At 60.7% G+C, this 228,801-nt stretch carries 213 protein-coding genes, 3 tRNA genes, 1 other RNA gene and 2 riboswitches (2 of these 219 only partly in view); of the genes, 134 read left to right on the plus strand and 83 right to left on the minus strand.

The window, feature by feature from the left end; genetic code table 11:
- Positions 1–1,167, minus strand: partial view of an O-succinylhomoserine sulfhydrylase gene (locus ACP0KA_RS12425; RefSeq protein ID WP_424629084.1) — the 5' portion only. The gene continues 42 nt to the left of window position 1, outside the view; only the first 1,167 of its 1,209 coding nucleotides appear in the window; its start codon is at positions 1,165–1,167; its stop codon lies off the left edge, out of view.
- Positions 1,168–1,238: 71 nt separating this feature from the next.
- A riboswitch (SAM riboswitch) is annotated at positions 1,239–1,318 on the minus strand.
- Between the two features lie 102 nt (positions 1,319–1,420).
- On the opposite strand from ACP0KA_RS12425, the gene ACP0KA_RS12430 reads away from it, so the two are divergent.
- From ACP0KA_RS12430 to ACP0KA_RS12455, 6 genes are all read left to right on the plus strand, one after another.
- On the plus strand, positions 1,421–2,527 hold the full coding sequence (locus ACP0KA_RS12430; RefSeq protein WP_424629085.1) for a 2'-deoxycytidine 5'-triphosphate deaminase: 1,107 nt from the start codon (positions 1,421–1,423) through the stop codon (positions 2,525–2,527).
- A 644-nt stretch (positions 2,528–3,171) separates the two neighbouring features.
- Positions 3,172–4,410, plus strand: coding sequence for an efflux RND transporter periplasmic adaptor subunit (locus ACP0KA_RS12435; RefSeq protein ID WP_424629086.1), 1,239 nt, complete (start codon positions 3,172–3,174; stop codon positions 4,408–4,410).
- Between the two features lie 42 nt (positions 4,411–4,452).
- Entirely contained in the window at positions 4,453–7,617 is a 3,165-nt protein-coding gene (locus ACP0KA_RS12440) for an efflux RND transporter permease subunit (protein ID WP_424629087.1), read from the plus strand.
- 93 nt (positions 7,618–7,710) lie between these two features.
- Positions 7,711–7,855, plus strand: a riboswitch (FMN riboswitch).
- Between the two features lie 77 nt (positions 7,856–7,932).
- Positions 7,933–8,367 carry a 6,7-dimethyl-8-ribityllumazine synthase gene (locus ACP0KA_RS12445; RefSeq protein ID WP_424629088.1) on the plus strand — a complete coding sequence of 145 codons (435 nt, stop codon included), beginning with the start codon at positions 7,933–7,935 and terminating at the stop codon, positions 8,365–8,367.
- Between the two features lie 278 nt (positions 8,368–8,645).
- Positions 8,646–10,349 carry an acyl-CoA dehydrogenase family protein gene (locus ACP0KA_RS12450; RefSeq protein ID WP_424631576.1) on the plus strand — a complete coding sequence of 568 codons (1,704 nt, stop codon included), beginning with the start codon at positions 8,646–8,648 and terminating at the stop codon, positions 10,347–10,349.
- A 128-nt stretch (positions 10,350–10,477) separates the two neighbouring features.
- Positions 10,478–11,938 carry an MATE family efflux transporter gene (locus ACP0KA_RS12455; RefSeq protein ID WP_424629089.1) on the plus strand — a complete coding sequence of 487 codons (1,461 nt, stop codon included), beginning with the start codon at positions 10,478–10,480 and terminating at the stop codon, positions 11,936–11,938.
- 130 nt (positions 11,939–12,068) lie between these two features.
- Here ACP0KA_RS12455 and ACP0KA_RS12460 read toward each other — a convergent pair whose 3' ends face one another.
- The 5 genes from ACP0KA_RS12460 to ACP0KA_RS12480 form a co-directional block, all read right to left on the minus strand.
- Complete coding sequence (locus tag ACP0KA_RS12460; RefSeq protein ID WP_424629090.1) at positions 12,069–13,277, minus strand: EAL domain-containing protein; 1,209 nt, start codon at positions 13,275–13,277, stop codon at positions 12,069–12,071.
- 326 nt (positions 13,278–13,603) lie between these two features.
- Positions 13,604–13,999, minus strand: coding sequence for an SRPBCC family protein (locus ACP0KA_RS12465; protein ID WP_424629091.1), 396 nt, complete (start codon positions 13,997–13,999; stop codon positions 13,604–13,606).
- 22 nt (positions 14,000–14,021) lie between these two features.
- Positions 14,022–14,378 (minus strand): VOC family protein, encoded by a 357-nt coding sequence (locus ACP0KA_RS12470; protein ID WP_424629092.1) that lies wholly within the window; start codon positions 14,376–14,378, stop codon positions 14,022–14,024.
- A 23-nt stretch (positions 14,379–14,401) separates the two neighbouring features.
- Positions 14,402–15,253 (minus strand): helix-turn-helix transcriptional regulator, encoded by an 852-nt coding sequence (locus ACP0KA_RS12475; protein WP_424629093.1) that lies wholly within the window; start codon positions 15,251–15,253, stop codon positions 14,402–14,404.
- 9 nt (positions 15,254–15,262) lie between these two features.
- Positions 15,263–15,850, minus strand: coding sequence for a methylated-DNA--[protein]-cysteine S-methyltransferase (locus ACP0KA_RS12480; protein WP_424629094.1), 588 nt, complete (start codon positions 15,848–15,850; stop codon positions 15,263–15,265).
- 138 nt (positions 15,851–15,988) lie between these two features.
- Between ACP0KA_RS12480 and ACP0KA_RS12485 the strand changes: the two genes are divergently transcribed.
- From ACP0KA_RS12485 to ACP0KA_RS12500, 4 genes are all read left to right on the plus strand, one after another.
- Positions 15,989–16,062, plus strand: a tRNA-Gly gene (locus ACP0KA_RS12485).
- A 34-nt stretch (positions 16,063–16,096) separates the two neighbouring features.
- On the plus strand, positions 16,097–17,275 hold the full coding sequence (locus ACP0KA_RS12490; protein ID WP_424629095.1) for an NADH:flavin oxidoreductase/NADH oxidase: 1,179 nt from the start codon (positions 16,097–16,099) through the stop codon (positions 17,273–17,275).
- Between the two features lie 38 nt (positions 17,276–17,313).
- A complete protein-coding gene (locus ACP0KA_RS12495; RefSeq protein ID WP_424629096.1) occupies positions 17,314–18,318 on the plus strand; it encodes a 2-dehydropantoate 2-reductase in 1,005 nt (334 codons plus the stop codon).
- 272 nt (positions 18,319–18,590) lie between these two features.
- A complete protein-coding gene (locus tag ACP0KA_RS12500; RefSeq protein WP_424629097.1) occupies positions 18,591–18,953 on the plus strand; it encodes a PRC-barrel domain-containing protein in 363 nt (120 codons plus the stop codon).
- Positions 18,954–18,983: 30 nt separating this feature from the next.
- On the opposite strand, the gene ACP0KA_RS12505 is transcribed toward ACP0KA_RS12500, so the two are convergent.
- Positions 18,984–20,306: an MFS transporter gene (locus ACP0KA_RS12505; RefSeq protein WP_424629098.1), complete on the minus strand. Its 1,323-nt coding sequence runs from the start codon at positions 20,304–20,306 to the stop codon at positions 18,984–18,986.
- A 91-nt stretch (positions 20,307–20,397) separates the two neighbouring features.
- Positions 20,398–22,056: an FAD-binding dehydrogenase gene (locus tag ACP0KA_RS12510; RefSeq protein WP_424629099.1), complete on the minus strand. Its 1,659-nt coding sequence runs from the start codon at positions 22,054–22,056 to the stop codon at positions 20,398–20,400.
- Positions 22,057–22,319: 263 nt separating this feature from the next.
- Here ACP0KA_RS12510 and ACP0KA_RS12515 point away from each other — a divergent pair, with 263 nt between their 5' ends.
- The 5 genes from ACP0KA_RS12515 to ACP0KA_RS12535 all read left to right on the plus strand — a co-directional run bounded on the left by ACP0KA_RS12515 (position 22,320) and on the right by ACP0KA_RS12535 (position 27,038).
- On the plus strand, positions 22,320–22,790 hold the full coding sequence (locus ACP0KA_RS12515; RefSeq protein WP_424629100.1) for a hypothetical protein: 471 nt from the start codon (positions 22,320–22,322) through the stop codon (positions 22,788–22,790).
- A gap of 321 nt (positions 22,791–23,111) precedes the next feature.
- Positions 23,112–23,702: an SCO family protein gene (locus ACP0KA_RS12520; protein WP_424629101.1), complete on the plus strand. Its 591-nt coding sequence runs from the start codon at positions 23,112–23,114 to the stop codon at positions 23,700–23,702.
- A gap of 83 nt (positions 23,703–23,785) precedes the next feature.
- Complete coding sequence (locus tag ACP0KA_RS12525; protein ID WP_424629102.1) at positions 23,786–24,712, plus strand: transporter substrate-binding domain-containing protein; 927 nt, start codon at positions 23,786–23,788, stop codon at positions 24,710–24,712.
- Positions 24,713–24,728: 16 nt separating this feature from the next.
- Positions 24,729–25,379 carry a Pr6Pr family membrane protein gene (locus ACP0KA_RS12530; protein ID WP_424629103.1) on the plus strand — a complete coding sequence of 217 codons (651 nt, stop codon included), beginning with the start codon at positions 24,729–24,731 and terminating at the stop codon, positions 25,377–25,379.
- A 24-nt stretch (positions 25,380–25,403) separates the two neighbouring features.
- Positions 25,404–27,038, plus strand: a complete 1,635-nt coding sequence (locus tag ACP0KA_RS12535) for a lysine--tRNA ligase (RefSeq protein WP_424629104.1) — start codon at positions 25,404–25,406, stop codon at positions 27,036–27,038.
- Positions 27,039–27,074: 36 nt separating this feature from the next.
- On the opposite strand, the gene ACP0KA_RS12540 is transcribed toward ACP0KA_RS12535, so the two are convergent.
- Positions 27,075–27,701, minus strand: coding sequence for a S24 family peptidase (locus ACP0KA_RS12540; RefSeq protein ID WP_424629105.1), 627 nt, complete (start codon positions 27,699–27,701; stop codon positions 27,075–27,077).
- A 381-nt stretch (positions 27,702–28,082) separates the two neighbouring features.
- On the opposite strand from ACP0KA_RS12540, the gene ACP0KA_RS12545 reads away from it, so the two are divergent.
- Together ACP0KA_RS12545 and ACP0KA_RS12550 are read left to right on the plus strand one after the other, a co-directional pair.
- Positions 28,083–28,427 (plus strand): DUF952 domain-containing protein, encoded by a 345-nt coding sequence (locus ACP0KA_RS12545; RefSeq protein ID WP_424629106.1) that lies wholly within the window; start codon positions 28,083–28,085, stop codon positions 28,425–28,427.
- Complete coding sequence (locus ACP0KA_RS12550) at positions 28,424–29,518, plus strand: quinone-dependent dihydroorotate dehydrogenase (RefSeq protein WP_424629107.1); 1,095 nt, start codon at positions 28,424–28,426, stop codon at positions 29,516–29,518. Before ACP0KA_RS12545 ends, ACP0KA_RS12550 begins: the two co-directional genes overlap by 4 nt.
- Before the next feature lie 81 nt (positions 29,519–29,599).
- Here the strand turns inward: ACP0KA_RS12550 and ACP0KA_RS12555 are convergent, their stop codons facing one another.
- From ACP0KA_RS12555 to ACP0KA_RS12570, 4 genes are all read right to left on the minus strand, one after another.
- Positions 29,600–30,856 (minus strand): MATE family efflux transporter, encoded by a 1,257-nt coding sequence (locus ACP0KA_RS12555; RefSeq protein ID WP_424631577.1) that lies wholly within the window; start codon positions 30,854–30,856, stop codon positions 29,600–29,602.
- Positions 30,857–30,913: 57 nt separating this feature from the next.
- The gene (locus ACP0KA_RS12560) at positions 30,914–31,216 is read right to left on the minus strand and encodes a DUF6460 domain-containing protein (RefSeq protein ID WP_424629108.1); all 303 of its coding nucleotides are present in this window, start codon (positions 31,214–31,216) and stop codon (positions 30,914–30,916) included.
- A gap of 65 nt (positions 31,217–31,281) precedes the next feature.
- Positions 31,282–32,958 (minus strand): cisplatin damage response ATP-dependent DNA ligase, encoded by a 1,677-nt coding sequence (locus tag ACP0KA_RS12565; protein WP_424629109.1) that lies wholly within the window; start codon positions 32,956–32,958, stop codon positions 31,282–31,284.
- Positions 32,955–33,992, minus strand: a complete 1,038-nt coding sequence (locus ACP0KA_RS12570) for a ligase-associated DNA damage response exonuclease (RefSeq protein WP_424631578.1) — start codon at positions 33,990–33,992, stop codon at positions 32,955–32,957. The genes ACP0KA_RS12565 and ACP0KA_RS12570 overlap by 4 nt, the downstream gene beginning before the upstream one ends.
- Before the next feature lie 70 nt (positions 33,993–34,062).
- On the opposite strand from ACP0KA_RS12570, the gene ACP0KA_RS12575 reads away from it, so the two are divergent.
- Positions 34,063–34,989: a methyltransferase domain-containing protein gene (locus ACP0KA_RS12575; RefSeq protein ID WP_424629110.1), complete on the plus strand. Its 927-nt coding sequence runs from the start codon at positions 34,063–34,065 to the stop codon at positions 34,987–34,989.
- A gap of 76 nt (positions 34,990–35,065) precedes the next feature.
- On the opposite strand, the gene ACP0KA_RS12580 is transcribed toward ACP0KA_RS12575, so the two are convergent.
- Both ACP0KA_RS12580 and ACP0KA_RS12585 read right to left on the minus strand, forming a co-directional pair.
- Complete coding sequence (locus ACP0KA_RS12580) at positions 35,066–36,478, minus strand: outer membrane protein (protein ID WP_424629111.1); 1,413 nt, start codon at positions 36,476–36,478, stop codon at positions 35,066–35,068.
- 327 nt (positions 36,479–36,805) lie between these two features.
- Positions 36,806–38,179 (minus strand): outer membrane protein, encoded by a 1,374-nt coding sequence (locus ACP0KA_RS12585; protein WP_424629112.1) that lies wholly within the window; start codon positions 38,177–38,179, stop codon positions 36,806–36,808.
- Between the two features lie 260 nt (positions 38,180–38,439).
- On the opposite strand from ACP0KA_RS12585, the gene ACP0KA_RS12590 reads away from it, so the two are divergent.
- Together ACP0KA_RS12590 and pdeM are read left to right on the plus strand one after the other, a co-directional pair.
- Complete coding sequence (locus ACP0KA_RS12590; RefSeq protein WP_424629113.1) at positions 38,440–41,007, plus strand: ligase-associated DNA damage response DEXH box helicase; 2,568 nt, start codon at positions 38,440–38,442, stop codon at positions 41,005–41,007.
- Between the two features lie 16 nt (positions 41,008–41,023).
- Positions 41,024–41,716 carry a ligase-associated DNA damage response endonuclease PdeM gene (pdeM, locus tag ACP0KA_RS12595; RefSeq protein WP_424631579.1) on the plus strand — a complete coding sequence of 231 codons (693 nt, stop codon included), beginning with the start codon at positions 41,024–41,026 and terminating at the stop codon, positions 41,714–41,716.
- A 7-nt stretch (positions 41,717–41,723) separates the two neighbouring features.
- Here the strand turns inward: pdeM and ACP0KA_RS12600 are convergent, their stop codons facing one another.
- Entirely contained in the window at positions 41,724–42,587 is an 864-nt protein-coding gene (locus ACP0KA_RS12600; RefSeq protein ID WP_424629114.1) for a LysR substrate-binding domain-containing protein, read from the minus strand.
- 98 nt (positions 42,588–42,685) lie between these two features.
- Here ACP0KA_RS12600 and ACP0KA_RS12605 point away from each other — a divergent pair, with 98 nt between their 5' ends.
- Complete coding sequence (locus ACP0KA_RS12605) at positions 42,686–43,606, plus strand: DMT family transporter (RefSeq protein WP_424629115.1); 921 nt, start codon at positions 42,686–42,688, stop codon at positions 43,604–43,606.
- 84 nt (positions 43,607–43,690) lie between these two features.
- On the plus strand, positions 43,691–45,010 hold the full coding sequence (locus ACP0KA_RS12610) for an NRAMP family divalent metal transporter (RefSeq protein WP_424629116.1): 1,320 nt from the start codon (positions 43,691–43,693) through the stop codon (positions 45,008–45,010).
- Here ACP0KA_RS12610 and ACP0KA_RS12615 read toward each other — a convergent pair whose 3' ends face one another.
- The 3 genes from ACP0KA_RS12615 to ACP0KA_RS12625 form a co-directional block, all read right to left on the minus strand.
- The gene (locus ACP0KA_RS12615) at positions 45,011–45,790 is read right to left on the minus strand and encodes a TIGR02186 family protein (protein WP_424629117.1); all 780 of its coding nucleotides are present in this window, start codon (positions 45,788–45,790) and stop codon (positions 45,011–45,013) included.
- Positions 45,787–46,713, minus strand: coding sequence for a sulfite exporter TauE/SafE family protein (locus ACP0KA_RS12620; protein ID WP_424629118.1), 927 nt, complete (start codon positions 46,711–46,713; stop codon positions 45,787–45,789). The genes ACP0KA_RS12615 and ACP0KA_RS12620 overlap by 4 nt, the downstream gene beginning before the upstream one ends.
- A gap of 185 nt (positions 46,714–46,898) precedes the next feature.
- Entirely contained in the window at positions 46,899–50,228 is a 3,330-nt protein-coding gene (locus ACP0KA_RS12625) for a hypothetical protein (protein WP_424629119.1), read from the minus strand.
- A gap of 359 nt (positions 50,229–50,587) precedes the next feature.
- On the opposite strand from ACP0KA_RS12625, the gene ACP0KA_RS12630 reads away from it, so the two are divergent.
- The 3 genes from ACP0KA_RS12630 to ACP0KA_RS12640 all read left to right on the plus strand — a co-directional run bounded on the left by ACP0KA_RS12630 (position 50,588) and on the right by ACP0KA_RS12640 (position 55,888).
- A complete protein-coding gene (locus ACP0KA_RS12630) occupies positions 50,588–52,378 on the plus strand; it encodes an acyl-CoA dehydrogenase C-terminal domain-containing protein (protein WP_424629120.1) in 1,791 nt (596 codons plus the stop codon).
- Between the two features lie 75 nt (positions 52,379–52,453).
- Complete coding sequence (locus tag ACP0KA_RS12635) at positions 52,454–53,662, plus strand: acetyl-CoA C-acetyltransferase (protein WP_424629121.1); 1,209 nt, start codon at positions 52,454–52,456, stop codon at positions 53,660–53,662.
- A 12-nt stretch (positions 53,663–53,674) separates the two neighbouring features.
- Positions 53,675–55,888, plus strand: coding sequence for a 3-hydroxyacyl-CoA dehydrogenase NAD-binding domain-containing protein (locus tag ACP0KA_RS12640; protein WP_424629122.1), 2,214 nt, complete (start codon positions 53,675–53,677; stop codon positions 55,886–55,888).
- A gap of 121 nt (positions 55,889–56,009) precedes the next feature.
- Here the strand turns inward: ACP0KA_RS12640 and gstA are convergent, their stop codons facing one another.
- Positions 56,010–56,624: a glutathione transferase GstA gene (gene gstA, locus ACP0KA_RS12645; RefSeq protein WP_424629123.1), complete on the minus strand. Its 615-nt coding sequence runs from the start codon at positions 56,622–56,624 to the stop codon at positions 56,010–56,012.
- Positions 56,625–56,753: 129 nt separating this feature from the next.
- Between gstA and ACP0KA_RS12650 the strand changes: the two genes are divergently transcribed.
- The 5 genes from ACP0KA_RS12650 to ACP0KA_RS12670 all read left to right on the plus strand — a co-directional run bounded on the left by ACP0KA_RS12650 (position 56,754) and on the right by ACP0KA_RS12670 (position 60,461).
- Positions 56,754–57,251: a MarR family winged helix-turn-helix transcriptional regulator gene (locus tag ACP0KA_RS12650; protein WP_424629124.1), complete on the plus strand. Its 498-nt coding sequence runs from the start codon at positions 56,754–56,756 to the stop codon at positions 57,249–57,251.
- A gap of 141 nt (positions 57,252–57,392) precedes the next feature.
- Complete coding sequence (locus ACP0KA_RS12655) at positions 57,393–58,763, plus strand: glutamate--cysteine ligase (RefSeq protein WP_424629125.1); 1,371 nt, start codon at positions 57,393–57,395, stop codon at positions 58,761–58,763.
- A 218-nt stretch (positions 58,764–58,981) separates the two neighbouring features.
- A complete protein-coding gene (locus tag ACP0KA_RS12660; RefSeq protein WP_424631580.1) occupies positions 58,982–59,491 on the plus strand; it encodes a PAN domain-containing protein in 510 nt (169 codons plus the stop codon).
- 122 nt (positions 59,492–59,613) lie between these two features.
- A complete protein-coding gene (locus tag ACP0KA_RS12665; RefSeq protein WP_424629126.1) occupies positions 59,614–59,970 on the plus strand; it encodes a DUF6152 family protein in 357 nt (118 codons plus the stop codon).
- The gene (locus ACP0KA_RS12670) at positions 59,970–60,461 is read left to right on the plus strand and encodes a DUF6644 family protein (protein ID WP_424629127.1); all 492 of its coding nucleotides are present in this window, start codon (positions 59,970–59,972) and stop codon (positions 60,459–60,461) included. Before ACP0KA_RS12665 ends, ACP0KA_RS12670 begins: the two co-directional genes overlap by 1 nt.
- A 28-nt stretch (positions 60,462–60,489) precedes the next feature.
- Here the strand turns inward: ACP0KA_RS12670 and lepB are convergent, their stop codons facing one another.
- The 3 genes from lepB to ACP0KA_RS12685 all read right to left on the minus strand — a co-directional run bounded on the left by lepB (position 60,490) and on the right by ACP0KA_RS12685 (position 63,285).
- Positions 60,490–61,257 (minus strand): signal peptidase I, encoded by a 768-nt coding sequence (gene lepB / locus ACP0KA_RS12675; RefSeq protein ID WP_424629128.1) that lies wholly within the window; start codon positions 61,255–61,257, stop codon positions 60,490–60,492.
- Positions 61,254–62,696 carry a metalloprotease TldD gene (gene tldD, locus ACP0KA_RS12680; protein WP_424629129.1) on the minus strand — a complete coding sequence of 481 codons (1,443 nt, stop codon included), beginning with the start codon at positions 62,694–62,696 and terminating at the stop codon, positions 61,254–61,256. The genes lepB and tldD overlap by 4 nt, the downstream gene beginning before the upstream one ends.
- A gap of 97 nt (positions 62,697–62,793) precedes the next feature.
- Positions 62,794–63,285 (minus strand): invasion associated locus B family protein, encoded by a 492-nt coding sequence (locus tag ACP0KA_RS12685; protein WP_424631581.1) that lies wholly within the window; start codon positions 63,283–63,285, stop codon positions 62,794–62,796.
- 546 nt (positions 63,286–63,831) lie between these two features.
- On the opposite strand from ACP0KA_RS12685, the gene coxB reads away from it, so the two are divergent.
- The 12 genes from coxB to ACP0KA_RS12745 all read left to right on the plus strand — a co-directional run bounded on the left by coxB (position 63,832) and on the right by ACP0KA_RS12745 (position 75,177).
- Positions 63,832–64,671 carry a cytochrome c oxidase subunit II gene (gene coxB, locus ACP0KA_RS12690; RefSeq protein ID WP_424629130.1) on the plus strand — a complete coding sequence of 280 codons (840 nt, stop codon included), beginning with the start codon at positions 63,832–63,834 and terminating at the stop codon, positions 64,669–64,671.
- A gap of 81 nt (positions 64,672–64,752) precedes the next feature.
- Complete coding sequence (gene ctaD, locus ACP0KA_RS12695; RefSeq protein ID WP_424629131.1) at positions 64,753–66,369, plus strand: cytochrome c oxidase subunit I; 1,617 nt, start codon at positions 64,753–64,755, stop codon at positions 66,367–66,369.
- Positions 66,370–66,469: 100 nt separating this feature from the next.
- Positions 66,470–67,411, plus strand: coding sequence for a heme o synthase (locus ACP0KA_RS12700; protein ID WP_424629132.1), 942 nt, complete (start codon positions 66,470–66,472; stop codon positions 67,409–67,411).
- A complete protein-coding gene (locus ACP0KA_RS12705) occupies positions 67,408–67,590 on the plus strand; it encodes a CoxF protein (RefSeq protein ID WP_424629133.1) in 183 nt (60 codons plus the stop codon). Before ACP0KA_RS12700 ends, ACP0KA_RS12705 begins: the two co-directional genes overlap by 4 nt.
- A gap of 19 nt (positions 67,591–67,609) precedes the next feature.
- Positions 67,610–68,221: a cytochrome c oxidase assembly protein gene (locus ACP0KA_RS12710; RefSeq protein WP_424629134.1), complete on the plus strand. Its 612-nt coding sequence runs from the start codon at positions 67,610–67,612 to the stop codon at positions 68,219–68,221.
- A 59-nt stretch (positions 68,222–68,280) separates the two neighbouring features.
- On the plus strand, positions 68,281–69,138 hold the full coding sequence (locus tag ACP0KA_RS12715) for a cytochrome c oxidase subunit 3 (RefSeq protein WP_424629135.1): 858 nt from the start codon (positions 68,281–68,283) through the stop codon (positions 69,136–69,138).
- A 108-nt stretch (positions 69,139–69,246) separates the two neighbouring features.
- On the plus strand, positions 69,247–69,636 hold the full coding sequence (locus ACP0KA_RS12720; protein ID WP_424629136.1) for a DUF983 domain-containing protein: 390 nt from the start codon (positions 69,247–69,249) through the stop codon (positions 69,634–69,636).
- A gap of 60 nt (positions 69,637–69,696) precedes the next feature.
- Positions 69,697–70,443, plus strand: a complete 747-nt coding sequence (locus tag ACP0KA_RS12725) for an SURF1 family protein (RefSeq protein WP_424629137.1) — start codon at positions 69,697–69,699, stop codon at positions 70,441–70,443.
- A 134-nt stretch (positions 70,444–70,577) separates the two neighbouring features.
- Positions 70,578–71,996 carry a threonine synthase gene (gene thrC, locus ACP0KA_RS12730; protein WP_424629138.1) on the plus strand — a complete coding sequence of 473 codons (1,419 nt, stop codon included), beginning with the start codon at positions 70,578–70,580 and terminating at the stop codon, positions 71,994–71,996.
- Positions 71,993–73,282 (plus strand): M16 family metallopeptidase, encoded by a 1,290-nt coding sequence (locus ACP0KA_RS12735; RefSeq protein ID WP_424629139.1) that lies wholly within the window; start codon positions 71,993–71,995, stop codon positions 73,280–73,282. The genes thrC and ACP0KA_RS12735 overlap by 4 nt, the downstream gene beginning before the upstream one ends.
- Positions 73,283–73,806: 524 nt before the next feature.
- Positions 73,807–74,394 (plus strand): GNAT family N-acetyltransferase, encoded by a 588-nt coding sequence (locus ACP0KA_RS12740; RefSeq protein WP_424629140.1) that lies wholly within the window; start codon positions 73,807–73,809, stop codon positions 74,392–74,394.
- A gap of 93 nt (positions 74,395–74,487) precedes the next feature.
- Complete coding sequence (locus ACP0KA_RS12745) at positions 74,488–75,177, plus strand: hypothetical protein (protein WP_424629141.1); 690 nt, start codon at positions 74,488–74,490, stop codon at positions 75,175–75,177.
- 100 nt (positions 75,178–75,277) lie between these two features.
- On the opposite strand, the gene ACP0KA_RS12750 is transcribed toward ACP0KA_RS12745, so the two are convergent.
- From ACP0KA_RS12750 to ACP0KA_RS12770, 5 genes are all read right to left on the minus strand, one after another.
- Positions 75,278–75,763 (minus strand): ATP F0F1 synthase subunit B, encoded by a 486-nt coding sequence (locus tag ACP0KA_RS12750; protein WP_424629142.1) that lies wholly within the window; start codon positions 75,761–75,763, stop codon positions 75,278–75,280.
- Between the two features lie 5 nt (positions 75,764–75,768).
- Positions 75,769–76,326, minus strand: coding sequence for a F0F1 ATP synthase subunit B (locus tag ACP0KA_RS12755; RefSeq protein ID WP_424629143.1), 558 nt, complete (start codon positions 76,324–76,326; stop codon positions 75,769–75,771).
- Between the two features lie 67 nt (positions 76,327–76,393).
- Complete coding sequence (locus ACP0KA_RS12760; RefSeq protein ID WP_002714289.1) at positions 76,394–76,621, minus strand: F0F1 ATP synthase subunit C; 228 nt, start codon at positions 76,619–76,621, stop codon at positions 76,394–76,396.
- A 52-nt stretch (positions 76,622–76,673) separates the two neighbouring features.
- A complete protein-coding gene (locus ACP0KA_RS12765; RefSeq protein ID WP_424629144.1) occupies positions 76,674–77,423 on the minus strand; it encodes a F0F1 ATP synthase subunit A in 750 nt (249 codons plus the stop codon).
- A gap of 131 nt (positions 77,424–77,554) precedes the next feature.
- On the minus strand, positions 77,555–77,941 hold the full coding sequence (locus tag ACP0KA_RS12770; RefSeq protein ID WP_424631582.1) for an AtpZ/AtpI family protein: 387 nt from the start codon (positions 77,939–77,941) through the stop codon (positions 77,555–77,557).
- A 276-nt stretch (positions 77,942–78,217) separates the two neighbouring features.
- On the opposite strand from ACP0KA_RS12770, the gene ACP0KA_RS12775 reads away from it, so the two are divergent.
- Positions 78,218–78,841, plus strand: a complete 624-nt coding sequence (locus ACP0KA_RS12775) for a 2-hydroxychromene-2-carboxylate isomerase (protein ID WP_424629145.1) — start codon at positions 78,218–78,220, stop codon at positions 78,839–78,841.
- Positions 78,842–78,874: 33 nt separating this feature from the next.
- Complete coding sequence (locus tag ACP0KA_RS12780; RefSeq protein WP_424629146.1) at positions 78,875–79,408, plus strand: hypothetical protein; 534 nt, start codon at positions 78,875–78,877, stop codon at positions 79,406–79,408.
- A 72-nt stretch (positions 79,409–79,480) separates the two neighbouring features.
- Here the strand turns inward: ACP0KA_RS12780 and ACP0KA_RS12785 are convergent, their stop codons facing one another.
- On the minus strand, positions 79,481–81,103 hold the full coding sequence (locus tag ACP0KA_RS12785) for an MFS transporter (protein ID WP_424631583.1): 1,623 nt from the start codon (positions 81,101–81,103) through the stop codon (positions 79,481–79,483).
- Positions 81,104–81,582: 479 nt separating this feature from the next.
- Here ACP0KA_RS12785 and ACP0KA_RS12790 point away from each other — a divergent pair, with 479 nt between their 5' ends.
- Entirely contained in the window at positions 81,583–82,251 is a 669-nt protein-coding gene (locus ACP0KA_RS12790; RefSeq protein ID WP_424629147.1) for a response regulator, read from the plus strand.
- Between the two features lie 338 nt (positions 82,252–82,589).
- Here the strand turns inward: ACP0KA_RS12790 and ACP0KA_RS12795 are convergent, their stop codons facing one another.
- The 6 genes from ACP0KA_RS12795 to ACP0KA_RS12820 form a co-directional block, all read right to left on the minus strand.
- Positions 82,590–86,093 (minus strand): NahK/ErcS family hybrid sensor histidine kinase/response regulator, encoded by a 3,504-nt coding sequence (locus ACP0KA_RS12795; RefSeq protein WP_424629148.1) that lies wholly within the window; start codon positions 86,091–86,093, stop codon positions 82,590–82,592.
- A gap of 230 nt (positions 86,094–86,323) precedes the next feature.
- Positions 86,324–87,550, minus strand: coding sequence for a 5-aminolevulinate synthase (hemA, locus tag ACP0KA_RS12800; RefSeq protein WP_424629149.1), 1,227 nt, complete (start codon positions 87,548–87,550; stop codon positions 86,324–86,326).
- 321 nt (positions 87,551–87,871) lie between these two features.
- Positions 87,872–88,936 (minus strand): MBL fold metallo-hydrolase, encoded by a 1,065-nt coding sequence (locus tag ACP0KA_RS12805; protein ID WP_424629150.1) that lies wholly within the window; start codon positions 88,934–88,936, stop codon positions 87,872–87,874.
- Between the two features lie 134 nt (positions 88,937–89,070).
- On the minus strand, positions 89,071–90,138 hold the full coding sequence (gene bioB / locus ACP0KA_RS12810) for a biotin synthase BioB (protein ID WP_424629151.1): 1,068 nt from the start codon (positions 90,136–90,138) through the stop codon (positions 89,071–89,073).
- 167 nt (positions 90,139–90,305) lie between these two features.
- Positions 90,306–92,453 carry a methyl-accepting chemotaxis protein gene (locus ACP0KA_RS12815; RefSeq protein ID WP_424629152.1) on the minus strand — a complete coding sequence of 716 codons (2,148 nt, stop codon included), beginning with the start codon at positions 92,451–92,453 and terminating at the stop codon, positions 90,306–90,308.
- 226 nt (positions 92,454–92,679) lie between these two features.
- Positions 92,680–93,870, minus strand: coding sequence for an MFS transporter (locus ACP0KA_RS12820; RefSeq protein WP_424629153.1), 1,191 nt, complete (start codon positions 93,868–93,870; stop codon positions 92,680–92,682).
- Positions 93,871–93,962: 92 nt separating this feature from the next.
- Here ACP0KA_RS12820 and ACP0KA_RS12825 point away from each other — a divergent pair, with 92 nt between their 5' ends.
- Entirely contained in the window at positions 93,963–94,766 is an 804-nt protein-coding gene (locus ACP0KA_RS12825; protein ID WP_424629154.1) for an AraC family transcriptional regulator, read from the plus strand.
- 55 nt (positions 94,767–94,821) lie between these two features.
- Here ACP0KA_RS12825 and ACP0KA_RS12830 read toward each other — a convergent pair whose 3' ends face one another.
- The 3 genes from ACP0KA_RS12830 to ACP0KA_RS12840 all read right to left on the minus strand — a co-directional run bounded on the left by ACP0KA_RS12830 (position 94,822) and on the right by ACP0KA_RS12840 (position 96,365).
- Positions 94,822–95,493, minus strand: a complete 672-nt coding sequence (locus ACP0KA_RS12830) for a TVP38/TMEM64 family protein (protein WP_424629155.1) — start codon at positions 95,491–95,493, stop codon at positions 94,822–94,824.
- A 184-nt stretch (positions 95,494–95,677) separates the two neighbouring features.
- A tRNA-Thr gene (locus ACP0KA_RS12835) sits at positions 95,678–95,752 on the minus strand.
- Positions 95,753–95,915: 163 nt separating this feature from the next.
- A complete protein-coding gene (locus tag ACP0KA_RS12840) occupies positions 95,916–96,365 on the minus strand; it encodes a nuclear transport factor 2 family protein (protein WP_424629156.1) in 450 nt (149 codons plus the stop codon).
- Positions 96,366–96,449: 84 nt separating this feature from the next.
- Here ACP0KA_RS12840 and ACP0KA_RS12845 point away from each other — a divergent pair, with 84 nt between their 5' ends.
- From ACP0KA_RS12845 to ACP0KA_RS12920, 16 genes are all read left to right on the plus strand, one after another.
- A complete protein-coding gene (locus tag ACP0KA_RS12845; protein ID WP_424629157.1) occupies positions 96,450–96,644 on the plus strand; it encodes a hypothetical protein in 195 nt (64 codons plus the stop codon).
- A gap of 63 nt (positions 96,645–96,707) precedes the next feature.
- On the plus strand, positions 96,708–98,456 hold the full coding sequence (locus tag ACP0KA_RS12850; protein ID WP_424629158.1) for an FAD-dependent oxidoreductase: 1,749 nt from the start codon (positions 96,708–96,710) through the stop codon (positions 98,454–98,456).
- A gap of 56 nt (positions 98,457–98,512) precedes the next feature.
- Positions 98,513–98,821, plus strand: a complete 309-nt coding sequence (locus tag ACP0KA_RS12855) for an EthD family reductase (protein WP_424629159.1) — start codon at positions 98,513–98,515, stop codon at positions 98,819–98,821.
- A gap of 33 nt (positions 98,822–98,854) precedes the next feature.
- The gene (locus ACP0KA_RS12860; RefSeq protein WP_424629160.1) at positions 98,855–99,160 is read left to right on the plus strand and encodes a UBP-type zinc finger domain-containing protein; all 306 of its coding nucleotides are present in this window, start codon (positions 98,855–98,857) and stop codon (positions 99,158–99,160) included.
- 143 nt (positions 99,161–99,303) lie between these two features.
- Entirely contained in the window at positions 99,304–99,789 is a 486-nt protein-coding gene (locus ACP0KA_RS12865) for a hypothetical protein (RefSeq protein WP_424629161.1), read from the plus strand.
- A gap of 25 nt (positions 99,790–99,814) precedes the next feature.
- The gene (locus tag ACP0KA_RS12870; protein WP_424629162.1) at positions 99,815–100,480 is read left to right on the plus strand and encodes an epimerase; all 666 of its coding nucleotides are present in this window, start codon (positions 99,815–99,817) and stop codon (positions 100,478–100,480) included.
- 189 nt (positions 100,481–100,669) lie between these two features.
- On the plus strand, positions 100,670–101,959 hold the full coding sequence (gene murA, locus ACP0KA_RS12875) for a UDP-N-acetylglucosamine 1-carboxyvinyltransferase (RefSeq protein ID WP_424629163.1): 1,290 nt from the start codon (positions 100,670–100,672) through the stop codon (positions 101,957–101,959).
- 22 nt (positions 101,960–101,981) lie between these two features.
- Positions 101,982–102,452, plus strand: coding sequence for a DUF2948 family protein (locus ACP0KA_RS12880; RefSeq protein ID WP_424629164.1), 471 nt, complete (start codon positions 101,982–101,984; stop codon positions 102,450–102,452).
- Between the two features lie 98 nt (positions 102,453–102,550).
- The gene (gene hisD / locus ACP0KA_RS12885; protein ID WP_424629165.1) at positions 102,551–103,846 is read left to right on the plus strand and encodes a histidinol dehydrogenase; all 1,296 of its coding nucleotides are present in this window, start codon (positions 102,551–102,553) and stop codon (positions 103,844–103,846) included.
- Positions 103,843–104,337, plus strand: coding sequence for a UPF0262 family protein (locus tag ACP0KA_RS12890; protein WP_424629166.1), 495 nt, complete (start codon positions 103,843–103,845; stop codon positions 104,335–104,337). The genes hisD and ACP0KA_RS12890 overlap by 4 nt, the downstream gene beginning before the upstream one ends.
- Before the next feature lie 9 nt (positions 104,338–104,346).
- Complete coding sequence (locus tag ACP0KA_RS12895; protein ID WP_424631584.1) at positions 104,347–104,799, plus strand: arsenate reductase ArsC; 453 nt, start codon at positions 104,347–104,349, stop codon at positions 104,797–104,799.
- A 5-nt stretch (positions 104,800–104,804) separates the two neighbouring features.
- Entirely contained in the window at positions 104,805–105,959 is a 1,155-nt protein-coding gene (locus ACP0KA_RS12900) for an AAA family ATPase (RefSeq protein ID WP_424629167.1), read from the plus strand.
- Positions 105,960–106,072: 113 nt separating this feature from the next.
- On the plus strand, positions 106,073–106,696 hold the full coding sequence (locus ACP0KA_RS12905; protein WP_424629168.1) for a Maf-like protein: 624 nt from the start codon (positions 106,073–106,075) through the stop codon (positions 106,694–106,696).
- Entirely contained in the window at positions 106,686–106,871 is a 186-nt protein-coding gene (yacG, locus tag ACP0KA_RS12910) for a DNA gyrase inhibitor YacG (RefSeq protein ID WP_424629169.1), read from the plus strand. Before ACP0KA_RS12905 ends, yacG begins: the two co-directional genes overlap by 11 nt.
- Positions 106,872–107,093: 222 nt before the next feature.
- A tRNA-Phe gene (locus ACP0KA_RS12915) sits at positions 107,094–107,169 on the plus strand.
- Positions 107,170–107,263: 94 nt separating this feature from the next.
- Positions 107,264–108,211 (plus strand): type I restriction enzyme HsdR N-terminal domain-containing protein, encoded by a 948-nt coding sequence (locus ACP0KA_RS12920; protein ID WP_424629170.1) that lies wholly within the window; start codon positions 107,264–107,266, stop codon positions 108,209–108,211.
- Between the two features lie 125 nt (positions 108,212–108,336).
- Here the strand turns inward: ACP0KA_RS12920 and ACP0KA_RS12925 are convergent, their stop codons facing one another.
- On the minus strand, positions 108,337–109,800 hold the full coding sequence (locus ACP0KA_RS12925) for an L-lactate permease (protein WP_424629171.1): 1,464 nt from the start codon (positions 109,798–109,800) through the stop codon (positions 108,337–108,339).
- Positions 109,801–110,057: 257 nt separating this feature from the next.
- Between ACP0KA_RS12925 and ACP0KA_RS12930 the strand changes: the two genes are divergently transcribed.
- Genes ACP0KA_RS12930 through ACP0KA_RS12940 form a run of 3 tightly spaced genes read left to right on the plus strand, consistent with a single transcriptional unit; the run spans position 110,058 to position 114,769 of the window.
- Positions 110,058–112,109: a GumC family protein gene (locus ACP0KA_RS12930; protein ID WP_424629172.1), complete on the plus strand. Its 2,052-nt coding sequence runs from the start codon at positions 110,058–110,060 to the stop codon at positions 112,107–112,109.
- Positions 112,110–112,126: 17 nt separating this feature from the next.
- Positions 112,127–113,440, plus strand: a complete 1,314-nt coding sequence (locus ACP0KA_RS12935; RefSeq protein WP_424629173.1) for a VpsF family polysaccharide biosynthesis protein — start codon at positions 112,127–112,129, stop codon at positions 113,438–113,440.
- Positions 113,441–113,458: 18 nt separating this feature from the next.
- Positions 113,459–114,769: a glycoside hydrolase family 5 protein gene (locus ACP0KA_RS12940; RefSeq protein WP_424631585.1), complete on the plus strand. Its 1,311-nt coding sequence runs from the start codon at positions 113,459–113,461 to the stop codon at positions 114,767–114,769.
- 127 nt (positions 114,770–114,896) lie between these two features.
- On the opposite strand, the gene ACP0KA_RS12945 is transcribed toward ACP0KA_RS12940, so the two are convergent.
- The gene (locus ACP0KA_RS12945) at positions 114,897–115,619 is read right to left on the minus strand and encodes a TetR/AcrR family transcriptional regulator (protein WP_424629174.1); all 723 of its coding nucleotides are present in this window, start codon (positions 115,617–115,619) and stop codon (positions 114,897–114,899) included.
- 259 nt (positions 115,620–115,878) lie between these two features.
- On the opposite strand from ACP0KA_RS12945, the gene ACP0KA_RS12950 reads away from it, so the two are divergent.
- Positions 115,879–116,439 (plus strand): hypothetical protein, encoded by a 561-nt coding sequence (locus ACP0KA_RS12950; RefSeq protein ID WP_424629175.1) that lies wholly within the window; start codon positions 115,879–115,881, stop codon positions 116,437–116,439.
- Positions 116,440–116,541: 102 nt separating this feature from the next.
- Here the strand turns inward: ACP0KA_RS12950 and ACP0KA_RS12955 are convergent, their stop codons facing one another.
- The gene (locus ACP0KA_RS12955) at positions 116,542–117,477 is read right to left on the minus strand and encodes an AEC family transporter (protein WP_424629176.1); all 936 of its coding nucleotides are present in this window, start codon (positions 117,475–117,477) and stop codon (positions 116,542–116,544) included.
- A gap of 220 nt (positions 117,478–117,697) precedes the next feature.
- On the opposite strand from ACP0KA_RS12955, the gene ACP0KA_RS12960 reads away from it, so the two are divergent.
- The 3 genes from ACP0KA_RS12960 (at position 117,698) to ACP0KA_RS12970 (ending at position 121,655) form a co-directional block, all read left to right on the plus strand.
- Complete coding sequence (locus ACP0KA_RS12960; RefSeq protein ID WP_424629177.1) at positions 117,698–119,386, plus strand: methyl-accepting chemotaxis protein; 1,689 nt, start codon at positions 117,698–117,700, stop codon at positions 119,384–119,386.
- A 206-nt stretch (positions 119,387–119,592) separates the two neighbouring features.
- Positions 119,593–120,753: an MFS transporter gene (locus tag ACP0KA_RS12965; protein WP_424629178.1), complete on the plus strand. Its 1,161-nt coding sequence runs from the start codon at positions 119,593–119,595 to the stop codon at positions 120,751–120,753.
- Positions 120,754–120,839: 86 nt separating this feature from the next.
- Positions 120,840–121,655 carry an MBL fold metallo-hydrolase gene (locus ACP0KA_RS12970; protein ID WP_424629179.1) on the plus strand — a complete coding sequence of 272 codons (816 nt, stop codon included), beginning with the start codon at positions 120,840–120,842 and terminating at the stop codon, positions 121,653–121,655.
- 165 nt (positions 121,656–121,820) lie between these two features.
- Here ACP0KA_RS12970 and ACP0KA_RS12975 read toward each other — a convergent pair whose 3' ends face one another.
- Together ACP0KA_RS12975 and ACP0KA_RS12980 are read right to left on the minus strand one after the other, a co-directional pair.
- The gene (locus ACP0KA_RS12975; protein ID WP_424631586.1) at positions 121,821–122,975 is read right to left on the minus strand and encodes a hypothetical protein; all 1,155 of its coding nucleotides are present in this window, start codon (positions 122,973–122,975) and stop codon (positions 121,821–121,823) included.
- Between the two features lie 32 nt (positions 122,976–123,007).
- Positions 123,008–123,796, minus strand: a complete 789-nt coding sequence (locus tag ACP0KA_RS12980; RefSeq protein ID WP_424629180.1) for a thioesterase family protein — start codon at positions 123,794–123,796, stop codon at positions 123,008–123,010.
- A 449-nt stretch (positions 123,797–124,245) separates the two neighbouring features.
- Here ACP0KA_RS12980 and ACP0KA_RS12985 point away from each other — a divergent pair, with 449 nt between their 5' ends.
- Positions 124,246–124,476 carry a hypothetical protein gene (locus tag ACP0KA_RS12985; protein WP_424629181.1) on the plus strand — a complete coding sequence of 77 codons (231 nt, stop codon included), beginning with the start codon at positions 124,246–124,248 and terminating at the stop codon, positions 124,474–124,476.
- 20 nt (positions 124,477–124,496) lie between these two features.
- Here the strand turns inward: ACP0KA_RS12985 and ACP0KA_RS12990 are convergent, their stop codons facing one another.
- The 4 genes from ACP0KA_RS12990 to ACP0KA_RS13005 form a co-directional block, all read right to left on the minus strand.
- Complete coding sequence (locus tag ACP0KA_RS12990; RefSeq protein WP_424629182.1) at positions 124,497–126,197, minus strand: MFS transporter; 1,701 nt, start codon at positions 126,195–126,197, stop codon at positions 124,497–124,499.
- Positions 126,198–126,301: 104 nt separating this feature from the next.
- A complete protein-coding gene (locus ACP0KA_RS12995; RefSeq protein ID WP_424629183.1) occupies positions 126,302–126,679 on the minus strand; it encodes a hypothetical protein in 378 nt (125 codons plus the stop codon).
- A 200-nt stretch (positions 126,680–126,879) separates the two neighbouring features.
- Positions 126,880–127,884 carry a Bug family tripartite tricarboxylate transporter substrate binding protein gene (locus tag ACP0KA_RS13000; RefSeq protein WP_424629184.1) on the minus strand — a complete coding sequence of 335 codons (1,005 nt, stop codon included), beginning with the start codon at positions 127,882–127,884 and terminating at the stop codon, positions 126,880–126,882.
- Between the two features lie 107 nt (positions 127,885–127,991).
- Positions 127,992–129,170 (minus strand): beta-propeller fold lactonase family protein, encoded by a 1,179-nt coding sequence (locus ACP0KA_RS13005; protein ID WP_424629185.1) that lies wholly within the window; start codon positions 129,168–129,170, stop codon positions 127,992–127,994.
- A 274-nt stretch (positions 129,171–129,444) separates the two neighbouring features.
- Here ACP0KA_RS13005 and ACP0KA_RS13010 point away from each other — a divergent pair, with 274 nt between their 5' ends.
- The 5 genes from ACP0KA_RS13010 (at position 129,445) to ACP0KA_RS13030 (ending at position 134,101) form a co-directional block, all read left to right on the plus strand.
- Entirely contained in the window at positions 129,445–130,491 is a 1,047-nt protein-coding gene (locus ACP0KA_RS13010) for a tetratricopeptide repeat protein (protein ID WP_424629186.1), read from the plus strand.
- Positions 130,492–130,647: 156 nt separating this feature from the next.
- Complete coding sequence (locus ACP0KA_RS13015; RefSeq protein WP_424629187.1) at positions 130,648–132,558, plus strand: propionyl-CoA synthetase; 1,911 nt, start codon at positions 130,648–130,650, stop codon at positions 132,556–132,558.
- A gap of 29 nt (positions 132,559–132,587) precedes the next feature.
- A complete protein-coding gene (locus tag ACP0KA_RS13020) occupies positions 132,588–132,794 on the plus strand; it encodes a DUF6494 family protein (RefSeq protein WP_424629188.1) in 207 nt (68 codons plus the stop codon).
- A gap of 245 nt (positions 132,795–133,039) precedes the next feature.
- Positions 133,040–133,312 (plus strand): hypothetical protein, encoded by a 273-nt coding sequence (locus tag ACP0KA_RS13025; protein ID WP_424629189.1) that lies wholly within the window; start codon positions 133,040–133,042, stop codon positions 133,310–133,312.
- A gap of 123 nt (positions 133,313–133,435) precedes the next feature.
- Entirely contained in the window at positions 133,436–134,101 is a 666-nt protein-coding gene (locus tag ACP0KA_RS13030) for a DsbA family protein (protein WP_424629190.1), read from the plus strand.
- Between the two features lie 78 nt (positions 134,102–134,179).
- Here ACP0KA_RS13030 and ACP0KA_RS13035 read toward each other — a convergent pair whose 3' ends face one another.
- Positions 134,180–134,887 (minus strand): DUF1013 domain-containing protein, encoded by a 708-nt coding sequence (locus tag ACP0KA_RS13035; RefSeq protein ID WP_424629191.1) that lies wholly within the window; start codon positions 134,885–134,887, stop codon positions 134,180–134,182.
- Between the two features lie 197 nt (positions 134,888–135,084).
- On the opposite strand from ACP0KA_RS13035, the gene ispH reads away from it, so the two are divergent.
- From ispH to rnhA, 3 genes are read left to right on the plus strand one after another with little or no spacing between them, the layout of a single operon-like run.
- Positions 135,085–136,056, plus strand: coding sequence for a 4-hydroxy-3-methylbut-2-enyl diphosphate reductase (ispH, locus tag ACP0KA_RS13040; RefSeq protein WP_424629192.1), 972 nt, complete (start codon positions 135,085–135,087; stop codon positions 136,054–136,056).
- A gap of 7 nt (positions 136,057–136,063) precedes the next feature.
- The gene (locus ACP0KA_RS13045; RefSeq protein ID WP_424629193.1) at positions 136,064–137,044 is read left to right on the plus strand and encodes a homoserine kinase; all 981 of its coding nucleotides are present in this window, start codon (positions 136,064–136,066) and stop codon (positions 137,042–137,044) included.
- Positions 137,041–137,496, plus strand: a complete 456-nt coding sequence (gene rnhA / locus ACP0KA_RS13050; protein ID WP_424629194.1) for a ribonuclease HI — start codon at positions 137,041–137,043, stop codon at positions 137,494–137,496. Before ACP0KA_RS13045 ends, rnhA begins: the two co-directional genes overlap by 4 nt.
- A gap of 91 nt (positions 137,497–137,587) precedes the next feature.
- Here rnhA and ACP0KA_RS13055 read toward each other — a convergent pair whose 3' ends face one another.
- The gene (locus ACP0KA_RS13055; RefSeq protein ID WP_424629195.1) at positions 137,588–138,073 is read right to left on the minus strand and encodes a peroxiredoxin; all 486 of its coding nucleotides are present in this window, start codon (positions 138,071–138,073) and stop codon (positions 137,588–137,590) included.
- Between the two features lie 96 nt (positions 138,074–138,169).
- The gene (locus ACP0KA_RS13060) at positions 138,170–139,006 is read right to left on the minus strand and encodes a protein-disulfide reductase DsbD domain-containing protein (protein WP_424629196.1); all 837 of its coding nucleotides are present in this window, start codon (positions 139,004–139,006) and stop codon (positions 138,170–138,172) included.
- A 344-nt stretch (positions 139,007–139,350) separates the two neighbouring features.
- On the opposite strand from ACP0KA_RS13060, the gene ACP0KA_RS13065 reads away from it, so the two are divergent.
- Positions 139,351–140,007: a YqgE/AlgH family protein gene (locus ACP0KA_RS13065; RefSeq protein ID WP_424629197.1), complete on the plus strand. Its 657-nt coding sequence runs from the start codon at positions 139,351–139,353 to the stop codon at positions 140,005–140,007.
- A 50-nt stretch (positions 140,008–140,057) separates the two neighbouring features.
- Here the strand turns inward: ACP0KA_RS13065 and ACP0KA_RS13070 are convergent, their stop codons facing one another.
- Both ACP0KA_RS13070 and ACP0KA_RS13075 read right to left on the minus strand, forming a co-directional pair.
- On the minus strand, positions 140,058–143,042 hold the full coding sequence (locus tag ACP0KA_RS13070) for an EAL domain-containing protein (RefSeq protein ID WP_424629198.1): 2,985 nt from the start codon (positions 143,040–143,042) through the stop codon (positions 140,058–140,060).
- Positions 143,043–143,154: 112 nt separating this feature from the next.
- Positions 143,155–144,153 carry an NAD(P)H-quinone oxidoreductase gene (locus ACP0KA_RS13075; protein ID WP_424629199.1) on the minus strand — a complete coding sequence of 333 codons (999 nt, stop codon included), beginning with the start codon at positions 144,151–144,153 and terminating at the stop codon, positions 143,155–143,157.
- A gap of 80 nt (positions 144,154–144,233) precedes the next feature.
- Between ACP0KA_RS13075 and ACP0KA_RS13080 the strand changes: the two genes are divergently transcribed.
- Both ACP0KA_RS13080 and ACP0KA_RS13085 read left to right on the plus strand, forming a co-directional pair.
- Positions 144,234–144,425 carry a DUF1192 domain-containing protein gene (locus tag ACP0KA_RS13080; protein WP_424629200.1) on the plus strand — a complete coding sequence of 64 codons (192 nt, stop codon included), beginning with the start codon at positions 144,234–144,236 and terminating at the stop codon, positions 144,423–144,425.
- Between the two features lie 397 nt (positions 144,426–144,822).
- Positions 144,823–145,335, plus strand: coding sequence for a DUF1465 family protein (locus tag ACP0KA_RS13085; RefSeq protein WP_424629201.1), 513 nt, complete (start codon positions 144,823–144,825; stop codon positions 145,333–145,335).
- A 74-nt stretch (positions 145,336–145,409) separates the two neighbouring features.
- Here ACP0KA_RS13085 and ACP0KA_RS13090 read toward each other — a convergent pair whose 3' ends face one another.
- Positions 145,410–145,880, minus strand: coding sequence for a DUF4437 domain-containing protein (locus ACP0KA_RS13090; protein WP_424629202.1), 471 nt, complete (start codon positions 145,878–145,880; stop codon positions 145,410–145,412).
- A 139-nt stretch (positions 145,881–146,019) separates the two neighbouring features.
- Here ACP0KA_RS13090 and ACP0KA_RS13095 point away from each other — a divergent pair, with 139 nt between their 5' ends.
- Positions 146,020–146,988: a LysR substrate-binding domain-containing protein gene (locus ACP0KA_RS13095; RefSeq protein ID WP_424629203.1), complete on the plus strand. Its 969-nt coding sequence runs from the start codon at positions 146,020–146,022 to the stop codon at positions 146,986–146,988.
- A 79-nt stretch (positions 146,989–147,067) separates the two neighbouring features.
- Here ACP0KA_RS13095 and rpmE read toward each other — a convergent pair whose 3' ends face one another.
- Positions 147,068–147,295, minus strand: coding sequence for a 50S ribosomal protein L31 (gene rpmE / locus ACP0KA_RS13100; protein ID WP_002717151.1), 228 nt, complete (start codon positions 147,293–147,295; stop codon positions 147,068–147,070).
- Between the two features lie 166 nt (positions 147,296–147,461).
- Between rpmE and ACP0KA_RS13105 the strand changes: the two genes are divergently transcribed.
- On the plus strand, positions 147,462–149,345 hold the full coding sequence (locus tag ACP0KA_RS13105; protein ID WP_424629204.1) for an ABC transporter ATP-binding protein/permease: 1,884 nt from the start codon (positions 147,462–147,464) through the stop codon (positions 149,343–149,345).
- Between the two features lie 5 nt (positions 149,346–149,350).
- Here the strand turns inward: ACP0KA_RS13105 and ACP0KA_RS13110 are convergent, their stop codons facing one another.
- The 10 genes from ACP0KA_RS13110 to tkt all read right to left on the minus strand — a co-directional run bounded on the left by ACP0KA_RS13110 (position 149,351) and on the right by tkt (position 160,570).
- Complete coding sequence (locus ACP0KA_RS13110) at positions 149,351–149,800, minus strand: N-acetyltransferase family protein (RefSeq protein WP_424629205.1); 450 nt, start codon at positions 149,798–149,800, stop codon at positions 149,351–149,353.
- 32 nt (positions 149,801–149,832) lie between these two features.
- Positions 149,833–150,861, minus strand: a complete 1,029-nt coding sequence (locus tag ACP0KA_RS13115) for a peptidoglycan -binding protein (protein ID WP_424629206.1) — start codon at positions 150,859–150,861, stop codon at positions 149,833–149,835.
- Between the two features lie 28 nt (positions 150,862–150,889).
- Positions 150,890–151,894 (minus strand): flagellar motor protein MotA, encoded by a 1,005-nt coding sequence (locus tag ACP0KA_RS13120; protein ID WP_424629207.1) that lies wholly within the window; start codon positions 151,892–151,894, stop codon positions 150,890–150,892.
- A 389-nt stretch (positions 151,895–152,283) separates the two neighbouring features.
- Positions 152,284–153,075: an inositol monophosphatase family protein gene (locus ACP0KA_RS13125; RefSeq protein ID WP_424629208.1), complete on the minus strand. Its 792-nt coding sequence runs from the start codon at positions 153,073–153,075 to the stop codon at positions 152,284–152,286.
- 114 nt (positions 153,076–153,189) lie between these two features.
- Positions 153,190–154,329, minus strand: coding sequence for a tetratricopeptide repeat protein (locus ACP0KA_RS13130; protein WP_424629209.1), 1,140 nt, complete (start codon positions 154,327–154,329; stop codon positions 153,190–153,192).
- A gap of 5 nt (positions 154,330–154,334) precedes the next feature.
- Positions 154,335–155,015 carry a thiamine phosphate synthase gene (locus ACP0KA_RS13135; RefSeq protein ID WP_424629210.1) on the minus strand — a complete coding sequence of 227 codons (681 nt, stop codon included), beginning with the start codon at positions 155,013–155,015 and terminating at the stop codon, positions 154,335–154,337.
- Between the two features lie 69 nt (positions 155,016–155,084).
- Positions 155,085–156,152: a class II fructose-bisphosphate aldolase gene (fba, locus tag ACP0KA_RS13140; RefSeq protein ID WP_424629211.1), complete on the minus strand. Its 1,068-nt coding sequence runs from the start codon at positions 156,150–156,152 to the stop codon at positions 155,085–155,087.
- 72 nt (positions 156,153–156,224) lie between these two features.
- The gene (locus ACP0KA_RS13145; protein WP_424629212.1) at positions 156,225–157,430 is read right to left on the minus strand and encodes a phosphoglycerate kinase; all 1,206 of its coding nucleotides are present in this window, start codon (positions 157,428–157,430) and stop codon (positions 156,225–156,227) included.
- Between the two features lie 35 nt (positions 157,431–157,465).
- Entirely contained in the window at positions 157,466–158,473 is a 1,008-nt protein-coding gene (gap, locus tag ACP0KA_RS13150; RefSeq protein WP_424629213.1) for a type I glyceraldehyde-3-phosphate dehydrogenase, read from the minus strand.
- Between the two features lie 105 nt (positions 158,474–158,578).
- Entirely contained in the window at positions 158,579–160,570 is a 1,992-nt protein-coding gene (gene tkt / locus ACP0KA_RS13155) for a transketolase (RefSeq protein WP_424629214.1), read from the minus strand.
- Positions 160,571–160,837: 267 nt separating this feature from the next.
- On the opposite strand from tkt, the gene ACP0KA_RS13160 reads away from it, so the two are divergent.
- The 14 genes from ACP0KA_RS13160 (at position 160,838) to ACP0KA_RS13225 (ending at position 170,122) form a co-directional block, all read left to right on the plus strand.
- On the plus strand, positions 160,838–161,167 hold the full coding sequence (locus tag ACP0KA_RS13160; RefSeq protein WP_424629215.1) for a DUF4164 domain-containing protein: 330 nt from the start codon (positions 160,838–160,840) through the stop codon (positions 161,165–161,167).
- Complete coding sequence (locus ACP0KA_RS13165; protein WP_424629216.1) at positions 161,164–161,547, plus strand: cell division protein ZapA; 384 nt, start codon at positions 161,164–161,166, stop codon at positions 161,545–161,547. The genes ACP0KA_RS13160 and ACP0KA_RS13165 overlap by 4 nt, the downstream gene beginning before the upstream one ends.
- Positions 161,548–161,673: 126 nt before the next feature.
- A non-coding RNA gene (ssrS, locus tag ACP0KA_RS13170) (6S RNA) lies at positions 161,674–161,834 on the plus strand.
- Positions 161,835–161,954: 120 nt separating this feature from the next.
- On the plus strand, positions 161,955–162,539 hold the full coding sequence (locus tag ACP0KA_RS13175) for a 5-formyltetrahydrofolate cyclo-ligase (RefSeq protein WP_424629217.1): 585 nt from the start codon (positions 161,955–161,957) through the stop codon (positions 162,537–162,539).
- A 163-nt stretch (positions 162,540–162,702) separates the two neighbouring features.
- The gene (locus ACP0KA_RS13180; protein WP_424629218.1) at positions 162,703–163,521 is read left to right on the plus strand and encodes a TIGR00282 family metallophosphoesterase; all 819 of its coding nucleotides are present in this window, start codon (positions 162,703–162,705) and stop codon (positions 163,519–163,521) included.
- Positions 163,522–163,657: 136 nt separating this feature from the next.
- Entirely contained in the window at positions 163,658–164,404 is a 747-nt protein-coding gene (locus ACP0KA_RS13185; RefSeq protein ID WP_424629219.1) for a YebC/PmpR family DNA-binding transcriptional regulator, read from the plus strand.
- Between the two features lie 96 nt (positions 164,405–164,500).
- A complete protein-coding gene (ruvC, locus tag ACP0KA_RS13190; protein WP_424629220.1) occupies positions 164,501–165,025 on the plus strand; it encodes a crossover junction endodeoxyribonuclease RuvC in 525 nt (174 codons plus the stop codon).
- A gap of 69 nt (positions 165,026–165,094) precedes the next feature.
- Positions 165,095–165,712, plus strand: a complete 618-nt coding sequence (locus tag ACP0KA_RS13195) for a LysE family translocator (protein ID WP_424629221.1) — start codon at positions 165,095–165,097, stop codon at positions 165,710–165,712.
- 9 nt (positions 165,713–165,721) lie between these two features.
- Positions 165,722–166,339, plus strand: a complete 618-nt coding sequence (gene ruvA / locus ACP0KA_RS13200; RefSeq protein ID WP_424629222.1) for a Holliday junction branch migration protein RuvA — start codon at positions 165,722–165,724, stop codon at positions 166,337–166,339.
- A 7-nt stretch (positions 166,340–166,346) separates the two neighbouring features.
- A complete protein-coding gene (gene ruvB / locus ACP0KA_RS13205) occupies positions 166,347–167,396 on the plus strand; it encodes a Holliday junction branch migration DNA helicase RuvB (protein WP_424629223.1) in 1,050 nt (349 codons plus the stop codon).
- 51 nt (positions 167,397–167,447) lie between these two features.
- Positions 167,448–168,365 carry a metallophosphoesterase gene (locus ACP0KA_RS13210; protein ID WP_424629224.1) on the plus strand — a complete coding sequence of 306 codons (918 nt, stop codon included), beginning with the start codon at positions 167,448–167,450 and terminating at the stop codon, positions 168,363–168,365.
- A 171-nt stretch (positions 168,366–168,536) separates the two neighbouring features.
- Complete coding sequence (gene ybgC / locus ACP0KA_RS13215; protein ID WP_424631587.1) at positions 168,537–168,944, plus strand: tol-pal system-associated acyl-CoA thioesterase; 408 nt, start codon at positions 168,537–168,539, stop codon at positions 168,942–168,944.
- A 113-nt stretch (positions 168,945–169,057) separates the two neighbouring features.
- Positions 169,058–169,522 (plus strand): DUF1348 family protein, encoded by a 465-nt coding sequence (locus tag ACP0KA_RS13220; RefSeq protein ID WP_424629225.1) that lies wholly within the window; start codon positions 169,058–169,060, stop codon positions 169,520–169,522.
- Between the two features lie 24 nt (positions 169,523–169,546).
- A complete protein-coding gene (locus ACP0KA_RS13225) occupies positions 169,547–170,122 on the plus strand; it encodes a TetR/AcrR family transcriptional regulator (RefSeq protein WP_424629226.1) in 576 nt (191 codons plus the stop codon).
- A 218-nt stretch (positions 170,123–170,340) separates the two neighbouring features.
- Here the strand turns inward: ACP0KA_RS13225 and ACP0KA_RS13230 are convergent, their stop codons facing one another.
- The gene (locus ACP0KA_RS13230; RefSeq protein WP_424629227.1) at positions 170,341–170,982 is read right to left on the minus strand and encodes a glutathione S-transferase N-terminal domain-containing protein; all 642 of its coding nucleotides are present in this window, start codon (positions 170,980–170,982) and stop codon (positions 170,341–170,343) included.
- Positions 170,983–171,083: 101 nt separating this feature from the next.
- Between ACP0KA_RS13230 and ACP0KA_RS13235 the strand changes: the two genes are divergently transcribed.
- The 3 genes from ACP0KA_RS13235 to ACP0KA_RS13245 all read left to right on the plus strand — a co-directional run bounded on the left by ACP0KA_RS13235 (position 171,084) and on the right by ACP0KA_RS13245 (position 173,143).
- Positions 171,084–171,752 (plus strand): TetR/AcrR family transcriptional regulator, encoded by a 669-nt coding sequence (locus tag ACP0KA_RS13235; protein ID WP_424629228.1) that lies wholly within the window; start codon positions 171,084–171,086, stop codon positions 171,750–171,752.
- Between the two features lie 37 nt (positions 171,753–171,789).
- A complete protein-coding gene (locus ACP0KA_RS13240; protein WP_424629229.1) occupies positions 171,790–172,449 on the plus strand; it encodes a TetR/AcrR family transcriptional regulator in 660 nt (219 codons plus the stop codon).
- Between the two features lie 196 nt (positions 172,450–172,645).
- The gene (locus ACP0KA_RS13245; protein ID WP_424629230.1) at positions 172,646–173,143 is read left to right on the plus strand and encodes a DUF2852 domain-containing protein; all 498 of its coding nucleotides are present in this window, start codon (positions 172,646–172,648) and stop codon (positions 173,141–173,143) included.
- Positions 173,144–173,204: 61 nt separating this feature from the next.
- Here the strand turns inward: ACP0KA_RS13245 and ACP0KA_RS13250 are convergent, their stop codons facing one another.
- Together ACP0KA_RS13250 and ACP0KA_RS13255 are read right to left on the minus strand one after the other, a co-directional pair.
- Positions 173,205–173,603: a DUF2809 domain-containing protein gene (locus tag ACP0KA_RS13250; RefSeq protein WP_424629231.1), complete on the minus strand. Its 399-nt coding sequence runs from the start codon at positions 173,601–173,603 to the stop codon at positions 173,205–173,207.
- Complete coding sequence (locus ACP0KA_RS13255; RefSeq protein ID WP_424629232.1) at positions 173,604–174,518, minus strand: DUF817 domain-containing protein; 915 nt, start codon at positions 174,516–174,518, stop codon at positions 173,604–173,606.
- Positions 174,519–175,115: 597 nt separating this feature from the next.
- On the opposite strand from ACP0KA_RS13255, the gene tolQ reads away from it, so the two are divergent.
- From tolQ to ACP0KA_RS13345, 18 genes are all read left to right on the plus strand, one after another.
- Complete coding sequence (gene tolQ, locus ACP0KA_RS13260; protein WP_424629233.1) at positions 175,116–175,829, plus strand: protein TolQ; 714 nt, start codon at positions 175,116–175,118, stop codon at positions 175,827–175,829.
- A 51-nt stretch (positions 175,830–175,880) separates the two neighbouring features.
- Positions 175,881–176,336 (plus strand): protein TolR, encoded by a 456-nt coding sequence (gene tolR / locus ACP0KA_RS13265; protein WP_424629234.1) that lies wholly within the window; start codon positions 175,881–175,883, stop codon positions 176,334–176,336.
- A 2-nt stretch (positions 176,337–176,338) separates the two neighbouring features.
- Entirely contained in the window at positions 176,339–177,280 is a 942-nt protein-coding gene (locus ACP0KA_RS13270) for a cell envelope integrity protein TolA (RefSeq protein ID WP_424629235.1), read from the plus strand.
- Between the two features lie 74 nt (positions 177,281–177,354).
- The gene (tolB, locus tag ACP0KA_RS13275; RefSeq protein ID WP_424631588.1) at positions 177,355–178,695 is read left to right on the plus strand and encodes a Tol-Pal system beta propeller repeat protein TolB; all 1,341 of its coding nucleotides are present in this window, start codon (positions 177,355–177,357) and stop codon (positions 178,693–178,695) included.
- 186 nt (positions 178,696–178,881) lie between these two features.
- Positions 178,882–181,227, plus strand: coding sequence for a putative bifunctional diguanylate cyclase/phosphodiesterase (locus tag ACP0KA_RS13280; protein ID WP_424629236.1), 2,346 nt, complete (start codon positions 178,882–178,884; stop codon positions 181,225–181,227).
- Between the two features lie 214 nt (positions 181,228–181,441).
- Positions 181,442–182,194: an N-acyl amino acid synthase FeeM domain-containing protein gene (locus ACP0KA_RS13285; RefSeq protein ID WP_424629237.1), complete on the plus strand. Its 753-nt coding sequence runs from the start codon at positions 181,442–181,444 to the stop codon at positions 182,192–182,194.
- 250 nt (positions 182,195–182,444) lie between these two features.
- Entirely contained in the window at positions 182,445–182,942 is a 498-nt protein-coding gene (gene pal / locus ACP0KA_RS13290; RefSeq protein WP_424629238.1) for a peptidoglycan-associated lipoprotein Pal, read from the plus strand.
- Positions 182,943–183,101: 159 nt separating this feature from the next.
- Positions 183,102–184,157: a tol-pal system protein YbgF gene (gene ybgF, locus ACP0KA_RS13295; protein WP_424629239.1), complete on the plus strand. Its 1,056-nt coding sequence runs from the start codon at positions 183,102–183,104 to the stop codon at positions 184,155–184,157.
- A 98-nt stretch (positions 184,158–184,255) separates the two neighbouring features.
- The gene (gene tilS / locus ACP0KA_RS13300; protein WP_424629240.1) at positions 184,256–185,293 is read left to right on the plus strand and encodes a tRNA lysidine(34) synthetase TilS; all 1,038 of its coding nucleotides are present in this window, start codon (positions 184,256–184,258) and stop codon (positions 185,291–185,293) included.
- Between the two features lie 256 nt (positions 185,294–185,549).
- Positions 185,550–187,466: an ATP-dependent zinc metalloprotease FtsH gene (ftsH, locus tag ACP0KA_RS13305; RefSeq protein WP_424629241.1), complete on the plus strand. Its 1,917-nt coding sequence runs from the start codon at positions 185,550–185,552 to the stop codon at positions 187,464–187,466.
- A 224-nt stretch (positions 187,467–187,690) separates the two neighbouring features.
- Positions 187,691–188,446, plus strand: a complete 756-nt coding sequence (locus ACP0KA_RS13310) for an AzlC family ABC transporter permease (RefSeq protein ID WP_424629242.1) — start codon at positions 187,691–187,693, stop codon at positions 188,444–188,446.
- Entirely contained in the window at positions 188,443–188,760 is a 318-nt protein-coding gene (locus ACP0KA_RS13315) for an AzlD family protein (protein ID WP_424629243.1), read from the plus strand. The genes ACP0KA_RS13310 and ACP0KA_RS13315 overlap by 4 nt, the downstream gene beginning before the upstream one ends.
- Before the next feature lie 111 nt (positions 188,761–188,871).
- Entirely contained in the window at positions 188,872–189,564 is a 693-nt protein-coding gene (locus tag ACP0KA_RS13320; RefSeq protein WP_424629244.1) for a TetR/AcrR family transcriptional regulator, read from the plus strand.
- 148 nt (positions 189,565–189,712) lie between these two features.
- On the plus strand, positions 189,713–191,206 hold the full coding sequence (locus tag ACP0KA_RS13325; protein ID WP_424629245.1) for an FAD-linked oxidase C-terminal domain-containing protein: 1,494 nt from the start codon (positions 189,713–189,715) through the stop codon (positions 191,204–191,206).
- A 67-nt stretch (positions 191,207–191,273) separates the two neighbouring features.
- Positions 191,274–192,506: an FAD-binding protein gene (locus ACP0KA_RS13330; protein WP_424629246.1), complete on the plus strand. Its 1,233-nt coding sequence runs from the start codon at positions 191,274–191,276 to the stop codon at positions 192,504–192,506.
- 18 nt (positions 192,507–192,524) lie between these two features.
- On the plus strand, positions 192,525–193,859 hold the full coding sequence (glcF, locus tag ACP0KA_RS13335; protein ID WP_424629247.1) for a glycolate oxidase subunit GlcF: 1,335 nt from the start codon (positions 192,525–192,527) through the stop codon (positions 193,857–193,859).
- Between the two features lie 71 nt (positions 193,860–193,930).
- Positions 193,931–194,419: a histone gene (locus ACP0KA_RS13340; protein WP_424629248.1), complete on the plus strand. Its 489-nt coding sequence runs from the start codon at positions 193,931–193,933 to the stop codon at positions 194,417–194,419.
- Positions 194,420–194,821: 402 nt separating this feature from the next.
- Positions 194,822–195,835 carry a TorF family putative porin gene (locus tag ACP0KA_RS13345; protein ID WP_424629249.1) on the plus strand — a complete coding sequence of 338 codons (1,014 nt, stop codon included), beginning with the start codon at positions 194,822–194,824 and terminating at the stop codon, positions 195,833–195,835.
- A gap of 167 nt (positions 195,836–196,002) precedes the next feature.
- Here ACP0KA_RS13345 and ACP0KA_RS13350 read toward each other — a convergent pair whose 3' ends face one another.
- On the minus strand, positions 196,003–197,751 hold the full coding sequence (locus tag ACP0KA_RS13350; protein ID WP_424629250.1) for an ABC transporter ATP-binding protein/permease: 1,749 nt from the start codon (positions 197,749–197,751) through the stop codon (positions 196,003–196,005).
- Positions 197,752–198,060: 309 nt separating this feature from the next.
- On the opposite strand from ACP0KA_RS13350, the gene ACP0KA_RS13355 reads away from it, so the two are divergent.
- Together ACP0KA_RS13355 and ACP0KA_RS13360 are read left to right on the plus strand one after the other, a co-directional pair.
- Positions 198,061–199,725, plus strand: a complete 1,665-nt coding sequence (locus ACP0KA_RS13355) for an L-lactate permease (RefSeq protein ID WP_424629251.1) — start codon at positions 198,061–198,063, stop codon at positions 199,723–199,725.
- Between the two features lie 199 nt (positions 199,726–199,924).
- Positions 199,925–200,284, plus strand: a complete 360-nt coding sequence (locus tag ACP0KA_RS13360; protein WP_424631589.1) for an META domain-containing protein — start codon at positions 199,925–199,927, stop codon at positions 200,282–200,284.
- 3 nt (positions 200,285–200,287) lie between these two features.
- On the opposite strand, the gene ACP0KA_RS13365 is transcribed toward ACP0KA_RS13360, so the two are convergent.
- From ACP0KA_RS13365 to groES, 4 genes are all read right to left on the minus strand, one after another.
- Positions 200,288–201,754, minus strand: a complete 1,467-nt coding sequence (locus ACP0KA_RS13365; protein WP_424629252.1) for a phytoene desaturase family protein — start codon at positions 201,752–201,754, stop codon at positions 200,288–200,290.
- A 39-nt stretch (positions 201,755–201,793) separates the two neighbouring features.
- Positions 201,794–202,999 carry a hypothetical protein gene (locus tag ACP0KA_RS13370; protein ID WP_424629253.1) on the minus strand — a complete coding sequence of 402 codons (1,206 nt, stop codon included), beginning with the start codon at positions 202,997–202,999 and terminating at the stop codon, positions 201,794–201,796.
- A 166-nt stretch (positions 203,000–203,165) separates the two neighbouring features.
- Entirely contained in the window at positions 203,166–204,818 is a 1,653-nt protein-coding gene (gene groL / locus ACP0KA_RS13375) for a chaperonin GroEL (RefSeq protein ID WP_424629254.1), read from the minus strand.
- Positions 204,819–204,967: 149 nt separating this feature from the next.
- Complete coding sequence (gene groES / locus ACP0KA_RS13380) at positions 204,968–205,264, minus strand: co-chaperone GroES (RefSeq protein ID WP_424629255.1); 297 nt, start codon at positions 205,262–205,264, stop codon at positions 204,968–204,970.
- Between the two features lie 325 nt (positions 205,265–205,589).
- Here groES and ACP0KA_RS13385 point away from each other — a divergent pair, with 325 nt between their 5' ends.
- On the plus strand, positions 205,590–206,120 hold the full coding sequence (locus tag ACP0KA_RS13385; protein WP_424629256.1) for a hypothetical protein: 531 nt from the start codon (positions 205,590–205,592) through the stop codon (positions 206,118–206,120).
- Positions 206,121–206,215: 95 nt separating this feature from the next.
- Here the strand turns inward: ACP0KA_RS13385 and ACP0KA_RS13390 are convergent, their stop codons facing one another.
- Positions 206,216–207,016, minus strand: coding sequence for a protein phosphatase CheZ (locus ACP0KA_RS13390; protein WP_424629257.1), 801 nt, complete (start codon positions 207,014–207,016; stop codon positions 206,216–206,218).
- A 291-nt stretch (positions 207,017–207,307) separates the two neighbouring features.
- Here ACP0KA_RS13390 and ACP0KA_RS13395 point away from each other — a divergent pair, with 291 nt between their 5' ends.
- Positions 207,308–208,114, plus strand: a complete 807-nt coding sequence (locus ACP0KA_RS13395) for a L,D-transpeptidase (RefSeq protein ID WP_424629258.1) — start codon at positions 207,308–207,310, stop codon at positions 208,112–208,114.
- Positions 208,115–208,183: 69 nt separating this feature from the next.
- Here ACP0KA_RS13395 and ACP0KA_RS13400 read toward each other — a convergent pair whose 3' ends face one another.
- The 6 genes from ACP0KA_RS13400 to ACP0KA_RS13425 all read right to left on the minus strand — a co-directional run bounded on the left by ACP0KA_RS13400 (position 208,184) and on the right by ACP0KA_RS13425 (position 214,166).
- Positions 208,184–209,032: a DUF2076 domain-containing protein gene (locus ACP0KA_RS13400; RefSeq protein ID WP_424629259.1), complete on the minus strand. Its 849-nt coding sequence runs from the start codon at positions 209,030–209,032 to the stop codon at positions 208,184–208,186.
- Between the two features lie 136 nt (positions 209,033–209,168).
- Positions 209,169–210,020: a ChbG/HpnK family deacetylase gene (locus ACP0KA_RS13405; protein ID WP_424629260.1), complete on the minus strand. Its 852-nt coding sequence runs from the start codon at positions 210,018–210,020 to the stop codon at positions 209,169–209,171.
- The gene (locus ACP0KA_RS13410; protein ID WP_424631590.1) at positions 210,017–211,063 is read right to left on the minus strand and encodes a glycosyltransferase family 2 protein; all 1,047 of its coding nucleotides are present in this window, start codon (positions 211,061–211,063) and stop codon (positions 210,017–210,019) included. The genes ACP0KA_RS13405 and ACP0KA_RS13410 overlap by 4 nt, the downstream gene beginning before the upstream one ends.
- A 110-nt stretch (positions 211,064–211,173) precedes the next feature.
- Positions 211,174–212,151 (minus strand): ATP phosphoribosyltransferase, encoded by a 978-nt coding sequence (hisG, locus tag ACP0KA_RS13415; RefSeq protein ID WP_424629261.1) that lies wholly within the window; start codon positions 212,149–212,151, stop codon positions 211,174–211,176.
- Entirely contained in the window at positions 212,148–213,290 is a 1,143-nt protein-coding gene (locus ACP0KA_RS13420; protein ID WP_424629262.1) for an ATP phosphoribosyltransferase regulatory subunit, read from the minus strand. Before ACP0KA_RS13420 ends, hisG begins: the two co-directional genes overlap by 4 nt.
- Before the next feature lie 123 nt (positions 213,291–213,413).
- The gene (locus ACP0KA_RS13425; protein WP_424629263.1) at positions 213,414–214,166 is read right to left on the minus strand and encodes a 16S rRNA (uracil(1498)-N(3))-methyltransferase; all 753 of its coding nucleotides are present in this window, start codon (positions 214,164–214,166) and stop codon (positions 213,414–213,416) included.
- A 164-nt stretch (positions 214,167–214,330) separates the two neighbouring features.
- On the opposite strand from ACP0KA_RS13425, the gene ACP0KA_RS13430 reads away from it, so the two are divergent.
- Together ACP0KA_RS13430 and ubiA are read left to right on the plus strand one after the other, a co-directional pair.
- Positions 214,331–215,056, plus strand: a complete 726-nt coding sequence (locus ACP0KA_RS13430; RefSeq protein ID WP_424629264.1) for a hypothetical protein — start codon at positions 214,331–214,333, stop codon at positions 215,054–215,056.
- 189 nt (positions 215,057–215,245) lie between these two features.
- Positions 215,246–216,178, plus strand: a complete 933-nt coding sequence (ubiA, locus tag ACP0KA_RS13435) for a 4-hydroxybenzoate octaprenyltransferase (RefSeq protein WP_424631591.1) — start codon at positions 215,246–215,248, stop codon at positions 216,176–216,178.
- A 1-nt stretch (position 216,179) separates the two neighbouring features.
- Here the strand turns inward: ubiA and ACP0KA_RS13440 are convergent, their stop codons facing one another.
- Positions 216,180–216,710 (minus strand): DUF6101 family protein, encoded by a 531-nt coding sequence (locus ACP0KA_RS13440; RefSeq protein ID WP_424629265.1) that lies wholly within the window; start codon positions 216,708–216,710, stop codon positions 216,180–216,182.
- Between the two features lie 274 nt (positions 216,711–216,984).
- Between ACP0KA_RS13440 and ACP0KA_RS13445 the strand changes: the two genes are divergently transcribed.
- From ACP0KA_RS13445 to lpxK, 6 genes are all read left to right on the plus strand, one after another.
- On the plus strand, positions 216,985–218,385 hold the full coding sequence (locus ACP0KA_RS13445; RefSeq protein WP_424629266.1) for a TldD/PmbA family protein: 1,401 nt from the start codon (positions 216,985–216,987) through the stop codon (positions 218,383–218,385).
- On the plus strand, positions 218,372–219,190 hold the full coding sequence (locus ACP0KA_RS13450) for a 3'(2'),5'-bisphosphate nucleotidase CysQ (RefSeq protein ID WP_424629267.1): 819 nt from the start codon (positions 218,372–218,374) through the stop codon (positions 219,188–219,190). The genes ACP0KA_RS13445 and ACP0KA_RS13450 overlap by 14 nt, the downstream gene beginning before the upstream one ends.
- 61 nt (positions 219,191–219,251) lie before the next feature.
- A complete protein-coding gene (locus ACP0KA_RS13455; RefSeq protein ID WP_424629268.1) occupies positions 219,252–219,500 on the plus strand; it encodes a DUF4170 domain-containing protein in 249 nt (82 codons plus the stop codon).
- Positions 219,497–220,210, plus strand: a complete 714-nt coding sequence (locus tag ACP0KA_RS13460; protein WP_424629269.1) for a lysophospholipid acyltransferase family protein — start codon at positions 219,497–219,499, stop codon at positions 220,208–220,210. The genes ACP0KA_RS13455 and ACP0KA_RS13460 overlap by 4 nt, the downstream gene beginning before the upstream one ends.
- A complete protein-coding gene (locus ACP0KA_RS13465; RefSeq protein ID WP_424629270.1) occupies positions 220,203–221,507 on the plus strand; it encodes a 3-deoxy-D-manno-octulosonic acid transferase in 1,305 nt (434 codons plus the stop codon). The genes ACP0KA_RS13460 and ACP0KA_RS13465 overlap by 8 nt, the downstream gene beginning before the upstream one ends.
- Positions 221,500–222,510, plus strand: a complete 1,011-nt coding sequence (gene lpxK / locus ACP0KA_RS13470; protein WP_424629271.1) for a tetraacyldisaccharide 4'-kinase — start codon at positions 221,500–221,502, stop codon at positions 222,508–222,510. The genes ACP0KA_RS13465 and lpxK overlap by 8 nt, the downstream gene beginning before the upstream one ends.
- A 2-nt stretch (positions 222,511–222,512) precedes the next feature.
- Here lpxK and ACP0KA_RS13475 read toward each other — a convergent pair whose 3' ends face one another.
- Entirely contained in the window at positions 222,513–222,740 is a 228-nt protein-coding gene (locus ACP0KA_RS13475; protein ID WP_424629272.1) for a DUF2093 domain-containing protein, read from the minus strand.
- A 90-nt stretch (positions 222,741–222,830) separates the two neighbouring features.
- Complete coding sequence (xseA, locus tag ACP0KA_RS13480) at positions 222,831–224,294, minus strand: exodeoxyribonuclease VII large subunit (RefSeq protein ID WP_424629273.1); 1,464 nt, start codon at positions 224,292–224,294, stop codon at positions 222,831–222,833.
- Positions 224,295–224,376: 82 nt separating this feature from the next.
- On the opposite strand from xseA, the gene purD reads away from it, so the two are divergent.
- The 3 genes from purD to ACP0KA_RS13495 are packed head-to-tail and all read left to right on the plus strand — an operon-like array spanning position 224,377 to position 227,023.
- Positions 224,377–225,657 carry a phosphoribosylamine--glycine ligase gene (gene purD, locus ACP0KA_RS13485; RefSeq protein WP_424629274.1) on the plus strand — a complete coding sequence of 427 codons (1,281 nt, stop codon included), beginning with the start codon at positions 224,377–224,379 and terminating at the stop codon, positions 225,655–225,657.
- An 11-nt stretch (positions 225,658–225,668) separates the two neighbouring features.
- Positions 225,669–226,577 carry an alpha/beta fold hydrolase gene (locus ACP0KA_RS13490; protein ID WP_424629275.1) on the plus strand — a complete coding sequence of 303 codons (909 nt, stop codon included), beginning with the start codon at positions 225,669–225,671 and terminating at the stop codon, positions 226,575–226,577.
- Positions 226,577–227,023: a GNAT family N-acetyltransferase gene (locus ACP0KA_RS13495; protein ID WP_424629276.1), complete on the plus strand. Its 447-nt coding sequence runs from the start codon at positions 226,577–226,579 to the stop codon at positions 227,021–227,023. Before ACP0KA_RS13490 ends, ACP0KA_RS13495 begins: the two co-directional genes overlap by 1 nt.
- Here ACP0KA_RS13495 and ACP0KA_RS13500 read toward each other — a convergent pair.
- The gene (locus tag ACP0KA_RS13500) at positions 227,020–227,466 is read right to left on the minus strand and encodes a nucleoside deaminase (protein WP_424629277.1); all 447 of its coding nucleotides are present in this window, start codon (positions 227,464–227,466) and stop codon (positions 227,020–227,022) included. The two genes, ACP0KA_RS13495 and ACP0KA_RS13500, sit on opposite strands and share 4 nt — an antisense overlap.
- A gap of 153 nt (positions 227,467–227,619) precedes the next feature.
- Here ACP0KA_RS13500 and ACP0KA_RS13505 point away from each other — a divergent pair, with 153 nt between their 5' ends.
- Positions 227,620–228,801: the 5' portion of a pseudouridine synthase gene (locus tag ACP0KA_RS13505; protein ID WP_424629278.1), read on the plus strand. Its footprint extends 933 nt past the window's final position; 1,182 of the gene's 2,115 nt are visible here — the first part of the coding sequence; its start codon is at positions 227,620–227,622; the stop codon falls past the right edge of the window.

Consider the following 228,801-nt stretch of genomic DNA (forward strand, 5'->3'; position numbering starts at 1 on the left):
GTCGCGGTGTTCGAGGCCGGCCGAGAAGCGAATGAATCCCTCGCCGATGCCAAGCTCCGCGCGCACTTCCGGCGTCAGGCGCTGGTGTGTCGTGGTCGCCGGATGCGTCACGATGCTCTTTGAATCGCCGAGGTTGTTGGAGATCTTGGCAAGCTTGAGCGCGTTCAGTGTCCGAAACGCCGCGGCTTTACCGCCCTTCACCTCGAAGCCGATCAAGGTTGATCCACCGCGCATCTGCTTCTTGACGATGTCAGCCTGCGGATGATCACTGCGGCCGGGATAGACCAGCCGCGAAATTTTCGGGTGCTTGGCCAGCACGTCCGCAAGTGCTGCAGCGGTTTCGGTCTGCGCCTTGACGCGAAGGCTGAGCGTCTCGAGTCCCTTCAAGAGCACCCAGGCATTGAACGGCGACATCGCCGGACCAGTCTGGCGCAGGAATGTATGGATGTGCTCCTGGATGAAGTCTTTCGACGACAGGATCACGCCGCCAAGGCAGCGTCCCTGGCCGTCGATGTGCTTGGTCGCCGAATAGACAACGGCGTCTGCGCCGAGGGCGAGCGGGCTCTGCCAGATCGGTGTCGCGAAGACATTGTCCACGATCAGCCGTGCGCCGCCGCGATGCGCGATCTCTGCGACCGCGCTGATGTCGACCACATCGAGTGTCGGATTGGTCGGGCTTTCGAGGAAGCAGGTCTTCGTGTTGGGCTTCATCGCCTTCTGCCACTGGTCGAGGTCGTGACCATCAACCAGCGTCGACTGGATGCCGTAGCGGGGTAGTAGATCCTCGACGACATAGCGGCACGAGCCGAACAAGGCTTTCGCGGCGACGACGTGATCACCGGCCCGCAGCGGTGCGAGGATCGCTGTGGTCACGGCAGCCATGCCCGTTGCGGTCGCGCGCGCGGCTTCCGCGCCCTCAAGCTCGACCATGCGCTGTTCGAACATCGAGACCGTCGGATTGGAAAACCGCGAATAGAGAAAGCCCGGATCGTGTCCGGTAAAGCGCGCTTCGCACTGTTCAGCGCTCTCGTAGATGAAGCCTTGAGTCAGGAACAGCGCTTCGGACGTTTCACCGTATTGTGAACGCAGTACGCCGCCATGGACCAGGCGTGTTTCGGGCCGATAGGCATGGGATGGTTTGGAAGAGGGGACTTTCGCTTCAGACATGTGACCTCCGACGTGGCCACCCCTGAAGATGGACACAAAAAAACCGGCCTGGATAAAATCCATGGGCCGGGATCACACTGTCCCCGGCCTGTTTAGCGAGTTATTTAACGTGGCTGCAAGCCGGCCGGCTCAAATGACCACGGGATAAGTCGTAGGCTTAGTCCTGCCCGCCCTTTCCGTCAAGCACCCCATCGGATACTCGATAAACTGTGTATTTTGCCGGCCGAGGAGCCTGGCAACCGAGGACTGAAAAGTGTCGTTTACGCTCGTTCCCGATGCGACTGGTATCCTCCCGGACCGCATGATTGCGGCGATGGCCGACGACGGCCTGATCCTTCCGGAATATCCCTTCGTTGAAAGCCAGATCCAGCCGGCGAGCCTCGACCTGCGTTTGGGGAGCATTGCCTATCGTGTGCGCGCCTCGTTCCTGCCGGGACCGAACGCGACGGTTGCGGAACGCATCGACGAGTTGAAGCTGCACGAGATCGATCTGTCCGACGGCGCGGTGCTGGAAACCAACTGCGTTTATATCGTGCCGCTGCTGGAAAGCCTCGCGCTGCCGCCGAACATTCTCGCTGCGGCCAATCCGAAAAGCTCGACCGGCCGGCTCGATGTTTTCACGCGCGTGATCGCTGACGGGACGCGCCGCTTCGATATGATCGGCGCCGGATATCATGGGCCGCTTTATGCGGAGATCAGCCCGAAGACGTTCCCGGTGCTGCTGCGTGAAGGATCACGACTGTCGCAGATCCGTTTCCGCGTGGGGCATCCAACGCTCGATAGCGACGAGCTGGAGGCGCTGCACACCAAGGAGCGGCTTGTCGATATCGACAATGCCGATCTCGCCAATGGCGTCGCGGTGAGCGTGGATCTGTCCGGCGAGGGTTCCGATGGGTTTGTCGGCTATCGGGCCAAGCGCCACACCGGCGTGGTGGATATCGACCGGCGCAGTGCCTACGCGGTCGGTGAATTCTGGGAGCCGATCCGCGCGCGGCCGGACCGCAGCCTGATCCTTGATCCCGGTGAGTTCTACATTCTCGCGTCCAAGGAAGCGGTGCAGGTGCCGCCGGATTTCGCTGCCGAGATGGTGCCGTTCGACCCATTGGTCGGTGAATTCCGCGTGCACTATGCGGGCTTCTTCGATCCCGGCTTCGGTTATGCCGGTGCCGGCGGTCAGGGTTCGCGCGCGGTGCTCGAAGTTCGTTCACGCGAGGTGCCGTTCATTCTCGAGCACGGGCAGATCGTGGGCCGCCTCGTCTATGAAAAGATGCTGGGGCGGCCGGATGCGCTCTACGGTCAGCGCATTGCGTCGAACTATCAAGGCCAGGGCCTCAAGCTGTCGAAGCACTTCCGGGTCTGACGCTTCATTGTTGCAGATTAAAACATAGTTCGTCCGCAGAGCGTGTATGTCCGCGAATGGCGTCAACGCGTTCTGCACGCTGTTGGCTCGAGAAATGCCAAGCGTATGCGCTCTTGCTGAGAGGGACTGGTTCTTCCGGGGGAATCGACCAGTCTTCGAGCGCGGTATTCAAGCCGCCAACAACCGAATCTATACCCGCCTCCGCTGAGGACCCGTCCGGGATATCTCCCCGAACGCTACATCTGTAACGTGTCTTTGGGAAAACGGCATCAACTCGTAGCACGACTGCTTCACTTCATCGCTGATGTTGTCATCGCAGGGGATCGCGAGATGACCTGTCACATCTCACGAGTTATGCATTCTCGATCGTATTCGCCGCTCATCAGCGCCACGCAACAAGACGGCAAAGTCGCCCGGATCTTGAGTCGCCGCATGCGCCCGGACTGGGCACGAGCCGCAGACCGATCTGCTCGGCGAGATCCAGCTTGCTACGAGCGCATCGGTCGATGCCGTGCCGGCGACGCGCGTCGGAGAACTGAGGTTTTCGGAATCAACGGCAAACGTCGCGAGTGAAAAATCGGATCGGCACTTACTGAAAGAGGTCTCCGAACGAGAAACGTCATCCAGAAAGGTATGGACGGTCCATGGATCAAATCAGCAATCGCGTGGAGATCGAAAATGCAGAAGGTTCCTCGACCCCGCAGCGACGTTGGAAATTCTGGAGCATAGCCGCGGCACTTGTCGTTCTAGCGCTCGGTTACTTCGCATTCTCCCACTACAAAAATGAAAACGCGGCACCGCCCCAACAAGTGGGAGCACTACCGGTAACGGTCAGCGAACCCTTGCGGCGAGATGTCGATTCACGGCTCGGATTTCTTGGACAGTTTTCTGCGATCGACCGCGTGGAGTTGCGGGCTCAGGTCGGAGGTGTCCTCACCGAAATTCATTTCAAAGATGGGCAAATCGTACACAAGGGCGACCTTCTTTTCGTGATCGATCCGCGTCCATACCAAATCAAGCTTGAGCAGGCCAACGCCCAGCTCCACACCGCGGAGGCGCGAGTCGCGTTGGCGAACAACCAGCTCTCACGTTCGCAATCGCTTCGGCGTGAGAATTTTGCGACCCAGGAAACGGTCGATCAACGTATCAATGAAAAGCATGCCTCCGAGGCAGCGGTGGAAGACGCCAAATCCCGCATCCAGGATGCCCAGCTGGACCTCGAATATACCCGGGTTACGGCGCCTTTTACCGGACGCATCGGCGCCCGCCAGGTCTCGATCGGCGACCTGATCGCCGGCAGCCGAGCGGCCGTCAGCCCGACCACCCTGCTTGCGACGCTGGTTTCGCTCGATCCGCTCTATCTCGACTTTGACATGAGTGAATCCGACTACCTGGCATTTTCACGCGAACGTGCCCGCCATCCGGGCCCGCTCGCAGACAACGTCGCTTTTGGCCTGAGTGACGAGACCAATTTCAAACGGCGAGGTACCCTCGATTTCGTCGACAACGCTCTCGATCGCTCAAGCGGAACGATCCACGCCCGAGCTACCGTGCCAAATTCCGATTTGTTTCTCGCGCCTGGTCAATTCGCGCGGCTTCGTGTGGCTGTCTCTGCACCCACGCAGGCTCTCCTCTTGCCGGATTCGGCTCTGGTGCTCGATCAATCGCAACACCTTGTCATGACGGTTTCTTCGGACGGGACCGTGGTGCCGAAGATCGTGCAGACGGGGGATATCAGAGGCGGCCTGCGGGTGATCCGATCCGGCCTCAAACCGGACGATCGCGTCGTCATCGACGGATTGGTGCGCGCTATGCCAGGCGGGAAAGTCGTGCCCCAACATGGTGCGATCCATTACGACGCAACTGCCGACGGCCAAGGCTGAAGCTTCAAGGCTGAAGCTTGAGTCCGAAACAGGAACCATCCCATGCGCGTCGCACACATTTTTATCGATAGACCTATATTTGCTACCGTACTGAGCGTCTTCGTCACCTTGATCGGACTTGGTGCGCTCTACATTCTGCCTGTCGCCCAGTATCCGGAAATCGTACCTCCCACGGTTCAGGTCACGACCACCTACCCAGGCGCCTCCGCCGAGACGGTCTCGCGGACGGTTGCGACACCGCTTGAACAGCAGATCAACGGCGTCGAGAATATGCTGTACATGACCAGCCAATCGACCGGTGACGGCAAGCTCACGGTAACGGTGACGTTCCGGATTGGGACCGACCTCAACGTCGCGCAGATGCTGACGCAAAATCGCGTTCAGGACGCGCTCCCCCGATTGCCGGAAGACGTCCAGCGCCTTGGGGTGCAGGTGAGGAAGTCAACGCCCAACATTCTTTTGGCGGTTCACCTCTATTCGCCGGACAGTTCGCGTGACACCCTGTATTTGTCGAACTATGCGACACTGCACGTAAAGGACGTGCTGGCGCGGCTGCCCGGCGTCGGCGATGTGCAATTTCAGGGCGCGCGCGAATACGCGATGCGCATTTGGCTCGATCCGGACAAGGTCGCGGCTCACAATTTGAGCGCCGGCGAAGTCCTCGCAGCGCTGCGAGCACAGAACGTTCAGGTCTCGGCCGGCGTCCTCAACCAGCCCCCGGTCGCCTCGGATCAGGCCTATCAGCTCAACGTGCAGACGCTAGGGCGGCTCGCTACGCCGGAACAATTCGGCGCCATCGTGCTCAAAGCCGATTCACAGGGGCGCGTGACCCGCATCCGCGACGTGGGCCGCGTTGAAGTCGGTGCGGCGGACTATGGCTCGACGGCATTTTTGGACCGCGGGCCGGGCCTCCCACTGCTTATTTTCGCCCAGCCTGGCGCCAATTCTCTGACCGTGGAGCACGAAGTTCTGTCGAGCATGGAGACGCTCTCGAAGGAATTCCCGCCCGGCGTCGCCTATAAAGTTATCTACGATCCGACCATATTTGTCGGAAAATCCGTCGACGAAGTCATCACGACGATCTTCGTTGCGATTCTTCTGGTTGTGGGCGTGGTCTTCCTCTTTCTCCAGAGTTGGCGCGCCGCGATTATTCCGGTGATTGCGATCCCCGTGTCTCTCGTCGGCACGTTCACCATTCTCTACGCGGTCGGGATCTCCCTCAACAATCTTTCGCTGTTCGGGCTGGTACTTGCGGTAGGCATCGTCGTCGACGACGCCATCGTCGTGGTCGAAAACGTCGAACGGAATCTGGAGCGCGGGATGACGCCTGCAAAGGCGGCCCATGTCACGATGGACGAGGTGGGCGGAGCGCTGATTGCGATTGCGCTGACGCTTTGCGCCGTGTTCGTGCCGTCAGCATTCCTGTCGGGAATTTCCGGCCTGTTCTTCCGCCAGTTTGCCGTGACGATCGCAGCGTCGACGTTGATCTCCTGTTTCGTCTCACTGACTTTGAGTCCGGCACTCTGCGCGGTTCTGTTCAAGGCGCACGAGCCGGGCCACAAGACTCGTTCCTCCGGCGTTCGTCGCTTGGTGCAGGCGGGATTCGACAAGTTCAATTTCGGATTCGAATGGTTGTCGACGAGCTATGGGCGCATGACGCAGCGCCTCGTTCAAGTGACTGGCGTCGTCCTGGTGGCTTATGCGGCGCTGATCGGCATCGCCGGCTTTCAGTTTGCCCGTACGCCGACGGGGTTCATTCCGGAGCAAGACCAGGGCTACCTCATTTCCGTTGTGCAACTGCCGCCGGGAGCGACACTGGATCGCACTGAAGCCGTCGTTAAGAAGGCGATCGACATCATCATGACCACGCCAGGCGTCGAACATGTTGCGCCTTTCGCCGGCCTGGACGCGACGACCTTCACTGTAGCCTCTAACGCCGGAACGATTTTTTCGGCATTGCCGTCCCTTTATAACCATGATGTCAAAGGCGTCACGGCGAACACCGTGCTGGAGGATCTGCGCAAGCGCCTGTCTGTGATACAGGATGCCTATGTCCTGACCATTCCGCCGCCGCCGGTACAGGGCCTCGGCACCGCCGGCGGTTTCAAGATGATGCTGCAGGATCGCGCCGGGCTTGGTTCAGCCGCGCTCGCAAAAGCGGCTCAGGCGCTCGTCGGGGCGGCCAACAAGGACCCGAGCTTCGCAGGCGTCTTTACCCTGTTCAACATCGGTGCCCCGTCAATCTACGCGGATATCGATCGCGAGAGAGCTGAGAAAGTCGGCCTGACTCCGACGGACGTGTTTTCGACGCTGCAGGTTTATCTGGGCTCTCAGTACGTCAACGACTTCAATTATCTTGGCAGAACGTATCAGGTGATTGCGCAGGCCGATGGCGGCTTTAGACGCGATCCGGAAGATATCTCACGGCTCAAGACGCGGAACACAGCCGGCGAAATGGTACCTATTGGGACCGTGGCCAAGTTCAAATACGAGAACGCTCCGTACCGAGTGCCGCGATACGATCTTTTCCCTGCGGCCGAAATCATGGGAGTAGCGAGGCCGGGCGTTGCGACAGGCACGGCGCTGCAGAGGATGGAAGAGCTCGCCCATCAGGTTCTGCCGCCCGGCATCGGCTTCGAGTGGACCGACCTGGCCTTCCAGCAACAGCAACCTGGAACGTCGTCCCTGCTCATCTTCGGCGCGGCAGCCCTGTTCGTCTTTCTGGTGCTCGCGGCTCAGTATGAGAACTGGAAGCTGCCGCTTGCAGTGGTCATGATCGTGCCAATGTGCCTGCTCGCATCGGTTACGGGTCTGGGACTGCGTGGCTTACCCATCGACATCCTGGCACAGATTGGTTTCGTTGTTTTGGTGGGCCTCGCGGCGAAGAACGCGATTCTGATCGTCGAATTTGCACGACAGGCCGAAGAGCATGGCGCGACCCCCGGCGACGCGGCTGTCATGGCCGCGCGGACCAGGCTCCGGCCCATTCTTATGACGTCGCTCGCATTTATTCTCGGCGTCGCCCCGCTCGTCGTGGCCACCGGCGCGGGCGCCGAGATGCGGCAGTCGCTGGGGACCGCTGTTTTCTCGGGCATGCTGGGCGTGACAGGTTTCGGTCTCCTGTTCACGCCGGCGTTTTATACCGTGGTCCGCAGATTTGGCCGGAAAGCAAGTCAGCCCGCGGACGTGGTCCATGCGCCAAAGTGAGGCTCTTCCGCTGCGCGAAACAGCACCTTCGAATCCGAATGGCGGCACGGCTGTCCGGCCATTGTCAAAGCTGCAATTCCACGCCTACTGTGTTGGTGTTCTCAGGGCGGGGCGAAATTCCCCACCGGCGGTATGCAGCTTTATGTTGCGAGCCCGCGAGCGCCTTCCATTGGAAGGGTCAGCAGATCAGGTGAGACGCCTGAGCCGACGGTCACAGTCCGGATGAAAGAGAACGGGTGGTGACTGCTGTCCGATCGGACAGTCAGGCCGCGCGTGATCGCCTTGGGTGACGTGTCACTAGCAAAGGAGATCACAATGACACCCACCCGGTATGCCTTCATCAAAGCCAATTGGCACGCGGACATCGTCAATCGCGCGCTTGAGGGCTTTTGCGAGCTCATCCCCGCCAAAGACGTCGATGTGTATGACGTTCCCGGCGCGTTCGAAATGCCGCTGCTTGCGCGCGATCTTGCAGCGACAGGGAAATATGCGGCCGTGGCCGCCGCGGCTTTTGTTGTCGACGGTGGAATCTATCGCCACGAATTCGTTGCCCAGGCCGTCGTGGATGGCCTCATGCGCGCGGGAATGGATACAGGAGTGCCGGTCTTGTCGGTGTCGCTCACGCCTCACCAGTTCCAGGATACCGAGCACCACATTCAGATTTACCGGGCACACTTTGTCGAGAAGGGACGTGAGGCCGCGAGAGCCGCGTTGATGATCGGACGCGCGCGCCAGTCGATCGCTGCATAAATGACATCCAGGGGATGGCACGGCTCCATCCCCTGTCTGCCTTGTTGCTTCATAGATTGCCGCGGGAATGTCGAGATAGCAGGCATTCCAACCTGTGCACCCAATGCGGCGGAGCGGCGCTTGCCGTCGCCGTTCAAATGCCGGATCATTCCCGAAAATAGCGGATGATGGGAAGGAAGGTCATGACGCCAGTCGCAAACGCTTCAGCCAGAACATCCGATATCCCTGCTGCAAAGCCGCGATCGGAATTTGGTCTGATTGCACCCGATACCTCGGGCATGAATTTCTATCGTGCCGATCCGGTGCTGGCGGATTTGCTGCGGGTTCATCTTCCAGATCACCTGTTCCGCCATATCGAGCCGCATCTCGATCGCCTCGGCGCGCTTGCGGGCGGTCATCTCGATGAATGTGCACGTCTCGCAGATAAACATGGACCTGTCCTGCATCAGCGGGACCGGTTCGGGAACGACCGGCAGTGGATCGAGTATCATCCCGCCTATCGCGAGCTTGAACGCGCGGCTTACGGTGAGTTCGGTATCCACGCGATGTCGCACCGCAAGGGCATCCTCGGATGGGCAGATACTTATCCAGCGGTGGCGAAGCATGCCTTTACGTTTTTGTTCAACCAGGCCGAGTTCGGGCTTGGTTGCCCGATCAACGTCACCGATGGCGCGGCGCGATTGCTGTCGCGTTTCGGCGACGACGCGCTTAAGGCGAAATATCTCGATGGCTTGACTCAAACCGACATGACGAAGCTCACCCAGGGTGGGCAGTTCATGACGGAAAAAGAGGGCGGCTCCGATGTCGGGAAGCTGACAACAGTCGCCGTGCAGGAGGGCAATCACTGGCGGCTGCACGGCGAGAAATGGTTCTGCTCCAACGCGGATGCGGAAGTGGTGATGCTGCTGGCGCGGCCGCAAGGCGCGGTCGATGGCACGCGCGGTGTCGGCTTGTTTCTGATGCCGCGACGGCTCGATGACGGTTCGCCGAACCATTACCGCATCGTCCGTCTCAAGGATAAGCTCGGCACCCGTTCGATGGCGTCCGGCGAGATCAAGCTTGAAGGTGCGATTGCCTATGCAGTCGGCCGTCTTGATCGCGGCTTCGTGCAGATGGCCGAGATGGTCAACTGGTCGCGCCTCTCCAATGGTGTGAAGTCGGCGGCGCTGATGCGTCGCGCCCATCACGATGCAAACACTGTTGCCAATAATCGCGTGGTGTTCGGCCACCGCATCGTCGACCTGCCGCTGGCGCGCCGACAGCTCATGAAGATCATGCTGGCGACGGAGCAGGCCGTCTCGCTCAGCTTTCTCACTGCGGATGCGCTGGATCGTGCCGAGGCGGGGAGCCAGGATGCGGCGGCGCTGCTGCGGGTGCTGACGCCGACGCTGAAATACCGCGCCACCCGTGATGCGCGCAAAGTCTGCGGTGATGCGCTCGAGATGCGCGGCGGCATCGGCTACATCGAGGAATTCGCCACGCCGCGGCTGCTGCGTGACGCTCATCTCGGTTCGATCTGGGAAGGCACCGGCAACATCGTCGCGCTCGATGCGCTGAAACGCGCCGTTGGCCGCCATGGCGCGGAAGCGGCGCTGGCTGCTGATCTTCACGCGCGGATTGATGATGCCGCGGGTGTGCCGCAAGCCTGGCGCGATCGTCTGCGGGGGCTGACGGACAAGGCCATCGGCTTTGCCCGCGAGGTGGCCGGCCGATCCGAAAACGAAGCCGATGCGCGCCGCGCCACCAGCACGCTCTATCACGTTGCCAGCGCGGTTTCGTTCGCATGGGAAGGTGCGAAAATTCACGCCACCCGCGGCGATGCCAAGCGACTTCTGTTGTCGCGGCTCGTGGTCGACCACCGCTTGACCGCGCAGGATCCCTTTGCCGTGCTGTCCGGAGACGAAGGCAAACTCGCCGATCGGTTGTTGGGAAGCCAACCTTGCAGCATGGGGGATGTGACGGAGGCGCTGACAGCTGCATGAAGCGGTCGCGGCTGCGCCAATGCGGAAGCCCTATGCGTGGTGCGCGTCTTGTTCCGCAGAAATTCGATGTTATGCCTTTTCAGACAAGACGGCTCGCGACATAACAAAAACGCCGTCCGAGGGAGCGCATGTCCGAGATCGGTGTTGCCGAGATACCTGTGGCGGCGGGCGACAAGCCGCCGCTGCCGCGCATCAAGGACCCGGTTAAAAATCCGTTGCTGGACGGCCCCATCCTGCGCACCTTGCTGTGGCTTGCCGCGCCCAATGTGGTGGCGCTGACCGCCGGCACCTGCGTGGCGATCGCTGAAACCTCCTACATCGGGCGGCTGGGAGTCGAGCCGCTCGCGGCGATGGCGCTGGTGTTTCCGTTTGTCATTCTGATGATGACGATGTCTGGCGGGGCCATGGGCGGCAGCGTGGCCTCCTCGATCGCACGCGCGCTAGGCGCCAATGATACCGATCGTGCGGCTGCCCTGGCTGTGCATGCCTTGATGATCGGCATCTGTTTCGGCCTCGTGTTCATGAGCAGCATGCTGATCTTCGGGCCGCGGCTTCTTGCGATGTTGGGCGGGCAGGGGCGTGTCTTGAGCGAGGCCATCGGCTACTCGCAGATTTTCTTCGGTGGCGCCGTCATCCTATGGGTGATGAACACGCTGGCGGCTCTGATACGCGGGACCGGTAACATGAAGCTGCCGTCCGCCGTCATTCTCAACTCCGCGCTCTTCCAGATTGTGCTCGGAGGCATTCTGGGTCTCGGCCTGGGGCCAATTCCGCAGTTCGGAATGCGCGGCGTTGCGGCGGGAACGCTGATTGCGTTTTCGCTCGGCGCTTCCATCATGGCCTGGTATCTGCTGTCAGGACGAAGCCGCGTGAAGCCGAGCTTCAAGGGCTTCCGATTTCAGCGCGCGATGTTCTATGACATCCTCCAGGTTGGAGCCATTGCCTGCTTCTCGCCGTTGCAGGTGGTCCTCACCGTCACGATCTTCACACACCTGCTGGCCGCTTTGGGCACCGAAATCCTGGCGGGATATGGCATCGGCGCGCGGTTGGAGTTCATGCTGACATCGGTCGCGTTCGCCGTGGGCATTGCGTCCGTGCCGATGATCGGCATGGCCATCGGCGCGGGTCGCGTGGCCCGCGCGCGGCGCATCGCGTGGATGGCCGGCGGCGTTTCGTTTGCGGCGGTGGGATGCGTCGGCGGCTTCTTCGCTGTCTTTCCTGATATCTGGGTCAACATCTTCACCGACAATGCCGCCGTGCGCGCGGCGAGCCGACAGTATTTGTCGACGGCCGCGCCTCTGTTCGCATTCATCGGCTTGTCGATTTCGCTCTACTTCTCGTCGCAAGGGGCCGCGAAGGTGCTCGGACCGGTTCTTGCGCAAACCGCGCGGCTGGCTTTCATCATTGCCGGCGGCTGGTGGCTGTCGTCGCGAGGAGCGACCGCCGCGCAGTTTTTCTGGCTCGCGGCCGCGTCCATGGTCCTGCTCGGGGTGCTTGCTACGGCGGCTGTTCGTTTCACGAATTGGGGACCTGGTGGTCCGATTCTAACGTTCGCATCCCGTCCCGGCGGGCACTCTGGCGAACGTTAGAATCGAAAGACCACCAGCAAAATATAAGATTCTAGTGGAGCTTTGGGATTTGACGTTCGCATCACGAATTCGCAGCAGGCAGGTTAGCGAACGTCAAATCCGCTCCACTAGAGCCGCGGATTAATTCGTCCTATTCCACGGTCACCGGGCGAGCCAGCGCGGCGCGCGCAAACTTCTTGGCGTTGACGGGCTTGCCGAACAGATATCCCTGCGCCAGATCGAAACCCATCTCGTGAATGGCGACGAGATCGGCTCGTGTTTCCACGCCCTTGGCAACGGTGCGGACGCCGGCGTGTTTTGCAAGCTCGACGATGCGGCGGCAGACGGTCTGCTTCAGCCGGTTATCGGCGCAGCCGGTCACGAATTCCCTGTCGACTTTGATCTCGACGAACGGGAAATTTGCGACGTCCATCAGCGATGGCCAGTCCACTCCGAGATCGTCAATCGAGATCGCGATGTTGTGGAATCGCAATCGCTTGGCGGCATCGAGCGCAAGATCGAGATTCTGAATGATCTCGGTGCTTTTGACTTCGACGGTCAATCCACCAAACGCCGGATGATCCGGAATCATTCGGCATAGTTTTCCGACCGAAGCCGGATCTTCCAGGAAGCTGATCGGCAGATTGATGGCGATATCGACCGGTCCATGCTGGCCGATAAAGTAATGCCAGTCATTGAGCGCGCGCTTGATGACGAATTCGGAAAGCGCGGTGAAGTTCGGATCGCGGTCGTCAGGAATGAAATACGCTGGCGGCACCACGCCCCACGTCGGGTGACGCAAGCGAACAAGCGCCTCGGCGCCGCGCGGCGCGAGCGTGTGGACGTCGATCTTTTGCTGATACCACAGTTCCAGCCAGCCGGCCTTGAGCGCCTCTGCGACATCGACTGCGGGACTTGGCGGCGTCTGGGCCGGAAGTAACAGGGCAACGCTCGAGCGCAAGCCATCCGCGCTGAACGGCGTGGCAAGCGGCGGCAGCATGGTCACGCCGAACTCTTCGCCAAGCTGGCGGACAGCCGTGACGATAATGGAATTCTTCGGGCCGATCAGCAGCACCTTGCCGTCATACTCATGCTCGACCAGAGTTTTCAGCATCAGCCCCGCCTCGGTGCCATCCGCAGGCAGTCCCAGGACGATCAGATCGGGCAGTTGCTCCTTCAGAACCGATGACAGTTCGGTTACAGCCGCGCACTCACAGGTGATGAAGCCGAGCTCTTCGAGAGCCTCACCCAAAAATGTGCGGATGTGCTTCTTGCCGTCGGCAATGCAAACGCGCGGAGCGACCTTGCGCTGACCGAAGGTCGCAACCCGTTCTACCTGTACCGACTTTTGTCTTCTCATTCGCCACCTCCGTACCCCCGAGCGAAACTATCGCTGCGACGAAGGTTGCAAATATGAAATCTTTGGAACGGTAGATTGAATAGTTGGGTAAGGTTAAACGCGCGATAGAAACTAAAATTTTATCGATCGCGAGTTTAAAATCTTCTGCGTCACACCGGTGTACGATAAGCCCGTCATTTGGTTTCAGAAATCGTTGCTCGCTGATTCAAAAGCCGTGTGCGCATGCGCGAGCAAGGACAATTTCGACGCGCGATACGTCGATTTGTGTGTTCGATTCTTGAACAATCCGGCCGTCCCATAATTCGATTTTTCCACAGAGGGCGTTATCACCTGTGGTCAAGTTTCGCCTTCATTGCCGTCACAGCGAGGTCCATTTGCGAATCAATGTAAGGCGCGATGCTGTTCGGCAGCAGGTCGACGGTCCAGACGAACTTGCAGCGTCCATTGCCTTCATCAAAGATCTGGATCGACGCGCTGTGTTGCGTGATCCGTTCATTAACGATGGCGTAGACGAGCCGCCGCCTTGTATCGTCGCAGTCGACGAATATTTCGCGCGCCACCGTACCGTTCGCAAACGTCACGACACGCGCGTCGCCGTCCTTCTTGGCGTCGGTGACGAAGCCGGGCGCGAGACGCGTGTGGACCGCGTCGAAATCGCGGACTGCATCCCAGACCTCATGCGAAGGAGCTTCAACGAAAATCTCTTTGTGGATTGATGCCATGATATTCTCCTTCGACGCGGCGTTAAGCGCAGACGGCTTCAATGTTGTTGCCGTCCGGGTCGATCAGGAATGCCGCATAGTAGGTCGGGCTGTAATCCGCGCGCGGACCCGCGCCGCCATTGTCGCGCCCGCCCGCCTTGAGGCCGCCAGCATGAAAGGCTTTGACGGCGTCGTGATCGGTGGCGCGGAATGCCACATGCGCGCCGCCCTTGGCCGCATCGGAAAGATGCAGCCACAGCGCAGGCGCATCCTTCGGTCCGAAGCCCGCACCGCTGTCGTCACGCGAGCAAAGCACGTGGCCGAGTGGAGCAAGCGCCGCGGTATAGAACTTGATGCTGGCGTCGAGGTCTCTGACCTTGAGTCCGATATGATCGTACATGGGTATCTCCATTGTGATGGAGATTACCCTACGGCGCAGGCCTGCAATCGATCTTGGAGAATCTTGCGATCGCCGCGTGCGGCCTCGCGGAACCGTCGGGGTGAGACGCCGGCGGCACGGTGAAACGTTCGCACGAAGTTCGACAGGTCACCAAACCCGACATCAAAGGCAATGTCGGTGACGGAGCGGGTATCGTCGGCGAGCAGCCGCGCCGCGTGACGCAACCGGGCGCGGACCAGATACTGATGCGGCGTGACGCCGAGCACATTCGAAAACAACCGCAGGAAGTGGAATGAACTTACTCCCGCGGCTTTTGCAGTGGTCTCGAGATCCAGAGGCTGATCGCTGTTGTCGTCGATCCACATCGCGCTTTCAACGGCGCGGCGACGGTCGCGCGCCGGTACCGTGGTCGCGCGTTTGGATTTTGCCGAAATGGATTCCAGGAAGCGGGTGACAAACAGAATGGCGGCTTCGTCGACGCCGATGTCGTTCTCGCCACACCCTGCTGCCTGCGCGAGTTCGCCATAGATCATCAACTCAGGGAGAGGCGGCGCGCAACCGATCCGCAACGCGTTCTGGCTGAGGCCAATGTCATCGGCAAATGCTGAGCTCAGTTGAAACGACAGGCACTCGTCGCCGCACGCGTAATGTTCATGCGAACAAACGTATTCATCGCCCATGTGGCCGACCATGACCGATCCGGCGACCAGGTCATGGGAACATCCTCGGCTGTCATAACCAAAGCTGCCCTTTCGGACATACGACAGCGAATGACAGCGATGCTGCTCGACGAACGGCGTATCGTCCGGCCCCATGCTGCACCGGTAGTCGACCACAGACAGACATTCGCTTTGAAACAGCGGCCGGACCTGCATGCGGCAATGTTATCGTCGCTGCCGGCGCGGAGCAATCGACAGGCCTGGATCGAACAGCATCGGACTGTCTTCGTCCTTCTGCGCAATCGTCGCACCCTCAATGGCCAGCATCCGGAACTTGGTCGTTACGCCGCCATTGGCCGAAAAGCCGCCGGTCTTGCCGTTGGCCGCCAGCACACGGTGGCAGGGAATGACAATCGGAAATGGATTTTGTCCGAGGGCCTGGCCGATCGAGCGGGATAGCAGTTTGTCGCCCAGCCGCACGGCAATATCGCCATAGGTCAGGGTCTCGCCCGGCGCGATGGTCCGCGCGACGTCATAGACGCTACGGTTGAACTCCGGCAGGTGGCTCATATCGACCCTGATGAAGGACAGGTCGCTTTTCTCACCCTTGAGCAGGCGCGCCATGGCGTCGCAGGCGCGCTGAACGTCGGCCGGTGGTGAGGTTTCCTGGGCGCCGGGCGCTTTTTGCTGGATGCGCGCACGGGTTTGGGCGTCGTTTGTTTCCGGCAACTGCACGCCAAGAAGTCCGTATTCGCCCCAGGCGACGCCACAGCGGCCAATGTCCGTGTCAAACAGTGCAATACCGGGTGTCATGATGTGCCTCCGCGATAACATGGCTTGTCATGATCGAACTTGGAGAATCTTGCGCTTTTGTATGTTATCTGCCACCCGAAATCTGCTATGGGAACCATCTTGCGGCATCGCACAGGGTATGGCTAAGGTCACCCCAACGCGGGCGTAGTTCAATGGCAGAACGGCAGCTTCCCAAGCTGCATACGAGGGTTCGATTCCCTTCGCCCGCTCCAATTTCCCCCTCATGTCATCTCCGGAAGAGGCCTGATGTCGCAGCCGCAATTGTTCACGCCCATCACGCTTCGCAACGTGACCGCCAAAAACAGGATCGTGATCTCGCCGATGTGTCAGTACTCGGCGGACGATGGCGTGGCCAATGACTGGCACATGGTTCACCTCGGCAAGTTCGCGCAGGGTGGGGCCGGCATTGTGATGACCGAGGCCGTGGCCGTCGTCGCGGAAGGGCGCATCACCCACGGCGATCTTGGACTCTGGACCGATAGCCAGGTCGCGCCGCTGAAGCGCATCACCGCGTTTATCCGCGCCAACGGGTCGATCCCCGCGATCCAGCTCGCCCACGCGGGCCGCAAGGCCAGCATGCAGCGGCCCTGGTTCGGCAATGCCGCGCTGAATGCTGAGGATCACGCGCGCGGCGATCTGCCGTGGACCATCGTCGCGCCCTCCGCCATTGCGATGGATGAAGGCTGGCTGATGCCGCATGAGCTGACCGACGCGGACCTGACAAAGCTGCGCGAGGACTGGCGCCTTGCGACGCTGCGGGCGGTCGAAGCGAATTTCGAAGTGCTCGAGATCCATTGCGCCCACGGCTACCTGCTGCACGAATTCCTCTCACCGTTGTCAAATCAGCGCAACGATTCCTATGGCGGGGACCGCGCCGGCCGCATGAAATATCCGCTCGAGATCATCGAGACCGTGCGCTCTGTCTGGCCGAAAGAGCGTCCGCTGTTTGTGCGCATTTCATCGGTCGACGGCCTCGATGGCGGGCTGGATATCGCGGACTCGATCGCATTCGTGCGTGAGGCCCAGGCGCGCGGGGCGGACGTGATCGATTGCTCGTCCGGCGGCTTGATGGGATCGGCCACCGCTGCGCGCATTCCGCGTGGCTATAGCTTTCAGGTGCCGTTCGCCGAGGACATTCGCCGCGAAACCAAGGTGACCACCATGGCCGTGGGACTGATCCTTCACCCGCAGCAGGCAGAGGACATTGTCGCTGAGGGGAAGACCGATCTCGTTGCCGTGGGCCGCGAGGCGCTGTTCGACCCGAACTGGCCTCTGCATGCCGAACTCGCGCTACGCCAGTCGAATGGCGAGATCGGCGACGGCACGTTCGAGTCCTGGCCCAAGCAGTATGGCTGGTGGCTGGAGCGGCGTGAGCCGGGGCTTCGCAAGCTCAGCGGGCCGGCGTTGCCGTTCCGCAGGATTTAGGCCACGCTTCGCTCGCATTCCTGGGTAGGCGGCGGGCGATGGGATCATCTCAGTCTATTTGCATTGCTGGCGCGGGCAGTATCGGCTGTTTCGTCGGCGGCATGCTGCGTGCCGGCGGCCGGTCGGTGTCGCTGTTGGCGCGACCACGGGTGATCGACGACATCAATCAGCATGGCTTGAGAGTCACGAGTTTTGAGGGCATCGAACATCGCCTGTCGTCAGCCGAGGTCAGGCTCGCGGCTGATCCGGCGATTTTCGCGGACGCGGATATCATCCTCGTCACGGTGAAGAGTGACGATACGGCGGCAATGGCGGATCAGATCGCCTCTCATGCCTCGAAGGATGCCGCGATTGTCAGTCTTCAGAACGGCACCGGGAATGTCACCGTGTTGCGCGACCGGCTTCCGGGATATCGCGTGCTCGCCGGCATGGTGCCGTTCAACGTCATTGCGCTCGGCGAGGGGCATTTCCACCGCGCAACCTCCGGCGACATTCTGCTGGAGAAAGATGAGGCGGATACGGCGGGCCACCTTTGGCAGCCGGAACTGGCTTTTCGCGGGGTGGACAACATCACCGGCATTCAGTGGGGCAAGCTGCTGGTCAATTTGAACAACGCACTGGTCGCGTTGTCCGGTCTTCCCTTGCGGGAGCAATTGGCACAGCGGCCATGGCGAAGGCTGTTGGCGGAGCAATGGCGCGAAGCGCTCGCGGTCCTCAAGGCGGAAGGCATTGCGCCGGTCTCCATGACGCCGCTGCCGGCATCGCTGACGCCTTATGTGCTGCGATTGCCGGATGTCCTGTTCGAGCGGATCGCGAGCTCGATGGTGAAGATCGATCCAAAGGCGCGCTCCTCCATGTGGGAAGATCTGCAGCGCGGTCGGCGGACCGAGATCGACCACCTTCAGGGATTGATCGTCACGCTGGCTGCGCGCCATGGCCTGCAGGCCCCGTTGTCGGCCCGCATCGCGGCCCTGGTGAAACGAGCCGAGCAGGCGGGCAACGGCTCGCCCGGTCTGAGCCCGGAGCAGATACGGAAGGCGTGACCCTTATCTTTCCGCATACCTCGCAGCTTTGTTCTCAAGAATGAATTGGGAAAAACGGCAATAAGCAGCGGCAGCATTTAGACTGTCGCTGGCCGAAGATTTCGTCCTGGATTATATTCTGCAGGCTGATGTGATTGCCGGGCGAGGACAGAGGCTTTTGCTTCTCCATGCGCCCGGGGTGGTTATTCCGAAAACGTTTGTGTGCGGTGCAATGCCGTGCTGTCCGGAATGAACCATGTGCGAGGCTGAGAGTTGGAACTCTGGAGGCTCACATGTACGCAGATTCGGTGAAAGACAAACCTCATCGCCTTGTCGCCAGCGACAGGGTGGAGGGGTCAAGGCTGCTGAATGCCGACGGCAAGAAGATCGGGCATATCAAGCGGCTGATGATCGACAAGCTCAGCGGAAACGTCGCTTATGCCGTGGTGTGCTTCGGCGGCTTCCTCGGGATCGGAGAAGAGTATTTCCCGCTTCCATGGTCGAGCATGCGGTACAATCCGTCGGTGGAAGCTTACGAGCTGATGACGCTGATGAGCGATGAAGAGCTCGCGAAAGCGCCGTCCTACGCCGCCAATAAGGATTTCGACTGGGGCAACCGGATACGCGAAGTTGACGCGTACTGGATCGGATTCTGACGCCCGCTGACAGGTTTCGAAGGACGCAGGTTACGCTGCCGCGGCCTGCGTCAGACGATGAGTTTCTCCGCGGCGATAAACCATCAGGGTTGCTGCCAAACCGCAGACCGCAGCAAACGTCATCCACAAACCAGGCGCAGCCTTATCGCCCGTGGCTTCGATCAGCGCGGTTGAAACCGCCGGTGTGAAGCCGCCGAACAACGCGGTGGCGAGGCTGTAGCACAGCGAAAAGCTGACGGTGCGCACACTGGCCGGCACGATCTCGGTGAGTGCAACGACCATGGCGCCGTTGTAGCTGCCGTAGAGAAACGAGAGCCACAGTTCGACGATCAACATTCGTTCGAATGATGGATGCGACACCAGCCACGAGATGGCAGGATAGGCTGTCAGAATCGTGAGAACGGTAAAGCCCATCAGGATGGGGCGCCGGCCGATGCGGTCGGAGACCGCGCCCATCACTGGAAGCCAGAACAGGTTCGACAGCGCGACGCAGAAGGTAACGATCAGCGAGTCGGTGATCGATAGTTTCAGGACGCTCTTGCCGAAGGTCGGCGTGTAGACCGTAATCAGGTAGAAGGACACGGTCGTCATGACAACGAGCAGCATGCCGGCCAGCACGATCCACCAGTTCGACACGATTGACTGGAAAACTTCCGACAGCGTCGGATGCCGCTTGCGTGCCAGAAAAGCCTCGGTCTCCTGCAGCGAGCGACGAATAACAAAAATGAACGGCACGATCAGCGAGCCGATGAAGAAGGGGATGCGCCAGCCCCACTCGGACATGGTCTGCGGCGCGATCGATGTGTTCAGGACGTAGCCGATGGTGGCCGCAACGATGATCGCAACCTGCTGGCTACCGGACTGCCAGCTCACGTAAAATCCCTTCCGGTTCGGCGGCGCCATTTCCGCGAGATACACCGACACGCCGCCGAGTTCGACGCCGGCCGAGAAGCCTTGCAACAGGCGTCCACTCAGCACGAGCGCGGGTGCAGCTACGCCGATGGTTGCGTAGGAGGGCACGAAGGCAATCAGCAAGGTGCCGACAGCCATGATCGCCAACGTGACGATCAAGCCCTTTCGGCGTCCGACGCGGTCGACATACGCGCCCAATACGATGGCGCCGAGCGGGCGCATGAGAAAGCCCGCGCCGAAGGTCATGAAGGTCGCCAGCAGCGACACGAATTCATTGCCGGCCGGAAAAAACGCTTTCGCGATGTAGGTTGCGTAAAATCCGAATAGGAAGAAGTCGAACATCTCCAGGAAATTTCCGCTGGTGACGCGGAGCACGGCTGCGAGCTTCGATTGTGTGACCTTGGGGCTCAGCTCGGGTGCTGAGGTCGGCGCGGCAGTCATTGCGTCTCCAGGAGGCTTCTTATGGGCGCGACAACCTGCGCCGTTTTGCCACATCCTGCAAGACAGCGAGGGTTCGTGTTGGGGTCAGATGTTATGCGACCGCCTTCGCTGCCGCGCGGCCGGCATTGCGTCCGGAAAAAAGACACCCGCCAAGGAATGTCCCTTCCAGCGCCCGATAGCCGTGCATGCCGCCGCCGCCGAAGCCGGCGGCTTCGCCCACGGCATAGAGGCCCGGAATGATTTGTCCGTCGGTGCCGAAGACGCGCGCATCGAGATCGGTCTCGAACCCGCCGAGTGTTTTCCGGGTGAGGATGTTGAGCCGCACCGCGATCAAAGGCCCGTGCGCCGGATCGAGGATCTTGTGCGGCTTGGCGGTGCGGATCAGCTTGTCCCCGAGATAGCGCCGCGCGTTATGGATACCCATCACCTGGGTATCCTTGACATAAGGGTTGTCGATCTCGCGGTCGCGGGCTTCGATCTGTTGCTTGATGTTGTCGGCGTTCAGCAGATTGTCCCCGCTGAGCTTGTTCATGGCCGCGACAAGGTCTGCAAGGTCATTGCGTACGATGAAGTCGACGCCTTTTTGCTTGAAGGCTTCGACTGGCGCGGGGGCGCCTTTGTTTAGGGCTCGGCGAATGGTCATGCGCCAGCTCTTGCCGGTCAGGTCCGGGTTCTGCTCGGAGCCCGAAAGCGCGAATTCTTTCTTGATGATGCTCTGGGTCAGGATGAACCATGAATAGTCGTAGCCCGTCTTCATGATGTATTCGAGCTGACCGAGCGTGTCGTATCCGGGATAGAGCGGCGAGGGCAGGCGCTTACCCGTCGCGTCAAACCACATGGACGAGGGGGCCGGCAGAATGCGGATGCCGTGTCCGGGCCAGATCGGTGACCAGTTGTGGACACCTTCGACGTAGTGCCACATGCGGTCGCGGTTGATGAGGCGCGCGCCGGCGGCCTCGGTGATGCCGATCATGCGGCCATCCACATGGGCAGGCACGCCGCTGACCATTCTCTTTGGCGGCGTGCCGAGGCGTTGGGGCCAGTTCTGCCGCACCAGATCGTGGTTGCCGCCGATTCCGCCCGAGGCAACGATGACCGCCTGCGCCTTCAAGGTGAAGTCGCCTGTGACCTGACGCGATGAACTGACGCCGCGCGGTTCAGATGACGGCTCCAGGGTTTTTCCACTCACGCCGGTGATGTGGCCCGCCGATATGTCGAGTGAGTCCACACGATGACGGAATTTGAACGCAATCCGGCCTGTCTTCGCGTGTTCGCGTGCGCGGCGCTCGAACGGTTCCACCACGCCGGGTCCGGTGCCCCAACTCACATGAAAGCGCGGGACGGAATTGCCGTGACCCATGGCGTCATAGCCGCCGCGTTCCGCCCAGCCGACGACAGGAAAAATCCGGTGGCCCATGGCCTGCAGCCAGCCGCGTTTTTCGCCGGCAGCGAAGGCGACATAGGCTTCGGCCCAGCGTCTGGGCCAGTGGTCTTCGTCGCGATCGAAACCCGCGGTGCCGAGCCAGTCCTGCAAGGCCAGTTCGTGGGAATCCTTGATGCCGAGCCGCCGTTGTTCCGGCGTGTCGACGAGGAACAGCCCGCCCAACGACCAGAAGGCTTGTCCACCGAGATTCTGTTCGCCCTCTTGCTCGACGACAACAACGCGCTTGCCCGCATCGGCTAATTCCGTTGCGGCAACAAGACCGGCAAGCCCTGCTCCCACAATGATCACATCGGCATCGTTCGCCATTTTGGTGTCTCCCCCGTTGTTTCAATTGAAGCGTGGGGTGTGAAGCCGGGTCAACGAAATTTCTGCGCGAGCGCGCGCACTGACCTGCGACTAAGTCGTTCATTGAACGAGGCAACATGTGTTCCAATGGCTTGTGCAGCAAGCCAGCAACACCACACGAGAATTCGTTTTTGCACAGCATGTCGCGCTAGACAAAACGCGGGACTCGCAACACGCTGTAGGGGCCCTGACCATTGGCATCACCGGGGCGACGGGGCTTGTGAATGAAGCTTGTGACGGGGATTCTCGCGGCGGTTCTTCTTTTGGCTGGTGTTGGCGCAAGTCATGCCGTGATGAGAATTTCCGACGACAGGGGCGGCCGCATCGGAACTTACGTCGACCGGTTTCAAGGTCTGCGTAGTTCCGGGGAAACGGTGGTGATCGATGGCTTGTGCGCATCGGCCTGCACCATCGTTCTCGGCGCGGTGCCTCGTGACAAGATCTGCGTCACTCCGCGGGCCGCTCTCGGATTCCATGCGGCTTGGGATCCCGGTGCCGGTGGCCGGCCGGTGACGAACCCGGAAGCGACCCGGATGCTCTACGAAATGTATCCGACATCGATTCGCCGGTGGATTTCGCGGCGCGGCGGATTGAAGCCGCGGATGATCTTCCTGCGGGGCCGCGAGCTCGCCAACATGTATCGGCCTTGTTACCTCGATGCGCAGGCCTCCGCGCATCCAACGGTGCACCGCTAACGGCTCAATTCTCCTGCGTTGCCAAGGTTTTGCTCCGCGTCATGTGATCGCAGAGCGCGCGGGTGGCGCTTGCCCGCTGCCATCATGGGCTTTATCTGGTCCAACCAGTGTCCCGAATCCAAAGTTCGCCTCGTGGTGCAGCCTGTTCCGTAGCGAACTTGGGATTCGAGAGGACACTGGTAAACCCATAATTCTCGTGTGGTTGAGGTTCAGAAGTTCGCCAGTTGGACTCGCAGGGGAATCGGGCGAGCTTCTGGACCACCACACGAGCCGGTTGATGTCGTCCTTGCATGCGATATCAGGATCAAGGAACGGATCATCATGGAGAAGACCTCCCGCCCGCTGATTGTGATTGCCGCGTTCGCAGCAAGCCTTGCGATTGGCCTGCTGGCGACCCTGTGGCTTGTCGGCGGTTTCCGCGGCGCTGCGGCGCCGGCCGCGATTGGCGGACCGTTCCAACTGACGGATCAGTCCGGTCAGACCGTGACCGAGAAAAATCTCGTCGGCCGCCCGACCATTATTTTCTTCGGTTTCACCCACTGTCCGGACGTTTGCCCCACATCTCTGTTTGAAATGTCCGAAGTGCTGCGGGCCATGGGTCCCGATGCCGACAAGGTCAACGCGTTTTTTGTGTCGGTCGATCCCGAGCGGGATACGCCACAGGCCATGAAGGACTACCTCTCGAGTTTCGATCCGCATTTGAAAGGCCTGACCGGGAGCAATGAAGCCATCGCCCGCGTGATTTCGGCCTATCGGGTTTACGCCAAAAAAGTCCCGTTGAAAGACGGCGACTACACCATGGATCACACGGCGCTGATCTACCTGATGGATCGCGAAGGAAAATTCGTGCGGCCCTTTGATCTGAAGCGGAAGCCTGAAGACGCCGCGGCTGATCTAAAACGGTACCTCTGAAGCCCATCACGCGCGTTGCCTCAAACGCCGCTCGCGTCCTTCCCCGGATCGTCTATAAGACCGTCACGCGGACGTCTTGGACAATGCAACCACAGATAGCAAAACCTTCCCATCTCCGGCGATTTGGAGCCGGAACGGCAAGCGTGCTGGCCGCCGGCTGGCTATGCATGGCGTTGCTTGGGAGCACGGCTTCGCCGGCCGCCGCGCAGACGGCGCCGCCTGACAGCAAGCCGAAGGCGGCCGCGCCTCAGTCGGTTCCCGGATTCTGGGATCCGCGGCGGCGGCCTGAGCGGCCGGACCTGTCACGCCTGAGCGTGATCCGGTTCATGACTGAAACCGACTATCCGCCGTTCAATTTCACCGGCCCCGACGGCAATCCGGCGGGTTTCAACGTCGATCTGGCGCGGCTGATCTGCGAAGAAATCAAGGTTACCTGCACGATCCAGATGCGGCGGTTTGAGACGCTGGTCGACGCGATCAACAGTAACCGCGGCGACGCGATCATCGCGTCCATGGCGGTGACCCCGCAGCTGCGCGCCAAGCTCGATTTCAGCGACCCCTACTACCGCGCGCCAGCCCGCTTCGTGTCGCGACGTGACGGAGTGATGGCGGAGGTGAGGCCGGAATACCTCGAGGGCAAGAAAGTCGGGGCCATCGCGGGCTCGGCGCACGAAGCCTATCTGAAGACGCTGTTTACCGACGCGCAGATCGTCAGTTTTCCGAATGACGACGCGCTCCGCACCGCGCTTCAACGCGGCGATGTCGATTTTATTTTCGGCGATGCCATTTCGCTGGCGCTGTGGATCAATGGGACGGATTCCGGTGATTGCTGCGCGTTCAGCGGCGGCCCGTTCGTCGAAAGCCGTTATTTCGGCGAGGGCATCGGCATCGGCGTGCGCCGTGGCAATGATCTGCTGCGTCAGGCGCTGAATTGGGCCATGTTCAGGCTCTGGGAAAAGGGTCGCTACACCGATCTGTGGCTGCGTTATTTTTCCGTCAGTCCGTTCTAGCCTGGGCAAAGACCGAATGAGCAGCATAAGGACGGCGAAGCTGAAAAGGATCGCCGCAGCCTGCCTCGCGTTGCTCGGCTGGGCGGCCCTTGTGCTTCAGTATGTCCTGCTGCTTCAGAATACGAACGCGCCTGGTCTCTCGATGGTCGAGGGAACCATTCGGTTCTTCTCGTTCTTCACCATTCAATCCAACATTCTGGTCGCATTGGTTCTGACGGCATTTGCCATCAAGAGCGGGCCGGACGAATGGCTGGTGCATCCGTTCGTGCGTTCCGCCGTGGCCGTCTACATCGCGATGGTGGGGATCGTATACTTCGCCGTGCTCCGCCAACTTTGGGCGCCGCAGGGCGCGCAATGGGTCGCGGACGTTGTGCTGCACTATGTGATGCCGATCTTCTATCTGGCCTTCTGGCTGACATGCGTCCGCAAGGCCGGATTGCGGTGGTATGACCCGCTGCTATGGCTGATTTACCCGCTGTTTTACCTTGGCTTTATCCTTGTCCGCGGGAAATTGGCGGGTTTTTACCCCTATCCCTTTGTCGATGCCGGGACCTTGGGTTATGCCAAGGTTGCGTTTAATACATTGGGGTTGCTGATCGTCTGCGCTGCGCTCGGCACCGTTTTTGTGGTGGTTGGCTGGTGGCTCTCGCGCCGGCAAAAACCCTGACCTTGTCCGGGCGCGGAGAATTCGATGTCGAATGAGATGCCTACCGCGAGCGACCTGCGGGCGCTTGCCGAACAATCCAATGCCTGGCCGTTTGAGCAGGCCAAGAAAATCGTCGAACGGCTGAAGAAGAAGCCGAAAGACGAGGTGTTGTTCGAGACCGGGTATGGCCCCTCCGGCTTGCCGCATATCGGAACGTTTGGCGAAGTGGCGCGGACGACCATGGTCCGTCATGCCTTTCGCGTTCTCACCGAAGACAAGATCAAGACGCGGCTGCTGGCGTTCTCCGATGACATGGACGGTCTGCGCAAGGTGCCGGACAATGTGCCCAACAAGGAAATGCTGGAGCAGGATCTCGGCAAGCCGCTGACGCAAGTGCGTGATCCGTTCGGCACGCACCCAAGCTTCGGCGAGCACAACAACGCGCGGCTGCGCGCGTTTCTCGACACGTTCGGTTTTGACTATGAATTCGCGAGTTCGACCGAATACTACAAGTCCGGCCGCTTCGATGCGACGCTGCTCCATATGCTGGCGAACATCGACAAGGTGATGGCCATCATGCTGCCGTCGCTGCGCGAGGAGCGTGCCGCAAGTTACTCGCCGTTCCTTCCGATCTCGCCGCGCACGGGCGTGGTGCTGCAGGTGCCGATCGTGGCGCACGATGTGAAGGCCGGAACGGTTTCCTACGACGATCCCGATACGAAGGAACGCGTCACCGTTCCTGTGACCGGCGGCCACTGCAAACTGCAGTGGAAGCCCGATTGGGCCATGCGCTGGGTCGCGCTCGGCGTCGATTATGAAATGGCCGGCAAGGACCTGATCGATTCGGTGAAACTGTCCGGCAAGATCTGCAGCGCGCTTGGCGGTACGCCGCCGGAGGGTTTCAACTATGAGCTCTTCCTCGACGAGAAGGGCCAGAAGATCTCCAAGTCGAAGGGCAACGGCCTGACGATCGACGAGTGGTTGCGCTATGCCTCGCCCGAATCGCTGTCGCTCTTCATGTACCGGGAGCCGAAGGCGGCGAAGCGTTTGTACTTCGACGTCATCCCCCGCAACGTCGATGACTATCAGCAATTCATCGACGGCTACCCGCGCCAGGACGGCAAGCAGCGCCTGAGCAATCCGGTCTGGCACATTCATACCGGACAGCCGCCGCAGGGCGACATGCCGGTCACGTTCCAGTTGTTGCTGACGCTCGTGTCATCATCGAATGCGGAGAATGCCGAAACCCTGTGGGGTTTTATCGGCCGCTACCGCCCGGGCGTGACGCCGAAGACGCATCCGAAGCTCGATGCGATGGTCGGCTATGCGATCAACTATTATCGCGACTTCGTCGCGCCCACGAAGCAGTTCCGGCAGCCGACGGACGGCGAACGCGTCGCGTTGCAGGATTTGCGGGAAGCGCTGTCGCAGTTGTCCGCGGACGCGTCGGCCGAGGATATTCAGAACGTGGTCTATGAGATCGGGCGTCGCGAGCCGTTCCTCGATCACGTGAAGAAGGGCAAGGATGGCCGTCCCGGCGTCTCGCTGGATTGGTTCAATATGCTCTATCAGGTGCTGCTCGGACAGGAGAAGGGTCCGCGCTTTGGCTCATTCGTGGCGGTCTACGGCGTGCCGAACGCCATCACGATGATCGATGGTGCGTTGGCGCGTTCGAGCTGATCCGCTGACAACGGTGACGCCTTCATCGGCGTCACCTCATTGGCTCGCCCAGACGATGCGTGCGATCCATTCGACGTCGGAAATCGCAAGCGTTCGCTCGCTGTGACCGGGATCCACCGATTGCACCTCGATGGTCTTCGTTGTCCGCCGGCGCAGTTCCTTGAGCATGATCTCGCCATTCCTGGCTTTCAGCACAACGCGATCGCCGCGACGAACCGGTGCGGCGGGAGAGACCACGATGATGTCGCCGTCGCGATAGGCCGGCTTCATCGTGTCTCCGGAAATCTCCAGAGCATAGGCGTGCTGATCGCTGACCGACGGAAGTCCCACCTCGTCCCAGCCGTCGCCGGCCGGAAAGCCGCTGTGATCGAAGCGGCCGCTCGCGCCGGCCTCTGCAAGACTGAGAAGCGGGACCGATTGGACGGTGCGTGCGGTCTCGTCGATCAATTGAACGAAGGTGTGGATGGTCGTCCCGGTGGCAGCCAGCGCTTTCGAGACCGATTCAGTCGATGGCCATCGCTCGCGTCCGTCGCTGGTGACGCGCTTCGATTTGTTGAATGTCGTGGGGTCGAGCCCGGCGCGTTTTGCGAGTGCTGATGGCGATAGCCCGGCCTGTGCGGCAAGGCGGTCGAGTGCCGTCCAGATCTGATTATGGGTCAGCATGGTGTCGCCGCGATTGTGAGCCGGGTCGACCGGATCCGGGCAGTGACATTTATCAGGAAGTTAGGAATTATTACCTTAAGTCATTGAGGCCCGCAATCCACCTCTGCGGAGGATAGCTGGTGGAGCGGATTTGACATTCGCTCCTGGTCGCGCAGCGAGTTCGTTCGGCGAATGTCAAATCCAAAGCTCCACCAGTAGCTTATATTTGCTAGTGGTTCTTTGATTCTAACATTTGCAACGGTATCCGCGGAAACGGGATGCAAATGTTAGAATCGAACCACTAGCCTTGAAGTCGCCGAAGCACGCCGATACGGTCTGCGGCGAAATTTGCCACATCCTGAAAATCTCAAAAAATCCAACGGCTAACCGAAACCTAAACCTGTGCCCACGATCTACAAAGTTTGCCCCGCCTCGGCATGGCGTGAGGCCGAGCGCCAAGGCGCCTATAGCGGTAGCGCCGACGACCGGCGCGATGGCTTCATCCACTTTTCCACGGCGTCGCAATTGCCTGGCACCCTCACCAAGCATTTTGCCGGTCAGACCGGACTTTTTTTAATCGCGATCGATGCCGATGAGCTTGGCGACGCGTTGAAGTGGGAGCCATCACGCGGTGGGGAGTTGTTTCCACATCTTTACGGCGAACTGGATCTCGGCGCAGTGAGAGAGATATTCGATTTGCGTACGCGCTCCGATGGCTCGCATGACATTCCGGAGCTGCCCAAGTGATCCGCGCCTTCGATACATTTACACTGCCGTTGCTGCGACGGCTCGATGCCGAAGATGCACACCGGCTCGCGATCAGTGGCTTACGGATGCTTCCGCCGGGCAAGCCGCGTCCCAGCGATCCGCAACTTGCGGTGCGGGCTTTCGGTTTGAACTTTCCCAATCCGGTGGGGATGGCTGCGGGCTTCGACAAGAATGCCGAAGTGCCGGATGCGCTGTTGCGGCTGGGCTTTGGGTTCGTCGAAGTTGGCACCCTGACACCGCTGCCGCAGGCGGGCAATCCGCGCCCGCGACTGTTTCGTCTCGAACGGGATTCGGCAGTCATCAACCGCATGGGCTTCAACAACGATGGGGCGGAGATGGCGCTGCGACGGCTCGCGGCGCGCGCGGAACATGGCGGCATCGTCGGCGTGAATGTCGGCTCCAACAAGGATTCGGCGGATCGCATCGCGGACTATGTCCGGCTGATCGAGTTGTTCGCGCCGGTCGCGAGCTATTTTACCGTCAATGTGTCGTCGCCGAATACGCCAGGACTTCGCAATCTGCAGCAACCGGCTGCACTGGATGATCTGCTGGCGCGGGTGATCGATGCACGCGAGAGGGTACGCAAGAACGCCGGGGATTCGCCGCTGCTTCTGAAGATCGCCCCGGATCTGACACTTGGGGAGCTCGATGATGTGGTACACATCGCGCGCTCGCGGCGTGTCGACGGCATGATTGTCGGGAACACCACGATATCGCGACCGGCTTCACTGCGTGATCAGGTTCGATCGAAAGAGCAGGGCGGCCTGTCGGGGCGGCCGTTGCTTCGGCTGTCGACACGCATGGTTGCCGAAACCTATGTTCGTGCCGAAGGCGCGTTTCCTCTGATCGGGGTCGGCGGCATCGACACGGGCGGAGCTGCGTTGATGAAGATCCGCGCCGGCGCCACTTTGATCCAGGTCTACTCATCGCTCGTCTACAAGGGTCTCGGACTGGTGAACGACATCAAGGCGGACCTTGTCTCGACCTTGCGCCGCACCGGGCGCGATCACCTGTCTGAGATTGTCGGCGCCGACGCTGCGACCATCACAGCCGAGCCTTGGCCGGAATAGATTTGGCCGGAATAGATTTGGCCTGAATGGCTTCGGCCTGAATAGATTTGCCGGAATAAGCTTTCAGCGGGTGAGCGGCGGTCAAGCGAAGGTTGATCGGACCAGCGCTGGATATCGCCACGCCTGCAGCAGGCCGCGTGCCAGGAAGAAGATCAGCAATGCGATCCAAAGCCCGGCGTTGCCAAAGTGCAATAGCGCCGCCCACGAGCTAAAATAGATAGCGAGAGACGCAAGCATCAGGTTGCGCATGTCGCGCGCCCAGGTCGCACCGATGTAGATGCCGTCAAAGCTGTAGGCCATCACGCCGCAGACAGGCGCGAGCGCGGCAAGCCACATGAAATCCCGTGCGACTTCGCGCACCTGTGGGCTGGCGGTCATGACGTCGATCAAGCTCGCGCCACCCAGGGCGAAGATGATCGTCACGGTCGCACCGAACGCAAAACCCCAGCGGACCACCAGCCTGACGGCCTGTTCGAAGTTCTTGCGATCACGGCCGCCGAGACTGCGACCGCAGAGTTGTTCTGCCGCATTTGCCAGTCCGTCGAGAAAGAACGAGCCGATCAGAATGAAATTGTTCAAGACGGCATTGGCGGCGAGCACATCGTCGCCGGCGCGCGCACCCTGAGCCGTGAAAAACAGGAACGCACCGATCAGGGCCGCGGTGCGGATCATGATGTCGCGGTTGATTGCAAGCATGTGAAGGAGCTTGGTGCGGTCGAACAGGGTGCGGCGAGGAATGTCGATACGGCCGTCGAGAATGCGCCAGATGACGACGGCGCCCACGACGAGGCCGGTTGCTTCGGCAATGACCGCTGCAAAGGCGGCCCCGGCGATGCCCCAGCCGAGGCCAAGCACCAGACCTGCGGTCGTCACCATGTTGACGACGTTGATCACGATCTGCAGCGCGAGCGCAATGCCGGTGCGCGCCTGGCCGATCAGCCAACCCAGCACCACGTAGTTTGCCAGCACGAACGGGGCCGACCAAAGCCTAACCGAGAAATAAAGCCTGGCGGCGTTTGTCACGGCATCGCTGCCGCCCATAAGACCCAGCATGAAGGTGGACAGCGGGGCTTGCAGAATGATCAGGACGATGCCGACGGCGGCGGCGATCAGGACCGCCCGGATCAGCACGGCCTGGACTTCCGTACGATCCCTGGCGCCGACAGCCTGCGCCGTGAAGGCAACGGTCCCCATCCGCAGGAAGCCGAACAGCCAGAACATACAGTCAAAAATGATCGAGGCGATCGCAACGCCGCCGAGCAGTGCAGGCTCACCGAGGCGGCCGATGACGGCGGTTGCCACGATGCCGAGAAACGGTGTCGTGAGATTGGCCAGCATAGCCGGGCCTGCAATCGCAAAGACCCGGCGCGAGGTGACTTGAAACGGTTCAGTCAATCAACGCGGCCGATTGGAATTGAACAGCCGTGAAATCAGCCAAACCGGAATGACGATCACGGCGCCCAGCAGGAAGTACCGCCACAGACCGTTGATCGCATCGAAGCCGAGATTCCATATCCATTCGAACAGGCGGCGGATGCTCTGGACGATATTCCAGGGATCGAAGCCGATGGCTGCCAGAACGACACCGACGAGAATCGACAGCAGGATCAGCCGCAGCAGCACCGCCAGCGGTGAGCCGCCGAGAAAGCGCGACAGATTGTCGTCTCTGGCGGGCAATTCCTTCACGTCGTCCGGCATTATGGTCTCCCGAATGGTGCTTCGCCGCAGCATAGCACGCCAGATGGGAAATTGCCTCGGTCCCGTCAATGCTTCCCGGCGCCGGCAGGCAATGAATTTCCAGCCTCCGAGATTAACATTCGTTCAAGTGTCTCAAGCCTGTCAGCGTCGCGTGGCGGCTTGTCCCAGCGCAGGCGATTGATTCGGGGAAAGCGCATGGCGACGCCGGATTTATGCCGCGCCGAACGCGCCAGCCCCTCGAACGCAACTTCAAACACCAGACCCTGATCGGGTTCGTGAACGACATGGCGCACAGGACCGAATTTCTCGGTGGTATTGCGGCGAACGAAGCGGTCGATTTGAATCAACTCCTCGTCGGTAAAACCGAAGTAGGCCTTACCCACCGGGACCAATTGATCGCCCTCACCATTGTTGGTCCAGACGCCGAATGTGTAGTCGGAATAATAGGAGGAACGCTTGCCGTGCCCACGCTGGGCGTACATCAGCACGGCGTCGATGATGTGCGGATCACGCTTCCATTTCCACCACTGGCCTTTCGGGCGGCCTGGCAAATAGGGCGCATCGCGACGCTTCAGCATGACACCTTCGATCGCCTCGGCATCCTCGCCGGCGCCTGCACTGGCGGGATCGGCCCGCGCGGCAGCCAGATCGTCCCATGTCGTGAACGGGATGATCGGCGACAGGTCGATCCGCGGATCGTCAAGCTGCGCAACGAACATTTCGAGTTTTGCCCGCCGTTCAATGAACGTCAGCATGCGCATGTCGTTGTCGCCATCACTGAGAAGATCGTAGGCGCGCAGATGAACGGGATAGTCCTTCATCAGCTTTGGGGTGACGGTCTTGCGGTTGAGCCGCTGTTGCAAAACGTTGAAGGTTTGAACCCGCCCCTCGCGCAGAACCAGCAGCTCGCCATCGATGGCGCCCGGCTGCCGCATCGACGGTACGAGATCGGGAAAGCCCTTGGTGATGTCTTCGCCGGTCCGCGAGTAGAGCCGCGTGACAATGGCATCGTTCTCGTCACGCCCGGTGACGGCCTGGACGCGGATGCCGTCCCACTTCCACTCCGCGCTGAAGTCCTCCGGTGCGAGGCTCGCAAAATCGGCATCTTCGATGGCGTGGGCGAGCATCACCGGCCGGAAGGGCGCGGCATCGCGATTGACCGGCTTGTCAGCGCGGCCCTCCAGCCATGCGAACAGATCGAGATAGGGCGGGGTCAGTCCCGGCCACAGCAGCTCAACATCGTGCGCGTCCTTGTCGCCGAGCGCTGCGGCGGCTGTCTTCGCGAGGCGGGCTGAGACACCGATGCGCAGGCCGCCGGTGACGAGCTTGAGAAGCGCCCAGCGGCCCGTCTCGTCGAGTTCATCGAGCCAGCGCACCAATTGCCCGGGGATTTCGGTCTTGCCCAGCGTATTGAAGGTGGTGACAACGTCGGTCAGCGTGGGCGGCGGCGGCGAGTTGGTCGCGCGCCTGTCGGCGGGCCACATCAGCGCAACGGTTTCAGAGAGATCGCCGACGTAATCATAGGACAGTGCAAAGAGCACCGGATCGGTCCGCGCGCTGATGAGATCGCGGATCAGCCCAGGCTTTGCATGGCGAAAAGACAACACACCGGTCAACGCTGCCAGCGCGTAGCCACGATCCGGGTCCGGCACTTCGCGGAAGTAACTGGTGATCAGCCGCAGTTTGTTGTTGCGTCCGGGCTCATAGGCGAGGCGGTCGAGCAACTGCGCGAAGCGGTTCATGACGCGGTTGCCTCGTCCGCGGCGGTGCCGTCTTCGTCCTCGTCGCCATAGCCTACCAGATCCAGCGGGCGGGCTTTCAGGCCTTTGCTCTGGCACCAGTGGACCAGCGCATCTTCCTGACCATGGGTCACCCAGATTTCGCCCGCACCCGTCGCGTTGATGGTCGCGCACAGCCCATCCCAATCAGCATGATCGGAGATCACCAACGGCAGTTCGATTCCCTTTTGTCGCGCGCGCGCACGGACGCGCATCCAGCCGGATGCGAATGCGGCGACGGGATCGGGAAATCGCCGCGTCCAGATATCCGTAATCGCGGAGGGCGGCGCCAGCGTGATGGTACCGGCAAGGTCAGCCTTCTTCATGCCCTTGGCGAGCCGGAGTTCTCCGAGCGCAACGCCACGGCTCTCATAGTAGCGGGTGATCTTCTCCATCGCGCCGTGCAGATAGATCGGCGCGTCGTATCCGGCCTCGCGAATGAGCGCAATCACGCGCTGCGCCTTGCCGAGCGAATAGGCGCCGACCAGATGGGCGCGCTCGGGAAACAGCGCGACCGATGACAAGAGTTTCGCAATTTCTCCGATCGGATTGCTGTGACGAAATACCGGCAACCCGAACGTTGCCTCAGTGATGAAAACGTCGCACGGAACGATCTCGAATGGGGTGCAGGTCGGGTCCGGTGTGTCCTTGTAATCTCCAGACGCGACGATCCGGGTCTCGCCGCAGGTCACTGCGATTTGCGCAGATCCAAGCACGTGGCCTGCGGGATGAAATGTCACGCTCACATCGCCGAGCGTGATGGTCTCGCCGTAGCTGATGGCTTGCGTGCTGCGCGCGAAGCTGTCGCCGTAGCGCAGCCGCATCATGTCGAGGGTTTCCTGAGTGGCCAGTACCGCCCCGTGTCCGGGACGTGCGTGGTCGGAATGGCCGTGGGTGATCAGCGCCCGCTCGACAGGCCGGACCGGATCGATGTGAAACCCGCCAGGTTTGCAGCATAGTCCGGCCGCGACGGGCATGAGGATGTCTTGCGGACGCATATTCGATATATAGGCGGCATTCCGCGTCATTCGAGTGTGCTTATAATCACGTACTTACTAGGCCGTCGTCATGTCTTCTTGGTTGTTCCTGTCCTCCGGTAATCTGATTGCCGACCGCCGGTTCGATTTCGGCCGCGATCTGCAGTCGCGGGGCGACTTGTCCGCGGCGGCTGACCTGATGATGCAGGCGGTGGAGCTTGAGCCCGGTTTTGCGTCGGCGTGGTTCTCTCTCGGGGAGCTTCGTGAACAGCTCGGCGAACGGGAGCAGGCCGTCGATGCCTACCGCCGTGCCCGCGGCGCTGATCCCGCCGACAAACACGGCGCCAAATTGCGGCTGATGCGGCTCGGCGCTGAAGAGCTGTCGGGGATGCCGGAGGGATATGTCGCGGCGCTGTTTGACCAGTACGCGCCGAAGTTCGACAAGGCGCTGGTGGATGATCTGAACTATCGCGGCCCGCAGGTGCTGCTCGAGGCGGTGCTCGCTGCGCGTCCCGCTGGGCGTCTTCCGGCGCGCTTTCGCCGGGCCATTGATCTTGGATGCGGGACCGGCCTTGCCGCGCAGGAGTTCGCATCGGTGGTCGACGAATTCATCGGCATCGACTTGTCGTCCGGCATGATCGAACGGGCCCGGGCGAGCGGCCTTTATGCGCGCCTTGATGTTGCTGACATGCTGCAGGGACTACAGGCAGAGAGCGATGCCAGTGCCGATTTGGTGATGGCGGCCGATGCCTTTGTGTATGTGCCTGACCTGGCACCGATCGTCAGCGAGGCAGCTCGTGTATTACAGCCGCAGGGCCTGCTGGCCTTCACAGTGGAGGCTCATTCCGGCGAGGGCATCGTGCTTGGACGTTCGCTGCGTTACGCGCACAGCGCGGACTATCTGCGCGCGACGCTTGAAGATGCGGGGCTGACGGCATGCGCGATTACACCAGTCTCTACGCGTATGGAAGCTGGAGAAGCCGTCCCGGGCTTTGTTGTGACTGCAAGCAAATCCTGACTGCGAGCATTAAGCCGATAAAAAACAACCCGGCGTCTTGCGCCGGGCTTTTTGTTTGGATCGCGGTGTTGCGAAATCAGTACTTCGCAACAACGGGTGAATTGAAGTGGTAGTTCAGGCCGGTGCGGAAGATATGCTCCTGCACGCGGGTGGTGAAGGTATGATCGACGCCACCGACTGTGTAGCTGTCGGTTGAGCGGCCGAGATCGATGTAGAGGTATTCGGTCTTGGCGGTCCAGTTCTTGCCGAACAGGCCCAGGAACTCGAATGGCGATTCGATGCCGCCACCCACCGTGTAGCCGGTTTTGGTCCTGTCGAAGGTCTGATCGAAGCCAGCGGGGATGAAGCCAAGAAACTCCTGAACGCGGGTCTTGACGCCGCCGTAGGCGAGACCGCCGGTGGCATAGAACAGGGTCGATCCGAGTGAATAGCCGACGCGGCCACGAACCGTACCAAACCACTGCAGCTTCTGGTCAAACGAGACGAATTGCGCGGTCGAGCAGCCAAAAAGGCAAACCCGGTCATCGTGCAGGCTTGAGCCCTGGATATCGGCTTCGAGACCGTACACCCAATTGGCCGCCTGCCAATTGTAACCGATCTGGGCACCGCCGAGGTAACCATCCGGGCTGAGGTTGAGCTTATTGATGGTGGCGCCGCCCGCAAGGTCCAGGCTGCTGCGGTTGAGAGCGGTGCCGCCGCCGCCGTTGCCGCCGATGTAGAAGCCGCTCCAGTTGGCAATCGGCTCGGGCGCGTAGAAGCCCGTGCCGCCGATGCGATAGTTCAGACCGGCGCGGAAGACACTGGCGCGGACATCCGAACCCACAACAAGTGCATTAATCGGCGTCACGCCGTTCTGATTGCCGAGGTCGAGATAGAGGTACTCGATCTTGCCGGTCCAGTTGCCGCCCAGTGCAGCTTCAACGCCGCTGCCTACGGTCCAGCCTGTACGGGTGTCGCTCAAGGCCAAAGAGTCAGCTGGGTTGAAGGTGTTGTTGAACGTCGTCTTGACATTGCCGTAAGCAAAACCGCCCGTGAAATAGGTCAGAACCGAGCCGGTAGCGAGACCGACGCGGCCACGCGCCGTGCCGAACCAGTCGATCTTCTGATGCAGGTCATACCCCGCACCTGCACCGCAGGTGCCCGCATCGAAGCAGGTCCGGTCATCATTGAGACCTGCGCCCTGAATGTCGGTTTCGACGCCGAGCACGAGGTTGCCGAAGCCGAGGAAATTGCCGAACTGCCAGTTGTAGCCAATCTGGGCGCCGCCGACGCCGCCAAGCCCGCCAAGACGGTTCGCGTCGCCTGATCCACCGAGCGTGGTGTAGCTGCGGTTGAAGCCGACACCGGCATTCACACCGGCATAGAAGCCGGTCCAGTTGTACGGCTGGAGGATCGGGGCCTTGTAGACCGGAGCTTTGGTTGGCAAATCAGCAGCTTGTGCGGTCGCCGCAGTCCCAATCAACGCCGTCACGGCAATAATCTTTTTCACAAGGCCCCCAAAATAAGTGCGAATCCATCACAGTTGATGAACTCTACATCGCATCAAATGATCTAGCTGTAACGCGTGAGCAACAGGTTCCAGTCGTGAATCTGGATTGGCAAGGCATCTTAAAGCTTGAGGTTTGCGGAGAGCCGTGCCGGGCTTGGTTGTGACTGCAAGCAAATCGTAGCGCTAGTGTGGTGGTTCAGAAGTTCGCCTCATCTTCTCCGCGAGTCCTTCAAGCGAACTTCTGAGCCTGAACCACACTAGAATCCAGCCAATAAAAAAACCCGGCGTTTTGCGCCGGGTTTTTGTTTGGATCGCGGTGTTGCGAGATCAATATTTCGCAACGATCGGCGAATTGAAGTGATAGTTCAGGCCGGTGCGGAAGATGTGCTCCTGCACGCGGGTCGAGAAGGTGTGATCGACGCCATCCACCGTATAGCCGTTCGTGCTGCGGCCGAGATCGACGTAGAGGTATTCGGTCTTGGACGTCCAGTTCTTGCCGAACATGCCCATGAACTCGAACGGCGATTCGATGCCGGCACCAACGGTGTAACCAGTCTTGGTCTTCGAGAAGGACTGGTCGAGCGTTTGAGCGCCGCCGTCGAATTCCTGAATGCGGGTCTTCACGTCGCCGTAAGCCAGACCGCCGGTTGCATAGAACAGCGTTGATCCAAGCGAGTAGCCGAGGCGGCCGCGAACGGTGCCGAACCACTGCAGCTTTTGATCAAACGAGGCAAAGGAAGTGGTGCTGCAGCTCAGGAGGCAAACACGGTCGTCCTGCAGGCTCGATCCCTGGAAGTCAGCTTCGAGGCCGTAAACCCAGTTGGCTGCCTGCCAGTTGTAACCAATCTGGGCGCCGCCGAGGTAGCCATCCGGGCTGAGGTTGAAATCGCCAGCGGCCGCGCCTGCGTTCAGGCTGCTGCGGTTGAGGGCGGTGCCGCCGCCGCCGTTGCCGCCGATGTAGAAGCCGCTCCAGTTGGCAACCGGCTCAGGTGCGTAGATGCCGTTGCCGCCGATGCGGTAGTTCAGGCCCACGCGGAAGATGTTCGCGCGGACATCCGAACCGAGGATAAACCCATCAACCGGCGTAATGCCGTTCTGATTGCCAAGGTCGAGATAGAGGTACTCGATCTTGCCGGTCCAATTGCCGCCCAATGCCGCTTCGACGCCGCTACCGATGGTCCAGCCGGTCCGGGTGCTGCTCAAATTCAACGAGTTGGCGGGGGTGACGGGGTTGGTGAACGTCGTATTCACGTTGCCGTAAGCGAAACCGCCGGTGAAGTAGGTCAGGACCGAACCGGTGGCGAGACCGACGCGGCCACGTGCCGTGCCGAACCAGTCGAGCTTTTGATTGACGAGCAGCGTGCGGTCGTCGTTGATGCCCGAGCCTTGAATGTCGGCTTCGACGCCGAGCACCAGGTTGCCGAAGCCCAGGAAGTTGCCGAACTGCCAATTGTAGCCGATCTGGCCACCGCCCAGCCCGCCAAGGCCGCCGAGACGGAGCGCGTCGCCGGATACCGGAGTGGCAAGCGTGGTGTAGCTGCGGTTGAACCCGACACCGGCGTTCACACCGGCGTAGAAACCGGTCCAGTTGTAAACCTGCAGAACGGGGGCCTTGTAAAGTGGAGCTTTGGTTGGCAAATCAGCGGCTTGCGCGGCTGCCACGCTCCCAATCAACGCTGTTGCGGCAATAATCTTTTTCATAAGGCCCCCAAATACGGCGCGAATCCATCGCGGTTGACGAACTCTACATCGCATCAAGCGATTTAGCTGTACCCCGGAAGCCACAGGCGCCAGCCGTGAATCTCGATTAGCTAAGGCATCGTAAAGCTTGAGGTTTTTCGGGGGCGCCGAAACGGGGGGATCAATAATTTTTTCGGCACTGCGGAAGTCAACTTCCGGGCGAAAAACCTTGGATTGCCCGCGCTCTCGACCCGTTCGGCAACAGTGCTTAACTCTGGCATGTGAGCCTCATTCCCGAACCAACCGCTGACGCCGATATCCTGCCCGATGTGTTCGCACGCTGGTTCGCAGACCGAGGCTGGGCGCCGCGCCCCCATCAGCTCGATCTCCTTCAAAAAGCTCGCGAAAATCGCTCGGCCCTGCTGATCGCGCCGACCGGCGCGGGCAAGACCCTGGCCGGCTTCCTGCCCACTCTGGTGGAGCTCGGCAGGCCGCAGACGACCGTCGGGGCGGGAAAAGTGACGTCAACTGGCAAGGCGGTGGTCCGCACCGGGGGGCTTCACACCCTCTACATCTCCCCCCTCAAAGCACTCGCGGTCGATATTGCCCGCAACCTGGAGCGGCCGATCGCGGACATGGAACTGCCGATCCGGGTGGAGACCCGCACCGGCGATACCCCGGTGTCCCGCCGCCAGCGGCAACGGCGTTATCCGCCGGACATCCTGCTGACGACGCCCGAGCAATTGGCGCTGCTGCTGTCGTCGGACGACGCGCCGTACCTGTTTTCATCCCTGAAGCGCATCGTGCTCGACGAATTGCATGCCCTGGTGACCTCCAAGCGCGGCGACCTGTTGGCCTTGGGCCTCGCACGTCTCTGGCGGCTGGCGCCGCAGGTCACCACCATCGGCCTGTCCGCGACGGTGGCTGCGCCCGACGATCTGCGCCGCTATCTCGTGCCTCAGAACGATGGCGCCGTCGGCATGGCGGATCTTGTGATCGCCGATGCGGGCGCCGCGCCGATCGTCGAAATGCTCGACACAAGGGAGCGCTTGCCCTGGGCGGGCCACATGGCGCGCCACGCGCTCGGCGAGATTTACGACCTCATCAAACGCAATCGCACGTCGCTGATCTTCGTCAATACACGCGCGCAGGCGGAAATGCTGTTTCAGGACCTGTGGCGCATGAACGACGACAATCTTGCGATCGCGCTGCATCACGGCTCACTCGATGTGGCGCAGCGCCGCAAGGTCGAGGACGCCATGGCCGCAGGCAAACTGCGCGGCGTGGTGTGTACGTCATCACTCGATCTCGGCATCGACTGGGGTGACATCGATCTCGTCATCAATGTCGGCGCGCCGAAGGGCGCATCGCGCATGATGCAGCGCATTGGCCGCGCCAATCACCGTCTCGATGAGCCGTCGCGTGCGGTCATGGTGCCGGCCAATCGCTTCGAGGTCCTGGAGTGCCGTGCGGCGATCGATGCCGTGGCGGAGAACGCGCAGGACACGCCGCCACAGCGCGCCGGTGCGTTGGACGTGCTGGCACAGCACGTGCTGGGTTGCGCGTGCGGAGAGCCGTTTCAGTCGGACGATCTGTATCGTGAGATCAGAACGGCGTCCCCTTACATGGATCTGGCGCGTACGGACTTTAACGATGTGGTCGATTTCGTCGCCACGGGTGGCTACGCGCTGAAAAGCTATGAGCGGTTCGCGCGCATCAAGCAGGACAAGCAGGCACGCTGGCGCGTCGCCAATCCGAAGGTGCGGCAAAGTTATCGCCTCAATGTCGGCACCATTGTTGAAGAGCCGATGCTGAAAGTGAAACTGGTGCGCGGCAAGGGCGGCGGATCGGGCTCGACTGGCATCATCGCGCGCGGCGGCCGCATGCTCGGACAGATCGAGGAGTATTTCATCGAGGGCCTCGTGCCGAACGACACATTCGTGTTCGGCGGCGAAGTGGTGCGTTACGAAGCCTTGATGGAAGACGAGGTCTATGTCTCCCGCACCAACGATGCCAACGCCAAGGTGCCGTCCTACATGGGAGGCAAGTTTCCGCTCTCGACCTATCTGGCGGAGCGCGTGCGGCTTTTGCTTGCGGACGAGCGCGCATGGAAGGGGCTGCCCGATCAGGTGCGCGAGTGGTTGTCCCTGCAATTGCAGTTCTCGCGGGTCCCGGGGCCGCGCGAACTGGTTGTCGAGACTTTTCCGCGCGCCGACAAGCATTATCTCGTTTGCTATCCCTTCGAAGGCCGCCTCGCGCACCAGACGCTCGGCATGCTGCTGACCCGGCGGCTGGAACGGGCGCGTGCAAGGCCACTCGGTTTCGTCGCCAACGAGTATGCGCTCGCGGTCTGGTCGCTTGGCGATCTGTCGTTGATGATTCGCGATGGCCGGCTCAACCTCGATGCGTTGTTCGACGCCGACATGCTGGGCGACGATCTCGAAGCGTGGCTCGCGGAATCGGCGCTGATGAAACGCACTTTCCGCACCTGTGCGGTCATTTCAGGTCTCATCGCGCGCCGCTTTACCGGCGAAGAAAAGTCGCGGCGCCAAGTGCTGTTCTCGACGGATCTTGTCTACGACGTGCTGCGCAAGCATCAGCCGGATCACGTGCTGTTGCGTGCGGCGCGGGCCGATGCCGCCACCGGGCTTTTGGATCTGCGCCGGCTCAGCGATATGCTGATGCGCATCAAGGGCCGAATCACCCACAAGGAACTCGATCGCATTTCGCCGTTGGCGGTGCCGGTGATGCTGGAAATCGGCCGCGAAGCGGTTTATGGCGAAGCGTCGGACGAGTTGCTGGCGGAGGCCGCCGAGGAACTTGTGAAAGAGGCGATGTCGCCACACTAAAACAGGCAAGATGGAGATGCAGGCCGCGCGCAGGACAGATGGGGAGACGACCGTCAGTGTTGCGGGCGTCACCTTTGTTGCGGATATTTCCGGTGCGTTGTTCTGGGAACAGCAAAGTCTCCTCGTCGTCTCCGATTTGCATCTCGAGAAGGGGTCGAGCTTTGCGCAACGTGGCGTGTTGCTGCCGCCGTTCGATACGACTGCAACCCTCGCACGGTTGGGCGCGGTGATTGCACGGCATGATCCACGCACCGTGATTTCGCTCGGCGACAGCTTTCATGACCGCGAGGCGCACGAAAGATTGTCGCCGGTTAATCGTGAGATGCTGACAGGGTTGCAGGCGCGGCGCGACTGGATCTGGATTTCGGGTAACCACGACCCTTCATTGCCGCGCGATTTCGGAGGCGTCGTGGCTGATGAAGTCGCGATCGGTCCGATCGCGTTCCGGCATGAACCGACCGGCGCCATGGGCGAAATTGCCGGGCATCTGCATCCAAAGGCGCGGGTTTCCACGCGAGGGCGGTCGGTGGAACGCAGATGTTTCGCAAGCGATGGGGCGCGCGCCATCATGCCTGCATTCGGTTCTTACACCGGCGGCTTGAGCATTCGCGACATCGCCTTCGCCGCAATCTTTCAGACGCTTGCTTTCACCGCGCATGTTCTGGGCGACCGCCGCGTCCATGCCATCGCGGCATCGCGTTGCTACTGACTCTCGTTCAAGCCGCTTTGGCTTGCACCTCGCTGCAGAATTCGGCGAGACGATCGGCGAGGCGCAGCGTTGCCGCGCTGGCATTGGGTGAGGCCACCAGTGCAACTTCCGTCTTGTCGATCGGCGCGAAGCCGTCTTTGGCGCTGAGCGTTTGGTGGTCTTTCTGGATCGCGATCTCGGGCAAAATGCTCAAGCCAAGACCTGCCGCCACCGCCGCTTGAATGCCGGACAGGCTCGAACTGGTGTAAGCCATATGCCAGCTGCGACCCGCAGCTTCGATCGCGTGAATGGCGCGCGTGCGATAAAGGCAACCTGTCTGAAAAAACACCAGCGGCAATGATTGCGCTTTCGTGTCGATCGGATTGGCCTTGCTCGTCACCCAATGCACCCGCTCGGGCCAGACCGCAATGCCGCCTCGCTCGCTGGCATCACGCTTGAGCAATGCAAGGTCGATGTCACCGCGTTCGAGGTCGCGTCGCAAATAGACGCTTTGGTCGGCTCGCACGTCGAGCCGCACGCCGGGTCGTGAACGCGCGAAACTCGCAAGCAGCTTGGTCAGGCGATAGGCCGCGAAATCTTCCGGGATACCGAGACGCACGGCACCTTCCGCAGTGGGCCGCGCCAGCACGTCGCGGGCCTCTTCGGCGAGCGAAAGGATGCGCCGTGCATAAGACAGCAATCGTTCGCCGTCTTCGGTGGGGGTCACGGTCTTGCCGTGGCGATGGAGCAGCGTCCGGCCGAAGTCATCCTCGAGGCGCTTGATTTGCTGGCTCACCGTCGACTGCGTGCGGTGAACGCGCTCACTCGCCCGCGTAAAGCCGCCGGCGTCGACCACGGACACGAAGCTGCGCAGGAGATCCAGATCCAGCATGGCACGCTCCATTCATTTTTCAACTGGAAATGATTTTATGATTTAATTTCCAAATAGCAAGGTTGAGGACTAGATCGGATGGCACAAGGAGACATGCCATGACCCACGCTATGTCCGTGCCGGCCGCGCGCAGCACCAACCTGATGCCGCTTTATGTGATCGGCTTTTGCCTGCTCTGGAGCGCCTCATTTGTTGCTGGAAAGATCGGCGTGACCGAATGTCCCCCGCTCGTCTTGTTGACCGTGCGATTTCTCGCGGCTGGAATTCTGGTCCTTGGATTTGCGGCGATCCGTGGTGGCGAATGGAACCTGTCGCGTCGCGATGTTCTGGTCTTTGCCGTGATCGGTGTCGCTAACAACGCGCTTTATCTGGGCCTCGGCTATATCGGACTGAAGACGATTTCGGCCGGGCTTAATGCGTTGATTGTCAGCGCCAATCCGGTGTTCGTTGCGGTCCTCGCCGCGGTGTTTCTGGGCGAGCAGATCACATGGCAGAAGGTCGTCGGATTGCTGCTCGGCGTCGCCGGTGTCGCGCTGATCGTGGCGCATCGCATGTCGGCTGGAACGGACAGTCCGATCGGAATCGCATTCTCGGTTGGCGCCCTCGTGTCGATCGTCGCCGGCACGATTTTGTTCAAGGTCCTGGAGCCCAAGGGAAGTCTGCTGGTCGGCAACGGCATTCAAAACATGTCCGGCGGGCTTGTGCTGTTGCCATTCGCGCTGATGTTCTCGAACTTTTCTGAGGTCGTACCGAGCGGACGATTGCTCCTGGCGCTGGGTTATCTGGTTGTGTTCGGCTCGATCATCGCCTTTGTGCTTTGGTTCCACCTGCTGACGACGATCGGTGCGACGGCAGCCAGCGCCTATCACTTTCTGATGCCGCCGCTCGGAATGCTGTTTGGCTGGATGATTCTCGGCGAGCACGTCGCGGCTTTCGATCTGCTCGGTGTGTTGCCGGTCGCGTTGGGCATTTATCTGGTGACGCGTCCCATCGCTGCCTCGGTCCAGCGCTCCGACTAATTGTCGAGCGCCGTGCCGCGCGTCGGGCAACGGAGGAACCTGCGGTTCTGTGTGGCGTTGCTGCTTGCCACGAGGGACAACGGGTTGAAACAGAACGCGGCCAGGACGGCGCCGGCAACGGCTCATGAAGAACAGACGGGCAAGCCGTCAGGCTTGCGAAAATTCCTGAAGACGCTGGGCCCGGGTCTGATCACCGGTGCATCCGATGACGATCCATCCGGTATCGGCACCTACAGTCAGGCCGGCGCGCAACTCGGATATGGCATCGGCTGGACGATGCTGCTGACATTCCCCCTGATGGTGGCGATTCAGGAAATTTCAGCACGCGTGGGACGGGTGACGGGCCACGGCATCGCGGGCAACGTCTGTCGCTTCTATCCGGCGTGGCTTCTCAATATCATCGTGCTGCTGTTGTTCGTCGCCAATACGATCAATATCGCCGCGGACCTTGCCGCGATGGGCGATGCACTCAAGCTCCTCATCGGCGGCCCGGGATTCCTGTATGTTCTGTTGTTCGGCGTCACCTCGGTGTCGGCGCAGATTTTCCTTGATTACAAGCGCTACAGTGCGATCCTGAAATGGCTGACGCTCAGTCTGTTTGCTTACGTTGCGGCGCTGGCAGTCACAAAGGTTGCGTGGGGCGATGCGATCAAGGGAATTGCGATTCCGCAAGTGCAATGGAATGCGACGTTCCTGACGACCCTGGTCGCGATCCTGGGCACCACGATCTCGCCCTATCTATTCTTCTGGCAGGCCTCGCTGGAGGTCGAAGAGCAGCGCATCGATGCGAAAAAAGAGCCGTTGGTGAAAAATCATCAGGGTGCACGGAAGGAGTTTCGCCGCATCCGTGCCGACACCATCACAGGAATGGCATTCTCCAATCTGATCGCGATCTCGATCATCATTACTGCGTCCGCGACCTTGCACGCCACCGGTAAGACCGACATCGAAACATCCGCCCAAGCGGCAGAAGCCTTGCGTCCCGTCGCCGGTATCTTCGCCGAGTTCATCTTTGCACTCGGAATTATCGGAACGGGACTTCTGGCGGTCCCTGTGCTGGCCGGATCGGCGGCTTACGCCATCGGAGAAGGGCGCCGATGGCCGGTTGGCCTCGACCGCAAACCACGCGAGGCGACGGCCTTCTACTCGGTTCTCGCGCTCTCGGCGGGGATCGGGATCGTGCTGAATTTCACTCCCATCAGCCCGATCTCGGCGCTCTACTGGAGCGCGGTCATCAACGGCGTTCTTGCGGTGCCGGTGATGATCTTGCTGATGACGCTGTCACGACGCCACGATGTGATGAGCAAATTCGTTGTCCGCGGACTTTTATACGGGCTCGGCTGGGCCTCGACCGGTGTGATGGCGGTGTGTGTCATCGCCATGATCGTCGGGTACTTCGTATGATCAATCCTTGCGGAAGATCACCGACGCGAGCCAGCCGGTCGCGAGCGCCATCAACGCGGTGGCGAGTCCATAAAACAGCCCATGCTGGCGGGCGGCGTTGGCGACAAACTGTTCGAAGCCGACCTTGACGATTTCAAACGCTGTGTCGGCTTTGCTGATCAAGACGCCGCCGGACAAGAGCTTGATATCCACGTCATAGGTGCCGATCGGCACTTCGGCCGGCAGCGGAATGCCGGTGCGAAACAGCGTTGGGGTCAGGAATGTCACCGCGCTTTCCTGCTCACGGTAAAGCCCCCGGCTGGTGCGCAGTTTCACGAATGCGATCCTGAAGGGGTCGGTGGCAACCACGTTGGCGACGTCAGGCCCGATCCTCTGTGGCAGAAAAATATTGTCCAGTCCGATCTGCTGCCGCCGCTGCACATCCGGTGCTGCGATCTCGTCGATGGGCCGGTTGGAAAAGATGCCAAGATACGAGGGCACCCGGATGAACTCGCGGGAATCGACGTTGACCCAGATTCCGAGTTTGCGCTCCTTCCGCCGCGTCACCATGTCCGCGCGCGGCCCGCTGACGGTCACGACGATGTCGTAGTCGGTTCGGTCGCGCGATTTGCCGTCGCGTTCGATGGAGCCGAACAGCACAAGTTCTTCACCGGAATAGTTCGGCGTCACCGTGATGCGGTGATTGGAGACCGAAACGATCAGGCTCTCCGCACGCGCGGCATTGCCCGCCATGAAAGCGAGCATGAATGCAGCAACCGTCGGGGCGAGGCGCTGTTTCATCCACCACTCCCGAGGTCGCGGATGGAAAAAAGCTCAGCCGGTTTGATCACGAGTTCGACCGCAAAGCGAATACCCACGGAGAGAATCAAAAGTCCGAGCAGCAGGCGCAGATGTTCGCCGCGGATTCGTTGTCCAGCCCGTGCCCCAAACTGTGCCCCGATCACACCGCCCACCATCAACACGAGGGCGAGGACGGCATCGACGAGGTGGTTGGTGGTCGCGTGCAGGATCGTCGCGAAGATCATGGTGGCGAGGGTCAGCGTCATCGATGTGCCGATCACCGTCGAGGTTGGCACCCGCAGGACATAGATCAGGATCGGAATCAGCAGAAAGCCACCGCCGACGCCCATGATCGCGCCCAGAAACCCGATAAACAGGCCAATGGCGACGACGGGAATCACGGACAGGTAGATCTTGGAGCGCTTGAAACGCATCTTGAGCGGGAGGCCGAGGATCCAGCCCTGGGCTCGCGCCCGGCGCGTCAGCGGCTGCGGACCTTTGCGGGTCCGCAGGATCGCCCGCGCACCCTCCAGAAGCATGAGGGTGCCGACCGTGGTCAGCAGCGCCACATAGGACAGCGCAATAATGAGGTCGAGCTGACCGACCGAGCGCAGCAGTGTGAAGATCCAGACGCCAAGTGCGGTGCCGATGACGCCGCCACTGAGCAGGACCATCGACAAGGCCGGGTCGATGGCTCGCCGTCGCCAGTAGGACAGGGCGCCGGAGAATGACGATGCGGCCATGTGGCTGGAAACCGAAGCGACTGCCACGGCCGGCGAAATTCCGATGAAGATCAGGAGCGGCGTCATCAGGAAGCCGCCGCCAATGCCGAACATGCCGGACACGAAGCCAACGGCTGCGCCCATCGCCAGGATGAGAAACACATTGACGGGAACGTCGGCGATCGGAAGAAACAGTTGCACGCGCGTTCGCTTGGGTTCGGCGGCGGGACTGCACCGAGCCCTCGCAGCAGTGGGTTGCCGCGACGCGGGTGATGCGCCGCGATCCCTGATTAGCCGATATCGCGCGCGGGTGGGTTAAAGAATCGGGGCATCAGAGCGAATAACCCACGACGGGTCAGGTCAGCGTTAAGCTCGTCATAATGAGCTTAACGGGCTGCGCTCTTGGTCGTGTGTGGTTTATGCGATTTTGCTGCGGCTTTAGCTGGTGGCGCGGCGTCCCATCCGCCCGGCGGCGTGCCGACCGCAACCGCATCGTCCGGTTGTGCTTCGGGCGTGAAGGTCTGAATCGCAAGCTTCGCTGCTGCCAGAGACTGCGCATCAAGCCGTTTGGCGATGTCGTCGCGCTTGCGACCGGAATCCGCGTCGCCTTGGGCCGCTGCAAGGCTGAACCACTTGTAGGATTCAGCAAGGTTCTGCTCTACGCCGATACCGCGTGCGTAGAGAATTGCGAGATTGAACTGGCTGTCGGCGACGCCGCGTTCGGCCGCCTTGCGGAACCATTGTGCCGCGCCTTTGTAGTTCGGGCCGGCGCCACCGCCATCGGCGTCGAGCACGGCAAGGTTGTGCATCGCCTTGGCGCTGCCTTTTTCCGCGGCCTGCATGTAGTAGCGGCGTGCGGCCTCAATGTCCTTCTTAGCGCCGAGCCCTTTTTCATAGAGCGCGCCAAGGCGGAAAGTGGCCGGAACGATGCCGCCTTGCGACGCGCGCTCGTACCATTTCATGGCTTCGGCATAGTCGGATGCGACACCCCGGCCTTCCGCATAGCGGACACCGACCTCGAAGGCTGCGCCGGGATCACCCTTGTTGGCGGCTGCACGCAGTGTGGCGCTGCCGATGCCCTCAGGCAGCTTGTCGTTGACCGGGATCAACGCGACTTTGGCTTTTGCCGTCGAAGGAAGCGTCACAGAAACGCGTTCGGCCGGAGCGGGAATTGTCACCGAGCCGGTGATATCAGCCGCAGCCGGTGCGTGAGGCAGGGCCGGAGCAGCGGCGGGCGCCGATGGCAATGCAGGCGGAGACGGCGGTACATTCAAGGACTGGTGGTCGATCGGGGTCGGCGATGTGATGGACGGGACCATCGGCGCGACGTTCTCGGATCGCGGCTCGCCGTTGGTGACCGGCGGCAAAGCCGGTGTCGCTGAACTGGATTCCGCGGCGGGGGGCGACTGCGCACGGTCGTGACCGCTCAGCAGATTCAGGCCCATCTTCACGGTGCCAAGCACGATCACGACAACGCTCGCGCCGACAAGCAGCGCTCGAATTCTGGAAGATACCTTCGATTCGCCGACGGTTGCTGCCTTGGCAGCGTTCCGCGCGGCATCATTCAACGCGGTAACGCGATTGGCTTTGGCGCCTGGCGCCGCGGCGGGAGCTGCCGCAGCGGCTTGCGCGGCGCGGCGCGCAGCCTGAATGAAGTTCGTCGGGCTGACGGGCTCACGTGACCCCGATGAAATCTCGTTGAGCACGACCTCGGAGGCGGCAATGCGCTCGGACGGCGTTCCAACGCGACCATGCTGCAGCTTGGTGCCGGGCTCCAGCGGGTGGTCTGGCGGCAGCGTGGGATCGATCGGGCTGCGCGGCGCGGTGACGGGCCGGCTGGCTTGTGACGGAGGCGCGGGTTGCTCGACTTCGATCGGACGCGAAATTGCGACATCTGCAATCGCGGGCACACGCGGCGGCATAGGCGGTGCGACCGGCGCGCGCTCAATCGGCGCCTGGACGGCAGCCGGATTCGGCAGTTCAGGACGCGGTTGAGGCGTGGCTGCATGGGGCTCCGGCGAGAACGGCGCGTAGGCGCGCGCGTCGGGCATTGGATGTTCACGCAGCGCGTCGCGTGGCGGGGGTGCAGATCGTGCTGCACGCAGGTCACCCTCGATCTGCGCGAGACGATCGACCACATGGCCGAGCGTGTTATGGACCGCCTCGAGCGAGTCCTGCGTGTGGCGATTGGTTTCCGACTGGCTGAAGCGGATGTCGGACAGTTCGCGCTTGATGGTCTCGACAAAGATGCCGTCCGTCGATGCGCTGGACGGCGCCGCCTGCTCGGTGGCGCGTTGCTGTTCGATGTGACGGAGGATGTCAGCCAGGCCTTCTTCGACCCGCGAGAGATTGCCGCCGCGTCCCTGGGCGTTTTCGAGCCGCTCCAGCAGGTGGTGAACCCGCTGTTCGACATGATTCAGGGACGCCGTACTGTCGTTCCCTACCTGGAGGTTATCCAGGCGATCGGAAATCGCGCGCACCGCATTGTCGAAGTAGCCGGTATCGCCGGCCGCGGGCCGGTCGCGCTGCTCGAGCGCGGTTGTCAGGACCGCGATGCGCTGTTCAAGCGCTGACAGGATGTCTCCGTTGCCGCCGGCGTGCGCCAGCTGATCGACCTTCGCCGACAGGGTCTGGAGATGACCGGCGAGGCCATTGAGCGCTTCGTTGGAGGCGACGTTCGACGCAATCGACTTGAGCGCCGTGATCGCGTCTTCAAGCTGATGGATCGTGGAAGGATCGTGACTCGCGCGAACGATCGAATCCACTTTGCCGCCGAGATTGCGGATGGCTTCATCGAAGCCGGCAAACTGTTCCGCCGGCGTCAGCGCGCGCAGCGCGCTGTAGATCTCGCTCAATGCGCGTTCAATCCCGGCCAAAGCGGAGCTGTCGACGCCGGTGTGGCGCGTCTCGTCGATGCGGCGGCCGAGCGAACGGATTTCATTTTCCAGCGATTCGATTTCGCGGCGCGGCAGGGCCTCGGTGATGGTCCGGCGAATCTCGGCGAGCTCGTTACGGAAGCCTTCGATGGACTGCTCGAGGCCGTCGGGACGCCGGAGCGTCGCGATCTGGCTGGTGATTTCGGACAGTTGCCGCTCAAGGCCCGAGAAGTCGGCCTGCGGCTGCAGCGGAGGTGCTGCGTAAACCGGTGGGGGATTGAAAGCGGGATTGACGAAGGACGGCGCAGGCATGTGCGCTGCGGTCGGCTGCGACCCCGGTGATGGGATCAAACCGTCGAGCTGTCCCTGACGCGCAATGATTTCCGCGATCGAGAAATCCATCGGCGACATCGCCGGAGCTGTCGTCGGCGCCGGTCGGTAAGCCGGGGCAGGTTGATAAGAGGCGGCTTGCGCGTTCTGACCAGTGATATGGGAAAGGCGAGCATCGAGCCGCGAGATGGCGTCGTTCAGCTGCCGGGCAACACCGGGGTCGCCCTTGGCGGCGGCTGGTGCGCGAGACATGTGTTCGACCTGACGGGCAATGGAGTCCAGCCGCTTGTGGATCTCGGCGACATCCTGAGCCTCGCGCCTCTGTTCAGGGTTCGGTCCGGGATGGCTTGCGCCAGGATTGTTTGCGCCAGGATGGTTCGCTCCGGGATGGCCGATGGTCGAATTCAGCCAATCACCCAATGACAGGCCGGAGCGGCGCGCGGAGGCCTCGGCCCTCTCAAGGACCGACGGCTCAATTCCGTCTACGCTCAACGATACACGCGCTGCCATGCTTCAGTCCGGTGTCCCGGCGCCCGACTCCTGTCCGGCGCTTTCAGCCGCCCCGTGTCCCTTTGAAGAGACAAGCAAATTCGGACACGAGACGCCTGTTTCCGGTACCGACCATTTATTGTTACGGTAAACACCGGGTTAATGGACGCGGTTTGGGACCGAAAAGTTGTCTGCGCCGGCGGTCGGTTCCCCGAAACGCTGTCTCGCAGAGCGAAATTGACCGACGTGACTGGCGCGGCCCAGTCATGTTGTCGCAACTTCTTTCTATCGTTTGGGAATACGATAGGGTCGCCTCACATTGCCGCATCGCAAAAAAGTTCTTATTGAAGAATCACTTTCAGCCCAATCGAGAGGACGCCATGCCGATCTACAAGGCCCCCGTTGAAGACATGAACTTCCTCCTCAACGACGTATTTCAGATCGACAGGTACAATAATCTTCCCGGCTTCAGCGATGCATCGGCCGATGTGCGCGAGGCGATCCTCGATGAGGCCGCCAAGTTCAGCGAACAGGTGCTGCAGCCGCTCAACAGCGTTGGCGATCTCGAAGGCTGCAAGCGTCACGATGATGCCCGCGTCACCACTCCGACCGGCTTCAAGGAGGCCTTCAAGCAACTGGCAGATGGCGGTTGGATCGGCCTGTCCGCACCGGCCGAATTTGGCGGTCAGGGGCTTCCGACGACGCTTTCGCAGAGCGTCAACGAATTCATGGTCTCGGCCAACATGGCCTTCTCGATGTATCCGGGCCTGACTCAAGGTGCGATGGCCGCCTTGCTGGTGCACGGCACACCGGAGCAGAAGCAGACCTACGTTCCCAACATGGTGGCAGGCAAATGGGCCGGCACCATGAACCTGACCGAACCGCACTGCGGCACCGATCTCGGGCTGATGCGCACCAAGGCGGTGAAGCAGGCGGACGGCAGCTACAAAATCACCGGCACCAAGATTTTCATTTCAGGCGGCGAGCAGGATCTCACCGAGAATATCGTCCACCTCGTTCTGGCGCGCATTGAAGGCGCGCCTGCGGGCATCAAGGGCGTGTCGCTGTTCGTGGTGCCGAAGATGACGATCAACCCTGATGGCACGCTCGGTGCGCAGAACGGCGTCTCGTGCGGCTCGATCGAACACAAGATGGGCATCCACGGCAATTCCACCTGTGTGCTGAACTTCGACAACGCCGTCGGCTGGCTGATCGGCGAAGAGAACAAGGGCATGACGGCGATGTTCGTCATGATGAACGAAGCGCGGCTCGGCGTCGGGGTGCAGGGGCTTGCCCAGTCGGAAGTCGCTTATCAGAACGCGGTCGCTTACGCGAAGGATCGTCTGCAGGGCCGCGCCCTGACCGGACCGCAGGCCAAGGACAAGCCCGCCGATCCGATCATTGTGCATCCCGATGTGCGGCGCACGTTGATGACCATCCGTGCCTTCAATGAAGCGGCGCGCGCGCTGGTGGTGTGGACGTCCCTTAAGAGTGACGTGGCGCACCGCTCCGACGATCAAAAGGAACGCCAGGCGGCGGACGATCACATGGGCCTGATGACGCCGGTGATCAAAGGCATGCTGACCGACGTCGGCTTCGCAAACGCGGCCTCCGCACAGCAGATGTTTGGCGGTCACGGATATATTGTCGAAACCGGTGTGGAGCAGTTCGTGCGCGATGCGCGCATTGCCATGATCTACGAAGGCGCAAATGGCATCCAGGCGCTCGACCTGGTAGGCCGCAAGTTGCCGAAGGATGGCGGCCGGGCCATCACCGCGTTCTTCAACGAAGTGTCGTCCTTCGTGAAGGAGAACGGCGCGAACGAAGCGATGAAGCCTTACGTCGCGCCGCTCGGAGCGTCGGTGCAGCACCTGCAACAGGCGACCATGTGGCTGATGCAGAATGCCATGGCAAACCCTGACAATGCCGGCGCGGCGTCGACCGACTACCTGCATCTCTTCGGCCTCGTTGCGCTCGCCTATATGTGGGCGCGCATGGCCAAGGTCACCCAGGACAAGATCGCAAGTAGCAGCGAGCAGCCTTATCTCAAGTCGAAGCTCGTCACGGGCAAATTCTTCATGGAGCGCATGCTGCCGGAAACAGCGACGCGCCTCGCGCGCATCCAGGCCGGTGCGGCTTCGATGATGGAATTGCCGGCCGAGGCGTTCTGATTTCAATTCTCGCGCCGGTTGCCCGGCGTGGTGCAACAACAATCGCAAGACATCAAAGGATCGAAGGAGAGCGACATGCCTGAGGCATTTATCTACGATCACGTCCGCACGCCGCGCGGCAAGGGAAAGTCCGACGGCTCGCTGCATGAGGTGACGGCGCTGGCGCTGGCGACCGCTCCGCTGAAGGCGCTGAAGGAGCGCAACAACCTCGCGGTGGACAGCATCGACGATGTCGTCCTCGGCGTGGTCGATCCGGTCGGCGAAGCCGGTGGCGACATTGCGCGCTTTGCGGCGATCAATGCCGGTTACGGCACCACGGTTCCCGGTGTGCAGATCAATCGCTTCTGTGCGTCGGGTCTTGATGCGGTGAATTTCGCGGCGGCGCAGGTGATGTCCGGTCAGCACGAGATGACCATCGGTGGCGGTGCGGAATCGATGAGCCGTGTCGGCATCCTTTCATCCGGTGCGGCATGGCCGATGGATCCCTCCATCGCGGTGCCGACCTACTTCATGCCGCAAGGCGTGTCGGCGGATCTCATCGCCACCAAATATGGTTTCTCGCGCGACGATGTCGATGCGTACGCCGTGCAAAGCCAGGAGCGTGCCGCGAAAGCCTGGAGCGAGGGCCGGTTCAAGAACTCCGTCATTCCGGTGAAGGATATCAACGGCCTCACCATCCTCGACAAGGATGAGCATATGCGCCCCGGCACGACGATGCAGTCGCTGGCTCAGTTGCAGCCGTCATTCGCCGTCATGGGCTCCATGGGTGGTTTTGACGCCGTCGCCGTGCAGTCGCATCCGGAAATCGAGGCGGTCAATTATGTGCACCATGCCGGTAATTCATCCGGCATCGTCGACGGTGCAGGTGCGGTGCTGCTCGGCAGCAAGGACGCCGGTGCGAAGCGCGGATTGAAGCCGCGCGCGAAAATCCGCGCCTTCGCCAATATCGGTTCTGAACCGGCGATGATGCTGACCGGCCCGGTCGATGTCACCAAGAAGGTGCTGGAGCGTTCCGGCATGAAGCTTGGCGATATCGATTTGTTCGAGCTCAATGAAGCGTTCGCCTCAGTCGTGCTGCGTTACATCCAGGCGTTCGAAATCGACAACAGCAAGATCAACGTCAATGGTGGAGCGATTGCGCTGGGCCACCCGCTGGGTGCAACGGGCGCGATGATTCTCGGCACCGTGCTCGACGAACTCGAGCGCACCAACAAATCCACCGCTCTTGTCACGCTGTGCATCGGCGGCGGCATGGGAACGGCGACGATCATCGAGCGCGTGTGAGGAGCAAGCCACATGACCTATCAGAATTTCAAGGTAGAGACCGACGTCGACGGCATTGCGCTGGTGACCTGGGACATTCCCGGCAAATCCATGAACGTGGTCGACGAGACCACGGCCACCGAACTCGCAGCGATCGTCGAGCAGACCACGAAGGACGCTGCGGTCAAGGGCGTGGTTATCACGTCAGGCAAGGAGGCCTTCTCGGGCGGTGCTGACCTCACCATGTTAGAGGGCATCAACCGCGCTTATGGCGAATTGCTCAAGACCAAGGGCGAAGAGGCCGCCAACAAGTATGTGTTCGATGAAAGCCGCAAGCTGTCGCTGACGCTGCGCGCCATCGAGACCTGCGGCAAGCCGTGGGTCGCGGCGATCAACGGTCTTGCGCTCGGCGGCGCATTCGAACTGACGCTCGCCTGCCACCATCGCGTCGCGGCGGACAATCCGAAGACCCGTCTCGGCCTGCCGGAAATCAAGGTCGGCCTGTTCCCGGGTGGCGGCGGCACGCAGCGCCTGCCGCGCATCATGCAGACGCAGGATGCACTGCAGATGTTGATGAAGGGCGAGGCGGTCGATCTCGCCAAGGCCAAGGGCTGGAAGCTGGTGGACGAGGTCGTGCCCTCCGCTGACCTCATCAAGACCGCCAAGGAATGGATCAAGGCCGGCGGCAAGGCCGTTGCGCCATGGGACGAGAAGGGCTTCAAGCTGCCGAGCGGCGCTGTCTATTCCAAGGGCGGCACCATGATTTTCCCGCCGGCGAATGCGATCTTCCGTCGCGAGACCTCCGACAACTATCCGGCGGCCCGCGCCATCATGCAGAGCGTGTATGAAGGTCTGCAGGTGCCGATGGATGCCGCGCTGCGCATCGAGTCGCGCTACTTCTCGAAGATCCTGCGCTCGAAGGAAGCGGCGGCGATGATTCGCAGCCTGTTCGTGTCGATGGGCGAACTGAACAAGGGCGCGCGCCGTCCGCCAAACGTTCCGCCGACCAAGGTCAAGAAGCTCGGCATCATCGGTGCCGGCTTCATGGGCGCCAGCGTGGGTTACGTTTCGGCCATGGCCGGGATCGACGTCATCCTGATCGACCGCGACCAGGAAAGCGCCGACAAGGGCAAGGCGCATGCGAAATCGGTGATCGATGGCCAGGTCGCCAAGGGCCGTGCCAAGCAGGCCGATGCCGACGCGCTTCTCGCCCGCATCACGCCGACGGCGGACTACAATGTGCTGAAGGATTGCGATCTCGTGATCGAGGCGGTGTTCGAGGACCGCAAGGTCAAGGCCGATACCTATGCCAAGGCACAGCCGTTGATCGCACCAAACGCGATCTTCGCGTCCAACACCTCGACATTGCCGATCAACTCGCTCGCCGAGGAATGGAAGGATCAGTCGAAGTTCATCGGCATTCACTTCTTCTCGCCGGTGGAGAAGATGATGCTGGTGGAAATCATCGTCGGCAAGAACACCGGCGATGTGGCGCTGGCGACCGCGCTCGATTACGTGCGGCAGATCAAGAAGACGCCGATCGTGGTGAACGACTCGCGTGGCTTCTTCGCCAACCGCTGTGTGTTGCGCTACATCGCCGAGGGCTACGAGATGCTGCTCGAGGGCGTGCCGCCGGCGATGATCGAAAACGCCGGCAAGATGGCCGGAATGCCGGTCGGCCCGCTGTCGCTGAACGACGAGATCGCGATCGATCTCGCGCTCAAGATCATCAAGGCAACGGAGGCTGATCTTGGACCTCAAGCGATCGAGCAGGACCAGAAGAAGCTCCTGATCGAGATGGTCGAGAAGCAGGGCCGTCTTGGCCGCAAGAACGGCAAGGGCTTTTATGATTATCCCGAGAAGGGCAAGGGTCAGAAGAAGCTGTGGCCCGAGTTGAAGACGCTGCAGCCCAAGCATCTCGATCCCGATACGCTCGATGTCGAGGAATTGAAGCAGCGCTTCCTGGTGGTGCAGGCGGTCGAAGCGGCCCGCACAGTGGAAGATCACGTCATCACCGATCCGCGCGAAGCGGATGTCGGCTCGATCCTCGGTTTCGGCTTTGCGCCGTTCACCGGCGGGACGCTGTCCTATATCGACTTCATGGGCACGAAAAAGTTCGTCGAACTGTGCCAGAAGCTCGAGAAGAAGTTCGGATCGCGCTTCACGCCGCCGAAGCTTCTGCTGGACATGGCCTCCAAGGGCGAGACGTTCTATGTGCGCTTCGCACCGAAGAAGCAGGCTGCGTAATCGCGCATCACTCCTGTTGAGAGCGAGTGAAGCTCGCTTTCAACAACGAGGATAAGTCCGACAAAACAAGAAAGGCTGGATCGACGATCCAGCCTTTTGTGTTTGAGATGACGTGCGCCTCTTACGAGGCCTTCATCAAGCCTTCGGCTTTCAGGGCTTCCTGCACCATAGGCCGTGCAGCAACGCGCGCCTTGTAGGCGACGAGATTCTCGAGACCGGAAATCTCGATCTTTTGCCCGTCCGCCCAGCGCAGGATCGTGAACAGATAGCCGTCGGCGACCGTGAACTGGCTGCCCATCAGGTAGTCTTTCCCGGCGAGCGCGCTGTTGATGTAAGTGAACTTGCCGGTGATGCGGTCCTTGAAAAACAGCTTCACATCGTCGGGGATGGCCGGGTTGAACAGCGGGCTGAAGTTCTTGTGCAGCTCGGTGCTGACGAAGTTGAGCCACTCCTGCGCCCGGTAGCGCTCGGTCGTCCCAGCCGCCGGCACCAGGTTTTTGCCGGGGACCTTATCCGCGATCATTTGCACGATCACGGCGCCTTCGGTCAGGACGTCGCCATTATCCATGCCAACTGCCGGGATTTGCCCCTTGGGATTGAGGCCCAAATAGTCGTTGCCGTCTTCCGTTTTCTTGGCTTTGAGGTCGACTTTGACCAGATCGAACGGGATTCCGGCCTCTTTCAGGGCGATATGCGGCGATAGCGAGCAGGCCCCGGGCGAGTAATAAAGCTTCATAGGAGGTATCCTTCCCTCAGCAGTGGCAAATGGAACGCGTCTCCATTAAATGCATATGCATGAAGCGGTCAACGTTGATGCAACTGCATTTATTGGAGTACAATCGGGTTGGGCGGTATGGACGAGACCATGAAACGCAAACCTTCAACCGAAGCGACGGATGTCTGGACCCGCTTGATGCGCGTCCAGGGCCGAGTGCTCGGTGCAGTCGAGCAGGATCTCAAGAAGGCGGGGTTTCCCCCGCTGGCCTGGTATGACGCGCTGCTTGAATTGTCGCGTGCGCCGGGCGGGGAGCTGCGCCCTGTTGAACTCGAAAAGCAGATGCTGCTGCCGCAATATTCGACATCGCGGCTGATCGACCGTCTGGTCGAAGAAGGATTTGCCGTGCGCCGCGAATGCAAAATGGACAAGCGCGGCCTGTTCGTAGAGATCACAGAGACCGGACGTGACTTGCAAAAGCGGATGTGGGCTTCATATTCCGCGGCGATCGAGCGGCATATCGGTTCGAAACTGTCGGATGCCGATGCGGTGAAACTCAGCGGTCTGCTTGATCGGCTTGGCTGCTCTTGCAGTGCGACCTTGTCGCCGGCATTGCCCGCGCCTAAAGAAGCCACGCCCGCACGATGATGTTTTGGTTGTCCCCCGTTCCAACGGATGCTTGCGTCCGCAGCGTTATCCAATGCGCACGCATGGCGTGTCCTTCGCAGTCGACGATGCGATCTGAATACGCGCAAACGCTTGAATTAAAACCTCTTACCTGGAATTCCCATGGCGCGTGATCAGATCGATATGACGCCGCTGCAATCGCGTGACGAACTCGTTGCGTGGCTTGAAGCGGGCGTGAAGCCGAAATCGGAATTCCGCATCGGCACCGAGCACGAGAAGACACCGTTCACTCTGGACGGGCACAATCCGGTTCCCTACGAGGGCCCGCGGGGAATCGGCGCCCTGCTGGAGGGAATGAAGCTCCTGCTCGGCTGGGATCCGATCATGGAGAACGGCAATATCATCGGGCTTCATGATGTCACCGGCGGCGGCGCCATCTCGCTCGAACCGGGCGGACAGTTCGAACTGTCCGGCGCGCCGATTGAAACCGTACATCAGACGATGTCGGAATTGATGGCGCATCTGGCGCAAGTGCGTGAGATCGCGACACCGCTTGGCATCGGTTTTCTCGGGCTCGGCATGACCCCGTCATGGTCGCGTGCGCAGATGCCGGTGATGCCGAAAGGCCGTTATCGGATCATGACCAATTACATGCCGAAGGTCGGCCGCTACGGTCTCGACATGATGTACCGCACCTGCACGGTGCAGACCAATCTCGACTTCTCGTCGGAAGCCGACATGGTGAAAAAGCTGCGCGTCTCAGTCGCTTTGCAGCCGATCGCCACCGCGCTGTTCGCAAATTCGCCATTCACCGAGGGAAAGCCGAACGGCTTCCTGTCGTTCCGCTCGGAGATCTGGCGCGACACCGACAACGCGCGCGCGGGAATGCTGCCATGGGCGTTCGAGGACGGCATGGGTTTTGAGCGGTGGGTCGACTATGCGCTCGATGTGCCGATGTACTTCGTCAAGCGCGGCGATACTTACATCGACGTGTCGGGGTCGTCGTTCCGCGATTTCTTTGAGGGCAAGAACGAAAAGATTCCCGGCGAAAAGCCGACACTGTCCGACTGGGCCAACCATCTCTCGACGATTTTTCCGGAAGTGCGGCTCAAGCGCTATCTGGAAATGCGCGGTTCGGATGGCGTGCCATGGCAGCAATTGCCGTCACATCCGGCGTTCTGGGTCGGGCTGCTCTATGATGACGATTGTCTCGAAGCGGCATGGGACATCGCCAAGCGATGGACCGCGCATGAGCGCCAGGCCCTGCGCGACGATGTGCCGAAGCTCGGCTTCAAGGCGAAGATCGGCAACCGCTATCTGTTCGAAGTCGCCAAGGACTGCATGGTCCTGGCGCACAAGGGATTGGCCAAACGTGGCCGGATCGATGCGCTGGGGCGTGATGAGACGCGCTACCTTGAACCCCTTGATCACATCATGGATACGGGCCGCACGCCGGCGGAAGGGCTGCTGGAAAAATTCCACAACAGCTGGGGCGGCTCCGTCGACCCGGTGTATCGCGAATATGCCTTCTAACTCAGGCCGCTAAGCTCATCACGCGAACGTTGTTCCGGCGTTTATCTGCCGTTCATCTGCCATCCATTAATACGGCGGTGAAATAGAACTTGTCTTGTCCGGCTGGATTCCGGCCATCGGCTCGGGTCCGTCTTGCGCTGAAAGTCATTGGCATGCTCCGAATCTGCGATTTCAGATCATGCTTTCGCGCATTCCGTGCATTCAGCCTCATTTTCAGCATGCTGGTGGTGGCGCTATCTGTCGTCAGCTCTCAGCCTGCGCGTGCTCAAGCCAATTTCGACCGGCCCGGAAGCGACTATCTCCGCATACCTGTGCCGTCCGGCGATCCTGCCGACTGCGCGCTGGAATGCGAACGCGACCGCCGCTGCCGGGCGTGGAGCTTCAACTATCCGACTGTCAGCGCGGACGGGGCAATCTGCTGGCTCAAGAACACGGTTGCTCCACGGATCAAAAGCGATTGCTGCGTTTCGGGCGTCCGCGGCGCCGGGGTGCTCGAGCCGCGCAACAGCGCGATCGAAGGCGAGACCGACAGGGTTGGCGGCGATTATCGCAGCGTCGATGCCGCGCATGACGAGGCCTGCAAAGCCGCATGCGAGGCCGACAACAAATGCCGTGCCTGGACATTTGCGCGGCCCGGTTACGTCGGAAAATCACCCCGTTGTTTCCTGAAGGATCATGTCAAACCGCCGCGCCGCAAGCCCGGATTTATCTCCGGGGTGGTGCGATAGTCCGGCTGCCGGGCAAACCATTTCCCGATTTGAACGTTAGAACCGGCCCTTAGACCAGCCCGGTTCGTACGGATTTATCAGACCAGAATAAGTGCGGACCGAACGACATCAGGAGCATCCCGATGAAGCATATCCGCGTTGCAATCATTGCAGTCTCGGCGTTCGCAGCCACGACGATGGTCGCGATCGCGCATCATGGCTGGGGCAGCTATGACGCGAACCATCCGATCACGGTCGAAGGAGCGATCCTGAACAGTACGTTCGAGAATCCGCACGCGACCATTGCCGTGAAAGGAGCGGACAAGATCTGGACCGTGACATTGGCGCCGACGTCGCGCATGATTGCCCGCGGGCTGCAAGCCGACATGGTTGCGATTGGCAAGAAAGTCTCCGCCTACGGTTATCCCTCCACGGTGGAAATGAACGAGATGCGCGCTGAACGCATTACCGTCGACGGCAAGACCTACGAGCTGCGCTGATGACAGAAAGCGCGCCTGCAATATTTATAGCGATTGAGGCGTCAGGGTTCGGTGCGGCGATACGGCAATCCCGCTGGCTCTATATGACGGCGAACGTCGGTCACATTGTCTCGCTGATGGTGTTTGCTGGTGCAATTGCCGTTATGGATCTGCGGATGATGGGAGCACTCGCGGCAACGTCTCCAGGTTCGGTGCTCAGAACCGCACGAAAGGCCGCGATGATCGGATTCTTCGGTCTTGCCTTGACCGGAAGCTTTCTATTCGCGGCTGAAGCCAGCCACGTCATCATGAACCCGGTCTTTCAGATCAAGCTCGGCCTGATCGCTTTGGGTCTGATCAACATTGTCTTGTTCGAGATTTTCATTACGCCGAAGGTGAGGGATCTGCCGCCGTCAACGTCACTGCCGTCGGGTGCGCGCGCCGGTGCGCTGACATCGATCGCGATCTGGATTGCTGTCGCGATCTGCGGTCGCACGATTGCTTATTTTTGAGCCCGTTCCGGATGTGACGTCGGAGTGCTTAATGCACCGTCGTAAAAGAACGCGCCAACCGCAGCCCGGAGAGCCAGGTCCAGATCGGACGGTTCTTCATGCCCATGTCCCATGAGCCCACGACAGCGTCGACGCGGCCGACGAGATTTTCAACCGGCAGCAGACCAACGCCGCCTTCAGCAAGGGGGACGCGGCTGTCGGCGGAATTGTCGCGATTGTCGCCCATGACAAAGAGACGGTCCGGGGGGACCAGGACGTCGGGTGTGTTGTCGAGAAACGCGTGTTCCCGCAGCTTGAAGATGGTGTGCGTCACGCCGCCCGGCAGGGTTTCAGTGAAGCGGGCCGCAGGCGTTCCGTGCCCTTCTTCGTCCTCTGCCTGACCGGTGCCGTCGCGGCGAAGATCAACAGGTTGTCCGTTGATCCAGAGACGGCCGTTGCGCATCTGGACGCGATCTCCGGGCAATCCGATCACGCGCTTGACCCAGACCTGGGATGTATCGCCCGGCCAGCGAAACACCACGACATCGCCGCGGTTGGGTAGCGAACCGAACAACCGGTGGGTGGGTGGCACCGCGACGTGGATCGGAAGCGAAGCTGTGCTGTATCCGTAGGGATATTTAGAGGCGAGCAGCGCATCGCCGATCAGCAGCGTCGGCTCCATCGATCCCGATGGAACGTAGAACGGTTCGGCAATCGCGCCCTTGGCTGCGAGCACGATCAGGAAGGCGGTAGCGATTTCGATGAATGCCTTTGACCACGAGCGGGCGGTCTTGGCTGTGGTTGGCGTCTCGCTCATGCGCCGGTTCCTCCGACGGTGATTTGATCCATGCGAAGTGTCGGCTGTCCAACGCCAACTGGCACGCCTTGCCCCTGCTTGCCGCAGGTCCCGATGCCGTCATCGAGTTGGAGATCGTTGCCGATCATGGAAATGCGGTGCAGGTCCGTCGGGCCGTTGCCGATCAACATGGCGCCCTTCACCGGGGCGCCCAGCTTGCCGTTTTCGATCCTGTAAGCCTCGGTGCACTGGAAGACATATTTACCTGAGGTGATGTCGACCTGACCGCCGCCGAAATTGGCGGCAAAGATTCCATTCTTCACCGATGCCAAAATTTCCGCCGGGTCACGGTCGCCTGCCAGCATGTAGGTATTGGTCATGCGCGGCATGGGGACGTGAGCATGGCTTTCGCGGCGGCCGTTGCCGGTGGGCTTCATGTTCATGAGTCGCGCGTTTTGACGATCCTGCATGTAGCCGACCAGGATGCCGTCCTCGATCAGCACGGTGCGGTTGGTCGGCGTGCCCTCGTCATCGATCGAGAGCGAACCGCGCTTGGAGGAAATGGTGCCGTCATCGACAACCGTGACGCCCTTGGCGGCCACCTGCTGGCCCATCAGGCCGGCGAAAGCCGAGGTTTGTTTGCGGTTGAAATCGCCCTCAAGACCATGGCCAACAGCTTCGTGCAGCATGACGCCTGGCCAGCCGGGACCGAGAACGACATCCATTTCGCCCGCGGGCGCAGGCACGGATTCGAGATTGACCAGCGCCTGCCGCACCGCATTGTCGGCTGCTGATCGCCAGGCCTTGGTCTCGATGAAGCGCGCATACCCTTCGCGGCCGCCATATCCGTGGCTTCCGCTTTCCTGACGGTCGCCTGAACCGGCGACGACGGAGATGTTGACCCGCACCAGCGGGCGAACGTCGCGGTAGCTCTCCCCATCCGGGCGCACAATTTCGACCACCTGCCAGGTGGCGCCCAGGCTGACGGTCACCTGACGCACGCGGGGGTCCTTGTCCCGCACATAGGCATCGATCTCAGCCAACAGCTTGACCTTGGTCTCGAAGCTCTGGCCGTCGAGCGGGTTCTCGTCGCCGTACAGGCGCACATTGGTATGCCCGGGGGCCGCGGCAAAAGTTCCTGAATAGCCACCGCGTACGGCACTTACCGCATCGGCTGCGCGAATCAGCGCCGGCAGCGAGACGTCGGAGGAATGCGCATACCCGACCGCGTCGTTCTTGACGGCCCGAAGGCCGAAGCCTTGTGCCGTGTCGTAGGTCGCCTGCTTCAGGCGACCGTTGTCGAATCCGAGCCCTTCCGATTGCCGGTATTCGAGAAACAGTTCGCCATCATCGGCTCCGGCCAGCCCGCGAATGATCTGAGCCCGCACCTCGTCGCGGTTGAGGCCGGCGCGGTCGAGCAGCGAAGCGGTGGCGGATACGGTGTCGGACGGATTGCTCATGGAAACTCCGGGATCCCGGTCGGGATCGCAAAAGGATTGGACTCCAAAGATAGGAGCGATCGGGCCGGAGGGCGAGGGGGGCCTTAAGGCGCGTCGATCAGGGGAGCTTATCGTAGCCTTCACTGAGACCCTTCAGGCTCAGCGGGAAGCCGATACCCTCTTCCGGAGTCTCAAAGATGATGAAAGTGGCGGTTTTTGCGTTTTTCAACTGATTCAGGAGGTCGTCATTCATCACAACCTCGGCGACGCAGCCGTTGGGCAGGCAGCGGACGAAACCGGCGCGTCCCACGTCCTTGTCGTCGAGCTTGAGGCCGAGGCCGGAGGGCAGAAGGACGCCGAGCGGAGCCACCACGCGCATCAGCTTGCTCTTCTGATCGGCGGTTTTGAGAATGATGACCGTAAGACCGGCATTGGAGCGGTCCTCGGCCACGACACTCTGAATCAGGGCGCATTGCTCTTTCTGAGCGCCGGCGACCGTATCGCAGCGGATCTGCCAGTCGCCGTACACGGACTTGACCGCGCCCTGGGCTTGCGCCGGCGCGGGCATCGTTCCGAGGCACAAAAGCGTCATCGCGGCGAGGATCACCAGCCAAACACGGGCAATGACACGGCTATGGATCGTCACAAGGTTCTTGGCCACGCTGAAGTCTCGCTGATCAGAATAGCCTATCAGGCTAAATCCCCTGGCCGGGGTCTCGGTAAAATATCCGGTAATACTTTTGACCATATTCGAGGTCTGTTCCCTGATCAGGCCCGCCTGACAAACGGATTGACAGGGCAATGACGGCGTCTTGAGGGCAGACCTGTCCCGCAAGTCTACCCCCGGGATACGCCTCGCCACAGCCGCGAATCGCATTTCTGCAGCTTATCCGGATTGTGGGTACAACGGGCAATTCAGGTGTCAAGCGTTCTCCTCCAGACCGGGGGCTGGAGATAGCCCATTTGGCAAGGGATTCCGGATACCTGTGCGCCTTATTACGTGCATTGCGATATGCGGCGAATTATGGTTTGAGAAGCGGGAAATTCGACGCGTTCTAACTTTGACGAGAGATCAAAAGTCTGAACGCGCACGGAAAATGCAGGTCTTGCCGCCCGGCGGGACCACTGGGGTGATAAGAGCAGGAGCGATAGCGGCATGAAGATGTCGAAGGGTCAAAAAGGCCGCTGGATACTGGGTTTCACAGTGGTCGCCACCGCCATGGCCGTAGCGGGGACTGCTTTCGCTGGGATGGGGCAACCGTCGGCGTGGGAATGGACCCTTCAGCAGTCTGCCTCGCCGGTGATGGACAACATCACCTGGTTTCATAACTTCCTGCTGTGGATCATCTCCGCGATCACGATTTTCGTTCTGATCCTGTTGATCATCGTCGCGGTCAAATTCAACGCCCGGACCAATCCGGTGCCGTCCAAGACCACCCACAACACGCTGATCGAAGTGGTCTGGACCATTGTCCCGGTTCTGGTTCTGGTCTGCATCGCGGTGCCGTCGTTCCGGCTCCTGTTCCAGGAACTTGATGTTCCAAAAGCGGATCTCACGATCAAGGCCACGGGCAAGCAGTGGTATTGGAGCTATGCCTACCCGGATAACGGCAAGTTCGAATTCGACTCGCTCCTGGTTGCCGATAAGGCGCCTCGCCTGCTGGGTGTGGATAACGAAGTCGTTGTGCCGGTGAACAAGATCATCCGTGTTCAGACCACGGCGGCTGACGTGATCCATTCCTTCGCGGTCCCGTCCTTCGGTATCAAGATCGACGCGATCCCGGGCCGTCTCAACGAGACCTGGTTCAAGGCGACCAAGGAAGGCATGTATTACGGCCAGTGTTCGGAGCTTTGCGGCAAGGATCACGCCTTCATGCCGATCGCCATTCGCGTCGTGAGCGACCAGGAATTCGCGACCTGGGTTGAAGGCGCGAAGAAGAAGTTCGCAAGCGCGCCGGCAAACACCTACGCTTCGATCGGGGCGGCGGCGCAGTAAGCGTATTGACGGATAAATGCGCGGCCACGGGCCGCGCGAAACAACAGGCTGACGGAACTGCAAGGTTCAAAGGGATTGAAAATGGCCACCAACGCTGCAACACACGATCACGCTCATGACGATCATGCGCACGATCACCCAACCGGGTGGCGGCGTTACGTCTACTCGACGAACCATAAGGACATCGGCACGATGTACCTTATCTTCGCGATCGTGGCGGGCATCATCGGCGGCGCGATGTCGGTCGCGATCCGCATCGAGCTGATGTATCCGGGCGTTCAGATCTTCCACGAATCCCACACCTATAACGTGTTCGTCACGTCCCACGGCCTCATCATGATCTTCTTCATGGTGATGCCCGCGATGATCGGCGGTTTTGGCAACTGGATGGTGCCGCTGATGATCGGCGCGCCGGACATGGCCTTCCCGCGCATGAACAACATCTCGTTCTGGCTGCTGCCGGCCTCCTTCGCGCTCCTCGTCATCTCCACCTTCGTCGAGGGCGAACCGGGAGCGAACGGCGTAGGTACCGGCTGGACCATGTACGCGCCACTCTCGACCTCGGGACACCCCGGCCCAGCAGTGGACTTCGCGATTCTGTCGCTCCACATCGCGGGTGCGTCGTCGATCCTCGGTGCGATCAACTTCATCACCACCATCTTCAACATGCGCGCGCCGGGCATGACCCTGCACAAGATGCCGCTGTTCGTCTGGTCGGTGCTCGTCACGGTATTCCTGCTGCTGCTGTCGCTGCCCGTTCTCGCCGGTGCGATCACGATGCTGCTGACCGACCGCAACTTCGGCACCACGTTCTTTGCGGCTGACGGCGGCGGTGATCCGGTGCTGTTCCAGCATCTGTTCTGGTTCTTCGGTCACCCCGAAGTGTACATCCTGATTCTGCCGGGCTTCGGCATGATCAGCCAGATCGTGTCGACCTTCTCGCGCAAGCCTGTGTTCGGCTATCTCGGCATGGCCTATGCGATGGTTGCCATCGGCGGCATCGGCTTCGTCGTGTGGGCTCACCACATGTACACCGTCGGCATGTCGTCGGCGACGCAGGCCTACTTCGTCGCGGCAACCATGGTCATCGCGGTGCCGACCGGCGTGAAGATCTTCTCGTGGATCGCCACCATGTGGGGCGGTTCGATCGAGTTCCGTGCGCCGATGCTCTGGGCGATGGGCTTCATCTTCCTGTTCACCCTCGGCGGCGTGACGGGCGTTGTGCTGGCTAACGCCGGCGTCGATCGCGTGCTTCAGGACACATATTACGTCGTCGCGCACTTCCACTACGTGCTGTCGCTCGGCGCCGTGTTCGCCATCTTCGCCGGCTGGTACTACTGGTTCCCGAAGATGTTCGGCTACATGTACAATGAAGGCATCGCCAAGCTGCACTTCTGGGTCACCTTCATCGGCGTGAACCTGCTGTTCTTCCCGCAGCATTTCCTCGGCCTGTCCGGCATGCCGCGCCGCTATGTCGACTATCCGGATGCGTTCGCCGGCTGGAACCTGGTGTCGTCGATCGGCTCCTACATCTCGGCGTTCGGCGTGCTGATCTTCATCTACGGTGTGATCGATGCCTTCGTGCGCAAGCAGCAGGCCGCTGACAATCCTTGGGGTCCGGGTGCGACCACGCTGGAATGGACGCTGTCGTCGCCACCGCCGTTCCACCAGTTCGAGGTTCTGCCGCGCGTGCAGTAACCAGTTCGTTCGTGACGGTGTTTGCGTCGCGATGAGATGAGACATCCGCCATAGCCGAAAGGCTGCGGCGGGTGGCGCATTAAAGGAAGTGAGTTCGATCTTGTCGGTTGTCGATCATCATACGCTCGATCTTTCGCCCCGGATTTCCGAGGCGGGCGTCGCTGATTACATCGCGCTGCTGAAGCCGCGCGTGATGTCGCTGGTGATCTTTACCGCATTGGTCGGATTGTTGATTGCGCCCGGGCACGTTCACCCGGTCACTGCGGTCACGTCGATCCTCTGTATCGCGGTTGGTGCGGGCGCATCGGGTGCGTTGAACATGTGGTACGACGCCGACATCGACGCGCTGATGTCGCGGACCTTGAACAGGCCGATTCCGCGTGGACGTGTACTGCCCGGCGAGGCGCTGGCTTTCGGCCTGACGCTGTCGTTCTTCTCGGTGATGACGCTGGGCATCCTGGTGAACTGGCTGGCCGGTGGTCTGCTCGCGTTCACGATCTTCTTCTACGTCGTCATCTACACGATGTGGTTGAAGCGCTGGACTGCCCAGAACATCGTGATCGGCGGCGCCGCAGGGGCCTTGCCTCCAGTGGTAGCCTGGGCTGCGGCGACCGGCTCGCTGTCACCAGAGCCGATCATGCTGTTCCTGGTCATTTTCTTGTGGACACCGCCGCACTTCTGGGCGCTGGCGCTGTTCCGTACCGACGACTACGCGCGCGCCAATGTGCCGATGCTGCCGGTCACGGCCGGTCCGGATGCGACACGCCTTCAGATCCTGCTTTATACGATCCTGCTTGTCGCCGTTGCGCTTGCGCCTTGGCCGCTGGGCTATTTCAGCGCGGTCTACGGAGTGACGTCTCTCGTCCTCGGCGCGGGAATGCTCTGGCTCGCGGTTCGGGTCTATCGTGACCGTACCGGGAGTGCGTCGCTGCGTGCCACGCGAGGGCTGTTCAAGTTCTCGATTCTCTACCTGTTCGCGCTGTTCGCTGTGCTGCTCTGTGAAGTCGTAGTGACGGCGGCCGTGCGGTTGATTGGGGCATGAGCACGAGCATCGTGATGGAAGATAAAGAGCCACAGGAAGGTATCGTTCTTACGCCGGAGCAGAAGAAGCGCCAGCGCGAGCGCTCGATTGCCATTGCATTGGCTTTGGGCGTGCTTGTGATCCTGTTTTTCGCGATGACGATGGTGAAGGGCCCGGCGGTCCTGCACCGGCCGATTTAGGGAAAGACACGCGAAATCAATGACGCAGGAACCGACCAGCAAAGCCAAGCCACGGATGAGCCGCGACGTTGTCGTGGCATCGATCTGCGGCTTCGTCGTGGCGCTGATGGTGGGCGCGTCATACGCGGCAGTGCCGTTCTATAACTGGTTCTGCCGCGCGACCGGTTTCAATGGGACCACGCAGGTCGCGACCTCGGCCCCAACTCAGACGACCGAGCGTCGTATCGCCATTCGCTTTGATGCCAATGTCAGCGGTGGCTTGCCCTGGAAGTTCGAGCCGGAGCAGACCGAAATCAACGTCAAGATCGGCGAGGTCGTCACGGCCTACTACACTGTGACCAATCAGGCCGCGCGTCCGACGTCCGGTCTCGCGTCCTACAATGTGGCGCCGCTGACCGTTGGCGCGTTCTTCCAGAAGATCAATTGCTTCTGCTTTACCGAGCAGAGCTTCGCGCCGGGCGAAAAGCGCGAGATGGCAGTCGTGTTTTATGTCGATCCGGCGCTCGTCGCCGACCATGAATACGACGAGCTCAACACGATCACCTTGTCCTACACTTTCTACCCTGCGAAAGATTCGACGCCGAAGCCGGTCGCGGCATCGGAGCCGGACAATCGCAAGGGCAACCTCTAATCTTTAAGACTAGCAAGCTACGAACATGCGCCGGGTGACCGGCATCACGGAGAGACCAAATGGCAGCGGGCCAAGCCAAACACCACGATTATCATCTCGTCGATCCAAGCCCGTGGCCGTTCGTCGGCTCGGTTTCGGCATTCATCATGGCAGTCGGCGCGGTCGCCTGGATGCACAAGCTTTTCGCTGGTGCGCCGATCGTGTTCGGCATCGGTACCATTGGTGTCCTTTATACGATGGCCAGTTGGTGGGGCGACGTCATTCGCGAGGCCGAGTACAAGGGTGACCACACCCGCGTTGTTCAGCTGCATCACCGCTACGGCATGATCCTGTTCATCGCGTCCGAAGTCATGTTCTTCGTCGCGTGGTTCTGGGCCTATTTCAATGCAGCGCTCTTCCCGGCCGATCCGGTTCATATGACGCGCGAAGCGCTGTTTGGCGGCGTCTGGCCACCGAAGGGCATCGAGACCTTTGATCCCTGGCATCTGCCGCTGCTCAACACGTTGATCCTGCTGACCTCGGGCACCACCGTGACCTGGGCGCACCATGCGATGCTCGAGAATGACCGCCAGGGCGTGAAGTGGGGTCTCATCCTCACCGTGCTGCTCGGCGCCTGCTTCACCTGCGTGCAGGCCTTCGAATACAGCCATGCTGCCTTCAGCTTCGCCGGTCACGTGTATGGCGCGACGTTCTTCATGGCCACGGGCTTCCATGGCTTCCACGTGCTGGTCGGCACCATCTTCCTGCTGGTCTGCCTGCTGCGCGTCTATGCCGGCCACTTCACGCCGAAGCAGCATCTCGGGTTCGAGTTCGCAGCCTGGTACTGGCACTTCGTCGACGTGGTGTGGCTGTTCCTGTTCATCTGCATCTATGTCTGGGGACATGGTGCAGAGACGATGGCCCACGGCGCGCACTAATCGCCGGAACCACTTCCAACATCAGGGCGGCCTTTCGGCCGCCCTTTTGTTTGGCTCCCTTGCGATCATGTGTGGTCAGGCGTAGCGAGAGTAAAAGGACACGGGCCTATGCAAGATCTCGCTTCAGCAACCTGGACGCAGGCCGCCATGCGCGGAATTGCCTGCAAATGCCCGCGCTGCGGCAAGGGAAAGCTCTACGCAGGGTTTCTGACGCTGCGACCGTCCTGCGACCAGTGCGGCCTCGATTACGCCTTCATCGACGCCGGCGATGGCCCCGCCATCTTCATCATCATGATTGCGGGCTTTATCGTTGTGGGGTCTGCATTGGTGGTTGAAATCAAATATCAGCCGCCGTTCTGGGTTCATGCAGCGCTGTGGATCCCGCTCATCCTGGCGACGACGCTGTTGCCGTTACGGTCGATGAAGTCGCTCCTCATTGCCCTGCAGCATCATCACAAGGCGTCCGAAGGGCAATTGATCGAACAAAATCGGGAATGAAGCCCGAGCAAGCCTGTGTGAAGTGGTAACGCGTCAATGACAACAACACCGACAACTCAAATGCCCGTCCGCAAGCGCAGTGCGTTCGGTCTCGCGCTGATCACGCTCATCATGGTGTCGGTCCTGACAAGTCTTGGCGTCTGGCAACTGCATCGCCGGGACGAAAAGCACGCTTTGATTGCGGCTTTGACCGAGCGGCTGGCCGCTGCACCGCAAGCTCTCGCTTCGTCGTCGGCGTGGACAACTTTCGATCCAGCGCATGACGAGTTTCGGCGCGTCACGCTCACGGGCACATTCGATGCGAAGCCCGATGCAATGGTCTACAGCTCGGGGTCTGCGGTACGTGAGGACGTCTCTGGTCCCGGGACCTGGGCGTTCATGCCCGCGCGTTTGCCTGACGGCAGCGTTGTCGTCATCAATGCGGGCTTCGTGCAGAACACCATGCAAGACCGTGCGCAGCAGGACCGTGCAGTGACCCGGCTCATCAACGGAACGCCGCAGACATTGACCGGCTACATTCGCTTTCCGGAGCACCCCGGCTGGCTGACGCCTCATGAAGACACTGCCAAGCGCCTGTGGTTCCTGCGCGATCATGTAGCCATGGCGCGGGCCCTCGGCTGGGGCACTGTCGCGCCGTTCTACATCGATCTTGAATCGCCGATTCCTGAATCGGGCATCCCGAAGCCTGGTCCGCTGGTGGTCCATCTCAAGGATGATCACATGCAATATGCGATCACCTGGTTCGGCCTTGCGCTGGTGGTTGTTGTCGCGTTTGGCTTTTGGCTCGCGAGCCAACGGCGATCATGAGTGCAGCGCACGCGGTCTGGCTTCCTTGTGAAGCCCGAGCACAGCCGATATGGTGCGTTTCGCCTTCACTGCGGTGAACTTAATAATCAATATCTATCAAAGGCTTAGATAGGCGCCGGCCTTTGGAGGACGTTTTGACGACCTATATTTCGACCCGGGGCGAAGCGCCCCAACTCGGTTTCTGCGATGTGATGCTGACCGGGCTTGCCCGCGATGGCGGACTCTATGTGCCTGAATCCTGGCCCCACCTCGATCCCGCTACCATCGCGGGGTTCTTTGGACGCCCGTACTGGGAAGTCGCGGTCGAAGTGATTCGTCCTTTCGTTGCCGGAGAAATTTCCGAAGCCGATCTCGGGCGCATGGCGATCGAAGCCTATGCCACTTTCCGTCATCCGGCCGTCGTTCCGCTCAGCCAGATGAATTCGCATCTGTTCGTGCTCGAACTCTTCCATGGTCCGACGCTGGCATTCAAAGACGTGGCCATGCAGCTGCTGTCGCGCCTGATGGACCATGCGCTCGCCAAGCGTAGTCAGCGCACGACCATCGTGGTCGCGACATCCGGTGACACCGGCGGCGCGGCTGTCGACGCGTTCAGCGGCCTCGACAATGTCGATCTCGTCGTGCTGTTTCCACACGGGCGTATTTCCGACGTGCAGCGGCGCATGATGACGACGACCGGAGCCTCGAATGTGCACGCGCTCGCCATCGAAGGCACGTTCGACGATTGCCAGGCGATCGTGAAGGGGCTGTTCAATCATCACAAATTCCGCGACGCGGTGGCATTGTCGGGCGTGAACTCGATCAACTGGGCGCGCATCGTCGCGCAGGTGGTTTATTACTTCACGTCGGCGGTCGCGCTGGGAGCGCCGGGACGCGAGGTCGATTTCACCGTGCCCACCGGGAATTTCGGCGACATCTTCGCAGGTTACGTTGCCAAGCGCATGGGATTGCCGGTGCGCCGTCTGCGGATCGCTGCCAACATCAACGATATTCTGGCGCGTACGCTCAAGACCGGAATTTACGAAGTGCGCGAAGTGCACGCCACCACGTCGCCGTCGATGGATATTCAGATCTCGTCGAACTTCGAGCGATTGCTGTTTGAAGCCTCCGGGCGAGACAGCGCAATGGTGCGTTCGCTGATGGGATCGCTGGCGCAATCCGGGCGTTTCGTTCTGCCTGATGCGGTGCTGGCCAAGATGCGCGCCGATTTCGATGCCGGCCGCGCAGATGAAACCGATACCAGCGCAGCCATCAGGACGGCATGGCGCGAAGCGGGAGATCTTGTCGACCCGCATACGGCCGTTGCGCTCACCGTCGCTGAACAGGACAAGCCGGTCTCCACGGTCCCGAATATCGTCCTCTCCACGGCGCATGCCGCGAAGTTTCCGGACGCGGTTGAGGCTGCCTGTGGCGTGCGCCCGACATTGCCGGCTTGGCTCGATGGGCTGATGACCCGGTCCGAAACCATGACAGTCATGAAGAACGACCAAAACGAAGTCGAACGGTTCGTGCTCTCCGTGAGCCGTGCCGCGAAGCAGGGAGTTGCGGGATGAGTGTCGAAATCACCAAGCTGCCATCGGGTCTCACGGTGATCACCGACACCATGCCGCATCTCGAGACCGCGGCGCTGGGTGTATGGGCCGGCGTCGGCGGCCGCGACGAGAAGCCGGATGAGCACGGCATGTCGCATCTGCTCGAACACATGGCCTTCAAGGGTACGACCACACGCACGTCGCGCGAGATCGTTGAGGAGATCGAAGCGGTCGGCGGCGATCTCAACGCTGCGACCAGCACCGAGACGACGGCCTACTACGCGCGCGTGCTCAAGGCCGACGTGCCGCTGGCGCTCGATGTACTGTCGGACATTCTTGCTCATCCGTCATTCGATGCCGAAGAGCTTGAACGTGAGAAGAGCGTCATCGAACAGGAGATCGGGGCCGCCCAGGATACCCCCGATGACGTGGTCTTCGAGCATTTGAGCGAATTGAGCTATCCCGATCAGGCGATGGGCCGTTCACTGCTTGGCACGCCGCAGACGCTCGCCGGCTTCAACCGCGAGAACCTACAGCGCTATCTGAACACGCATTACCGTGGACCGGAGATGGTGGTGGCTGCCGCCGGTGCCGTCGACCATCAGGCCGTGGTCGCCGAGGTGGAACGGCGGTTTGCGAGTTTTGATGGCACGCCTTCACCCAAGCCCACGCCGGCGTCATTCGGCAAAGGTGGTTCGCGTGTGATTCATCGCGATCTCGAGCAGGCACACCTGACGCTCGCGCTGGAAGGCTTGCCGCAATCGGATCTGTCGTTGTTCAGTCTGCAGGTCTTCACCAACATTCTTGGCGGCGGCATGTCGTCCCGTTTGTTTCAGGAAGTGCGCGAGAAGCGTGGCCTTTGCTACTCGATTTACAGCTTCCATGCGGCCTATTCCGACACCGGATTCTTCGGGCTCTACACCGGCACCGATCCAGCCGACGCGCCGGAGATGATGGAAGTCATCGTCGATGAAATGAACAACGCCGTCGAAACTCTCACCGAGGCGGAAATCGCACGCGCGAAGGCGCAGATGAAGGCCGGACTGCTGATGGCGCTGGAAAGCTGCAGTGCGCGCGCCGAACAGATGGCACGGCATATTCTGGCGTACGGGCGTCCGCTGACGGTCGATGAACTGGTGAAACGCATCGATGCAGTCAGCGTGGAAACCACGCGTGACGCGGCGCGCAGCCTGCTGAGCCGCAGCCGTCCTGCGGTGGTTGCGCTCGGCAGCGGCCGCGGTCTTGATACAGCCGTGGGTTTTGCCGAAGGTTTGTCCAAGCCAAAGGCGAGGGTGCTTCTGCACTAGTGTCGCGGTTCAGAAGTCCGCGCGATTTTCTTTGCGAATCCTTCCAGTGAATTTCTGGACCTGAACCACACGAGTGCCGCGGATTTGACAATGAGCGCGGCCCCGACGGCAGCGCGGAACTGTTCTGCCTTTGGAACCGCGACAGCGGTATCGACTTTGCGCTAGAATTGAATATTGCGCGGATGCTCTGACGTTCCTTTCAGTTTTGCTGCACACTCTTTGAAGGAACGTCAGAGCCAAAAGCCACGTTAGTGGAGTGGATTTGACATTCGCTACCTACCCCGTCGCGAGTTCATCAAGCGAATGTCAAATCCTAAACTCCACTAGAAACTTATATTTGCTGGTGGTCCTTTGATTCTAACATTCGCAGTAGGTGCCTGCCGAAACGGGATGCGAATGTTAGAATCGGACCATCAGACTTTTGTATTTGCTAGTGTTCCTTTGGTTCTGACATTCGTAAAGTGCCTGCTGCGAAGTGATACGAATGTCAGAACCGGAACACTAGAAACTGAGAGGGGTCCCATATGGCCCTGTTTCGCCTTCCTTCTGCGACTGCCCCGGCGCTTGCGCCGCGCGGCCACGGATTGTTGCTGCGGGCACCGCAGATGGCTGACTACGTCCAGTGGAGCGACTTGCGCGAGAGCAGCAGGGCGTTTCTGGCTCCGTGGGAGCCGATCTGGCCGTCGGATGACCTCACACGTGCCGGTTTCCGCAGGCGGTTGCGTCGCTATTCCGAAGATATCGCCGAAGATCGCGCTTACCCGTTCGTGGTGATTCGCGAGAACGACGGCGTGCTGGTCGGGGGCGTGACCCTGGCCAACGTGCGGCGTGGCATCGTGCAGGCCGGGACCGTCGGATATTGGGTCGGCCAGCCATATGCCGGCCGGGGATATATGACGGCGGCGCTCCGCGTTCTGCTGCCGACGCTGTTTGGCGAACTGAACCTCCACCGCATCGAGGCCGCCTGCATCCCCACCAACCAGCCGTCCATCCGGGTTCTGGAAAAATGCGGCTTTGCCCGCGAAGGGCTCGCGCGGCGTTATCTCTGCATCAACGGGATCTGGCAGGACCACTTTCTCTACGGGCTGCTGGACGAGGACTTCCGCGGTTAACCAGCCCTCTTGACTGGCATCTCGCGCCTTTGGTTCGCCGCCTTTGCCCTGCTATAAGGCCCTCTCTGATCTTGGGGACCCAGTGGACACATAATGGCGGGCAGACTTTTGAAGCGGGCGGCGGGCATCGCGCTGGTCATGATGGCAAGTTCAGCCCTGTCGGGCTGTGGCGGTGGCAGCTTGCTCGGATCCTCGTCGAATCCAGGCTCGTCGTCCTCATCCGGTTCGAGCCTCACCAGCAGGTTCAGCCAGTTGTTCGGCTCGAGCTCGCAGGAGGCGACCACCACCTCGACACCATCCACCCAGGCGACGGAAAACAGCAACGACCTCACCTGCCCAAGCGTCGCGATTCGCTATGGTGCCTCGACACTGTCGGTGGGCTTGCCGGGGAAGCCGGCTTCGGGCACCGATCTGCGCTATCAGGGCTCTATCACACGAACGGCGCGTGACTGTACCCTGTCGAACGGCCAGGTGACGGCACGTATTGGCATTCTCGGCCGCGTCATCGTCGGACCGGCCGGTGCACCGCCGACCGTCGATGTGCCCATGCGCGTAGCGGTGGTGCAGGACGGCGCCCCGGAGAAGGTCATCGCAACGAAGGCCATCCGGACCACGGTTGCCATCCCTCCTGATGAACAGAATGCTGAATTCAGCCTCGTCGCGGAGGATATCACCTATCCGGCGCCGACTGCCGCTGCAAACGACAAGTATATCTTCTACGTCGGCTTCGATCCGGCGGGTCTGAAGCCTGAAGCGCCTGCCCGCGGACGGAAAAAGAAGTAAGTCGGGGCGATGGGGCGCGGATCAGTCGCTCTGTGTTCGTTAGAAACAAAAAAGCCGGCCTCGGGATGCGAGGCCGGCTTTTTTGTTGGAAAGTTGCCGATCAGTTCAGCTTGCTGCGAACGTCTGCGATTCCCTTGGAAATCAAGTCGTCTGCCACTGACCCGCGAACCGACTGCCCCATGATCGAGGTGGCGGCGGAGACCGCGGCTTCAGCTGCAGCTGCACGGACGTCGGCAATAGCCTGGCTTTCGGCCTGGGCGATCTTGCTTTCGGCCGTCTTGGTGCGACGAGCAACGAACTCTTCCATTTTTGTCTTTGCTTCGGCCGCGATGCGCTCGGCCTCTGCCTTGGCGCTGGTCACGATCTCCTGCGCTTCACGCTCGGCGCTGGCGCGCCGGGTCCGATATTCCTCGACCAGCTTGGCCGCTTCTTCCTTGAGGCGGCGGGCATCGTCGAGTTCTTTCTGAATTCGATCGCGACGATGATCCAGTGCCGACAGGATCGTTTTGTGAACCCCGAAATAGGCAAATACCGCCATCAGGATCACAAAGGACGTAGCTACCCAGAATTCTGCTTCAAGCAACATCGATCTCACCCCTTCAAGGACGCATCGACGGCACTTTCGACAGCCTTGCTGTCGGGCGCCACGCCGGTCAAACGCTGAACGATCGCCGAAGCCGCATCAGATGCGATCGAGCGAACGTTGCCCATCGCTGTTGTGCGAGTCGCGGCGATGGTCTTTTCGGCGTCCGCGAGCTTGCTCGTCAGGCTTGATTCCAGCGCCTTGCGGTCGCTTTCAGCCTGCGCGTTCAGCTTGTCACGCGTCTCGGTGCCGATGGCCTGAGCGCGCGCCCGTGCATTTGCAAGCTCGGTCTCATATGCCTTCAGCGCTTCGTCGGATTCGTCCTTCAGCTTCTGAGCTTCGGAAAGATCGTTCTCGATCTTGCCTTCACGGGTGGCCAGCAAGCTGCCGACCCGGGGAAGTGCGAATTTCGACACGATGAAGTAAAGCAGCGCAAAGGCAATTGCGAACGAAACCAACTGCGAGGCAAAGGTCTCCTTCTGGAAAGGCGGAAAACCGCCCTTGCCATGGCCCTCTGCTTCGGTGTGGGCGGTCGCGCCCTTCACATTGCCCTGACTCGTCGCCATGAGCGTCTCCTGTTGGCGTCAACCGCAGTTATACAACATCTGCGGTGACGCATCCATTCGGTCTGACTTAGACGGCGAACAGCAGCAACAGCGCGATCAGCAGCGAGAAGATGCCGAGCGCTTCCGTCACGGCGAAGCCGAAAATCAGGTTAGCGAACTGGCCCTGGGAAGCCGACGGATTGCGCAGCGCGCCGTTGAGGAACTGGCTGAAGATCATGCCGACGCCGACACCTGCGCCGCCCATGCCGAGACAAGCAATGCCTGCGCCGATGTACTTTGCTGCGACTGGATCCATAGTGAAACTCCTTCTTGGGATGTTGGTGTGAGTAACGGTTGAGGAAATCCGGTTAGTGACCGGGATGAAGTGCGTCGTTCAGGTAGATGCAGGTCAGGATCGCGAAGACATAGGCCTGCAGGAAGGCGACCAGCATTTCGAGTGCCGTCAATGCCGTGGTCATGGCCAGTGGCAGCACGGCGCCAACTGCGCCTGCAGCGCCGATCGCGCCCATGGAAGCGACGAAGCCCGCGAACACCTTCAGCGTAATGTGGCCCGCCAGCATGTTGGCGAACAGACGCACCGAGTGAGAGACCGGTCGCGACAGGAAGGAGATGACTTCGATGACGACAATCAGCGGCAGGATGTACATCGGGATGCCGCTGGGGACGAAAAGTTTGAAGAATTTCAAGCCGTTCTTGTACAGGCCGTAAAGCAGGACGGTCAGGAACACCATCAGTGCCAGTGCGACCGTGACGATCAGGTGGCTAGTTACGCTGAAGGTAAAGGGAATGACGCCGAGCAGATTAGCGACAAGGACGAACATGAAGATCGAGAACACGAAGGGAAAAAACTTCATGCCTTCCGCGCCGACGCTTTGTCTGAGCGTATTGTAGACAAATTCGTAGGTGAGCTCAGCGAGCGACTGGAAGCGGCCCGGAACCAGACGGCCCGCAGCGCTTCCGCCGATCATCAACAATCCGACCACAGCTACCGTCGCGAACATGTACAGAGACGAGTTCGTGAACGCGATTTCCTGAGTGCCGATGTGGCCCAGGGTGAAGATCTTGTGGATCTCAAATTGATGGATCGGATCGGCCATCCCGTCGCGTCTTTCATTTCTGCCGGCTTGCGCCGGGTTGCATCGTTTCCGGCGGTGCCGGTTGATTAAGTGCCGGGACCCCGGCCGGTAGCGTGGACCAGTCAAGCTGGCTCAAAATTCCAAGGGCGTTCTTAGGAGCGATCGGACGCGTCGGTGTTCGCGACGCCGGCTGAACGCATCACGTTGATCACCCCAGCCGCGAAGCCAAGCAGAAAAAACACGATGAGACCCCACGGGGACGTCGACAACAAACGGTCGAAGCCCCAGCCGATGACCGCTCCGACAAGGACACCTGCAATCAATTCGGAGGAGAGGCGGAAACCTCGTGCCATCGCGGATGCGTTGGCGGAGGCAGCCCCGCTTCCTGACTGATCTGTCTGGCTTTGACGGTCTTTCCGAAGTGCGGAAAGGCCACGGCCCAAACGGTCTAGCCTTGCGGAGAGCGCAGCTTCGTCGGCCGGCGGCTTGCCATCTCGCCCGTCTTCACTGCGACCATTATTGCGCGTGCCGTTCGCCATTGCCATCGACACCCACGTTCGTCGCGCGATTTCAGAAAAAATGCCCGCTACCCACGAAAACCGCGCGGACCATACTGACGGCATACGGTCAAGTCAAGATTGCCTGATCAATCATTATCATATTGAAATGACTTGTGGAATTCTAAAAATTTTTGAGTGCTGCGCTCACTCGCCGCATTGCGGTAAGCACATTGGCCTGTCCGCTGCTTGTCGAGGTCATTTCGGTCTGTTGTGATGCCCTTTGAGCTTTGACGGATTCGAGCCACCGGAGGACCAATGGCGCGCCAGATTGACTACTATTTTTCCATTCAGTCGCCGTGGGCCTATATCGGGCATGCCCTTTTTGAGGACCTTGCCCGGTCCCATCAGCTGAAGGTCAATTACAAGCCGGTCCTGCTGGTTGATTTGTTTTCCGAAACCGGGGGATTGCCGCTCGGTAAGCGCCATCCAGCCCGGCAGCGCTATCGCTTGATGGAAATGCAGCGCTGGCGCGACAAGCGCGGCCTGAATTTCCACATCAGGCCGAAGCACTGGCCGTTCGATGTCAAACTCGCCGACGGAACGGTGATTGCCGCGATGGAGGCGGGCCATAATCCCGAGCCATTCCTGCGTCGGGCGTTCGCCGGCGTATGGGAAAAAGAGGAAAACCTGGCAGATGCCGCAACTCTCACGCGCCTGGCGGATGAGGTCGGGTTGCCTGGCACGCAATTGGTCGAACGGGCGGCGACGGACGCGGTTGCCGCTCTTTACGAACAGAATCGTCAGGATGCGATCGCAGCAGATGTCTTCGGCTCCCCGGCCTGGGTGCTGGATGGAGAGATTTTCTGGGGGCAGGACCGGATCGAATTGTTGGCCGATGCGTTGAAAGCGGATCGCAAAGCCTACACAGCTGACGTCTAAAACATCGGGATCAGCAGAGCGGGCGTTGGCCTCATGAAACATACAACCGCGAGAGCGCAGTCGATTAGGCCCTCATATGGGCTGGTGGTTGCGCTTGCGGTTGTTGCGGCGTCGCTGCAGGCAGACATTGTCAGTGCTCAAGACTCGCCTGATACGGAGAACGGGCGCTTTGCTCTCTCTCCCGTATCGGAAGGTTTTCTTCGCCTCGATACCCGCACTGGTGCGGTGTCGACCTGCAGCAGCGTCAAAGGGAGTTGGGTTTGCCGTGCAGTGCCTGATGAGCGCGCGGCACTCGATAGTGAAATCGGCCGGCTTCAGGCGGACAACAAAAAGCTGAAAGAGCAGCTTGCGCAGCGCGACACGGTCACGGGCAAGACCGACGCGCCGCTCGGAAAGGAAGATCGCAAAGATCTCGACAGCAAGTCAGCGCAGACTCCTTCGGACAAGAAAGCCGAAAGACCGTTGTCCGCCGAACATGAGAAGCTGTTGGCGTTGATTGACCGCGTCTGGGATCAACTGCTCGACATGGCCGTTCGGCTGCAGAAAAAGCTGGCTGACAAAATCTGACAACGCCGCAAAAAGAAATCGGCCGCGGAAGGATTCCGCGGCCGATTGGCATTGGTGATTGTGTTTTATCTTTTACTTCGTGATGTCGACGTCCTTGGTTTCCGGCAGGAAGAAGAAGCCGATCACCACGGTGATAAGCGCGAAGATCACTGGATACCAAAGACCCGCGTAGATATCGCCTGTCGAGGCCACGATGGCGAATGCGGTCGCCGGCAGGAGCCCGCCGAACCAGCCGTTACCGATGTGATAGGGCAACGACATCGAGGTGTAGCGAATGCGGGTTGGGAACAGTTCGACCAGCATCGCGGCGATCGGGCCGTAAACCATGGTGACGAAAAGCACCAGGATGAACAGCAACCCGATGACGGCCGCTACCTGAGGCCTGAAGATGTCAAACGGATGCGCCATCTTGACGATGCCTGCATTGCCGGCCTTCGGATAGCCGGCTTCTGCCACCGCTGCTGCAACGAGCGGGTTCGACGTCTTGGCATCGGTGTAAGGCACTTCCTTACCGTTCACCACCACCTTCACCCCCGAGCCCGCCGGCCCGGGCACGGTCGCGTATTTGACCGACGACTGAGCCAGGAAGGCGCGGGCGGTATCGCAAGGTGCGGTAAAGACACGCGTGCCCACCGGGTTGAATAAGTCACCGCATCCCTTCAGATCGGCGAACACCTCGACCTTTGCCGTCTCAATCGCCTTTTCCAGTGCCGGGTTGGCGTTGGTCGTGATCATGCGGAAGATTGGGAAGAAGGTGAGGGCGGCGATGAGGCAGCCGGCAAGGATGATCGGCTTGCGGCCAATCTTGTCCGACAACGCGCCGAACACGATGAAGAACCCGGTGCCGAGCAGCAGCGACCACGCGACCAAGAGGTTGGAGGTGTAGCCGTCGACCTTGAGGATCGATTGCAGGAAGAACAGTGCGTAGAACTGGCCCGTGTACCAGACCACGCCCTGACCCATCACGCCGCCGAGCAGTGCGATCAGCACGATCTTGGCGTTGCTCCAGTTGGCGAAGGCTTCGGTCAGCGGTGCTTTCGAAGCCTTGCCCTCGTCCTTCATGCGCTGGAATACCGGTGACTCATTCAGGCGCAAACGAATCCAGACCGAGATGCCGAGCAGCACCACGGAGATCAGGAACGGGATGCGCCAGCCCCAGGCAGTAAAATCTGCTTCGCCGAGGATTGTGCGTGTGAAGAGAATGACGAGCAGCGAGAGGAATAGGCCAAGCGTTGCGGTGGTCTGGATGAACGACGTGTAGTACCCGCGCTTGCCCATCGGGGCGTGTTCCGCGACGTAGGTGGCCGCACCGCCGTACTCACCGCCGAGCGCCAGGCCCTGCAGCAGGCGGAGTGCGATCAGGATGATCGGCGCCGCGATGCCGATGGTGGCCGCGTTCGGGAGCAAGCCGACGATGAACGTCGACAGACCCATGATGAGGATCGTGACCAGGAAGGTGTATTTGCGGCCGACGATGTCGCCGACCCGGCCGAACACGATCGCGCCGAATGGGCGGACGAGGAAGCCGGCCGCGAAGGCCAGCAGGGCGAAGATATCGCGCGTTCCTGGCGGATAGGCGCTGAAGAATTGCGCGCCGATGATCGCCGCCAGAGATCCGTAAAGATAGAAATCGTACCATTCAAATACGGTGCCGAGCGATGACGCGATGATGACGAAACGTTCGTCCTTGGTCATGCCGGTCGCTTTGGACGAGGTCGTCGTAAGCGTTGCCATTATCAATGCTCCCCGATTGTTTCCCGAAAATCCACGCCCGCGCGTCGGTCTTTTGCCGGCTTCAATGCGCGAGACGTTTGCAAATACGGTAACATCGGCGTGAAATGTCGCCATATACGACTTTTGGACGTATGAACCGATTGCCGATCAAGAGGTGCGGCGCACAATGCGCACTCGCAGAGCTTCTCGACTTGCCATAGTGGAAAGGTCGGTGAACACTTGATTTGCTCGATCCAACAGGCCACTCAGGCGATCTAGAGTCCCGCTTCCAAAGTTCGCATCATTCCGCCGCTCGTTCGTTCGCGAACTTTGGAAGCGAAGGACTCTAGTAAGTTATTGTTCTAGTGTGGCTTTGGTTCTGAAGTCCGCATTCCAGGCTCGCCGCACGAACGATGCGGACTTCAGAACCGCCACACTAGTCACGTTCTTGCGCGGGATAAATGAACGCAGTTTCCAGCACCCATCTCGTCATCGCCGACGATCATCCGCTCTTCCGAGACGCGCTGCGACAAGCCGTCGCGACCGTCGTGGCTTCTGCAAAGATCAACGAGGCAGGCTCGTTCGAGGAGTTGACCGCGTTGCTGGAACGCGAGGCCGACGTCGACCTGATCCTGCTTGACCTGTCCATGCCGGGAATCAGCGGCTTTTCAGGGCTGATTTACCTGCGGGCGCAGTTTCCCGCGATTCCTGTGGTGATCGTCTCCGCCAGCGATGACGCGGCAACCATTCGCCGTTCGATGGATTTCGGCGCATCGGGATTTATCCCGAAGCGATTCGGTGTCGAGACGTTGCGCGATGCCATCGGCAAGGTCATGAACGGCGATGTGTGGATTCCGGCTGACGTGGATATTTCGGCTGCCGCCGACCCCGACATGACCAAACTGCGCGACCGGCTGGTGACATTGACCCCGCAACAGGTGCGGGTGCTGATGATGCTGTCTGAAGGATTGCTCAACAAGCAGATTGCTTACGAGCTCGGTGTCTCGGAAGCGACGATCAAGGCGCATGTGTCGGCCATTCTGCAAAAGCTGGGCGTCGAGAGCCGGACCCAGGCCGTGATCGCCGCTGCGAAAATTGCCGGCGGGCAATGGCGTCAGGGCGAGTCCTAGTACCCGCTTTCCGAAGTTCGTAATACGTCGCGGCACCCGCTTTGCGAACTTCGGAAAGCAAAGGGTACTAGCAAACTATGATTCTAGTACCGCTATCGATTTGAAGTCCCTGGACGAGGTCGCCGCAAGTGATACAGGGACTTCAAATCGGCGGTACTAGTGGTCCGATTCTAACGTTCGCATCCCATTTCGGCAGGCACTTTCGCGAACGTTAGAATCGAAAGACCACTAGCAAATATAAGATTCTAGTGGAGCTTTGGGATTTGACGTTCGCATCACGAATTCGCGGCAAGCAGGGGTGCGAACGTCAAATCCGCTCCACTACCTAAGAAAACGCGTCATTCAGCCGCCACCATCTGCTGCGTGCGCCACTGGGCGAGCAACGCGCGCAAGGCAGCCGGCTTGAGCGGTTTGTTGAGCACAACAATGCTGTCTTCGCGCGCGGCGTCGCGCACATGCGGACTGCGGTCGGCCGTGATCAGAATCGCCGGGATGGATTGACCGAACTTCTGGCGGATGTCGCGGATCGCGGCAATGCCGTTGCCGCGGTCGAGATGGTAGTCGACCAGCAATCCGGTCACACGCTGCCCCGAGGCTGCGATCGCGTCCGCCGCGGAGGCCGGATCGACGGCCGCGATAACCTTGGCATCCCAGCCCGTCAGCAAGGTCCGCATGCCATCGAGAATGGCGCGGTCGTTCTCGATACAGACAATCAGCGTGCCGCTCATGGGCGTTTGGGTCGAAACGCTGGTTCCGGAAAGCGCGGCCGTAAACGTCACGGTTTGCGCAATCGGCAGCATGACCGAGAACCGTGAGCCGCCGCTGTGGGTCGAATCGACCGCGATGCCATGATTGAGCACGCGGGCGAGCCGTTCCACAATCGAGAGGCCGAGCCCAAGCCCGCGTGCGATGCGGGCTCCCTGGTCGAGGCGGTGAAACTCCTTGAAGATCTCGCCGCGCTTCAAGATCGGAATGCCGAGGCCGGTGTCGTAAATTCCAATCTGCAGCGACGTTCCCTTGCGCCGGCAGCCAACCAGCACCCGTCCTTTGGGCGTGTATTTGATGGCGTTCGAGATCAGGTTCTGCAGCAGCCGGCGTAGCATCACGCGGTCGGACGAGACGGCGAGTGAGCAGGGCACGAATGTCAGCTTGAGTTTCCGGGCGCGCGCCATCGGAGAAAATTCGACCTCGAGTGAGCGCATCAGATCACCGATCTTGAAGCTGGTGATCGAAGGCGTCATCGCACCGGAATCCAGGCGCGAAATGTCGAGCAGGGCGCCGAGGATTTCCTCAATGGCTTCGAGGGAATCATCGATGTTGCCGACAAGCCGTGCGTCTTCGCCGCCGTCCTGCCGCTCAACCAGGCTGGTGACATACAGTCTGGCAGCATTCAGCGGCTGCAGGATGTCGTGACTGGCCGCGGCAAGAAAACGAGTCTTGGAAATATTGGCTTCTTCCGCAGTGCTTTTGGCCAGCGCCAACTCGGTATTAAGGCGGGTCAGTTCTTCGGTGCGTTCCCGGACACGTCGCTCAAGCGTCGCATTGGCGCGTTCCAGCGCTTCCGCAGCCTCGAAACTTGGCGTGACGTCGGAGAACGTGATGACGAGGGCGCCGCCCGGCATCCGGTTAGCGCGTACCTCGACCACCATGTTGCGGTCTGTCAGGCGTTCGAGATAGGGCTCTCCCTCCGTCGTGTAGGCGGTGATCCGCCGTTCGAGCGCGACGCGATCCGCGCCGTCATCTATGCTTCCGTTGCTTCCGATGAATTCAAGGATCTCTATCAGTGGGATCCCGATCTGGGTATATTGAGCGGGAAGGTCGAGAATTTCGCCGAATTGCCGGTTCGATGTGATGAGCTGCAGTTCGGGATTGAAGACCGCAATGCCTTGACGCACGTGATTGAGCGCCGTCTGCAACATCTCGCGGTTGAAGTGCAGGGCTGCGTGAGCATCGTCGAGCAGTTTCAGCGCGGCCTTTGCGGACACAGCGCGCTTGCGTAGCAGGAGCGACAGCACGAGGCGAGACGATGCGGCGCCGATCGACGAGGCAATCAGGTGTTCGGCGTGACGCAACAACTGAAAATCGGCCGGTGCGGTGCGTTCAAGACTGATGCGGTGCCGCGTGGCGAAGGTTTCGAATGAGAGCTGCGCGCGCTCCGGGCCGAGATATTGTGCTACCGTGCTGAGAAGATCCTGCACCGTGACGGTCGTTCGCCAACGCATGAAGCTCGGTGCGATCGGCGCGAGCTCGTTGGGGACGAACACATCCGCCTGCACGCGTTCAATCGACGTCGGCTGCCGCAACAGCGACATCACGACATACGTCAGAACATTGAGCGAGAGACTCCACAGCACGCCGTGGATCAGCGGCGGGATGTCCATGCCGAGCAGGTTCTGAGGCCGCAAGGCTGCGATCCCGAATAATCCTTCATTGAGCCAGAGCGTTCCGAGCGGGTCGACGTCGGCAAAGCTCGGCAGGAACAGCGTGTAAGCCCACACTGCGAAGCCCACCAGCATGCCGCCGATCGCGCCTTGCGCGGTGGCGCGGCGCCAGAACAAGCCTCCGAGAAATGCCGGGGCGAGCTGTGCAATGGCTGCGAATGACAACAGTCCGATGGCGGCGAGCTGCGCATTGCCGAGCGCATGATAATAAAGGTAGGCCATCGCCATGATGGCGAAAATCGCGACGCGGCGGACGGTCAGAAGAAAGCCGCCTAAATTCGGTTTGCCGCCCTGGGACGCCGGCCGCAACACGAGCGGCATCACGATGTCGTTCGACACCATGATGGCCAGCGCGACGCATTCCACGATCACCATGGCTGTCGCGGCGGACAATCCGCCGACAAAGACCGCGACGCTGAGGAACGTTGCTCCCGCTGAGATCGGCAATGCGAGCACGTACATATCGCTGTCGACGGCGCCGAACGGGAAGGTAATGAGGCCCGCCAGCGCAATCGGAATCACGAACAGATTGATGGCGACCAGATACAGCGGGAAAAGCCAGCGCGCGCGGCGGACCTCGGCATCGGACGAATTCTCGACCACGCTGACATGAAACTGCCGCGGCAGGAGCATGATCGCGAGGAACGACAACAGCGTCATCGCGATGAAGTTGCCGATCGACGGCGCGGCATGGATCGCGCGCGCCGCCTCCGGCGTCTTCATGGCGCGTTCGATCAGTTCGGTCGGCCCGAACATGTAGAAAGTGACGAAGGCGCCTGCGGCGAGGAAGGCCACCAGCTTGACCATGGATTCGGTTGCGACAGCCAGCATCAGGCCGTGTTGGTGTTCGGTGGCATCGGACTGGCGCGTCCCGAACAACACCGCGAACACGGCGAGGGTGATGGTCACGATCAGGGCAATGTCGCCGATATAGGGAATGCTGGAGACGTCCTGATCCTGGTTGAGGATGGTCTCCAGTGATGACGCGACCGCTTTCAGCTGCAGCGCGATGTAGGGTACCGAGCCGATGATGGCGATGGCTGCAGCGGTGGCGGCAACGGTCTGGCTCTTGCCATATCGCGCGGCAATGAAGTCGGCGATTGACGTGATGTTCTGGGATTTCGCGAGATGAATGACGCGCATCAGCAGCGGCGTGCAGAACGCCAGCATCAGGATCGGTCCGACATAGATCGCCAGGAATTCGACGCTGGTCCGGGTCGCGGAGCCAACCGAGCCGAAGAACGTCCACGACGTGCAGTAGATCGCAAGCGACAGCGGATAGATGAACGTGCCGAGACGGCCGCGCTGGAACTGCGTCAGCCGCTCGCCGTAGCTGGCAACGACAAACAGGAAGCCGATGTAGCCGAATGCGGCTGCGATCACGCCCCAGTCATGCAGCATCGAATTGCTCCTTATGGGCTCTTAGCCCGTTCCGGAGACTTTACCCGGCCGGCGTGCCGGACGCACTGATTTTGGCGTTTGTCAGGCTACCCGAGCCCGAATAAGGAGTGCATGCATGCCGGTTTGGGCCGCAGTGGCCAGCAATCCAACTGCGCGCCGGGCTTATTCGTCCGGCGCCATGTGGGCTCATTAACCAGTGGAACGCTGATCGCTGCGCTTACTCAGCGCCGTTATTCAGCAGCCATGGGCTTGGCGTGCAGCGGCAGGCCAAGCCGTTCCCAGACCTGCACCAGCGCTTCGGCCAGATCGTCGATCAGCGCGTCATCGTGGTAGGGCGACGGCGTGATCCGCAGCCGTTCCGCGCCCTTCGGCACGGTCGGGTAGTTGATCGGCTGGATATAGATGCTGTGCTCTTCGAGCAGGATATCGCAAGCCTGCTTGCAGCGCTCGGGGTCGCCGACGAACAGCGGCACGATGTGCGTGTCGCTCGACATCACCGGCAGGCCGGCAGCGTTGAGGATCGCCTTCACGCGCGCAGCGCGATCCTGGTGCCGCTCGCGTTCCCACGTTGACGTCTTCAGATGCTTGATGGCCGCAGTCGCGGCCGCGCAAACGGCAGGCGGCAGCGCGGTGGTGAAAATGAAACCGGGCGCATAGGAGCGCACAGCGTCCACCAGCTTCGAGCTGCCGGTGATATAGCCGCCGAGGCAGCCAAAGGCCTTGGCGAGAGTGCCTTCCAGCACATCGATGCGATGCATGACGCCATCGCGCTCGGCAATGCCGCCGCCACGAGGGCCGTACATGCCCACCGCATGGACTTCGTCCACATAGGTCATCGCGCCGTAGCGTTCGGCGAGATCGCAGAATTTCGCGAGCGGCGCCACGTCGCCGTCCATCGAGTAGAGGCTCTCGCAGACGATCAGGGTCGGGCGGCCGGCATTGGCGATCAACAGTTCTTCGAGGTGGGCGACGTCGTTGTGGCGGAAGATGGTGTAGGGAATGCCCGACTGGCGGATGCCCTCGATCATCGAGTTGTGGTTCAGCGCATCAGACAGGATCAGGCAGTTCGGGATCAGCTTCGCGATCGTCGCGATGCCGGTCTGGTTGGAGACGTATCCCGAGGTGAAAACCAGGGCCGCTTCCTTGCCGTGCAGATCAGCCAGCTCTTCCTCAAGCTTGATCAGCGAATGGTTGGTGCCTGCGATGTTGCGGGTGCCGCCGGCGCCGGTGCCGACGCGGGTCGCGGTCTCGACCATGGCGCCCACCACCTTCGGGTGCTGACCCATGCCGAGATAGTCGTTCGAGCACCAGATCGCGACGTTGCGTTCGCCCTTGGGGGAGTGCCAGACGGCATGGGGGAAACGGCCAGCAATACGCTCGAGATCGGCGAAGACACGATAGCGCCTTTCGTTATGGAGCTTATCGAGGGCGTCACCGAAGAACTTATTGTAATCCATCACAAACTTCCTGGATGGGAACTCAAAAAAAGACGGTCTGGGCACCCAGTGTCCCGATTTCGAAGTTCGCGCAAGCTCGCGGCTTGCCCGGATGCGAACTTCGAAATCAAAGGGACACTGGCAAGTCCATGATTCTAGTGCCGCTTTTGAATTTGAAGTTCTTCATTGAGCTTGCGGGTTCACTCGGAAGAACTTCAAATTCGCGGCACTAGCGCAGGCTGCCGCGGGGTCTTTTTAGAGCTTTTCCAGGTTTAATGTCGAGGCGGATTTCGCCGGGCGGCTATGTCACTTTGTCCAACCTTGGGGCCCAAAGCGGGCCGTTCAGGCAGCCCGGAAGCGCAGCACACCGTCCGCGCCCAATTCCGACGTTAGCCGGTCTTGCACCAGCATGTAGTTGACGTGGGCGATCAGTTCGCCGGCGGCGAAGCCGGTCTGGTGGGCATCCAGCACGTGCTTGTGGAACACCACCGGCACCAGCTCCGCGGAGGTCTTGGGCGTCTCCGCGCAGGCCTTGGCGATCAGCTGGCAGCGCTCCTCATGATGGTCGGCGAGCTGCCTGATCCGTGTTTTGACCCCGTAGAAGGGAACGCCATGACCGGGTAGCACCAGCACATCGTCGGGCAGCTCGCGCTCGAGGGCTGCGAGAGACGCGAGATATTCGCCAAGGGAGTTGGCATCGGGCTCGACGGCCCAGACGCTGACGTTGGGGGAAATCTTGCTCAGGACCTGATCGGCCGACAGGAAAATATTGTCGGCCTCGCAATAGAGCATCACCTGATCGAGCGCATGTCCGCCTCCAGTGAGCACCCTGAAGGTCCTTGATCCGATCGCGATGTCATCGCCCTTCGACAGGCGGTGATAGGACGCCGGAAGGATCGAGACCCGCTTGAGATATTCTTGCCCGCGACCGAGCAACTGATCGGTGATGTCCTCATCCATCCCGTGACGGCGGAAGAACAGCCGCTGCGCCAGCTTGCGCTCTTCGGAGCCGCGATGCTGATGGTAGGCGCTCTGCAGGTACTCCACCTGCGACATATGGAGCGAGCACCCAAACCGCTCAACGATCCACCCCGCAAGCCCGACGTGATCCGGGTGAGCGTGGGTGACGATCAGCCGCGTCACATTGAAAGACTTGAGCGGACCCTCAAACAGCACTGTCCATGCCGCGATGGTGGCTTCATTGCCAATGCCGGTGTCCACCATGGTCCAGCCGTCGCCGTCGGCGATCAGATAGACATTCACATGGTTGAGGCGAAACGGTAGCGCCAGCCGCACCCAGACCAGGCCGGGTGCAACCTCGATCACTTCATCTGGCTGCGGCGGCGTCTCAAAAGGATAGCGCAGTCCGTCGGCCGCAGCGGCAGGTGTGGTGGTCTTTGTGTGCATCGTCTCGCAATCGCAAATGTTTCGGCTAACCTGATACGAATGTCAGAACCGGGACACTAGCCGAAAAGTGATGCTGAGCGGTGGGCGGCGGCATGGCCGCCATGCGCCTGCTTGTCTTTCGCGTTTAAAACGACCTACGCCGCGGTGGCGCCGTTGGCCGCCACTTTTGCGGGCGAGGCAGCTCCCGCCGGAACCGTTTCTTTCGCGTGATCGAGCTGCGATTTGATGCCGAGCCGGTCCAGCAGATTCGCATCGCGTACCGTCTGCGGATTCTTGGTGGTCAGCAGCACGTCGCCGATGAAGATCGAATTCGCGCCAGCGACAAAGCACAAGGCCTGCAATTCATCGGTCATGTACTGACGGCCCGCCGACAGGCGAACCACGCTCTTCGGCATCATGATGCGGGCAACCGCAATCATGCGTGCCAATGCGATCGGGTCGGGGCGCTCGGCGGTCTCGGCGACGGGCACGCCCTTGACCTCGTTCCACATATTGATCGGAACGCTCTCCGGATGCTCCGGCAGGTTGGCGAGCAGCGCCAGCATGCCGAGCCGGTCATCGACCTGTTCGCCCATGCCGATGATGCCGCCGCAGCAGACTTTCAGCCCGGCGTCGCGCGCGTTGGCCAGCGTATCGATGCGGTCCTGCATCGTGCGCGTGGTGATGATGTTGCCGTAGAACTCCGGCGAGGTATCGACGTTGTGGTTGTAGAAATCGAGCCCGGCATCGTGCAGCCGCTTCGCCTGGGGTGGCGTCAGCATGCCCAGCGTCACGCAGGTCTCCATGCCGAGATCCTTCACGGCAGTAATCATCTCGGCGACCTTGTCGAGATCCTTGTCTTTTGGATTGCGCCAGGCGGCGGCCATGCAGAAGCGGCTCGCCCCGGCATCCTTCGCGCGCTGCGCGGTGGCCAGCACGTCGTCCTTCTCCATCAGCTTGGTTGCTTTCAAGCCGGTGTCGTACTTGGCGCTCTGCGAGCAGTAGCCGCAGTCCTCGGGACAACCGCCGGTCTTGATGCTGAGCAGGCTCGCGGTTTCGACGTGGTTCGGATCGAAATTGCGGCGATGAATGCTTTGAGCCTGGAAGATCAGGTCCGCAAATGGCAGGTCATACAGCGCCTGCGCTTCCGCGCGCGTCCAATCGTGCCGTGGCGTAATGGATGAATCCTTGCCGCCATTGATTGAAACCGGCGATGTGCTCATGCGCTGATCCTTTGCACTTACGTTTATCGTCGCGTGGAAACACGTCCCGCGCGAGGCCTTGCCTATCTGAATTAGCAGGGATCACGAGCCCTAAGAAGAGTCAATCCGAGGGCGGAATCGGGTGGAACGCAGCCATGTCCGTGGACATGGCTGCACGGCTCAGATCATCAAGCGGCCCGGATATTGAGCAGGAACGTATCGATTTCCGAACGTAATGTATCGGCTTCGCGGCGCAGCTCGCCGGACGCGTTCAAGACCTCGCTTGCCGCGGCACCCGCTTCGATGGACGCCTGGCTGACGCCCACGATGTTGCTCGATACCTCGCTGGTTCCGCCCGCCGCATGCTGAATATTGCGGGCGATTTCGCGGGTCGCGGCGCCCTGCTGTTCGACCGCCGCGGCGATCGCTGTGGTGACGTCGTTGATCTGACCGATGGTTGAGCCGATGCTGCGGATCGCACCGACGGCGGACGTCGTCACGCTCTGCATGCTGCTGATCTGCGTGCGGATCTCGTCGGTGGCCTTGGCGGTCTGCTCGGCGAGATTCTTCACTTCCGACGCCACGACCGCAAACCCGCGGCCTGCTTCGCCCGCCCGCGCAGCTTCGATGGTCGCGTTCAGCGCAAGCAGATTGGTTTGCGAGGCGATCTCCTGAATGAGGTCGACGACGCTGCTGATGCGGTTCGCATTGTCGGCAAGGCCCTGCATGGTCGTATCGGTTTGGCTGGCCTCGCTGACCGCGTTGTTGGCGATCTCGGTCGACGTCGTCACCTGACGGCCAATTTCCTGGATCGAAGATGACAGCTCCTCGGTGCCCGACGATACGGTCTGGACGTTGACCGATGTTTCCTCGGCGGCTGATGCCACGGCGCTCACCAGCGCGCTGGAGCGGTCCGCGGTGGCCGACATGCTTTCAGCGGTCACCTGCATCGAGTTCGCCGATGCCATCAGGCCTTCAAGAGCAACACGGACTTTGTCCTCGAAGCTTGCGATCTGCGCTTCGATGCGTGACGCACGTTCGGCCTTGACGACGCGATCCTGGTCCTGCTCGCTGCTCAACGCGCGCGACTGGATCATGCTTTCGCGGAACACTTCGAGCGAGCGCGCCATCACGGCGATCTCGTCCTGCTGCTTGCCGCGCGCCACTTCCGCATCGAGGTCGCCGTCTGACAACCGCTGCATGACGTTCTGCAGGTTGGCGATACGCTTCAGGATGTTGCGTCCGACATAAAGCCATACGAACAGGAACGAGCCGACGAGCGTGAGGCCGCCGAGCACCAGCATCACTGTGGTCGCCAACGAGATCTTGCTTTGTGCGACACCGGCAGCAGCTTGTGTCTGCGTCTGCACATCGCTGACGAGTTGCTTGATGCTGATGTCAAGGCCGCGGTTCAGCTTGCGGGTTTCATCCACGATGAGCTGGCCATATTCCGCGGCATCGAGCTCCTTCTGACGGACCTTGAAGACGCCGTTCTTTCCCTCCGCAAGCGCCAGAAGCTTGTTCAATGGCTCTCTGATCGCGCCACCGGTGTTGAGCTCCTTCAGGTCCTTCAGCTTGCCGGCAAGGCCTTCCTTTCGCGCCTTGAACGAATCTTGAAACGGGTTGAGCGCATCGCTGCTGGTTGCGGAGAGGGCGGCCGTCATGTCGGCCGTCATCAAATTCGCATCAGTGATGATGCTGCCGAGCAGGTCGTTCGCACGCGAGGCTTCCATCGCATCGCTGGGCGAGAACGCAGCCGAACCGAGCACGGCGTTCATCTGGGTCTGGGCGTCGAGTGTCGCAACGCTTGCCGCCGCAAGGAAATCCGCTTGTGCCTTGCGCAAGCCTGCGGATTGCGCCTCACGGGCCGCAGAGGCTTCAAGGCGTTCCTTGGCGGCCGAGCCGATGCTGGTGACGGTGTCGCCGATATTCTTGCTGGTCTCGATCAGCGCATCGACGACCGATTTGTCCGCGCCGAGTTTCGCAATCTCTGCCAGCTTGTCCGCAGCGCCCTGCTGGGTCTGTTTCATCTGTGCGGCGCGTTCGTTCAGGGTGCTTTCGTTGGTCGACGACAACAGCGATTGCGCCTGCGTTGCGAGTGTCGCGCTCTGCGCGGAAAGCTGCAGGCTGGCCGAGAGCCGGGGAATGTCGCGTTCGTTGAGGTTGGATACGACTCCGCCGAGCTGACGCAGGAGCAGGCTGGCACTGGCGCTGATCACGAGCGCCATGGCCGCGATCACGGCGAAGGCGAGGAAGAGATTTCCCCGTATGCCCATTTTGAGACGCGGCATGCGGAGCCGGTGAAATAATTTTCCAAAGGGAAGTCGCAAAGTCATGGTGCCCCCGAGCCAACTCAAATCACAAAAGAACAAGCGGGCAGCAGTATCGCGGGGGCGGGTTAATAAATTTCGGAAAACAGGATCCGGAAGGCGCTTAAACGCGCTGTTGAACTACTTTCCGCCGAGTCTCGCGGTGCGGAAGACGTTCGAGACGTCGTCGAAATCCGCACTGCGAAATTAGGCAGCGCTGAGACGCCACCTTCAGATGTTGCTGAGACGATCGTTACTCAGCAGGCTGGGGCGCAGGGGCGGAGGCACGCTGTTCGGGCGGAAACAGAGCGGCGCCCAGAATCATAAGCAGGCACAAGGCCGAGAACACGCGCAGCGTCAGGGCAAACCCGCCGTGCTCGTGAAGCCACGCCACCAGCCCCACTGAAGCACCTGCCGCGGTGAAGCCCACGAAGTAACGCACCGAATAGGCCCGCGCGCGCCATTGGTCGGCCGTGTACTTGCCGACCATGGCATCGTTGACGGTCACCTGACCGAACATCGCCATCACGATTCCGATCGTGATCACGATCAGCGCAACATTCTGGGACTCCGCGGCGAGGTACAGCAACGGTGTCAGCGCGATCGAAAGTGGAAAGAATACGGCTCTTAGCGAGAAGCGGTCGATCAGGCCGCCAATCGTATATTGGGTCAATGCGCCGAACACGTAGACGCAAGCCGTGATCACACCCAGTGTCGCCGGGCTGGTGGTGATATCCGTCAGGCGTTCGGCGAACAGCTTCGGCAATGCGACCGTGATCGCGTTGAACGTGGTCGAGCTCGCGATCACCGTCACCATCAGCGCGGCGACGACGCGCCACATCGCGTTTCTCGAAACGCGAGCCGTGACGCCTGCGGTCTTGTGTCCGGTGCGGACTTCGTGGTGGACCGCATGCATGAACGCCAACCCGACGATGATGGTCATCAGCCCGGGCAAGATAAAAGCCCAACGCCATCCCAGAAGCTGCGCCGCCGCGCCTGTGACGAGGGCCGACGAGGCAACCCCGAGATTGCCCCACACCCCGTTGATACCGACTTCGCGGCCGAGATTCTTGTCCGAGTAGGACACCATCATGGCGGTGCCGACCGGATGGTAGATCGCGGCGAACAGGCCGACCACGAACAGGGCGATTCCAAGCTGCAGCGGCGTTTGCACCAGACCGACCGCGATCATGCTCACGCCGATGCCGAGAAAGAAGATCACCATCATGTGCCGGCGGCTCCAGCGGTCACCGAGCCAGCCGGTGGCCAGCGACCCCGCGCCGAACGCGATGAAGCCGGGCGTGGCATAGGGCAAAAGGTCGCCGTAGGGCATCCCGAACACCGGACCCATCACGATCACCGCCGCCGCGAAGATCAGCATCGCGTAGTGGTCGATGAAATGCGCGATGTTGACGTAATTGATCACGGTCTGGGGGCGGTTCATCGGCGGGCGTTTCCTTTGGGCAGCTTCGGCATTGAGGGTTTCTCAGTCCTCCGAAGCAGCATACGCTGGCGGCCTATCGATTCGGAGCCGATATGTATCGCCAGAACGCCAATGGAGGCCGGCACCATGTGCCTTCAACACCCGTCTGCGAGGGGCTGCGCATCCTCGCGCGCAGCTATCAAAGGGGCACCCGGCTCGACACCCACACGCACCGGGAAGCCCAGCTGATCTTCGCCGAGCGCGGCGTGATGCAGGTGACGACGCCGAAGGGGCGATGGCTCGTTCCGCCCGCCCGGGCGGTCTGGGTGCCGCCGCGGCTGGGGCATGCCATCGATGTCTTGGCTGACATCGAGATGCGCACGCTCTACGCCGAGCCGGAGTGGCTGGCAAAGCATCCCGAAGCGCCGCGCCTGATCCGCGAGTTCGTTGTCGCGGTGGGGCCATTGCTGCGCGAATCGGTGCTCGCTCTGTTCGGCGACCGGATTCATCCGCGCCGTGCCGAGGTGCTGGCCGAACTGGTGCTGTACGAACTGGCCGAGGCGGAAGACGCGGCGACGTTCATGCCGATGCCGGCCGATGCCCGCGCGCGGCATGTCGCGGCTCTCGTGTTGGCAGACCCGCTGATCGAACGTGACCTGGATGATCTGGCGCTTGCCGCCGGCGCTTCCTCGCGCACGGTGACGCGGCTGTTTCCCGACGAGACCGGCCTGACGTTTCGTGAATGGCGTCGCCGCGCGCGCATCATGGCCGCCGCGGAAATGCTCTCTAGCGGATCACGGCCGGTGAAGAACGTCGCCTCGCGCTTCGGCTTCTCCAGCGTCGCTGCGTTTGGTCATGCGTTCCGCGAGGTGATGGGCATGACGCCCGGTGAGTTTCAGCGAAGGTCGGTGCTGTGAGGGATTGCAACAGCCCTGGAGAACGCGAACTCTTCCAACGCGTCAACGCGGATTTTTATTCAATGGGAGTGGGGAGCTGCCGCTGCGCAATGCGCCGCCACAGCTGAGGGAGCAACGAAAGCACAAGCATGACAACTCCGATCAGGGTCGGTTGAACCCATTCGAGATTCCCGGTTGCGAGGCGTGCACCCGCAGCACCGAATTGCACGAAAGCGATTGTCATCGGCAACTGGCCGATCACCGAACCCAATGCGAAGTCAACGGTGCGCAGACTCGTAAGTCCGAGGAGATAGTTCGTCAGCGAATGTGGGATGGCTGGCACGAGCCGCAACATTGCGACCGCCCTCCAACCTCCTTGCTCGACACGGCGGACAACAGAGCCGAACCGTGACCACTCCGAGGGCTTTACAAGGTCGCTTACGAAATATCTCGTCAGGACGAAGCCGGCGAGTGCACCCACAGCGCTTCCGATCGAGGCCCAGACGAGACCGGTCCAGAAGCCGAACACGAGACCGGCAGTTACCGCCATGATGGCGCGAGGGAGAAACAACAGGCTGCAAGCAACCTGCAATCCCACAAAGATGACCGGTGCGAAGACGTTGCCTTCGAGCAGTTCCTGCAGGCCAGAGAGGCTCAGCCCGCTCTCACGGGCAAGCCAACTTCCCGACGCGATGAGCAGCACGATAACGAAGGCTTTGACAAACCGGGAGACGCCTTCCACTTGCACCGAGTTCCCCTCAAACAATCCAGCGCGCGCACCATAGCTGGATAAGCCAGGCCAGCGCAAAACAGCACTCCCTCCCCGATGGTTGGTAGAAGTGCCGCCGGAACAGACGTTATCGGTGTAGGCGTGCGTGAGAGAGCGCCAAAAGCTGTCTTTCAGCAAATCATTGAATTTTCGTAAGAAAAGCTGGTGCTGCCAGACAGGATTGAACTGTCGACCTCTCCATTACCAATGGAGTGCTCTACCACTGAGCTACGGCAGCGAAGCCAGATACGTCACGTGAGACGTGAATCAGCCAAAGGCCTCTAAGGCGGGGCTTCCTTGCCATAAGGCTGGTGGCGGCGCAAGCATGGAACGCCCTTCTTCCGGAAAAGGAATCCTCCGCAAGTGGGGACCCCGAATCCTTGGCGGATTTAGCGCCGGATTCAGGGCTTAGCGGCCCCCATTTTCTTGTATTCTTCCAGCCGGCCGGCGATCCGCTCGTTCATCCGTGCCCCGAGCGCCTGCAGTGCCTTCATCGGCCGAATCATCACCTCGAACTCGACGATCTGGCCGGCAGCATTGAATTTGATCAGGTCGATCCCCTTGAGATCGAATTCGCCGATATTGGCGCTGAACTCCAGCCCGACATCATACGGCCCGGCGACGAGGGTGCGGTGATAGCGGAAGTTCTCGAAAATATGGATCACGTTGGTGAGGATCAGCACGCTCGCATCGCGGCTGGGCAGGGGAATGTGCGCGAACGGCGAGCGGAAGACGGTGTCCTCGGCAAACAGCGGCCGAAGCACATCTTCGCTCTTTGTTTCGACGAAGCGGTGCCAGCCGGCGAGGGTGTCCTGCACGGGAGCGGCCAGCAGCGGCAAAACGTCGGTCATGAAAATCACCATATGGTATAGTTTTGTTCGCTCGATATTAGCGCAATCGTTTCTGGTCCGCGATGCGTACAGAATGGATGATCGATGACGGATGAATTAGACAAAGGTGCGTCGAGCGCCAAGGCCGCCCGAGAGGCGCGCCTGAAGGCGGCGTTGCGCGACAATTTGAAACGGAGAAAATCCCAGGCGCGTGGCCGCACAGGCATGACCGTTGTGACGCCAGAAGACGACGCCCGCGTGCGAGAGAGCGAATCTACAAGTGAAAAGTCCGGCCAATAGGCGCCGTAATGTTTGCGCACCGTTCCTTGAATTCGAAGCAGTTTTATTGAGCGAGTAAAGAACATGAGTGAGATAGTGACAGATCCGGCAGAGACCCTTGGTGCAAACGGGACGGCGCCTTTATCGGTCGCCACGCCGCATGACGAGCAGGCGTTTCCGCGTTACGAACAAACATTCCCGACGCTGACCGATGCCGAAATCGACCGCATGCGCAGCTTCGGCGATGCCCGTCACTACAAGGACGGCGAGCGGCTTTTTGAGACCGGAAAAACCGGTCCGGGCATGTTCGTTGTGCTGTCAGGAACGGTGTCCATCACCCAGCGCGATGGGATGGGACACATCACCCCGGTGATCGATCAGGGACGTGGGCAATTTCTGGCTGAGGTTGGCCAGCTCTCGAACCGCGTGGCGCTGGTCGATGGCACCGCTGAGGGCAATGTCGAGGTCCTGCTGATTCCGTCGGCCAATCTTCGGGCGCTTCTTGTCGCCGAGGCGGATCTCGGCGAGCGCATCATGCGGGCGCTGATCCTGCGCCGCGTCAATCTCATTCAGGGCGGTGTCGGTGGACCGGTTCTGATCGGCTCGCCGCTGCTGGGCGACGTTGTCCGGCTGCAAGGTTTTCTGGCGCGGAACGGCAATCCGTATCACCTGCTCGACCCGGCCACCGACAAGGACGCGGCCGATCTGATCGGTCGGTGCTCGACGTCCCAGAGTGATCTGCCGCTGGTGGTCTGTCCGGATGGCACGGTTCTGCGCAATCCATCCGAGTCCGCCCTTGCGCGCGCCATGGGCATGATCGGCAGCGTGTCGTGCAGGAAGATGTACGACGTGGCCATCGTCGGCAGCGGGCCGGCGGGATTGGCGACAGCGGTGTATGCCGCATCGGAAGGGCTGTCGGTGGCGGTGCTCGATGCACGCTACTTCGGCGGACAGGCCGGCGCGAGTGCGCGCATCGAGAACTATCTCGGCTTTCCGACCGGCATCTCGGGGCAGGCGCTCGCGGGGCGCGCTTTCACCCAGGCCCAGAAGTTCGGCGCCGACATGATGATCCCGGTCTCCGCGATCTCGCTCGATTGCTCGAAGCCGAATGGGGCGTTTGAACTCACCCTCGATTGCGGAGAAAAATTACGGTCCAAATCCGTGGTCGTGGCCAGCGGTGCACGTTATCGCCGGCCCGCGATCGAGAATCTCGATAAGTTCGAGGGACGCGGCGTCTGGTACTGGGCGTCGCCGATCGAAGCGCGGCTCTGTGCGGATCAGGAAATCGTCCTGGTGGGCGGCGGCAATTCCGCCGGGCAGGCAGCGGTCTTTCTCTCGGGCCACGCCAAAAAGGTGCGCGTGATGATTCGCGGCGACGGGCTCGCGGCCAGCATGTCGCGTTACCTGATTGACCGCATCGATGCGACGCCGAACATCGAGGTGATGACGCGGACGGAAATCGTTGCGCTGGAAGGGGCGCCCGACGAAGGCGGGCTCGCCCGCGTGCGTTGGCGCCACCGTGATTCTGGCAACGAGATTGCTGCCGATATTCGCAACGTATTCCTGTTCGTGGGTGCCGATCCCACAACGGCCTGGCTCAGCGGCTGCGGCGTCACCCTCGATCGCGCCGGATTCGTCGTGACAGGTGCCCAGTCCGAGCAGAATCTTGGCCGTCTGGTTGCGCCGCTGGAGACATCGGTGCCGGGTGTGTTCGCGGTCGGCGATGTGCGGTCAGGTTCAGTGAAGCGCGTCGGTGGCGCGATCGGCGAAGGCGCGCAGGTTGTTGCGGCGTTGCATGGTTTTCTCAGCGACACGGCGAGGCCGGGGCTATAGGCTGCCTTGATCGGTCATCAAAAACCTGGCCGATCATAAAAACAGGGAGGACGCCAGTGGCTCAGCTCGTCGTGACGTACAAGACGCCAAAGGATACTGCAGCCTTCGACAAATATTATGCCGAGACCCATATCGGGCTTGCGAAGAAAATTCCGGGCCTCAGAAAATATCAGATCAATCAGGGACCGATCACGGCGCTGGCAGGATCGTCCGATGCTTATCTGATCGCGATCCTGACGTTCGACAGCGCAGCGGCGATTCAGGCGGGGCTCGCCAGTCCCGACGGACAGGCGGCCGCGGCGGATTTGCCGAAGTTCGCGACCGGTGGCGCGGACCTCGTCTTGTTCGACACAAGAGACCTTTAAGTAACTCCACCAGAACAACGGATGCAGCCGAGCATGCCCAAGTGCACACACATCGCTGGAATTCGTGACGTGACGCCAAGCGCGCTCGGCTGCGAGGAATGCCTCAAGACCGGCGATGAGTGGCTGCATCTGCGGATCTGCCGCACCTGCGGCCACGTGGGCTGCTGTGACGATTCGCCCAATAAACACGCCACCAAGCATTTCCACGCGACCCAGCATCCGATCATCGAAGGTTACGATCCGCCGGAAGGCTGGGGCTGGTGCTACGTCGACAAAATTGCCTTCGATCTCTCGGATCGCAAGACGCCGCATAACGGTCGAATCCCGCGCTATTACTGAGCGCGGCCGCCACCTCTGATCAGTCGTTACCTTGTCGTGAACAGCGCAGCGACGGCGGCGCTGCTATTCGAAGTTTTTTTGGGCTAGTGCAACTCGCGTGCGCATGCTGTACCCTTGAATCATTTCAGGGATAGGGGCGCATCATGATTTTAGGTATGAGTCTGCAGTCGTTCACGGTTTTCCATCTCATTCTCAGCATGATCGGCATCGCCTTCGGCTTTATCGTCGCGGGCGGCATTCTGGCCTCCAACAGGCTGCCCGGCTGGACTGCGCTGTTTCTGCTGACGACGATCCTCACCAGCGCGACCGGCTTTCTGTTTCCCTTCACCAAGCTTTTGCCGTCGCATATCGTTGCCATCATCTCGCTCGTGCTGCTCGCAGTGGCGCTCTACGCGTTCTATGCAAAGGACCTGAGCGGCGTTTGGCGGCCGGTCTATATCGTGACCGCAATGCGGGCATTGTGGTTCAACGTGTTCGTGCTGATTGCGCAGTCATTTCTGAAAGTGGGATTGCTGAACGTCTATGCACCGACGGGCGCCGAGCCGCCTTTCGCGATCACGCAGGGCGTGGTGCTGGTGTTCTTTATCTTGGCAATCATCGCCGGAATCCGCAGATTCCGACCGGCATAGTCTTGGCCGAACGGGTAGCACGCCGATGAAAGTCATTCTGTTCGGCGCGACCGGCATGGTCGGGCAAGGCGTTCTGCGCGAATGCCTGCTCGATCAAGATGTGACGAATGTTCTCGTCGTCGGAAGAAGCGTCACCGGCCGGCAGCATCTGAAGCTGCGCGAAATCGTTCACACGGATTTCCTGGATTACGCGACGATCGAACATGATCTGTTGGGCTACGATGCCTGTTTCTTCTGCCTTGGCATCACATCGTTGGGCATGAATGAAGAGAACTATCGCCGCATCACCTATGACATCACTTTGGCCGCGGCGCGAACACTCGTGCGGCTCAACCCGGATATGACTTTTGTCTATGTGACGGGCGCCAGCACCGACAGCACCGAGCAGGGGCGCGTCATGTGGGCGCGGGTCAAGGGCAAGACGGAGAACGATCTGCTGAAGCTGCCGTTCAAGGCGGCTTATATGTTTCGCCCCGGCGCCATTCAGCCCTTGCACGGCATTAAATCCAAGACCGCCTGGGTTCAGGCGACATATGTGATCCTGGCGCCGCTGCTGGCGTTTCTGCGCAGGGCCGCTCCGAAATATGTCACGTCGACTGAGCAGATCGGCCGCGCCATGCTGAGCGTCGCCAAGCGAGGTTATCCATCGCGGATTCTGGAAAGCGAGGACATCAACCGGGCGGTGGTGTGATTCGGCAACGGTCTGCGGGATTATTCCGGCCCCGGACCAGCCGACACAATTCCAGCGAAATTGATTGCATTAGACTGAAAAGCTGAAGTTTTTGGGCGCCCATTGGGGTTTTGGGCGGCGATCCGTCCGACGGTTTTCACGACGCCTGAAACACGCTAAGACAATTTATCCGGAAAAGGCAGGTTTGGTATGGATCGCATTCGCATCGTCGGCGGCAATAAGCTCAATGGCACGATTCAAATCTCCGGTGCGAAGAATGCGGCCCTTCCGTTGATGATCGCGAGCCTGCTCACGGACGAGACGCTGATCCTCGACAACGTGCCACGCCTCGCGGATGTGGTGCAGCTTCAGCGCATTCTCGGCAATCATGGCGTGGACATCATGGCGGCAGGCAAGCGCCCCGGCGACCATGAGTATCAGGGCCAGACCCTGCACATTTCGGCAGCGAATATTATCGACACTACGGCCCCTTACGAGTTGGTGTCGAAGATGCGCGCGAGCTTCTGGGTGATCGCGCCGCTGCTGGCGCGCAAGCACGAGGCGAAGGTATCGCTGCCCGGCGGCTGTGCCATCGGCACACGCCCGGTGGACCTGCTGATCATGGCGCTGGAGAAGCTCGGCGCGTCGATCCAGATCGATGGTGGTTATGTTGTCGCGACTGCGCCCAACGGCCTGGTCGGCGGCGAAATCGATTTCCCGAAAGTGACGGTCAGCGGCACCCACGTCGCACTGATGGCGGCGACGCTGGCAAAGGGCACCACCGTGATCACCAACGCGGCTTGCGAGCCCGAGATTGTCGATGTCGCCGACTGCCTCAACAAGATGGGCGCGAAGATTGTCGGCGCAGGCACGACGCGCATTGTGGTTGAAGGCGTCAGCAAGCTTCACGGGGCTCGGCATACAGTGCTGCCGGATCGCATCGAGACCGGAACTTATGCCATGGCGGTGGCGATGACCGGCGGCGACGTGCAGCTCGCGGGCGCCCGGCCGGAACTGTTGCAGTCGGCCCTCGATGTGCTGACGGAAGCCGGCGCGACCGTGACACCGAATAACGAAGGCATTCGCGTCGCGCGCAATGGCGCCGGCATCAATCCGGTGGTCGTCTCGACGGCACCGTTCCCCGGTTTCCCGACGGATCTGCAGGCGCAACTCATGGCGTTGATGGCTTGTGCGAAAGGATCGTCGCATATCACTGAAACGATTTTCGAGAACCGGTTCATGCATGTCCAGGAACTGGCGCGGTTCGGCGCGCGTATTTCACTGGACGGCGAAACTGCTATTGTTGAGGGCACGTCGAAACTGCGCGGTGCGCCGGTGATGGCGACCGACCTTCGTGCGTCCGTGTCGCTGGTCATTGCGGCATTGGCCGCCGAAGGCGAAACGGTGGTCAACCGCGTCTATCACCTCGATCGCGGTTTCGAGCGGCTCGAGGAAAAATTGTCAGCCTGCGGCGCCACCATCGAGCGTATCAGCGGGTAGGAACTTTTAAAAAAGAGGGTCGATGTCGCCACACAAGCTGATCGCTCTCGATGAAGACGACCTCGCGGTGATCTCCGCACATATCCAGGACGCCTGCGTTGTCGCCAGCGACATCATCTGGCGGCAAGGCGAAAAGCGGCTGGTCGTGGGCATGCGGCGTCCGGATTGCGAGGAAATCCTCGCCGGACAGGATGTCCCGCATCAGGTCATTTCCGCTCTGCGGTTTGACCGGGTCCTGGCCTGCAAGGCGCGGAACATCGACATGGCCGCTCCGGGGCCCCTGACGCTGCTGGGCCTGGAATTCCACCCCACCGATGCCCCTGGCGGCAATGTGCTGCTGCTGTTCGCGAGCGGTGGCGTGCTTCGGCTCGACGTTGAATGCCTTGAGTGCGAATTGGCCGATCTCGCCTGCGACGTTTTCGGCGGCGAGGGTGACGTCTCCGGCGAGGACCGTTCCGCCGAGAGCGATTTTTCTGACAGGACAGGGCTTTAGATCGCCTGACGCTGATTCCACGGCTCGCGGTCTGGCGTCAGGGATGCTAAGGGTGAGGACGATTTGTCCTTACTCCGGCCAGAGAATTCTTCACGACAATGCCCCTTCGTCTCGACAGCAGCGCCGCCGACTTTGCCACGCGTTTCAATGCCTTCCTCGCCATGAAGCGCGAGGTCTCGGCCGACATCGACGCGGCTGCGCGTGCCATCGTGGACGATGTCGCCAAGCGCGGCGATGCGGCGCTGGTCGAGGCGACGCGAAAATTCGATCGGCTGGATGTTGCGGCGGACGGACTGCGGATCACCGCAGACGAAATCGAGGCGGCAGTCAAAGCCTGTGACGATACCACCATTGATGCGCTGAAACTTGCGCGTGATCGCATCGAGCTCTTCCATAAGCGCCAGTTGCCGAAGGACGAGCGTTTCACCGATGCCCAAGGCGTCGAGCTCGGTTGGCGCTGGAGTGCGATTGAAGCGGTGGGTCTCTACGTGCCGGGCGGAACGGCGGCGTATCCGTCATCGGTCCTGATGAATGCGGTGCCGGCGAAGGTCGCGGGCGTCGCGCGGGTGGTGATGGTGGTGCCCTCGCCGGACAACAAGCTCAATCCACTGGTGCTGGCAGCGGCCAAGCTTGGCGGCGTGTCGGAGATCTATCGCGTCGGCGGTGCGCAGGCTGTTGCTGCACTGGCGTATGGCACGGCGACTATCAAGCCGGTGGCGAAGATTGTCGGTCCCGGCAATGCCTATGTCGCCGCCGCCAAACGCCTCGTGTTCGGCAAGGTCGGCATCGACATGATCGCAGGTCCTTCCGAAGTGCTGGTGATCGCCGACCGCAGCGCCAACCCCGACTGGATCGCGGCAGACCTGCTGGCGCAGGCCGAACACGACGTCAACGCCCAGTCGATCCTCATCACCGATGATGCGTCGCTCGCCGCCGATGTCGAACGTGCGGTCGAGGCGCAACTGACGACATTGCCGCGCGCCGATATCGCGCGTGCCTCATGGAATGATTTCGGTGCGGTGATCCTGGTCAAAACGCTGGATCAATCCGTGGCGCTCGCCGATGCCATTGCTGCCGAGCATCTTGAAATCATCACAGCCGATCCGGAGAGCCTGAGCGCGCGTATCAGAAACGCCGGTGCGATCTTCCTCGGCGGCCATACGCCGGAAGCGATCGGAGACTACGTCGGCGGCTCGAACCATGTGTTGCCCACCGCGCGGTCGGCGCGCTTCTCGTCGGGGCTGGGCGTGCTTGATTTCATGAAGCGGACGTCGATCCTGAAGTGCGGGCCGGAGCAGCTACGCACCTTGGGCCCGGCTGCAATGACGCTGGGCAAGGCCGAAGGTCTCGATGCCCACGCGCGGTCCGTCGGAATACGTCTCAATCTGCCATGAGTACACCTCCGCCAGATGATGATGCCGGCTACCGCATCGTCGCGGTGACGCTTGATGAGGAGTCCATCGGGCGTTCAGGGCCCGATATCGAGCACGAGCGGGCGATTGCGATCTACGATCTGATCGAACAGAATCTGTTCGTGCCGGAAGGCGCCGCGCCGGGCCCCTTCACATTGCACATCGGCATTACCGGCAACCGTCTGATGTTCGAGATCAAGCGTGAGGACGGCGCGCCCGTGGTCGTGCATTTGTTGTCGCTGACGCCGTTTCGCCGGATCGTGAAGGACTACTTCATGATCTGCGACAGTTACTATCAGGCGATCCGCACCGCGACCCCCGACAAGATCGAAGCCATCGATATGGGGCGTCGTGGCATTCACGACGAGGGCTCGCGGACGTTGATGGAGCGTCTAGAAGGCAAGGTGCGCGTGGACTTCGAGACCTCGCGCCGGTTGTTTACACTGATCTCCGTTCTGCATTGGAAAGGGTGAGCGCGTATGATGGCGCGTTCCCCGCAGGCCGTCCTGTTCATGTGTGGACAGAACAGCGTCCGGTCGCCGACGGCTGCGTGTCTGTTGCGCCATCTCGTCCCACGCGGGCTTTATGTGCAGTCGGCGGGTGTCAGCAAAGCCGAGCTTGATCCATTTGCGGTCGCGGTGATGAAGGAAATCGGCCTCGATATCTCCAATCACAAACCCTGGACGGTTGAGGATCTGGAGGATTGGGAAGGGTTCAACTTCGATCTGATCGTGACGTTGTCACCCGAGGCCCATCACAAGGCCATGCAACTGACTGCGACGCTGGCCACGGAGGTGGAATACTGGCCGACGCCTGATCCGGTGGGCGTTGAGGGCCGCCGCGAATTGCAGCTCGATGCCTATCGCGCCGTGCGCGATGGTCTGATGCAGAAAATCCGCAAGCGGTTCGGACCGCCCGGCATGGCAAACGAGTAAGCCCGATGATCACGCGCCTCGCGGTCTCCGGCTATCGATCATTGCGTGACATTCGGCTTGTGCTCGGGTCGCTCAATGTCGTGACCGGCGCCAATGGCAGTGGCAAATCCAGTCTCTATCGTTCGCTCCGGCTGCTCGCCGATGTGGCGCAGGGCCGGGTGATTCAATCCCTCGCCGCTGAAGGCGGACTCCAATCGACGTTGTGGGCCGGGCCGGAGAACTTCTCGCGCAAGATGAAGGCCGGCACAGAAACGGTTCAAGGCACTGTGCGCAGCAAGCCGACCGGTTTGAAGCTGGGCTTCGCCGGTGATGACTACGGCTACGCGATTGATCTCGGCTTGCCGCAGCCGTCGTCGTCACTTTTCTCGCTCGACCCTCAGATCAAAGCCGAAAGCGTGTGGACCGGTGAATTGCTCGGCCGCGCCAATGCGTTTGCCGAACGTCGTGGCCCGCATGTGCGGGTGCGCGCCGAGACCGGTGCCTGGCGCGAGACATTGCAAAACCTGGCGTCATTCGACAGCATGATGACGCATTGTGCCGATCCGCGCGATGCGTTGGAGCTGTTGCTGCTGCGCGAGCGGATGAAGGAGTGGCGGTTCTACGATCATCTCCGGACCGATCGCGACGCACCGGCGCGCCGGCCGCAGATCGGCACCTACACTCCGGTGCTTGCGAGCGATGGCGCGGACCTCGCGGCGGCGGTCCGGACCATTATGGAAATCGGTGACGCGGCCGGGCTCGCCGAGACCATCGACGATGCCTTCCCCGGTGCTCATGTCGAGGTAACTGCGACTGACGGATATTTCGACATGGCCATGTATCAGCACGGCTTGCTGCGTCCGCTGAAGATGTCCGAAGTGTCCGATGGGACGCTGCGCTACTTGTTGCTGGTTGCGGCGCTGCTATCACCGCGCCCGCCGGCGCTGATGATCCTGAACGAGCCCGAGACCAGTCTTCACCCGGACCTTCTGGTTCCGCTGGCGCGCCTGATCGCACGGGCCGCCAAGGACTCCCAGATGATCGTGGTCTCCCATGCACCCAAGCTGGTATCGGCCCTTGCAGAGGAGGAGGGGAGCATGTCGGTGCTGCTGGAAAAGCATTTGAGCGAAACCATCGTCAGCGATGGGGAGACCCCGTCCTGGAATTGGCCGTCGCGATAAGATTATTCGTCCCAAATGGCTGCCGAATATGCCAATCCTGTGCTGTTGTCGTTCCGACAGCCTTCGGATAGTTTCCGCGCCCACTGACCTCAGACCGAATTGACCCATCCCGCATGTTAGGCCGTTCCAAATTCGTTCTCGCGTCCGGCTCGCCGCGGCGCCTCAGCCTGCTCAATCAGGTCGGCATCGAGCCCGATGCCCTGCGCCCTGCCGATGTGGACGAGACACCGAAACGCGGCGAGCTGCCGCGGGCCTGCGCCAACCGGCTGGCCCGTGCCAAGGCGGATGCCGCGCTGAAATCGGTCCAGCTCGACGACGAACTGCGCGGCGCCTACATCCTGGCTGCCGACACCGTGGTCGCGGTCGGGCGGCGGATCCTGCCGAAGGCGGAACTGGTGGACGAAGCCTCGCAATGTCTGCGGCTGCTGTCGGGCCGCAATCACCGGGTCTACACCGCGATCTGCCTGGTGACCCCGAAGGAAACATTCCGGCAGCGGCTGGTGGAAACGCGGGTGCGTTTCAAGCGGCTGAACGAGGACGACATTGAATCCTATATTGGCTCCGGCGAATGGCGCAGCAAAGCCGGCGGCTACGCGGTGCAGGGCATCGCGGGATCGTTCGTGGTGAAGCTGGTCGGCTCCTACAGCAATGTTGTCGGCCTGCCCTTGTATGAAACCACCGCCTTGCTGGGCGGCGAAGGTTTCCCGATCCGTTTCGGCTGGTTGAATGCCACCTGACGACACAGCAAAGGCGCGTCCCGCCAAACCTTGCCCGATCTGCGGAAAGCCCGCGACCGAGGCGTCAAAACCGTTCTGTTCGGAGCGCTGCCGCGACGTCGACCTGAACCGCTGGCTGTCCGGCTCCTATGCCATTCCGGCCCGCGAGGGCGATGACGAGGACGACGAAGGCTAGCCGAAATAGTCTCGTCATTGGCGAGTGATGCGCCTGTCACGTGGATAAACCGCACAATGTTGGCGCTGCAATCTCCGCGGCGTCCGCTGCTGGCATCTAATTTCCGGTAATCATTGGGAAATTTTCACCGCCTTTAAGACAAGAATGCGCCGCGGGTGGCTGGACAGGACCCTTTGGTCTCACTATAAACCGGCGCTCTCCCTGAACTTGCTTCGGGGCGGCGCCCAGGTAGCTCAGTTGGTAGAGCATGCGACTGAAAATCGCAGTGTCGGTGGTTCGATCCCGCCCCTGGGCACCATTCGATTTCAATCCTCAAAAATTTCGATCTGGTCTGTGGACCATTTGTCTGCACGTCGCGGAATGCTGCGACGCGATGTCTGGTCCGCATTTGAATGATTGCCCATCTCATGCGGGCACCGCGTCAGGGTAGAAAATTTTTCAGACTACAACCGATTTTAGTTGCTGCGGTTTCTATATGGTCGCAAAGTTCTGCACCGATTGTGGGGGCAGGAAATGGCAGTTTCGAACAAAGTGTCGACGCGCATCTCGCACAAATCAAAAAGTACCAAGGAATTCTGAATCAGGCGAAGAAGCGGGATGTCAGCGAGGCTGACACCGTTGTCATCGTCAATGACATTCTCTCGGACGCACTCGGCTATGACAAATACGAACACGTCACGAGCGAGACTGCCGTGCGTGGCACCTTTGTCGACCTGGCGGTTGTCGTCGACAACAGAACGCGCTTCTTCGTCGAGGTCAAAGCAATCAACATCGAACTGAAAGACAATCACGTAAAGCAGGCGATTGATTACGCTGCCAACGCCGGTGTTGATTGGGTGGTCCTTACAAACGGACTGTCTTGGAGGGTCTACAAAGTTCAGTTCGGAAAACCCATCGATAAGTTTCTTGCGTGTGAGATCGACTTGCTTAACTCGAGTTACAAAGACGATGGCATGATTGCCTGCTTTGCCAACCTGAGCCGTGAGGGTTTCTCAAAAGACACGATGAGTGATTTCCTGCTCGAGAAGCAGATCACAAACAAGTTCTCGGTTGCAGCAGTGCTCACAAGCCCAACGATCGTTGAGCATATTAGACGCGAGATTCGGCGGCTATCTGGCATCCGTGTCGATGAGGACTATTTGAACTCGTTGCTTTCCGACGAGATCGTCAAACGAGAGCTCGTAGAAGGCGAAGAGGCAAGAGCTGCGCAAAAGTCGGTTCAGCGAATGCAGAGGGCGCTGGATAAGGAACGAAAGAAGGCTGCAGAAGCAAACTTGGTGCTTCCAAGCCAAAGCAACGGCTCAGCCTTGAGTGCGCCTAGCCGAACCGAGGCAACGTGACCGAAGACCAAAAATGATGAGCGCGACGCCGGTATTTCAGGATCATCTGCCGGGCGAAATACCGTCTCAATAACTCACAGATCTTAGCACGCGGTCTGCGATATCGCGGAGTATCTGACCGTCGACTAGATGCATCTTGCGGCGATCACGATCGAGATGGACAGAAGCACAAAGATGACGACCCCAATGAAGGGGAGCATCTCCCGATAGGCGTGCCGCTCGTGCCCAGGCGTGCCGGCGAGATTGCAGACGATCGACATGCGGACCGGCGAGACCATGTTCAATGAAAGAGCTGCGGCGTGTTGAAGTGCGACGACCGCCGTGACGTTGAGACCGGCCTCGATCGCCAGGCTCTTTTCGGATGCCATGAACAGTCCATTCGATGCATTTCCACTGTTCGCCAATGCACCGAACACGGCCGAAATCATCGGCGTCACCGTCACAGACCAGCCCCCAAAAGCCTGGAACATGCCGCGCGCAAGTCCGTCGGCGATACCCGATCGTGACAGCACTTCGGCCATCATCGAAAAAAGGATAATCGCCAGCACCGCCAAGCGCCCGGTTTTCCAGGCCGCTTTGATCTCCGCGGCGAACGCATCTCGGTGTCCGCGCAACAAGCCGGTGAGCAGGGCCGCGACCAGAAGCCACGTACCGGCGTGGAAGAGTAACGACCAGGCGGGAGCGCCGGCGAATGGTTCGACCCTCCACGTTGCCTGGAGTACTTGGGCGAGCGGTCCCACCAGACGCGTCAAGACGAGCCAGCCGATCAGGAGCACGAAGGGAAGCATCCGCCCGGCAACTGCAATAAGCTGTGCGCGGTCTGGTCGCTCGTCCACGACATAGCGCAGAACGATCGCTGGCCCGAATGCGGCCAGCATCGCAATCTCAGGACCGAGCACGGTTGTTGCAAGAATGGTCGATCCGAGGCTGACGACGAGCCATACGAACTCTCCAGCACGCTCGCGCCAATCACCCACAGGGCCCACGCGTTCCGCCATGTGCCAATAGATCGGTATCCAAAGGATATTGAATCCCAGATAGATCCAGCCGGCGTGGACAGCGAGGCTGCTGGGATCCGTTTGTGCGAATGCGGCACCCACGATCGCGCCGCTTCCCATGCCTCCCCATACGATCATTGTCTGGCTGAGAAGAGAGAATGCCAGCAACTGGATCGGCTTCAGATCGAGCCGGCGCAGCAATGTCATTGTCCCGATAATGCCGACACCGAAGCCGGTCGCGGATTCCGCGAACGGACCGATGAGATAGCAGGCGGTGAAAAGAAGCCGGCGTCTGGCTCTCACATCGGTAAGAGAGGTCTCGACAGGCATGGCTGCGTTCCCCGGGCGGATCGCCATCTGCCAAAACAACAGGCCGCCCAGAATGTAGGGAACGACGATCCAGCCGATCCAGGCGCCGCGGAGCAGCGCCGTCGCTGCGTCGATCGCCGAAAAAGCGTGAGGAGCGGTGGTCAGCGCGACCACGAGTGCGATAACCGTGCCGACGAGCGCGGCAGGCAGCGTGCCGGCCAGGCCGCTGGCGATCACCCCGATGACCGCCAACGCGGGCAGCGTCCATACCAGATATGTCAATCTCTGCCCCGAGCGCGAGCTGTTCTCACGGCTGAATGCACAGGAAGCGGCGGCCGCGTCAACCGATCCCGCGGCATGGCCGATAACGCGCGCGAACTCCGCGCGACTGGGGCCCTGATCAGCCGACCCGGCGGCGCGGAGTAACCCGAGGTTAACCAAGACCAAAGATACTCCGAAAGCGGGATTTTGCCGGCCTCTCCGGAAGCGATCGGTTGAATTTCGAAGGGTCTACAGACAGTGTGAGTGTGTCCTGCGTCATGTCGACAAAGCAGCTTCCAACTGAGCAATCCAGCGAACGCGCGCCGGATGGGGTCGACTTCAAAGACGTCCTCACAATCCTCTCTCGACAGAAGCTCTGGGTTCTCTGTGTCCCTGCGCTGCTCTGCGGTCTGGTGCTCGCTTACGTGCTGATCACCCCGCCTGCATACACAGCCACCGCGCAAGTTTATGTTGATCCTCGCGATCAGAGTACGCCGAAGGATGACACCCAGCAAAATTCCGTGCCTGGCGATGGCCTGCTCCTGGTCGAAAGCCAGTTGAAGATCATTACGTCGGACGAGGTCCTCAAGCGGGTCATCGAACAAGCGAACCTGCAGAACGATCCGGAATTCAACGGTCAGCGCAATCCGCTTATTTCTCTCGTCAAAGCCGTGCTGGGTTTAGGATCAAGTGACGACCGCGAGCTCACCGCGCTGCGCAACCTGCGCCGAAAGACCTCGACCAAGCGGATTGATCGTTCCTTTGTCATCGACATCATGGCTTCCGCCACGACGCGCGACCGCGCGGCGGTACTCGCCAATGCCGTGGCGAATGCCTATCTCGAGGTTCAGGCCAGAGCGAACGCAAATTTCAACCGGCGGCTTTCGGAATCGATCAATTCGCAACTCGAAAAACTGCGCCTCGAGGTGAAGCGCGGCGAAGAGGCCGTTGCCGCTTATAAAGCAGCAAACGGCCTCGTGGGTTCGCGCAACAAGCTCGTGACCGAACAAGAGCTTGATGAAGCCAACACCCAACTCACCATCGCCAAGACCAGACTGGCTGACGCCCAGGCCAAGGTGAAGTTGGTCGAGACGGTCGAGAGTGGGGGGGCTGGTCTCGATTCATTACCAGAAGCGATCCAGTCAGGAGCGATTGTCCAGTTACGGGCGAAGGCTGCGGACGCGTCTCGCGAGGTTGCGCAGTTGGAACGGATCGCTGGCCCTGCCTTTCCGGGGCTGCAGGTGGCACGGGCACAATTGCGAGACACCGACATTGCCATCAAGAGCGAGCTCAAACGTGTCGCCCAGGCAGTTCGCAACTTGGCGACGAGCGAGCGGACCAACGTCCAGAATCTGCAGGCCAAGTTTGACGCGCTGAAGGCTCGTTCGGAAGCCAATGACAAAGCGATCGTGCCGTTGCGCGAGCTGGAGCGGAAGGCAGATTCGAGCCGGACGATCTATGAAACATTTCTCGCCAAGGCGAAGACCGCCGAAGAGCGGCAGGGAATCGACACGACCAACATCCGATTGATTTCTCCCGCGACTCCTCCCGAAGGCAAGAGCTGGCCTCCAACGCTCCTCATGCTGGCGGCGGCGCTGTTGGTTGGTTCAACGCTCGGAGTAGCCTTGGCGTTGGCGGTTGACTATTTCGTCGCAGGCGCCGGCAATGACCCGGGCACCGACACCTCCGGGGCACGGCGGAAGCGCCCGATCCCACCGCCGATCAATCCCTCGATGGTTCCCGAAGCAGAACCTCAATTTTCTCGACTTCGTGCCGAATTGCCAGGGGCCCCCGCCGGCTACACCATCATGCTCGTTCGAGCCCAAGCGGACGCGGCGCTTGATCTCGCTGCGCTCGAACTGGCGCGAGCGGTCATCGCAGACCGAAAGACAGTGGTCGTGATTGATGCGGATTTGGCTCGCCACAGGGTCAGCTCCGTCCTGGGCTTTGATGGATGTGGCGGGGTCCGCGAAATCCTGGCTTCGAAAGCTGCCATTCGCGACGTCCTCCGCCTGCATAAACAAACCACGATGCGTATCGTGCCCGCTGGCATAGAAGCATTCCCGCCGCCCGCCGCTGCCGGGCGAGAGGCCATTGCAACCGCTATCAGTCAGGCGCGCGATTTCGACCGGGTTATCATCGACGGCGGCGAATTGGGGGGCGCATCGTCCAACTACGGACTTTACGCCATGGTCGACGAGGTCGTTTTTATCGCGTCATCCCAGAATGCTCCGACGGACGAGGCCTCCGTGCTCGCAGACATCCTCCGCCACAATCAGGTCAAGGCCCGATTACTCTTCGTTGAGCCGAACATGTCGTTGGCCGCCTGATCGAACATGGTCACTCGATGACCGATGCTACTCACTCCTCGCAAGTCATACCGCGCAATGGCGTGGTCCGATTGCGCTTGCCGTTTGCCGGTCCCATCATCCAACGAATGATGGCGATCTACGTTGTTCTGATGTTCTTCGTGTCCGCGAATGTTCTCGACACGATCGGATATGACTATAGTTCGATCGATGGATCTCCGATCATGAAGATCCACGTCGCGACTTACTTCCTTGTCGCGTTGTTCGGCCTGTTCATCGTTTCATATCCGCAAAAGTCGGACCTGTTCCGCTATTACCTCGCGACCAAACTCGGTACGATCTATTTTTTCCTCGCCTGCACGTTTGCTCTGATCAATATCGTGCTGGAAGGCCGCAACGGGTTCGGTATGTATTTCGATACAGACTTGAATCTGTTTCTGTGCTGCATGTTGCTGCCGTTTGTGTCGCCCGCCAACATGACCAGGCTTGAGCGGTTCGTGCACTGGTTCTTCGCACTCAACGCGGTCTATGCAATTTTCGACCTTGCGACCGGAATCAAGTTTTTCCCTCTCATCGCCTATTCGCCCGATGGGATAACGACCATCGAAAGCCGTGCGGCGGGCTTTCTCAGTCACCCGCTTCACGCAGCGACAATTACGTCGGTCTATGTCGTCAGTCTGCTGACAGGAGCGGGTCGAGAACTTCGACCAAATTTACGAAACCCGATGATTGTGCTGCAGATGGGCGCCTTACTGGCCTTTGGCGGCAGAACAGCATTTATATTGATGTTGCTGATCCTGTCGCTGACTGTGTTGTGGCGGTCGTTCCGGTTTCTGGCGGGCGTGCGAATTGCCCACAGAGACATCGTGGTGGCCGTCGCAAGTCTACCAATCGGGATAGCGGCTCTCTCATTGATGGCAGCGATGGGAGCCTTTGACCAACTGCTTGAACGCTTCGTCGAGGATGGAGGCAGCGCCCGCAGCCGCGTGCTTATGGTGCCCCTCATCAGGTCCTTCAACTGGGGCGACCTCTTATGGGGAGCCAGCACCGACTATGTCAGGTCGCAAATTTATTCCTTCGGATTGGAATGGGGCGTGGAGAATCCCTTTCTCCAGATCGGAGTTTTCCAGGGTGTGGTGATCGCGTTGCTCATCATGGTGGGATTTCTGTTGCTGCTTTACGACGTTTACAATCGCCTCTCGCCGCGCGTCATTTTCCCGATGATGATTTTTGTCGCGCTTTGCAGCACATTCGGATCATTCAGCCAGCGGTTCACCGCGTTCGCGATTTTTATCGTGGTCATTTCCGCGCTGTTCCGGCGAGACGACGCGCCGACGGAGCACGTTTACTAGGATAGCTATATGGACGGGATGGCTTCAACTCATCTTGCCGATCCGCCGGCTATCATCCGGACCGCAAATGACCTGCGCCCGTCTGCTCGCGGTGGCTTCCTCCTGCCCGCCGGTTTTCTAAGTACATCCGGGAGCCAGATCGTGGATGGATCTGGCAGGAGCGTCCGCATCGCGTCCATCGGATGGAATGGTACGGAAGGTCGGCCGGGTGCGGCGCCCTCCGGCGTGTGGCGCGTGAGTTACAAGGACATTTTGAATTCTATCGTCGCTGGCGGGTTCAACACGGTCAGAATCCCCTGGACCGATGCCGGTCTTGATGCGCCGCTCAACGGTTACAGCGACAAACTGGGCTGGATCAACACCACATTAAATTGGGACTTGGTCGCCGATCCCACCCCGGACTCCAACGGGCACTACAAATACGTCTCAACTCTTGAAGCATTTGACGTCATCGTTGCTTACGCAAAACAGATCGGCCTCAAGGTGATTTTCGACCACCATTCCAACGAGGGAACGGCAGGCCAACAAAAGAACGGCCTGTGGTTCGATCGTGGACCGGGATCGGATGGAACGGATGGAGTCATCAAAGGTCAGGTGACTGCAGAGATGTTCAAACAGAACTGGCTGCGGTTAGCGGCTCGATATGCCGGTGTTGCAACCGTCATCGGCTTCGATCTGGACAACGAGCCCAACGGAGAACAGGGACGCATTACCTGGGGCGGCGGTGGTCCTACCGACATAAAGGCGATGTGCGAAGATGTCGGCGCGGCGATCCAATCGGTTAATCCCGATGTCCTTATTATTTGCGCCGGGCCTCTGTTCTATGCGCCGCCGCCGGCAGCGTCCGGCATGGACCCCAAATATGCCGCTCCTGCAGGCAACCTGACCGCTGCTGGTGCTCATCCGGTTAAGCTGCCCATTGCTAACAAGCTCGTCTACTCCGTGCATGAATACCCGGACGAAGTCTCCGACATTTTGAGATGGGGCTTGGCCGAGAGCGGCAAAGCGTATGTCGATCGAATGAATCGCACTTGGGGATACTTGGTCAGGGACAATATCGCACCGGTCTGGATCGGAGAGATGGGCTCGTCGATGAAGACTCCCGAGAACCGCAAATGGGCAGGGACACTGATCGACTACATGAACGGCAAATATGAAAGCTCCGGCGGTCCAGGTTTTTCGGGTGACCAGCAGCCGATCAGCGGCAGTTGGTGGTTGCTCGGACCGTCAGATGATCCACCCTATGGTATTCAATCCGAATGGGGGGCCGGAAATTATCGGATTGAACAGCTCAAGATCACCGATCAAATGTTGATGCGAAAGCGATAGGTGAATAAGCCGCTGGCAGCGGCTCGGTCCAACTCTGTCGATGAGTTGGATTGTCGCGGCAAGTGGTTGGCCGCGACTGCGCGTATCGAAATTCAAACCCGGGCATAGTCATGCTGGAGGCCGCAATTCACTCCGAGCGCGTATTTTGCGCAGGATTCCGCGCCCTCAGCATCAGCTTTGCGTTGTCGTAAAACTGTTCAACGAGCTGGGTGACGGTCGCCGGGATGTCGCTGGGTGGTGGAACGCCGTAAACCGAAACACGGATGCCGATATAAAAAATGCTGCCGTGCAAACTCCACATGAGTTCTGTCTCCGGCTCGGTCATCGGAGCCGTGTCGAGATCAGGCAATTTGAATTCGTGACGCAGTTCGGCAATTACGCGCCTGAACAATCCTTGCTTCGTTTGTTGAACGAAACGTTTGGCAATCGTGGCGCCCCCAAGTCCTGAATACAAATAGATGCGACCCCACTCGTAGTCGTGCAGCATGGTCGCATAATCCAGATAGAAATTGATCAGTCGCTGTAACAGCGGCTCCGTGCGGTTCGTCAAACCGATCTCCCATTCCGGCCGGATGCGCTTGACGAAAAGCTCTTCGTAGATCCGCTCGATCAGAAGATCCTTTGTTGGGAAGTAGCGATATAGCAGCCCCTGCGTGATGCCGAGTTGCTGCGCGAGCTCCCGGGTCTGACCGCCAAAGCCGCGTTCGGCAAAAAACCGAATAGCGCCGCGGAGGATGAGATCGCTGCGCGCCGCAGGCGAAAGCCGGGTGCGCTGCGGCATTGCTTCCCGCTCGGCCGTTGCCGGACTGCTGACAGGCCGGTGGGCGGTCCGATTTGAAACCCCGCTCACGGTTTCTTCTGTCGCATTTTTGGGAGTTTTGCCCGCCGATTTTGGTTTCGTCCGCGCGGTCTGCTTCGTCGTTTTTGTCATCGCATCCATCGTTTGCATGGCGCACTCGGGGCCAGCCGAGGGCAACCATAACGGATCAGTGTCGAAAGTTATAATGAGCGCTTGATCAGTAGGTCAGAAGAGTTTATTGGTCGAATGACCATTAATACGATGGCGCCGAGCCTCTCCAAAGGCTGGCACAAAAAAAGGGGAGATGACGATGGAAACGTTGCCGCGTTCAGGCTTGGCCCGTGCCGACATGATGAAGCGTGTGGCATTTTTCAAAGATCTCAGAGGTTCGGACGGCGGGTTGCCCGACAGCAAGAAAAAAGGCTGCATCCGCACGCTTTACAACGTCATCGGTTTTCAGCCGCCAGAGGGCGAGGGCGGAGCGGTGACTTCGCCGGTCGGCGAGGATGCGTCGCGTCTCGCGGCCATTCCGATCTCCGAAGGATTCAATCTCGGATATTGCCGCGCCAAGCCCGGCAATGGGCCGATGATGCATAATCACGATACGAACGAGACGTTTATCCCGATGACCGGCACGTGGCGGTGCAGTTGGGAAAATGAAAAAGGTGAGGTGGAGTACGTCGATGCGGGTCCGTTCGATGTGGTGTCGTTCCCGCCGGGTTGCGCGCGCCGCTTTGAGAATATCACCAAGGGCAATCCGGACGAAGAAGCGATTCTGATGTTCGTGATTGGTGGCAATGGGCCTAAGGCTGAATTCACCGACGCGTCGGTGAACGAACTCATCGCCGCCGGCATGTGGAAGTCCGCGTAACCAACGGGCGGTTTTCGTCGTCATAAGCAGTCTGCGTGGTCTGCCGCTTGCGCGGCAGATCACCGGCTCGTTTGCGGAATGCGCTTCGGTTTGGTTCGCCGGTCATGCAAGGCGTGAAAGAGCGTACAGCCAGACCAGCAGAGTCGGGACCGACAACAGCGTGGTGATCGATATCGTGGCCGCGACGAGCGGTTCCTCCACCTTGTACTCGCCCGCCAGGATATACACCGTCTTCGCGGTCGGCACGGCGGCGCAGACGACGGCCGCGATCGTGTAGAGCGGATTGAGGCCTGATGCCACACACAGGCCGTAGACGATCAACGGCATGATCACGAGCTTCACGACGGCGAGCGCAAGGGACGAGGCGAGATTCGAGCGCATTCCTTCAAGGGACAGACCCAGGCCTATGGCGAACAGCGCGCATGGCGTCAGCGCGGCTGCGAAGATGTTCATATAGGCTGCGATCGGACCCGGAATCGGAAAGCCTGTGATCGCCCATGCCAAACCGATTGCGGTCGATAGCACCATCGGATTCAGCGCAATGTGCTTCATCAGGACGATCGCATGGGCCGATTGTCCGGACGCGCTGCGGGCTTTGCTTTCCAGGAGGATAACGGCTGCGGGAAACATCACTCCCGCCACGAACACGGTGGCAATGGCGGCGGGGAGAACCGCGGGTTGGCCGTAGATGGCGTGCAGGATCGGTAGTGCTACAAATCCGGTGTTGGTCATCGCTGCCGCCATTCCAATCATCGTGCTGCTGGCAAGGTCGCGGCCCCAGCCGATGCGAAGTGCCAGAAATACCAGACCGAAGCACAAGAGGGAGCCGCCGCCGAATGCCAGCAGAAAGCGCCACTCCAGAAGGTTGCGTGCCGGCTCCTGCGCGATGGTGACGATCAGCAGCGCCGGCATCGCGATGTGATAGGCGAAATGCACGAGCCCGTCGGCCAGCGAGCGGGATATGTAGCTCGACCAACCCGCCAGCCAGCCGGTGACGATGATGGCAAAGACAGGAAGGACCAGGCTGGCGACTTGCATCTTGGTTTCCCTCGGCAGTCCTGCGTGGGTCTGCGCTGTTAAGCAAAAGTCGCAAACGGCGTCACGAAGCCGAGGCGCGATTATTCATCGCCGCACGTGACTGACGCAAGCAAAGAGCCAATTCCGCTCAGTTGGGCCGGCCGCGGAGCAGGATGCTTAACGCTGTCTTTAGGTAACCGTGGCAGTTTGTCACAAAGTGATTGCGTCTCCGGGGGCTACGGTGAGTTTCTTCAATAAAATCAAGATCCGGACCAAACTGTATTTGGTTCTGGCACTGACGGCTGGATCATTGGCATTGGCGATCGGCGTGTCCACCACGCAGCTGCGTCAGCGGATGATGGAAGACCGCATCGACAAGCTCCGTGCGGTCGCCGAGATGACTGCCGAACTGGCGCAATCCTATGAAAAGATGGTCAAGGAAGGAAAGCTCTCGCGCGCCGACGCCGAGAAGCAATTCTATAGCAATGCACGGGCGATGTGGTTCGACAACCACCGCAGCTACCTTGCGACCGGTAATCTGGACGGCGTCTGGACCATGAACGCCTCGGTGCCGAAGGTCGAGGGAACGCGCGGGACCAAGATGCCGAATGGCAAATACATCCTCGATCACATTCTCGGCTCCATCGGCAATAGCGACGAGGGCATGGCGTCTTACGACTATCCAAAGCCGGGGCAGACTCAATTTCTACCGAAGCTGACCTATGCCAAGAAGTTCAAGCCGTGGGATATGGTCATCACGACCGGCGTCTGGATTGACGATATCGACGCCGACTATCACGAGGCCTTGCTGAAGCTTGCCGGCATGGGCGCCATCATTCTTCTTTTCGCGGGCGGATTTGTGCTCCTGCTGAGCCGCGATATCAATAAAGGCCTCGCGGGCTTGCGCGACAAGATGAAGAAGCTTGTCGATGGTGACCTGTCGGTTGATATCACCGAGGCGTCCCGTGCCGACGAAATCGGCGACATGGCAAAGGCCCTGGAAGTCTTTAAGGGCAACACGGCGCAGATGCGCCAGCTTCAGTCGGAGCAGAAACTGTTGAGTGAGCGCGCCGAGGAGCAGAAGAAGCAGGCGATGCGCGAGCTTGCCGACAGCTTCGAAAGCCGTGTCGGCAGGATCGTGAGCGCGGTGTCCGGCGCTGCCAGCGCCATGCAGGAAACTGCGAAAACCATGTCGGGGAGCACCGAGGATACCAAACAATTGGCAACCGCCGTTGCTGCCGGCGCCGAGGAAGCGACCACCAACGTTCAAAGCGTCGCTGCGGCTTCGGAAGAGTTGACCGCGTCCATCACTGAAATCGGTCGTCAGGTCACCCAGGCATCTGTCGTGGCCCGCAAGGCCAACGAAGAGAGCGAAACCACCAATGCGAGCGTGTCCGGCCTGGCGGAGGCTGCGAACAAGATCGGTGAAGTGGTGGCTCTTATCAACGACATCGCGAGCCAAACCAATCTGCTGGCGCTGAACGCGACCATCGAGGCGGCACGAGCCGGAGAAGCCGGCAAGGGCTTCGCCGTCGTGGCATCCGAGGTGAAGACGCTGGCCACCCAGACATCGAAGGCCACCGACGATATCCGCTCTCAGATTACGACCATTCAGGCCGAGACCCAGGGGGCGGTGGAAGCGATCAAGCGGATCTCGAGCACGATCATCGAAGTGAACGAAATTTCGACGTCGATCGCGTCGGCCATGGAAGAGCAGGCTGCCGCAACGCAGGAAATCACGCGGAATGTGCAGGAAGCCGCCGGTTCCGCGAAGGACGTTGCGCACAACATTGCGGGCGTCAGCGAATCCGTCGACGCCGCCGGGCGAGCTGCATCGACCTTGCTGGGCGCGGCCGATGAGCTGGCCTCTCAGGCGGGAACATTGCGCGCCGAAGTGGACAATTTCCTCTCCACGGTGCGCGCGGCCTAAGCCGCGAGTTCATCGTCACGATCTACAAATGAAGCCGCTTCACGCGACGTGAGACGGCTTCATCTTTTTTTGGGCGATGAATTTCCTGTTGAAAGAGGCGCAGTTCAACGAAGTGCAACAGGGGCATGTTGCCATTCGATATCCGGCCGCGTTGAAATGTGGAATGCTGATCGATCAACGCGCGTCATGAAGGGCCGCCTCGGGACATGAGCCAACGCCAGCTGCCGATCATTCTTGCTCTGGGGACCACTCAGACACTGGCCTGGGCGTCGAGTTACTATCTTCCCGCCATTTTGGCCGATCCCATTGCGCGCGATCTCGGTGTGTCGAGTAACTGGATCTTCGGAGCCTTCTCCGCGTCGCTGGTGATTTCCGGATTGCTCGGTCCATGGATCGGGCGCCGGATCGATGTGGTCGGCGGGCGGCAGGTTCTGTCGATGTCGAATGTCACTCTGGCTGCGGGCCTCGTGTTGCTCGGGTGTTCTTATTCCATTTGGGTTCTTGTCGCGGCGTGGCTGCTGCTTGGCATCGGGATGGGGGCCGGACTGTATGATGCCGCATTCGCGGCTCTCAGCCGCATCTACGGTCAATCGGCGCGACGGTCGATCACCGGCATCACCCTGCTCGCGGGCTTCGCCAGCACCATCGGCTGGCCGCTGACCGCGTGGGGGCTGGAGACGATCGGCTGGCGCAACACCTGCTTGGCTTGGGCGGCGGCGCATGTCCTGATCGGGCTGCCGCTCAATCTGTTCTTTCTGCCAAGGGTCAAGGACGGTTCGTCGACCGAGGTTGCTGCGCTCAAGCCTCACATTCCGCTTGATCGCACGATGATCCTGCTGGCGTTTGCGTTTGCCTCCGCATGGGCCGTGACCGGCGCGATGGCCGCGCATTTGCCGCGCATTCTGGAAGCGGCGGGTGCGACGAGCGTCCAGGCCGTCAGTGCCGGTGCGCTGATCGGTCCCGCACAGGTCGCTGCACGGATCGTGGAAGCGAATTTCCTCAGCAAGCTGCATCCATTGGTCACAACGCGCCTGGCATGCCTGACCCATCCGGTGGGCGTCGGCATCCTTGCGGTTGTCGGTGGAAGTGCATCCGGAGTGTTTGCTGTTTTCCATGGCGCGGGGAACGGCATCCTGACCATCGCGCGCGGAACGTTGCCGCTTGCGATCTTCGGCGCAGAGAATTACGGCTATCGGCTCGGCATTCTCGGTGCGCCCGCGCGCATCTCTCAGGCGATGGCACCGTTGGCCTTCAGCCTGTTGATCGATCAGCTTGGAAGCCGCGTGCTCATTGTTTCATCCGCATTGAGCCTGCTGGCCTTCGCGGCGCTCTGCCTGCTGCGCAAAGGTGCCCATGCGGCGGAATGACAGCCGCTTGAAGGTTGCGTTGCCGAAGTCTTCTTGAGAGGATCGGAAGAGGTTAAGACTGCCAACGAACAGCCGCGGAACCTTCGATGCATTATTTGCGCTGGATCACCGCATGCGTCGCCCTTGTTCTGGCACCTGTGGCATCTGCACAAGACAAGCCGCAGCCGAGCCAGTGTCTGGCCGTGGCGCAATCGCTTCCCAGCGTTCAATTCGTCAGCCTGCGCCATGTCACCGCCGAGAAGGGTGAGGTTGTCATCACCTATGCCGGGCATTCGACCTACATCATCGAGACGCCCGGCAACGTCACCATCGCCACCGACTTCAGTGGTGTCTATACCGCGGGCAAGTCACCTGACGTCGTGACGATGAACCGCGCTCACTCGACGCATTACACGCTCAATCCCGATCCGCGCATCAAGTATGTTCTGCACGGCTGGAGCGACGGCGACGGCCCTGCGAAACATGCGCTGACGGTCGGCGACGTTTTCATCCGCAATGTGCCGACTGATATTCGCGGCTACCGCGTCGGCTCTGAAGCGATGATGCAAAAGGATGGCAACTCCATCTTCATCTTCGAAGTCGCGGGGCTTTGCATTGGCCATCTCGGTCATCTGCACCACCCGCTCGACGAAGCGCGTTATGCGGCCATCGGCCGGCTCGACATCGTCATGGTGCCGATCGATGGAACTTACACGCTGTCGCTCGATGGCATGTCGGAGATCACCCGGCGGCTGCGGGCATCGATCGTGTTGCCGATGCATCGTTTCAGCACGCCACTCGGGGAGTTCGTCGCGAGGATGAATGGGCAGTTCGAGGTCGAGCTTCGAAAGGAGAAGTCCTTCTCGGTCTCGCTCGACACGCTGCCGAAGGCACCGACCATCATCATCCTCGAGGGCGTTTAGATGCTAGAGTCTCGATTCCGAAGTTCGCATCATTCCGCCGCTCGTTGGTCTGCGAACTTCGGAATCGAATGACTCTAGCAAGTTATTGTCATAGTGTGGCTTTGGTTCTGAAGTCCGCATTCCGGACTCGCCGCACGAAAAGATGCGGACTTCAGAACCGCCACACTAGAACGCCGCCGCGAGATCCTTCGCCCCCGGCAGGTTCATGTCCCGATCCATCTTGGAATTGGTCGCGGCCAGAAGCTTGGACACGACATTGTTCCGGATGGCGACCGGATTGCGCTCGTAGCCCGAACGCTGGAAGAAGTTCGATGTCGGCACTTGAGAGCGCATGGCGTCCGGCATCGACACCATGTCGAAGCCATTGCCGTCGCCGGTCAGGTTCATCATTTCCAGTTCCGCAGCGGTCAACGGCGTCATATACCCCTTGCGCCGTGCGAAATTGACCGAGTCCATCAGCTTCAGCGTCTGCAGAAGCGGCCCAACATCAACATCCAGATTGAGCGCATGCACGGCGATGCCGCGTGGCGTGACGCCGAGTTTTTCGTGGGCGCTCCACTCGTTGGGCACGGTTTTACAGAAGGCCACCATCTGCTGGACAATGGCGATCTTTCGCTCCAGCTCGGCCTTTCGCGGCCCGGTCGCCTCGTGAAGCTGGTCGCGAAGCGATTTGAGAATAAGGCCGCCATGCTCGGACAGCAGATCGATGGTGTTCGTGGTCAGCAACTGGTTGTAGCCGAGCGCCGTTGAAATGGCGCGGCCGCCTGGCTTCTCAAGTCCTGCCTGTACGTCGTATTTGCCGTTGCCGCCCGCCTCGAAGCTGTAGACGCGCACCGCCTGATCCCGGGTCAAGCCGAAGCTTGAGGCAACTTTGGCGTAGGCGCGCTTGTACTCGAGCTCACTCGCGGGTTTGCGCGGCGTGAATTGAAAATGCTCAAGCGCATTCTCAAGGAAATCCGCAACCACCGGGATCGGCCTGCGCACCGCGGGCGGTGTCGGGGGCGCCGATGGATCGACCGGCTTTGGCGGGCCGCTGTAGATCGGAGGCTGGGTCCGCACGTAGTCATCGAGCGCAACGGTTTCGCCGCTGCGCCGCTTGGCGTTTCTCGCCTTTCGCTTCTCGCTGATGGCGGACCAATACGCCCCAGCCTGTTCATCGAAAGCCTGACGAATGGCGGTGTATTCGCCAAGCTTGCGACGGTACTCCGCCATCTGCTGCGGTGAAACCGCGATCGTTGGAGCTGCCACCCTGGGAGCGGTCGCCCCTGCCTGTCCGTGTGCGCTGCCAGACAACGCCGCAGCCGCTGCGGCGATGGTCATGCAGACAAGCGACGTCAGCCGGCGGTCTTGCCTCACATGAACACCGCCACGTTCTGCCGCGAGACCAGCACAGGCTGGCGTGCGGCATTGAAGACGACACTTCCCTGGCTGGAGTAGCCATGGAGGACGCTTTCGGCCTGGGTTCTGATCAGCCACCAGCCATTGGTCGTTTCGAGTTTGTCGGTGAGGAGATCGATGGACCAGGTCATGGTGCTGATCGGGCCGAAGTCCTTGAACAGCAACAATGCCGCCGGCGGTGGCGCGTCGGTCAATGCAACGAGTGCGGCGGTGGAATTCGGTTCCGCATCGTCCTGATGGCGCATCCACAAAGCGATCGTGGGATCATCCGTCCCACTGAAGGGGAAGCTACCCGCCGCCAGCCGGCCATCGAAATGCTGGGCGAAATTCAATCCGGGGAGTTTGCGAAAGAAGTCTGGGCAATTGTCCGGATCGGGCACCGCAGGCGCGACGAGCTTGCCGTACTCGACCGCGGACTGTCGCGTCGCACCAAAGCAAAAGGTGGCGCGGGTGGCGAGGCCAGCATCCCCCGTCAGCTCTGCGCCGACGAAGATGGTTGATTTGCCCTTGCGCAGGATCGCCGGCCGAATGGTCAAGCGGCCAGTCGCGGGACCGACGAAGGAAAACTGTGCAGAACGCAGTGGTGGCAAGTCGCCGAAGTGGCGCGACACGCTCTCAAGGCAGAAGGCTGCCGCGAGGCCGCCGTAGATCGTCCGGCCCTGCAGCCAGTCATCCGTCGCCGTCACGGTACACGCGTCGCCATCCTTCGTGATGCCTGCCATCAATGTCGTAAAATCAATCATCTAGTTCGACTCACTCCAGAAAATCGCGCGAATATAACGCTCTCGTGGTTCGATTCTAACATTTGCATCCCGTTTCGGCGGATACCCGTTGCAAATGTTAGAATCAAAGAACCACGAGTAATTATAAGCTGCTAGTGGAGCTTGAGATTTGACAATCGCCAAAGGAACCCGCCGCATGACAGGTAGCGAATGTCAAATCTGCTCCACTCGCAATCACCATGTCCGATCATAGCAGGCATGAAGTTCGCCGATTCGTTTGCGGATGATGCTGTGCTGCACATTGCTGCGCGTCACACGGTTCCCGATTCGAATCGGTCAGGAACGCTGACGGAGTTATCAACAGGCGTTTGATGTCTGCGCAGAGTTCGTGCTCGCGCCTCAGAGGAGAATCAATTCTGATGTGTTGTTCGCGAGAATGCGAATGAAGGCGCGTGGCAAGGGCGTTGATTATGAATCAGTTCGTGTCGCCGAAAGGCATTGGTCAGAGTAAGCTTTCGAAGCTTTTTGATGATGTTCCGAAGCCGGATCGGGCCGAATGGGCCAAGGCACTCGCCGCAATGAAGCCTTGGATGTCTCCGGAAAAATTCGCCGAGACCGAGAAGATTCACTGGCGCATGTTCGAGCGTGCGAACCGCTGGTTCGAGCCGAGTGTGCAGGCTGAGTCGAAAACGGATAAGTAAATTCGGCATCAAGGCAGCGGTTAAACGCCGCTGTTGGCGGACGCCGTAATTGGCAGTGCGCTTTTCTTGCTGTGATCCGGCGTCTCATCCTTCCACCGCACTGAGCCCAATGGGCGCTCGAGCATGCGGCGCACCCGGATCGGGTCCGGTCCCATGTGAAAGGCGATAGCCTTGAGATGCAGTTCGCGCTCGGACCGCGTCGAGCGGTTGCGCTGGCGCAAATAGTCGAGCCATGTCGGGCAGTGATAGCGTTCCGTCCACAATTCAGGGTCGGCGAGATCGCGGGAGATCGACCAGTCATAGGCGCCGTTGCGCTGCCGCGTCGACTGCACCTTCTGCAGCAGGTCGTAGAACTCCCGGGCCTGATCCTGATTCACCCGATATTCCACCTCAATGACGATCGGGCCGCTGCGCGGCGTGATGGAGAGGTTGACCTCCGGTTCCGCGAGCGCATCGGTGGCGTCGTGGTCAGATCCCTCCACAGCCGGCATGCGCAGCCAGATCACGAGCAGTGGAGACAGGAACATCATCGTTCCGGCGATCATCAGCGCCTTGTCGATTCCGACTTCGTTGGCGACGTGGCCCCATAGCCAGCTTCCGATGGCGACCCCGCCGGCGATCGCGGCCTGATAGGCAGCCAGCGCCCGGCCGGCGACCCATCGCGGTGTCGAGAGTTGCACGCCGATGTTGAAGAGCGTCACCGAAACCATCCAGGAGGCGCCGGCGACGATGAGTGCCGCGCCGGTCAATATCGAATGGTGGCTCAGCGCGAGCACGCCGATGGCAAGGCCCATGGTCAAAGCACACAGGCGGACTGCACGTTCGCTGCTGAGGTATTTGCGGACGCTCGAAATATTCAGGGCGCCCAGCACACCGCCCATGCCGAAACAGCCAAGCATCAGGCCATAGGTCTCTGCATTGCCCTTGAGGATGTCGCGGGCCACCAACGGCAGCAGCGCCAGCACCGAGCCGCCGGCAATGCCGGTCACCAATGTCCGGTACAGCACAATGCGGATCGATGGTGAGTGAACGATGTAGCGCACCCCGGACACCACGGCGCGGCGCAACCGCTCCGGCGGCAGCCGCGAGGGTTCCAGCGTTCGCCGCCAAAGGTAGAGTACGGTGAGCAGCGGAATATAGAGCAACACGTTGGCGACGAAGGCCGCGACGGCTCCGCCTGCCGCGACGATCAGGCCGCCAAGGGCTGGGCCGAAGCTGCGGGCGATGTTGTAGCTGATGCCGTTCAGCGCAACCGCCGAGGGAAGGGTGTCGGGGGGAACCTGTTCGCTGACCGAGGCCTGCCAGGCCGGGCCGAACAGCGCCATGCCGCTGCCGATCATGAAACAGAACATCAGCAGGCTGTTAGGGGTGATTGCGCCGATATGCGCCAGCACGGCCAACGTGATCGCGCCGGTCAGGCCGATCGACAGTGCCACGAGACCGACAATGCGCCGATCGTACATGTCGGCCATGGCGCCGGCGGCCAGCGACAGCAGCATGATCGGCAGCATCAGCGCGGTTTGCACCAGGGCAACCATATCGGCGGAGGTCGTCATCTGGGTCATCGCCCAGGCCGCGCCGACGCCATTGATCATTAAGCCGAGGTTGGACAGCAGGCTTGCCAGCCAGATCCGTCGGAAGACCGCATGCTTTAGCGGCGCTGCGATGCCCTCGGCTGTGAGGAATGAACGTTTGGCGCGTTTGTCGGTCGTCGAACTCACGACGGAGGTCCTTAAATCGTTTCAGGTGGAAACGGCAGAATGGCAGGCGGCGCGAAAATGAGATTTTACATCAACATTGGTTTGAAAAGTGTGTTCCGTTTCGCCTACCAGCGCCATTGCCCGTCGTCCGCCCAGCGGGAGCGGTACCCGACAAGGCGCATCCAGACCGTGACGATCTGGTCGAACCCGGTTGCATAATTGCACGACTTGTCGCGGGTCCATTTCGGATTGGCCCTGATGTCACGCATCGTCTTCTCGTTGGCAAAGGGCAGCAGCTGGAGCGGTTTCGAGGGATCGCTGACCTCTTTGCGATTGGCGATCAGTTCGCGATCCAGGTGATTGAAGATCACGCACGGGGTGCTGGCGTAAGTCTGCCGCTGCTCGTCGGCCACGACACGAGCGTTATCTGGCGGCGGTTCGATTGTGTACAACAGGAAGATCGCTGAAACCGCGACCAATGCGATCAGAACGGCGCAGATCATAAAGAGCCGGTCCCAGTCCAGCTGTCTCGTTTTCTGTGTCCGTATCGCGGGCGACATGGTTTCGACGGGGCGCGCCTCCGCGCAAATGTTCTCGATAGGTGTTCTGGAAAGATGTTTCCGGCAACCGCGATGTCAGGGCATCTCAGGTGCCTGAACGGGCGGCGACGTTGGTTCGTCTGCCGCCCGCTTGGCTGCATCAACTACTGAGGCGTGATCTTCGCGAATTGCGCGACCTTGCCCCATTTTTCCATCTCGGCAATGACGAAGGCCTGCATTTCCTCCGGTGTGCCCCCGATCGGCTCGCCGCCGAGCTTGCGGATGCGCTCGATGCCCTCGGGAGACTTGATGTATTTAATCACGCTGGCATTCAGCTTCATCACGATGTCCTTGGAGACCTTGGCTGGTGCTGCGACCGTGAAAAAGGCTGCGGCGTCGTATCCGGCCACGCCGGACTCGGCGATGGTCGGAATGTTCGGCAGTAGGGGCCATCGCGTGGCGGTGCTTATCGCAAGCGGGCGGACGTTGCCGTTTTCCGCAAACGGAAGCACGGCGGGCAGGTTGTCGATCATGACGTGAACGCGGCCTGCGACCAGATCGGTCAGAGCCGGCGCGCTGCCCTTGTAGGGGACATGGACAATGTCAATGCCGGTCATCGACTTGAAAAGCTCTGTCGCGAGATGCGCGGTGCTGCCAAGACCCGGCGTGCCGTACAGCAACTGGCCCGGCTTCGACTTTGCGAGCGCAATGAATTCGGCAACCGTTTTGGCCGGCACGTCGGGGTTGACCGACATCAGGTTCGGCACACGCGCGATGATGGTGACCGGCTGGATATCTTTTAGCTGGTCATAGGGCATGTTCTTCTGAACATACTTGTTGATGGAATGGGTACCGGGCGTGCCGACCAGGAAGGTGTATCCGTCGGGATCGGCCTTGGCGACGAAGTCAGCCGCGATGTTGCCGCCGGCGCCGGGCTTGTTCTCGACGATGAACTGGTGACCGTACTCTTCCGAGAGCTTCTGCGCGACAAGACGCCCGAGGATGTCGGTGGTGCCGCCCGCTGCAAACGGCACAACGAACTTCACGGGGTGTGACGGCCAGGTATCAGCTTTCGCACCGCGCATCAAAAATGGCGTCACGCCGAAGGCGGCTGCGCCGCCGATGAGAACGGAGCGCCGTGTGGGTCCGGAAGAAGTCTTGATGCGCATTGTCGTCAAATCCTTTGATAAAGTTCGCTTAGGAAAGTGATTACCGCCTTGAACGCAACACGGCGTGTCGCCCCCGACGGTTGGGGCGACACGCTGTCTTGGTGTGGTCAGTGACCCATGCGGGCCGAGGCCGGATGTCCCGGCACCTTGAACCGCTTGCCGGTGTCGGTGACCTTGGTGCCGTTGACCTTCAGAATCGAGAAATCGCTGTCGAGATAATTCCCGACCAGCATGTATTTTCCGTCCGGCGTGAACATCACAGCTTCCGGCAAGCCGCCAACTTCGATGTCCTGGGTCTTGGTGACCTTATTGCCGTCGATCTTCAGGATCGAGATGCTGCCGTTCTTCTTATGGAAGAACAGGTTCTTCATGTTGGAGCCACGAAGAATGGCGGCCGCGGCCAGATTGCCTTTCGGGCTGACGGCGATGCCTTCCGGTCCGTCACCGACGACCACACGATCGATAAAGCGGGGCGGATTGACCGTGAGGTCGGCCACGCTGACGGTGTCGACGCTGCCGTCGGACGAGCCCGCGTTGCCGTTGTCCGCGGTGAGCGCGAGCTTGCCGTTTGGTGTAACGACGACGTTGTAGGGCCAGAGGCCCGCCATCAGGTCGACCTTGTTGTAGGTCACCTTGTCGCCGGCAATATCGAGGACAGAGAGCTTGTGGGTCGTGAACTTGGTGGCAAGTGCACGCTTGCCGTCCGGTGTGAAGACCACTTGCGAGACGCTGTCGCCCATCGGCACCGTGTCGGTGACTTTCACATCCGTGCCGTTCACCGAGAGCACGGTGATGGAGTTGTCACCGCGGTTGGCGACCAACGCCATCTTCCCATTTGGACTGAAGCTGAGACCCGAGGGCTGCTTGCCGCCGGTCACGGTGCCGGCGAGCTTCGGCGGGTTGGCCTTCATGTCGATGACATAGATCTTGTTATCGAGCGATTGTTTCAGCGCGTCGCCGTCCTTGGTGACATCCACCGAGTCCGCGACCAGCGCTACCGATCCGGTGGGATCGATATCAACGTTGACGGGAGGGCCAACGATGGAATTCTTGAGCGGAAGGGTCGCGACGATCTTCGGGCTTTCCGGATTGGCAAGATCAACAATCAGCACCGAATCCTTGCCCGCAGGAGACAGCACGACTTTCCCGTCGGCATCCCACATGACCTTTTCGTCGTTGCCGACGATCATGAAGGGCTTCGCGCTTGCCGTATGGACCGCGGAGGCGCCGAGCAAAAGCGCGGCTCCGACGGACAGGGATGTAACGCGGTTAATAGACTTCAACATGATGAACATAGCCTCCCGGGAATTACCGGCTTGTGCCGGATTGATATTTGGGTCCGGAGCGTATTCGTTAAGTTGCGATCAGGCCAGAGTACAGCGGCCAAGGGTGTGGCAATTTCGCTTAAAAAAACGCGCTGGACGGGCGCGCTCCTGCCCGGGATAATCGCATTGCAGCAATATGATCGTGCCTTTGAATGGAGCCTTATACCAATGTCTAAGGCTCAGACGTTTCGCGGGCTCCGAGGGGAGTGATTGGCAGGCATGCCGATCAACTGACATGAGGCATCGCGCGAAGACCAAGCTTTGGGCTGCAGTCGTCCTCTCAGGCACGCTCTTGTTCGCGCTGTCGGCTGACGCGCAGCAAGCCGCGGACGCCCTGGCTTCACCGGGCGTCGAGAAGACCGCCGGCGGCACGACTGGAGACAATCAATCCAGGCCCGACGATGCGCCGGGAGTGCCCCCTATGGACAACGCGACGATCACCGCGGAGCACGTCGCCGCGCTGATCTCGCGGGCGCGCAGCAACCACGCCAAGGGCGATTACGACAAGGCGCGGGAGGATAGCAGCGAGGCGATCCGCCTCGACCCGCAAAATGCCGAAGCATTTGAAGTTCGCGGTGATGCCTGGGTTGGTGCAAAGCGCTACGAAAATGGCATCGATGATTATGATGCCGCAATCCGGTTGAAGCCCGACGTCGCGCGCCTGTTCGCGCGCCGCGCGGTGGCGTTCGGATTGATGCGGCAATTCCGCCTCGCCGTGCGCGACTATACCGAGGCCGTGCGGCTGGACCACTCGACGGCGATGCTGAGTGATCGTGCCGGTGCATTTAAAAAAGTGAGACGCTACGATCTTGCGATCGATGACCAAAGCGAAGCGATCCGGCTGGATCCCAATTCCGCAGAACTGTACGACAATCGCGGTCAGACCTATACGCGCAACAACGCCTACGATCGGGCCATTGCGGATTACAGCGAGGCCATCCGCCTGAAGCCGACCGCTAACTACTATTTGAATCGCGGGACGTCCTATCAACTCAAGGGCGATCTCGATCTTGCCCTTGCCGATTACGACAAGGCGATTGCGCTCGATGACAAGCTGGCATTGGCCTACAACAATCGCGGTGTCGCGCTGCACGAAAAAGGCGATCGCCGCCGTGCGCTGACGGATTTCACGACCGCAGTTCGTCTTGACCCCGACCTGGAAGTTGCCGCCGCGCATCGCAAGGCCCTCGCACTCGAAATTGAGCGTCTGGGCGCACAAATGCCGTTGAAGCGGCCGGCGAAGACGGCTTGCGCGGCCGGGGCGAAGGACTGCGCGAAATAGCCTTGGCAATGGAACGCTGAGGTTGGATCTGCACGACGAATTATCGTCATGCGCGCACTTGTTCCGCCGGGCTCAGTCTTTTAGCCTGCAGGAAAATCGTGCGCATGGACCGGATCAAGCGGCCCGCAGCACCAGAACGACCCGGGAGATCGCTTGATGAATGCCATATCCGACAGCCGTTATGCCGAAGTTTATGCACGCGCGATGCGCGATCCAGAGGGTTTCTGGGGTGAGGCCGCGCGCGACATTGACTGGATCGAATTTCCCAAAACCATTTTCGATCCGAAGCAAGGTGTCTACGGTCGCTGGTTCGCCGATGGTATTTTGAACACGTGTTACAACGCGCTCGATCGTCATGTTGAAGGCGGCCGTGCCGATCAGCTTGCGCTGATCCATCATTCGCCGCTGGCAAACACGGTCACCACCTTCACCTACAAGGACATGTTGAAGGAGGTGCAGACGCTGGCGGCGGTGCTTGCCGACTTCGGCGTCGGCAAAGGCGACCGTGTCATTATCTATATGCCGATGGTGTCGGAGGCCGTGGTCGCCATGCTGGCTTGCGCGCGCATCGGCGCCATCCACTCGGTGGTGTTCGGCGGTTTTGCCGCGAAAGAACTCGCGGCGCGCATTGACGATGCTGCACCGAAGCTTGTCCTGTCCGCAAGCTGCGGTCTCGAGCCTGGCCGTATCGTCAAATACAAGCCACTGCTCGATGAAGCAATCAGTCTTGCAAAGGCCAAGCCCGAAGCCTGCATCATCCTTCAGCGCCCGCAGGAGCGCTGCGAGTTGGTTGTCGGTCGCGATCATGACTGGGCTGACTTGCGCAAGGCCGCGCTCGCTGCGGGTAAAGAGGCCGCCTGCGTGCCGGTGCACGCGACCGACCCGCTCTATATCCTTTATACGTCTGGCACGACCGGCGTACCGAAGGGAGTAGTGCGCGACAACGGCGGTCACGCCGTTGCGCTGAAATGGTCGATGTTCAATCTCTACGGCGTCAAGCCGGGCGAAGTCTGGTGGTGCGGCTCGGATATCGGCTGGGTGGTCGGCCACAGCTACATCGTCTACGCGCCGCTGTTCCATGGTGCGACCTCGATCATGTATGAGGGCAAACCGGTCGGCACGCCGGATGCGGGCGCGTTCTGGAACGTGATTTCTCAGCACAAGGCCGTGGCCTTCTTCACCGCGCCGACGGCGTTCCGCGCCATCAAGAAGGAAGATCCGAACGGCGAGTTCATCCGCAAATACGATCTCTCCAAATTCCGCACGCTGTTCCTCGCGGGTGAGCGCGCCGATCCGCCGACGGTGGAGTGGGCGGAAAAACAACTGAAGGTCCCGGTAATTGATCACTGGTGGCAGACCGAGACCGGCTGGTGCATTGCCGGCAATCCCGTCGGCCTCGGCATGCTGCCGGTGAAACACGGTTCGCCCACGGTGGCGATGCCCGGGTATCAGGTCGACGTGGTTGATGAAGCGGCGCGTCCCGTGGCGCCGAACACCATGGGCTCCATCGTCATCAAGCTGCCGATGCCGCCCGCTTGCCTGCCGACGCTGTGGCAACAGGATGAGCGCTTTCGCGAGGCTTATCTCTCGGAATTTCCCGGCTACTACAAAACCTCCGATGCCGGATACAAGGACGATGACGACTATGTCTTTGTGATGGGCCGCACTGATGACATCATCAATGTTGCCGGCCATCGTCTGTCCACCGGCGGCATGGAAGAAGTTCTCGCCTCGCACGACGATGTCGCCGAATGCGCGGTGCTGGGCATCAAGGATGCCGTCAAAGGCGAGGTGCCGTGTGGCTTTTTGGTCTTGAAGGCCGGCGTGACGCGTCCAGTCGCGGAGGTTGAAAAGGAGATTGTTGCACTGGTCCGTGAGCGGATCGGTCCTGTCGCCGCATTCAAGCTTGCGATTACCGTGACGCGATTGCCGAAGACACGTTCCGGCAAAATCTTGCGCGGCACGATCAAGAAGATCGCGGACGGTGATCCCTGGACGATGCCGGCAACGATCGAGGACCCGATGGTGCTGGAGGAAATCAAGACCGTGCTGCGTGACCGCGTCTAAGGGAACGTAGCCAACTGGAGGAGGCTGCGATGAATGAAGACATATTCAACACCAGTCTGCGGAAATTTCTCAAGACCGTCGGCGTGACCAGTCAACGTGAAATTGAGAAATCAGTCCGTGAGGCCCTGTCCAGTGGGCGCCTGAAAGGCAATGAAACGCTGCCGGTCAAAATGGTGCTGACAATGGACGGCGTTGCGTTGTCGTTCACGGTCAATGGCGATATCTCGCTTGAGTAGGCCCTCGTGTGGCGGTTCAGAAATCCGCATCATTTGTGCGGCGAGTCTGGAATGCGGATTTCTGAACCAAGGCCACACCAGGTTAATAACTTGCTAGTGTCTTTCGACTCCGAGGTTCGCAAACGAAGGTGCCGCGAATGATGCGAACTTCGGAATCGGGACACTAGCCGTCCAGATCCGCCGTGACATTGCCGTGATGGTTCGGTAAATCGCTGCGGAACTAATCGACAGCGACAGGACCGCTCATGCGTATCAAAAATCCGCGTTTTGCCTTCGTGCTTGCCGCCACCGGCGTGTTGTTGGCGGGGTGCGCACAGTTCGAGCGGCAGGCTGCGCCGGTTGCAACGGTGGATGATGACGCATATTGCCGCGCCAATGGCGGCGAACCGGGCTCGTCAGCTTACGTCGCCTGTCGCAAGGATCGTGATGTTGCGGCCAGCCGCGCCGCATCCGGCGGATCGGGCATCGAGCGGGCGCATCGCAACCTTGCCGAAGATATGCTGAACAACAGGCGGTAAGCGCTCGCCGCCGGCAATGGAGGATCCGCCGCGACGCGGCGCCGCTATCGCGACATTGAGCGCGCATTCCGCTCAAAATCTGCTATAGCACCCGGCAATCGAACGTGACCGGGACTTTTGATCATGACTTTCAAGGCTGCTGTCCGCTTCGGCGCCATCATCGCGCTATCCCTGTGGGCCGGAGCTGTCACGGGCAGCCCCGCGCCGAAGCCGACGTCTGACACGCAGGACAATGTGCTCTCTAAAGAAAGCGTGTTGCGCGATGCCGATATTCCGGCGCTGGGCAATCCGCAGGGCGACATCACGATCGTCGAGTATTTCGACTATCAATGCCCATACTGCAAAAAGATCGCGCCGGTGCTTGACCAAGTGCTGCGCGACGACAAGCAGGTGCGGCTTGTGTTGAAAGACTGGCCGATCCTCGGCGATCCGTCCGGCTACGCGGCACGCCTGGTGCATGCGACAAAATATCAGGACAAGTATGAACCGGCACACCGGGCGTTGATTAGCCACACCGGCAAGCTGACGGAAGCCGCTATCGACGAGACGCTTGCTCAGGCGGGCGTAGACGTTGAGAAGGCAAAAGCGGACCTCGCGACCAACAAGGTTGCGATCGACGCGCTGATCAAGCGCAACAGCGAACAGGCGCAGGCGTTCGGCTTCCTCGGCACGCCCGGCTTCGTGGTCGGCACATTCCGTGTTCCGGGCGGTCTGACCGCAGAGCAGTTCAAGATGGCGATTGCCGACGCGCGCGCTGCCGCAAAGAAGAGCAAGACCAAGGCGAAGTAGCAAACACGGCGCTACAGGCAAAACAAAAACGCGGCGGGATATCCGCCGCGTTCGAAATAACTAACGATCAGACCGTGCTCACTCGTTCTCGTCTTCGTCGTGCTTCTTGCCGCCGAGGGTTTTCAGCTTGGCGAACACAGCATCGACTTCGGCGTCATCGCGCCGCTTGTCCGAGGCTGCGGTGTTCTCGAGTTCTTCCTTGCGCGTGGTCTCCGAGGCCGGCAGCAGCGTCGCTCCACCGTATTCCTGATTGATCGGCTTTTCCTTCGCGGCGCGCTGCACCTCGAAATCGAGTTCGATCTGCGAACACAGGCCAAGCGTCACCGGATCCATCGGGGTCAGCGTCGAGGCGTTCCAGTGGGTGCGGTCACGGATGCTGGCGATCGTCGTCTTGGTGGTGCCGACCAGGCGCATGATCTGCGCGTCCTTGAGTTCCGGATGGCTGCGCAGCAGCCATAGGATGGCGCTGGGGCGCTCGTGACGGCGCGACACCGGCGTGTAGCGAGGACCCTTCTTTTTGCCCACGGGAGGCAGCACAACCTTGGATTCGCCGAGTTTCAGGCGATAGTCCGGATCGGCCTCGCCGCGCTCGATTTCCTCGCGGCTGAGCTGCCCGGTCGAGATCGGGTCCATGCCCTTGATGCCCTGGGCGGCGTCGCCATCGGCGATCGCGCGGACTTCGAGGGGGTGCATTTTGGTAAATTCAGCGACCTGGTCGAACGTCAGCGCGGTATTGTCAACCAGCCACACGGCAGTCGCTTTCGGCATCAGCGGTGCATTGCTCATGGCAAATCTCCTTTACGCTTCGCCCGCCAGATTTTTTGGGGGTAAAGCTGTCTGGTCATCAGCGATGACGGGAATTCGTTCTTATATAGTCTGCCGAGGCCAACCCGTGCAATGGTCCGGATTGGCCTTGACAGATGGGGGAGCACGGCCCCAAGTCCCGTGAGATTAGTCCTCAAAACCCTTGATTCCGGCTTAAAATGACCCCTGAAGCGCAAAAACCATCCCTTACAGTCGTGCTTTGTTCTCCGCGGGGCTTCTGCGCCGGGGTCGTGCGGGCCATCGACACCGTTGAACGCGCCCTGAAGCTCTATGGCGCGCCGGTCTATGTCCGTCACGAGATCGTGCATAACCGCTATGTGGTCGAAAGCCTGCGCGAAAAAGGGGCGATTTTCGTCGCGGAACTCAACGAAATTCCCGATACCGACGCGCCGGTGGTGTTTTCCGCCCACGGTGTGCCGAAGGCGATCCCGAGCGAGGCCGACAAGCGCAATTTCTTTACCTTGGACGCAACCTGCCCGCTGGTGACCAAGGTTCACCGCGAGGCGGCGATCCATTTCAAGCGCGGGCGTGAAATCATCCTGATCGGCCATGCCGGTCACCCCGAGGTGGTCGGGACCCTGGGTCAGCTGCCCAAGGACGCGGTGGTGCTCATTGAAACCATGGAAGCGGCCCGGACGTTCCAGCCGAAGGATGCGTCGAAGCTCGCTTTCGTGACCCAGACGACGCTGTCCATCGACGACACCAAGGAAATCGTCGCGGTGCTCAAGGAGCGCTTCCCGGATATCGACGGCCCGCACAAGGAAGACATCTGCTACGCCACGACCAACCGCCAGCTCGCGGTGAAGAAGGTCGCTCCGAACGTGGACGCGATGGTGGTGGTCGGCTCGCCGAACTCGTCGAATTCCCAGCGGCTGCGTGAAGTGGCCGAGCGGGAAGGTTGCACGCGCTCGGTGCTGGTGCAGCGCGCGTCCGAACTCGACTGGTCGATGTTCGACGGCATCGAGCGGCTCGGGATCACCGCGGGCGCTTCGGCGCCGGAAGTGATTGTCGAGGAAATCATGGATGCGTTTGCCGCTCACTACAAACTGAGCGTCGAAACCGTGTCTGCCGCACAAGAGAACGAATTCTTCCCGCTGCCGCGTCCGCTGCGGAACGACGCCGCGGAGTGATTTGCATATGGCGGTTTACACCGACGTCACCGCCGAAGAGCTTGCGGACTTCCTCTCCACGTACAACATCGGCGAAATGCTCTCCTACAAGGGCATCGCCGAGGGCGTGGAGAATTCCAACTATCTGCTCCACACCACCGCGGGCTATTTCTTCCTGACGCTCTATGAGAAGCGCGTCGCGGTGAACGATCTCCCGTTTTTTCTTGGTCTCATGGGGCATCTCGCGTCCCATGGCATCAATTGCCCTCAACCGGTGCTCAACAAGCAAGGCGAGGCGTTGAGCAGGCTCGCAGGACGGCCGGCGGCGATCATCGATTTTCTTGAGGGGGCGTGGCCGCGCAAGCCGAATGTTGCGCATTGCGGAGGCGTCGGCCAGGCTCTGGCGCAAATGCATCTCGCCGGCGCGGACTTTGCCATGTCGCGCGCCAATGCATTGTCTGTGCCGGGCTGGCGCGCGCTGTTTGATGCGGCGGCTCCCCGCGCCGACAGCGTGCAGCATGGGCTGCGCGCGCTGCTCGAGATTGAACTCGATCATCTCGAAAAGCATTGGCCGAGCTCGTTACCGCAGGGCGTGATCCATGCCGATCTTTTTCCGGATAACGCATTGTTCCTCAGCGAGAAGCTGTCCGGCCTGATCGATTTCTATTTTGCGTGCAACGACACGCTGGCCTATGACGTGGCCATCTGTCTGAACGCCTGGTGCTTTGAGAGCGATCATTCCTTCAATGTGACGAAGGCGCGCGCGTTTCTGAATGCGTACACACGTGAACGCAAATTGTCTGCGGCGGAGCAAGAGGCGCTGCCATTGCTGGCGCGGGGCGCCGCGATCCGTTTTCTGCTGACGCGGCTGGTGGATTGGCTCAACGTGCCGCCCGGCGCATTGGTCAAGCCGAAGGATCCGCTGGAATATGTCCGCAAGCTGAGATTTCATCAGAGCGTGACCAGCATGAGCGACTACGGCTTCGAGCATTCCGGGTTTGCCGCGTGAGCGACGCCAAGCTGCCACTCGTCACCATTTTCACCGATGGCGCCTGCTCCGGAAATCCGGGGCCGGGAGGGTGGGGCGCGATCCTGCGCTTCGGCGACGTCGAAAAGGAATTGAAGGGCGGCGAGAACCCAAGCACCAATAACCGCATGGAGTTGCTGGCGGCGATCTCCGCGCTTGAAGCACTGAAGCGGCCGGCGTCCGTCGATCTCACGACCGACAGTCAATATGTGCGCCAGGGCATTACCGGCTGGATTCATAACTGGAAGCGCAATGGCTGGCGCACCGCCGACAAGAAGCCGGTGAAGAACGTTGATCTGTGGCAGCGGCTGGATGCGGCTCTGAAAGAGCATGAGGTGCGCTGGCACTGGATCAAGGGCCATGCCGGCCACGCCGAGAATGAGCGTGCGGATCAACTCGCGCGCGACGGGCTGGCCGAGCACCGCGGCAGGTAAAATGGATTTCGCCCCGTGCGACCGGGCAATGGTCTCGGAAACGCAAATGCCCGGCACGAGGCCGGGCACAGCACAAACTATAGAATCCGGATCAGATCTGCTCGAGCAGCGTATCGCCGCCGGAGACTTCAACCTTGCCCGGAGCAGGCTCGAGATTGAGGATCTTCACTGCGCCGTCGTCCACCAGCATTGAATAGCGCTTCGAGCGGATGCCGAGGCCGTTACCGGAGGCATCGAGTTCGAGGCCGATCGCCTTGGTGAAGTCGGCGTTACCGTCCGCAAGGAAGACGGCTTCATCGCGCTGGTCGGTGTCGCGCTTCCAGGCGTTCATGACGAAAGCGTCGTTGACGGAGACGATCGCGATGGTGTCGACGCCCTTGCCCTTGATGGCATAGGCATTCAGGAAAATGCTCGGCAGATGCATCTTGTGGCAGGTGCCGGTATAGGCGCCGGGGACGGCAAACAGCGCGACCTTCTTGCCCTTGAAAATATCGTCGGTGGTTTTGACCTGAGGGCCTTCCTCGGTCATCACGCGAAATTTGGCCTCGGGCAGACGGTCGCCAACTTTAATCGTCATGGTCATTCTCCTTGGATCAATAAAGCAGTGTTTAAACGAGGTTGATGACAGGCACCACAGCCTTGCACGTCCCGACGCGCTTGGGACAGCAGTGAGTTAGTGCAGGGTGGTATTGAATTCGTAGGCTCCGTCCGAACCGACCAACGTCAGTTTCAGCGCAGCGCCGTCAGCGGTGGCGCCTGGGGGAAGGCCATCAAGATCGAAGCCGAAGCGCATGTAGCCCGACGCATCGCGTTCGATCAGCTTTGGAATCGGCAATGCCCAGTCGGCGGTCGGTCCTTCGACGAACAGGTCAACGTCTTTCTGATTGTCGGTCGCGGCAACGTCGACCTCGACATGTTTGTCAGTGCGCGTGACATCCAGCACCGTCAGAGGCCCGGCATCGCCGATTTTGGAGGGCTTTGGCACGGCGTCGAGCGCGGTGGTGATCACGCTGTCCTCGGTGCTGGCGACGCTGGCGAAGACGAGCTCAACATTTGCCTCGACCGGAACGCAGATCTTTTCGCAAACCGCATAGTCGATCGCCGCGCGCAATGTCACCGGCTTGTCAGCGTTCTTGGCGATGATCCGCAGCGGCAGGATAACTTGTTTCTGGTAGCCGAGGGACGTGCCTCCGGCCCCATCCGGGAATTTCTTTGGCGCCGGCCACAGGATTGTGACGGATTCGACGTTTTCGGATTTCGCAAAATCGATCCGCGGTGGCACACCCGAATCCCCGGGGGTCCGCCAATAGGTTTTCCAGCCTGGTTGCAGCTGGAAGGCGATGCCACCGAGAAAACCAGCACCGCTTCGGGAGCCCGCGATTAGTCGGACGGCGGAGTAGGTATCGTTCACCCAAGGTGAGGTGTCCTGCGCGCTTGCGCCCATCGACAGGAGGCAGGCGACCGTGGCACCGGCGAAACTTGAAATGCGCAGGGGAACTGTAAATGCCATACACGTCCTTACATGGCGAGGTACTGGTGTGGTGGTTCAGAAGTTCGCTCGATTGATCCCACGAGTCCTCCCAGCGAACTTCTGAACCTAAACCACACCAGAATCGTCAAATTTACCAGTGTCCGCTCGAATGCAAAGTTCACTACGGAGAGCACTGCACACCAGGTGAACTTTGCATTCGGGACACTGGTGAACCATTGAATTGCCCGTGATCGGGTCTTTTTCGCGACGGAAGAATAGCCGCGAGAACCATCAGGCGTTAGCTGTCTTAATGTACCGGACGCTTGATTGACAGAATTGACGCCCAATATCAGGATAATCGGACACGGTGAGAGTCGTTGGGAATGAACACCACGCGCAAAAAGCCGGTAAAGCTCGCCGCAAGTCGCAAGATGGCTGCCGATAGCGCGTACAATGCATCAAGCGGCTACCTTGACGGCCAATTGCTGATCGCCATGCCGGTGATGGACGATGAGCGTTTCGCGCGCTCGGTCATCTATGTTTGCGCCCATTCATCGGAAGGCGCCATGGGCATCATCGTCAATCGCCCGGCGGGGAGCATCGATTTCCCGCAATTGCTGATGCAGCTCGATATCATCGACAAGTCCGAGCATATCAAGCTTCCCGACAGCGCCGAGAGCATGAAGGTCATGAAGGGCGGCCCGGTCGACACCGGCCGCGGCTTCGTCCTGCACTCGAGCGACTTCTTCATCAAGAACGCGACGCTGCCGATCGATGATGGAATCTGCCTCACGGCGACCCTCGACATCCTGAAAGCTATCGCCGCCGGTGCCGGTCCAAAGCACGCGATCCTGGCGCTAGGATACGCCGGCTGGGCGCCGGGACAGTTGGAGAATGAGATCCAGCACAATGGTTGGCTGCATTGTCCCGCCGACCCCGACCTGATTTTCGGGCGTGACGTCGAGGACAAATACCGGCGTGCGTTGGACAAGATCGGGATCGATCTCGCCATGCTGTCCAACGAAGCGGGCCACGCCTAGCATCCGGACATGTGCCGGCGTGTGAAGCGCCAAACTTATCCTGGTAAATCTCAGGCGGAGCCGGATTCCGGCGCCGCGGCTGACTGGTCCTCTTGGGCCGGTGCAGTGGCGGGAGTTGCCGCCGGTGCCAGGAGCTTGCTGCGGAAGCTTTGCCGCCTTGTGCGCGTCTTCTGGACTTTCTCGCCGGTCAGAAGCCGCATGGTCGCATCCGCATCCATCGGCTCACCGAAAGCGAAGCCCTGGGCATATTCGCAGCCGAGTTGATAGAGCTCCACCGCATCGGAATCGGTCTCAGCCCCCTCGGCGACGACTTCCATGTTGAGGTCGTGCGCCAGTGCGACGATCGATTTTAACAGCACCGGCCGGGCGCCACGATTGGTGGTGCGCACGAACGACTGGTCGATCTTGATGGTGTCGAAGGGGAAGCGCTGCAGATACGCCAGCGAGGAATGCCCGGTGCCGAAGTCGTCGAGCGACAAGCCGACACCCAGTTCCTTGATCCGGTGCAGCATCTGCGCGGCGTGTTCGGGGTTTTCCATCACGAGGGATTCGGTCAGCTCCAGTTTGAGCGAGCCGCGGGTGACCGCCGAGCGCGAGAGGACGCCGCGCACGTCGTGGATCAGATCGTGGCGCAGCAACTGGCGCGATGACACGTTGACGCTGGCGAAGATCGGCTCCCGCGACCGCACCGCGCGCTGCCAGACCGCGAGCTGTTTGGCGGTGGTGTCCATGACAAACAGGCCGAGCTCGACGATCAGGCCGATCTCTTCAGCGATTGAAATGAACTCGTTTGGCGACATCCGGCCGAGCTTGGGGTGATCCCAGCGCGCGAGCGCTTCGAAGCCCGCGATGGCGCGATCTTCCAGCCGTACGATCGGCTGATACAGAATGGTAATTTCTTGCCGCTCGATGGCGCGGCGCAATTCTGATTCCAGCGTGAGGCGATCGGTTTTTCGGGCCCGCATGGCAGGCTTGTAGACATCGATACGGTCGCCGCCGATGCGCTTGGAATGATACATCGCAAGTTCGGCATCCTTGATGATTTCGTCGCTCAGCGGCGTCTGCGGGTCGCTGAGGGCCAACCCGATCGAGGCGGTGAGGAAGATCTCGCGCCCGTCGAAGGAGATCGGCGCGCGGATGGTCTTGCGAATGGTTTCGGCGAAGGCGGTGATCCGCGTCGACTCGTGTTCGGATGTGAGGATCAGGCCGAACTGATCGCCGGACAACCGCGCCAGGGTATCCTGCGGCTTGAGGATGCGCGTCAGGCGCCGTGCCAGCGTCAGCAGAATGGAATCGCCGACGGCGATGCCCACCGAGTCGTTCACCTGCTTGAAGCGATCCAGATCGATCACCATCACGGTCGGGCGCAGATTGGTGGACGACTTGGTGAAGGTTGACATCGCGCTGATGCGGTCGATGAAGATCTGGCGGTTGGGCAGGCCGGTCAGGTTGTCGTGCACGGAATCGTGCAGCAGCCGCTCCTCGGCGTTCTTGATTTCGGTGACATCGGTCAGCGTGCCGACAACGCGGGACACTTCACCATCAGAACCAACCACAGGGCGCGCCTTCAGCGCGAACCACATGAAGTGGCCGTCCGGTGTCCGCAGCCGGAAATCCTGCACCAGGCGGCCGCGGCGTTGATCGAGCACGCTGTCGAGCGCGGCGCGGAAGCGATCCTGATCAAGTGGATGAAGAACTTCGAGCCACTTTGCGGCAGGGCCTTCCAGGGCACCGCGCTTCAATCCGAGAAGTGCTTCGGTCTCGGGACTGGTGAAGACCTTGTCGGCGGACACGTCCCAGTCCCAGATCAGGTCGCCTGACCCTGTCAGCGCCAATGCGCGCCGCTCCATATCGGAGACGATCCCATTGGCTGCGCTGCCGCCGGCGAAGGCGTGTTGCATCACGGTAAAGCCGATCAGCATCACAATGAGGACAAGGCCGCCGAGCAGGGCAGGTCCAACGATGTCGTTGGTCACGCCGCCGGCGACCGTCATGCCTGCAGCGATGACCCAGACCACCAGCAGGAACCAGGTGGGGATCAGCAGCACCGCGCGGTCAAAGCCGTGGGTCGAGAGATAAACGATCAGGACGAAACCAAACACCGCGATCATCGCGAGCGAAATGCGCGCAATGCCTGACGCGACGGCGGGATCGAACAGAGCGAGGGCGACCAGCGCGCCGAGGAAGACGAGCCAGCCCATGGTGATGTGCGAGTAGCGCACGTGCCATCGAGACAAATTGAGATAGGCGAATAGAAACACGAGGAGCGTCGCCGCCAGCATGGCTTCACCAGAGGCGCGCCAGATGCGTTCCGCACCCGCTGACATATCGAAGACTTTGCCCCAGAACCCGAAGTCGACGCCGATATAGACCAGCACTGCCCATGCCAGCGCTGCGGCTGCAGGGAACATGATGCTGCCCTTCACCACGAACAGGATCGTCAGCACCAGCGCAAGCAGGCCGGAGATGCCGATGACGATGCCCTGATAAAGCGTGAAGGAGTTGACCTTGTCCTTGTAGGCTTCCGGCTCCCACAGATAGAGCTGCGGAATCTTGTCGGTGCGCAATTCGGCGACAAACGTGATCACGGCGCCCGGATCGAGGGTCACGCGGAAGATGTCGGCTGTCGCGCTGTCCTGACGTTCCGGACGGTCGCCGGTCGACGGCGTAATCGTCGCGATGCGCGACAGACCGAGATCGGGCCAGAGCAGACCGGACGAGACGATGCGATAGTGTGGCACCACGATCAGGCGATCGAGCTGATCGTCGGTGTTGTTGGTGAGCGCGAAGACGACCCAGTTCTGTCCGCCTTCGCGCGCGCGCACTTCGATGCGGCGCACGATGCCGTCAGTTCCGGGAGCGGTGGAGACTTGAATGCGGTCGGTGTCGCTGCGCTGGAACTCCAGCACACCGGTCAGATCAATGGCAGGCGCATCACTGCGGACGCTGATGGCATCAAGTGCATGTGCCGGTTCCACGGCGGCAAGCATCATCAAGCTGAGCGCAAGCAGCACAAAGCATCTGAACGAGCGCAAAGTCAGCTCTCCACGTTGGACGCGGCGGACCTCTCAGAGGTCCGCCGAATTGGAGCGCGATAAATGACACGAATATGAGGTGAATCAAAGGGTTTAGAGGTGTTCCGGTGCCTTAAACCGTGAGCACAATTTTGCCAATATGTTGGCTCGATTCCATTCGCGCATGGGCTTTTGAGGCCTCTTTCAGCGGGAATGTGCTGTCCATCAAGGGCTTGAGGCGGCCCTCCGCAATCCACGGCAGGACTTTGGCGTTAATAGCGGTGACCATGGCGGCCTTATCCTCGATGGAACGCGGGCGCAGCGTCGAGCCGGTATGATGCAAGCGCTTGATCATCAGCTTGGCGAAATTGGGCGTCGCCTTCGGTCCACCGAGAAACGCGATCTGAACAATGCGGCCTTCGATCGCCGCCGCATCGTAGTTGCGATCGATGTAATCGCCGCCGACCATGTCGAGAATGACGTTGGCGCCGACGTCGTTGGTGACGGCCTTCGTCTTGGCGACGAAATCCTCGGTCTTGTAGTTGATCGCAACGTCTGCGCCGAGCTTCAGGCAGGCATCGCATTTATCCTGCGAGCCGACAGTCACGATCACCTTGGCGCCGTGCGCTTTCGCCATCTGGATCGCGGTGGTGCCGATGCCGGAAGAGCCGCCGTGAATTAGCAATGTTTCACCGGGCTTCAGTCCGCCGCGTTCGAACACGTTGTGCCAGACGGTCATGAGTGTCTCTGGCGTGGCTGCGGCCTCGATCATCGAGAAGCCTTGCGGCACAGGCATCGCGTGCGTCTCATGGGTCAGGCAATATTCCGCATAGCCGCCGCCTGCCACGAGCGACATGACCTTGTCGCCGATCTTGTATTTCGTGGCGCCGTCGCCGAGCGCGACCACTTCGCCGGACACTTCGAGACCGGGCAGATCACTCGCGCCGGGCGGCGGCGGATAGCTGCCGCTGCGCTGTGCCACATCGGGACGGTTCACACCGGCGGCTGCGACCTTGATCAGAATCTGGTGCGGCCCCGGCGTCGGAACCGGGCGTTGCTCGGGGATGAGGACCTCGGGGCCACCGGGCTTGCTGATCGCGACGGCCGTCATTTGCGTGGGCAGCTTATCCATAGGTGAGGTCCTTGCGGCATCGGGGCTGGAGTTGAAAAATGGAACATGAGCTATAATCGCGCAGGAGACCGGAGGGAAGCATGCCCCGTGATGAAGATGACCGGCCGCGGCCGAAGATAACCCATGAGCTTGGGCAGGATCTGTCGCTGCTCTCGGTGGACGATATCGAGGCGCGCATCGCGCTGTTGATGGCGGAGATCGAGCGACTGAAGGCGGATGCAACGAAGAAGCGTGCGAGCCGCGATGCCGCCAACGCTTTCTTCAAAAGTTAAAGCGCTTCAAAAGTTAACGCGATGCGTCGGAACCAGCTTCATCGCAAAGGAACCGTAAAAGAAACCGTTCATTTACGAGGCATTAAGCTTTCGGGTTTATGACTTTGATCGTCCTTCTTTGGACACCGAGTGGCTCCTGTCCACTCTGTTTGACGCCTCCCTGTTATCAACTTTCAAAGCCGCCGGTCACGGCGGCTCTTTTTTTGCCTCGATGCAGGGACTGCCCGCGCTTTTCGTCGAACCAACGGGCGCGAGGCGAGTTTCCACTTTTGCGCTGGCGCTCTGGAAACCATATCTCGGCATTGTCGTTCAGCACGGCTGGACTCTCGGCCGCAGGCGCGCAATGATTTATTCATCATAAAAAAATCAGCATAACAGTGTGTGTGAGGCGTTAACCATGTCAGACCAGTCGTCGGGCGCAGCCGATCTCGTTCTCTTAAGTGAGCGGATCACCAATTCAGCCGCCTTCGGAGCCCTGTTCAAAGAGGGCATGGATCTGGTCGAAGAGACGGCCGCTTATCTTGATGGTGCCGGACGTGTTGAGGCCAAGGCGCTGGAGCGCCCTGTCAGCCTGACCTATGCGACCGAAAGTATGCGTTTGACCACGCGTTTGATGCAGCTAGCGTCGTGGCTGTTGCTGCACCGTGCGGTCAAGGAAGGCGAGATGACCTTGAGCCAGGCCAATCGGGAGAAGACGAAGGTCAAGCTGAGCGCAGCCGATCCCGGCAATGACGAATTGATCGGAAAACTGCCGGAACAATTGCAGGATCTGATTTCGCGCTCGATGGCGTTGCAGGCGCGCGTGCGCCGGCTTGATGCGACAATCCACACCCCGGCCAGCGAGCACATGGCTATCGGCAATCCGTTGGTGCCGCAGATGAACCTGTTGAAGGCTGCTTTCGAGCGGTAAGCTGTTTCCCTCCTGATGCCGTCTTACAGCGGCATCAGGAGGAGTTCGTTTACACGCAATGAAGCCGTTCACGGTCACTTCGCCGGCGCGAAATCGAACTTGCCGGGCTGAACGAGGAAGAACAGGCATTCGGTTTTCGAGAGACACTCCGTCACGTGCGGCTCTTCACCGGTCTGAAACCAGTAAGACCCTTGAGGAAGCGGGACAGCTTTGGCCCCTGGGGCATGGTTGGCGCCGACACCCTTGATGACCACGGCGTAGTAGTCCTGGGTATGGGTATGGGCGGGACTGACGAAGCCCGCCGGCATACGCAGGAAGGTCCCGTGACGGCCTTTCTGCAGGTTTCCATAAGCCGGCCCAGCGAGCAGTTCGCCCTTGTCGGTCTTAATCCCCGTGTTGACGAACTTGATCTGATCGGCCGGCGTGCTGACCGAGGGACCCTCGTGGGTCGGGTGAGGCGCGCCTTGTGCGGCTAATTTTGACACGCCGGTAGCGAGCAGCATCAAGCCAGCGGCAGTCGCGATAGCCGTCTTGCTCTTAAACATCGAGTATCTCCATTCAGAAGCATCCGGGCTCTACGGCCCGGCATGAACGAGGATGGACTATTCCAAAGTCGAGAATAATATGGGGATTTAGAGAGTATGACTTCCATAAAACGGAAGTTGTCTGAGCCGGCGGGACCTCATGGATCGCTTTGAAGCCATAGCAACCCTGATCGCCGCGGTGGACGGCGGAAGCCTGACAGCTGCGTCGAAGGCGCTCGGCGTACCTTTGCCGACGGTCAGTCGGCGGGTGTCGGATCTGGAGAATTTGCTTGGTTCTCAACTCGTGGTGCGGACGACACGAAAGCTTGTCCTCACCGAAGCCGGGAGCGCGTTTCTTGCCTCGGCGCGCCGTGCACTGGAGGAACTGACCGAGGCCGAACGTGCTGCGTCAGGCGAATATCGGGCGCCACGCGGAGAACTCTTGGTCACCGCGCCAATTATGTTCGGCTCGCTCAACGTCGCGCCGATCGTGCATGACTTTCTTGCCGCCTATCCTGATGTCACCGTCAGGCTGGTTTTGTCGGACGTCGTGATCGATCTGGTCGACTCTCACGTTGACGTTGCGGTGAGGATTGGCCCTTTGCCGGACAGCGCCTTGGTTGCTCGGCGTGTCGGTGAGATCCGATGGCTGGTGTGCGCTAGCCCGGAATATCTCAGCCGTCGTGGCGAGCCACACGTGCCTGCCGATCTTTCGCATCATGACTGCATCGCGTTCGAGGGCTTGCAGCGATACCGCGAGTGGTCCTTTCGCGATCTCAAAGCCATGCAGCAGTTCAACATAACGCCTCGCTTCTCGGTCAACACAGCCGACGGTGTCATCGGCGGCGCTGTCGCTGGCATCGGTGTCGCGCGTGTGATGTCTTACCAGGCAGCCACCAGCGTTCGCGAGGGAACGCTGGTTCCGATATTGCGGGACTATGAGCCGCCAGGAATACCCGTGCACCTCGTGCACGCCTCGCCCCCGCAACAACAGCCCCTCAAATTGCGGGCGTTCCTCGATTATGTCGGTCCGCGCCTTCAGGAGAGATTGCGTAAGATCGCGGAGATCTTCGAGCAGGAACGGAGCGTCGATGAGTTGACCGGCCGAACCCCGGTCGGTTCTCGATAGAACCTGTGCTTCCCCCTTCAGAAACGAAAAATGCCCCGGCCGATACCGGGGCATTTTCGTATGCAGAGGCGAAGAAGGATCAATCCTTCTTGAGGAAGCCCGAAAACTTCTTCTGGAAGCGCGACACGCGACCGCCGCGGTCGAGAATCTGCTGGGTTCCGCCGGTCCAGGCCGGATGCGACTTGGAATCGATGTCCAGGTTCAGCGTGTCGCCTTCCTTGCCGTAGGTCGAGCGGGTGAGGTATTCGGTCCCGTCGGTCATGACGACCTTAATCGTATGATAATCCGGGTGAATTTCGGCTTTCATGGCAAATCCTCTGGCGCCGCGCGCCCACAGATCAGAAATGTTGGGAACGAATTTGAGGGCTCTATATCGCAGGATGGCCCTTGAAACAAGCGGGGAACGTTCATTTGCCAGCGCGCGCCATGGGGCCTATTTGAAGGCCTTCTAAACAATGCCGCGGCGGGACTTGATGAGCGTAGCTGAAAGACTTGAAGAGCAGGCAGCAGGCGGTACGGCTGGACGTCCGCCGGAACCGGCGGGCGCGAAGACGGCGCCTGCGACCGGTCCGGCTTTGGAGCCTTCACCGGCCACCGACGCCTCGAAGCGGCCCCGCCTGAAGCTGCGGCCGCTGATGGCGCTCCTGCCCTATGTCTCACGCTACCGCGGGCAGGCCTTTGCCGCGCTGATTGCACTCATCGTAGCCTCGGCCGCGACCCTCGCCGTGCCGCTTGCCGTGCGCCGGATGATTGATTTCGGCTTCAGTCCGGAAGGCGTGGCGCTCATCAACAGCTACTTCGCCGTCATGATCGCGGTGGTCGCCGTCCTCGCGGGCGCCAGCGCCATGCGGTACTACCTTGTCATCACGTTGGGCGAACGCATTGTCGCCGATTTGCGGCGCGATGTGTTCAATCATCTGACGTCGCTCTCGCCATCCTTCTTCGACACCGCGCACAGTGGCGAACTGGTGTCGCGTCTGACGGCAGATACCACTCAGATCAAGTCCGCCGTGGGCGCCTCGGTGTCGATTGCGCTTCGCAACCTTGTCTTGTTCATCGGCGCGTCAGCCATGATGGTCGTGACAAGCCCCAAGCTGTCCGGCTTTGTGCTGGCGGTGATCCCGCTGATCGTGCTGCCGCTGGTCGCGTTCGGCCGCCGGGTGCGAAAATTGTCGCGCGGTGCGCAGGATACCCTTGCCGATGCATCGTCCTACGCCTCCGAGTTGATCGGTGCGATCCGCACGCTGCAGGCTTTCACCAACGAACGTCTGGCGCAGGCACGTTTCGGCGGAGAGGTCGAGCGGGCCTATCAGGCGGCGCGCAACTCGACGGGAGCGCGGGCGTATCTCACCGCGATTGTGATCTTCCTGATCTTTGCAAGCGTGGTGGCGATCTTGTGGATCGGTTCGCATGACGTGCTGACCCATCAGATCAGTGCCGGTCGCTTGGGCCAGTTCGTGCTGTACGCTGCATTCGCAGCAGGCGCGCTCGGTGAGCTCAGCCAGGTCTGGGGTGAAATCTCGCAGGCCTCCGGCGCCTCAGAGCGGTTGTTCGAAATTCTTCGCATCAAGCCGGACATCGCGCCGCCGGTGAATCCGCGCGCGCTGCCGGTGCCGCCGCGCGGCGACGTGACGTTCGAAAATGTTCGTTTCGCTTACCCGACGCGGCCTGAACACTTTGCGGCCGATGGCGTTTCATTCGCGGTGCGCGCAGGCGAGAAGGTCGCCGTTGTTGGCCCGTCCGGGGCCGGCAAGAGCACTCTGTTCCACTTGCTGCTTCGTTTCTACGATCCCGCCAGCGGTTCGATCTCGGTGGATGGCGTGCCGATCCGCGAGGCGGACCCGCGCGAGATCCGTGCGCGCATTGCACTCGTCCCGCAGGACTCCACGGTCTTCGCGGCTACCGCCCGCGAGAATATTCGCTTCGGACGGCCGGACGCGACCGATGCCGAGGTCGAGCGCGCTGCGGAACTGGCGCATGCCACGGAATTCATCACCCGGCTCCCCGAAGGTTTTGAAACCCAGCTTGGAGAGCGCGGCGTGACGTTGTCGGGCGGCCAGCGTCAGCGCGTGGCCATCGCGCGTGCCATTCTGCGCGATGCTCCGCTGCTGCTGCTTGATGAGGCAACCTCGTCGCTGGATGCGGAAAGCGAAACCCTGGTGCAGACCGCGTTGGAAGATCTGATGAGCCACCGCACCACGCTGGTCATCGCGCATCGTCTGGCGACGGTGTTGTCGTGCGATCGTATTCTCGTGATGGAAAACGGCCGGATCGTCGAGCAGGGCACTCACGCCGCGTTGGTCGCAGCCAACGGTCTCTATGCTCGTCTTGCCCGCTTGCAGTTCGAAGGCGTGTGAGCCAATTACGGCTTCCACGCCATGCCGTAGACAAGCCGACCTGAGACCGGATTGACGTCGTCATGGGTGTGGCGAAATCCGTTGCGCGTATAGAAGCGGATGGCGCGGGCATTGTCGGTGTTGACCAGCAAGGTGATGCCTTCGGGCGACATCAGCTTGGCTTCCGTCATCAGCACATTCCCGAGATCCGAGCCCCAGGACTCAGGATCGACGACGAGCTGATCGAGATATCCGGTTTGATCGATGGTGACGAAGCCAACGATGCTGGCGGCTTTCTCGGCGACGATAATGCGGGCCGACGGGGCAAGTTCGTTGCGCCAGCGGATACGCCAGGTGTCGAGACGCGCCGAAAAATCGATGGACGGATAGGCCTGCTGCCAGGTGCGAAACCACAATTCGATCACCGCGTCTTCGTCAGTATTGCGGTAGGGTCGCAGAGTGAACGCAGAGGACATGATGTCTTTCAGTTAGCGAAATATCTCGCGGGTTACCGTTCGGTGAGCTTGAGTTCGATACGGCGATTACGTTTGAAAGCTTCTTCGGTTTTTTCGGGATCAAGCGGCTGGAATTCGGCAAACCCTGCGGCGACCAGTCGCTGGGCTGGCACGCCCAGAGAGACAAGATATTGCACAACGGAAATGGCGCGCGCCGATGACAGCTCCCAGTTTGATTTGAACTGCGGGCTTGCAATCGGCCGCACGTCGGTGTGGCCATCGACGCGCAGGACCCAGGCAATCTCCGATGGAATCTGCTTGTCGAGATCGATTAGTGCTGCGGCAAGCTTGTCGAGCTCGGCACGGCCTTCCGGCAGGAGGGTTGCTTGTCCGGTGTCAAAAAAGATTTCCGACTGAAAGACGAAGCGATCGCCGACCACGCGGACATCCGGCCGATTGCCGAGAATGGTTCGGAGCTTTCCGAAAAACTCAGACCGGTAACGGGAGAGTTCCTGGACCCGTTGCGCCAGGGCGACGTTCAGGCGCTGGCCGAGATCGGCAATCTTGCCTTGGGATTCCTTGTCGCGCTTCTCCGAGGCATTGAGAGCCTCTTCAAGGGCCGCGAGCTGGCGGCGCAATGCGCTGATTTGTTGATTGAGGACCTCGACCTGGGCAAGCGCGCGGGCAGAAATCTGCTTTTCGGAATCCAGCGCCTTGCCGAGTTCGGTGGCGCGGCCAGTGGCATCCGCGCCGGCGCCTGCGAGGCCGTTATACAATCCTTTGATGCGATCGCGCTCGCCTTCCGCCGAGGCGAGGCCTGCCCGCATCTGCGAAACCTGGTCCTCGAGGTTGAGCTTGCCGAGTTTCTCCAGCGACAGCAGATCGTTGAGTTGCGCGATCTGTGCGTTCAGGCGCTCCAGCGCCTTGTCCTTGCCAGTCACTTCCTGCGAGAGGAAAAACTGCACGACGAGAAAGACCGACAGCAGGAACACGATGGCGAGCACGAGCGTCGACAATGCGTCGACAAAGCCCGGCCAGTAGTTGAAACCGCTGTCGTTGCGACGTGAACGCGAGAGCGCCATAGCCTGCTATCCTTTAATCTCGGCGGTACTAGTTCTTCTCGGGCTGCTTTGCGATGCGCTCCAGAAGACCCTTGATCTCACGATTTTGCTCGCCCTGGCCGTCGGCCCATTCACGGATCAGTTGCTGCTCCGTTCGCATGTGATGAACGAGGCCCTGAATGGCTTCCGCGAGATTGGCCATCGCGGTTGTGGTCGCTTTGGTTGATCCCATTTCCTCGACGGCGATGTGCAGCCGATCGAGCACAGGCTTCAACTCGGGCGATACGGCGGCATGAGAATGACCATCTGCAGCATATTCCTGGACGGTTTCGGCCAGCCAGTCTTCGAGATCAGTGTAGAAACGATTCTGCGCCTGGCTCGATTGCAGATCGAGAAAGCCCAGGATGAGCGAACCGGCAAGGCCAAACAGCGAGGACGAAAAGGAGATGCCCATGCCGCCAAGTGGCGCAGCGAGGCCCTCCTTCAACGTATCGAACACCGAGCCGGCGTCCCCGCCGACCTTGAGGCCTTCAATGACCTTCCCGACGGAGCCGACGGTTTCGATCAGGCCCCAGAAGGTGCCGAGCAGGCCGAGAAACACCAGCAGGCCGGTCATGTAACGGGACAGGTCGCGTGCTTCATCGAGGCGCGTTGCAATGGAATCGAGCAGGTGCCGCATGGTCTGCTGCGAGATGCTCATGCGTCCGCCGGTGCGGTGGCTGAGGATGGCCGCCATCGGTGCCAACAGCCTAGGCCGGCGATCAACAGCGAGACCGGGGTCGGAGATACGGAAGCTGTTGACCCAGGAGATTTCCGGATAGAGGCGGATCACCTGCCGGAAGGCCAGGATGATGCCGATGGCCAGCACACCGCCGATCAGTGCATTGAGGCCCGGATTGGCCAGAAATGCCAGCCAGATCTGTTTGTAGAGGACGACGACGATCAATCCGCACAGGATCAGAAAGACCAGCATCCGGACCAGAAAAATTCGCGGCGTTGAGAGCTTGGTAACGTCTAGATTGGCCGTGCTGCCGGATACGGAAGGTTTCGCCATGTCGGGACCGTCATCCTTGTCTGGAGAAGATGTCAGCCACCAATATGGCACAGCGGCGGCGGGAGAAAAGGCGCGATCGCCACCTAGCGACCCGAATCCGAAGTTCGCCTCATAGTGCAGCGCACCTCGTCGCGACTTTGCATTCGAAAGGACACCGGTACCTACGATTCTCGTGTGGTTTAGGTCAGAAGGTCGCTTGAATCGCGCGCGAAAAATGACGCGGACTTCTAAACCACCACCAGAGACGAGGTTGGGAACCTCACCGGCTATTTCAGCGCTTGTTGTGCGCAAGCGAACAGGCTCGATTGCCATCGTCGTCGGTGACGCAGTCGAGCTGGTATGTGACAGCCGTGTGCAGGCTGGAAAAATATACGCTTGGCCGTTAACGCCTAGCCCAGAGGCTTGAGAATCTTCACCAGCTCGCGCTGGACGATCTCATTGCCGCAGACAACATGGCCGGTGGCCATCGCCGTATCGCCGCCCTCGATGCCGCTGACAACGCCGCCGGCTTCGCGCACCATGACCAATCCGGCTGCAATGTCCCACGGCTGCAGATTTCGTTCCCAATAGCCGTCGAGACGGCCTGCCGCGACAAATGCGAGGTCGAGCGATGCCGCCCCGAAGCGGCGCAAGCCGGCCACGCGATTTTGCATCTCGGTCATTTCACGGCGTGACAACTCATGGTCGCCGCGGCCGATATGCGGCAGCCCGCAGGCGACGACGCATTCATTCAACTGCTTGCGCCCGGCGACGCGCAGGCGTGTGTCGTTCAGGAAGGCGCCTTTGCCGCGCTCGGCAATGTAGAGCTCGTCATTGGCAGGGTTATAGATCACGCCGGCGACCATCACGTCTTCGCGCTGCAAGGCAATCGAGATCGCGAACTGCGGGATGCCGTGCAGAAAATTCGTGGTGCCATCGAGCGGATCGACAATCCAGGTGTTGGATTTGTCGGTGCCTTCGCGCGTACCGCCTTCCTCGCCGAGGAAGCCATAGCCCGGCCGTGCCTTGGTGAGATCTTCATAGAGAATCTCCTCGGCGCGCTTGTCCGCGGCGGAAACGAAATTCGCCGGTCCTTTCAGCGACACCTGCAGGTTTTCGATCTCGCCGAGATCGCGCTTGAGGCTGCGGCCGGCGCGGCGCGCGGCTTTGACCATGACGTTGATGAGCGCTGAATGAAGCATGGACTCGATTTAATCGACCTGTGAGGCGAGGTCTGGACAAGAGGAGAGGTAAGGTTGGTGAGGATGCTTGGCGTCAAAGCGGATTGGCGTCAAGGGTATTGAATCATCGCGACTTTACTTGGTCCCGAACCACTTTTTCGCGGCTTCTTCGGCTTTTTTTTGAATTTCCGGCGGTTGCTGGGCAAATTGTGCGTCGAGGTCGGGGTCGCCGTTTCCGGCCGTTTTGGCTACCAGATGCCAGCGGAAGCCGTTCACCTTATCCACCGGCACGCCGATTCCGTCGACCAGAATGCGGGCAAGCCGGTTTTGCGCGATCGGGCTGTTCTGGCGCGAGGCCCGGTTGAGGAGGGCGACAGCCGTTGGAATGTCCTTGGGTGTTCCGGTGCCGTTAAAGAGCGCAATGGCGTATTCGACTTCGGCATCGATGTTGTCGACCATCGCGGCTGCACGCATCAGCCGTGCCGCTTCGGTGAGGTCCTTTTCGACGCCGCGGCCTTCCTTGTAAAAGGTGGCCAGCGCGTATTGGGCTTCAGGATTGCCGGCGTCCGCGGCCTGACGAAACAATTCCGCAGCGCGTTTCAGGTCCTGCGGAAAGGTCTGGCCTTCGAGATAGAGCAGACCAAGATTATAGGCCGCCGCTGCCTTGCCCAGTTTGGCTGATGCCGCGAGCAGCCGGGCTCCTTCCTCGCGATTGGCCGGCCCGCCGCGCCCGGCGATTTTCATCATGGCAAGCGCGAACATGGCTTCGCGGTCACCGCGATCCGCCGCCTGTTTATACCATTCGGCGGCCTTGGTATCGTCGCGCTTGATCCCGAGCGCGTTGGAATAAAGTTCGCCCAGCAGCGTCATCGATTTGGGATCGCTGGTTTCCTGCACGCGCTTCATCGCAAGGTTAAACGCGGTTCGATAGAGGCCCATTTGATAGGCGCCATAGGCGGCATCGACATTGGGATTGTCGGCCGCGGGTGCCGGAGTTGCAGCCTTGGACGACGCATCCTTCTTTTGTGCCGGAGGTGATGATGGCTTCGGCGCGGCCTCATCTGCCTTGGGAGCCTGCGGCTTCGGTGCAGCTTTGGCTTTCGGTGCGGGAGCCTTTGCTTTCGGCGCGCTTTTTGGCTTCTCGGGGGGAGGCGGTTGCTTCATGCCGGGCGGCGTTAATGAAATCTGTGCCGACGCACCTGTGGCAAGTGCCGCGGCGACAATGGCCGACGCAAGGCATCTTGCAAAAACCTTCGCGTAAGAAGGCGTCGACATCCGGTCTATTCCTCTTCGACCGTGGTGTGTCCGAACGCCTCGCCAAAACTTTGCCTGACGATATTCGCGGCTTCGACAAGCGCCGCGCGCGGACCACGCTCATCTTGCCAGATGAAATCGCTGATCAGGATGAAATCGGCTCCGGCCGATGCGAACAGGCCGGCTTCTTCCTTCGTTGCGGCAAAGCCGACGCAGGGCGGCTCGAAGACTTCCGCCCACCATTGCAGGCGCTCGAAGACGGCGTCGGCCGAGGGGCGTTCGCCGTTCGCGTCAGGCTCGCCAAACAGCACGTAGTCGGCTCCCGCTTCCCCCGCGACCATGGCGTCATGGCGTGTGCTTAGTCCGCCGATACCGACGATGCGGTCCGGCTTCAGCGTCGGCATGGCCTCCTGCATCGCGTCCAGGCCGGTCAGATTGGCGCCGTCTGCCCCGGCGCGTGCCACCAGCGTCGGGTGTCCGTCGAGCAGCAATGCTGCGCCGGCCTTTTGAATGGCCGGAGCCAGGGCTTTCACGCGCTGGATCATGCTGCGTTCATCGGAAGGTGCGAGCCTGAGCAGAACGGCCGCAACGTCTGCAGCCGTCAGCAGGTCGGGCAGGCTGGCCAGCAGTTGTGCGGGGTCGGTGACCGGAAGCGTCGCAAGGTAGAGCCTTGGCGCGGGTCGGGGCGGAACAGGTTTGGTGGCCATGATGTCGGTGTGATGCCCCCGGACTGCGGCCAAAAAAGGGGCGGGATATCTCCCGCCCGTTTGTAATGGTTAGGCGATTTTCGGGTTGAGTTCGCCCGAAGCGTAACGTTTCGCCATCTCGGCGGTGGTGAGCACGCGCTTGATCTTGCTGGCCTGGCCCGCGGTGTTGAACTCCTGCAGACGCTGCTTGCAGAGCTTGGTCATCGCTTCCATGGCCGGCTTCAGGTATTTGCGCGGATCGAACTCGCTCGGGTGCTCGGTCAGCACCTTTCGGATCTGGCCGGTCATCGCCATGCGGTTGTCGGTATCGATGTTGATCTTGCGCACGCCATTCTTGATGCCGCGCTGGATTTCTTCCACCGGAACACCCCAGGTCGGCTTCATCTGTCCGCCGAACTTGTTGATGATGTCCTGCAGGTCCTGCGGGACCGACGAGGACCCGTGCATCACAAGGTGGGTGTTCGGCAGCTTGCGGTGGATTTCCTCGATGACGTTCATCGCCAGAATGTTGCCGTCCGGCTTGCGGGTGAATTTGTAGGCGCCGTGCGACGTGCCCATGGCAATCGCCAGCGCATCGACCTTGGTCTCTTGCACGAACTTCACGGCTTCGTCGGGATTGGTCAGAAGCTGGTCGTGGGAGAGCTTGCCTTCGGCGCCGTGGCCGTCTTCCTTGTCACCCATGCCGGTTTCGAGAGAACCCAAAACGCCGAGCTCGCCTTCCACGGAAATACCGCCGAGATGAGCCATGTCGGTCACGGTCTTGGTCACGCCGACGTTGTAAGCCCAGTCGCCGGGAGTCTTGCCATCGGCTTTCAACGAACCGTCCATCATCACCGACGTGAAGCCGGCCTGAATGGCGGTCATGCAGGTCGCGGGCTCATTGCCGTGATCGAGATGCACGCAGACCGGAATTTGCGGATGGATCTCCGTCACCGCGTCCATCATGTGCCTGAGCATCACGTCGTTGGCGTAAGAGCGCGCGCCGCGCGACGCCTGGATGATGACCGGCGCGTCGAGCGAGCTGGCGGCGTCCATGATCGCAAGCGCCTGCTCCATGTTGTTGATGTTGAAGGCCGGGACCCCGTAGTCGTGTTCTGCTGCGTGATCCAGCAATTGGCGCAAGGTGATGCGAGCCATCTGTTCTCTCCAACTGTGAGTGTGGCGCTCTTGATGGCGCCAGCGTGAACTTCAAATGAAAAGGGCGCCGGTTTAATGACCGGCGCTACCCGTCCTCAAAACCTCGACGCCCGGCAAAGGTTTCCCTTCCATCCATTCGAGGAATGCGCCGCCTGCGGTCGAAACGTAGGTGAAATCCTTGGCCACGCCTGCGTGGTTCAGCGCCGCCACCGTATCGCCGCCGCCGGCGACCGAGATCAGCTTGCCGGCCTTGGTCCGCGCCGCGGAATGCTTTGCGGCCTGCACGGTGCCGCGGTCGAACGGCGCCATCTCGAATGCACCCACCGGGCCATTCCAGACCAGGGTTGCGGCATCGTCGATCGCTGCGTTGATGCGTTCGACCGACAGCGGGCCGACGTCGAGGATCATGCCGTCGTGGGGAATCGCGTCGAGGCCATACGCATGCGACGGCGCGTTTGCCTCGAAATGGTAGGCGACGATCGCGTCGACCGGCAGGATGATCGCGCAGTTTGCACTTTCGGCCTTCTCAAGAATGCGCTGCGCGGTGGCAGCGAGATCCTTCTCGCACAGCGACTTCCCGACGTTGATGCCCTGGGCGTGCAGGAAGGTGTTGGCCATGCCGCCGCCGATCACGAGCGCATCGACCTTGGAAACGAGATTTTCCAGAAGGTCGATCTTGGTCGAGACCTTGGAGCCGCCGACAATGGCAATCACGGGATGAGTTGGCGCTTCGAGCGCCTTGCTCAGCGCGTCGAGCTCGGCCTCCATGGTTCGCCCGGCATAGGCCGGCAGCACATGACCGAGACCTTCGGTCGATGCATGAGCACGGTGAGCGCAGGAAAACGCGTCGTTGACCCAGATATCGCCGAGCTTCGCCAACTCCGCGACGAATGCCGGATCATTCTTTTCTTCGCCTTTATGAAAACGGGTGTTCTCAAGGCAGAGAATTTCACCGTCCTTCATCGCCGCGACGGCCTTTTGCGCCACCTCGCCAACGCAGTCGGAGGCGAACTCGACGTGACGCAGCAGAACGTAGCCGAGCGCAATCGCGACCGGCTTGAGCGATTCCTTCGGGTCCGGTCCCTTGGGCCGTCCGAAGTGGGCAAGGATGATGACCTTGCCGCCCTTCTCGGACAGTTCAATGATCGTCTTGGCGATCCGTTGCAGCCGCGTGGTGTCGGACACGCGGCCATTGTCCATCGGAACGTTGAGGTCCACGCGCAACAGCACGCGCTTTCCCTTTACGTCGACGTCGTCGAGGGTACGAAAACCGGACATCAGAACTCGTTGCGACTGCTGGATGTCTTAACTGATCAGAGCAACTTGCCCATCGCGGCTGCCGTATCCGACATACGATTGGAGAAGCCCCACTCGTTATCGTACCACGACATCACGCGCACCAGCGTGCCGTTCTGCACCTTGGTCTGGTCGAAGGCGAAGGTCGACGAGCTGGCGTCGTGGTTGAAGTCGATCGACACGTTCGGATCGCTGGTGGTGCTCAGGATGCCCTTCAGCTCCTGCGCAGCCGCACGCTTCATCGCGTCGTTGATCTCTTCCTTGGTGGTGGCCTTCTTGGCAATGATCTTGAGATCGACCACGGAGACGTTCGGGGTCGGCACGCGGATCGCGACGCCGTCCAGCTTGCCGTTGAGTTCGGGAAGCACCAGGCCGATCGCCTTCGCCGCACCCGTCGATGTCGGGATCATCGACAGCGCTGCCGCGCGGCCGCGATAGAGATCCTTATGCATGGTGTCGAGGGTCGGCTGGTCGCCGGTGTAGGCGTGAATCGTCGTCATAAAGCCGGTTTCGATGCCGACGGTATCGTTCAGCACCTTGGCGACAGGGGCGAGGCAGTTCGTGGTGCACGACCCGTTCGAGACGACGAGATGATTCTTGGTCAGCTTGTCATGGTTGACGCCGTACACGATGGTTGCGTCTGCGCCGTCCGCCGGTGCCGACACCAGCACGCGCTTGGCGCCTGCGGTGAGGTGGGCTGAAGCCTTGTCCTTCGCGGTGAAGATGCCGGTGCATTCCATCGCGATGTCAATGCCGAGTTCCTTCCATGGCAAGGTGGAAGGGTCCTTCACGGCGGTGACCTTGATCTTGCCGTTGCCGAGGCTGATCGAGTCGCCCTCGACCGTTACTTCGCCGGGAAAGCGGCCATGGACCGAGTCATAGCGGAGCAGATGGGCGTTGGTCTCGACCGGGCCGAGATCGTTGATGGCAACCACCTGGATGTCCGTGCGCTTGGATTCATAGATTGCGCGCAGAATGTTACGGCCGATACGCCCAAATCCATTGATCGCGACCCGGATTGCCATTCACCTTCTCCTCGACGTTCAAAAAATGACGATTTTCGGGGCAGTTTTTGCCCCGAATGGCGTTGTCTTGCAATCTCCCGAAAATTGAATGTTCCGGAAGGGTTATCAGGCCTTCAGCCGGGCCTGGGCGGCGTCCGCAACGGCGTCCGGGGTGATCCCGAAGTGCCGGTACAGTTCCTTATATGGGGCGCTGGCGCCGAATCCGCTCATGCCGACGAAAATGCCATCCATGCCGATGATGGCGTCCCAGCCCTGACGAATCGCCGCTTCCACGGCAATCTTGACCGGAGCGTTACCGATGATCGCGGCCTTTTTGGTGGCGGGCAGTTCGAGCAGGCGATCCATGCACGGCACCGAGACCACCCGCGTCGGAATGCCGCGCGCAGCAAGCAGCTTCTGCGCGTCGACCGCCAGAGAGACTTCCGAGCCGGACGCAAAGATCGAGACCTTCGCCTCGCCGTCCGACTTCGAAATTTCGTAGGCGCCATCGGCGCATTTGTTGTTGGCGTCGTTCGCCAGGCGAAGCTGCGGCAGATTCTGGCGGGTCAGCGCCAGTACGCTCGGGCGATCTTTCGATTCCAGTGCGAGCTGCCAGCATTCCAGCGTTTCCACCGTATCGCAGGGGCGGAACACATCGCAGTTCGGAATCGCGCGCAGGGCGGCGAGATGTTCGACCGGCTGATGGGTCGGGCCGTCTTCGCCAAGACCGATCGAGTCATGGGTCAGAACGTGGATCACACGTTCGCCCATCAGCGCGGCAAGGCGCAGCGCCGGACGCAGATAGTCCGAGAACACGAGGAACGTTCCCGAATACGGGATCAGGCCACCGTGCAGGGCGATGCCGTTCATCGCGGCGGCCATGCCGTGCTCGCGGATGCCGTAATTGACGTAGCGCCCGCCGTAATTGTTGGCGGAGATCGCGACCATGCCTTTGACGCGGGTGTTGTTGGAGCCGGTCAAGTCGGCGGAGCCGCCGATCATTTCGGGAACCGCTGCACAAAGCACTTCGAGCGCCTGTTCGGATGCGGTGCGCGTGGCGATGTCCTTCGGAGCAGCGGCAAGCGCTGCCTTCATTCCGGCCACGGCATCGGCGAGCGCCTTCGCAGGCAAATCGCCCTTCACGCGGCGTTCGAACTCCGCACGTGCGGCGGAATCCTTCGCCGACAGCCGCTTGCTCCACTCGGCCCGCGCCTTGGCGCCACGCGATCCCGCGTCACGCCAGGCACCGAGAATGTCCTGCGGAATTTCGAACGGCGGTGCATCCCAGTTGAGGTTCTTGCGCGCGCCGGCGATTTCCTCGGCGCCGAGCGGCGAGCCGTGTGATTTTTCCGAACCCGCCTTGTTCGGCGCGCCGAAACCGATCGTGGTCTTGCATGCGATCAGGGTCGGACGATCGGACTTCTGAGCGCGCGAGAGCGCGTCTGCAATCGCTTTCGGATCATGACCGTTGACGCGCTCGGCCGCCCAGCCGGCGGCCTCGAAGCGCTTCACCTGATCGACTGAATCCGACAGGGAAATCGCGCCGTCGATCGAGATGCCGTTGTCGTCGAACATCACGATCAGCTTGTTGAGCTTGAGATGCCCAGCAAACGCAATGGCTTCCTGGCTGATGCCTTCCATGAGGTCACCGTCGGATGCGAGCACATAGGTATAATGATCGACAACGTCGCCGCTGAAATCCGCCGCCATGCGGCGCTCGGCAAGCGCCATACCGACAGCGGTTGCGATGCCCTGGCCCAGCGGTCCGGTGGTTGTCTCGATGCCCGGCGTGACGAAGTTTTCAGGGTGGCCCGGCGTCAGGGAACCCAGCTGGCGGAAATTCTTGATCTGTTCGATCGTCATCGTCTCGTTGCCGGTCAGATACAGCAGCGCATACAGCAGCATCGAGCCGTGGCCGGCGGACAGAACAAAGCGATCACGGTCCGGCCACGCCGGATCCTTCGCATCAAATTTGAGGAATTGCGTAAACAGCACGGTGGCCACGTCGGCCGCGCCCATAGGCAGGCCAGGGTGACCGGATTTGGCCTTCTCGACCGCATCCATGGCGAGAGCCCGGACCGCATTGGCCATACGGGAGGGGTCGACGTGCGTAGTCATGAATATCCGCCTGAGATTCGGAGTGTGGGGAGCCCGCGTCTGTGGAGAGGACGCGGTCAAAAGACCGTCATATGCGGTGGATAGCACCTGAAAACCCGAGAGTCCAAGGGCATTGGGCACTGCAACCAAGCGGCCTCTTCGCTTTGTGTGCATAGCTCGCACCGCACATTGCGCTTCCCTCGGGAGGGACGTAAATTTCCTCGCCTAAATGCTTGCTGGTCCGCTGCTTTTGCGTCACCAGAGCAGAAAAAAGGCTGCTGTCCCGCTATGACCGATCGCAGTGCCAAGGGCCTCAACAATTCCGATCCCGCCACGTCCGGGCCAAGCGACATCGAACTCGCCACCCGGCGTCTTGCGGCCGCCCTCGATGGCCTCGAAAGCGCGGTTGAACGCCGTCGCGAGGCTGATAATGCGCATGATGAAATGGCGGCCCAGATTCAGGCGTTGGGCAACGACCGTTCGCGGTTGGCTCACGAGCTCGATGGCACATTGGTGCGGTCCCGCACGCTTGAACGGACCAACCGTGAAATCGCCCAGCGCCTCGATGTGGCAATCGACACTATTCGTTCGGTCATCGATTCCGGAGAGCCGGCATGAACCACGTCAATGTCACCATCAACGGCCGGCAGTATCGCATGGCCTGCGAGCAGGGCCAGGAAACGCGGCTGTTAAGGCTCGCGGAAAATCTGGAATCGCGCATCGCAAGTCTTCGCACCAAGTTTGGCGAGATCGGCGATCAGCGTCTCACCGTCATGGCGGCGTTGATGGTCGCTGATGAATTGGTCGATTCCGGCCAGCGCATCCGTGGCCTCGAGGAAGAGCTCGTGGCGTTGCGCGACGTGCGGGTGGTCGCGGCTGAACGTGCCCGCGTGACGCAGACGGCGGTGGTGAACGCATTGAATTCCGCATCGGATCGCATTGAGAAGATGACCCGCGAGCTCAACCGCCCGTCGCACAACGGTGTCGCGATCGGGTGAGAGTTCGTCGCCGACCCGCGCATGTCCCGAATTCAAAGTTCGCCTCGTATTGCGGCATACTCAGTCGCGAACTTTGAATTCGAAAGGACACTAGCGGTTCGCCGAGATCGTGGTTACATTGGTCAGGCGAGGCTGCTTCGCGCGTCAGAAGCCATATAATCCCCGGGGCCTTATCGATCCTTTAGGGAACTGTCCCTGGCCGGGTCCGTGGATCCGATCATATGGTGCCCACCTACTTTCGTAGGTGCTCCGGGATCGAGTGCTTCAACGGCCATAGTGGCTTCGCACTTCTTTTTTTCTCTGCGTGAGAACTTTCCCCCACATGAGATCGCGTTGTGTCCCGGTCTTGTGTCGGGACTCAAGGTCTTGTTTTCTCATAGACCACGCCATGGCGGTCATGGGGATGAATGCAAGTCGATTCGACACAGCTGAAAAATGAACTGCGCCGGACGGTTCTCGCGCGTCGCGACGCGTTGAGTGCCGAGCAGCGCAGCCATGGCGCGCAGCTCATCGCGGCGACGCCGTTGCCGGTTGAATTGCCGCACGGCGTGATTGTCGCGGGCTATTCGCCGATCAACAGCGAACTCGATCCATTCCCATTGATGGATGCTCTTGCCGGTAAAGGCGCGGTGCTCGCATTGCCGGTGGTGATTGCGCGCGATCATGCGTTGATCTTTCGCGCGTGGGAGCCGAACGAAAGGTTGGTGCGCGGGCAATACGGAATCTTTCAACCATCGTCCGATGCGCCGGAAGTTGACCCCGACATCGTGCTTGTCCCGCTCGCCGCATTCGATCGTGTGGGCCATCGCATCGGCTACGGCCGCGGGTACTATGATCGCACGCTGCAAAATCTGCGTGCGCTCAAGAAGATCACCGTCATTGGTGTCGCTTTTGCAGTGCAGGAAATCGACGTCGTCCCAGCGTTCTCGCACGACGAGCAGCTCGATTGTGTGCTAACCGAGCACGAGTTGATCGATCTGCGGAGGCTCTAGTACCGCCGATTTGAAGTCCCTGTATCAATTGCGGCGACCTCGTTCAGGGACTTCAAATCGAAAGCGGTACTAGAATCATAGATTTGCTAGTGTCCTTTCGAATCCGAAGTTCGCTAAGGGATGCGCTGCGGGATTAGGGCGAACTTCGGATTCAGGACACTAGGTGCGCATTTTATTTGTCGGCGATGTGGTGGGGCGAAGCGGGCGCACAGCTGTGATCGATACATTGCCGGGCCTGATTCGTGATTGGCGGCTCGATCTGGTCGTGGTGAACGGTGAGAATGCTGCAGGTGGATTCGGCATCACTGAATCCATCTACCAAGAGCTGCTCGATGCCGGCGCCGATGCCATCACGCTCGGCAATCACTCGTGGGATCAGCGCGAGGCGCTTGTCTTCATCGAACGTGCGCCGCGTCTCATCCGGCCGGCGAATTTCCCGCAAGGCACACCCGGGCGCGGTGCCGCGCTGGTCGAGACAAGAACAGGTAAGCGCGCACTCGTTATCAACGGGATCGGCCGCGTCTTCATGCAGCCATTCGACGATCCATTTGGTGTGATCGATCGTGAACTGAATGCTTGTCCGCTGGGGCAGGCGGCAGATGCTGTCGTGGTCGATTTCCACGGCGAGGCCACCAGCGAGAAGCAGGCGATCGGCTATTTCTGCGATGGCCGGGCGAGCCTCGTGGTCGGAACGCACACCCATGTCCCGACGTCCGATCATCGTATCCTGTCCGGCGGCACGGCCTACATGACCGATGCCGGCATGACCGGCGATTACCACTCGATCATCGGCATGGATCGCGAGGAGCCGCTGGGGCGTTTCCTACGCGGCTATCCGGCGGGGCGCTTTGAGCCTGCGGACGGCGCGGCCACGCTCAGCGGAGTCGCTGTGGAAACCGACGATGCGACCGGGCTCGCGGCGAAAGTCGCTGCCGTGCGGATCGGTCCATTGCTGGAACGCGCGGTGCCGGACTTCTGGTGAAACCTGCCAGTGCACCAGGCCGGTCCTTAAAATCGATCGACCCGTCTTTAATTTTATCCGGGCCGGGCCTATAAACCCGCGCCGTTGGGCGATTTTGAATACCGCCCGCGAATCACAACCTTCGAGAGACTCCCGCATGGCCGGACATTCCCAATTCAAGAACATCATGCACCGCAAGGGCAAGCAGGACGCGATGCGGTCCAAGATGTTCGGCAAGCTCGCGCGCGAAATCACCGTGGCGGCCAAGCTTGGGACCCCCGATCCGGCGATGAACCCGCGTTTGCGCGCAGCCGTGGTTGCGGCGCGCGCGGAAAATATGCCGAAGGACAACATCGAGCGCGCCATCAAGAAGGCCATTGGTGGCGAGGGCGAAAACTATGATGAAATTCGTTACGAGGGATATGGTCCGGGCGGTGTCGCCGTCATCGTCGAAGCGTTGACGGACAACCGCAACCGTGCGGCATCGGACATCCGGTCTTACTTCACCAAATCGGGCGGCAACCTCGGGGAAACCGGCTCGGTGTCGTTCATGTTCGATCGTGTTGGCGTCATCGAATACGACGCGAAAGTGGCGTCGCCTGACGACATGCTGGAAGCTGCGATCGAAGCTGGCGCCGACGATGTCGTCTCGAGCGAGGATGGTCACGAGGTGTTCGCGTCGCAGGATACGTTCCACGAAGTGGCCAAGGGGCTGGAAGCGAAGTTCGGCGAGCCGCGCAAGGCGGCGTTGATCTGGAAACCGCAAAACACCATCACGGTCGATGACGAGACCGGCGAGAAGCTGTTCAAGCTGCTCGACTCGTTGAACGAGCATGACGACGTCCAGAACGTCTATGCGAACTTCGAGGTGTCCGACGCCCTTGCCGCGAAGATGGCCGGTTAACCACCTTCGTGTGATCCTGGTTGTTCCGAGGGCGCCATGACCTCGAACCTTGCCTCTTCTTGGATCAGACCGGCGCGGTCGTGGTAGGACTGGACCATGACCTCTCTACCGATTCGCTCGCCCGTACGTATTCTGGGGATCGATCCAGGCCTGCGCCGGACCGGCTGGGGCGTGATCGATATCGATGGGAATCGCCTAATCTATGTCGGCTGCGGTTCGGTGGAATCCCGCGACACTCTTTCGCTGGCTGAACGACTGCTCGCCATTCACCAGGGGCTTGCCCGGGTGCTTGGGGATTTCAAGCCGCTGGAGGCGGCCGTCGAGCAGACCTTCGTCAACAAGGATGGCGCATCGACGCTGAAGCTCGGTCAGGCCCGCGGCGTGGCGATGCTTGCGCCGGCTCAGTTCGGCATCGCGGTGTCTGAATATGCGCCCAATCAGGTGAAGAAGACGGTGGTCGGTGCAGGGCACGCCGACAAGAACCAGATCCGCGTCATGCTCGGCGTGCTGTTGCCCAAGGCTGATCCGAAAACGCCGGATGCCGCCGATGCGCTGGCGATCGCCATCACGCACGCCCATCACCGGCAAAGCGCGCTCTTGAAGCTGAAAGTTGCACTTTAAAGACGCCTTTCGGCGGGTGGCGGAGCCCGCCGTTCGATGCGATGATGATGGAATCGAGGACAGTTTCCGATGGACGTGACGGCCCTGACAATTTTTGCGCTCGCGATTCTGGTAGCTGCGGCGGCGCCCGGCCCCGCGATCGCAGCGCTGCTCGCGCGCGTGATCGGGCGCGGCACCGCCGGCGTTCCCGCTTTCATCGGCGGAATTGTCGTGGGCGATCTGACGTGGTTGGCCGTCGCGGTCCTTGGACTGTCATTCGTCGCGAACAGCTTCGCGATGATCTTTGCGATCATCAAATACGCCGGCGCGGCCTATCTTCTCTTCATCGCCTGGCGCTTGTGGACCGCTCCTGCATCCCCTGTCGATGTGAACGCGGCGACGAATGTGGATGGCAAGCCATTGCGGTCGTTTTTCGGCGGATTGCTGCTGACACTCGGCAATCCCAAGACGATTGTGTTTTATCTCGCGCTGACGCCGACGCTGATCAACGTCTCGCGCATTGATTTTGTCGGCTACGCGGAACTGGCGGGCATCATCGCAGCTGTTCTGGTGTTTGTGCTCGGCGGATACGCGCTGGCGGCGGCACGTGCGCGGTCGCTGTTTCGCAGCTCGCGCGCGATGCGTCTGCTCAATCGGATTGGCGGCACTGTGATGGCAGGCGCGGCGGCAGCCGTTGCGACACGATAGGGCAGGGGCGTGATCGGAAAGCTCAAAGGTCTGATCGACTCGTACGGTGAGGACTACGTGATCCTCGACGTCCAGGGAGTTGGTTATCAGGTGCATTGCTCGGCCCGCACGCTGCAGGCGCTGCCATCGCCCGGCGAAGCAGCAGTGCTGTCCATCGAAACCTATGTGCGTGAGGATCAGATCAAGCTATTTGGCTTTCGCTCCGACATGGAGCGCGAGTGGTTTCGCTTGCTGCAGACCGTGCAGGGTGTCGGCGCCAAGGTTGCCCTTGCGGTGCTTAGCACCTTGCCGCCCTCCGATCTCGCCAACGCCATCGCGCTGCGTGACAAGGCCGCGGTGGCGCGCACGCCGGGAGTTGGACCGAAAGTGGCTGAGCGTATTGTCACCGAGTTGAAGGACAAGACGCCGGCGCTCGCGAATGTGGACCCTGCCGTGGTTCATCTGTCCGAGGCCATGGACGATAACCGTGCGCCGCGGCCCGTCACCGATGCGATCTCCGCGCTGATCAATCTCGGTTACGGTCAGCCGCAGGCCGCGGCCGCGATTGCAAGTGCGGCGCGCAGCGCAGGCGATAGTGCAGAGACCGCACAACTGATCAGGCTGGGGCTGAAAGAGTTGTCAAAGTGAGTGAAGCATGACGACATCCCGCCTTGTGACGCCCGAGCGCCGTGCTGACGACATCGGCGACACCTCGCTGCGGCCGCAGAACCTGTCGGAATTCGTCGGACAGCAGCAGGCGCGTGCCAATCTGCAAATCTTCATCGATGCCGCACGCAAGCGCAACGAAGCGCTGGACCACGTGCTGTTTGTCGGTCCTCCCGGACTGGGCAAGACCACGCTGGCGCAGATCGTGGCGCGCGAGCTGGGGGTTGGTTTCCGTGCGACCTCGGGGCCGGTGATTGCCAAGGCCGGCGATCTGGCCGCGCTGCTGACCAATCTCGAAGAGCGTGATGTTCTGTTCATCGACGAAATCCATCGTCTCAGTCCCTCCGTTGAAGAAGTGCTCTATCCCGCGATGGAGGACTTCCAGCTCGATCTCATTATCGGAGAGGGGCCTGCAGCGCGCTCAGTGAAGATCGATCTGGCGAAGTTCACCCTCGTCGGCGCGACCACGCGCGCCGGACTTCTGACCAATCCATTGCGCGATCGTTTCGGCATTCCGGTGCGGCTGAATTTCTACACGGTCGAGGAGCTCGAAAAAATCGTCACCCGCGGCGCGCGCGTGCTCAGCATCGGTATGACGCCTGACGGTGCCAATGAAATTGCTCGTCGCGCGCGCGGCACGCCGCGCATCGCGGGGCGGCTGTTGCGACGGGTGCGCGATTTCGCCTCCGCTGCGGATGCATCGGCCATCGATCGCAAGATCGCGGATAACGCGCTCGGCGCGCTTGAAGTTGACAATGCAGGCCTCGACGCCATGGACCGGCGTTATCTGACGACCATCGCCCTGAACTATGGTGGCGGCCCAGTCGGGGTCGAGACCATGGCGGCGGCGTTGTCCGAGCCGCGCGATGCCATCGAGGACATTATCGAGCCGTACCTGATTCAGTGCGGCTATTTGCAGCGGACCCCGCGCGGGCGGCTGTTAACCTCTCATGCCTTCAAGCACCTCGGGTTAACCGAGCCATCACGTGAAGCGGCTCAATTCGGCTTGTTTGGCAGCAGCGACGACGAGGCACCGTAATTCCGCTTTAATTGCCGACGATTGATCGTGTGCATCACGATTTAAGCAGTCATGATTTCACGTCGACATTTCTTAAAGTTCATGGCCGGGCTGGGCGCGTTTGGCGCCTCCACCGCGGCTTACGGCTTTGGCATCGAGCCGGAGCGGCTCAACATCACCCGGTATCGCGTCACGCCTCAAAATTGGCCTGATGGTCTTCAACTCAAGATCGCGGTCATCGCAGATCTTCATGCCTGCGATCCCTGGATGTCGCTGGAGCGCATCGCCGGCATCGTCGATCGCACCAACGCGCTCGGCGCCGATGTCATCGTCATGCTGGGTGACTATGTCGCCGGCCACCGCCATGTGAGCCGCTTTATTCCGGCCACGGAATGGGCGCCGGTGCTGGCTGGTTTGCGGGCGCCGCTCGGCGTTCACGCCATTCTCGGCAACCACGACTGGTGGGATGACCACACCGTGCAGCGCGAGGGGCGCGGCCTCCCGATCGCGCGGCAGGCGCTCGAAAAGGCCGGGATCCCGGTTTACGAAAACGACGTGCAGCGGCTGACCAAGGGCAATCACCCGTTTTGGCTCGCAGGTCTCGGTGACCAATTGGCTTATGCGCCGGCGCGCCGCTTCAGGCGGATGAAGCACTACGGTGTCGATGATCTGTCCGCAACGCTGAACAAGATCACCGATGATGCGCCGATTATTTTGCTCGCCCATGAACCTGATGTGGCGACGCGCGTGCCGGCGCGTGTGGCTCTGCAGCTCAGCGGCCACACCCATGGCGGCCAGGTTCGGTTGTTTGGCTGGTCGCCGGTGTCGCCGTCGGGCAGGAAATTGGCCTATGGGCATGTTCGTGAGAACTGCGATGTCATCGTATCTGGCGGCCTTGGATGCAGCATCATGCCGTTCCGCCTCGGTGTGCCGCCCGAGATATTGCTGGTAACCGTGGGACGGCCGGCGAAAGGCCCGATCATCTCGTAGAGGTCGTGGCTTGCGCTTGCGCAGGCGGAAGTTTTGCGCGAAACGATCCGCTGCCTTCTCTCTTTGACGCGTTTTCTTCACGAGAGAGAGGCGCTTGAAAACGCTCTGGCAGCGATAGGTTTGGCAGTGACAGTACATCTCGACGGTTCGATCCGCGACGGCAAGCACGTCATGCAGGTGCGCGTCTATTACGAAGATACCGACTTCACCGGCATCGTCTATCACGCCAATTATCTGCGCTTCATGGAGCGCGGGCGGACCAACTATCTTCGGCTGCTTGGCGCGGATCAGCGGGCGCTGTTTTCGGAAGCGGAGAATGAAGCGCCGGGTTTCGCGTTCGTCGTGCGCGCGATGCAGATCGAGTATCTCAAGCCCGCCCGCATGGACGATGTCCTCGACATCATCACCGTCCCGGTCGAGGTGAAAGGCGCATCGATCACGCTTGGGCAGGAGGTGCGGCGCGGCGACGACGTTTTGATTGAGGCCCGCGTCAAGGTGGCGTTCGTGTCAGGCGGGCGGGCGCGGCCGATCCCTAAAGCTCTGCGCATCGCCATGAAGGCCGATCAGGACTCAGTCTAAAGGAATTTCCTCGGCGCGGCTTTTCGGCCTGAATGTAACTTTGCGCTTGACGGATTGTACTGATCGGTACAAGTTGTACCTATCGGTACAAACGAGTTCGCAGGAGAACATCCATGTCGCGTCCGCCGCTGCCCCCCTTCACACGAGAGACCGCTGCGCAAAAGGCGCGCATGGCGGAAGATGCCTGGAATACCCGAAATCCGGAGAAGGTCTCGCTGGCTTATTCGGAAGACAGCCGGTGGCGAAATCGCTCGGAATTTCTGGAGGGACGCCCGGCCATTGTCGAGTTCCTCACGCGCAAGTGGCAGAAAGAGCGCGAGTATCGCCTGATCAAGGATCTCTGGGCATTCGACGGCAACTTCATTTCGGTCCGATTTCAGTACGAGTGGCATGACGATGCAGGCCAATGGTATCGCTCGTATGGCAACGAGAACTGGGAATTCGATCAGGATGGTCTGATGCGCCGCCGTGAGGCCAGCATCAACGATGTGAAGATCACCGAAGCCGAGCGTCGGTTCCATTGGCCTTTGGGGCCGCGGCCCGCGGATCATCCGGGTCTCGCTCCGGAGCCGAAGTAACAGCTATCAGCGGGAAGGTTGGATATGGCGAAGACTGTGACCGAGCGCGCGGAGCTGCTGACGCAATTGGCGGAGGTGTTTCGCGCGCACGGTTACGAGGGGGCGACGCTCGCGCTGATCTCGCAGGCCACAGGCCTCGGCAAGGGCAGCCTTTACAACTATTTCCCCGGCGGCAAGGAACAGATGGCGGTGGAAGTTCTCGCCGCTATCGATCAATGGTTTGTCGATCACATCTACAAGCCGCTGCGCACAACGAGCGATCCCGCAAAGGGAATTACCGAGATGTTCGCGGCCGTAAACAACTACTTCCGCTCGGGCCAGCGCGTTTGTCTTGTGGGCGTGATCGCGCTTGGGGCGTCGCGCGATATTTTCAGCGAGAAAGTGAAGGTTTATTTCGCGGGCTGGGTCGACGCCCTGGCGACAGCGTTGCGGCGGCTCGGCGACGACAAAGCGCTCGCCCGGCGTAAGGCGGAACAGGCGGTGCTGGAAATCCAGGGTGCGCTGGTGCTGGCCCGGGCCTTCGATGATCCGAGGGTGTTTTCGCGGGCGACCGACGAGTCTGAGCGGCGGCTCATGCCGCGCGACGAAACGGTTGCGTGAAGTAACAAGGAGCGCCGGCGCCTGGGGGGTCGCGCTAGTACCCGCTTTCCGAAGTTCGTAACACGTCGCAGCACCCGCTTTGCGAACTCCGGAAAGCAAAGGTACTAGCAATCCTACGATTTGAGTACCGCTATCGATTTGAAGTCCCTGGACGAGATCGCCGCAACTGATACAGGGACTTCAAATCGGCGGTACTAGCGCTTAAGTGTTTTCGAACGTCAGGCCGCCTTGTGACGTTCCTGTTCAGCCTGAAACAGCGCGGCCTCTTCGGTGAGCGCGCGCGTAATGCTGGGCCGCTTGCGCAGACGGGACAGGTAGTCCTTCACGTTCGGCCAGTTGGCGAAATCGATCTGCGGCGTGGCCCTGCTCCAGTTCAGCACCGTGACGAGATAGGCATCGGCGACGGTGAAGTGATCGAGCAGGAATTCGCGGCCCTCCAGGTAGGTGTTGAGATAATCGAGCCGCGACAGGCTTTTCTTCAACGTGTAGGCATGAACTTCCGCAGGTGCCTTGCTGTCGAGCAGATTGATGAAGAGTGCCTTGTGCAATTCCGTGCCGATGAAGCACAGCCACTGATGCAGACGCGTGCGTTCACGCTCGGATGACGCAGATATCCCCGTATCCGAGAAGCGGTTGGCGACATACTGCAGGATGGCGGCGTTTTCGGTGAGAATCTCGCCGTCATCGGTGCGCAGGGTCGGGACAAGCCCGAGCGGATTGATCGCGAAAAAATCCGCATTGTCCTGTCGCACGTGTTTTGTTTTCGGATCGACTTCGAGGAAAGTGGCGTCTGCGCCAGCTTCATAAAGCGCGATACGCGTTGCCATTGAGCAGGCCAGGGGAGAAAAATAGAGATCCATAGGGCGTCTCCTGATCGGGTGAAATCAAGCGGTCGCGCGCCCGCATTGATTTTTATACCGTTCCGCATAAATTAAACCGGGTCAAGAGAATTATTTGCGATATGGTACAAAAAAAGGAAGAGACAGCGTCCGCAACCGATCGCGCACCGAAACGCCGCGGGCGTCCGCGCGCCTTTGAGCCCGATGTGGCGCTGGGCAAGGCGATGGATGCGTTCCGCGATGGCGGCTTTGCCGCGACATCGCTCGACGACCTCAGCGACGCGATGGGGATTAACAGGCCGAGCCTTTACGGCACCTTCGGCGACAAGCGGGATCTGTTTCTGAAAGCCTATGAACGGTATCGCCACGAGATGGCGACGACCTTTGCGGGAGCGTTTGACCCCGGACTGACGCTGCGCGAGACACTTGAGAGGATCTACGCCACAGCAATCGATGTCTACCTTGCCGGTGAAAACGGCCCGCGCGGCTGCTTCACGGTGATGACGGCGACGTCGGAGGCGATGGCCGATCCGGAAATCCGAACCTATGTTCAGAAGGCGCTCGGCAGCACGCAGCGAACGCTCGCAAAGCGCTTCCAGGCAGCGCAGGAAGCGGCTGAACTGCCCCCGAGTGCAAATGTGCAGGTGCTGGCGCAAATCGCGGCTTCAACCATCGAGGCGATCGCGATCAGGTCCCGCGCCCGTCTGCCGCGCAGCGACCTCGAGGCGATCGCCAAGGGCACTGTCGATCTGATCTGCGGTCCGGCGACCTCAGCACAACCGCGCGGATGAGTGACGCGCCGAACCAACTCATGTAAAAGCCTTTCACATGAGTTGGCACAAGAACCGTGGCCGCCGGGATGGCGGCTATCACCATGGCAATCTGAAAGAGGCGCTGATCCAGGCCGCGCTCGATCTGATTGCGCAAAAAGGCCCGGCTGGATTTACCTTTGCCGAGGCCGCGCGATCGGCCGGCGTCAGTCCCGCCGCGCCCTATCGTCATTTCCGCGACCGGGACGAACTGCTCGCGAGCATCGCCCAGCAGGGATTTGAGCAGTTCGAAGCAAGGCTCACGGCGGCATGGGATGACGGCCGTCCCAATACACCGGCAGCGTTCGAGCGCGTCGGCAAAGCCTATCTCGCATTCGCGCGTGAACAGCCCGCGTATTACTCCGCGATGTTTGAATCCGGACTGCCATTGGAGAGCAATCCGTCGCTGCTGGTCGCCAGCGAGCGCGCATTCGCGATCATTCGCGCAGCCGCGGAGCGCCTGGTGGCGATGGCGCCGCCTGGTGTGCCGCGCCCGCCGGCGATGATGATGGCGCTGCACATCTGGTCGATGTCCCACGGAATCGCGTCTCTGTTCGGCCGCGGAGATTCAGCCGGCCGCAAATTGCCGATGACGCCGGAAGATCTGCTGGAAGCAGGGGTCCTGATTTATCTGAAGGGGCTCGGTTTCCCGACGGACCAGCGTCCGCCGGAACACTAGCAAATACAGAACTCTAGTGCGGTTTTGGCTCTGACGTCCCTGCGAAGAGGGCTCAGTCAAACTGAAAGGAACGTCAGAGCCGCCGCACCAGAATTAAATTCGACCTGGTCCATTTTGCCGCGCTTGACAAAACACCGGGATGTTTTATCTATGTAAATGTTATTTACATTCACGGTGACGTGAGGGAGAGACGGTCATGGCGAACACGGCAGACGCCAACACTGCACACTTCGACAGATGGGGGCGCCCTGGATGGTCCGGACGGCGTTCTGACAACTTCGATTCGCGGGATTTTGGTTGGCATCCTGGGCGGATCATCGTGACCATCGCGGCTTTCATCATCTGGTGGCCGCTCGGACTGGCCATTCTTGCTTATTCACTCTGGAGCAGAAACATGGGTTGCTGGAGCAACGATCGTCACGGCCGTTGGGCCGACAAGATGGAGCGCATGCAGTACAAGATGGAGCGGATGCGCGACCGCATGGAGCGCCGCGGAAGTTACGCTCCCTCCAGCGGCAACCGCGCCTTCGACGACTACCGCATGGAAACGCTGCGCCGTCTCGAAGAAGAGCAGGTCGAGTTCAAGAATTTCCTCGACCGCCTGCGTCATGCCAAGGACAAGGAAGAGTTCGACGCCTTCATGGCACAGCAGCGCCAGCGTCCGACTCCGCCGAACGACCAGCCGCAGGGCTAAGAAAGCTGTTCTGAGCTCAAGAATATCGACGCCCGTTTGCGCAAGCAGACGGGCGTTTTCTTTAATTTGCGCGACCAATTCTTTGCCGCAGCGCGCATGCATCAAGCGCGGCAATGGCTATAATTCCTGCAGAATACGCAACGATATCCCACCACGAGAAGAACCGCCCGATCAGCAGCACGCCGATCCGTGTGGCGCGAAAGGCATCGAGCGCATCGGTATGCCAGAGTTGGCTGAATTCGACGCCTGCCGCGATCACGGCTGCGACGATGGCGATTCGAGAAGGACTGGTTTTTGGCGCGAGGCTTGCCAAAAGGCAGTAAACCATGCCGCCCCACAGCGCCGAGCCAAGGTATTTGAACAAGGCGTGATGGCCCGGTGGCGACAGGCGCGTGAGCAATCCGATGCCGATGATTGCCAAGGCCAATACGAAATATTTGGATCGCCCGGCAAACCGCATTCAGGCTGCTTTCGCATGCGGTGTGACCGCCTGATCTGCGATCGTGTCTGCGTCGATGTCACGGGGCTTATTGATCAGAGCCACCATCGTGTAACTGACGATCAACAGCAGGAACCACGACCCAAGCTTGGCGAACGAGACCATGGACCAGCCGTTCAATTGCGCGGGGTAAAGCCAGGTTTTGCTGTACGTGCCGATATTTTCCGAAAACCAGATGAAGAGCGACACGAGCAGCAGCCCCAGCAACAACGGCATCGAACGATAGTCCTGCCAGACCCGATAGTAGATCCGCGTCTTGCGAAACAGGAAAACGGTCGCGGCAAAGAGCGCAAGCCGGACGTCGGGAATGTAATGGTGCGCGAAAAAGTTGACATAGATGCCGACGCTCAGCGCGACCAGTGTCCAACCCGGCGGGTGGTGGGTGAAGCGAAAGTCGAAGATCCGCCACACGCGGAACAAGTAGCTTCCGATGCAGGAGTACATGAAGCCCGTGAAAAGCGGCACGCCGCCAATCCGGAAGATGTTCGCCTCCGGATAGATCCACGATCCGACCGATGTCTTGAACAGCTCCATCGCTGTGCCGACGATGTGATAGAGCAGGATCACCTTGGCTTCATCGAGCGTCTCGAGTTTGGTCACCAGCAAGGTGATTTGCACGACGACCGCACTGACGAACAGAAAATCGTAGCGTGCCAGCGGCATCGATGACGGATACCAAATGTGAGTGCCGATCATCAGCGCGATCATGATGCCGCCGAACAGACACGCCCAGGCCTGTTTCATGCCAAAGCGGAGGAATTCGTAGATCCAGGCCGTCAGGCGGCCTTTCGCCATGCGCTCGGCAAACTGTCGCTCGGTTTCAGCGAACAGGCTCAGGATCGGCCCGAGGCGGTCAGTCGATGTCGAGGAATCCAAAGGGGGCACTCGCGGAAGGGGAGATCCTTTTGACGTGCGTTGATGACCGCCGTCGAGGCAAATTCTTGTGTTTGGACGTCGGCGATGAAGAGCAGGTTCAACGCAATGTCTGGTGCGGCCTGACCTGAAAGCGGATTTCGAGGGCGGTCTTAGGAACAAGATTCGACAGGACGAGAAGTGTTGCGGCGACCACGCCCGGGTGCCTGGAGCGCCGGCACGGGATGCAGTCGGAACCGTGGAGGTCATTGCGCGGACGGATGCCTTGCGGGGCCGAGAAAAGGACGTCATCGGATATGCAGTTCCGTCATATCCCTGTCCCGAATGCCATTTCCAGGTCAAATATCGACCATGGTAACCCCGCCTTAACGATGATTAGCGTTTGGTTATGCGCGTAAAAATGCCGCTGACAGCCCTCGTTTTGACACGTTGGCAGGGGATTCAGGCGCTGGCCTCGGGACAGGCCCATCCCATGCGACACGAGATCGAAGAGGGCGGTCGGCAGCGTCGGCGCTTTTGCGGTTGGCCAATTATCGCCCGGTGCAGCCGTGGTGGCCGTGTTCGACATGAGGAAATATTCGCCTTGAGAGGATACCGATCATGAATCCAGCCGACGTAACTCAGTCGGCGTTGCCGCTGGCCTCTGCCGATGTGTCGCTGATTTCGCTGTTCTGGCAGGCCCATATCGTCGTCAAATTCGTGATGCTTGGCCTCCTGGCCTGCTCGGTGTGGGTCTGGGCCATCGCTATCGACAAGGTTTTCCTCTATGCGCGCACCAAGCGCGCAATGGACCGTTTCGAGCAGGCCTTCTGGTCGGGTCAATCGATCGACGAACTCTATCGTGCGCTGTCGGCCAAGCCGACGCACTCCATGGCGGCGTTGTTCGTGGCCGCGATGCGGGAGTGGAAGCGGTCGTTTGAGAGCAATTCGCGCTCCTTCGCAGGGCTGCAGATGCGGATCGACAAGGTGATGAGCGTGTCGATCGCGCGTGAAATCGAGCGGCTGGACCGCCGGCTGCTGGTTTTGGCCACGGTGGGCTCGGCAAGCCCGTTTGTCGGCCTGTTCGGCACCGTTTGGGGCATTATGTCGAGCTTTCAGTCGATTGCGGCCTCGAAAAACACCTCTTTGGCGGTGGTGGCGCCCGGTATTGCCGAGGCGCTGTTTGCAACCGCGATCGGTCTTATCGCCGCAATTCCGGCGACAATTTTCTACAATAAGTTCACCTCGGAGGTGAACCGGCAGGCCCAGCGGCTTGAGGGGTTCGCCGATGAGTTCTCGGCGATCCTGTCACGACAGATCGACGAACGCGCGTGAGGGATAGCCTGTGAGCGCAAACGGTTTGAGCGCGATCTTGGGGTACCTGCCATGGGTATGAACATGGGAGGCGGTGCGAATGCCGGCGGTGGCCGCCGTCGTTATCGCCGTGCCGCGGTCATGGCCGAGATCAACGTCACCCCGATGGTCGACGTGATGCTCGTGCTGCTGATCATCTTCATGGTGTCCGCGCCGCTGCTGACGGTGGGCGTTCCGCTCGACCTGCCGCAGACGGCCGCCAAGAGCCTGGATCAGGACAAAGAGCCGCTCACGCTGTCGGTTCAGCTCAGCGGCAAGATTTTTCTCAACAACACCGAGATCAAGCCCGACGAATTGGTGCCGAAACTCAAGGCAATCACGGATGCGCGCGGCGGCATGGATGAGCGCATCTTTGTTCGTGGCGACACAAAGGTGGATTACGGTACGGTGATGCGCGTGATGGGACGCCTGTCCGCTGCAGGTTTCAAGCGCGTGGCTCTGGTGACCGAGGTCGAGCAGGGAAACTGACGTTGAAGATCGACAAGACCATCGCCGCGTCTGTCGCCCTCCACGCCCTGGTCATCGGCTGGGGCCTGGTCTCGTTCTCGACGAAGGCGTTCGAGTCGATGCCGGAAGAATCCGTGCCGGTCGATATCATTTCATCCGATCAGTACGCCAAGGCGATGCACGGATTGAAGACCGGAAAGAAGGAAAATCCGAAGCCGTTGGTTGAAAAAGTTGCCGACGCGAAGCCGCCGGTGGACGATACGGTCGGCAAGATCGACGACAAGAAGGCGCCGGTGGTGACCGATACGGCGCCGCCGCCGACGCCCAAGCCCGTTGAGAAGCCGGTCGAAAAAAAGCCCGATCCGCCGAAACCCGTGGCGCAGGATAAGCCGAAGGAAGAAACCAAGCCTTCGGAGAAAAAGCCCGATCAGGCGAAGGTCGATCCGATCGCGGAAGCGATAAAGAAAGAAGAACACAAGAAGCCGCCGCCGAAGCCGCAACAGGCCAAGGCTGTGCCGCCGCCACCGGACAAGCACAAGGCTGAGCGTGTCTTCGATCAGTCAAAGATCGCGGCATTGCTCGACAAGCGTGATCCGTCGCGACAGTCGATCACCGGCAGCGAACTGAATTCACAGGCGTCGCTGGGCACCGCCAAAGGACAGGCTGCTGACAACTCGGCGACATGGGGCGCCATGTTCCGCCAACAGGTTGAACGCTGCTGGAAGAAACCGTACGGCGGCATTGAAGCGCAGAAGGTTGAAGCCGTCTTTTCAATCAAGCTGAAGCGTGATGGCACGTTGGAAACCAGTCCGGTGCCGCTGCCCGGCGGCGGAAGCCCATATTTCCGCGTCTATCAGGAAAGCGCGCAGCGCGCGATCATCGAATGCCAGCCCTATAGCCTGCCGGCTCAGTTTTTCGATGAATGGAAATCCTTTGAGCCCGCTTTCACCGAAAAATTTTCATGACATCGAGACGTAACGCCATCGCCGCCGAGAATGAAGTTTACATGACCATGCGAGACGAAGACGAGTTGCCTGGAATGGGTTCGAGGAGTGTTTTTCATCCGACGCGCCGTCGATTTATTACAGGTGCCGCGTCGGCCGGTTTGTTGTTGACGACGCCTCTTCAGAAAGCGCTGGCGCAGGGCAAGCGCATCGTGGTCGACCAGGGCAGTTTCCAGCCGATCCCGATCGCGATTCCAAATTTCGTGCCCGGCACCCAGGGCGACGGCGATGTTTCTGCCGGCATTTCCCAGGTCATCACCAACAACCTGCGCCGCAGCGGCCTGTTCAACCCGATCGATCAGGCCGCCTATATCGAGCGTATTTCGAACATCGATGTGCCGCCGCAATTCCAGAGCTGGCGCAGCATCAACGCGCAGGCGCTGGTGACCGGTCGCGCGACCCGTCAGGGCGACGGCCGGCTCAAGGCGGAATTCCGCTTATGGGACGTGCCGCAGGCGCAGCAGCTCGCCGGCCAGCAGTACTTCACCTCGCCTGAGTCCTGGCGTCGCATCGCGCACATCATTTCCGATCAGATCTACGAACGCCTCACCGGCGAGAAGGGTTACTTCGACAGCCGCGTCGTGTTCGTCGATGAGACCGGCCCCAAGGAACGTCGCGTCAAGCGCCTTGCGATGATGGATCAGGATGGCGCCAATGTGCGCTACCTCACCCGTGGCGCCGATCTGGTGCTGACGCCGCGCTTCTCGCCGTCGACGCAGGAAATCACCTACATGGAATTCGGCCAGGGTGACCCGCGCGTCTATCTGTTCAATGTCGAGACCGGCCAGCGCGAAATCGTCGGCAACTTCCCCGGCATGTCGTTCGCGCCGCGCTTTTCGCCGGATGGCCAGCGCATCATCATGAGCCTGCAGCAGGGCGGCAACTCGAACCTGTTCGTGATGGACCTGCGCTCCAAATCGACCACCCGCCTGACCGATACACCGGCCATCGACACGTCTCCCTCCTATGCACCGGATGGCGGCCGGATCTGTTTCGAATCCGATCGCGGCGGCAAGCCGCAGATCTATGTGATGGGCGCCGGCGGCGGCGCCGCCCAGCGGATTTCGTTCGGCGACGGCAGTTACTCGACGCCGGTTTGGTCGCCGCGGGGCGACTACATCGCGTTTACGAAGCAGGGCGGCGGCCAGTTTGCTATCGGCATCATGAAGCCGGATGGCTCGGGCGAGCGCATTCTGACCTCCGGCTATCACAATGAAGGTCCGACCTTCGCCCCCAATGGGCGCGTGGTGATGTTCTTCCGCGACACCGGGGCGGGTCCCTCGCTGTTCACGGTCGATATCTCCGGCCGCAATGAACAGAAGGTCCCGACGCCGGGGTTTGCATCGGATCCGGCATGGTCCCCGCTGCTATCGTAAACGGGGAGTCAACGGCGATCCTTCTATTCCTCGCTATCCCGGCAAGGATTGCCTAGTTTGCTGAATTCATAGGCGAATTTCGTGTTTTTTGGTTCCGTGTAAGAATCCGCAAACCATGTTCGCTCAGAAAGACTTCACCTGCTCGGGATAACAATTGCTCTTCCAAATCAGAGCAATTGGTAGCTGATGCAGCTCGTTGAAGCCGAACTGAAGAGCGACGACGATCGCTTGCCGCCGACAATCTACGCGGCGCTCGTCGATTCTCTTTTTCAGAATTTCATGCCCATCTTTGCGGGCACACTGACGGCGTCGATCGCAGCCGTCATGACGGCAATCAAGACCGGCAACCAGTTGATCTGGCCGTGCGCGGTCTGGATTGTCATGGTCGGTGTTGCCCGCACGATTCAGATGCGCAAGTACGAGGTCGAGCGCCGCGATGAGCCGCTGACGCCGGAACGTGCAGCCTGGTGGGAGCCCCGCTACAAGGTTCTGGCCGATCTTTACGCCAGCTCGCTTGGCTTATGGTGTGCGGTCGTTGTGCTGGGAAGCGACGACGCCGTCGCGCACATGCTCTGCACGGCTGTCACGATCGGTTACACGGCGGCAGGTGCCGGCCGCAACTATGGCCGTCCGCTCATTATCCAGCTGCACATTCTGTTTGCGTGCGCGCCGCTATCGATCGCGCTGATCATCCACGGTAATCCGTATTACCTTGGCCTTGGCCTGTTGCTGGTGCTGTTCTTCATTGGCCTCAAATACATCAATCTCAACCTTCACCGAATTTTCGTGAAGGCCAGGATTACCAGCGAACGTCTGGCATCCATCGCCGGTCAATTCGACACAGCGTTGAACAACATGCCGCACGGGCTGTGCATGTTCGGCCCGGACGGATGTCTTGCGGTGATGAACAATCGTTTCACCGCCATGATGGCTTTGCCGGAAAATATGGCGCACCTCGGTGCGTCCTTTGGTGAAGTGGTGGCGGCCTGCGTCAAGGCGAGGTCGCTCTCGCCGGAGAATGCGGATGAAATAGTCCACGAAATCGAACGGACGAAAGCCGCAGAGGTCATTACAGTCAACAACGAGCGCCGCAGCGAGCGGGCGCTGTCGTGGAATTTTCAGCCGATGGCGGGCGGCGGGACGGTCGTCCTGGTCGAAGACATTACCGAACGCCGCACTGCTGAAGCCAAGATCAGTCACATGGCTCGGTTCGACGAACTGACGGGCTTGCCGAACCGGCTCAATTTCCGCAACCAGATCGAACAATTGCTGGCCAACCCGTCGGTCGAAGCGCCTCAATCCGCATTGCTGTTTATCGACCTCGATCAGTTCAAGCAGGTCAATGACACCCTGGGCCATCCGAGCGGTGACACCCTTCTTTGTGCCGTGACCGCCCGCTTGCGCGGGTTGCTGCGGCCGCATGATCTCGTGGCCCGCTTCGGTGGCGACGAGTTCGTGGTTTTCCAGCGCAATATTCATTCCGCGGAAGACGCGGCCTCGCTCGCGCGCCGGATCGTCAGCCGTTTGAGCGAGCGCTACGAAGTGGATCAGCATCTGGTCGAGATCGGTGCGAGTGTCGGTATCGCGCTGACTCCGCCGAATGGCGGTGCCAGCGCCGACACCCTTCTGAAAAACGCCGATATGGCATTGTACCGGGCCAAGTCCGATGGTCGCGGCACGTTCTGCTTCTTCCGCGACGAGATGGCCCAAACCGTGGAAGCACGGCGCGTGCTCGAGCTCGACCTGCGCCAGGCGCTCGCGAACGAGGAATTCGAACTCTACTATCAGCCGCTGGTGAATCTGAAGAGCGGCCGTATTTCCACCTGCGAGGCTCTGCTGCGCTGGAATCATCCGACGCGCGGAGCGGTGTCGCCGGCCGACATTATTCCGGTGGTGGAGGACATGGGTCTCATCGTCGACCTTGGCCGCTGGATCCTGCGCAAGGCGTGCATGGAATGCATGAAGTGGCCGGAGGGCGTCAACGTCGCCGTGAATTTCTCGCCTCAGCAATTCCACCAGCGCGATGTGATGAGCGAGGTGCGCTATGCACTGGAAGTGTCGGGCCTGGCCCCACAGCGCTTGGAGATCGAAATCACGGAGTCGTCACTGCTGCGCAACACGCAGTGGACGCTGGATGTCCTCGCGCAGTTGCGAGCTGCCGGCGTCCGCATCTCGCTGGATGATTTCGGCACCGGCTATTCGAGCCTGAGCTATCTGCACAATTTCCCGCTTCAAAAGGTGAAGATCGATCGTTCGTTCCTCGAAGGGATCGGGAATGACCGGCCGCTGACGCTGCTGCGTGGCGTTGCGCGCCTCAGCGCGGATCTCGGGATGTCCGTTGTTGTCGAGGGTGTGGAAACAAACGAACAGCTCGAACTCATCAGCGCCGACGGCGCTGTGACCGAGGTCCAGGGTTATGTCTTCAGTCCGCCTGTCCCCGCGCAGCAGATCAGGCAACTGGTCACTGCTTCGCATAGCCGCGTTGCAAAGGATGCGGGATCGAAGGGCACCGCGCTGCGCTCGATCGCCTAAAACTCTTATTCTCCAAAATCTTCCCGCCGCAGCACTAACATTCTCCGATCACTGAACCATCGTGCAAGACGCGCGACAAACGAGTCTGCGCGAGTGAACGAAAGCGCGGGGATGATGATTAACCCTAATATTATAGCCTCTTTGCATCTTTCTTAAGAAGGCTTTAACCTTGCCACATTCGCTGGGAAATGCAGGTCAGTGGCCGGAGGCATTGATGGGATCGGCGCTTCAAAATACCGGCCGCGCGCTTGAGAAGAGGATTGATCTCCTCGATCGGGTTGACTACCGGCTTGCGGAAACCGATGCGGATAGGGAGGCGATCTATCGTCTTCGCTATCGCGCCTACTTGTCCGAAGGCGCCATCGACCCTCGCAAGGACCATAGTCTGAGCGACCGCTTCGACGACGCGCCGAACTCCTGGACATTCGGTGTGTATGTCGATGGCTCGCTGGCGAGTTCTTTGCGCATCAGCGTCGCTTCGCTCGAAAGCCCCGATACGCCGGCAGTCGACGCGTTCGGCGATTTGCTGGAGCCGGAGCTGGCGCAAGGCAAAATCATCGTTGATCCGAACCGCTTTGTCGCGGATCCGTTTCGAGAGAATCGTATTCCCGAGCTTCCCTATGTGACGTTGCGGCTTGCGTATGTCGCGTGCGCTTATTTCAACGCTGACATCGGGACGGCGACGGTCCGCAAGGAACACCAGGCGTTCTATCGGCGCGTCTTCATGCATACGCCGCTCTGCGCGCCGCGGCCGTATCCGAGCCTCACCAAGCCGCTGGGCTTGATGGCGGTGAATTTCCAGGAACTGAAGGAAAAGGTCTTTCAGCGTTATCCGTTTTTCCGGTCCAGCTTTTTCGAACGCCGGATGTTGTTCGAGCGTCAGCACGACACGTTGCAGCCGTTGGCGCCGGTTTTGACCCTGCCGGATTTTCCGTTTGAACGAAGCCCGGCCCGTTCACCTTCCTGAACGGAACATCGACGCGTAAGTCACAGATCGAAAATGATTGGGCCTCGAACGCCGGTTCGGGGCCGTTTTCGTTTGGTATTCACCGTCGCGCCATATTTATCCCGCATTAACCATCGGCATCGGTTTCGATCGATAGTCGGCATTTGAGGGGCCTTGGCAACACCTCATCAAGGTTGACGGAACGTTCGCTTAACCAACCCCCTGTAGACCGGACGCTAGTCCTTAAAAACCTGAGCGTGGAGGCTCCGGAATGAAATCTCAAATGCGTATCCTCCAGGGATTAAAGCTGGCCGCTGTTCTGGCTGTGGCGCTGTCGATGGGCGCCTGCGCGAACAAGAACGGCTTGGGCGGCGCTGATGGCGCCATGGCGAATGCAGCTGTTCCTGGCAGCCAGCAGGATTTCGTGGTGAACGTCGGCGATCGCGTGTTTTTCGAAAGCGATCAAACCGATCTTTCGCCGCAAGCGATCGCGACCCTCGATAAGCAGGCGCAATGGCTGCAGCAGTACAGCCGTTACTCGTTCACGATCGAAGGTCACGCCGACGAGCGCGGAACGCGCGAATACAACATCGCACTGGGTGCCAAGCGTGCGCAGTCCGTTCGCAGCTTCCTCGCATCGCGTGGCATCGATCCGCGTCGCATGCGGACGATCTCATATGGCAAGGAACGCCCGGTCGCAGTGTGTAACGATATCTCGTGCTGGTCGCAGAACCGCCGTGCGGTCACTGTGCTGAACGCCAGCTCCTGAGGTGATCGGATATTCTTAAAGACAGTAACGGCGCCCTTGAGGGCGCCGTTTTTGTTTCAACGGGCGAGCTTTCCCCCCTGTTTGTAGTCACATTTTTGGCGTACTGAACGCTTCAATCTCGATAGCTTTGAAAGCAAAGCCCAATTTTACCGGGTCAAAATGTCATCCAGGTTTAAAATTCTAATCTGTGCGGCGTTGGCATCAGCTTCCGCCTGTTGTTTGCCGCTGAGCGCAATGGCGCAGCAGGACGATGTCGATCCTGAAATGCGCATCGACCGGCTGGAAAACCAGCTGCGCACGCTGACCGGCCAGAACGAAGAGTTACAGTACCGCAATCGCCAGCTCGAGGAGCAGTTGCGCGCGCTGCAGGGAAGCCAGCAGTCCCAGCCCGGTAACCAGGGCACCGCCCCTTCGCGCCAGACATCGCCGAGCGCGCCGCCGGCGCAGCAGAATTCCGGCTACTATCCACCGCCGCCACAGCAGCCGCAGTACGGTCAGCAACCCCGTGGTCCACAGCCTGCAGACAGCCCTGCGGTGATCACCGCCGCGCCGCCTCCGGGCGGGGGCCGTGGAGGACGCCGTGGTGATGCGTTCGATCCAAATCAGAATCCCAATGCGCCGGGGGTTCCGCGCGCCTTGGGCGGCGGTCAGATGCCGGTGAGCGAGGGTCCCCAGGTCGGCGCGCCGGGCGGGCGCGATCCCGGAGAGCCGCTCAACCTGTCAAATGTCGGCGGCCCGCGTGATCCCTATGGAGCGCCGGCCTCCAATGCCCCCCGCGGCGCACCTCCTCCAGGAAACGTTACAGGGGGACTGACCACCGCGCCTCCATCGCAAACGCCGCGCGACGAGTTCGACCTCGGTATCGGTTACATCCAGCGCAAGGACTATGGGCTCGCCGAAGAGACCATGCGGAATTTTGCCCAGAAGTATCCGAGCGATGCACTGGTGCCGGATTCGCAATACTGGCTTGGCGAAAGCCTGTTCCAGCGGCAGAAATATCGCGACGCGGCTGAAGCTTTCCTGGGCGTGACCACGAAGTTCGACACATCCGCCAAGGCCCCTGATGCCCTGCTGCGGCTGGGACAATCACTCGCCGCTCTGAAGGAAAAGGAAGCCGCTTGCGCCGCGTTCGGCGAGGTGACGCGGAAATATCCGCGCGCGTCCAGCGGCGTGAAGCAGGGCGTCAGCCGCGAACAGAAGCGCGTCGGTTGTTGATGGATGTTCCCTTCGCCGATGATTTTCGGCAGAGGGGACTCCAACGTGTTTTTGCGGCATGATCCTGCGAGGCGCATTCCGGGTCTCCGGACAACATCATGCTCAAGCAGAATACCTCCAAGGTCGTCTCCGTCGCTGATGCGCGGCGGTTATTCGCGGACTGGAAGTCCGCGCCGGCCATCGTGTTGGCGGTGTCCGGCGGTCCGGATTCCCTCGCGTTGATGTGGCTCGCGGTGCGCTGGCGGCAGGCGCTCAAAACGGGCCCGAACTTGGTGGCCGTGACGGTCGATCATGGATTGCGGTCTGAGGCGGCCCGGGAAGCGCGCGATGTCAAACGTCTCGCGCAGTCGCTTGGGGTCGAGCACCGCACGTTGCGATGGACCGGTACCAAACCGAAGACGGGATTGCCGGCTGCAGCCCGCGAGGCGCGCTATCGCCTGCTGATGCGGGCCGCACGGAATTGCGGCGCGTCGCACGTCTTCACCGCTCATACACAGGACGATCAGGCGGAGACTTTCATCATGCGGATGTCGCGCGGCAGCGGCATCGCGGGTCTCGCCGCCATGGCGCGGGAGGCGACGCGCGATGGCGTGATCCTCGCGCGGCCGTTGCTGAGCGTGCCAAAGGCGCAACTGGTCGCGTCCCTCGCGAAAGCCGGAATCGCATTTGCGGAGGATCCAACCAATCATGACCCGCGTTTCACCCGTCCCCGGCTGCGCGCGTTGATGCCGGCGCTGGCGGCGGAAGGGGTGGACGCACGCAGCCTGTCACGGCTGACGGCGCGGCTGGCGCGCGCCAACGCGGCCCTCGAAGCCATGACGGATGGGGCCGAGCGGTACCTGAAAAGCACGAATGGCTCCGAGGCCGGGGTCGATTTCGCGACCTTTGTCGCAATGTCAGACGAAATTCGCGTGCGGCTCCTGCTGCGCGCCATCAACCGCATCGGTCATGAAGGGCCTGCGGAGCTTGGCAAGGTCGAAGCCCTGCTGCAGGCCATGGATGAGGCGGTGCGCGGAAAAACTGGTCGAAAAGCGGGCATCCGCTTCAAGCAGACGCTGGCTGGAGCCGTCGTCAGTGTCGCCCGCGATCGGGTTCATGTTGCCCCGGCGCCGCCGCGTAACCGCCAGGGACTCTAGGAAAACCGGCGAACTTCCGAACCACCACGCCAGACGCAGGGCTGGTCGCAGAAAATACCTTAACCACTGTTGAAATCGGCGTGACGAACGCCCTTATTTCACCCGGAATGACGGTAATATGCGTTAAATAGTCCTAAGGGGTTCCCTTGGCATCTAGGGACGCCGCACCTAGATTATATTGCAACCAGCCCGGAAAAATCCTGTTGCCGGCCCAAGGATATAAGGCCGTAGTCCGATCGGCCACGAAGGAAACCTAATGAACGCCAACCTGCGCAATTTCGCCCTCTGGGTCATCATCGTCTTGCTGCTGTTGGCATTGTTCACGCTTTTCCAGAATCCTGGGCAGCGCGCCGCGTCGCAGGACATCTCGTTTTCGCAGCTTCTGACCGAGGTCGACCAGAGCCGTGTTCGCGACGTGGTCATCCAGGGGCCGGACATCACTGGAACCTTCACCAACGGTTCGACCTTCCACACTTACGCGCCAAGCGATCCGACGCTGATCAAGCGCCTGTATGACGCCAAGGTGTCGATCACCGCGAAGCCCCCGGGCGACAACGTGCCATGGTTCGTGTCGCTGCTGGTCTCCTGGCTGCCGTTCATTGCACTCATTGGCGTGTGGATTTTCCTGTCCCGCCAGATGCAAGGCGGTGCAGGCAAGGCAATGGGCTTTGGCAAATCACGGGCGAAAATGCTCACGGAGGCGCATGGCCGCGTGACATTTGAAGACGTGGCCGGCGTCGATGAAGCCAAGCAAGATCTTCAGGAAATCGTCGAATTCCTGCGGGATCCGGGTAAGTTCCAGCGCCTGGGTGGGCGCATTCCACGCGGCGTCTTGCTCGTGGGCCCTCCCGGTACCGGTAAGACGTTGATCGCCCGCGCGGTTGCGGGCGAAGCCAACGTGCCGTTCTTCACGATTTCCGGTTCCGACTTCGTTGAAATGTTCGTCGGCGTCGGTGCGAGCCGCGTCCGCGACATGTTCGAGCAGGCGAAGAAGAACGCACCGTGCATCATTTTCATCGACGAAATCGACGCGGTCGGCCGCCATCGCGGCGCCGGCCTTGGCGGTGGCAACGACGAGCGCGAACAGACGCTCAACCAGTTGCTGGTCGAGATGGACGGCTTCGAGGCCAATGAAGGTGTGATCCTGATCGCGGCGACCAACCGTCCCGACGTGCTCGATCCCGCATTGCTGCGTCCGGGCCGCTTCGACCGTCAGGTCGTCGTCCCCAATCCGGACGTTGTTGGCCGCGAACAGATTCTCAAGGTCCATGTCCGCAAGGTGCCGTTGGCGCCGGATATCAACCTGAAGACCATCGCGCGCGGTACGCCGGGTTTTTCGGGTGCCGACCTGATGAATCTCGTGAACGAGGCCGCGCTGACGGCGGCTCGCCGCAACAAGCGCATGGTGACCCAGGCCGAGTTTGAAGAGGCCAAGGACAAGGTGATGATGGGCGCCGAGCGCAAGTCGCTCGTCATGACCGAGGAAGAAAAGCTGCTGACCGCTTATCACGAGAGCGGCCATGCTATCGTCGGCCTCAACGTCGTCGCCACTGACCCGATCCACAAGGCGACGATCATTCCGCGCGGCCGTGCCCTGGGCATGGTCATGCAGTTGCCGGAGCGCGACAAGCTCTCGATGTCGCTTGAGCAGATGACCTCGCGTCTCGCCATCATGATGGGTGGCCGTGTCGCGGAAGAGCTGATCTTCGGCCGTGAGAAGGTGACCTCGGGCGCTGCGTCCGACATCGAGCAGGCCACGCGTCTAGCACGCATGATGGTGACGCGCTGGGGCTTGTCGGAGAAGCTCGGCACTGTGTCCTACGGCGAAAACCAGGACGAAGTGTTCCTCGGCATGTCGGTGTCGCGGACGCAGAATGCCTCGGAAGCCACGGTCCAGACCATCGACGCTGAAATCAAGCGCTTGGTCGAGGAAGGCTACCGTGAGGCCACGCGCATTCTCACCGAGAAGCACGGAGATCTTGAGACGCTTGCCAAGGGCTTGCTCGAGTTCGAGACCCTGACCGGTGACGAAATCACCGACCTGCTGAACGGCAAGAAGCCAAATCGCGAGTCCGTGCTCGAGCCGACAGGTCCGCGCACCTCCGCGGTGCCTCCGGCCGGCAAGCCTCGGCCCCGCCCGGATGCGGGCCTCGAGCCGCAGCCACAGGCGTAAGCCTCCAGCACCACAGACTTTGGGGAAGGCCGGTTTTCAACCGGCCTTTCTTTTTGGCTTGATGCGAGTGCTCTGAAACCGAAGCCATCCCGTAGCCGAACTTCCGAACCACCACATCAGCGCATGGGGTGTATGCATTCGGCCCTTATTCGATGCTCTCGGCAGTTCGCTGGCTTGACCGCGCGTTGCATTCACCGCACCGATAATGTCCCTGCGGATGAAACATGACGACCCACCCGACACCTCCCGACCATCTTCACGCACCGGCCTACTGGTCGCGCAAGGCCATCGTTCCCGGCATTTATGCGATCTCCCCGATGCTCCCCGGCACGATCGCCTTCGGTCTCGCGTTTGGCGCACTGTGCGCGCAGAAGAATTTTACGCTTGGCGAAGTGCAGGTGATGATGGCCTTCGTCTATGGCGGGCTCTCCCAATTCGTCGCAATCCAATCCTGGCCCGACACGCTGACGCTGTCCTCGATCGCGACGCTCGCGCTGCTCACCACCACGGTCAACATTCGCTTCTCGCTGATGAGCGCGAGCCTGCGTCCCTGGTTTGGAACATTGCCGGCATGGCAGTCCTATCCGTCGATGCTGCTGGTGACCGACGGCGGCTGGCTCGCGGCCACACGCTATCGGAATTACGGCGGCGCTGACGCATCGTTCTTCGTCGGCGGGGGCATCCTGCTTTACGTCGTCTGGTTTCTGTCCTCAGTGCCGGGGTTTCTGATCGCCGGTCAGCTGAGCGATCCGAAGAAGTACGGCGTCGATCTGATCATGCCGGCGTTCTACGCGGCGATGCTGGTGCCGGCATGGAAAGGTCCGCGGCTTGCGATCCCATGGCTGGTTGCCGGGATCGTTGCATTGACGGTGCATTGGTTGATGCCGGGCTGGTGGTTCATCATCACAGGTGCGCTGGCCGGCGCGATCAGTGCGGGACTGATGGATGAGCCGGCGACTCAGGATGAGAGGCCGGCATGAGCGATCTGGTGCGTTCCGACGTTATGCTCGCCTTCGCGGTGATGATGGTGGTGACGGTGGCGTCCCGCCTCGGCGGCTTTTGGCTGATGGGGTACGTCAACATCACTCCGCGCGTCCGGCGAATGCTCGATGCCTTACCGGGATCGATCATCATCGCGGCCGCGCTGCCGGTGGCCGTCAACGGCGGCCCGATCGTCTTGCTCGCCATCGCAGCCGCAATTGCCGTGACCATCATTCGGCGCAATGAATTTGTCGCCGTGATCACCGGCATGCTGGTGGCCGCATTGGCGCGTGCGCTTGGATTTAGCGGCTGATTTTTAGGACTTGAGTTTTTGCTGCAGTGCGAATTTTAATGCAGCTGTTTCAAATATCTTGTTTCCCGTTTTGAATTATTGTTCACTTCTTTCGGGAGGCAAGCGACGTCAATGGTTTACAGGCGAACTCATCAAGTCGTGAAACGCCTCGCAGCGCGACGCAATGCGATCCTCGCAGCAGCCCGCGACGCGGCAGCGGAAGGTGGAATGGTTGCGGTTCAAATCGCGCCGGTTGCCACGCGCGCCAGTGTCGCGGCGGGGACGGTGTACCGCTATTTCCCCTCAAAAGCCGATCTGATTTCGGAGCTCATCGCCGATGTTTCGCGAACGGAACTGGCCGCGATTCGCCGCGCTGCGGATGCGGCGCCAGGGCCATCGTCGGCCTTGGCGGCTGCGGTGACGACCATTGCCGTTCACGTGGTGTCGAACCGCAAACTGGCGTGGGGCATTCTTGCTGAGCCGGTGGATGTCGATGTGACCGAATCGCGGATGGCCAGCCGCCGCGAGATTGCCGCCGAGATGGAAACCCGTATCGAGGCGGCTGTGCGCGCAGGCCATTTGCCCGCTCAGGATACGGCCTTGGCGGCTACCGCATTGATCGGCGCGTTGCATGAATCACTGGTCGGGCCGCTCGCACCTGCCGACCTGGATGACCCGGCAAAGCTGCGCGACGCGGTCCAGACGATTACCCTGTTCGCATTGCGGGCTGTCGGCGTGCTTGACGCCCGTGCGCGCGGGCTTGTCGTCCAGGCCGTGATGCCGGTGATGCCGCCCAAGCGCGAGATGGGCGCTCTGGTCGGCTAATATTCGCGCCCCGTCTCGGCAGGCATGCCCTGCGAATGTTCGCGCTGAACATCCGTTGCCAGCTTTGAACTATTCAAAACCGGCGAGACGTGCTTGAACGTCGGAAAAATCAAGGCGCGGCACACACCCGTCGTTCTGGAGCTTTCTGATGTCCATCATGATGCCCGAAGCCGATCAGGCTGTTCTGAATCGTCGCGAGGAAATCGTTGCGGCCTTGCGCAAGATCGTGCCGGGGGAGGGCGTGATCTCCACCGCGCTGGAGATGATGCCGTATGAATCCGATGCGCTGACCGCGTATCGTCAGCCGCCCATGGTGGTGGTGTTGCCGGACACGACCGAGCAGGTCTCCCAGGTTCTGAAATATTGCTACGACAACGGCATCAAGGTTGTTCCGCGCGGATCCGGCACCTCGCTGTCGGGCGGTTCGCTGCCGCTCAAAGATGGCGTCTTGCTGGGCCTCGGCAAGTTCAAGCGCGTGCGCGAGATTGATTTCGAGAACCGCGTCGCCGTGGTCGAACCGGGCGTCACCAATCTCGCCGTCAGTCAGGCGGTGGCGCACGAAGGCTTTTACTATGCGCCCGATCCCTCATCGCAGATCGCCTGCTCGATCGGCGGCAACATCGGCGAGAACTCCGGCGGTGTGCACAGTCTTAAATACGGCATGACCACCAACAACGTGCTCGGTTGCGAGATCGTCCTGATCACCGGTGAAATCCTGCGGATCGGCGGCAAGGCGCCGGAGACCGACGGCTACGACCTGATGGGGATCATCACAGGCTCCGAAGGCCTTCTCGGTGTCGTGACCGAGGTGACGGTCCGCATTCTGAAAAAGCCGGAAACGGCGCGCGCGCTGATGGTCGGCTTTCCCGAAGTGGAGGCGGCCGGACAGTGTGTGGCTGACATCATCGGCGCCGGCATCATTCCCGGCGGCATGGAGATGATGGACCGCAACGCCATCCACGCGGCGGAGGCATTCGTCCATGCCGGATATCCGCTCGACGTCGAAGCGCTCTTGATCATTGAACTCGATGGCCCCGGCGTTGAAGTCGACGAGTTGATCGGGCGCGTCGAGAAAATTGCGCGGAATTGCGGTTCGACCACACTGCAGATATCTAACTCCGAACAGGAGCGGCTGCTGTTCTGGGCGGGCCGCAAGGCCGCGTTCCCGGCGGTCGGACGGATGTCGCCGGATTATCTGTGCATGGACGGCACGATTCCGCGCGGCAAGCTCCCGCAAGCGCTGGCGCGGATTCGCGATCTTTCGGAGAAGTATGGACTGCGCGTTGCCAACGTCTTTCATGCCGGCGACGGCAACCTGCACCCGCTCATCTTGTATGACGCGAATATCCCAGAGGAAATGGACAAGGCCGAAGCGTTCGGCGCGGACATCCTGCGGGCCTGCGTCGAACTCGGCGGTGTGCTGACGGGCGAGCACGGGGTCGGTGTCGAAAAGCGTGACCTGATGCCCGAGATGTTCTCCGATATCGATCTCGCTCAGCAGCAGCGCCTGAAGTGCGCATTCGACACGCAAGGTCTCCTCAATCCCGGCAAGGTGTTTCCGACCCTGCATCGGTGTGCGGAACTGGGACGTGTCCATGTCCACGGCGGCAAGCTCGCATTTCCGGATATTCCGCGATTTTGATTGCCGCACCCGGCGGCAAGAGCGCCGGATCCGGGCCAACGTGATTTGCAAAAGAAACGAGACGCGCGTGGATACTTTGAAAGTTCGTGATGCCAATGATGTCGAGCAGGCGGTGCGCGATGCGCTCGCTGCCGAACAGCCGCTGGAAATTATTGGCCATGGCAGCAAGCGGACCATCGGTCTGCCGATGGTGACCAATGCCGTGCTCGATCTGTCCGCGTTGAATGCCGTGACGTCCTATGAGCCCAGCGAGCTGATTATCACGGTGCAGGCGGGTGCGCCGATTGCCGATGTGCTGTCGCTGATCGACTCGAAGAATCAGGAATTTGCATTCGATCCGATGGATACGTCGCTGCTGTTGGGAACGCCGCGCGGCGCCGGTACGATCGGCGGAACGATTTCAGCGGGTCTGGCCGGCCCGCGCCGCATCAAGGCCGGCGGCGCACGCGATCACCTTCTGGGGGCCGAGGCAGTCTCGGGTTTTGGCGATTCGTTCAAGGCTGGCGGCAAGGTGGTGAAGAATGTCACCGGCTATGATCTCTGCAAGCTTCTGGCCGGTTCGTGGGGAACGCTCTCGGTGATGACCGAGGTGACGTTGAAGGTGATGCCCAAAGCCGAGAGTGAACGGACGCTGGTTCTGCGGGGGCTGGACGACATCGCAGCCAACAGGGCCATGACCATCGCTCTGGGATCGTCGTTCGATGTGTCCGGCGTCGCGCATTTGCCGGCGGCCTCATTGCGCGGGGCCAACGGGGCACTGTCAGGTTTTGGTTCACTCCAGCAGGCGGTGACGTTGATCCGGCTCGAGGGGATCGGCGCGTCCGTGGTCGATCGTGCGAAATCCGTCAGCGGCATTTTGGCGTCCTTTGGCGCCGTCGAGATGATCGAGGACGACGCTTCCCGGGCCACGTGGGCGGCGGTGCGTGATGTACTGCCATTCGCAGCCGATGGCCCGTTTGGAGCGCAGCCGGTGTGGCGCATCGTGTGCCCGCCTGCGTCCGGCGGAGCCTTCGGCCAGGCGCTTGCCCGCGACACCGGCGGCGAGGTGATCTACGATTGGGGCGGGGGGCTGATCTGGGCTGCCCTGCCACCGGCGCCGGATGCCCACGCGGCGCTCTTGCGTGAGCGGCTGAAGGCAATCGGCGGCCACGCCACGCTGATCCGCGCCGCCGATCAAGTGCGCAACGCGGTCGACGTTTTCCATCCGCAGCAGGCGGGGGTTGCCGCACTTGGGCAGCGCGTCAAGGCCAGCTTCGATCCCAAGAACATCCTCAACCGCGGCCGCATGGTTCGCGCCTGACCGGGAATTCCTGACGCCATGAAGACCGAATTTTCCGCCGCGCAACTCGCTGATCCGGATATCCGGGAGGCCGACAAGATCCTGCGCGCCTGCGTGCATTGCGGGTTCTGCACCGCGACCTGTCCGACCTACGTGCTGCTGGGCGATGAGCTCGATAGCCCCCGCGGCCGCATCTATCTCATCAAGGACATGCTTGAAAATGACCGGAAGCCTACTCAGGAAGTGGTCAAGCATGTCGATCGATGCCTGTCGTGCCTGGCCTGCATGACCACATGCCCCTCAGGGGTCAACTACATGCACCTCGTCGATCAGGCGCGGGTCAAGGTCGAGAATGAATATTCCCGGCCGCTCTCGGAACGCATTTTGCGCGCGGTCCTGGGCACCGTGCTGCCGCGGCCCGGTCTTTTCCGGGCCAGCATGATGGCGGCCCGACTGGTCAAGCCGCTGGCATCGCTGTTGCCGTCTTCGCCGGCTGGGCAAACGGCCCCGACGTTTTTCGACCGCGTCCGTGCCATGTTGGCGCTCGCACCCCGCACCTTGCCGCAGCCGGGGCCTGCCGGCGGGACCGTGTTTCCGGCGGTCGGCACCAAACGCGGCCGCGTTGCCCTTCTGCAAGGATGTGCCCAGCAGGTGCTGTCACCGGGCATCAACCAGGCTGCCATTCGTTTCCTGACGCGCCACGGCATCGAGGTGGTGCTGGTCGCAGATGAACAGTGCTGCGGCTCGCTGACGCATCATATGGGACAGGATGGTGATGCACTGCGGCGGGCGCGGGCTAACATCGATGTGTGGACCAAAGAGGCAGACAGCAAAGGTCTCGATGCCATCCTGATCACCACATCCGGGTGCGGCACCACCATCAAGGACTACGGTTATATGCTACGCGAAGACCGCGCCTACGCGGCCAAAGCCAAGCGGGTTTCGGCGCTTGCAAAGGACGTGACCGAGTATGTGGGAAGCCTGGATATCGCGTGGCCGCAAGGTGGCAAGGACCTCGTGGTAGCTTATCACTCCGCATGTTCGCTGCAGCATGGTCAGAAAATCACGCAGCTTCCCAAAGATTTGCTTTCCAAGAGCGGATTCGTGGTGAAAGATGTGCCGGAGAGTCATCTGTGTTGCGGTTCGGCAGGAACGTACAACATCCTCCAGCCCGACATTGCGAAGAGATTGCGCGAACGTAAGATCGCGAATATTGCTTCGGTGAAGCCGGATGTCATTTCCGCCGGTAACATCGGCTGTATGGTACAGATCGGCTCAGTGCAGCGTACCGACGGAAAGTCAGTCCCTGTAGTGCACACTGTTGAATTGCTCGATTGGGCGACAGGCGGTCCTCGGCCGGAACTATTGAATTGATCGAAGAGCCCCCGCGATGGGAGTGCTTGAATCGCTGATCGCGTTTGCTCAGCGGAAGCAGGAGGACCACGATGGCTAAAGGTAAGAAGAAGAAGGACAAGAAAAACAAAAAAGAAAAGAAGCTGATGCTGGCGAAGAAGAGCGCCAAGACAGCTTCCAAGAAGTCGGCGAAGAAGGCCGCGAAAAAGTCGGCCAAGAAGTCTGCAAAGAAAGCCGCCAAGTCGGCGAAGAAGGCCGTGAAGAAATCCGCCAAGAAGGCGGCGAAGAAAACTGCCAAAAAGGCTGCAAAGAAGTCAGCGAAGAAAGCCGCGAAAAAGTCCGCCGCCAAGAAGGCTGCAGCTCCTAAGAAGGCAGCTCCCAAGAAGGCTGCTGCGAAAAAGGCTGCGCCGAGGAAGCGTGCACCGAAGCCGGCTCCCGCCGAGGAGCCCGCGATGTCCGCTCCGGCTTCCACCGATACTGGCTGGCCTGAGCCCGCTCCCGCTCCGTCACCCGCTCCGGTGTCCAACTGGTCGTCCAGCTTCGGATCGAGCAGCCACAGCGACGACGACGAGAACACCTGACAGTTTTTATTTCGTCAGACCATACGAAGGCCGCAGCTCTCCGCTGCGGCCTTTTTGTATGCAGGGATGTCGCCGGCTCTGTCACGCAGAGTGAATCAAAAATTCAGATAACGTTAGGACGAATCGGGTCAGCGTTCCCCCCCGCAAAACCGATCGGCGAACGGACGCCACTTCCAGGCGCAGCGACCAAAGTCTGTTGTTGGATTGCCACAGTGCAACACAACCACGCTGGAAGTGCTCCAAACGCCTAAATAGGCAGCAATTGCTTGGGTTTTGCGCTTCCCGCGTATCGAGTGCGTCAGCGACAATATTGCCACGAATTGAATTCGGTGCAGTCGATCGACCGTGGTCACCCTGACTATCGGCAGTCGGACTGAGATTTAAGCGATGATGGGGATCGTCATGAAGAAAATGAGTTTATCGGTCGCAGCGATAATTGCGATGGGGCTTGGTTCGGCATCCGCTGCTGATCTCGGCAAGGTCTACACGAAGGCTCCGCCGCTCGTTGAGACGGTGTCGCCTTGGGATATTGCGTTCGGTGCCGCCATTATGAGCGACTACGTGTTCCGTGGGGTAACCCAATCGAATCACAATCCGTCGGTGACGGCTTATTTCGAGCCACGCTACAACGTCAACAAGGACCTGCAGCTCTACGTCGGTTCGTCGTTCGAGAGCATCTCGTTCTCCAACCGCGCTGCGGCTGAAGTCGATATCTACGGCGGTGTTCGCCCGACTTTCGGTCCGGTCGCGTTTGACTTCGGTGTCTGGGGCTACCTGTATCCGGGTGGAAAATGCGCCGACAACGTTCTCACCGGCGGCATCCCGGGCGGTGGCGTCTGTCCGGTTGACACCAACACGGTGTTCCTCGCCAACGGCAACGTCATGAAGAAGGACGTGAGCTTCTACGAAGTTTACGGCAAGGTGAACTACACCTTTAACGACTACTTCACGATGGGCGGCAACGTATTCTACTCGCCGAACTTCCTGAACACCGGTGCTGACGGCACCTACGCTTCGGTCACCGCAAAGGTCACGGCGCCTGGCGCCCTGTTCGGCACCAGCGGCATCGGTGCTTATGTGTCGGGTGAATTCGGTCGTCAGTGGCTCGGCACGTCGGACACTTTCTACGGCGTGACCGCCGGAAACGGTTTCCCCGCCTCGGCAACCATCAATTACGCCGACTACAACACCTGGAACGTCGGTTTGGGTTTTACCTACAAGGTGTTCACCCTCGATCTGCGCTATTCCGACACCGACATGAGCAAGGGCGATTGCAACGCGTTCACCAGCGACTTCACGGCTTCGCAGCCCGGCAACGCAACCGCGATCAACACTGGCGGCATCGGTTCGAAGTGGTGCGGTGCGACCTTCATCGCCAAGCTCTCGGCTGACGTGACGCTGGGCGCGCTGAAGTAACGTCTTCCTCCAATGAGCCTCCGGGCGGCAGAGCAATCTGCCGCCTGTTTTTTTGGCTTTTGATTCGGCGCTTCAACTCAAGGCGTGCGCGGACCGGCCTTGAGAAACGAGAAGATGCGCTTGCCAGAGAGATACCTGGGCCGCACGTCCGCCAGTCCCAGCCGGTCTCAAGCCGGATTTGTTGCCTTCTGCCTGTCCACCAGGTTGAACTGGTCTCCCGCGCGCTCGACCGAAACCTGCCGCTGATGGAAGGCTTCCAGCGTGCTCCGATGACCGATCGAAACGATCGTTGTTGCCGGCAACTTTTCTGCAATCAGCCGGTACAGGAAAGCTTCCGATGGCTCATCGAGGGATGCGGTCGCTTCGTCAAGGAACAGATATTGCGGCGCCTGCAGAAGAGCCCGGGCAATTCCAAGGCGCTGTTGTTCGCCAAGAGAGAGCGTCCGGTTCCAGTGTCCTTCCTCGTCGAGCTTCGCGGCGAGAGCCGGAAGGCCGACCAATTTGATCGCTTCGCTCAGTTGCTCGGCACTAAAGGTGGCGTTTGCCGCCGGATATGTAATCGCGCCGGAGAGCGGGCCGACAGGGAAGTAGGGCCGTTGCGGCAGCATCATCAGGGTCGCATCTTTTGGAATCGAGATCGTGCCCTTGCCGAAGGGCCAGATCCCGGCGATGGCGCGGAACAACGTGGATTTGCCTGCGCCCGATGGCCCCGTCACCAGGGTGCGTTCGCCGGCCTTGAGCGTGAAGCCATTGGCCCCAATCAGCGGCGCGCCGTTGGGCAGTTGTAGCAACAGCTCCTTGAGGCTGATTGAACTGGAGCCTGACGCAGACGTGACGTGAATCGATTGAGGATCGGTGGCGAGGGTTCTGGCTGTATTGATGGCGGTCTCAAATCCGTCAAGGCGGGCCACTACCGCCTGCCACTCGGCCAGGGTGCGATAGGTCGTGATGAAGAACGACAGTGCGCCCTGGACGCTGCTAAAGGCGGATGCGGTCTGCATCATGCCGCCGAGTTGAATCTTCTCGGCGAAGTAGGCCGGCGCCACCAGAATATAAGGAAAAATCACCGACGCCTGCGAGTAGCTCGCCGTGAATGCCGTGATCTTTTTGGTGCGGGTCATGATGCCGAGCCAGTTGTCGACGACATGTCCGAACCGCACCAGAAGCCGTTCGCGCTCCGCCGGCTCGCCGCGCAGCAGCGCGATCTGTTCGGAGTTCTCGCGGACGCGGACCAGATTGAAGCGGAAGTCTGCCTCGTAGCGCTGCTGCCGGAAATCGAGACCGACGAGCGGGTGGCCGATCAGATGTGTCAGCCACGTGCCGAGCACGGCATAGACCAGTGCGCCCCACACCATGTATCCGGGAAAGTCGATATCCTTCCCGAACAAATGCAACGGCGCGGCGTTTGACAGACTCCAGAGGATCACGATGAAGGAGGCGAGCGTCACAACCGAGTTCAAAAGACCGAGGCCGATGTTCAGGGTGCGGTCGACGAACAGCTTGACGTCATCGGTGATGCGCTGGTCCGGGTTGTCGGCGGCATCTCCCTGCAGCTGCATGCGGTAGTGATTGGCGTGATCAAGCCACTCCACGAGATAGCGCTGCGTCATCCACTTGCGCCAGCGGATCTGCAGCCACTGGTTCAGGTAAAGTTGATAAACCGCAAGCGCGATGAAGGCTGCGGCGAGCACGCAGAAATAACTGATCTCATAGACGAAATTATCCCAGTTGCGCTCCTGCAGCGCGTTGTAAAAGCGGTTGTTCCAGGTATTCAGCAACACCGAGATACCGACGATGGCGAGTTCGATAGCGATGACCGCGGCCAGCAGGATGCGGCCTGCCCATTTGTCGTCGGAGCGGAAGTAAGGTGCAGCAATCCGCCACACCGTCGCGAGTGTTGAGCCGAGACCATTCACAGATTTTTGCTCCTTCGAAAGGGCTTCAAGGCCCTGCAATATCGATCAAATTCACAGTTTTAAGACTAAAGTAGCAAAGCGGCGCGTGTGCGGCATCTTGTCCAGACTGCGGTGTTCACCCTAGCATGCGCCCGACGGCGAGGGCCGGGGGGCATCTCTGTTCGCAGCATTGTGAGCGTTTTTTGGCAGTTGGCCGGCGTTCTGCCTTTCTGAACATGTTGTGACGGGTGTCCTTTCATCCCCGCCAGATGCTTGGCCAACCACGCTCTGGTCAGACGTCGGATTTAATGACGTGGGGAGGACGTTTTCATGTGGAATCAAATTTACAACCCGATGGGGAATGCGGCGCTTTCCACCATCGCGGCGGCTATTCCGGTGGTCACGCTGCTGGTGCTGATCGCCAGCGGCAAGGTCAAAGCGCACATCGCGGCGATCATCGCCCTGATCGTCACCAACATCATCACGATCTTCATCTTCACCATGCCGGCGGGCATGTCGATCCGCGCGTCGCTGCTCGGCGTCGTGACGGGCTTCTTCCCGATCGGCTGGATCGTGCTGAACGTCATTTTCCTCTACCGCATCACGGTCGAGACCGGACGATTTGAATTGCTTCAGCGTGCCATCGGCGGCGTGACCGAAGATCGCCGTCTGCAACTGCTGCTGATTGCATTTTCATTCGGTGCGTTCTTCGAGGGCGCATCCGGTTTCGGTACGCCGGTTGCGATCACCGGTGCGGTGCTGATCGGTCTCGGCTTCTCGCCGCTGGCCGCTTCCGGCCTGTCGCTGATCGCCAATACCGCGCCGGTTGCCTTCGGTGCGCTTGGTACGCCGATCCAGGGCCTTGCCTCGGTGACCGGACTTGATCCGTATCTCCTCGGCGCCATGGTCGGCCGGCAGCTTCCCTTCTTCTCCCTGCTCGTCCCGTTCTGGGTGATCTGGGCGTTCGCGGGCTGGCGCGGCATGATGGCGATCTGGCCGGCCATTCTCGTCACCGGCGTTTCGTTCGCGATTCCGCAGTTCGTGATTTCGAACTTCATCAACCCCTGGATCGTCGACATCGGTGCTTCGCTGATTTCGATGGGCGCGCTGATCCTGTTCCTGAAGGTCTGGCAGCCGAAGGAGCTGTGGCTGTCGCCGGCGCTGCGCGGCAAGGACGAATCCACCGAGACCATGAAGGCCGCAAAGCCGCTCGACAAAACACCGCTCACCCAATCGGAGCTGTGGAGCTCGCTGCTGCCATGGATCATCGTCTGCATCGTGATGCTGATCTGGGGCAATGGATCGTTCAAGACCTGGGCGAACTCGATCTTCACCTGGAACTATCCGGTTCCCGGCCTGCACAACATGATCAACAAGGTGCCCCCGGTGGCAGCGAAGGAAACGAAGGAAGGCGCAGTCTTCGCGTTTACCTACCTCTCGTTCACCGGCACAGGCATGTTGATCGCGGCGATTATCTCGGGCCTCTTGATGGGCTTCTCTCTGCCCAAGATGATTGGGGAGTACGGTCGCACCATCAAGCTTTGCTCCATCTCGCTGATCACGATTTCGGCGATGCTGGCGATCGGTACGCTGACACGCCTCTCGGGTGTCGACGCGACTCTCGGCTTGGCTTTCGCGGCGACCGGCGTGTTGTATCCATTCTTCGGCACATTGCTCGGCTGGTTGGGCGTGGCGCTGACAGGATCCGACACGTCCTCGAACATCCTGTTCGGCAACCTGCAGAGGATCACGTCGGAACAGCTCGGCCTTTCGCCGATCCTGATGGCCGCCGCGAACTCGTCGGGTGGCGTCATGGGCAAGATGATCGATGCGCAGTCGATCGTGGTGGCCTCCACCGCGACCAACTGGTACGGCCACGAAGGCTCGATCCTACGTTTCGTCTTCTGGCATTCGATCGTGCTGGCGTGCCTTGTCGGTATCCTCGTGACGCTGCAGGCTTACGTCTATCCGTTCACGGCGATGGTGATTAAGTAATCTCCACGCGGTTCGGAAACAGAAATCCCCGCGGCGCAAGCTGCGGGGATTTGCATTTGGAGAGCGCGTTATTTGAGCAGCGAAAATGCTGACAATTGACACACTCCGCGGCTACAAGAACGCGCAGCTGAAATCGGAACTGATGGCAATGACTTTGAAGTTTGGGCGGCACGCGATTCTTGCTTTTGCTTTGTTGACAATGGCGGTCGCAACGACACCATCCCGCGCGGACAGCGGATTTCCTTTCGGTCTCGAAATCACTCTGGAGTCAGCGCCGCAACCTGGCTCGAAGCGCATTCCATCCCTCGAGATCGGTGACAACGGCGAAGTCATTCTCAGTCTGTGGTGCAAGACCGGCAAAGGTCAGTTTTCGGTGGCCAATGACACCGTCATTTTCGTTCCGGGACAGCTCGATGATCGCAGCTGTACACCTGCCAATGCGCAGGCCGACGATGCGCTGGTCGGTGCATTGAGCGAAGCCGCGACATGGAAGCGGCAGGGCGATTTCGTTTCGTTCGTCGGTGCGAAGACGCTGCGTTTTCGACTGAACACGAACTAAACGTCAGAGCGTTTTCAGGACGAGATCCGCACAAAGCTCCGCCGACTGGATGACGCCGGTGTAGCCGCCGAGCCCCGCATAGGCGGAGGCGAGGTAGAGACCGGTGATCGGCGTCGCGTTCATCTGCCGCGGAGCGTCGCCAGTGCGTGATGGTGTTGGCGCAAAGCCATAGACAGAGCCATGGGGTGCCGCGAGATATTGCCGGACCGAAAGCGCCGTATTGAACGAGGACGCGACGATGGCGTCTGACAGCCCTGCATAATATCTTTCGAGATAGGCGATGATGGCGTTCTGCCAGCGGCCGCGCTTGGCCCGGTACTCATCCTGGCTCAAACCATCCCAATTTGTCAGGGCGTCCGGCCCAATCACCGAAAGCACGTAGGGAGGGGCAGGTACGCCGGAATCGATCGCTGCATAATCGACGATCGCAAGCGGTGGCATCCGCTCGCCCGGCTCGTCCGCCATCAGCGCAGTGCCTTTGGAATAATCTGCGAAGCGCGTCATCCAGTCCGGCAGCAGCTGTGTCGAATAGCTGTCGATGCCGAATTCACTTGGCGGCTTCGAGAGTCCAAGAGTGAGCGCGAACAGCGAAATCGACGGTTGGCGGTCAGCATACGTCGCGCGCAGTTGAGCCCGACGCGCACCTGGTAAAAGGGATGCGATGTTTTCGGGCGCTGCGTTGCCAATGACGCAAGATGTTTCAACCGTCTGCGGATCACTGCCGTCCTTGGCGGTGTGGACCAAGGCGGACACCACGCCGCCGGTATCCAGGCTGATCGCGCTCGCGGCGCGGCGGAGAGAGATGTCGCCGCCTGCCGCACGAATGGCGCGGGCCAGCGCGCTGGACAGACGCTGCGACCCGCCCTGGACATACACGCCGCCATTCAAGAGATACGACCCCTGCGCCATCGCGAAGGCCGCCCACGATAGGGTCTCAGGATTATCGTGGTAATAGGAGAGGTTCGCCGCCACCGCTGCCTTCAGCGCTTCGTCGCCGTCGCACATCTGCTCGAGCTTCTGCGACAATGAAAGGGACCAATCGACGGCTGAAGGATCGTGGGTAAACGTCTCCATCTCGCCGAGCAGTTTGGCGATGGCGCTGCGTGCCCTGGGAAAGCGTTCCGCCAGAGTGTGTCTTGCGGCACTGAAATTGTCGGGCAATGCGAGCGGTGCACCGACAGGGCCGCCACGCACCGTGTAAAATTGCCTGGCCGGAACCCATGTCACTGCGTCGAGCACGCCGGCACGCGTCAAGGGACGATGCTTGGGATCGCGAGGATCACGTGGATCGCTGGTCTCATGCAGCGAGCCTTCAACAAACAGCTCGCCGACCTTGTAGCTGGAGGCCGCGCCTCCAACGGAGTTGCCGCGTTCGATCAGCAAAACTTTCCGACCTGCACGCGCGAGAATCGCACCGGCCGTGAGGCCGCCGAGGCCGGCTCCGATGATGACGGCATCATAGCGCGCCATTCGTCACCGGACTCGCGAGCAGGGATGCTGTGGAGCGCATTATTTCCAGGACGCCTTGTCGCTATCCCAGCGCTGTCCCTTCAGTTCGGTGGCGAGCGCTTTGATCAGTCCGTCATCGTCGTTGTAGGTGCTTTCTTCATCGCCGCCTGAGTTCTCCGTGATTTGCAGATGCGGCCCCGCCGTTTCATCGGTGGTCTTGGTGGAAGGCACCCCCAACCAGACGACCATGCGGTCGCTTGATCCCGGTTTGTCGGGGCTGACCAGCGCCGTCATCTCCAGCGTTTCGGTGAGTTCAAGTGCCGGCGCCAGTTGGCTGGGCCGCGCGACTGCGAAGGTCAGTTCGCCGGTGGTGTCGTTCCAGCTCGACGCGAGAGGCTTCGCCCCCAACACCTTGGCGGCAATGTTGGACAGAGCAGCAGCAAATTTATCCTTGTTCAGCTTGCCGGCTTCGGTCCATTCGGCTCCCGAAAAACGAATGGCGCGCTCCATGTCGTATGTGCCGGTGGTCCAGCCCGCGGAAACGGCGCCTGGTGCGGTTTTCAACGTACTGACGAGCGCAGGGGCTTTGGCGGGATCGACCAGCACGCGCAACACTTGCTGGCCCGTTCGCAACGCGTTGCAGTCGGTCGCAATGCTGTCGAGCGCGACCTGAACATTTTGGCCCTTCAAGCTTTTGATCAGATCGATGAAGCCTTCGCGCCTGATCCTCACCGCCACCGATTGCGGCGACACTTGCGTGAAGTCCTTCGGGCTTTCGACAAGATCGTCGTCCACGACTTGCGATTGCTGGAATTCGTCTTCATCGATGTCGGCATTGTCCGGTGAGTTGATCGTCGACACGAGATTGCCCAGCGTGATCTTGCCGCCGAACGTGAAGGACTTCCCGCTCTGTTTGCGGGTGAGATTGATCGTGACAGGCGTGTGGTTTTCCGTGCTTTGCCCGGAGCCGGTCAGTTTTTCGCCGTCAGGCTTCAGGTCGATGGCAAAGCGATCCTTGCGGTCGGAGGTCGCGGAAACCGAATAGCAAACGTCGAGCACGGCCGAGACCAGCTTGCCGCCTTGGCGGGTTTCCTTGATGAACGCGTCCACCGGCAGATCGCCAAGCAAATCCCCAAGCGAGGAGAAATAACGCGTGTCCGCTGTTCCAGCCGCAGGCTTGCCGTTGTCCTTGGTTTGCGCATGCACCAGGGTCCATGAGGTTGCACCCGCGAGGGCGACGGCACAACCAATCATCAATTTGCGCATGGGCTTCAACCTGATTCGATGGAGAGGGCGGATCATCGGAGGTCGCACAATCTCAAAAGCCGGATGAATTGTCGCGCGGTTTTTTGGACGTCCGATAACAAAGAGGTCAGACAATAAAAAAGGCCGCCCGAAGGCGGCCTTTGGTATCTGAGGCGCGATGGTGGGCTTAGAAGCCCATACCACCCATTCCGCCCATACCACCCATTCCGCCGCCACCAGGCATCGCAGGTGCTGCTTCCTTCGGCAGCTCGGCAACCATGGCTTCGGTGGTGACCAAAAGGCCTGCAACCGAGGCTGCGTCCTGCAGAGCGGTACGAACCACCTTGGCGGGATCGATGATGCCCTTGGCGACCATGTCGACGTACTCTTCGGTCTGTGCGTCGAAGCCGAAGGTTTCGGTCTTGTTGTCGAGGATCTTGCCGACAACGATGGAGCCTTCAACACCGGCGTTTTCCGAGATCTGGCGGATCGGAGCTTCCAGTGCCTTCAGCACGATGTTGATGCCGGCCTGGACGTCGGAGTTGTCGTTGGTGATACGGCCGACAGCCTTCTTGGCGCGAAGCAGGGCGGTGCCGCCGCCGGGGACGATACCTTCCTGCACGGCTGCGCGGGTCGCGTTGAGCGCGTCTTCGACGCGATCCTTCTTTTCCTTCACTTCGATCTCGGTCGCACCGCCGACGCGGATGATCGCGACGCCGCCGGCGAGCTTGGCCAGACGCTCCTGGAGCTTCTCGCGGTCGTAGTCCGAGGTGGTTTCCTCGACCTGTGCCTTGATCTGGTTCACCCGCGCTTCGATGTCGGCCTTCTTGCCGGCACCGTTGACGATGGTGGTGTTTTCCTTGTCGATGACGACCTTCTTTGCACGGCCGAGCATCTTCACGGTGACGCTTTCCAGTTTCATGCCGAGGTCATCGGAAATGAGCTGACCGCCGGTGAGGATCGCGATGTCTTCCAGCATGGCCTTGCGGCGATCGCCGAAGCCCGGAGCCTTCACGGCTGCAACCTTGAGGCCGCCACGCAGACGGTTGACGACGAGGGTGGCGAGTGCTTCGCCTTCAATGTCTTCAGCGATGATCAGCAGCGGCTTGCCGGTCTGAACCACCGCCTCGAGCACCGGAAGCATGGCCTGAAGGCCGGAGAGCTTCTTCTCGTGCAGCAGAACATAGGCGTCTTCCAATTCAGCGGTCATCTTTTCCGGATTGGTGACGAAATAGGGCGAAAGATAGCCGCGGTCGAACTGCATGCCCTCGACGATATCGACTTCGGTGTCGAGCGACTTGGCTTCTTCAACGGTGATGACGCCTTCGTTGCCGACCTTCTGCATGGCCTGCGCGATCATCTTGCCGATGTTCGAGTCGCCATTGGCGGAAATCGTGCCGACCTGGGCGACTTCGGAGGAAGAGGCGACCGGCTTAGCGCGCTTTTCGATGTCCTTGACCACGGCGGCAACCGCAATGTCGATGCCGCGCTTGAGGTCCATCGGGTTCATGCCGGCGGCAACCGACTTCGCGCCCTCACGCACGATCGCTTGTGCCAGCACCGTAGCAGTGGTGGTGCCGTCGCCAGCGGTGTCATTGGTCTTGGAGGCGACTTCGCGCAGCATCTGCGCGCCCATGTTCTCGAACTTGTCCTCGAGCTCGATCTCCTTGGCGACGGTGACGCCGTCCTTGGTGATGCGCGGTGCGCCGAAGCTCTTGTCGATCACGACATTGCGGCCCTTCGGGCCAAGCGTGACCTTGACGGCATTGGCGAGAATATCGACGCCGCGCAGCATGCGGTCACGTGCGTCGCCTGAGAATTTGACGTCCTTGGCAGCCATGGAAATATCTCCTGGTGATTATGGGTTCCGCCATCCTGAGGGAAGCGCTTGTGCGCGTGCCTCTAAGGATGGCGGCCGATGTGATTGCAGTAGGAAGTTTGTCCTTCGGGGCTTTCGCCGTGCGCAAGCTCCGGGGATAAGTGGCGGCCTTAGCTCAGGACACCCATGATGTCCGACTCCTTCATGATGAGGAGTTCCTCGCCATCGAGCTTCACCTCGGTGCCGGACCATTTTCCGAACAGCACCTTGTCGCCGACCTTGAGGTCGATCGGGATCAGCTTGCCTGCTTCGTCGCGGCCGCCGAGGCCAACGGCAACGACCTGACCCTGCGAAGGCTTTTCCTTGGCAGTGTCCGGAATAATGATGCCGCCCTTGGTTTTTTCTTCGGCGTCGATACGCTTGACGACGACGCGGTCATGCAGCGGGCGAAATGTTGTCTTGGCCATCGGATGTCCTTTGGGCTTTTGTTTGAAAGATTTGACGTGCGGCTGAGCGCGAGCCGTGGATAATGGCGCTAAGCAACCCGATCAGGGATGACGCCGTACCCCTTAGCAATCACGCTCCAAGAGTGCTAAAGACAGCTCGGGAATATGGGTTGCCGCCGATCCTGTCAAGCAAGCCCTTAAGGCCTTGGTGAGGCCAATATAGGATGATCTGGAAGCCAGGGGACTTTGGAAACCAGGGACAAGGGCACAACCAATCAAGCCATAGCGTACGAGCCGTGCGTTCGATTAGGCCGAACGGAGCAAGGGCTATTTGCCGGGAGACAACATGACCAAACCAATTCGCTTTCGTGCCATCGCCAATATCATAACTGTCACAGTCCTGTCGGGCTTCCTTGGTGCGTGCGGCGGTGGCGGGGGTCTGGGCGGATTCGGTGGTTTCGGCGGAAGCACGCAGCCCACGGTCGAGGAACCGGCAGTCGCTCCCGAACTTCCATCGACCATTCGCGCCGACGAGATCGTCGGCCGCTGGGGATATGCAGCGTATCACAAGCCGGAAGACCGGGCGCGTACTGAAGCCGCGGCCCGTGGACAGTGCAAAAATCCCTATGTGATCGGGCAGGGCTCGTCCGGCGGCGTGATCATGCATCTGGCCGACGAGGCCACCCCACAGGAGCTGCGGCTGAAAGGCAGCCAGAGCGGCAAGAACTACATCGGTCCGGCCGGCCCGGCAGGCGGGGAAAAGGATCGCGAGATCGTTTCGTTCGACGGCCGTGTGCTGATTACGCGGTTTATCGACAAGGATGCGGCCAGCCGCTACGGAACCTCGATTTACGTCCGCTGCGCGCCGCGCGCATAGGCGCCGGATTTACGTCAAAACAGATCTGCGCAAATAAAATCAGGGCGGAAGGCCATTTTGGCCCTCCGCCCTGATATTTTTAGTTCCCGATATTTTTAGTCGAAGAGGGCGTCGATATCGTCTTGCGATACGTGGCCTTCGTCGTCCAGGCCTTTCGGGCCGTTCAGAAGGCGGGCATCGCCGACGCGCGTGTCGATAATTGCCGGAGCATGCACCTTGATCGCGTCCACGCCGCCCCAGATGTCCATCATGACATTGATATGATGCTCGATGAATTTCATCGTGGTCATCACTTTGCTGATGCGCTGGCCGGTGAGGTCCTGGAAGTTGCAGGCCTCGAAAATTGCCACAACACGCTCCTGAATGTCTTCGCTGAGCTGCGCCTGCTGATCAGGCGAGGTCATTTTGGTCAGCGCGCTGGCCGCGTGATCGATGGCTTCTGCAGCTTCGAGGATCTGCTGGGTCGCTTCCTCGGTGCCGCCGACGACCGCGCCGAGTTCGCCCGTCACCTTGGCCATCTCATCGCCGCTGAAGCTCCCGCCGTGGAGTACGGCGATTTCCTGCTTGGTCCGACTGATGGCATCGTGGATGAGGTCGAGTTCGACCTTCAGCTTCTCGCACTGCTCGATCTGAGCGCGATAGGTATCAAGAAGCTTCTTGGCGTCGTCCAACTGTTCGGTTGATACAGGGTCATCGCCAGAGGCGTCGCCCTGTGGCGCGCGCGACGGCGTGGCCATCTGCGCGCGAATGGCTCGCAGCTCGCTCATGACCTCGCGGTGATGGCTGGAGGAAGCGTCGTGGCCTGCAACGGGGACGCTGGTCTCGACTTCATCAAAAACCGGCATGCCGCCGGATTGGTTTTCTTCAATACGGAAACGTCTACGCTGAATAGCCATCGGTTATTCCACTCCCTGATGGAACCTTTGTACTCGGCTTCATTTAACGCGAAGTTCATGCGGAGGAACGAGTTGCAGAATTCGTATCTTCCCTCGCTCACCGATGATTAACCATGGGCGCCCGGCATTCATCGAAAATAAACGCTAGTCGAAAGAACAGACTCGAATTGCCGACGTGGTGAATCTCAAAGCTGTCTCCGTTTACCAAACCGATGCGTTTCGAAATTTAAATGGCGCGTGTTCAGGCGCGCCATCCCGCGCGTCAACGACGAAACAGTACAGAGTACGTCGATGTTCAGAAATATCTCCCTCGCGCTCGTCGCAGGCGCGTCGCTGCTTGGCGTCAGCTCCTTGCAAGCTTTCGCAATTGATGGCGAAGCTCCGGTATCGGAGCCTCGCGTGATCTATTCACAAACGCCGGTGAATCCGCCGATGCCGATCCGCGTCGCTTATAACGACCGATCGAATATGGGCGGCGGGTTCATCGAATTCCTGTTCAGCGGCGGTCAGTCGGGTGATCCTGGATATGCGCCGCCGCGCTACGAGCAGCAGCCACGCTATGCACCGATGCCCGGCTATCGCAGCGGTTTGCCGCCGATGGATCCTCAGGATGCCATGCGCCAGGAATCGGTCGAGCCGGCGAGCCAAGGGTTCGATCCGAAATACGAAAAGCAACTTGTTGAATATGACGGCAGGCAGTCACCCGGCACCATCGTGATCGATACGCCGAACAAGTTTCTCTATCTCGTGCAGGGGAACGGTAAAGCGCTGCGCTATGGCATCGGGGTCGGTAAGCCCGGTTTTGCATGGGCTGGCGTAAAGACCATCTCTGCCAAGAAGGAATGGCCGGCATGGACACCGCCGGCGGAAATGCTCAAGCGTCGTCCTGATCTGCCGCGTCACATGGAGGGTGGTCCCGAAAACCCGCTTGGCGCCCGCGCCATGTATCTCGGCTCGTCGCTTTACCGCATCCATGGTTCGAACGAGCCTTGGACGATCGGCACCGCCGTGTCGTCGGGCTGCATCCGGATGCGCAACCAGGACGTCATCGATCTTTACGGTCGGGTGAACGTCGGTACCCGTGTCGTCGTGATGTAAGAAAACGGAACGTGATAAACGAAAAACGGCCGCTCATGACAGCGGCCGTTTTTATTTCAGGGACGCCGATCAGGCGAAATCGCTGTCGTCCGAACCGCCATCATCATCGCTATCATAGTCGTCGTCATCATCGTTGTTGTCATAATCATCGTCGTTGTCGTTGTTCTGATCATACGACGCGTTGTCGGCAAGGCTCTGACGGGAGTTGTCGTCGCGCCCGCTCTTACCCACGTCATTCAGGCCCGCATCGCGGGCCAGGTCGCCGCCGGACTGGGTATTGTTATTGTTGTCCCACGGGCTCTTGGTGCTGCTGGCGGTGTCACCGAACGACTGCTGATGTCCGCTGCCGCCCATCATGCCGCGAATGCTGTTCATCAGCATGGATCCGCCGATCACGCCGGCTGCAGTTGCCGCAGCCGTTCCGAGAAACGATCCGCCGCCTCCGCCTGGGGCGCCACCCGGGTTGCCGCCCATTTGGTTGCCGCCACCGAACAGCCCACCGCCGAAGCCGCCGCCCGGATTGCCCTGGCGGAAGTCAGCGCTCGCCCGGGGATCGGGCTGATAGCCGGTCTGGCCCGTATTCCAGACCGCGGCCCGCGGGGCATCGCTCTCACCCGGCCGCACGTTCGGCACCGATCCGCGTGATGGTCCGCGCAGCGAATCGCGCATGCTGTCTAGAAAGCCGCCGGATTGCTGCTGCGGCTGATGTCCTTCTTCCAGTTCTCTGATGTGGGCCTCGGCTTGCTTGAGCGCCTCGTCCTGCACCAGCACCGTCTGAACCAGCGCATAAACGGCATTCGGCGCGCGGCGCAGACCGTCCGCGATCGCGGCTTGCGCGTCGGGATCCCGAGGTGAGGTTTCAAGTTTGGCAAGACGGTCGAACAGATCGTCGATCAGCTGGCGTTCCTGCGGCGTCATCGTATCCTCCTCAGCATCCGGCATTCGAATGCGGGCCAAGATGTATGCCTGCAATATGACGGGGTAAGTCCCGGACCGGATTAAATTTGCGCAAGTTCATCGTCTGGGTGCGACAAAACGACTTAGCCGGGCACTCTCAACTTCGTGACAGCGTCGCATTGCTGGCTGACAGCAGCCGCGGGAAATCATCGCCGGACAAAAATCCGAATTCCCGCTCGCGCTGATCGATGACGTCGTCAAGACTGAGTAACGTCTCGTCCACGAAACCGGGATGGCACATCACCAGACCCTGATCGGGAAGCCCTTGGAGAAAACCGGTCATTGCCGCGGCGAAATCACCGCCACGCACCATGTCGTAGGCACCGGCGAAGCCGGGATTGTACGCGACGCCTGCGGTGTTGCAGCGCTTGCGGAACGTCTCGCTCAGGATATCAAGTAACAGCGCTTTTGGATTGCCGAGACGCTGCTTGACCGGCAAAGGGCGGCCACACTGGCGGACCCAGGCTTGCGGCGCATTGGCTTTGACAACGGCGATGAAGACGTCGCGGATCTGCGGAAACAATTGCACGTGCTGATGGCCGTCAACGTAGTCGGGCGCCCGGCCGAACAATTCTTTGAAGGCCATGATTTGTGCCAGCAACTCAGCCTGCACCATCTCGCGATCAAACCTGCGCAGCAGGGTCGCTTGCAGCGTATTACCCACCGACAGAAAGCGTCCGCCATCGAGCGGCCGGAAATGCATGGTCAGGGGATGGAATGGCGCGGTCAGCGTGGCGTGCAGTCCCAACGCGCAATCTGGATTGTTCGCCAATTCCTGCTTCAGTGAATCGACCTCTGTCCGGTCGATCGCCGGTCCCACAACCATGACAGACGTCGCATTGATCCGCTTCAGCTTGATCAAGTCGCGGATTGCGCGATTGACTCCCGGAGCCATCCCATAATCGTCGGCGCACAGCCAGATGCGGCGGAGCGGAGCGTTCTGGCTCATTCAGCGGCAGTCCGCGACGGGTTGTCGAGAGCCGAGGTGGAATCGACGCTCTTGATGCTGTGCTCGGCAACGAAATAGATCGGACGTGCCTTAATCTCAGACAAGATCTTTCCGATGTACTCGCCGACGACGCCGATCATGACAAGCTGCACGCCGCCGATGGTCATCAATCCGACCACGAGGGAGGGATAGCCAGGTACCGATTTGCCGTCGATGATGGTCTCCCACAAGATGGACAGGCCAAACAGGAAGGCAACGAACGCCAGCAACAGCCCGAGAAGGCTGGCGATGCGCAGCGGGGCGACCGAGAACGACGTCAGCCCTTCGATCGACAATCCCAGCAGACGACCGGCGTTGAATGTCGTGACGCCGTGCGCGCGTGCATCAGGTTCATAGTCGACACGAATTTGCCTGAAGCCGATCCAGCTCGCGAGGCCCTTGAAGAAACGGTTGCGCTCGGGCAGTTGCCGCAAGGCGGCGGCGGCGCGTGGCGACAGCAGACGGAAATCGCCGGCGTCTTCCGGTATCTTCTGCCGGTTCCCCCAGTTGATCAGCGTGTAGAAGGTGCGCACGCCGAAGCGGCGCAGCGTAGATTCATTGTCGCGGTTGGCTTTGGCCGTGTAGACGACATCGAAGCCGTCATCGATCCAGTGGCTCACCAGCCGCTGCACCAGTTCCGGCGCATGTTGACCGTCGCCGTCCATGAACAGAACCGCGCCGCGACGGGCATGATCGAGCCCCGCCATGAGGGCGGCTTCCTTGCCGAAGTTCCGGGACAGTGAAACCACCTGGACGTCGAGATGATCGGGGATCAGGCCTCGTGCGACATCGAGCGTTCCATCGGTGCTGCCGTCATCGATGTAAACCACTTCGCAAGCGAGGCCATAACGCTCTTTCAAGCTCTCCGCGAGCGCAGACAGGCGGTCATGCAAGCGCGACAGTCCCACGGCTTCGTTGAACACCGGAACCACAATCGACAGTCCCTGCGCCGCCGGAGCGCGCAGGTCCCCGCCTGACAAATCTGAAACACCAGCGCCGAGCATCATCGATCCGTTTCCAAAACAGTCCCTTTAATCATATGGGAATTGTCATGTGCGTCGCTACAGGCTGTGCAGCTTTGGTGCAGTGCCGCAAGACTCGCGTCCCCCGAGATCTACTGTCCTAAGAACACCTCGAGCTTGGCGAACAGCGGATTCTCGCGGTCGAACACATATTCCAGCGATGCGATTGAAACGGTTTCCGCACCGCGTTCGCGCAAGAAGCTCCCCAGCGCATACAGGTGTGACGGCGGGCAGTGCAGTGTCACCATGCCGGATGACGTTGGCCCTCCGAACGGGGAGACCACGCCGAAACGGCTGTGGGCCTCTGCAAGAAGCTCCGCGTTGCAGCCAGCAAAGCGGGTGCGAACTTCCTTGTACTTGCGGGCGCGGGCGCTTGAGGCAATGTGATCGAGAATGACCCGTGCGGTCTCTCGCGCTTGTGGTGACCAGTCGGCATCGCGCGAAGCCACCAGATTGGCGTGACTGCGCAGCATCACGCCGTCGTCAAGGACCTTCAAGCCGTTGGCGGCAAGCGTAGCGCCGGTTGTGGTGATGTCCACGATCAGTTCAGCCGTGCCGGCCGCAGGTGCGCCTTCCGTCGCGCCTGCACTTTCGACAATCCGGTAATCGACGACGCCCTGGGTCGCGAAGAAGTTGCGCGTCAGATTGATGTATTTGGTTGCCACCCGCATGCGGTGATTGTGCCGGGCGCGAAACGACGTGGCGACATCGTCCAGGTCAGCCATGGTGCGAACGTCGATCCACGCCTGCGGCACGGCGACTACCACGTTGGCGCTGCCGAAGCCGAGGCTGTCGATCAGCATGACGCGCTTATCGGCGTCATGAATGTTCTCGCGGATCAGGTCTTCGCCGGTAATGCCGAGATGAACCGCACCGCGCGCGAGTTGCGCGGCAATCTCGCTCGCCGAAAGATAAGCGATCTCGACATTGTCGAGGCCGGCAATGGTGCCGCGATATTCACGTGCGCCTCGCGGTTTGGCGAGCGTGAGGCCAGCGCGCGCGAAGAACGCTTCAGCGTTTTCCTGCAAACGGCCTTTGGAGGGAACAGCAACAACAAACGGCGCGGTCATGACGCGCTTCCTTGTGAGAGAGCTTCGATCCAGATGGAGAAGCCGACAGCGGGAATGGGGGCGCGGGCACCGAGCCGCGTCAGCAGGCCGTCATAGCGGCCTCCGCCGACCAATGGCTCCGTGCCATTGTTCTTCCGGTGCAACTCGAATTCGAAGCCTGTGTAGTAGTCGAGGCCGCGACCGAACGACGTGGAGAACCTGATCGTGGTGGTGTCGATACCGCGCGCCGCCATGAAGCCGGTGCGGCTTTCAAACAGGTCGATCGCGGCATTGAGATCGAGCTTCGCATCCGAGGCGAGTGCGCGCAGTTGTGCGGCGGCCTCGTCCGGCTCGCCTGCTATGCCGAGGAAGCGTTCAATCAGTTGCAGCGCGTCGCGTGGCAGCGATCCGCCTTTGAGTGTTGATTGCTCAAGGAAACGATCGGCGATCTCCGCAACCGTGCGCCCGCCGACATTGCTCGTGCCGGCGATCGACATCAGGTCGGTGACGAGGGCCAGCGCGGCTTTGCGGTCGGAGCCTGCGAGCGCGGCGAGCACGCCCTCGTATTCATTGCGGGTTTTGCCGGTTTCCAGCGTCAGGCGCTCGAGATCCTGTGCCAGGCTGATCTTGCGGTTGAAATCCTTGAGCAGGCGCCGCTTCCACACGGGATAGAGATCGAGCGCATCGATCAACGCCGTGAACAGAGCCACGTCGCCGGTGCGAATATCGATATCGTTGACGCCGAAAGCGGCCGTCGTTTCCAGGCCCAGCGCCAGCATCTCGGCATCGGCTGCGGCGCGGTCCTGACGGCCGAACGATTCGACCCCGGCCTGATTGAATTCGCTGGTTTGGCCTCCGCGGTATCGGAACACCGGACCGAGGTAATAAAATCCAGCAGGCTGTCCGGCGCGGTTCGAGGCGAGATAGTTCCGCGCCACCGGAATGGTCAGGTCGGGCCGCAGGCACAGTTCGTCGCCACTCGCGTCGGTCGTCAGATAGAGACTTTTGCGGATGTCCTCACCGGACAGGTCGAGAAACGGCTCGGCCGGCTGCAGGATGGGCGGGCGGGCATGGATATAGCCAGCCTGCGCAAAGGACTGCAGCAAGGCCTCCGCCGGTGCGGCGGACCCGGTCGCGGTTGCGGCACTGGTCTGGCTCATTTTGATATCCATCAGGGGTCAACGTGTGAATCGGGCGTCCCTTAACATGGCCAAGCCTATGTTTCGACGACGATTCCGAAAGTGGCTTAATGAGAATTCCGGATCATGCAACTATTGCGTGCATCAGGCCGGTCCCCAGTCACCCAGTGCCGTCTGCACGAGGGCTAAAGCCGCCACGGCGGCGGTGTCCGCTCTGAGGATACGCGGGCCAAGCGCCAGCCGCACCACCCCCGGCTGCTTCAACAGCAGCATGCGTTCCTCCTCGGCAAAGCCGCCCTCGGGTCCAATCAGGACGTCAGTACCGCCCAAGCCGTCCTTGCGCGCACGGGATAGGGCTACGGCAGGGTCGCTGTCAGGGGCTTCCTCATCGCAAAACACCAGCAGACGACCATCACCACGCTGGCCCAGATACCGTTCAAGCGGCTCAGGCTCGCGAACCTCGGCCAAGCTCAGAATTCCGCATTGTTCCGCAGCTTCTATGACGTTTGCCCTCATGCGATCCGTGTTGACGCGCGTCGCTTGCGTGAAGCGGGTGGTGACAGGGCACAGCGCCGAAGCGCCCATTTCGACGGCTTTCTGAACCATGTAGTCGAGCCGTGCATGTTTCAGAGGTGCGAACACGTAGTGCAGATCGGGCAATCGATCCTGTGGGCGTATCTGGCTGACGATCTCAGCGCGATCGGGCCGTTTGCGGCCGGCCAGAGTCGCCTCCCACTCGCCGTCGCGCCCATTAAATACGCGCACGGTGTCGCCAGCCGCGAGACGCAGCACATTGCCGAGATAATTGGTCTGGTCGCGATCGAGCGGAATCCCGACACCTGCGGCCAACGGAGGCTCGACAAAAAGGCGCGGCGTGCGGGCATCGAATTTCGGCATTGAACTTTCCTTGAATGGGGACTTCTAACCCATTGGCGCCTGATTATCAGCCGCCTGTGGAACCAAATGCCGCGCTGCTGCCAAATTCCACGGGTTGTTAAGGAGTGGCGGGAATCGTAGAAAGTCGCCTTTTGGGGACGTCAGGACCCGCCGGAGGAAAATCCGTGATCACTCATCGTCTGATCATATCGTTGGCTGCGGCCGCATTCATTGCGCATGTTGCCGAGGTCCGCGCGCAAGGCGCATTTCCTGCGCCGTTGCCGGGTCAGGCTGCTGCGCCTGCCGCGTCGCCGTTTCCCCCTGTCAATGGCAGTTCTTCTCCGTTTCCCCCTGTGAATGGTAGTTCTTCTCCGTTCCCGCCGGTGAATGGCGCGATGGGCGCGCCCAGGGCGGCTCCGCCTCCTTCGCCAAGCGCGTTCTCGACCGGCGCTCCGCCGATTGGCGGTGGCGGGTTTGGTGGTCCGCCGTCTGGACCGCCGCCCGGAGCGGAAGAATGCCAAAATGGCTTCCTGCCGTTGCGCAAGGATGCCGAGGAGAAGGCAAAGCTGATCCAGGCGGCTGGCAAGCGCAAGGCGCCGCCGACGGAAGCCTGTAAATTGATCAGCAATTTCTCTCAGGCCGAACTCAAGATGATCAAGTTCGTGGAGAGTCACGCGAAGAAGTGCGGTATTCCGCCTCAGGTCAGTGACCAGATGAAGAAGGGCCACGTCAACACCGAGAAATTGCAGACCAAGGTCTGCGCGGTGGCGGCCCAGATGCAGCAAGGTCCTGCAGGTCCTAGCCTGAGCGACGTGCTGGGATCAGCCGCATTGCCGGAAGCAAAGCCCACTCCCAAGCGCGGAGGCGGCAGCACGTTCGATACTCTAAGTGGTAACGTGCTCGCCCGATAGTCGGCCTAGTGGTCCGAGTCTAACATTTGCATCCCGTTTCGACTGGTGCGTTTGCAAATGTTAGAATCAAAAGGACCACTAGCAGCATTAAAGTTCGAGTGGAGTTTTGGATTTGACATTCGCTTCCAGAGCTTGCGGTAAGGTGGGCAGCGAATGTCAAATCCACTCCACTCGTATAACGGACCGGCCATGAGCAACGCGGCGACCCCCGTCGCAGACGCGACGTCGAACTGGGTGGACACCCACGCGCCGCTGTGGGCACGGCCTTATCTGCGGCTGGCACGTTCCGATCGTCCGATCGGGTGGTGGCTGCTGTTGTTGCCGTGCTGGTGGTCCGCCGCGCTCGCAGCCGGCATTGCAGGAGATCTTCGATCACTGCCGAGTGTGCTTGTGCTGTTTTTGATCGGCGCGATCGTCATGCGTGGCGCGGGGTGCACCTGGAACGACATTACCGACCGCAAGCTTGACGCGAGCGTCGAGCGCACCCGATCGCGACCGATCCCCGCGGGCCAGGTCACGGTGACCCAGGCAGCTCTCTTTCTCTTGGCGCAGGCGCTGACCGGTCTCTTGGTGCTTCTGCAATTCAATCTTTTCGCGATCATCACAGGGATAAGTTCGCTGCTTGTGGTCGCGATTTATCCTTTCATGAAGCGCATCACCTATTGGCCACAATCCGTGCTCGGCCTCGCATTTTCGTGGGGCGCGCTGATGGGCTTTGCTGTCATTCTCGAACGTATCGATGTCGCGGCACTCGCGCTCTACATCGGTTCGATTTCGTGGGTGATCGCGTATGACACGATCTACGCTCATCAGGATACCGAAGATGACGTGCTGATCGGCATCAAGTCGACAGCTTTGTTGTTCGGTGAACGGACGAAGATGGCGCTGACGATCTTCTACAGCCTCGCAGTCTTCTTCATCGGTATTGCCTTGTGGCAAGGCGGATCGCGCTGGTTGGCGTGGAGCGGTCTCGCGGCCTTTGCTGTGCATCTCGGCTGGCAGGTTCGCACCATCGAGATCGGCAACTCGCCGCTGTGCCTGCGGCTGTTTAAATCCAACAGGAATGCCGGGCTATTGCTGTTTGGTGGACTGCTCGCGGACGCGGTACTGCGAGCAGTCTAAATCAGTTGCGCGCGATGATCTCGCGCTCGCCGCGATAAACCGACGTTTCGGGCTGCGCGCGGCCGGCCTTCCGGCGGACCAGGAATTTCGGACGGCGACATTTGATGACGTTGTGGCGACGACGACGCGTCGCAGGCTCGCGGACCACGTCGCTCTCCTCTTCGATCTGCGGCAGGGCAAACATTTCACTCCACATCTGCCAGCCGCGCTCGAGCTGGACGCTGTCTGATGTGACGAGCAGGGGCACCGACAATGACGGATCGCGATGGACCAGGACGAGCGCTTGCGCGTCGTCAGTCGCGCGACAGGCAATGCCGAGAAACTCATTGATGCGAAGATTGACCGCCATGCGAATGCCGCTGACGGCACGCCGCACCACGACACGTTCGCGATTGATTTCGATATGCCGGATGCCGCCATCAGCGCGGCCATCGCGCGCTTCAAAGCTGACAGGCAAAGAATGGGGGTCGAGCTGCAAGCTGCAGCCCGACCCGGCGGGTTGCACCCCACCGACTCCGAATTGACGCCTCACGGTTTTATCTCCCACGCCGGAATTATGTTCCCGGTCGATGCGAGGAGATTGCCAGAGCCGCGTCCGAATTCACTTAAGAAGGCTGGTTAATCGTCTCTGACCCGCATTCCTTCACTTCGCATGATTGACGACTCCTTGGCGGAGATGATTGACGAGACCTTGCCGAAGCGCTGAAATATCTTTTCTTTCCTGTTCCAAAAGTGCTTGAAGTCCGCGTAAAACAGGCACATCTGATGATTTCTCCCATTCGCCTCCAAGCCCCGGGAATTTGTTCGTGATCTCTTCACCAAACGCATCGTTGTCGTCTTCTCCGAAATCTCCGACATCGGATTTACTCGACCAGACCGCGCTGAGCGCCTTGGCGCAAAGGCTGGTGGAAGCCGCCAAGCGCGCAGGTGCGGATGCTGCAGACGCAGTCGCCGTGCGCGGCGTCTCGCAAGGCGTGGAAGTGCGCGATGGCAAGGTTGAGGAGAGCGAACGTTCGGAAGGCGACGATGTGGGTCTGCGCGTTTTCGTTGGAAAGCGTCAGGCAGTGGTGTCGACCAGCGACATTCGCGGGGACAATGTCGCACAACTCGCCGAGCGCGCCGTGGCGATGGCGAAGGTTGCGCCGGACGATGAGTTTGTCGGTCTTGCCGATCAGGCGTTGCTCGCGAGACAGTTCCCGGATCTCGATTTGCTGGATCCGAAGGTGCCGTCCATCGATGAGCTGGAACGCCGTGCTCAGGAAGCCGAAGCCGCCGCTCTCGTCGTCAAGGGTGTTTCAAAGTCCAGTGGTGCCTCCGCGTCGGCCGGTATCGGCGGCATGGTGCTGGTCACCAGCACCGGATTTCACGGTTCTTATCTGCGTTCAAGCCACAGCATCTCGATGACGGCGATCGCCGGCGAGGGCACCGGCATGGAGCGCGATTATGATTTTACGTCTGCACTTCACGCCTCCGATCTGACATCGCCAAACAGCGTGGGCCGGCTCGCAGCCGAACGCGCAGTCGCGCGGCTGAACCCGCGCAAAGTCGCGACATGCAAAGTGCCGATTGTTTTCGATCCCCGCGTCTCCGGTTCATTGGTTGGACATGTCGTCGGTGCTGCGAATGGTGCATCGATCGCCCGCAAGACCAGTTTCCTCAAGGACAGTCTGGGGAAACAGCTCTTCGACGCGAGCATTCGTATTGTCGACGATCCGCTGCGCGTGCGTGGATTGCGTTCGCAATCGTTCGACGCGGAAGGTGTCGCGGTCAAGAAACTCGCGATTATCGACGGCGGCGTTCTGACGTCATGGCTGCTCGATTCCGCGACAGCCCGTGAACTTGGACTGAAGACCACGGGACATGCCCATCGCGGGGTTTCGTCGTCGCCGTCGCCGGGTGCCTACAATCTGCATCTTGAAGCAGGCAAAATGTCTCCTGCTGAGTTGATGTCCGACATCAAGGAAGGTTTCTACGTCACGGATCTGATCGGCTCGGGCGTCAACGGAGTCACAGGTGACTACAGCCGCGGCGCAGCCGGATTCTGGATCGAGAATGGCCAACTGACTTATGCGGTCAGTGAAGTGACGATTGCCGGACACCTGTTCGACATCTTCAAGTCGATGACCCCGGCCAGCGACCTTGAATTCAAGTATGGCGTCAATGCGCCGACCGTGCGTATCGAGGGCCTGACGCTTGCCGGACGCTGAGCCCGAGGTTTCCAACAGAAGTCATCTGTCCCGCGATGCTGCGCTGCTCGCCGACACCGTGCGAGAGGCGGGCGCTCTGGCGCTTCGTCTTTTTCGGACCGAGCTGAAGACCTGGACCAAGGGAGCGACGTCGCCGGTGTCGGAGGCCGACATCGCCGTCAACGACTTGATCGAGGCGCGTTTGCGATCCGTCACGCCGGATTACGGCTGGTTGTCCGAGGAGAGTGCCGACGACACATCCCGCCTTGATAAATCGCTGACGTGGATCGTTGATCCGATCGATGGAACACGGGCTTATCTGGCCCAGCAGAACGACTGGTCCGTGAGCGTGGCGCTGGTGGAAAATGGATTTCCGCTTCTCGGCGCGGTATTTGCCCCAGCCAGCGATGAGTTCTTTTTTGCGACCCGAGACAGGGGCGCGGTGTTGAACGATGCCCGAATTTCGGCCTCGACCGGCGATACCATCAGTTTTTCAAGGATTGCCGGCCCCAAACCGTTGGTTGAGCGGTTGAAAACCATACCGTCCGGAGAATCGTTGCATCCGCGAATCGGCTCTTTGGCGCTGCGCCTTGTCCGGGTGGGGCAAGGGACACTGGATGCTGCTTTCGCAGCCGGTAACAGCCGTGACTGGGACCTTGCAGCGGCTGACTTAATCGTGCACGAAGCGGGCGGGGAAATGACCACACTGGCCGGGGAACGTCTGGTTTATAATGGCCACGATGTTCGCCATGGGTTGCTGGTGGCGGCGGGGCATGCGCGCCACACGCATATAGTTGAGCACTTTCGGAAAAATCCGATCGAGTAATGCTCGCGTAGCGTTTTGGTGTTTCAATTCATGTTCCTGTATTTGCTTTAGGAAGCGATCTATGTCCGAGACTGCGCCACAGCAATTGCTTCATCTCGTCATCGGAGGTGAGCTGCTTGATCTTGAACACGTAACTTTCAAGGATCTCGACAAGGTCGAGATCGTGGGGGTATTTCCGAACTACGCGACTGCTCATGCCGCCTGGAAGGGCAAGGCGCAGCAGACCGTCGATAATGCCCATATGCGTTACTTCATCGTCCACATCCACCGGCTGCTTGATCCGGCTGAAGATACGAAGTCCGGGCATTGAAAAGAGTCCTGCGAAATCTAGGCCGCGCGAGTTGGGTGCAGCACCTCGCGGGGGGCACTGCCGCTGAATTTTTGCGGCTGGTCTGGTGGACAAACCGTTTCACCTTGGATCCGCCTGAAATTTACAAGCAGATCGAACCTGATATGCCGGTGATCGTTGCGTTCTGGCACGGTCAGCACTTCATGATGCCGTTTCTCAAGCTCAAGGCGTACGAGGCGAAGGTCCTGATTTCGCGTCACCGCGACGGCGAAATCAACGCCATCGCAGCTGAAAGGCTCGGGGTTGGAACTGTCCGCGGCTCGGGCGATCACGGCACCTCGTTTCACCGGAAAGGCGGTGTAGCGGCGTTCAAATCCATGCTGAAGGTTCTCGAGGATCGCATCAACATGGCACTGACGGCGGACGTCCCGAAGGTTTCGCGCAAGGCAGGGCTTGGGATCATCATGCTTGCCCGTGAATCCGGACGGCCTATTCTCCCCGTGGCCATTGCCACAAGCCGGTTCAAGCGCCTTAAGAACTGGGATCGCTCAGTTATTCACCTGCCGTTCGGGCATGGCGTTATCGCGGCCGGCGATCTTGTCAGGGTCCCGCCTGATGCCGACAGTACGATGATGGAAGATTTTCGAGCGGAGCTGGAAGCCAATCTGAACGAGGTGACGCGCCGCGCCTATACGCTCGTCGGCCGGCCTGACGAGGACGGACATGCCTAGCGCGCTGCCGGTCACGCTGCGCGCGTACCGGAGGCTGTCCGCGTTCGCGACGCCTTTGACAGGGACGCTTGTCCAGCGTCGTCTCAAGCGGGGCAAGGAAGATCCTGAGCGCATCGGCGAGCGGCGGGGCATCGCAAGTGTTGGACGTCCGCGGGGACCGCTGATCTGGATTCACGGTGCAAGCGTTGGTGAAGTTCTGGCCGCCGCCGAACTGGTGGAGCGGCTGCGTGCCCACAATGTACGTATCCTGCTGACCTCCGGCACGGTGACATCTGCCGCGATCGTTCAGCGGCGATTTCCACCCGATGTCATCCACCAATACGTGCCGTTTGACGCGCCCAAATATGTCGCTTCCTTTCTTGATCACTGGCAGCCCAGTCTCGCGCTGTTCATCGAATCGGACATCTGGCCCAATCTGATTTTATCGAGCGCCGAGCGGCGCATTCCGATGGTGCTTATCAACGCCCGGATGTCGCAACGCTCGTTTCCACGATGGCGCAGGTTTGCCGGCACCATCGGCACGCTGCTCGATTGCTTCGAGCTGTGTCTGGCGCAATCCGATCTCGACGGGGAACGCTATGCGGCGCTCGGCAGCCGCAACGTTGCGACGTCAGGTAACCTCAAGCTCGATGTCAAAGGACCGCCGGCTGACGTCCCGAAGCTCGAACAGCTCAAGGCTGCAACGCAGCGCCGGCTGGTCTTCGTGGCAGCGTCCACGCATCCGGGCGAGGAAGAGATCATTCTCGATGCGCACCGCAGATTGGCCGGGCAGATCCAGTCGCTGTTGACGATCATTGTTCCGCGTCATGCAAATCGCGGCATGGCCATCGCCCAGATGCTGGCTGCCGCCGGTGTGCACGTCGCCTTGCGTTCTCAGGACGAGTTGCCTTCGGCAAAAACCGATATTTATGTCGCCGATACCATGGGCGAGTTGGGACTGTTTTACCGTCTCGCCCCCGTGGTGTTCATGGGCGGATCGCTTGTCAGCCACGGGGGACAGAACCCGATCGAAGCCATCAAGCTCGGTGCGGCAATTCTGCACGGCCCGCACGTTTTCAATTTCACTGAAATCTACAGCGCGCTGGACCAGGCCGGCGGAGCAGTCCGCGCGGAGACGGACGAAGACTTCGTGAGATCGCTCGGCTCGTTGCTGGCAAATCCGATCTCCCGGCAACGGTCGGTCGCGGCAGCGGAGAAAGTGGTCGAGCGGCTGGGAGGCGCGCTGGACAAAACGCTGGCGGCGCTTGAGCCTTACCTGTTGCAAATGCGGATCGAAGGCGAGGTCGCCGATGCGTGAGCCGGCCTTCTGGTATCGGCCGCCTTCGTGGATTTCGCGACTCCTGTCTCCGTTCGGCGCCATCTATGGCGCCGTCACGGCGCAACGGATGGCACGCCAAGGGGCCGTCGCCGGAATCCCGGTTTTCTGTGTCGGCAACTATCACGTCGGCGGTGCCGGAAAGACGCCGACAACGCTTGCTCTGTCACACATGCTGCGCGAGATGGGCGAACAACCGTTCGTGGTCAGTCGCGGTTATGGCGGTCAACTGGAAGGACCGGTTCGCGTCGGCCCAAAGGCACACACGGCGAAGGATGTGGGCGACGAGCCGTTGATGATGGCGTCACAGGTGCCGGTCATCGTCTCGCGTGATCGCGCGGCGGGCGCGATGTTCGCGCATGGGCAAGGGGCCAGCGTCATTTTGCTCGATGACGGGTTTCAAAATCCGTCGTTGACCAAGGACGCATCGTTGATCGTAATCGACAGCGGACGTGGACTTGGAAACGGCTGTGTGTTTCCCGCGGGGCCGCTGCGTGCGCCGCTCGCGCCGCAGATCGCGCGCACGGATGCGTTGATCGTCGTAGGCCGAGGGGATGCGGCCGATGACGTTGCGCGTGAGCTTCGCGCGCAGGGCAAGACGGTGTTGCGCGCAACGATCAAGCCTGATCCCGGCTCTGTCGCAGCCTTAAGCGGACAACGCGTCCTGGCATTTGCCGGGATCGGCGATCCGGCACGATTTTTCGCCACGTTGCGCAAGAGCGGTGTGAACGTTGTCGAGGAAAAATCCTTCGACGATCATCATCCGTATACGATCAGCGACATCGAACAGCTCACCGCCGATGCGCAAGCAAAATCACTGACGCTGGTGACCACGGAAAAAGACATGGCGCGTCTGCATAGCGATGCGGACCTCGCACCACGCGCTGAGACGGTTGTTGCCTTCGCGGTCTCGCTCGACTTTGACGAGGGTGAAACGTTCCGGCGATTTGTCGCGGAGCGGCTGGCTAGAGCGCGCGGAAAGTAACTTTAGCTCTGGATTTTCGCGATTGCAGGGTAATGTCGTTGCAACACAGCGTTAGGTGTGGCGTACGCCTCCTGCCGGTCGACGCTCCAGTACTTCAGTTCGTCCAGGGAGATGTGTTCCCCGGTGATGGCGCAGCGAACGTACGATCCCGGTGAAAGCACCCGGAAATCCCCGTCGAGATATTCTACCTTTGCTTCGCCGTGGCCCGAGGGGCCGAACTTGTTGAGCACGATGTCTGTCCTTGTGAACCGGCCAATTCATTGACCAGCATATCTGGCAAAATATAGGTCTGCCGGCGCGCGGGTAAACCCTTTTTCAGCTCAGAACAGGTCGCCCTGCACCTTCTTGACGCCGAAATCGGTGGTGCGCTTCGCCGCAGGCTTGGTCGCGGGCGATTTCGGGTTGGCTGCGGTTCCTCCGCCATCGCCGTCGGCCGTGGCGCCGATGCGGCCATCGGCAAACTCAATGCTGAGGCGCTGGCCGGAACTGACGTCAGCCACAGCATGCAGCGGGTGGCCGTTTTCGTCGCGGACCAACGCGAAGCCGCGGTCCAACACGCCCTTGTAAGAGAGTGCATTGAGCAACTGCGACACGTATCGCAAGCGCGTTTCGCGTTGCTGAATATGCAGCTTGCTGGAGCGTTGCGCGCTCGTTGCAAGCCGCTGTACATTCTCCTTCGCGCGATCGATCTGGGAGCGCAACGTTGTGACGGTGAGCCGGCCGGCGACCGCCGACAATCGCCGATCATAAACATGGGCGTTGGCGCGCAGAGCGCGTGGCAATGCCGAAGTCGCACGATCCAGACGTTGGCGCGGAATATCCAGAAGCTCTGTGGCTTTCGGCAACGCGCGTGCGGCCGCGCGCAGTTCGCTGCGGCGATGTTCCTGTCCGCGCTGCCAGCACAGCATTCCGCGTCGTGCCAGCGACGTGACTTCGACGAACAGTTCGGCGCGCACAGGCACCGCCATTTCCGCGGCGGCCGTCGGCGTGGGCGCACGTTTGTCGGCGGCGAAGTCGATCAGCGTCACGTCGGTCTCATGGCCGACTGCCGAGATCAGCGGGATCATGCTGTCCGCGGCTGCCCGCACCACGATTTCCTCGTTGAACGACCAGAGGTCTTCCAGCGAGCCGCCGCCGCGCGCGACGATCAGAAGATCGGGGCGGGGAATCTTGCCATCCTCGGCAAGCGCATTGAAGCCGTTGATGGCGGCGGCGATCTGTTCGGCTGAACCTTCGCCCTGCACGCGCACCGGCCACACCAGCACGCGGCGCGGGAAGCGGTCTTCGAGCCGATGCAAAATGTCCCGGATGACGGCGCCGGTCGGCGATGTCACCACGCCGATGACCTCTGGCAGCCATGGCAGGAGTTGCTTGCGCGCCTCGTCGAACAGCCCCTCGGCCGCAAGCTTTCTCTTGCGCTCTTCCATCAGCGCCATCAGCGCGCCGACACCCGCCGGTTCGATGGCCTCGATGACGATCTGATACTTCGATGAGCCGGGATAGGTGGTGAGCTTGCCGGTGGCGATGATCTCCAGGCCTTCCTGTGGCTTGAAGCGCATGCGGCCGTGGACGCCCTTCCAGATCACGGCCTCGATCTTGGCACTGTCGTCCTTCAGCGCGAAATAGCAGTGGCCGGAGGAATGCGGGCCGCGAAACCCGGAAATCTCGCCGCGGACCCGGACATGGCCGTAGGCGTCCTCCACCGTGCGCTTGAGCGCGGAAGACAGCTCCGAAACGGTAAATTCCGGAGAATTTGGCAGGGTTTCTACAGCACGTACGGTCATAGAGAATCGAATCTGTTGCGGTGCGGAGGCATCATGATAAACCCTTCTATCATCACATAAACGCCGGTTCGACTCTCATCCCATGAATATCCTTCTCCTCGGTTCCGGCGGGCGCGAGCACGCGTTGGCCTGGAAAATGGCGGCTTCGCCGCTGCTCACGAAGCTTTGGTGCGCGCCGGGCAATGCCGGCATTGCGCAGGAGGCGGAGTGCGTCGCGCTCGACATCACCGATCATGCGGCTGTGATCGCGTTCTGCAAGGCGAACGGCATCGACCTCGTCATGGTTGGTCCTGAAGCGCCACTTGCCGCGGGCATCGTCGATGACCTCGCCGCAGCGGGCATCAAGGCATTTGGTCCCAGCAAGGCGGCTTCGCAACTGGAGAGCTCAAAGGGTTTCACCAAGGATCTCTGCAAAGCAGCCAATATTCCAACCGCCGCTTATGAGCGTTTTCGCGACGCGGATGCGGCCAAGGCTTACATCCGCAACCAGGGCGCGCCGATTGTCGTGAAGGCGGACGGGCTCGCGGCCGGCAAGGGGGTCGTCGTTGCCATGACCGTCGCTGAAGCCGAGGCGGCTATCGATATGATGCTCGGCGGCGGTTTCGGCGCGGCCGGCGCCGAGGCCGTGGTGGAGGAATTCCTCGAAGGCGAGGAAGCGTCTTTCTTTGTCCTCTGCGATGGCGATCACGCGTTGCCGCTTGTCGCTGCGCAGGACCACAAGCGTGCGTTCGACGGCGATCAGGGGCCGAACACCGGCGGGATGGGCGCGTATTCGCCCGCGCCGGTGATGACCGATGCCATGATCGCGCGCACCATGGACGAGATCATCACGCCGACGCTGCGCGCGATGAAAGCAAAGGGCATGCCTTACAAAGGCGTTCTGTTTGCAGGGCTGATGATCACCAAGAATGGCCCGAAGTTGATTGAATATAATGCGCGCTTCGGTGATCCTGAAACGCAGGTTCTGATGATGCGAATGATGTCGGATCTGGTCCCGGCTCTGCAGGCATCGGTCGATGGCCAACTGAACAATTTCGACCTGCGCTGGTATCCGGAGCCCGCGCTGACCGTGGTGATGGCGGCGAAAGGTTATCCTGGTGATTACGCCAAGGGCACATTGATTGAAGGGCTCGGCGAAGCCGGGAAAGTTGAAGGGGTCGAAATTTTCCATGCCGGGACGAAGTCGGATGGCGGAAAGATTCTGGCCAATGGCGGTCGCGTGCTGAACGTCACGGCCACCGGGGCGACTGTAAGTGAGGCGCAACGCCGCGCTTATGAGGCGGTCGACCGGATCAAGTGGCCGGAGGGTTTCTGCCGCCGCGATATCGGCTGGCAGGCGATTGCAAGGGAAAAACAAAAATAAGTGGAGGAAGGATGTCCGATCTCGCCGATCTGTTTCCAGGTTTCGCATCCGAGTGGATCGACACGAAGTCCGGCCGGATTTTTGCGCGGATCGGCGGCGAGGGACCTCCGCTATTGTTGCTGCACGGCTATCCGCAGACGCATGTGATGTGGCATCGCGTGGCGCCCGAGCTTGCGACAAAATTCACGCTCATTATTCCTGATCTGCCCGGATATGGCTGGTCCGACATCCCGAAGACCGACGCCGATCATACGCCGTTTACAAAGCGGGCGATGGCGCAGGCGATGATCGAGGTGATGGGACAGCTCGGCCATGTCCACTTCGCGCTGGCCGGGCATGATCGCGGCGGCCGTGTGGCCTATCGTCTGGCGCTCGATCACCCGGGCCGGCTGTCGCGGCTCGCGGTGCTCGATATCCTTCCGACCTACGAGTATTGGGCGAAGATGAATCGCAGCTTCGCGCTGAAGATCTATCACTGGATGTTTCTGGCGCAGCCATATCCTGTGCCTGAAAGCCTGATCCAGTCGAATCCGGACGATTATTTCGGTCCAACATTCAAGAGCTGGGCGAAGGCCGATGGCCCGAATCCGTTCGATTCGCGTGCGGTACAGCACTATCTGACGGCGTTTCGTGATCCGCTGCGCATCCATGCGGCGTGCGAAGACTATCGTGCCGGCGCCTATGCCGATTTCGAGCAGGACAAGGCCGACCGCGAGGCGGGACGTAAAATCACGCTGCCCATGCTCGCCCTGTGGGGCGGCGCCGGCATTGCCGCGTCAGGAGCGACGCCGCTCGATACCTGGCGCGAGTGGGCCACGAACGTGCGCGGCGGACCGATCGATGCCGGGCATTTCCTGGCGGAAGAGAATCCGCAAGCCACCGCCGATGCGCTGCTCGCATTTTTCTCGGAGCAGACGTGATGGCGTTGCGTGAGGCCCGGCGCGAGGACATTCGGCGCGTGGTCGAGATGCTGGCCGACGATGAACTCGCGCGCAGCCGGGAAGATTTGACCGGTGATATGGCGGCTTATCACGCTGCGTTCGATGCTATTGCAGCCGACCCGAATAACACGCTGTACGTTTGGGATGAGAACGGTGCCGTCATGGGCTGTCTTCAGCTCACGTTTCTGCCCGGGATTTCCTATCAGGGGGCTTGGCTTGCGCAGGTGGAAGGCGTCCGCGTCGACGGCTCTCTTCGTGGCACAGGCATCGGCGAAAAGATGATGGAAGCGGTCATTGCCAAGGCACGGGAACGCGGCTGCAAACATTTGCAGCTGTCCACCAACAAGCGGCGGACCGATGCGCAGCGCTTCTACAGCCGGCTTGGTTTCGCCGGTTCGCACGAAGGTATGAAGCTCGCGCTTTAACGCCGCGCCTTGAAGAAGTTCTTTAACAGCCCGGCAGCCTCGCTCTCGCCGACGGATGGGTAAATCTCCGGCGCATGGTGGCAGGTCGGTGAAGCGAAAAACCGGACCCCGCTGTCAACCGCGCCGCCCTTCGGGTCCGCAGCTCCGTAATACAGCCGCCGGATGCGCGCGAAGGAGATGGCCGCGGCACACATGGTGCACGGCTCCAATGTGACATAGAGATCGCAATCGACGAGGCGTTCGCTGCCAAGTGCGTGAGCGGCCTGCCGGATTGCCAAAACCTCGGCGTGCGCCGTCGGGTCTTTGTCGGTCAGCGTGCGGTTTCCGGCCCGTGCGAGAACCTTGCCGTCGCGGACAATGACGCATCCGATCGGCACTTCGCCGGATGTTTCGGCGATCTGGGCCTGTTCCAGGGCCAAATCCATGAAAGATTGCGCTGTCATGCCTCGTTTCCTGCAAAGAACTCTGTTATGACAGCACCTTCAGCCACACCGGTTTTGCTCGAAACCCGCTCTTCCCTGGTGAAGTAGCGTTTGCAACGCGAGCCGGATTCCTGCGCCTGATTGCGCATTCCTTGACGCCCTGAGAGATCATTCATGCCCCGCGACAACGATAAAAACAACGGCCGTCCGCCGCGCCGCGGAGCCGGTGAGGGCTACAAGGGGGGCGGCAAGGGCCGCTCCGGGAGCGATCGTCCGGCCCGCTCGGGAGGTCCGCGGGGTGGCGACAAGAAATTCGGTGACCGCAAGTTCGGCGACAAGCGTCCAGCCGGCGATAAGCGCCCGGCGTCGAGGGGCTATGGCGGCAAGAGCGAGGGCTTCCGCAAGGATGGTGATCGCCCACGGTTCAACCGCGATGAGCGGCCAAGCCGTGGCCCGCGTAAAGACTTCGGTGCGGGGGATCAGGGAGAACGGCGATCGTTCAAGCCGCGCGAGGACCGTGGAGAGCGATCGTTCGGTGGGCGTAGCCGCGACGATCGTGCACCGAGCCGTGGTCCGCGCAAGGACTTCGCCGGGGGAGACCGGGGAGAGGCGCGATCGTTCAAGCCGCGTGAGGACCGCGGGGAACGTGCGTTTGGTGCGGGCAACCGTGACGATCGAGCACCGCGCCGTGACCGCGATGATGCGCGTCCGAGCCGTTCCGGCGGTTTTGGCGACAAGAAGTTTGGCGAGAAGCGGCCCTATACGCCACGTGGCGAGGGCCGCGACGCACGGCCAGGGCGCTTTGATCGCGGTGACAGGCCGCAGCGTGAAGATCGTCCGCGTTTTAATCGGGAGGATCGCGGCGAGCGCGGGGCTCCTCGCGGTCCAAAGCGGGACTTCTCTCGCGGCGAAGACCGCAGCAATGAGAAGCCGTGGGAGAGCCGCGCACCTCGCCGCGACGACGCGCAGCGCTCTGACAGGCCGCGTGACGATCGCGGTTCAGGTAACCGTCCGCGTTTCTCACGGTCGCGCGACGATCGGCCGGAAAGGTCCGAACGAGGCGAGCGCAAAAGCTTCGCACGTCCGCGCTTCGAGCGTGATGGCGAGGATCGTGCACCGCGCGGTCGGAGCGATTGGCAGGAGCATCCGCGCAGTGAACGCGGCAGCCGCGAAGACCGTCCGCGCCGCGACAACGAAGACGACAGCAGGATCTTCACCAAACGTCCGGCGTTCGGTGGCCGCGGCTCCTATCGCGAGCGCAAACCTGATTTCGACAAGCGTGCCCCGCGTGCCGTGCCCGAGAAAAAGAAAACCGGCGACCGGATCGCCAAGGTCATCGCACGGGCTGGCGTCTGC

The organism is Bradyrhizobium sp. SYSU BS000235 (assembly GCF_049747295.1).
Lineage (GTDB): Bacteria > Pseudomonadota > Alphaproteobacteria > Rhizobiales > Xanthobacteraceae > Afipia.

Coding starts and splice junctions, on each gene's coding strand:
- ACP0KA_RS12435 (WP_424629086.1), top strand. CDS start 3,172: ATGGATCAAATCAGCAATCGCGTGGAGATCGAAAATGCAGAAGGTTCC.
- ACP0KA_RS12440 (WP_424629087.1), top strand. CDS start 4,453: ATGCGCGTCGCACACATTTTTATCGATAGACCTATATTTGCTACCGTA.
- ACP0KA_RS12445 (WP_424629088.1), top strand. CDS start 7,933: ATGACACCCACCCGGTATGCCTTCATCAAAGCCAATTGGCACGCGGAC.
- ACP0KA_RS12450 (WP_424631576.1), top strand. CDS start 8,646: ATGAATTTCTATCGTGCCGATCCGGTGCTGGCGGATTTGCTGCGGGTT.
- ACP0KA_RS12455 (WP_424629089.1), top strand. CDS start 10,478: ATGTCCGAGATCGGTGTTGCCGAGATACCTGTGGCGGCGGGCGACAAG.
- ACP0KA_RS12460 (WP_424629090.1), bottom strand. CDS start 13,277: ATGAGAAGACAAAAGTCGGTACAGGTAGAACGGGTTGCGACCTTCGGT.
- ACP0KA_RS12465 (WP_424629091.1), bottom strand. CDS start 13,999: ATGGCATCAATCCACAAAGAGATTTTCGTTGAAGCTCCTTCGCATGAG.
- ACP0KA_RS12470 (WP_424629092.1), bottom strand. CDS start 14,378: ATGTACGATCATATCGGACTCAAGGTCAGAGACCTCGACGCCAGCATC.
- ACP0KA_RS12475 (WP_424629093.1), bottom strand. CDS start 15,253: ATGCAGGTCCGGCCGCTGTTTCAAAGCGAATGTCTGTCTGTGGTCGAC.
- ACP0KA_RS12480 (WP_424629094.1), bottom strand. CDS start 15,850: ATGACACCCGGTATTGCACTGTTTGACACGGACATTGGCCGCTGTGGC.
- ACP0KA_RS12490 (WP_424629095.1), top strand. CDS start 16,097: ATGTCGCAGCCGCAATTGTTCACGCCCATCACGCTTCGCAACGTGACC.
- ACP0KA_RS12495 (WP_424629096.1), top strand. CDS start 17,314: ATGGGATCATCTCAGTCTATTTGCATTGCTGGCGCGGGCAGTATCGGC.
- ACP0KA_RS12500 (WP_424629097.1), top strand. CDS start 18,591: ATGTACGCAGATTCGGTGAAAGACAAACCTCATCGCCTTGTCGCCAGC.
- ACP0KA_RS12505 (WP_424629098.1), bottom strand. CDS start 20,306: ATGACTGCCGCGCCGACCTCAGCACCCGAGCTGAGCCCCAAGGTCACA.
- ACP0KA_RS12510 (WP_424629099.1), bottom strand. CDS start 22,056: ATGGCGAACGATGCCGATGTGATCATTGTGGGAGCAGGGCTTGCCGGT.
- ACP0KA_RS12515 (WP_424629100.1), top strand. CDS start 22,320: ATGAAGCTTGTGACGGGGATTCTCGCGGCGGTTCTTCTTTTGGCTGGT.
- ACP0KA_RS12520 (WP_424629101.1), top strand. CDS start 23,112: ATGGAGAAGACCTCCCGCCCGCTGATTGTGATTGCCGCGTTCGCAGCA.
- ACP0KA_RS12525 (WP_424629102.1), top strand. CDS start 23,786: ATGCAACCACAGATAGCAAAACCTTCCCATCTCCGGCGATTTGGAGCC.
- ACP0KA_RS12530 (WP_424629103.1), top strand. CDS start 24,729: ATGAGCAGCATAAGGACGGCGAAGCTGAAAAGGATCGCCGCAGCCTGC.
- ACP0KA_RS12535 (WP_424629104.1), top strand. CDS start 25,404: ATGTCGAATGAGATGCCTACCGCGAGCGACCTGCGGGCGCTTGCCGAA.
- ACP0KA_RS12540 (WP_424629105.1), bottom strand. CDS start 27,701: ATGCTGACCCATAATCAGATCTGGACGGCACTCGACCGCCTTGCCGCA.
- ACP0KA_RS12555 (WP_424631577.1), bottom strand. CDS start 30,856: ATGCTGGCCAATCTCACGACACCGTTTCTCGGCATCGTGGCAACCGCC.
- ACP0KA_RS12560 (WP_424629108.1), bottom strand. CDS start 31,216: ATGCCGGACGACGTGAAGGAATTGCCCGCCAGAGACGACAATCTGTCG.
- ACP0KA_RS12565 (WP_424629109.1), bottom strand. CDS start 32,958: ATGAACCGCTTCGCGCAGTTGCTCGACCGCCTCGCCTATGAGCCCGGA.
- ACP0KA_RS12570 (WP_424631578.1), bottom strand. CDS start 33,992: ATGCGTCCGCAAGACATCCTCATGCCCGTCGCGGCCGGACTATGCTGC.
- ACP0KA_RS12575 (WP_424629110.1), top strand. CDS start 34,063: ATGTCTTCTTGGTTGTTCCTGTCCTCCGGTAATCTGATTGCCGACCGC.
- ACP0KA_RS12585 (WP_424629112.1), bottom strand. CDS start 38,179: ATGAAAAAGATTATTGCCGCAACAGCGTTGATTGGGAGCGTGGCAGCC.
- pdeM (WP_424631579.1), top strand. CDS start 41,024: ATGCAGGCCGCGCGCAGGACAGATGGGGAGACGACCGTCAGTGTTGCG.
- ACP0KA_RS12600 (WP_424629114.1), bottom strand. CDS start 42,587: ATGCTGGATCTGGATCTCCTGCGCAGCTTCGTGTCCGTGGTCGACGCC.
- ACP0KA_RS12605 (WP_424629115.1), top strand. CDS start 42,686: ATGACCCACGCTATGTCCGTGCCGGCCGCGCGCAGCACCAACCTGATG.
- ACP0KA_RS12615 (WP_424629117.1), bottom strand. CDS start 45,790: ATGAAACAGCGCCTCGCCCCGACGGTTGCTGCATTCATGCTCGCTTTC.
- ACP0KA_RS12625 (WP_424629119.1), bottom strand. CDS start 50,228: ATGGCAGCGCGTGTATCGTTGAGCGTAGACGGAATTGAGCCGTCGGTC.
- ACP0KA_RS12630 (WP_424629120.1), top strand. CDS start 50,588: ATGCCGATCTACAAGGCCCCCGTTGAAGACATGAACTTCCTCCTCAAC.
- ACP0KA_RS12635 (WP_424629121.1), top strand. CDS start 52,454: ATGCCTGAGGCATTTATCTACGATCACGTCCGCACGCCGCGCGGCAAG.
- ACP0KA_RS12640 (WP_424629122.1), top strand. CDS start 53,675: ATGACCTATCAGAATTTCAAGGTAGAGACCGACGTCGACGGCATTGCG.
- gstA (WP_424629123.1), bottom strand. CDS start 56,624: ATGAAGCTTTATTACTCGCCCGGGGCCTGCTCGCTATCGCCGCATATC.
- ACP0KA_RS12650 (WP_424629124.1), top strand. CDS start 56,754: ATGAAACGCAAACCTTCAACCGAAGCGACGGATGTCTGGACCCGCTTG.
- ACP0KA_RS12655 (WP_424629125.1), top strand. CDS start 57,393: ATGGCGCGTGATCAGATCGATATGACGCCGCTGCAATCGCGTGACGAA.
- ACP0KA_RS12660 (WP_424631580.1), top strand. CDS start 58,982: ATGCTGGTGGTGGCGCTATCTGTCGTCAGCTCTCAGCCTGCGCGTGCT.
- ACP0KA_RS12665 (WP_424629126.1), top strand. CDS start 59,614: ATGAAGCATATCCGCGTTGCAATCATTGCAGTCTCGGCGTTCGCAGCC.
- ACP0KA_RS12670 (WP_424629127.1), top strand. CDS start 59,970: ATGACAGAAAGCGCGCCTGCAATATTTATAGCGATTGAGGCGTCAGGG.
- lepB (WP_424629128.1), bottom strand. CDS start 61,257: ATGAGCGAGACGCCAACCACAGCCAAGACCGCCCGCTCGTGGTCAAAG.
- tldD (WP_424629129.1), bottom strand. CDS start 62,696: ATGAGCAATCCGTCCGACACCGTATCCGCCACCGCTTCGCTGCTCGAC.
- coxB (WP_424629130.1), top strand. CDS start 63,832: ATGAAGATGTCGAAGGGTCAAAAAGGCCGCTGGATACTGGGTTTCACA.
- ctaD (WP_424629131.1), top strand. CDS start 64,753: ATGGCCACCAACGCTGCAACACACGATCACGCTCATGACGATCATGCG.
- ACP0KA_RS12705 (WP_424629133.1), top strand. CDS start 67,408: ATGAGCACGAGCATCGTGATGGAAGATAAAGAGCCACAGGAAGGTATC.
- ACP0KA_RS12710 (WP_424629134.1), top strand. CDS start 67,610: ATGACGCAGGAACCGACCAGCAAAGCCAAGCCACGGATGAGCCGCGAC.
- ACP0KA_RS12715 (WP_424629135.1), top strand. CDS start 68,281: ATGGCAGCGGGCCAAGCCAAACACCACGATTATCATCTCGTCGATCCA.
- ACP0KA_RS12720 (WP_424629136.1), top strand. CDS start 69,247: ATGCAAGATCTCGCTTCAGCAACCTGGACGCAGGCCGCCATGCGCGGA.
- ACP0KA_RS12725 (WP_424629137.1), top strand. CDS start 69,697: ATGCCCGTCCGCAAGCGCAGTGCGTTCGGTCTCGCGCTGATCACGCTC.
- ACP0KA_RS12735 (WP_424629139.1), top strand. CDS start 71,993: ATGAGTGTCGAAATCACCAAGCTGCCATCGGGTCTCACGGTGATCACC.
- ACP0KA_RS12740 (WP_424629140.1), top strand. CDS start 73,807: ATGGCCCTGTTTCGCCTTCCTTCTGCGACTGCCCCGGCGCTTGCGCCG.
- ACP0KA_RS12745 (WP_424629141.1), top strand. CDS start 74,488: ATGGCGGGCAGACTTTTGAAGCGGGCGGCGGGCATCGCGCTGGTCATG.
- ACP0KA_RS12750 (WP_424629142.1), bottom strand. CDS start 75,763: ATGTTGCTTGAAGCAGAATTCTGGGTAGCTACGTCCTTTGTGATCCTG.
- ACP0KA_RS12755 (WP_424629143.1), bottom strand. CDS start 76,326: ATGGCGACGAGTCAGGGCAATGTGAAGGGCGCGACCGCCCACACCGAA.
- ACP0KA_RS12760 (WP_002714289.1), bottom strand. CDS start 76,621: ATGGATCCAGTCGCAGCAAAGTACATCGGCGCAGGCATTGCTTGTCTC.
- ACP0KA_RS12765 (WP_424629144.1), bottom strand. CDS start 77,423: ATGGCCGATCCGATCCATCAATTTGAGATCCACAAGATCTTCACCCTG.
- ACP0KA_RS12770 (WP_424631582.1), bottom strand. CDS start 77,941: ATGGCGAACGGCACGCGCAATAATGGTCGCAGTGAAGACGGGCGAGAT.
- ACP0KA_RS12775 (WP_424629145.1), top strand. CDS start 78,218: ATGGCGCGCCAGATTGACTACTATTTTTCCATTCAGTCGCCGTGGGCC.
- ACP0KA_RS12780 (WP_424629146.1), top strand. CDS start 78,875: ATGAAACATACAACCGCGAGAGCGCAGTCGATTAGGCCCTCATATGGG.
- ACP0KA_RS12785 (WP_424631583.1), bottom strand. CDS start 81,103: ATGACCAAGGACGAACGTTTCGTCATCATCGCGTCATCGCTCGGCACC.
- ACP0KA_RS12790 (WP_424629147.1), top strand. CDS start 81,583: ATGAACGCAGTTTCCAGCACCCATCTCGTCATCGCCGACGATCATCCG.
- ACP0KA_RS12795 (WP_424629148.1), bottom strand. CDS start 86,093: ATGCTGCATGACTGGGGCGTGATCGCAGCCGCATTCGGCTACATCGGC.
- hemA (WP_424629149.1), bottom strand. CDS start 87,550: ATGGATTACAATAAGTTCTTCGGTGACGCCCTCGATAAGCTCCATAAC.
- ACP0KA_RS12805 (WP_424629150.1), bottom strand. CDS start 88,936: ATGCACACAAAGACCACCACACCTGCCGCTGCGGCCGACGGACTGCGC.
- bioB (WP_424629151.1), bottom strand. CDS start 90,138: ATGAGCACATCGCCGGTTTCAATCAATGGCGGCAAGGATTCATCCATT.
- ACP0KA_RS12815 (WP_424629152.1), bottom strand. CDS start 92,453: ATGACTTTGCGACTTCCCTTTGGAAAATTATTTCACCGGCTCCGCATG.
- ACP0KA_RS12820 (WP_424629153.1), bottom strand. CDS start 93,870: ATGAACCGCCCCCAGACCGTGATCAATTACGTCAACATCGCGCATTTC.
- ACP0KA_RS12825 (WP_424629154.1), top strand. CDS start 93,963: ATGTATCGCCAGAACGCCAATGGAGGCCGGCACCATGTGCCTTCAACA.
- ACP0KA_RS12840 (WP_424629156.1), bottom strand. CDS start 96,365: ATGACCGACGTTTTGCCGCTGCTGGCCGCTCCCGTGCAGGACACCCTC.
- ACP0KA_RS12845 (WP_424629157.1), top strand. CDS start 96,450: ATGACGGATGAATTAGACAAAGGTGCGTCGAGCGCCAAGGCCGCCCGA.
- ACP0KA_RS12850 (WP_424629158.1), top strand. CDS start 96,708: ATGAGTGAGATAGTGACAGATCCGGCAGAGACCCTTGGTGCAAACGGG.
- ACP0KA_RS12860 (WP_424629160.1), top strand. CDS start 98,855: ATGCCCAAGTGCACACACATCGCTGGAATTCGTGACGTGACGCCAAGC.
- ACP0KA_RS12865 (WP_424629161.1), top strand. CDS start 99,304: ATGATTTTAGGTATGAGTCTGCAGTCGTTCACGGTTTTCCATCTCATT.
- ACP0KA_RS12870 (WP_424629162.1), top strand. CDS start 99,815: ATGAAAGTCATTCTGTTCGGCGCGACCGGCATGGTCGGGCAAGGCGTT.
- murA (WP_424629163.1), top strand. CDS start 100,670: ATGGATCGCATTCGCATCGTCGGCGGCAATAAGCTCAATGGCACGATT.
- ACP0KA_RS12880 (WP_424629164.1), top strand. CDS start 101,982: ATGTCGCCACACAAGCTGATCGCTCTCGATGAAGACGACCTCGCGGTG.
- hisD (WP_424629165.1), top strand. CDS start 102,551: ATGCCCCTTCGTCTCGACAGCAGCGCCGCCGACTTTGCCACGCGTTTC.
- ACP0KA_RS12890 (WP_424629166.1), top strand. CDS start 103,843: ATGAGTACACCTCCGCCAGATGATGATGCCGGCTACCGCATCGTCGCG.
- ACP0KA_RS12895 (WP_424631584.1), top strand. CDS start 104,347: ATGGCGCGTTCCCCGCAGGCCGTCCTGTTCATGTGTGGACAGAACAGC.
- ACP0KA_RS12900 (WP_424629167.1), top strand. CDS start 104,805: ATGATCACGCGCCTCGCGGTCTCCGGCTATCGATCATTGCGTGACATT.
- ACP0KA_RS12905 (WP_424629168.1), top strand. CDS start 106,073: ATGTTAGGCCGTTCCAAATTCGTTCTCGCGTCCGGCTCGCCGCGGCGC.
- yacG (WP_424629169.1), top strand. CDS start 106,686: ATGCCACCTGACGACACAGCAAAGGCGCGTCCCGCCAAACCTTGCCCG.
- ACP0KA_RS12920 (WP_424629170.1), top strand. CDS start 107,264: ATGATTGCCCATCTCATGCGGGCACCGCGTCAGGGTAGAAAATTTTTC.
- ACP0KA_RS12930 (WP_424629172.1), top strand. CDS start 110,058: ATGTCGACAAAGCAGCTTCCAACTGAGCAATCCAGCGAACGCGCGCCG.
- ACP0KA_RS12935 (WP_424629173.1), top strand. CDS start 112,127: ATGACCGATGCTACTCACTCCTCGCAAGTCATACCGCGCAATGGCGTG.
- ACP0KA_RS12940 (WP_424631585.1), top strand. CDS start 113,459: ATGGCTTCAACTCATCTTGCCGATCCGCCGGCTATCATCCGGACCGCA.
- ACP0KA_RS12950 (WP_424629175.1), top strand. CDS start 115,879: ATGGAAACGTTGCCGCGTTCAGGCTTGGCCCGTGCCGACATGATGAAG.
- ACP0KA_RS12955 (WP_424629176.1), bottom strand. CDS start 117,477: ATGCAAGTCGCCAGCCTGGTCCTTCCTGTCTTTGCCATCATCGTCACC.
- ACP0KA_RS12965 (WP_424629178.1), top strand. CDS start 119,593: ATGAGCCAACGCCAGCTGCCGATCATTCTTGCTCTGGGGACCACTCAG.
- ACP0KA_RS12970 (WP_424629179.1), top strand. CDS start 120,840: ATGCATTATTTGCGCTGGATCACCGCATGCGTCGCCCTTGTTCTGGCA.
- ACP0KA_RS12975 (WP_424631586.1), bottom strand. CDS start 122,975: ATGACCATCGCCGCAGCGGCTGCGGCGTTGTCTGGCAGCGCACACGGA.
- ACP0KA_RS12980 (WP_424629180.1), bottom strand. CDS start 123,796: ATGATTGATTTTACGACATTGATGGCAGGCATCACGAAGGATGGCGAC.
- ACP0KA_RS12985 (WP_424629181.1), top strand. CDS start 124,246: ATGAATCAGTTCGTGTCGCCGAAAGGCATTGGTCAGAGTAAGCTTTCG.
- ACP0KA_RS12995 (WP_424629183.1), bottom strand. CDS start 126,679: ATGATCTGCGCCGTTCTGATCGCATTGGTCGCGGTTTCAGCGATCTTC.
- ACP0KA_RS13000 (WP_424629184.1), bottom strand. CDS start 127,884: ATGCGCATCAAGACTTCTTCCGGACCCACACGGCGCTCCGTTCTCATC.
- ACP0KA_RS13005 (WP_424629185.1), bottom strand. CDS start 129,170: ATGTTGAAGTCTATTAACCGCGTTACATCCCTGTCCGTCGGAGCCGCG.
- ACP0KA_RS13010 (WP_424629186.1), top strand. CDS start 129,445: ATGAGGCATCGCGCGAAGACCAAGCTTTGGGCTGCAGTCGTCCTCTCA.
- ACP0KA_RS13015 (WP_424629187.1), top strand. CDS start 130,648: ATGAATGCCATATCCGACAGCCGTTATGCCGAAGTTTATGCACGCGCG.
- ACP0KA_RS13020 (WP_424629188.1), top strand. CDS start 132,588: ATGAATGAAGACATATTCAACACCAGTCTGCGGAAATTTCTCAAGACC.
- ACP0KA_RS13025 (WP_424629189.1), top strand. CDS start 133,040: ATGCGTATCAAAAATCCGCGTTTTGCCTTCGTGCTTGCCGCCACCGGC.
- ACP0KA_RS13030 (WP_424629190.1), top strand. CDS start 133,436: ATGACTTTCAAGGCTGCTGTCCGCTTCGGCGCCATCATCGCGCTATCC.
- ACP0KA_RS13035 (WP_424629191.1), bottom strand. CDS start 134,887: ATGAGCAATGCACCGCTGATGCCGAAAGCGACTGCCGTGTGGCTGGTT.
- ispH (WP_424629192.1), top strand. CDS start 135,085: ATGACCCCTGAAGCGCAAAAACCATCCCTTACAGTCGTGCTTTGTTCT.
- ACP0KA_RS13045 (WP_424629193.1), top strand. CDS start 136,064: ATGGCGGTTTACACCGACGTCACCGCCGAAGAGCTTGCGGACTTCCTC.
- ACP0KA_RS13055 (WP_424629195.1), bottom strand. CDS start 138,073: ATGACGATTAAAGTTGGCGACCGTCTGCCCGAGGCCAAATTTCGCGTG.
- ACP0KA_RS13060 (WP_424629196.1), bottom strand. CDS start 139,006: ATGGCATTTACAGTTCCCCTGCGCATTTCAAGTTTCGCCGGTGCCACG.
- ACP0KA_RS13065 (WP_424629197.1), top strand. CDS start 139,351: ATGAACACCACGCGCAAAAAGCCGGTAAAGCTCGCCGCAAGTCGCAAG.
- ACP0KA_RS13075 (WP_424629199.1), bottom strand. CDS start 144,153: ATGGATAAGCTGCCCACGCAAATGACGGCCGTCGCGATCAGCAAGCCC.
- ACP0KA_RS13080 (WP_424629200.1), top strand. CDS start 144,234: ATGCCCCGTGATGAAGATGACCGGCCGCGGCCGAAGATAACCCATGAG.
- ACP0KA_RS13085 (WP_424629201.1), top strand. CDS start 144,823: ATGTCAGACCAGTCGTCGGGCGCAGCCGATCTCGTTCTCTTAAGTGAG.
- ACP0KA_RS13090 (WP_424629202.1), bottom strand. CDS start 145,880: ATGTTTAAGAGCAAGACGGCTATCGCGACTGCCGCTGGCTTGATGCTG.
- ACP0KA_RS13095 (WP_424629203.1), top strand. CDS start 146,020: ATGGATCGCTTTGAAGCCATAGCAACCCTGATCGCCGCGGTGGACGGC.
- rpmE (WP_002717151.1), bottom strand. CDS start 147,295: ATGAAAGCCGAAATTCACCCGGATTATCATACGATTAAGGTCGTCATG.
- ACP0KA_RS13105 (WP_424629204.1), top strand. CDS start 147,462: ATGAGCGTAGCTGAAAGACTTGAAGAGCAGGCAGCAGGCGGTACGGCT.
- ACP0KA_RS13110 (WP_424629205.1), bottom strand. CDS start 149,800: ATGTCCTCTGCGTTCACTCTGCGACCCTACCGCAATACTGACGAAGAC.
- ACP0KA_RS13115 (WP_424629206.1), bottom strand. CDS start 150,861: ATGGCGCTCTCGCGTTCACGTCGCAACGACAGCGGTTTCAACTACTGG.
- ACP0KA_RS13120 (WP_424629207.1), bottom strand. CDS start 151,894: ATGGCGAAACCTTCCGTATCCGGCAGCACGGCCAATCTAGACGTTACC.
- ACP0KA_RS13125 (WP_424629208.1), bottom strand. CDS start 153,075: ATGCTTCATTCAGCGCTCATCAACGTCATGGTCAAAGCCGCGCGCCGC.
- ACP0KA_RS13130 (WP_424629209.1), bottom strand. CDS start 154,329: ATGTCGACGCCTTCTTACGCGAAGGTTTTTGCAAGATGCCTTGCGTCG.
- ACP0KA_RS13135 (WP_424629210.1), bottom strand. CDS start 155,015: ATGGCCACCAAACCTGTTCCGCCCCGACCCGCGCCAAGGCTCTACCTT.
- fba (WP_424629211.1), bottom strand. CDS start 156,152: ATGGCTCGCATCACCTTGCGCCAATTGCTGGATCACGCAGCAGAACAC.
- ACP0KA_RS13145 (WP_424629212.1), bottom strand. CDS start 157,430: ATGTCCGGTTTTCGTACCCTCGACGACGTCGACGTAAAGGGAAAGCGC.
- gap (WP_424629213.1), bottom strand. CDS start 158,473: ATGGCAATCCGGGTCGCGATCAATGGATTTGGGCGTATCGGCCGTAAC.
- tkt (WP_424629214.1), bottom strand. CDS start 160,570: ATGACTACGCACGTCGACCCCTCCCGTATGGCCAATGCGGTCCGGGCT.
- ACP0KA_RS13160 (WP_424629215.1), top strand. CDS start 160,838: ATGACCGATCGCAGTGCCAAGGGCCTCAACAATTCCGATCCCGCCACG.
- ACP0KA_RS13165 (WP_424629216.1), top strand. CDS start 161,164: ATGAACCACGTCAATGTCACCATCAACGGCCGGCAGTATCGCATGGCC.
- ACP0KA_RS13175 (WP_424629217.1), top strand. CDS start 161,955: ATGCAAGTCGATTCGACACAGCTGAAAAATGAACTGCGCCGGACGGTT.
- ACP0KA_RS13185 (WP_424629219.1), top strand. CDS start 163,658: ATGGCCGGACATTCCCAATTCAAGAACATCATGCACCGCAAGGGCAAG.
- ruvC (WP_424629220.1), top strand. CDS start 164,501: ATGACCTCTCTACCGATTCGCTCGCCCGTACGTATTCTGGGGATCGAT.
- ACP0KA_RS13195 (WP_424629221.1), top strand. CDS start 165,095: ATGGACGTGACGGCCCTGACAATTTTTGCGCTCGCGATTCTGGTAGCT.
- ruvB (WP_424629223.1), top strand. CDS start 166,347: ATGACGACATCCCGCCTTGTGACGCCCGAGCGCCGTGCTGACGACATC.
- ACP0KA_RS13210 (WP_424629224.1), top strand. CDS start 167,448: ATGATTTCACGTCGACATTTCTTAAAGTTCATGGCCGGGCTGGGCGCG.
- ybgC (WP_424631587.1), top strand. CDS start 168,537: ATGCAGGTGCGCGTCTATTACGAAGATACCGACTTCACCGGCATCGTC.
- ACP0KA_RS13220 (WP_424629225.1), top strand. CDS start 169,058: ATGTCGCGTCCGCCGCTGCCCCCCTTCACACGAGAGACCGCTGCGCAA.
- ACP0KA_RS13225 (WP_424629226.1), top strand. CDS start 169,547: ATGGCGAAGACTGTGACCGAGCGCGCGGAGCTGCTGACGCAATTGGCG.
- ACP0KA_RS13230 (WP_424629227.1), bottom strand. CDS start 170,982: ATGGATCTCTATTTTTCTCCCCTGGCCTGCTCAATGGCAACGCGTATC.
- ACP0KA_RS13235 (WP_424629228.1), top strand. CDS start 171,084: ATGGTACAAAAAAAGGAAGAGACAGCGTCCGCAACCGATCGCGCACCG.
- ACP0KA_RS13240 (WP_424629229.1), top strand. CDS start 171,790: ATGAGTTGGCACAAGAACCGTGGCCGCCGGGATGGCGGCTATCACCAT.
- ACP0KA_RS13245 (WP_424629230.1), top strand. CDS start 172,646: ATGGCGAACACGGCAGACGCCAACACTGCACACTTCGACAGATGGGGG.
- ACP0KA_RS13250 (WP_424629231.1), bottom strand. CDS start 173,603: ATGCGGTTTGCCGGGCGATCCAAATATTTCGTATTGGCCTTGGCAATC.
- tolQ (WP_424629233.1), top strand. CDS start 175,116: ATGAATCCAGCCGACGTAACTCAGTCGGCGTTGCCGCTGGCCTCTGCC.
- tolR (WP_424629234.1), top strand. CDS start 175,881: ATGGGTATGAACATGGGAGGCGGTGCGAATGCCGGCGGTGGCCGCCGT.
- tolB (WP_424631588.1), top strand. CDS start 177,355: ATGGGTTCGAGGAGTGTTTTTCATCCGACGCGCCGTCGATTTATTACA.
- ACP0KA_RS13280 (WP_424629236.1), top strand. CDS start 178,882: ATGCAGCTCGTTGAAGCCGAACTGAAGAGCGACGACGATCGCTTGCCG.
- ACP0KA_RS13285 (WP_424629237.1), top strand. CDS start 181,442: ATGGGATCGGCGCTTCAAAATACCGGCCGCGCGCTTGAGAAGAGGATT.
- pal (WP_424629238.1), top strand. CDS start 182,445: ATGAAATCTCAAATGCGTATCCTCCAGGGATTAAAGCTGGCCGCTGTT.
- ybgF (WP_424629239.1), top strand. CDS start 183,102: ATGTCATCCAGGTTTAAAATTCTAATCTGTGCGGCGTTGGCATCAGCT.
- tilS (WP_424629240.1), top strand. CDS start 184,256: ATGCTCAAGCAGAATACCTCCAAGGTCGTCTCCGTCGCTGATGCGCGG.
- ftsH (WP_424629241.1), top strand. CDS start 185,550: ATGAACGCCAACCTGCGCAATTTCGCCCTCTGGGTCATCATCGTCTTG.
- ACP0KA_RS13310 (WP_424629242.1), top strand. CDS start 187,691: ATGACGACCCACCCGACACCTCCCGACCATCTTCACGCACCGGCCTAC.
- ACP0KA_RS13315 (WP_424629243.1), top strand. CDS start 188,443: ATGAGCGATCTGGTGCGTTCCGACGTTATGCTCGCCTTCGCGGTGATG.
- ACP0KA_RS13320 (WP_424629244.1), top strand. CDS start 188,872: ATGGTTTACAGGCGAACTCATCAAGTCGTGAAACGCCTCGCAGCGCGA.
- ACP0KA_RS13325 (WP_424629245.1), top strand. CDS start 189,713: ATGTCCATCATGATGCCCGAAGCCGATCAGGCTGTTCTGAATCGTCGC.
- glcF (WP_424629247.1), top strand. CDS start 192,525: ATGAAGACCGAATTTTCCGCCGCGCAACTCGCTGATCCGGATATCCGG.
- ACP0KA_RS13340 (WP_424629248.1), top strand. CDS start 193,931: ATGGCTAAAGGTAAGAAGAAGAAGGACAAGAAAAACAAAAAAGAAAAG.
- ACP0KA_RS13345 (WP_424629249.1), top strand. CDS start 194,822: ATGAAGAAAATGAGTTTATCGGTCGCAGCGATAATTGCGATGGGGCTT.
- ACP0KA_RS13355 (WP_424629251.1), top strand. CDS start 198,061: ATGTGGAATCAAATTTACAACCCGATGGGGAATGCGGCGCTTTCCACC.
- ACP0KA_RS13360 (WP_424631589.1), top strand. CDS start 199,925: ATGGCGGTCGCAACGACACCATCCCGCGCGGACAGCGGATTTCCTTTC.
- ACP0KA_RS13365 (WP_424629252.1), bottom strand. CDS start 201,754: ATGGCGCGCTATGATGCCGTCATCATCGGAGCCGGCCTCGGCGGCCTC.
- ACP0KA_RS13370 (WP_424629253.1), bottom strand. CDS start 202,999: ATGCGCAAATTGATGATTGGTTGTGCCGTCGCCCTCGCGGGTGCAACC.
- groL (WP_424629254.1), bottom strand. CDS start 204,818: ATGGCTGCCAAGGACGTCAAATTCTCAGGCGACGCACGTGACCGCATG.
- groES (WP_424629255.1), bottom strand. CDS start 205,264: ATGGCCAAGACAACATTTCGCCCGCTGCATGACCGCGTCGTCGTCAAG.
- ACP0KA_RS13385 (WP_424629256.1), top strand. CDS start 205,590: ATGACCAAACCAATTCGCTTTCGTGCCATCGCCAATATCATAACTGTC.
- ACP0KA_RS13390 (WP_424629257.1), bottom strand. CDS start 207,016: ATGGCTATTCAGCGTAGACGTTTCCGTATTGAAGAAAACCAATCCGGC.
- ACP0KA_RS13395 (WP_424629258.1), top strand. CDS start 207,308: ATGTTCAGAAATATCTCCCTCGCGCTCGTCGCAGGCGCGTCGCTGCTT.
- ACP0KA_RS13400 (WP_424629259.1), bottom strand. CDS start 209,032: ATGACGCCGCAGGAACGCCAGCTGATCGACGATCTGTTCGACCGTCTT.
- ACP0KA_RS13405 (WP_424629260.1), bottom strand. CDS start 210,020: ATGAGCCAGAACGCTCCGCTCCGCCGCATCTGGCTGTGCGCCGACGAT.
- ACP0KA_RS13410 (WP_424631590.1), bottom strand. CDS start 211,063: ATGCTCGGCGCTGGTGTTTCAGATTTGTCAGGCGGGGACCTGCGCGCT.
- hisG (WP_424629261.1), bottom strand. CDS start 212,151: ATGACCGCGCCGTTTGTTGTTGCTGTTCCCTCCAAAGGCCGTTTGCAG.
- ACP0KA_RS13420 (WP_424629262.1), bottom strand. CDS start 213,290: ATGAGCCAGACCAGTGCCGCAACCGCGACCGGGTCCGCCGCACCGGCG.
- ACP0KA_RS13425 (WP_424629263.1), bottom strand. CDS start 214,166: ATGCCGAAATTCGATGCCCGCACGCCGCGCCTTTTTGTCGAGCCTCCG.
- ubiA (WP_424631591.1), top strand. CDS start 215,246: ATGAGCAACGCGGCGACCCCCGTCGCAGACGCGACGTCGAACTGGGTG.
- ACP0KA_RS13455 (WP_424629268.1), top strand. CDS start 219,252: ATGTCCGAGACTGCGCCACAGCAATTGCTTCATCTCGTCATCGGAGGT.
- ACP0KA_RS13465 (WP_424629270.1), top strand. CDS start 220,203: ATGCCTAGCGCGCTGCCGGTCACGCTGCGCGCGTACCGGAGGCTGTCC.
- lpxK (WP_424629271.1), top strand. CDS start 221,500: ATGCGTGAGCCGGCCTTCTGGTATCGGCCGCCTTCGTGGATTTCGCGA.
- xseA (WP_424629273.1), bottom strand. CDS start 224,294: ATGACCGTACGTGCTGTAGAAACCCTGCCAAATTCTCCGGAATTTACC.
- purD (WP_424629274.1), top strand. CDS start 224,377: ATGAATATCCTTCTCCTCGGTTCCGGCGGGCGCGAGCACGCGTTGGCC.
- ACP0KA_RS13490 (WP_424629275.1), top strand. CDS start 225,669: ATGTCCGATCTCGCCGATCTGTTTCCAGGTTTCGCATCCGAGTGGATC.
- ACP0KA_RS13495 (WP_424629276.1), top strand. CDS start 226,577: ATGGCGTTGCGTGAGGCCCGGCGCGAGGACATTCGGCGCGTGGTCGAG.
- ACP0KA_RS13500 (WP_424629277.1), bottom strand. CDS start 227,466: ATGACAGCGCAATCTTTCATGGATTTGGCCCTGGAACAGGCCCAGATC.